The organism is Pseudomonas eucalypticola, assembly GCF_013374995.1.
GTDB lineage: Bacteria > Pseudomonadota > Gammaproteobacteria > Pseudomonadales > Pseudomonadaceae > Aquipseudomonas > Aquipseudomonas eucalypticola.
The window spans coordinates 3,233,597-3,464,282 of sequence record NZ_CP056030.1; the positions used below are offsets into that span (position 1 = coordinate 3,233,597).

Sequence of the window (230,686 nt, forward strand, 5' to 3'; positions counted from 1 at the left end):
GCAGCAGGGCAAAGGACGACGGCATGCTCAGTGACCCCCGGGGGCTGGCGACGAAGGCGCGGACCTGTTCAGCAGTATGGACGACGCCGGCGCAGGCACCGGCATATTTGGCAAGCGTGGCGAAGGCAATTGCAGGCGCCGGACTTGGCCATCGAGTTCCAGCACCACGGCCTGGGCCTCGATGCGTTGCAAGCGCCAGCCGTTGGCCAGTTGGCCGCCTTCGCGCAGGCTCAGGTCGTGGCCGTCGGCTTGTTTGAACAGGGCCCGGCGCAACGGGCCATCGATGACCACGCCGGTCAGGCGCAGGCCGCTGAGATCGGGGGTCGCCCTGGTCATTTGGACGGGTCGGTCGGGTTCGCGGGTGGTGCTGAACAAAGGTGTTTGCCAGGTATTGGCGACCTCCCCCAGGGACACCGTCGCTGGAACCTCCACGACGGCCACCGCGGCGACCTGGGCCGGGGCGGCCGACGCCGCGGGCCACTCGGGCTGGCTGCCGATGCCCGTGGCCAACCAGGCCCACAGCCCCGCCAGCAACAGCGCCAGCCCGGCCAGCAGTTGCACCAGGGGTTGGCGCCAGGCCGTCATGGCGTGCCCTGGGCGGGCGGCGCCGGCGACAGGTAACCGCTGAGCAGCAGGTGTACCCCCAGGCGCCCGGCGCCCCCGCTGGCAGGGGCGTGAGTGGCGCGGCGAACGGTGAGTTCGTCCACGAACAACAGCGGCTGATCGCTCTCCAGTTGCTGCAACAGTGTGGTCAACGGCTGGATGGCGCAGTCCAGGTCCAGGCTCAGGCGCACCTGGCGGAAGGGACTGGCCCCCTGATCCTGGGCGACGATCGGCATGCGTTGGGTCAATTGGCAGCCGCCGTTGAGCGCTTCGTTATCCTTGACTCGCTGCGCCACCTGCTGCATCAGGTCGGCCGCCACCGCGCTGGGGTCGCCGCCGGGCAACAGGCCGCTATCGTCGCCCTGAGCGGCCTGCACGCCCTGCTCCAGCGCCGGGCGCTGGGCCAACAGGCGCTGGTAACGCAGCCGTTGTTCGGCCAGGGTGTGCATCTGGCTGTCGATGGCCTGCAGCGGCGTGATGAGCAATGGCTCCAGCACCAGGGCGTAGAAGGCCGCCAGCAGCGCGGCCACCAGCAACCAGGCGCCCACGCGGCGTTCACGGGGTGTCAGGGCGCGGCGCATCGCCACCCTCCCCGCGCGCCTGGGCGCGCATGTAGAAACGTTCGCGGCCGCTGGCTTCGTCCGGCTGGATCACCCCCTGATACTGGGCATCGGCCAGGTGGTTGCAGCCCTTGACCTGGCCGATCAAGGCGCTGGCATGGCTGCTGAAGCCGGCAATGTCCACTTGGCCTTGAGCAGTGATTTCCAGGCTCTGCAGCCAGGTGTCGGTGGGCAGGCAGCGGGTCAGTTCACTCAATACCAGGGCGCGGCCCGGCTGGGCGAGCCGGCGCCGGGCCAGGAACTGCGCCGCGCCCTGGGCGTCGTCCAGGCGCTGGCGCAAGGCCGCTACCTCCGCGGCCTGGGTGCGCAGGCCCTGGACATCCTGGACCATGGCGGCCAGCGCGGTCTCGCGGTTGTGCAGCCACTGCCACGCCACCGCCACCAGCAGCGCCAGGCACAGCACCGTCAGCCCCCCGGGCAGGCGCCTGCCGCGGCTACGGTTGGAGGGTGCGTGGGGCAGCAGGTCCAGGCCCATGGGCTGACCGTCGTCGTCCAGCACATCGATACCCGCCAGCACCACGCCGCGGGCGCTGCAGGTGTCCAGGCAGTGCTGCAACCACTCACGGCGGATCACGGCCAGGGTCACCCACACCTGTTCGGTGTCCATGCCCTCGCGGCGCACCACGTAATGCACCTGGTCGGCGCTGAATGGGGTGAAGCGGTCCAGCTCGAAATCCATCACCCGGTGCAGGTCGCGGGCCGCCGCCAGCGGCAGGCCCAAGCGCTGGGCCAGCACGCGGTCAGCCGGCAGTTCGAGGATCAGCCGCTCGCCCTCTGGGATCTCGCCAGGCAACGGCCAGGCGCAGCGCCGCGGCGGCCGGCCCGGCTGCAAGCCATGCCGCAACCCGGCGGGCAGGCTGGCCAGCAGCTCCTGGCCCCAGGCGTGGCAAAAGACCTGGGCGCCGCTGCCCTGCCAGCGGCTTTTGAACCGTTCCTGCCAGAGCCACAAGGACACTGCACGCATGGGCCACGCCTCACTCGTTGTAGCGCACCACCCGGAAGGGCCGCGCGCCGTTCTCCATGGGTGACAGTAGCACCGTGCTGTCGATCACGGCGGTGAACCCGTCGGGCAGTTGCGCCTGGCTGCGGATACTTAGCACCTGGCCGGCGTCCCCGGCCAGGGCGGCGACGCGGGGCAGGCCCAGGGCACGCTGCAGCGTCGGGGTGGCGAATGCCGGGTCGGGGCTTTCCTGGCCGCTCCACACGGTCACCTCGGGCACCAGCGCCTGGTACAGCGCGGTGCTCATGCCGGGCAGGTCACGCAACTCCTCCAGGGCACGCAAGGGCGGCTGGTTGTCGCTGCGGCGCTGGTCCAGGGCCGCGGCCAGTGCCGAGCCTTGTCCAGCGCCCAGAGCCGCGACCAGGCGAGCGAAATCCCCGGCCGCTCCAGCATTGAGGTCCAGCTTGCCGCGCTCGCTGCGGACACTGACCTGCAGCACGGCATCGTCGAAACGCAACGTTTGTACACGACCATCGGCCACCCAGCGCTGCTGCGGGTCGGTGTCAACCAGCGCGCGCACTGCCAGGTTCAGCCCGGCTTCGGCCGCCAGGCTGGCGCGGGTATGCTGCGTTTGCCACAGGCCCAGGCGCGCCTGCTGGCGCACCTGCACTACCAGGGTGCCCAGCAGCATGGCGAGCAGGGCCATGGCCCACAGCACCAGCAACAGGGCCATGCCCCGTTGTCGGCGGTTCATGGTGCCCCCTGGGTTTCACTGAGGTCCAGGCGCAGCGCCACCACCTGGGCCACCCAGGGCACCGGTCCGTCACTGTCCAGTTCAATGCGCACCGCCTGGGGCAAACGCGCCGGCCACGGCCAGCGGGGTAGCCAGGCGGTGGGCTGGCCGCGCTCGTCACGGCCGCGGTAGCTCAGGCGCAGATCGCGCACGTCGTCCAGCAACACCTGGGGCTGGCCCCAGGGCCGCGCGACGCCACGCAGCAACTGATCGAAGCGCACTTGCAAGGCCTGGTGGCCGCCCTGCTCCACCAGCTCAAGCGTGTGCACCTGCAGGCCGCCCCCCAGGGCGCTGTTGAGGCCCGCGGCAAACACCAGGCGCTGACGTTCGCCGTCGAACACCCGTTGCTGATCGCCCTGAGCCGGCAACTCCACCGGCAAGGCGCCTTCAAGGGCGCGGTGCAGGAAGTTCTGGCTGGCGCGCAGGGCCTCCAGGCGTTGGCCATAGTGCTCGCCTTTGAGGGCTGCGCGGTTGGCCCCCAGCAATGCGCTGCCCAGCAGGCCCATCAGCACCCCCAGCAGGACCAGCGCGAAGAGCATTTCGAGCAAGGTGAAACCGCTGGCCGGGCGTTTCATCGGCTGGCGTCCAGGGCCGGCCGAGCTTGCACCGCCAGGGTGCTGACACGCAGCCGGCGCCGGCCTTCGCGCACGTCCAGGTCCAGGCGCCACAGGGGCAGCAGCGTGGCCGGCCCTGGCTCGCGGGTGACGCGCAGGCGCCAGCGCAGTGCGCCATCACGGCCGTTGCGCTCGCCGGCCTGCAGGCGCTGGCCGCGCTGCTCGTCCATCAGGCTGCGGGCCGCCAGGCTCAGGCGGTCACTGGCGCGTACTTGCTCCAGGGTGCGCGCCGCCTGCCCGAACGCCACCAGCAGCACCGTGCAGCCTAGCGCGAACACCGCCAGCGCGGCGAGCATTTCCACCAGGCCAAAGCCCCTCGCGCGCTTCATGGCTGGGCCCGCAGGCGCACGCTGCCGGTCAACCAGCCGATGTCGATACGCCACTGGCGCGTGCCGCGCTGCACCAGCAGGTGACCGCCCGTGGAACTGCCGTCGGGAAAGAAGGCCACAGCCGCACCCAGTTCGGCGGCCGTGGTCAACTGCACCCCCCAGTCGGCAGGCCAGCGCCCCGGCGCCTGGCCAGGGGCCTGAAAGCGATGGCCCGCCAGGTCGAAGCGTACTTGCCGGGGCTGGCCGCTGAGCACCGACTGGGTGCGCGCCTGACGCAGCGCACCGACGATATCGCCCAGCGCCTGGCGCTCCCGCGCAGCGGCCATGCCGTGCCCCAGGCCAACACCCAACACCCCCAGGGCCACGGCCATCAGGGCGATGACCACCAGCAGTTCCAGCAGCGTGAAACCGGCGGCTTGGCGCAGCGCTGGGAGGGGCAAAGGACCGCCTTTCATTCCCAGTTCCCCAGGTCAGCGTTATAGCCCTCGCCGCCCGGCTGGCCGTCCTGGCCATAGAAAATCAGGTCGAAACTGCCGTGCTGGCCGGGAAAGCGGTAGCCGAAGGGGTGGCCGAATGGGTCCTTGAGGTCCGAGGGCTTGGCATAAGGGCCCGACCAGCGGCTGTCGCCGGCAGGGCGGTCCACCAACTGTGCCAGATCCTTGGGCGGCGCGCCCATGTCCAGGGCATAACTCTCGACCTTCATCGACAGGCTGGCCAGTTGCGCCTTGCCCGCGCCGTACTTGCCCTTGTCGACGTTGCCACCCACCTGGCGCACGACAATGGTGGCGACAATGCCCAGCAATACGATGACGGCGAGCATTTCCAACAGGGTGAAACCGCGAGCACGAGGCAACGGCAGCATGGCAAGGCCCTCAGATATTACTGGTCAGGCTCATCAGCGGCAGCATGATGGCCAACATGATGAAGGCCACCAGCACCGCCATGACGATGGTCAGGGTCGGCACCAGGGCCGCCAGCAACCGGGCGATGCTGCGGCGGGCTTCGGCGTCGAACACTTCGGCGACCTTGAGCAGCATCGTGTCCAGCTCACCGGCTTCCTCCCCCACCTGGATCATCTGCAAGGCCAGGTCGGGCAGTTGGTTGTCATGGGCCAAGGCTCGGGCCAACGAGCCGCCGCCCTTGACCTTTTCGGTGGCCGCCTGCAACTGGGCGCGCACAGCGCGGTTGGCCGCCACGTCGCAAGTGATCTTCAGCGCCGCGAGCAGCGCTACGCCGTTTTCCAGCAGTGTCCCCAAGGTGCGCGCCACGCGCGCCGCTTCCAGGCGCCGCACCAGGTTGCCCAGCACGGGCCAGCCCAGCAGGCGTCGGTCCCAACGCAGGCGCCTGGCCGGCTCACGCAGCGCACGGCGACCCAGCAGCCCGGCGACGATCAACGCTGCCAACACCATCAAGCCAAACCGATTGAAGAACTGCCCCAGCCCCAGAATCACCTCGGTCACCAACGGAATGGGCACGCCCAGGTCCTGAAAGATCGGCACGAACTGCGGCACCACATAGGCCAGCAACAGCACCAGTGAGCCCAGCACCCCCACCACCAGGAACGCCGGGTAGATCAGCGCATTGATGACCTCGCCCCGCAACGCCTGGCTGCGTTCCAGGTAGTCGGCCAGTTGCCGCAGGCTGTCCGGCAGCGCCCCGCCCGCCTCCCCGGCCCGCACCAGGCTCAGGTACAGCGGGGTAAACGGGTCGGGCTCCAGGGCCAGCGCCGCCGACAATGGCTGGCCGGCCTGAACCCGCTCGCGCACTCGGCCGATCAGGGCACGCACCGGCGCCTGGGCCTTGCCCGGCGCGTTGACGAGAATGCCCAGGGCGCGGTCCAGCGCCAGCCCGGCGGTGAGCAGAATCGCCAGCTGTTGGGTGAACGCCGCCAGCGCCGCAGTGCCCAGCCCGCGGCGCGGCGACCACGCCAGCCACCGGCCACCCGCCGGTTCGATGTGCAAGACCAGGGCACCCTGGCGTTGCAGTTGCAGCGCCAGGGCCTGGCGATCGGCGGCGTCCAGCACCCCTTGGCGGGCACTGCCATCGCTGTCCAGCACGCGGTAATGAAAACGAGCCATGGCGTTCACTCACTCGCTGCGGGTGACGCGCAGCACTTCTTCCAGCGATGTGATACCGGCCAGCGCCTGACGCAGGCCGTCCTCGTACAAGGTGCGCAGGCCGCCGCGGCGGGCCGCCTGCTCCAGGGTGGCGGCATCGGCGTGGTTCATCAGCAGGCCGCGCAGTTCATCGTTCATCACCAGTAGCTCAGTGATCGCGCAGCGGCCGCGGTAACCACCCCCTGGCGCATCGGTCCGGGGCCGGTACAGCCGTATCGGGCGCTGATCGGTGAAACGGTCCAGGCCGTGCTCGGCCACCAGCGCCGGTGGTGCCTCGAACGCTTCACTGCAGGCGGGGTCCAGGCGGCGTACCAGGCGCTGAGCCAGGATGCCGATCACCGTGGAAGCGATCATGTAGCTCTCCACGCCCATGTCCAGCAGGCGCGTGATGCTCGCGGCGGCGCTGTTGGTGTGCAGCGTGGACAGCACCAGGTGGCCGGTGAGCGAGGACTGAATGGCGATGCGGCAGGTTTCCAGGTCGCGCATTTCGCCGATCATGATCACGTCGGGGTCCTGGCGCACGATGGAGCGCAGGGTGGCGGCGAAGTCCAGGCCGATGGCCGGTTTCACCTGGATCTGGTTGATGCCTTCGATTTGGTACTCCACCGGGTCTTCGACGGTGATGATCTTGCGCTCGCTGGTGTTGAGGCGGGTCAGCGCGGTGTACAGCGTGGTGGTCTTGCCCGAGCCGGTGGGGCCGGTGACCAGCAGGATGCCGTGCGGCCTGTCGAGCAAGGCCAGGAACCCCTGCAAACGAGCTCCGTCGAACCCGAGGCTGGGCAGGTCGAAGCTGACGGTCTGGCGGTCCAGCAGGCGCATCACCACCGACTCGCCGAAGCTGGTGGGCACGGTGGACACGCGCAGGTCCAGTTCCTTGCCCTGCAAGCGCAGCATGATGCGCCCGTCCTGGGGCAGGCGGCGTTCGGCGATGTCCAGGCGGGCCATGATCTTGACCCGTGAAATCACCGCCGGCGCGGAGGCCGCAGGCGGTGCCTCACCGTCCAGCAACACACCGTCCACCCGGTAGCGCACTTTGAACTGGCTTTCGAAGGGCTCGATGTGAATGTCCGAGGCCCGCTGCTCCACCGCGCGCTGGAGGATCAGGTTGACCATGCGGATCACCGGTGCCTCGCTGGCCAGGTCCTTGAGGTGCTCGATGTCGTCGGCCTGGTCACCGTGGCCGCCGTCCAGGTGCTCCACCAGGCTGCCCATGGCCGAGCGCCCTTGGCCGTAGTAGCGTTCGATGAGGCTGTCGATATCACTGCGGGTGCCCACGCAGCGCGCCACCGGGCAGCCGGCGGCGTAGGCTGCGGCGCGCAGCGGGTAGACGTGGTGAGGGTCGGCCATGAGCAATTGCAGGGTGCCTTCCTGCCAGCCCACGGGCACCACCTGGTGGTGGCGCAAGAAGCGTTCGCTGAGCGCGGGTAACGGCTCCAGGGTGTCGGGGGCGGTATCGCCGCCTTGCAGTGGCAGCCCCAACACGGCTGCCCAGCCGCGCGCCATCTCCTGTTCTGACACCAGCCCGAGTCGCGTCAACAGCCCTGGCAAGGCACTGTGCGGGCTGCCGGCGGGGGCAAGACGCAGCGCGCGCTCCAGGTCCGCGGGCTTGAGCCCGGCGTGGTCGGCCAGCCAGGCGCACAATGCCTCAACGGCATCAGGTTCGGGGGGCCGGGCTGTGGACGTGGCGGGTCGGCCATCGGCGCTGGGTTGCATCACCATGGGCGTTGCCTACCCCTGTGCTGTGGTGGGTATGGGTCATGCCGACGTCATGCCAGAGACGGGACTGCACTGGCCAGTGGCCCCGGTGGCAATGTTCGATATCACCAACAACGAAAGAACCGCGACGGTCGCGATGATTATTTTCATTATAGACCTCCCACTTAGTGAGCTAGACAACTATGTCGTTAACGTTCTCCGGCTGCCCGTTCATATACAACACCCGTTACCTTAGACACTGCATCGAGACTTGGCAATTAAAGCAGGACAATGGATAAATACCCAAAGTTGCGACTCAAGCGTCAACCTAGATGAAAACATGATAACCGTTGCGCCATTAAAGTTTGACAGCCGACACAAACGGGCGTCCCATTCAATGCGTATCAGCGCAGCACCGCCATGCAGGCATGGCATTGAATAAATAAACGAGGCCGGGTTACATGGATCCAAAATAACACTTCCTGCGGATAAAGCCAGTTTAACCGCCGCCTTTTTCAAGGCACTGCCAGTGGATTCTGTTTCACCTGCTTTACACGTTCGTCCTCGTTGTCATTATTACGCCCGGTCCTCCCTGGAGGGTCGCCGGTGGGAGTAATTAAAATGAGAAGAACACGCTCACCCGCACTTGCAACTTCCCTTACCCTGTTGGCCCTCGGTATTGCTCAAATAAGCAGCAACGCCGCCTGGGCGCGCACGGCGCAACAGGCCGACACACTGGCGCGCCAAACTCTGAGCCAGATGACCCTGGCAGAAAAGCTGGACTACATCGGCGGCACCGGCGGTTGGGACGTCAAGCCCCTGCCGCGCTTCAACCTGCCACAGATACTGGGCGCCGATGGCGGCCTGGGCCTGCGTTACACCAACCAGGGCAATGACCAGGGCGTGGTGTACCCCAGCGGCCCGAGCCTCGCGGCTTCATTCAACCTGCGCCGGGCGGTGGATTTCGGCCGCGCGCTGGGTTATGACACCGCCAGTGGCGGCTACTACTACATCACCGGGCCCGGCATGAACATGTACCGCATGCCCTACGGCGGGCGCAACTTTGAATATGTCAGTGGCGAGGACCCGTTCCTGGGCGCCAGCATGGCCCCGGCGGTCATCAATGGCATTCAGTCCCGGGGCATATGGGCCGATGCCAAGCACTACGCGGCCAATGACCAGGAAACCAACCGTTTCACCCTCGACGAAAGTATTCCCGAACGGGTATTACGGGAAATAACCCTGCCACCCTTCGAGTCTGCCGCCAAGAACGGCAAAGTGTCTTTGATGATGTGCTCCTTTCAGGAGGTCAATGGTGATCATGCCTGTGAAAGTTCGCACTTGATCCGCGACATTCTCAAGGACCAGTGGGGCTTTGCCGGCTTCGTGCAAACCGACTACGGCGCCATTATCGATGGCTTGAAAGCCGCCCAGGCTGGCACCGATATCGACATGCTGTTCGGCACGCAAATGAACGCCACGGTACTCACGCCCTCTATCAACAGCGGGGTATTGAGTGTCGCCACCATCAATGACAAAGTGCGGCGTATTCTGCGACAGATCTACTTGTTCGACTTCGATACTTATGTGCCGCCCACCGTCCATGACACCAATAGCCTGGCCAGTAACCAGGCGTCATTGAACGTGGCACGCGAAGGCATCGTGCTGTTGAAAAACCAGAATAACCTGTTGCCGCTGGACCCCGCCGCCGTGAAGAAAATAGCGGTGGTGGGTGTGCTCGGGAAATACGCGCCACCCAGCGGGTTCGGCAGCGCTTATGCCTCGGCGCTGGACTACATCAGCGAAACCAGCGGCCTGGCGCAAGCCGCGCCCCAGGCCCAGGTCACGTTCCTGGACGGGCTGTCGCTGGACCCGGCCGCTGTCACCTGGACGCACCTGGACGCCGATGGCACCACCGAAGTGCCTGGCCTGACGGCCGAGTACTTCACCAACACCGACTGGAGCGGCACCGCTGCTACCACCCGCACCGACACCTACGTGAACCTCAACTGGGACAGTGACACCAACCTGCCCACCGACGGCAACACCGCCAGTACCTCGATTCGCTGGACCGGGCGCGTCACCCCGACGGTCAGCGGTGAGCATGTGTTCAAGGTGCGCGCGGACGGGGTGATTCACCTGACCGTCAATGGCCAGCAAATCATCAACAACGGTGACGGCACACCGCTGCCCGACAACGCCATTCCGCCGACCATTCCGCAGTACGCCAAGATCACCCTGCAGGCTGGCCAGGCTTATGACGTGGTGCTGGAATACTCGCGCCGCCCCAGTTACATCGCCAGCCTGGGCGGCTTGACCGGCGTGCAGATGAGTTGGGCTTCGCTGGTGGCACCCAGCGACATCGCCGGCTACGACGCGGTGCTGGTGGCCGCGGGCAACAGCAACGAGTACGAAGGCGAAGGCTTCGACCACATGTGGGAACTGCCTGAATTCCAGGGGCAGTTGATCCAGAGCATCGCCAGCCAGAACCCCCACACCATCGTCGCCTTGCACGGCGGCACGGGGCTGAAGGTCAACGACTGGGTGGACCAGGTGGGCGGCTTGCTGCATGCCTTCTATCCCGGGCAGAACGGCGGCCAGGCGTTGGCGGAGATTCTGTTCGGCCAGGTCAACCCTTCGGCCAAGCTGCCCATCAGCCTGGAGCGCAACCTGCAGGACAACCCGCTCTACAACTACTTCCCGCAGTTCGACAACAACGGCACCCTCACCCAGCTCAGCTATGCCGGTGACCTGCTGCTGGGCTATCGCGGTTACGAGAAACTGGGGACCACGCCGCTGTATCCGTTCGGCTACGGGCTGTCGTATACCCAGTTCAGCTATTCGAACATCAGCGTCAACCCGCCGGTGGCATTCGGCAATGCGCCGATCAGGGTGTCGTTCAACGTCACCAATACCGGCCAGCGGGCCGGGGCCGAGGTGGCTGAGCTGTACGTCGGCCAGCGCAACCCGCGCCTGACGCGGCCCGTCAAGGAACTCAAGGGCTTTCAGAAGGTGCTGCTGCAACCAGGCCAGAGCCAGCGCGTGACCATCGAGCTGAACGGCCGATCCCTGGCCTATTACAACCCTAACCGCAATGCCTGGGTGGTGGACGCAGACGTGTTCACCATCGGCGTGGGCGCGGCGTCCAACGACATACGCCTGCGCGGCCGGGTACTGAGCCCCTTCCGCCAGCAGCTGTCGGTCACCAGCAGCAATCCGTTGCCGCTGGCGGTGCAGCGTGCGGTACAAGTTACGGCCGGCGGACAAGGCCCTGACCAGACTGACGATGTACTGTTTACCCAGACGCAGTCGACCGCGCCGCAGGTACCCCCGGCGGCCGGGTCAGGAGGCAGTGCACCCGGCAGTGCGCCTTAATAAGCAGCCTGACGCTACCGAGCGCGCGCCGTGCACATGGCGCGCGCTCCAGGTTGGCAGCGTTGCAGCCCCCTGCCCTTCAGCGACCGATCAACTGCATCTGCTGGCGATAATCATCCGTTACCCGCCGCGCCTCGTCGCCACTGGCCACCACCCGCGGGGTAATCAACACAATCAGCTCGGTACGGTCCTTGGACTTGCTGGTGCTGCCGAACAACCACCGCAACCCCGGAATACGCCCCAGGCCCGGGACGCTGGAGGTGGACTCGGCGTTGTCCTGCTTGATCAAGCCACCCAGCAATACCGTCTGCCCGCTCTGCACCGCGACTTGGGTCGACACCGAGCGCGTGGAAATGCTCGGATTCGGCTGCGTGGTGGTGACGCTGCTGGTGTCGGCGTCGCTGACCTGTTGCTGCACGTCCAGGTACACCAGGCCGCCCGGGTTGATGCGCGGGGTCACGTCGAGGATGACGCCGGTCTGCACGTACTCCACGCTGCTCAGCGTGGTGGCCGAGGTGCTGGTATTGACGGTCGTCTGGGTGATGGGGATGTTGTCGCCCACCTGAATCTGCGCCTGCTGATTGTTCATCACCACCAGCGACGGCGCCGACAGCACCTGGGTGCGGCCAGTGGTTTCCAGCGCATGCAGCGCCACTTGCAGGTTGCTGCTGACGAACGAGTAGAACAACGAATCGGTCGACCCCAACCCTGCCCCGCCACTGCCCAGCGCGCCCTGGCTGCCACTGGTGTTGGCCACGGTGGTGCTGGAGGAATTGCCCGCCAGTTTGCCCAGGTACCACTGCACGCCCAGATCCAGTTCACCGGTGAGCTTGACCTCCAGAATGCGGGTTTCGATCTGCACCTGCAACGGACGGTTGTCCAGGCGTTTGATCGCCGACTCGATCTCTTTCCACTGGGCCGGGCGGGTGCGCACCAGCAATTGGTTAGTGCCCTTCTGCGCCGTGATGCGCACGCTTTCTTCCAGGGTTTTCTGCGCAGTGCCAGTGGCAGAGGTATCGGCGCCGCTGTCGTCGCTGTCACTGTCCTCATCGTCCTGGGAGGTGCTCGGCTGGGTGGTGCTGGCCTGGGTACCGAGGCTACCGCCCAGTTGGCTGCTCGTACTGGTACCAGTGCCATTGAGGGACGACAACGTGGTAGTCCGCACGCCGGGGGCCACCTTGGCGGCACTGTCGTCCTTGATCTGGCCGTTGCCGTAGATCTGGCGCAGGTACTTGGCCAGGTCCGTGGCTTTCATGTTGCGCACGTCATACACGTACATCTGCGGCTCGTTGCCGCCGCCTTCGTCGATGGTCTTGATCCAGTCCGCCACCTCCTGCAGATAGGCCGGCTGGGAGGAAATGGCAACGATGGAATTGGTGCGCTCGTTGGGCATGAACTTGACCATGCTCGACAGGGGCATGCCGCTGTCGGGGCCGAAGAGTTTCTGCAACTGCGGCATCAGCTCGGCCACCGAGGCGTGCTGCAGGCCGTAGACGCCGATGGACATGCCCTTGAGCCAGTCCACGTCGAAGGTGTCGATGGTGTCCTGGTAGTTGGCCAGTTCCTGCGGTGTGCCAGCCAGGCTGAGCACGTTGCGCGCCGGGTCCACCAGCAGGAAAGCGTTGTCGCGCACGAACGGCTTGAGCAGCTTCTGCATTTCGGTAGCGGCGATGTAGCGCAGCGGGTACAGGCGTGCCGACATGCCCGCCGTGGGCGCGGCCACTGGCATCTCGGGCACCAGCTTGCCAGCCACCGCCTGGGCGGCGGGCAGGATCACGTAGCGGTCGCCCTGGCGGATCATGGCGTTGTTGGTCCAGGACAACAGGGTTTCCAGAATCGACAGGGCCTGCTGCTTGTTCACCGGTTTCGAGGTGGAGAAGCTGACGTTGCCCTTCACGTCCTGGGCGATGCTGTAGTTGGCGTGCAACAGGTCGCCCATCACGGTGTTGATGACCGCTTCGATGGGCTGGTCGGTGAAGTTGAACATGATGTCGCCCTGCTCGCCGGCGCCTGCGGCAGGCGCCTTGGCCGTTGCGGGGGGGCGAATGAAGCGCTGGTTGCCGACGATAACCTGGCGTGACGCCGGGGTCAGCGTGGGCGCGGCGGGCGCAGCCACGGGTTCCACGGGCAGCGGCGCGCGCTGGTCGCCGGTGCCGTTCAAGGCTTCATGCATCAGGGCCGGGTCATTGGCGAGGTCATGGGCCTGGCCGCTGCAGCCGGCCAGTACCAGGGCGGCCGCCAGGCCGAGGGTCGGGGCGCGCAGGCGCGCGGCAATCGGGGTGAGGCGCAAGGTATCAGTCATGGTGCCGCTACGTGAGGAAGGGTGAGCAAAGGCGCCGCGGCCGTCGCGGGAAGGCGCGGCACCGGCAGATTCAAGGTGTGCGCCTGTCCCAGGCGCTGGAACGTGGCGGTAGTGGCGCTGACCTCGGCCAGGGTCCAGCCATTGTCCAGGGCATCGCCCAGCCGCAGCTTCAGAGAGCGCTGGTTGGCCAGGCGCACCAGTGCCCAGCGCTGGTCGCCGTCGACCACCACGCCGCTCAGGCGCACACCGTCCAACGTCGGCGCGCCGGCCCCACCCTTGGCCGCATCGGCCTGGCGGTCGGGGCTGAACAGCGGGTGCTGCCAGGCCACTTGGCGCTCGCTATCGGACAGTGGCCGCAACGCAGGCACGGGCGCGGCCTGGATGGGTGGTGGCGAATGCTGCGCCATGGGTGCCCACCGGGGGGCGGGTTCGACCCCCAGGCACTGCCACGCGACGGCCGCCAACAGCAGGCCATTGAGCGAGGCCAGGCCCAACGTGCTGCGCATGAACGTCATGGCTGGGCTCCCTGGGCCGCGCCGGTCAGGTAACCGCGCAGCAGCACCTGCACCTTCAACCGCCCCGCCGCGCCTTTTTCCGGCGCATCCGTGGCACGGCTGATGTTCAGGGCCTCGACAAACAGGTACGGCTGGCCGTATTCGAGCTGGTGCAGCCACTGCAGCAGGGGTCCGGTGCCGCAGGCCAGCGTCAGGCTGACCTTCACCTGCCGATAGGCCTGGGCGCTGTCCTGCTCGGGCACGACCGGCATGCGCTGGCTGACCTCGCAGCCCGGGCCCAGGGCCGACACGGCCTTGACCTTGTCCACCAGCGCCTGCATCAAGTCAGCGGCGGCCGCACTGGGGTCCTCGCCCGGCAACAGGCTGCGACGGCTGGCGGGGTCCTGACGCGCGCGTTCCAGTTCAGCCTGCAGCGCCGGCCCCTGTGCCAGTAGCCGGGCGTAGCGCTGGTGCTGGGCATCGAGTACCCGGGCCTGGTCGGCCAGCGCCGCCATGGGCGTGGCGAACCAGCTGTCGATCAACACGTACCAGGCGCCGTAGAGCACCACGGCCAACAGCGCCAGGGCGCCCAGGCGACGTTCATTGCGGGTCGGGGGTCGGCGCATCGGCGGCCTCCTGGGAAAGGTGCGCTGCCAGGGCGAAACGGTCGTTGCCGGTGTGCGAATCGGGCTGAATCACGCCCTGGAAATGCGCGCCTTGCAGGCTGTGGCAGTCCCGGGCGCGGCTGATCAGGGCGCTGGCATGGCGGCTCTGGCCACTGAGGCTGACGTCACCGTTGTCGCGCACTTCCAGTTGCTCCAGCCAGGTGTCATCACCCAGGCAGGCGCTGAGCTCGGTCAGCAGCGCGGTGGCGGTCGGGCGCGCGGTCTTCAGCCGGGCGAGGTAACGGGCGGCGCCCTGGGTGTCGGTCAGCTCATGGCGCACGGCCTCCAGGGCCTGCACCTGTTGACGCTGTTGGGCCACTGCCTGCGCCATGCGGTCGACCTGGGCCTGCCGCTGGCCGAGGGTCGCCAGCATGAGGGCCGCCAGCAGCACCACGGCGCCCACGGCCAGCCCCCGGTTGAGCCGGGCTGTGCGCGACGGTGCCGGGCGCAGGTGCGCGGGCAACAGGTCGATACCCAGTGGCTCGCCGTTGCCCGCTTTGGCATCGATGCCACGCAGCGTCAGGCCCGCTGCCTGGCACTGCTCAAGTATCGCAGCCAGGCGCTCGCGGCTCACCGCCACCAGCAGTACCCGTGCCTGGTCGCCGTTACGCCGCAGGACCCGGGCCGTGAAGTGCACTTGGTCGGCGGCGTACGGCGTGTAGCGGTCCAGCTCGAAGGCCAGCACCCGTGTCAGGTCAGCGGTGGCGGCCGCAGGCAGGGTGATGGTTTGCGCCATGACTTCCAGGGCAGGCAGTTCCAGTACCGCCGGGCACGTGGCATCGAGGCGGGTCGGCAACGGCCATGCCAGCCGCTGCACGGCCGGGCCGCTGGCCAGGCGTGCGCGCAGCGGGGTTGGCAGCAGCCCGTGCAATTCCTGCAACCAGGCGAGCAGCCAGCGCCGGGCGCGGCTGGCCTGCCACTGCCGAACCAGGGGATAAAGCCCGTGCCGCAGGCGCTCCAGCACATTCGGTAACCTTATTTTCATTCTTGCCAGCGCAGGACCCGATATGGCCTGGCGCCCTCCTTTGTCTGGGTCAACATCAGGGTGACCTGCAACGTGGCGTGGTAGCCGTTGGGCAAGCGCGCCTCACTCTGCACGGTGAGGATCGGCCCAGGGTCGGCGTCGGGCTCACGCACCGCAGGCAACGCCAGTGCCCGGGCCAGCGGTGCCGGGGCCAATGCCGGGTCGGGTTGGGCCTGGCCGGACCATACGGTGATCCACGGCACGGCACAGTGGTACAGCGCGAAGCCCATGCCCGGCAGCTCGCGCAATTCGTCCAGCGTGCGCAGCGGCACAGGGCCCTGGCGCAGATGTTCAAGCGCTTGCAGCAACGGCTCGATGGCCTGGGGCGCGGCTCCGCAGGCCTTGAGCAGGCGGCTGAGGTCCGGCGCCGAGGCGGCGTTGAGGTCCAGCTTGCCGCGCTCGCTGTACAGGCTGACGCGCACGTCGGCATCCCCCAGCCGCAATTGGTGCGGCTGGCCGTCAGCGGGCCAGCGCGCGTGGGGATCGCGGGCCTGGCGCGCCATCACCGCCTGGGCCACCCCGGCCTCGGCAGCGAACACCGCCTGGGTATGGCTGGCTTGCCACTGGGCCTGACGATGCTGCACCTGCACGGTGGCGGCCAGCGCGCCGAGCAAGGTTGCCAGCACCGCGAGCACCCACAGCACCACCAGCAGGGCGACGCCGCGCTGGGCCGTCATGGCGTGGCCTCGCTGGCCAGGTCCAGCCGCAGGCTGACCTGCTCGGTCACCCAGGGCACCGGCCCACGCAATCGGGCCTCGATGCGCACGGCCCGGGGCAACCGCTCCGGCCAGGGCCAGGTGGCCAGCCAGCCGCTGTCCTTGCCCAGGGGCGCCAGGCCGCGATAACTGAACGTCACCTGCTCCACGTCGGGCAGCAGCACCTGGGGTTCGCCAAACGGCTGCAGGGTGGTGCCTTGCAGGCGCGCCAGGCGAACCCGCAACCGGTGGTGCTCCAGGCTCACTTGCTGCTGGAACAGCCCGCCCCCCACCGACTCGGGCAGCGGCGCGTAGAAACTCAGGCCATGGGCCTGGCCGCTGAACACCGCTGGCTTGGCCGCCGCCTCCCCCGCCGCCACCGGCAGCGCTTGGCTGATGGCGCGGCGCAGGTAGCCCTGGGCCGCGCGCAGATCGTCCAGGCGCTGGCTGAACCGTTCGGCCTTGGCCGAAGCGCGGTTGGCGCTGACCAGCGCAGTGCCGACAAGGCCCAGCAAGATGCCGAGCAGGCTCAGCACCACGAGGATTTCCAGCAGGGTAAAGCCGCGTTCAGCCTTCATGGCGCCAGCCCCGCGCTGCGTACTTGCAGCGTGCTGAAGCGAGCTTCGCGCCCCTCGGCCTTCAGGCGCAGGTCCAATTGCCACAAACGGTCGGGGCCGGGTACTGAAGGCACCGCGGCCACGTCCAGGGTCCACTGCACGTCATCCCACTGCCCTTGGCTGCGCCCTGGCGCCAAGGGCCCATCGCCCAGGGCGTCCATCAATGAACGGGCCGCCAGGTTCAGCCGGTCGCTGCGCTGGGTGTGCTGCAAGGCGCGGGCACTCTGGCCAAATGCGCCCAACAGCACGGTGGCGCACAGCGCCAGCACCGCCAGCGCCGCGAGCATTTCCAGCAGCGTGAAGCCCCGTTGGTGCGTCATGGCAGGTCGCGCAGGCGCACGGCGCCGGTCAGCCAGGCCACGTCCACGCGCCAACGACGCGGGCCCTGGGTGATCAGCACGTTGCCACCGCTGGCGCCGCCGTCGGGGTAGAACTCGAACCCGGCGCCCAGGCCTTCGGCGGTCTGCACGCGCACCTGCCACTCCTTGGGCCAGTGCACCGGTGGTTTGCCCGGGGCCTGCACGGTGCGCTGTTGCAAGTCGAAACGGGCGCGGGCGGGCTGCCCGGTGACGATGGCCTGCACCCGCGCTGCGCGCAGCGTGTTCACGACCAGGGCCAAGGCCTTGCGCTCACCGGCGCTGTGCAGCCCGCGTTGCAGGCCATAGCCCACCAGGCCCGCAGCCACGCCGATCAGCACGATCACCACCAGCATTTCCAGCAGGGTGAAGCCCCGGGCCCTGTGCATCAGCGTTATTCCCAGTTGCCCAGGTCAGCGTTGTAGCCGTCGCCGCCGGGTTGGCCGTCCTGGCCATAGAAGATCAGGTCGAAGCTGCCGTGCTCACCGGGAAAGCGGTAGCCGAAGGCATGGCCGAACGGGTCTTTGAGGTCCGACGGCTTGGCGTACGGGCCGGCCCAGTTGCCGCCGTTGCTCGGCTTGGTCACCAACTGGTTGAGGTTGGCCGGCGGCGAACCCACGTCCAGCGCGTAGCTTTCCACCTTCATGCTCAGGCTGGCCAGTTGCGCCTTGCCGGCGCCGTACTTGCCCTTGTCGACGTTGCCGCCCACCTGGCGCACGACGATGGTGGCGACGATGCCCAGCAGCACGATCACCGCGAGCATTTCCAGCAAGGTAAAACCGCCCTGGCGACGGGCCGACTTCATGGTTTTCATGGGGTTGGTTCCTTTAAATGTTACTGGTGAGGCTCATCAGCGGCAGCATGATGGCGAGCATGATCACGGCGACCATCACGGCCATGACCACGGTAAGGCTGGGCACCAGAGCAGCGAGCAGGCGGTCGATGCCGCGCTTGGCTTCGACGTCGAACACCTCGGCGACTTTCAGCAGCATGCTGTCCAGCTCGCCGGCCTGTTCGCCGACGTCGATCATCTGGATGGCCAGTTCCGGCAGCAGCGGTTGCTGGCCAAACGCGCTGGCCAACGTGCCGCCACCCTTGACCCACTCGGTGGCGTGTTCGACCTGGGCGACGACGGCGCGGTTGCTGCACACCTGGCGCACGATCTGCAGCGCCTGCAACAGCGCCACGCCGTTGCTGAGCAAGGTGCCCAGGGTGCGCGCCAGGCGGGCGGCTTCGATGCGTTGCAGCAACGGGCCGATGACCTTGATGCGCAACAGACGCCGGTCGTTGCGCTGGCGCCGGGCCGGGTCGCGCAGGGCGATTGCCGTGCCCCAGACGACCACGATGAGCCCGGCAAGCACCATCAGGCCCCAGGCGCTGAGGAACTCGCCCAGCGCCAGAATCACCTGGGTAATCAGCGGAATCGGCACGCCCAGGTCGCGGAAAATCGGCACGAACTGCGGCACCACGTAAGCCAGCAGCAGGGCCAGGGAACCCAGCACGCCGACGATCAGGAAGGCCGGGTAGATCAGTGCGTTGATCACTTCGCCGCGCAGGGTCTGGCTGCGCTCCAGGTAATCGCTGAGCTGGCGGAGGGTGTTTTCCAGGGCGCCGCCGGCCTCGCCGGCGCGGACCATGCTGATGTACAGGGTGGAGAACTGCCCGCCCTCCTCTTCCAGCGCCTGGGACAAGGGCTTGCCGGCTTTCACCTGTTCGCGGATGCGTTCGATCAGGGCGTGGGCCTTGGGCGCCTGGGTCTGCTTGAGCAGGATGCCCAGCGAGCGTTCCAGGGGTTGGCCGGCGCCCAGCAGGGTCGCCAGTTGCTGGGTGAAGCTGACCAGGGCGGCGCCGTTGAGGGCGACGCTGCCACGGGCCATGCGCTGGCTGCCCGCTTCCAGTTCCAGCACCAGCCAGCCGCGCGCCTGCAACTGGGCCAGCGCGACACGGTCATCGGTGGCTTGCAGGTTGCCTTTCTGCGCAGTGCCGTCAGCGTCCAGGGCGCGGTAGCGAAACGTAGCCATGTCAGTCGCCCCGCGCCACGCGAAGCACTTCTTCCAGCGAGGTGATACCCGCCAAGGCCTGACGCAGGCCATCTTCGTACAAGGTCACCAGACCGTGACGGCGGGCCGCTTCTTCCAGGGTTGCCACGTCCGCCTGGCGCATCAGCAAGCTGCGCAGTTCGTCATTCATCACCAGCAGTTCGGTGATCGCGCTGCGGCCGTGATAACCGCCGCCGGCGGCGTCGCTATCGGGGCGGTAGAGCATGATCGGGCGTTGTTCGGTGTAACGGTCCAGGTGGTGCTGGGCCACCAGTTCCGGGGGTGCCGGGAAGGCAATGCGCGTGGCGGGGTCCAGGCGTCGTACCAGGCGCTGGGCCAGGATGCCCTGCAACGTCGAGGCGATCAGGTAATGCTCTACGCCCATGTCCAGCAGGCGCGTGATGCTCGCCGCAGCGCTGTTGGTGTGCAGCGTGGAGAGCACCAGGTGGCCGGTCAGGGACGACTGAATGGCAATGCGGCAGGTTTCCAGGTCGCGCATCTCGCCAATCATGATCACGTCCGGGTCCTGGCGCACGATGGAGCGCAGCGCCCCAGGGAAGTCCAGGCCGATGGCCGGCTTCACCTGGATCTGGTTGATGCCGCCCAGTTGGTATTCCACCGGGTCTTCGACGGTGATGATCTTGCGTTCGGCGGTGTTGAGCCGCGTCAGCGCGGTATAAAGCGTGGTGGTCTTGCCCGAGCCGGTGGGGCCGGTCACCAGCAGGATGCCGTGGGGGCGTTCGAGCAGGTCCAGCAAGGTGGCCAGGCGCGGGCCGTCGATGCCCAGCGTGGGGAAATCGAAGCGCACGGTCTGGCGGTCCAGCAGGCGCATCACCACCGATTCGCCGAAGCTGGTGGGCACCGTTGAAACGCGCAGGTCCAGTTCCTTGCCCTGGATGCGCAGCATGATGCGCCCGTCCTGAGGCAGGCGGCGCTCGGCGATGTCCAGGCGGGCCATGATCTTGAGGCGCGAAATCACCGCGGCGGCGTGGCTGGCCGGAGGCGCTTCGCCCTGCACCAGCAGGCCGTCGATGCGATAGCGCACCTGCAACTGGCCTTCAAACGGCTCGACATGCACGTCAGAGGCCCGGGACTCCACCGCACGCTGCAGGATCAGGTTCACCAGGCGGATCACCGGTGCTTCGCTGGCGAGGTCCTTGAGATGCTCGATGTCGTCCAGGGCATCGCCATCACCGTCCAATGACTCGATCAAGGCATCCATGGCACTGCGCCCCTGGCCGTGGAAACGCTCGATCAGGGTATTGATCTCGACGGCCGTGGCGATCACCAGCGACAGAGGCTGCCGGGCCAGGTAGCCCAAGGCGTCCAGGCCATAACCAGAGACGGGTGCACGGGCGGCCACACTGAGGTGCGCTGGGCCCGCGTGCAGCACCACGAGGCCGTAATGGCGCAGGAACCGTTCACTGCCGATCAACGCGGGGGCGTCCAGGGCGCAAGCCTGTTCCATGTCCAGCCGCGGTACCGCCAGCAGCGTCGCATACGCCTGGGCCACTTCCTCATCACGCACGGCACCGAGGCGAATCAGGGCGTCCACGCAGTCATCGTCATGGCCGCTTTGTGCCAGGCACAACTTGACCGCCCGGTTGATATCGGCCGCCTTGACGTCGGTATGTTCGACCAGCCAATGACACACACTTGGCTGCGTTGGAACAGGCAGTTTGCAATAGGACATTACACTTCTTGGCGATAGGCCGGTGGCGGCCAGCTCGGTATTAGCGGCGTAGCCAGACATTGATGTTTTTCAAATACCGCTCGTTAGTTCGCACAACTAACAGGCAACTAGTCAGGGAATTTAAATCCAGAGGAAGCGCAACTATCGACATGAAGGTTTCAGCGCTGACACAGCTTACCAGAAGCTAAAACCTAACTGCAATTAGGTTTACTAAATAGCATTTTTCAACCCGACAATGCGGATTACTTAGAGTTTTTTACTCGAGAAACCGGCTTATTAAGCAATTATTGATAACTAAAACCCCATAACACTAGTTTTTTCACGACACTACAGGTTGAAAAAAAGACCTCACCAACGCCTTTTTCATACACTTTGTCGCGTTTGAAAAAATATCTTTGCGAACATTGAACTTTTAAAGGCATCATCCAGACTTACTCTCCGGTCGCGCTTTCGCCTTCTTTAATCGATCGCCGCCGACTTGCTATTACTTAGCCATCATCTGAGACATTATTGATGAAACAGCTCATATTGCCTGTCATGGGCACTGTACTTCTGTGCGCCCAGAGTTTTGTCGCCTGCGCGGCAGATTCAACGTCTGCTGCCAGCACTTCTTCCATGCAGGAAGTTCGCCAGCAGATTGAAGCCAAGCGCGACCAGATCTCCGGCGTCGACCGCGTGCAGACCGCCACCCAGACCGCCACCTCGGTGGATGACGCCCCGATCGTCACTGACGACGCCCCTGCCCAGGAGCAGCAGCAATGAACCCTACCACCCTGCGACGTACCCTGGGCCTGAGCCTGTTGGCCCTGGGTGTCGCCCAGGCGCACCTGGCCCTGGCGGCCACCGCTACCCCCGCCACCGGCAACGCCGTGGAAGCGCGGGTCAGCTCGATCCTCGACAACATGAGCACCTCGGAGAAGATCAACTTCACCCGCGTCGACGACGGCCACATGATCCCCAAGCTGACCAAGTGGGGCATCCAGGGCACCGTGGCCTACGATTCGTCCATGGGCGTGCACGTCAACAACGCCACGTTTGGCGCCCAGTACCCGTCGCAGTCGGCCCTGGCCGCTACCTGGAGCATCAACCGCGCCAAGGAATTCGGCCAGGCCATCGCCTACGAAACCCGTATTTCCGGCGGCCAGCAAATGCTATCCCCAGGCGTCAACCTGTACCGCACCCCCTACGGCGGCCGTTCGGCTGAGTACCTGAGCGGCGAAGACCCGTTCCTGGGCGCCGTGCTGGCCCCGGCCGTGGTCAACGGCATCCAGGTGCAAGGCATCCAGGCCAGCGGCAAGCACTTCCTGGCCAACGAACAGGAAGCCAACCGCCAGGCGGTGAACGTGCACGTGGACGAGCGCACCCTGCGCGAACTGTACCTGCCGGGCTTCGAGTCCATGGTCAAGAACGCCAACGTGGCGTCGATCATGTGCGGTTTCAACAAGGTCAACGATGATTACGCCTGCGAAAACCACCACCTGATCACCGACGTGCTCAAGGGCGAATGGGGCTATCAAGGCATGGTCATCAGTGACTTCAATGCCATTCACGATGCCTTCAAGGGTGCCTGGGCCGGCACCGACATCGACATGCCGTCGGGCCTGCAATTCACCGAAGCCAACCTGATGCCGCTGTTGTGGAGCGGCCAGTTGACCCAGAACGTCATCGACGACAAGGTCAAGCGCAACCTGCGTGGCATCGTCAGCTACGACCTGCAGGAAAACCTCAACACCGCCCAGACCCTGGAACACACCGAGTACGGCGCCAAGGCCGCGCTGGACACCGCCCGCGAAGCCATCGTGCTGCTGCGCAACGAAAACACCTCGGCTGGCGCGCCACTGCTGCCGCTGGCCAAGTCGGCCAAGGTCGCGGTCATCGGCGACTGGGCGCTGGAAGCCCCGGGCTCGCCGTTCGGTACGGCCAACTCGCCCCCCAACAGCTACGTGACTGAACTCAGCGGCCTGCAGCAATTGGCGTCGAGCAGCAGCAACGTCACCTACCTGCCCGCCCTGAGCCTGAACCCCAAGGCCTCGGTGTGGTACCAGCCGTCCACTGGGCAGAACAGCATCAGCAACTCGGGCGTGAAGGCCGAGTACTACGCCAACACCAGCTTCTCCGGTGACCCGGCGCTGACCCGTGTCGAGCCGGGCGTGAACCTGAACTGGACCACCAGCACCAACGTCACCGACGCCGGTACCACCACGGTCTCGGGCTTCACCCCGACGGCGGGTGCGTTCTCGGCCCGCTTCACCGCCACCATCAAGCCGACCGTCAGCGGCCCGCAGATCTTCAAGGTACGCGCCGACGGCCCGTACAAGCTGTGGGTCAACGATGAGCTGGTGCTGCAGAGCGATGGCGTGGCGTACTCCAGCGACGTGGTCAACGCCCTGGTGACCTCGGCAAAGACCTCGGCCCTCACCGCTGGCAAATCCTACAGCGTGAAGCTCGAGTACCAGCGCACCGCGGGCAACTTCACCCCGGCCCTGGGCGGCCTGGCGGGCGTGCAGATGAGCTGGTCCGCGCTCAAGCCGCCGGCAGACCTGGCCAACTACGACGCTGTCGTGGTCGCCGTCGGTACCAACTATGAGAACGAAGGCGAAGGCTCGGACCACGGTTTCGACCTGCCCGACCAACAGGCTGACCTGATCACCGCGGTGGCCAAGGCCAACCCCAACACCATCGTGGTGATGCACGGTGGCGGCGTGTCCAACATGCAGCCGTGGGCCAACAAGGTCGGCGCCAGCCTGCAAGCCTGGCTGCCAGGCCAGCAAGGTGGTCAGGCCCTGGCCGAGATCCTGTATGGCAAGGTCAACCCATCGGGCAAGCTGCCGGTCACCATCGACAAGAAAATCGAGGACAACGCCAGCTATGCGTCCTACCCGGACCCAGCGCAATACCGCGGCACCAACGCGCTGACCGACATGACCTACAGCGAAGGCCTGTACCTGGGCTACCGCGCGTACGACAAGAACAACACCAAGCCGCTGTACCCGTTCGGCTTCGGTCTGTCGTACACCACTTTCGCCTACAGCGACATGAAGCTATCGAGCAACGTGCTGACCCCGGGCGCCACCGTGAACGTCAAATTCACCGTGACCAACACCGGCAGCAAGGCTGGCTTCGAAACCGCGCAGTTGTACGTGCAGCCAGTGAACCCGGCGGTCGCCCGCCCGGAGAAAGAGCTCAAGGGTTTTACCAAGGTGTACCTCAAGCCTGGCCAGAGCAAGACCGTGAGCATCCCGCTGGACTCGCGTTCGCTGGCTTACTACGTGGACAACACCGACAGCTGGAACGTCGATGCTGGCAAGTACAAGATCCGCGTGGGCACCAGCTCCGCCGACCTGAGCCTGAGCCAGACCCTGACCACCCTGTACGCCGAGCAACTGACCACCCGCGACAGCAACCCGTTGCCCGCGCCACTGCAGAAAGCCGTGCAGGTGTCGGCTTCGCAGCGTTACTGATCGCTGTTTGACCCCGCTTGTGGCTCATGGATGAGCCTTTCTTGCTCGCCACTGGGGAATGCATCAGGGCTGCCAGGTGCAGGACTCTGGCTTCTGCGGCGCTCTCAAGATCGAGCGCCGTCCGCACGGCGCTTCCCGGGCAAGGGCTCGGCGCCCCCCCCCCCGCTCCCACATCTGTTTCGGGCCAGTTTTGTCTGGGCCATTACCTGGTCCGTTTTGTTTGTTCGCTGCAGATTTGTGGTGGTGCCAACAAGGCGGCCAAGGTGATCACCCAGGCTTGACTGGCCCGAAACAGATGTGGGACCGGGCTTGCCCGGGAAGCGCCGCGCGGGCGGCGCTCGATCTGAAGGGCTCCCAGGAAACCACGACATGCGCTTGGTGGCCCTAATGCGATTTCATGCCAGGATTTTCGGGTTTTCCTCGAAAGGCCAGGCTGAGGATTGCATCAGGGCTGCCAGGTGCAGGACTCTGGCTTCCGCGGCGCTTCCCGGGCAAGCCCGATCCCACATCTGTTTTGCGCCAGTTATGTCTGTAAGATCACCTCGACAGCCTTGTTTGTCTGGCGCAGTATCGATTGAAGCTTGAGGCTTTCAGCTTCAGCCCCCCACCGCCAAATCCTTCCCCAACCGCCGCAGGTACAAGTCGAAGACGTGCATCACGTCCACGCTTTCCCGGCCGCGCAGCCATTGGATCTGCAACCCGTCCATCACCGAGAAGATCTCCAGCGCCAGCGCGCTGATATCGACGTCGGCGCGTATGGCCCCCGCCTCCACCAGCGACCCCAGGTGCGCCTGGGCGTGGCCGTGCACCACGTCGAACTTTTCCTGGTACCAGGGGAACGCCGGGTGCTTGTCCGAGAGGCTCTCGATGTTGATCATCAACGCCGCCTGGCACTCGCTGGCATCCTCCACGCTGAAGCCCATGCTCATGCGCAGGAAGCGCAGGAACCCGTCCAGCGTCGGTGACGTGTCCAGTTCGCCGAAACGCTCCACCACGCGCTGGTCGCGGCGGTCGAGCAAGGCGCGCAGCAATGCCACCTTGTTGGGAAAATGGTGCAGCAGCCCGACCGTGGTAATGCCGGCGATATCGGCCACGTCGCGCATCGACGCCGCCTGATAGCCATCCCTGGCGAACACTTGGGTGGCGGCGTCCAGCAAGGCCATGCGGCGCATTTCGCCCTTCGGGGCGCGGCGACGCTTGGGTGCTGGCGGCTCGAGCGCCTCCTGGTGAGAATCCTTGACTGACATAAAAACCCGTTACTGTGAAGAAACCCCAGCGGCCTTGGCCCGCTGGCGGAAAAATAGCCGTGCAGCGCCCACGGCGGTGGCAATCGCCAACAGCGCCACCAGTGCGTTGCCCAGCCACATGCCCAACACCGCGCCACGTCCACCTTGCCAGTGCGCGCCCAGGTAAACGAATGGCAGCGACCCGAGGGTGCCGCGCAACCAGCCGAACGCCGGTACCCACCAGGCCCGGCCCATGGTCAGGAACATCGACTGGGCCAGGAAGTCCAGGCCGAACAGCAGCCACAGCCCGGCGCCTAGTTGGCAGAACAGCAGCAACAGCGCCCGCCCCTCGTCCAGCAGCTGGAAGTAGTCGGCGATGGCCGGCCCGGCCAGGTACAAACCGGCCCATAGCGCCACACCATAGAGGACCACCAGCTTGGCTGTAAAGCCGACTGCCTGGCGCGCGCGGTCGTCTCGGCCGGCGCCCAGGTTCTGGGCAATCACCGGCACCAGCGCGCTGGGCAAGGCGAAATACAAGCAGTAGCCCAGTTGCAGGAGGCGATCGACCACGGCCATGCCGGCCAGCACCGAGGTACCGAAGGCTGCCAGGGTCACCATCAGGTAGGTGATGCCCACCGGCATCGCCAGGTTGCCGAGCATGGCGGGCACCGCGATGGGCGCCAGGCGGCCAACGTGCAACCTCAGCCAGCGAACGTTGAGCCGCGCCGAGAGGCCGATATGGCGCCTGACCAACACCAGGCCCAGCCCAAGGGCTACCAGTGTGGACAGGCCGAACGCCAGCCCCGCGCCTTCCACCCCCCAGCCCAGCCCCAGAATGAACAGCGGATCGGCGACCGCCAGGGTCGCCGCCCCGGCCACCAGCACACCCAGGGCCAGGCGCCCGTGCCCTTGGGCCCGCAGGATCTGCGCGCACATCTGCATGGCCGCCGCCGGCACGCTGGCCACCAGGGTTGTCCAGATATACAAGCGGGCGGTCGGGTAAGCTGCCGGGTCCGCACCCAGCAAGCGCCCCAGCGGCGCCATGGCCAGCAGCTCGACGCCGGCGATCAGCGCTGCCACGGCCATGGCCATCAGCAACAGGTGGCTGACCAGGCGCGCCAGCCGTCGGCTCATGTGGTGGCCGATGCGTTCGGACAGCACCACCCCGGCCGCGATTACCAGCCCCGAGACGAATGCGGCGTTGACGAACAGCAAGGTCTTGGCCAGCCCCACGGCGGCCAGCAGGCGCTGGTCATGCAACTGCGCGACATAGACCAGCGTGAGGATATCGACCAGAAACACCGTCAGCAGGCTCAGGGCGCTGGCACTGGTCATGGCCAGCACGTGGCGGGCCAGCGAGCCTTGGGTGAAACGGGCGGTGGTGTCGCGCATGGCGGGCTCGAAAGAACAAGGGCAGGCATTGCACCACTGTGAGCGCTGGCTGGCCAGCAGGATTTTCCGCAGGGCGCGAGCAACGTTGGCGCAGCCTGTACCCACGGGTATCGCTGCCCGCGACAAAATGCTCTAGCACGGGGCTCTCAAGCTTAACCGATTCAGGCCGAAGAGCTGATATCATTTTGACATCCATTAGGAGACCCCCATGAACCTGAGACATCTCAACATTGCCCCACGGGCACTCCTGTGCTTCGGTTTCTTCGCCGTGCTGATTACCGCCCTGGGCCTGTTTTCGCTGCTGCAGTTCGCTGAACTGAAAAGTTCGCGCGCCACCTTGCAGGACGAAGTGCTGCCGGCGGTGCAGACCATTGGCCGGATCAAGAGCGACCTGCTGACCATCCGCCTGGGCAACACCAACCTGCGAACCGCCCTCAGCCCCCAGGCGGCCGACCTGGCGCGCAACAGCATCACCCGTGGCCGCGACGACCTGCAGGCCGACGTGCGGCGGCTCAAGCCGCTGCTGATCGGTACCGATGCCCAGCAGGCCTATGGCAACCTGCTGGACGCCATGGGCAAGTACCTGGACGTGCACGCGCGTTTCCTCGATGCCCTGGCGCAGAAGCATGATGATGTGGCTACTGCCCTCAGCCAGCCCAACGGTGAGCAGACCCTGGCCGGTAACCAGTTCAGCAAGGACATCGATGAGGTGGCCCACCAGGCCGACCTGAAAATGGCCGAATCCGATGCGGTGGCCACCACTGCCTACAGCCAGGCGCGCAACGTCACCATCGCCGCCATCCTGGTCGCCCTGGCTGCCACGCTGATCATGGCGACGCTGTTCACCCGCAGCCTGGTCAGCCCGGTGGCCAAGGCCTTGAAGGTGGCGCAGCAGATCGCCGACAACGACCTCAGCCAGCCGATCGTGGTCGACGGCAAGGACGAACCGGGGCGCCTGCTCGGGGCGCTGGCGATCATGCAGGACAACCTGCGCAAAACCCTTAGCGACCTGGGCGGTTCGTCCAACCACCTGGCCTCCACGTCCGAGGAAATGGCTGCCCTGACCCAGGACGCGCTGCAGGGCATTCAGCGCCAGAACGACGAAATCAACCAGGCTGCCACCGCCATCAACCAGATGAGCGCGGCCGTGGAGGAAGTGGCCCGCAACGCCGCCCTGGCGTCGAGCGCCGCCCGCGAGTCCAGCGAGTCGGCCGAGAACGGCCGCCAGCGCGTGGACGAGACCCTGGAGGTGATCAATGCCCTGCACGACTCGGTAGGTGCCACGGCGTCGGAAATCGATGGCCTGGCCTTGCAGCTCAAGGACATCAGCGGTGTGCTGGACGTGATTCGCGGGGTCGCCGAGCAGACCAACCTGCTGGCGTTGAACGCCGCCATCGAGGCGGCCCGTGCCGGTGACGCCGGCCGTGGTTTCGCGGTGGTGGCCGACGAAGTGCGCGCGCTGGCCCACCGCACTCAACAGTCGACGGCGGAAATCGAGCAGATGATCACCTCGATCCAGGGCGGTGCCAGCAAGGCGGTGACGTCCATGGGCCTGAGCAGCGAACGCGCCAAAGCCAGCCTGGTGGTCGCCCAGGGCGCCGGTGACGCCCTGAGGCAAATCACCGCGGCCATCGTGCAGATCAACGAGCGCAACGTCAGCATTGCGTCGGCCACCGAAGAACAGGCCCAAGTAGCTCGCGAAGTGGACCGTAACCTGACCAGTATCCGCGACCTGTCCATCCAGACCTCCGCCGGTGCCGACCAGACGTCCTCCGCCAGCGGCGAGCTGTCGCGCCTGGCGGTGCAGTTGAATCAGGTGGTGTTGCAGTTCAAGGTCTGACCGCTGCGGCGTCCTTGTTCCCCACGAAAAAGCCCCCGGGCAGCCTGCGCTGCCCGGGGGCTCATACGTGCATCCGAACCGTCAGACCAGCGCGCTGCGGCGCTTGAGCTCACTGTTGAGGATGAAGTCGTTTTCCGAGTAGTCGACCGGGCAGTCGATCACGTGAACACCCGGGGTCGACAGGCACTGCTCCAGCAGCGGCAGGAAGCCTTCGGCGCTTTCCACGCGGTGGCCCTTGGCACCGTAGGACTGGGCGTACATGACGAAGTCAGGGTTGCCGTAGTCCAGGCCGTAGTCGGTGAAGCCCATGTTCGACTGTTTCCAGCGGATCATGCCGTAGCCGTCGTCACGCAGGATGATGACCGTCAGGTTCATCTTCAGGCGCACGGCGGTTTCCAGTTCCTGGCTGTTCATCATGAAGCCACCGTCACCGCACACCGCGACCACCGGGCGGTCCGGGTACACCAGGTGCGCGGCCATGGCCGACGGCAGGCCGGCGCCCATGGTCGCCAGGGCGTTGTCCAGCAACACGGTGTTGGGCTTGTGGGCCTTGTAGTTGCGGGCGAACCAGATTTTGTAGATGCCGTTGTCCAGCGCCACGATGCCTTCGGCCGGCAGGGCGCGACGCACGTCGGCGACCATGCGCTGCGGGTAGATCGGGAAGCGGTTGTCGTCGGCGCCTTCGGCGATCTGCGCTTCGTTGGCCTCGCGGATGGTCATCAGGCGGGTGAAGTCCCAGTGCGGTTGCGGCTCCAGGGCTTCGCCGATCTGCCAGATGGCGTTGGCGATGTCGCCGATCACTTCGATCTGCGGGAAGTACACCGGGTCGACTTCAGCGGAGCGGAAGTTGATGTGGATGACTTCGGTGCCGCCACGGACCATGAAGAACGGCGGCTTCTCGATCACGTCGTGACCGATGTTGACGATCAGGTCGGCCGCTTCGACGGCGCGGTGCACGAAGTCACCGGCCGACAGCGCGGCGTTGCCCAGGAAGCGCGGGTGGCGCTCGTCGACCACGCCCTTGCCCATCTGGGTGGTCACGAACGGTACGTTGGTCTTGTCGATCAGCTGGCGCAGTACCTTGGCGGTCATTTTGCGGTTGGCACCGGCACCGATCACCAGGATCGGGCTGCGCGCGGCTTTGAGCTTGGCGACGGCGGCTTCGATGGCCTTGTTCTCAGCCAGCGGGCGACGGCTCAGGCTCGGGGTGATCGGCATGCTGTCGGTCTGCTCAGCAGCGATGTCTTCCGGCAGTTCCAGGTGCACGGCACCGGGCTTTTCTTCTTCAGCCAGGCGGAAGGCTTCACGCACGCGCGACGGAATGTTGTCGGCCGAGGCGAGCTGGTGGGTGTACTTGGTCAGCGGCTGCATCATGCCAACCACGTCGAGGATCTGGAAGCGGCCCTGCTTGGACTTCTTGATCGGCTTCTGGCCGGTAATCATCAGCATCGGCATACCGCCCAGGTAGGCGTAGGCACCGGCGGTCACCAGGTTGGTGGCGCCAGGGCCCAGGGTGGACAAGCTGACGCCGGTCTTGCCGGTCAGGCGGCCGTAGGTGGCGGCCATGAAGCCGGCGGACTGTTCGTGGCGGGTCAGCACCAGCTCGATGGGCGAGCGGCGCAGCGACTCCAGCAGGTCCAGGTTTTCCTCGCCGGGAATACCAAACACATATTTGACGCCTTCGTTTTCCAGGCATTGAACGACGACATCTGCGGCCTTGGCCATTTTCCTTCCTCAAACTCGTGGCGCGCTCATATGCGCCCATTACCATGACTGATCAGGGGAACAAGCCCCGCTTTTTTCACGCCGACGGCGCTACCGTCGCATCGCCCCGGCCCACAGCGGCCAGTAAGGACGTGGACGAATGATTCGGCACAAAAGCCACTATTGCGAAACGTAACGGTTTCCAGCCCCTGAATGCAACGGCCCAGAGCGATTGTTGGCGGATAGCGAACACTTTTGCTAGCGATGGGCGCCAGGGCGCTGTTCCCGAGGGTCGCTCGGTTTCATGGGGTGGTGTGTTTCAGGTGAAAAGGCCGCGCTGTCAGACACAGCAACCGCCGAGGGGGTCCACGCCACGACGAAAGAGCTGGTACTCTCCGGTCTCACCCTGACGGTGGCCGGCTACCTGCCGGGGCTGAAGCCTACTGCCCAGCCATGCTGGCAACAAGAACAAGATCGCCTGGAACCTGCAATGGATGATGCACTGAAAGGAATGGCGGCTCGGCCGCTGGCGCTGCTGGCGCTGATGTCAGGTGCCGTGGTGGCCACCTGGCTGGCTGCCCATGGGCACGCGCAAATCACCACGAATTTCCTCGTGTACTGGCTGCCCCATGCGGTGATCCTCGGCCTGCTCTGGCTGTCTCGGGCGTCAAAAGTGCTGATGGCCGGGGTGGCCACGGCCTTGGCGCTTTACCTGGCGTTGTACGGGGCGTGGGTGCTGTCCATGACCGAGCCGGGCGGGTTGATCTGGCTGGGTTACCTTTGCTCCTTCCCCGGCGCGTTCCTGGCAGCCGCCGTGGCGCGCTACATCGAGTGGACCGCCCGCCCCTGCGACCGGCCATGGCTGACGGGCTTTGTCTGTGTGGCGCTGGGCCTGACCCTGAACCAGGGGGCGGTGTGTTCGACAGTGATGGCGTGCCGGTTGGAGTGAGCCCACGGGCGCCGTGGGCAAAGCGCTTATCCGCGTGCCCGGCGCGCCGCCTCGACCAAACCATCGAGCCAATCCTGATGCCCTTTGTTCATCGGGTTGGGCTGAGCCTTGGCCAACTCCAAGGCTGGAGTGCCTTTCTGGGTTTCCTGCCTGATGCACCGTGGCGCCTGCTTCCCGAGCTGGCGCCCGGTCCCACAGAGGATCACCGCGATAGTGCGGAACACCCTGTGGGACCGGGCGAAGCTCGGGAAGGCCGCGCCGCGGTAGGCCTGATACACCCCGGCGCCTGCTTCCCGAGCTGGCGCCCGGTCCCACAGAGGATCACCGCGATAGTGCGGAACACCCTGTGGGACCGGGCAAAGCTCGGGAAGGCCACGCCGCGGTAGGCCTGATACACCCCGGCGCCTGCATCCCGAGCTGGCGCCCGGTCCCACAGAGGATCACCGCGATAGTGCGGAACACCCTGTGGGACCGGGCGAAGCTCGGGAAGGCCGCGCCGCGGTAGGCCTGATACACCCCGGCGCCTGCTTCCCGAGCTGGCGCCCGGTCCCACAGAGGATCACCGCGATAGTGCGGAACACCCTGTGGGACCGGGCAAAGCTCGGGAAGGCCACGCCGCGGTGTACTTGATACACCACGGCGACCACTCAGGAATACCCGGTGGGGCCAGCCATGAAAAGCAGGACTGTCTACCTCGAGCTCAGCAGCTCGGTTTACTGAGCCCGGTACCGATGGACACTGCGCTCACCGGCACATCAGCGAATGCCTTCTCGGCTGCCTCGTTGAACTGCGGGTCGCAGTTGAAGCGTGTGTCGGTCACGTAGTCTTCACCCTTGGCTTTGGTCATCACCCCCTCCCACTGGCTGGCTGCGGCGAGGGCGGTGTCCGAGGCCAATACCACCTCCAGCATCACCTCCTTGAAACCAACCGCATGGGGCCCCTCCCAGTGGGCGAACACCGAAGGGTCGGCGGCGTTGCCGCACAGGGTGAGGCAATCGGCGCTGTAGCTCAGGCCGCCGCCAGAGGAGGCCACGAACGCGCCAACGGTCAGCGGCTTGCCTGGGGCCGGTGCGTAGCTGCTGACGAACGAACTCAGGTCAGCCTGACAGTTGTCACCCAGCTCCATGCGCAATTTGCTGACACTGTTGCCCTCCACCGTTGCCGTGATGGTACAGCCCTGAACCTTGAACACGTGATCATTGCCATTGGACTCACGGGGAATGCCGGCCACCGATTCGAAATAACGTGGGGTGGTCCCCAGCATGTCACCATTGAACACTTCAGCCACCGTGGCCGCTTGAGCAGTACTGAACCACAGGGCAATGGAGCAGCCAACACCAACACATAGTGCATGACGCATGCGAGAATCCTTTCATGAGCGGAGATTGCCCCGGCGTTGCCGGCGGCGCGACCGGCAGTCTAGCAAGGTGCCACGGCTGATGGCCATCATGGCTGCCATCATTGTCTGTCTGACGGCCCGAACGCAGGCCTCACAGGAGATGTGGGCTACCGCTTCGCCGTGGACTGGACGAGTCAGGCCGCGGCCCGAACCCGCTGCACGCTCAGATCGGACAGTGCGGGACCCGCGCATTCCAGCGTTCGCGATGGCGGGCGCGCCAGTCGGGGCTGCCAGAATCCAGCCACGCCAGCGTGGCTTCTACGCTGGTGGGGCTGATCAGGAACCGGTCGACATAGGGTGTCATTCCTTGAACGAGGGGTTGGGCGCTACTGTACCCGTGGCCCGGTTCAGCCACCAGACACACCAGGCCACGGCGCTGATTCCTGCGCCCAGCAGGCACACGGCCAACCACCCACCGTGAGCATACGCCTGGGTAGCCGCCACGGCGCCCAGGCCACTGCCCGCCGAGTAGCAGCACATGTAGGCGCCCACCATCCGGCTTTGCGCATCCGGCCGCGCCGCCAGGATCAGGCTCTGATTGGTGACATGTACTGCCTGCACGGCAAAGTCGAGCATGGCCACGCCCAGCGCCAGGGCCAGCAGCGAGCGGTGCGCCAAGGCGATAGGCAACCAGGACACCACTAGCAAGCCCAACGCAGACCCCGTGGTTCTGCTTCCCTTGCCCTCATCCGCCCAGCGCCCGGCGCGGGCCGCCGCCAACGCACCGGCAATACCCGCCAGGCCGAACAGGCCGATGTGGGCATGGGAGAGCGACAGCGGCGGCGCGCTCAGGGGCAACACCATGGCAGTCCACAACACACTGAACGCAGCGAAGATCAGCAACGCGAACCCGCCCCGGCGCCGCAGCACCGGTTCGGTGGCATACAGCGCGAACATCGACCGCAACAAAGCGCTGTAGCGCTGGCCCGCGCGCGGTTCGCCCGTGTCAGGTACAGCACGCCACACTACGCCCGCCATGACCAGCATCAGCCCTGCAGCCATCAGGTACACCATCCGCCACCCCGCCAGGTCGGCGACTGACCCGCTGACCAGTCGCGCCAGCAAAATGCCTATCACCACGCCGCTGGTCACGGTGCCTACCGCCTGGCCCCGTCGGTGAGGCGGCGCGAGCACAGCCGCATAGGCCACCAGCACTTGGACCACCACCGCCATCAAGCCCACCACACCCATCGCACCCATCAACGCCCACCAGTGCTGCGCCATGCTGGCCGCCACAAGAGCCGCCGCAGACAGGAGCAATTGGCCGAGCACCATGGCCTTGCGGTTGAGCAGGTCTCCCAACGGCACGATGAACAACAGACCTGCCGCGTACCCCACCTGAGTGACCGTGACCACGATACCAATCATGGCTGGGGAGACGCCCAGGCTGAGGGCCATGGAGTCGAGCAGCGGTTGAGCGACGTACACAGTGGCCACCGCCAGCGCGCAGGTCACGGCTAACAGCAGAGTCAGGGGCGACGAGCCCTGAGTCGCTGCATGGGTAACAGTCTTTGATGTCATCCTTGCCACCTATCTGGTTTCAATTTGAAACCGATTTAGCCGCAGCAGGTTTTAATTTGCAACCAGAATCCGTTTGTTCAGTATAATCAGCGCCACCCTCCCCGGAGCCTACCCCATGGCCAGACAACCTGCCCTTGAGCACAGCGAATGCCCCGTCGCCCGTACCTTGGAAGCCATCGGCGAACGTTGGACACTGCTGATCATCCGCGACGCGTTCGACGGGCTGCGGCGCTTCAGTGAGTTCCAGAAAAGCCTGGGGCTGGCGAAGAACATCCTGGCGGCGCGCCTCAAGGTGTTGACCGAACTGCAACTACTGGCGCTGCAACCGGCGGCCGATGGCAGTGCCTACAAGGAATACGTGCTGACGGCGCGCGGGCGCTCGGTGTTCCCGTTGATCGTGTGCATGCGGCAATGGGGGGAACAACACCTGTTCGAGGCCGGTGAAGCCCACTCGGTGTTGCTGGATGATGCCGGTGGCCAGCCGGTGGCGGCGATGGAAGTACGGTCGGTGGATGGCCGGGTGCTGGGCCCGGAGTCGTGCCATCGCACGCGCGTTATTCGCCCCAGCCGTCAGGCCTCATGACAGGCCAGGCGGCTCACGAAGGTTTTCCACGAGGAAATCCACGAACGCCCGCACCCGTGCCGGCATCGCCGCGCCGCCGACGAACACCACGTGAATCGGCTCGCGGTCCCCGGGGTTGTAGCCTTCGAGCAATGACACCAGGCGCCCGCTTTGCAGGTCTTCCTGCACGCTGAACGCGCCGATGCGGGCGATACCGGCGCCCAGCCGGGCGAGTTGGGCCAGGGTTTCACCGTTGTTGCCTTCGATACTGCCCGTGACCTTGATGGCCATGTCGTGCCCCTCGCGGCGAAACGGCCAATCCGGCGCGGCGCGGCGGAAGTTGAAGCGCAGGCAATTGTGGTTCAGCAGGTCTTCGGGGGCTGCGGGCGTGCCATGGCGTGCCAGGTAGTCGGGGGACGCGACCACCACCTGCCCGGTCTCGCCGATGCGCCGGGCCGACAACGGGCTGTCGGGCAGTTCACCGAAGCGAATGCCTACGTCGGCCTGGCCGCCGAGAATATCGACCACTTCATCGCCCAGCGCCAGATCGACCAGGATGGCCGGGTAACGCGCGCTGAACGCCGCCACCAACGGCACGATGACCAGCCGGCCGTGGGCCAGCGAGGCACTGACGCGCAAGCGGCCACGGGGCACGCCCTGGTCGGTGATGGCGTCTTCGATCTCGGCCATGTCGGCGAGGATGCGCCGCGCCCCGCGCAAGTACGCCTCGCCCTCGGCGGTGAAGCGAATGGCGCGGGTGGTGCGTACCAGCAGGCGGGTGCCAATGCGCTGTTCAGTGCGGGCGATGATGCGGCTGACCGACGAAGGGGTCAGGCCCAGAACCCGGGCCGCCGCTGACAGACTGCCGTGCTGCGCCACCAGGGCGAACACGGTCATTTCACCCGATCGTCCGTTGATGTCCATTTGTGCGCTCAATGCAAAACTCTTGGTCTTTATCAGGGGCTACCGCCCTTAGAGCGGCGATTGTAGCATCTGCCCCACAGATAAGGAGCCACCATGCGTATCAACCCACCCCTCATAGCCCTCGCTGCCGGCGCCTTTGGCATTGGCGTCACCGAGTTCGCGCCCATGGGCATGCTGCCCGGCATCGCCGCCGACCTCGGCGTATCGATCCCCACCGCCGGCTTGCTGGTCAGCGCCTACGCCCTGGGCGTGCTGATCGGTGCGCCGATCATGACCCTGACCACCGCGCGGGTGCCGCGCCGCTACTTGCTGATCGGCCTGATGGCCATCTTCACCCTGGGCAACCTGCTGTCTGCCCTGGCCACCGATTACCAGACCCTGCTGTTCGCTCGGGTCGTGACTTCGTTGAACCACGGCGCCTTCTTCGGCATCGGTTCGATCGTGGCGGCCAGCGTGGTACCGCCGGACAAGCGCGCCGGCGCCGTGGCCGCGATGTTCATGGGGCTGACGGTGGCGACCATTGGTGGCGTGCCATTGGCCACCTGGTTTGGCGAAACATTCGGCTGGCGTACCGCGTTCTGGGGCATCGCCGGTCTGGGCGCGGTGGCCATGGCCTCGCTGTGGCTGGCATTGCCTGACATTCCCGCGGAAAAAAGCGATGGCCTGCTGGCGGAAATCAAGGTGCTTGGCCGTGGCCCGGTATTGTCGGCGCTGGCACTGACCGTGGTGGGCTCAAGCGCGATGTTCACCGTATTCACGTACATCGCGCCGATCCTGCGCGACGCCACCCATGCGTCCACCAATTTCATCACCGGCATGCTGGTGCTGTTCGGTATCGGCCTGACCCTGGGCAATATCTGGGGCGGCAAGGCGGCGGACCGCTCCGTGGACCGCACCCTGATCCTCTCGCTGACGGTACTGATCGTGGTGCTGGCGGCGTTCACCGTGCTGATGCGTTGGCCCCTCCCAGCGGCCATGGCGATCCTGGTGTGGGGCGCGGCCAGTTTCGCCCTGGTGCCGCCGCTGCAGATGCGCGTGATGGAAGCGGCCAAGGACGCCCCCAACCTGGCCTCGGCGGTGAACATCGGCGCCTTCAACCTGGGCAACGCCATCGGCGCAGCACTGGGTGGCGCGGTGATCAACGCCGGGCTGGGCTACCCAGCCATCGCCGTGGCAGGCGCGATGATGGGCGTGCTGGGCCTGGTCATGGTGCTGGCGCTACGCGTGCGCCCCACCGCTCACCTGGCAGTGGCCGAGTAAGCCTTACTCGAAATCCGCACTCTCGTAGAGCGGGCGGATTTCGATCTCGCTGGGCCCGGGCATCGGATTGGGGCAGCGCTTGACCCAGGCGATGGCCTCGTCCATGTCTTCAACTTCCCACAGCCAGAACCCCGCGACCAGCTCGCGAGTGGCGGCGAAGGGCCCGTCGACCACCGAACGTGCAGGGCCATCGAAGGCGATCCGCTTGCCCTGCGAGGACGGCTTCAGCCCATCGGCAGCCCGCAAAATACCCGCTGCGACCAACTCCTCGTTGAATTTGCCCATGGCCTCCAGCAATTCGCTGGAGGGCAAATCGCCTTTCTCACTTGCTTCAGTGGCTTTCACCAGCACCATGACGCGCATCGCAGGCCTCCACACTCAGGGGGAATGGTTCCTTCATTGTAGTTGTTCGCCGCCTTCCTTCAGGCCAACACCATCACCACCAATACCGCGCCCAGCAATACCAGGTAACTTCTGGCGTGCACCGTGTCGCTGATGCGCCCCACCAGCGGTCCGGCCAAGGCTATCCCGCACCACGCCCCGGCCACCAGCAACGCCAGCGCCGGCAGGTCGACATACCCGGCGAAACCGGTACCCAGGCTGTCGTGGCGCCAAGCCAGGGCGCTGTACACCAGGGTGCCGGCCACGGCCATGGGCAACGACAAGGGGTTGGCCAGGGCCGTGGCGGTGGCCATGCTGGCGCCGCGACGGCGCATCAGCGGCACACTCATGACACTGCCGCCTACCCCCAGGAACGCGGCGATGGCACCGATGCTGGTGCCCGCCACGGCACTGTGGGCACGGCCCAAGGGGCGCAAGGTGCCCACCGGTTCGCCCAGGAAACCGGGCCTGAACAGGGCATCGACGAGGGTCATGCCCAGGTAGGCAATGAACGCCCAGCGCACCCAGGCGCCGCTGACCACGGTGGCCAGCGCGGCGCCCGCCACTGCGCCCAGCGCTACATACCCCAGCAACGGCGTGACCATGGCCCAAGGCAGTGCGCCCACGCGCGCGCGCCGCCAGGTTGCCAACCCCGCCCCGAAGATCATCGCGGCCGTGGACGTGGCTACCGCGACTTGCATCGCGGCTTCCACCAAGGGAGCGCCAGGGGGCTGACTGGCCCTGATCAACCCATACAGCAACGGTACGGCGACGAAGCCGCCGCCAAACCCGAACAACACCGTGGTCATGCCGGCCAGCACACCAAAAGCGCCCAACGCATACCAGAACATACGCACCTCCTTCAGAAACCAGCCTGGTGACTTTAAGGAAAAGGGTGCTGGCCAGCTTGCGTGGGTTAGCCAATAATCATCGAATTTCGGCCAAGGGCTTTGCACCATGCTCAACGTCCCGCTCGCCACCGTCGACGCAACTGACCGCGCCGTCCTGGCCATCGGTACCGACTACAGCCCCGGCACGGTGCTCAGCGCCCATGTGCACCGGCGGGCGCAGTTCCTCTACGGCATCAGTGGCCTGATGGAGGTGGAAACCGATGACCGCGCCTGGGTGATCCCGCCCTACAGCGGCGTATGGATTCCCGCCGGCAAACGCCACCGCGTGGTGATGCGCGGGGTCAGCACCCGCAGCCTGTACCTGGAGCCTGGGCTTGAGGTGCGTGGCAACGGGCAATGCCAGGCGCTGGTGGTGTCCCCCTTGCTTCACCATCTGCTGCTGGCCAGCGCCGATGTGCCGGCCCGCTATGACGAACAAGGGCGCGACGGCCACCTGGTGCAGCTGATCGTTCATGAACTGCGCAAGGCCACCTGCCTGCCGCTGTTCGCCCCCCTGCCCCGCGAACCGCGCCTGGCAGCGCTGTGCCGCGCCTTCCTCGCCGCCCCGGGCATTGGCCAACCCGCCGATGCCTGGGCCGAGGCCCTGCACTGCAGCCCGCGCACCTTCAGTCGACTGTTTCGCCAGCACACCGGGTTGTCGTTCGGCGAATGGCGCCAGCAGGCCTGCCTGCTGGCCGCCGTCACGCGCCTGGCGGCCGGCACCCCGGTGACCCGGGTGGCGCTGGAACTGGGGTATGAGAGCCCGAGCGCGTTTTCGAGCATGTTCCAGCGTCGGCTGGGGTGCGCGCCCAGTACGTACCTGATGAAGGACGACCGGGGTTGAGCGTCAGCGCAATGCCGCTGGCGCACACCATGAGGGCGCCCACCACGACCGGCAACGCCGGCACGTCGGCGAAGAACAGGTAACCCAGCAAGCATGACCAGGCCACGCTGGTGTATTCCAGAGGCCCCACCAGCGATGCCGGCGCATGGCGGCAAGCCTCGAAAAAGCAGTATTGGGCCAGGTAGACCTGCACGCCCAGCGCGACCATCAGGCCCCATTGCACCGCAGTTCCCGGTGTTTGCCAGCGCATCAACCCGGCACTGAACGCCAGGAACACCACGCTCGTGACCAACACCTGCACCGCGGCACTGTCGCGGCCGCCGCTGCGCCGGGTGTAGATAATGGTCATGGCCCAGAACAGTGCCGAGGCCAGCGCCAGCACCGTGGGCACCAGGCTGATGGCCCCACCCGGGTTGGCGGCGATGACAGTGCCCGCCGCCCCGACGGCTAACGCCAGCCAGCGGTAGCCACGAATGACCTCGCCCAGCATGAACACGGCCAGCACCGCAATGATCAGTGGCGCCGTGCAATACAGCGTCATCACCGCCGACAGCGACATCTGCCGCGCCGCCAGAAAAAAACAGGCCATGGCGGCGAATTGCAGGGTGCCCCTGAACAGCATGGCCCCGCGCCCCGGGCTGGCGAACGCCGCCCGAAGCGTTCCCCGCCGGCTCGCCAGTAGCGCGATCAGCAGCACCACGACACTGCGCAGGAACACCAGTTGCCACAGCGAGTAGTCGCTGCTGAGCCATTTCACTGTGGCGAAGTGCAGTGAATACAGGGCGTAGCTGGCGCAGGCGAACGCCGCGCCCAGGTATCGGCGTTGGCTCATGGGTGGTCCCTCCAGGTGGCTTGCCAAAAACGGCAATGAGGGCTAGGGTTGCAGCTAGTTAACTGGTCTACTATCCCATGAGCAAAGAAAATAACAGCACCCGCGCGCGCTTGGTGGCCGAAGGCTTGAAGTCGATGGTCATCAACGGCTACGACGGCATCGGCCTGAACGCCATCCTGGAAGCGGCCGGCGTGCCCAAGGGTTCGTTCTATTACTTCTTCAAGAGCAAGGAAGCCTTCGCCGGTGCCGTGCTGGACGCCTACGAGGCCCACTACGGCCACGTCCGGGCCAGCCATTTCGAAGACACCCGCCTCAGCCCGCTGCAGCGCCTGAGACGCTATTTCGCCGAAGCCGGCCCCCTGCACTTTGCCGAGCAACCCATGGGCGGCTGCCTGTATGGTGTGTTCGGGCAGTTGGCACCCGCCCGCAGCCCAGCGTTCCGGCAACGGCTAGCCGAGGTGTTTGGCCGCTGGCAAGCGCAGATCCAGGCGGTGTTGGCCGAAGCCCAGGCCGCAGGGGAAGTGAACCCGCAATTGGACCCCAGGCAGGCAGCGGCCTTTCTGATCGAGGCGTATGAAGGGGCATTGATCCGCATGAAGGTGGACGGCAACAACGACGCGTTCGAGCGCTTCATGCAATTTGCGTTCGCTGCGCTGGCGGTGTGATTGCCCCGCTGGGTGAGGCTGGCGTGAGCGCCCCGTGCATGGCAAGCAAGCACAGGCAGGAAAAAACCAAATTGCCATGTGTTCCGTTCGTTCTTTCCTGCGTCGCACCTCTTCATTGCCTGTTTCCCTTGTCTGGAGTTCCCTGATGCCCGCGCCGAAACCCCTGCCCACTGCCCTGCTGGGCCTGGCCCTCGTCTGCCCCTGCGTGGCCGAGGCTCAGGACCTTGAACTGGGCCAGGTCGTGATCCGGGGCCAGGACCAGAGCGGCGAGGACCAGGCAGTGACCGACGCCACGGCGCGCCAGGCCCAGGTGCCCGGCGGCACCAACGTGGTGGACATGCGCCGCCCGCTGCAAGGCCGCGTGGCCAGCAACCAGGATGTGCTGGCGTATCAGCCGGGGGTTTATGCCCAGTCCGCCGGCAATGAGGGGGTGAAGATTTCCATTCGCGGCTCGGGCATCAACCGCGCGCCCGGCGCCCACGCCTCGGGCCTGTACGCCATGCTCGATGGCTTGCCCCTGACCGGCCCGGGCGGTACCCCCTATGAACTGCTGGAACCCCTGTGGCTGGACCATGTGGACGTGATGCGCGGTGCCAATGGCTTTGACCGCGGCGGCCTGGCCCTGGGCGGCGCCATCGACTATGTCAGCCATACCGGCTATGACTCACCCCTGCTGCAACTGCGCTACGCCATGGGCAGCCATGGCTATCGTCAGCGCCAGGTCAGTTCCGGGCAAGTGCTGGGGGACTTCGACTACTACGTAGCCGTCACCGATGCCAAATCCGATGGCTACCAGGACCATACCGCCAGCACCAGCCAGGGCGTGATCGCCAACTTCGGCTACCGCATCAATCCCGACCTGGACACCCGGTTCTATTTTCGCCACCGCGAAACCGACAATGAGTTGGCCGGGCGGGTGACCAAAGACGCCATCGAACACGACGCCCGCGCGGCCAACCCTACCTACCAGGCACGGGACTACCAGCGCGATGAACCCGGCAGCACCTTCATCGGCAACAAGACCACCTACTACATCGACGACGATTCCAGCGTCCAGGCCGGGCTGGTGTACCACGACTACCCCATGGACCTGCGTGAAGGCCCCAACCGCCTGAAAGTGGCCTACACCGATGTCAGCGGCACGTTCGACTACAAACGCCGCGACACCCTGTTCGGCCTGGACAGCAACAGCCTGATCGGCCTGCGGGTGACCAAGCACTTGCCCAACGATGGCGCCAGTGAGTTCGTGCGCATCCCCACCAACAATACCGCCAGCTATGCGCCCGGCACGCGCATTCGCGATTTCACCTACCAGGGCTCGGACACCGTGCTGCACGCCAGCAACGACCTGGAGATCGCCGAGGACCTGTGGTTGACCACCGGCCTGGCCGCTATCTACACCCGCCGCGAAAGCGCAGTCACCTACCCGGCAGACGGTGGCAAGACCAGCCTGCATGACTGGGACTACGCGCCGCGCCTGGGCCTGCGCTACCAGCTCAGCCCCAACGTACAGGTGTTCGGCAACCTCAGCCGCTCGGTGGAGGCGCCGCACCCGTGGTCGCTGATCTACAGCGCCAATCAGCTGTTCCCGGCCGGCAGTGGCGCCGCCACCGGCGCCCAGCGCGACCCGGTGAAGCTGCGTAACCAGACCGCCACCACCCTGGAGTTCGGCGGCCGGGGTGACAGCGCCCTGGGCCAATGGAGCCTGGCCTGGTACTACGCCCAGGTGCGCCATGAACTGCTGTCGGTACTGCCCGACGCCAGCGCCGTCACCCCCTACGAACTGAACGCCAGCCCCACGGTGCACCAAGGCGTCGAAGCCAGCCTGCAGAGCACCTTGTGGTCCGAGCCCGGCGTCGGCCAACTGAGCCTGCGCCAGGCGTACACCTTCAGCGACTTCCACTACCGGGACGACAACCGCTTCGGCAACAACCGCCTGCCGGGCCTGCCGATGCATTACTACCAGGGCGAGCTGCGCTACGACTGGCCCCAGGGGGTGTTTGCCGCGCTCAACACGCAACTGGTGTCCAAGGTGGCGGTGGACTACGCCAACAGCTATTACGCTGATCCCTACGCGCTGTTCGGCGCGACCCTGGGCTACAACGCGCCGAAAGGCGATTGGCAGACCTGGGTCGATGTGCGCAACCTGACCAACCAGCACTACGCCGCCACGGTGACCCCGGGTTACGACGACAAGGGGCTGGACGCCGCGCGGTCAACGCCCGGCGAAGGGCTGGGCGTGTACCTGGGCGTGTCCTGGAGCCTGCGCTGACCGCGGACCTGACGCCGCGGCCGGCACCCGGTGGGCTCACGCGTCGGCCAAGCCCAACGAGGCCAGAATGCCAGTGCGCAACTCCACCAGGTAGGGATCATCCCGGCGCCGTGGATACGGGCGCTGTACCTGGATCTCGGCTTTGACCCGCGCTGGCCGCTCGCTGAAGACGATGATGCGGTTGGCCAGCAACAGCGCCTCCTCCACGTCATGGGTCACCAGGAGCGCGGTATAGCCCTGGCGCTGCCACAGTTCGATCAACTCCTTCTGCATGGCGATGCGCGTCAGCGAGTCGAGCTTGCCCAAGGGCTCGTCCAGAATCAGCAGGCGAGGCTCGTTGACCAGCGCCCGGGCCAGGGCAACCCGTTGCGCCATGCCCCCGGACAACTGGCGGGGCCAGGCACGGGCGAATTCGCTCAGGTGCACCTTGGCCAGAGCGGCGTCGACGCGGCCGCGCTGGGTCTTGAGCAACCCCTGGGCCTGCAGGCCCACGGCAACGTTGTCCCAGACACGGCGCCAGGGGTACAGGGTGGGGTCCTGGAACACCACCACGCGGCTGGGGTCCGGGCCGGTGATGGCCTGGCCGTCGCCTTGCAGGGTGCCACGGTCGGCGGGTTCCAGCCCGGCCACCAGGCGCAGCAGGGTCGACTTGCCGCAACCGGAGGGGCCCAGCAGGGCGACGAATTCGCCCGGAGCCACGTCCAGGCTGACGTTATCGAGTACAGGCAACGGCTCGCCATCCAGGTGAAACGCATGGCTGAGCCCGTCGATATGCACGGCCAGCCCCGGGCTGGCGGGTGTCTGCAGCGCTACCATTTCACCGCTCCTTTCTGCCAGGCCAATAGCCGGTCACGTACCAGGAAAAGGGCCGATATCAACCCGGAACAGGCCAGCGCCATCACCAGCAGCGCGGCATACATATTGGCGTAGGCGGCCCAGCCCTGGGCCCATTGCAGGTACCAGCCGATGCCGGACTTGACGCCCATCATTTCCGCCACCACCAGGGTGGAGAACGACGCGCCCAGGCCCATGAACAAGCCGACAAACACATGGGGCAACGCCGCCGGAATCGCCACGCGAACAATCAGGAACGAGGGTTTCGCCCCCAGGGTGCGCGCCACGTCGTAGTAAGCCTTGTCGACGCTGGCCACACCCGACCAAGTCAGCACGGTGACCGGGAACCAGGTGGCCAAGGCAATCAGGAACACGCTGGCGCTCCAACTGCTGGGAAACAGGAAAAAGCACAGCGGCAACAGGGCTGTGGACGGAACCGGCCCGAGGATGCGCAACACCGGGTGCAACCAGTAGCCGATACGGGTGGACCAGCCGATGGACACCCCGGCAATGAAACCGCATACGGCGCCCAGCCCTACCCCAAAGCCCAACAGCACCGCCGAGTGCCACAGGCTGTCGAGCAGGCGCGGCCAGTCGCTGAGGTAGACATTGAGCAAGGCCTGGGGCGGCGCGAAAAACGGTACCGGCAGCAGGCCCAGCTTGGCGGTCAGCCATTCCCAAACGCCCAGCAGCAACGCCAGCGCCAGCAGCCACGGCGCCAGGTGGTGCAGCCGACGGGCCAGCCTGGGTACCCGGGGCGCGGCCAGCGCCAGCACACCGATCAACACGGCCAGCGCCAGTTCGAGGTTGGCCAGGCCTTCAGTCAGTGGCCAATGCCGGGTAGCGTCCGGATACAGCCGGGTCAGCAGCGCGGCACCCAGCCAGGCCAGCACCGCCACGGCGGAACGCCAGCCGATGCGTGGTTGCTCAACGGCCACGGCGACGCCGGCACGGGTGAGTTCAACTGAAGACATTGGCGGTGATCTCCTTCGCGAACTCGCCGGCGTTGGTGCTGGCGTCGAATACCTCTACCGTCTTGAGGTCGTCCACGTAGGTGACGATCTCGGTGGCCAACGCCGCGCCCACGGCGTGGTGGCCGTGGGTGTGGTCGTGAAGAATGGCCTGCACCTCGGCTTCGCTGGTGTTCACGGCAAACTTCTGGAAACCCTTGGCCACCGCTTCCGGGTGTTTTACCGCATAGTCGTGGGCTTCCAGAATGGCCTGGGTCAGCGCCGCGGCCACACGGCGGTCGTCGCGCACCAGCTTGCCGGTGACGCCCACCACGCAGCACGACAGGTTGGCGTATTCGTCCACCAGGTTGGTGGACAGCTCGCGCGCCTGGCCGCCCTGCAGCAAGCGGTACATGAAGGGGTCGCTGCCACTGATGGCCTGCACTTCACCCTTGTCCAGGGCGGTGCCCAGCAGGTCAGCGGGAAACAGCTTCCATTCCACGTCGCGCACCGGGTCCACGCCGTGCTTCTTGAGCAGGATGGAGAAGAAGTTGCGATCGGGCGCCGCCATGTCGGTCACGCCAATGGCTTTGCCCTTGAGGTCTTCCAGGCGGGTGATGGGGCCGTGGGTAGCGCTGAGCAGGCGCAGGCAACCGCCGTGGGTACCGGCGGTGAGCTTGACGTCGAAGCCCTGCTCCAGCGCCTTGAGCCAGCGCAGCGCCATGCCGATGCCGGCGTCGGCCTTGCCGGTGGCGATGGCTTCGAGCAGCACCTCGGTAGAATTGCCGAAGTTGACGAACTCCACGTCCAGGTTGTGCCGGGTGAAGAACCCTTCGCCGTGGGCGATGACCACGGGGGCCAGGCAGACGGCATTGAGGTTGATGGCCAGTTTGAGCTTGCGCGGCGTGTCGAGCTTGATGAAGTCACCGGTACCCTGGGGTTCCGTGCCCATCTGCATGGAGTCATGCTCATCGGCCCAGACGCGGCCGGGCAACGATAGCAGCAGCGGGCTGGCCAGCGCGGCAGCCCCCAGGCCTAACAGACGGCGGCGAGACAGGGCATTGAACGGGGGTTGAGGGCGCATCGTCGAACCTCTCCTGAGCGAGGGTGGGTTCGGGTCCGCGCGTACGGTCGCCGAGGGTGGCTAATAAGGTTTTGATCGGTCTGGCGACCTTCTTAGAACCTTACCACCTGGCGGGTTATAGGCTAAATTCATTTAATGCATAAGGTAATATGCATAAAGGTAGGTGGAATCAGGGCGCATCGCGGGTGATTTCCGCGGGTCGCGAGAATGAGCGCCGTGCGACCGGCGCTCACTCTCGGATACAACGACATCAAGGCATCCAGCCGAAACCCATCATCCCAGGTGCGTGACCAGCTTGGTCACCAGGTACGCCTGGATGGCCTCAGTCCCGCCTTCCGAGCCATGGCCGGAATCCTTGATCCCGCCAAACGGCGTTTCCGGCAGGCCAATGCCCAGGTGGTTGATCGACAACATGCCCGCTTCAACCCGGTCACTCAATGCCTGCGCCGTCTTCGACGAGGCCGTGAAGGCGTAGGACGCCAGGCCGAACGGCAGACGGTTGGCTTCGGCGATCACTTCGTCCAGGGTATCGAACGGCACGATCAGCGCCACCGGGCCGAACGGCTCCTCGTTCATCAGGCGCATGCCGGTGTTCAGGCCGCTGATCACGGTCGGGGCGAAGAAATACCCCGGGCCGTCGATCGCCTTGCCGCCCAGGTGCACGGTGGCACCCTTGGCGCGGGCATCGTCCACCAGGGCCTGCAACGCCGGAGCGCGCCGGCCGTTGGCCAGCGGGCCCATGGTCACGCCCTCCTCCAGGCCGTTACCGACCTTGACCTTGCCCGCGAGTTCGACGAAGCGGTTCAGGAAGGTCTCGAACACTTCACGCTGCACCAGGAAGCGCGTGGGCGACACGCACACCTGCCCGGCGTTGCGAAACTTGGAGGCCACCAGCAATTGCACGGCCTTTTCCACGTCGGCGTCGGCGAACACCATGGCCGGTGCGTGGCCGCCCAGTTCCATGGTGGCCGGCTTCATGTGCTGGCCGGCCATGGCCGCCAGTTGCTTGCCCACCGGGGTGGAGCCGGTGAAGGTCACCTTGCGGATGACCGGGTGCGGGATGAGGTAGCCCGAGATGTCCGCCGGGACGCCATACACCAGGCCGATAACCCCGGCCGGTACACCCGCGTCGGCGAAGGCGCGGATCAGTTCGGCAGGCGACGCCGGGGTTTCTTCCGGGGCCTTGACGATGATCGAGCAACCCGCGGCCAGGGCCGAGCTGAGTTTGCGCACCACCTGGTTGATCGGGAAGTTCCAGGGCGTGAACGCCGCCACCGGTCCGACGGGTTCGCTGATGACGCGTTGCTCGATGCCCTGGGCACGCGAAGGCACGATGCGGCCATAGCTGCGGCGGCCCTCTTCGGCCAGCCAGTCGATGATATCGGCGGCCGCCAGGGTTTCGGCACGGGCCTCGGCGAGCGGCTTGCCCTGCTCCAGGGTCATCAGCCGGGCAATATGATCGGCACGTTCACGCATCAGCTCACCGGCCTTGCGCATGACCTTGTAGCGGTCGAAGGCACTGACCTTGCGCCAGGTGTCGAACCCCTGCTGCGCAGCGGCCAGGGCCTCGTCCAGGTCGGCGATGTCGGCGTGTGCCACGCTGCCCAGGGTTTCACCGTTGGCGGGGTTGACCACCGCGATGCTGCGGCCGTCGGCGGCATCGCGCCATTGACCGTTGATGTAAAGCTGCACGTTCGGGTACATGGGAATCCCTCAGTCGATGAAAATGGAAGGTTTCAGTCCAGGAAGGCCGCCGCCTGGGTACGGCGGCCGGCCATGAAAGCGTCTGCCACCAGGCGCAGGGGTTGCAGGTCGGCATCGCTGGCGCCGGTGGCGATCAACTGCCGGAAATGCCGGTACAGCGACGGGTACTCTGCCTCAGCAGGCAGCGGCTGGGCGATGTCATCGATGAACAGCGCGGCGCCGCCTTGTTCCAGGCGCAGCACGCCATCCTCGGTAACAATGACCACACGCCAGACGTCGGGTTCAGCATGATCCCAGTCAAACTCCGCGCTGACCTCGACGCCATGGGCGTCGGCCATGCGCAGGCGCGCCGCGATGGGGGCCTGGTGGTTGGCGGGCACGGCAAGCTCGGCGGCCGTGATGAACAGGGGGTCGGGAAGCAACGTGGTGACGATAGACAAGGCATTGATACCGGGGTCGAACACCCCCTGCCCGCCCGCCTGCCAGATCCAGGCCTGGCCGGGGTGCCATTTGCGCACGTCTTCCTTCCAGGTGATGGCCACGCTGCGCAGGGTGCGCCCGCGCAGCCACTGGCGAGCCGGCTCCACCGCCGGGGCGAAGCGCGAATGCCAGGCGAACAGGCAGGTCACGCCCTGGGCGCGGGCCAGCTCCACCAAATCCATGGCCTCGCCAAGGCTGGCACAAGGCGGCTTTTCCACCAGCACATGCTTGCCGGCCAGCAGGGCCTGGCGCACTTGCGCGTGGCGGCCCTGGGGCGGCGTGCAGAACGCCACGGCCTGCACGGCCGGGCCCTCGGCCAGCAACGCCTCCAGGCTGGTGTAATGGGCCACGCCGGGGCATGGCGGGCCCAGGGTGGCGACAGCGCGCAACTGGTAACCGGGGTTGCCGAGGATGGCCGGCACATGCTGGTCCTGGGCGATCTTGCCGTAGCCGACGAGGCCCAGCGAAAGGTGCTCCATGGTGCGACTCCTGTTGCAGGGGATTGTTCTTATGGGATCAGGAAGGCAGCAGAGGCCGAGTCTATACGATTGCGGGGGTGGTACGACAACTGCCGGCAATCAAAACGGGTGGTCGAAACGGTCCATATTTCTTAAACTGTACGCCTCTCCTCTTCAAACCACCCGAATGGCCCGGCCGCGCGCACCCTGAAAGGGCCAAGGCGCACCGGCGCGCCGTGCGGGGTTGCTGTTCATGCAAGGAAACCCATGTCGCTGTCTTCGATCCGCAACAACGTCCTGGCCGGCCTGACGTCGTCCTTCGCCCTGGTACCGGAGTGCATTGCCTTCGCGCTGGTGGCCCAGGTGAACCCGTTGATGGGCCTTTACGGTGCCTTCATCATCTGCACCCTGACCGCCCTCTTCGGCGGCCGCCCGGCCATGATTTCCGGCGCAGCCGGGTCCATGGCGGTGGTAATCGTCGCGCTGGTGGTGCAGCACGGTGCCCAGTACCTGCTGGCGACCGTGGTGCTGGGCGGGTTGATCATGGTGCTGTTCGGCCTGTTGCGCCTGGGCAAGCTGGTGCGCATGGTGCCGCATCCGGTGATGCTGGGGTTCGTCAATGGCCTGGCGATCATCATCGCCCTGTCACAGCTGGAGCACTTCAAGGTCGGCGATGCGTGGCTCAGTGGCACGCCGCTGGTAGTGATGCTGGGCCTGGTGGCGCTAACCATGGCCGTGGTCTACCTGCTGCCGCGCCTGACCCGCGCCGTGCCACCGGCGCTGGTGGCCATTGTCGGCGTCAGCCTGCTGGTGTACGCGCTGGGCCTGCCCACCCGTACCCTCAGTGACATGGCACATATCGCCGGTGGCCTGCCCAGCCTGCACTGGCCCAGCGTGCCGATGACCCTGGAAACCTTGAAGATCATCGCCCCGTATGCCGTGCTGATGGCCATGGTCGGGCTGCTGGAAACCCTGCTGACCTTCAACCTCACCGATGAACTGACGGAAACCCGTGGCCAACCGAACCGCGAATGCGTGGCCCTGGGCGTGGCCAACGTGGCCTCGGGGCTGTTCGGTGGCATGGGCGGTTGCGCCATGATCGGCCAGACCGTGATCAACCTCAGCTCCGGCGGCCGCGGGCGGTTGTCGGGCGTGGTCAGCGGCATCATGGTGCTGCTGTTCATCCTGTTCCTGTCACCGCTGATCGAGCGCATTCCGCTGGCGGCGCTGGCTGGGGTGATGTTCGTGGTGGCCCAGCAGACCTTCGCCTGGGGCTCGTTGCGGGTGCTGGGCAAGGTGCCGCGCCAGGATGCCGTGGTGATCGTTGCGGTCACGGTCATCACCGTGTTCACCGATCTGGCTACCGCCGTGGTGTGTGGCATTCTCATCGCCGCGCTGGCGTTCGCCTGGCAGCACGCCCGGGAAATCCGCGCCGACGCCGACGACAGTCAGCCTGGGCGCAAGCGCTACACCCCGCACGGCACCTTGTTCTTCGCCTCGACCACGCATTTCCAGGCCCTGTTCGACCCACGTAACGACCCGCACGAAGTCACGGTCGATTGCCGGCACCTGCACCTGGCCGATCACTCGGCCATCGCTGCCCTGGAGGCCTTGGCGTCGCGTTATGAGAAGGCTGGCAAGGGCTTTGCCCTGGAACAGCTGTCCGAACGCAACCAGCGCCTGCTGCAGCGCGCCGGTGCGGCGGTGGTCATGAACTGAGGGCAACCCCCGTCGCGTGAAGCCGCTGCGTATCATGCAGCGGCAATCCGTCGCCCCTTGCGACTTGGATCACAGGCCAACTGCCGTTAAGGTGTAACAACATTTGTTGCACAGAGGCAGACATGACTGAAATTGCATTGGTAGTGGGCGCCAGTGGCATCGTCGGCAGCGCAGTAACCCGCGTGCTGGCCGAGAACACCAACTGGAAAGTCGCGGGCTTGTCCCGTGCGCCCAAACTGGCCCCCGGCATCATCCCGGTAGCTGCCGACCTGCAAGACCCAGCCGCCGTGGCCAGCGCCCTCGCTGGCCTCAACCCTACCCACCTGTTCATCACCACCTGGTCGCGGCAGGCCAGCGAAGCCGAGAACATTCGCGTCAACGCGGCCATGGTGCGTAACGTACTGGATGGCCTGCGTGGTTCGCGCAGCCTGCGCCACGTCGCGCTGGTGACCGGCCTGAAGCACTACCTGGGCCCGTTCGAAGCCTACGGCCAGGGCACTTTGCCGCAAACGCCGTTCCGCGAAACCCAGGGCCGCCTGGATGTAGAGAACTTCTATTACGCCCAGGAAGATGAAGTGTTCGCTGCCGCCAAGCGCGACCATTTCACCTGGAGCGTGCACCGCCCCCATACCATTACCGGGGTGGCCGTGGGCAATGCCATGAACATGGCCACCACCCTGGCGGTGTACGCCAGTGTCTGCAAGGCCACCGGCCGGCCGTTCGTGTTCCCGGGCTCGCGAGTGCAATGGGACAGTCTCACCGACATGACCGACGCACGCATTCTGGCGCGGCAACTGCTGTGGGCCTCGACCACGCCGGCCGCTGCCAACGAAGCGTTCAACGTCACCAATGGCGATGTGTTCCGCTGGAGCTGGATGTGGTCACGCATCGCCGAGTGGTTTGGCCTGGAAGCCGCGCCGTTCCCGGAACAGCCGCAGCCGCTGGCCGCGCAGATGGCCGATGACCAGGCGGCCTGGAGCCAGCTGGCCGCCGAGCATGGGTTGCTGGAAAAGGACATTCACCGACTGATTTCGCCGTGGCACACCGACGCCGACCTGGGCCGGCCAGTGGAGGTAGTGACCGACATGTCCAAGAGCCGCCGCCTGGGCTTCACCGACTTCCAGGCCAGTGACCAGGCCTTCTTCGACGTGTTCGCCCAGCTGCGCGCCGAGCGCCTGATTCCCTGAGGGCTCCGGTCCTGCTGAAAACCGGCCGCAGCGGCTGTTGTTCAGCCGCTGCGGCGGGCTCAATCGTCCAGCGACTGCGGCGCTGCCTTGCTGGCCTTGGCGCCCTTGGCGGCCTTGCCGCTGGCAGGCTCAGCCGCTGGTGCGGCCTGTGCCGGCGCAGCCGCTTCCTTCTCGGCCATGGGCATGGCGTCCACGGCATCGAAGATTTCCTTGAGCTCGACGCGCCCGCTTTTCTCTAGCTTCTTGCCACCGTCCTTGCCCACCAGGATGGTCTTGGGCAGCTCGCCAGCCCCCAGGCTCAGGCTGCGGATCAGCGCCATGGTGGCCTGGGGGTCCAGGTTCTTGCCATCACGCTGGCCGATGGTGTTGACCACGGTGTACAGCACCATGTTGCGCTGGGTGAAGCCTTGCTGGTTGGCCGGTTCCTTGAGCGCGTCCTTCAAATGCACCAGGTCCGGGTCCACGGAGCTGCGCGCAATGATGATCAAGGGCCGGGTCTTGCCCTGCTCCTGGGCCAGCGGCGAGTCGCTATCGACTGCCAGCACGGGACCGGCGACAGCAATGAGGGCAGCGAAGGCCAGAGACCGAATGAGCATGTATACCTCCAATTCCAAATGACGCCCTAGAGACTACGGGGCTGGGCGAAAGGTCCGGCTTAGTGCGTTGAATTTGTAAGTTTTTTGGTCCTGCTGCGGTGAAGCTTAGGCGACCTTGCCTGACACGCAAGGGAGCAAGGCGCCGATGACGTGTCGGCGGCCACCGCGGATATATCCACTCCCCCGTGCTTATGTAGCAAAAATTTGATTCTTCACGGATTGCCGGGGAAGTTGTGGCACCACCACTAATCTGCAGTGAGCAAACGGAGCGGACCAGGTGATCTCACAGACATGACTGGCCCGAAACAGATGTGGGACCAGGCTTGCCTGGGAAGCGCCGCGCGGGCGGCGCTCGATTTCAGGGGCGCAGAAAACACCAAGACATGTATCTGGTGGCCTTTATGCAATTGCAAGGCAGGCCGACAAAATGTTCATCGGAGCTTCTGGCTAGGGATTGCATCAGGGCACTCCAAGTGCCAGGCGATGTTGTAGTGTCGCTGTTAAGATCGAGCGCCGCCCGCGCGGCGCTTCCCAGGCAAGCCTGGCCCCACATCTGTTTCGGGCCAATTATGCCTGGGACATCACCTGATCCGCTCTGTTTGCTCACTGTGGATCTGCAGTGGCGCGACAACTTCCCCGGGATTCCGTGGAGAACCAAAAATTTACCAAGCTTTTACCCCGCCGCCGCCCCGTCTGGCCCGCGGGTTCTGCATAATCGGGCCTTTCATCCTGTCAAAGCCGAATAGTCATGTCATTACTGCCGTTTTCCGTTGCCCGCCTTGCCCGCCCTCTCGCCCTGAGCGTAGCCCTCGCCGCCCTTGCCGCCTGCAGCAGCCCGCCACCTGCCGATGATGACGGCATGGTCTCGCTGCAGGAATACCTCAAGACAGCCTACAACCCCGGTGTGGCCAACAAGCTCGACGGCTGGGCTACCCGCTGGGCCTGGGGCAACCACCAGGTCGACCTGTCGCTGGTGGTGCCCGCAGGCCAGAAAAACGTGCCGCTGGTGGTGTACCTGCCTGGCCTGGGCGAAGACGACAGCGCCGGCCAGCTGTGGCGCCAGAGCTGGGGCAACGCCGGCTATGCCGTGCTGACGGTGCAACCGACTCGTTACGACTCATCGGTCTATAAAACGCCGGACGCCCAGGCTGGCGCGTTCCGCGGCATTGCTGCCAACAGCTACGCTGACGCTGCCCTGCAAGCCCGGGTCGCCGAAGTCGTCACGGTGCTGGCCGAAGTGCGCCGCCGGGGCCTGGCCGGGGAAGCCGGCTTCAATGCCGTCGACGTGCAGCGCACCGTGGTCGCCGGCTACGACCTGGGCGCCCAGACCGCCGCCGCCCTGGCGGGCGAGCACGACGATGGCCAGGCACGCCTGAGCCAGTGGCGACCGCTGGGGGCTATCGTGCTGAGCCCCTACGTTGCCGCTGGCGCCGACCCGGCTCGTTTCGCCCATATCGACACCCCGCTGCTGTCGGTCACCGGGCCGCTGGATGAAGACCCGTTCAGCTGGGTCGCCAGTGCCCAGCAGCGCTTCGCCCTGTTTGACGGCCTGGGCAGCAGCGGCGGTTACCAGTTGCGCCTGCAGGACGCCAGCCACAAGGACCTCTCGGGCACCTTGGTGCATGCCGCCAAACCGGCCGGCCATGCCCATGACGAGGGCGGCGAAGGCGGTGGTCCCGGCGGCCCTGGTGGCCCCGGTGGTGACCGCCCTGGCGCTGGCAAACCCGCCGACCCAGGGGTCGACCGCCGCCAGGCAGCCAGCGTCGCGGCCGTTACCACGGCCTGGCTGGACGCCACGGTCAAGCACACCCCGGCCGCCCAGCAATGGCTCGACCAGCAGGCCGGGCAATGGCTGGGGCCCGTGGGCCGGTTGGAACACAAGGCTCCTGCCGCGCGTTGAGGCCCGTGGCTTGACAGCCTGATCCCGTGGCGCCGAAGATCGAAGATAGGAAGCTAACGAACCCGTCGGTTTCCTGTCCTCAGCTCTGTATTCGGGAACCGGTCAGTGAAAGGCACCTTCCGCTCGCTGCAAAACTACAACTACCGCGTCTGGGCCGGCGGCGCGCTCATCTCCAACATCGGCACCTGGATGCAGCGTACCGCCCAGGACTGGCTGGTGCTGGTGCAGTTGACCCACGAAAGCGCCACGGCCGTCGGTATCGTCATGGCCTTGCAGTTCGGCCCCTACCTGCTGCTGATGCCCTTCACCGGCCTTGCCGCCGACCATTTCGACCGGCGCAGGCTGGTGATGACCACCCAGGCCTTGTCCGGGGCCCTGGCGTTGGGCCTGGGGGTATTGACGCTCACCGGCATGGTGCAGCTCTGGCACGTGTACGTGTTCGCCTTCCTGTTCGGGTGCGTCAGCGCCTTCGACTCCACTGCGCGCCAGACCTTCGTCGCCGAACTGGTGGGTGACAAGCATTTGTCCAACGCCGTGGCCCTCAACTCCACGTCGTTCAATGCCGCGCGCATGATCGGCCCAGCGGTGGCCGGGGTGCTGATCGCCGCCATTGGCAGCGGTTGGGTGTTTGTGCTCAACGCAGCGTCGTTCGGTGCCGTGCTGCTGTCCCTGCGCTGGCTGCGCCTGGACGAACTGCGCACCCTCAAGCGCAGCAAAGGTACCCGCGCCAGCCTCGGCGAAGGCATGCGCTACGTGCGCAGCCGCCCGGACCTGCTGGCGATTCTGTGGATGTACTTCCTGATCGGCACCTTCGGCCTGAACTTCCCTATCTTCATTTCCACCATGTCGGTCAGCGTGTTTCACCAGGGCCCCAGTCAATACGGGGTATTGTCCTCGTGCCTGGCGGTAGGCTCGGTGCTGGGTGCGCTGCTCTCGGCCAGCCGCACCAACCCGCGCCTGGGGATGCTGCTGGTGGGGGCATTGCTGTTCGGCGCAGGCACCGGCTTGGCGGCGCTGATGCCGGGCTACTGGTGGTTCGGCCTGACGCTCACGGCCGTGGGTGTATCGGCACAGACCTTCACCACCACGGCGAACAGCACGGTGCAACTGTCCACCGACCCGCTGATGCGCGGGCGGGTCATGGCTATCCTGCTGGCGATTTCGGTCGGTGGCACACCGTTGGGCGCACCTGTCGTGGGCTGGGTGGCCGATGTCTGCGGTCCGCGCTGGGCCTTGGGGATTGGCGCGGCATCCGGACTGCTGGCGGCGGCCGTGGCGGTACGTTACATGGTCAGGTACCGCGGGTTGCGCGTGTGGATCGAGGGGCGCAGGCTGCGCCATAGCCTGGACGCGCTGTCATGATGGCCGTAGCAGCGGACCCGGCCGCGTCACAGGCGCCACGCACCCTCAGGCACACCGCATTCACGGCTGGCGCGGTGTGCCTGCTACTGCGCGGCGGTCGTGACTCGGCCGGGTCCGCTGCTACAGGGTGGCCTTACTGGTACGTTACACCCAGCGAGGCCAACGCGTCCCAATACCGCGGGTAGGTCTTGCCCACGCACAGCGGGTCCTGGATGCGAATACCCGCCACCTTCAAGCCGGCCAGGGCAAAGCACATGGCGATGCGGTGGTCGGAATGGGTGTCGATCAGCGCGTCTACCGTGGTCCCCGCCAGGGCCGGGTCGGCGTGGACCAGCAGGTCATCACCTTCTACCGTCGACAAACCCGGGCGAATGGCGTTCAGGCCATCGTCCAGGGCGGCCACGCGGTCGCATTCCTTGACGCGCAGGTTGGCCAGCTCGACGAACCGCACGGGCGTGCGGTTGAACGCGGCCAGGACCGCCAGGGTGGGAATGGCGTCCTGCATCTGGGAACCGTTGATTACCGCCGGCATGTTCGGGAACTGCGCGATGTAGGCCTGGGCCGCGGCGTCGGGCTGGGTGAACGCGTCATCGGCGACGCCCAGGTCAATGCGCCCGCCGGTCAGCGCCTGCGCGGCCCACAAGTACGTGGCGGCCGAGGCGTCCGGTTCGATGAAATAGTCACCGGCCACGTAGCCGGTGGGGTGCACTCGCCAGGTGACCTCATCCACTTGCTCGACCTGGGCACCGAAGGCGCGCATGCACGCCAGGGTGAGGTCCACGTAGCCACGGGCGCCGATGTCCTTGCCCGTCAGCGCCACGTCGATGGGCGCGGTGCCGCAGGCCGCCACCATCAGCAGGGCCGATACGTACTGGCTGGACAAGCCGCCGTCAATCTCGAACCGCTGCGCCTGCAGCCGGCCAGTGCCCTTGACCTGCACCGGCGGGCAGCCAGTGGCGCTGTGCACGTCGACGCCGCCGGCGCGCAGCGCGGCCAGCAGCGGGCCGATGGGCCGCTTCTGCATGTAGTGGTCGCCATCCAGGGTGACGTCACCCTCAACGGTGGCCACGGCTGCCGTCAGGAAGCGCACGGCCGTGCCGGCATTGCCCAGGAACAGCGGCGCCTCGGGCACCTGCAGTTGCCCGGTGCTGGTGACCACGAACGTGGTGTCATCCGGTTCCTCGATGACCACGCCCATCTGCCGCAAGGCATTGGACATGTGGCGAGTGTCGTCGCTTTTCAGCGCGCCGTCCAGGCGGCTGGTGCCCTTGGCGAGGGCGGCGAGCAGCAGCGCGCGGTTGGTGATGGATTTCGAGCCGGGCGGCGACACCTGCCCAGTCAATGCCACGCCTGGCGGAATCACCGTGATTGTTTGTTGCGCAGTCATTGGTTCAACACTCCCCAGTTCAATACCGTGCCAGCGGCTACACCACCGCTCTAAAGATCCCCATCATGCCATTTCTGCGCGGGCAGATCAGCCCTTTGCTTGCACCCGATTGCAGGCCGGGTCTAGGCTGGAAAGCTTTCATGGACATTTCGGTACATTTTCCATCGACAGGAGCGCTGCATGAACATCGTCAACCTGGGCAATACCGGCCTGAAGGTCTCACCGCTGGCGCTGGGCTGCATGACCTATGGCGTGCCCAACCGTGGCAAACACCCCTGGACCCTGGACGAAGACGCCAGCCGACCGCTGATCAAGGCAGCGCTGGAACTGGGCATCAACTTCTTCGACACCGCCAACAGCTACTCCGACGGCACCAGCGAGGAGATCGTCGGCCGCGCACTGCGCGACTACGCCCGGCGCGACGAAATCGTCATCGCCACCAAGGTCTATTTTCCCTTGCGCACGGCCCCCAACGTGGGTGGCCTGTCGCGCAAGGCAATCTTCGCCGAGATTGACAACAGCCTGCGCCGCCTGGGCACTGACTATGTCGACCTGTACCAGATCCACCGCTGGGACTACGCCACCCCCATCGAGGAAACCCTGGAAGCGCTGCACGACGTGGTCAAGGCCGGCAAAGCCCTGCACATCGGCGCGTCGTCCATGCACGCCTGGCAGTTCGCCAAGGCCCTGGCGACGTCCGAACGCCATGGCTGGACCCGATTCGTCTCGATGCAAAACCACCTGAACCTGATCAACCGCGAGGAAGAGCGCGAGATGCTGCCCCTGTGCCGTGACGCCGGCATCGCTGTGCTGCCCTGGAGCCCGTTGGCCCGTGGCCGCCTGACCCGCGACTGGGACCAGAGCACCGCACGCACCGACACCGATGACTACGGCAAAAGCCTCTACCAGCCCCACACCGAGGCGTGCGACCGGCAGATCGTCGACGCCGTGGCCAAGGTCGCCGCGTACCGCGGCGTGCCCCGTGCCCAAGTTGCGCTGGCCTGGGTGATGCAGAGTCCAGGCGTGACCGCACCGCTGGTGGGCGCGTCGCGGACCGAACACCTGACCGATGCGGTGGCGGCGTTGGCGTTGGAGCTGACCGACGAGGAAATCGAGCAGCTGCAAGCCCCCTATATCCCCCATGCGGTGGTGGGCTTTACCTGATCCAGAGGGGCCAGCGGCCCAGCCTGAAACGCTGGCCAATGTCATCTGACGTCTGATAACCTCGAAGGCACAATAACAAGGAGTTCGCCCATGCCCTCTCCCCTCGCACGCCTGGTCCGCCGAACCCTTCCTTTCCTGTTCGCCACCCTGTCGAGTCAGTTCACCATGGCCTCAACCTTCGTCTACGTGTCCAACGCCGCCGACGGCACGCTGTCTTCGTATCAACTGGACAACCCCAGTGGCAAGCTCACCACCGGTCCCGTTACCCAGGCTGGCCCCAACGTGATGCCACTGGCCGTGCACGGCAACCACCTGTTCGCTGCGGTGCGGTCCAAACCCTACAATGTACAGACCTTCAGCATCGCCGCCGGCGACGGGCAGTTGACCAAGATCAGTGAAAGCCCGACACCGGACAGTTACGCCTACATCTCCCTGGACCAGACCGGGCGCTACCTGTTCGGGGTGTCCTATGACAACGACATCGTCACCGTCACCCCGGTCGCCCATGGCACCGTGGCCGCCGAGCCCCTGCACACCCTGAAGACCGCCCAGAACGCCCACTCGGTGCGCATCGATCGACAGAACCGCACCCTGCTGGTGGCCAACCTGGGGGGCGAACGTGTACTGCAATACCACTTCGACAGCCACACCGGCGCCCTCACCCCTTACACCCCGGATCACTTGCGAGCACCTGCGGGCTTGGGGCCCCGCCACCTGGTGTTCGCCCCTGACAACCGCTACGTCTATGTGCTGGATGAGCTGCAGGCCCGCGTCATCAGCTATGCACTGGATGCCCACAGCGGCCAGCTGACCCAGGTCGCCGTGGCCGACAGCCTGCCCAGCGATTCTGCGTTGAAGCCCGGCGCCCCGCGCGGGCCGTCCCGGATCGGCACACCGGCCATGCAACCCCACGCCGACACTAGCCAGGACATCTGGGCCGCCGATATTCACCTGACCCCGGACGGCAAGTACCTGTACACCAGCGAGCGCACCAGCAGCGTGCTGGCGGCCTTCAAGGTTGACCAGGCCCATGGCTCCCTGACACCCATCGGCACCTTTGCCACCGAACGCCAGCCCCGCGGTTTCGCCATCACTGCCGACAGCCGCCACCTGATCTGCAGTGGCGAGAAGTCCCAGCACATATCGGTGTTCGACATCGACCCGGCCAGTGGCCGACTCACTCTCAATGATCGCTACCCGGTGGGCAACGGCGCCAACTGGGTGGAAATCGTCGATCTGTGAACGCCCCCTGGCCCGGCAAGTCGGGGCTTATTTCGTTTCGCTGGAAATAGGCGAAAAATATTCTAATAACCGCGGCATTCGACGGGTAAAAATCAACTTTTTTGCCCGCCCACCCGGGTAAGCTTTCTTCCATCGCCCCATTGGAAGAAAGGGAAGCCCCATGCCCACCGAACCGCTGTATTTCGATTACGCCGCCACCACCCCTGTCGACGAGCGCGTGATCGCCGCCATGGTGGCCTGCCTGGGCCAAAGCGGCACCTTCGGCAACCCGGCGTCCAGCTCGCATGCCTATGGGCAACGCGCCCGCCAGGCCGTTGAACTGGCTCGTCGGCAGGTGGGCGAGTTGATCGGCGCCCCCGCCGATAGCCTGGTGTGGACCTCGGGTGCCACCGAATCCAACAACCTGGCGCTCAAGGGCATCGCGGCCACGGCGCCGGCCAACCGCCGGCACCTCATCACCAGCTGCCTGGAGCACAAGGCCGTCCTGGACACGGTCAACGAACTGGAACAGCAAGGCTTTCGCGTTACCCGCCTGCAGCCGGACGCCAATGGCCTGATCCAACCTCACGCGGTGGCCGCCGCCCTGGCCGCGGACACCCTGCTGGTGTCGTTGATGCTGGTGAACAATGAACTGGGCACCCTCACCGACGTGGCCGCCATCGGCCAGCTCGTCCGTGACCATGGCGCGCTGTTCCACGTCGACGCGGCCCAGGGCACCGGCAAGGTCGCCATCGACCTGGCGCGCTGGCCGGTAGACCTGCTCTCCATGTCGGCCCACAAGAGCTATGGCCCCAAGGGTATCGGTGCCCTGTACGTGGGCGAGCGCGCACGGCCGGCCCTGCGCGCCCAGATACATGGCGGCGGCCACGAGCAAGGCCTGCGTTCCGGCACCCTGGCCACCCACCAGATCGTCGGCATGGGCAGCGCCTACGCGCTGTCGGCCATTCACCTGGTGGACGAAACCCAGCGCCTTCAGCGCCTGTCGGCGCGCCTGCGCGACGGCCTGCTGCAATGGCCAGGCGTGCGGCTCAATGGGTGTGCGCACCAGCGCATTCCCCACACCCTGAACCTGTGCATCGATGTGCCGGGGTTCAACAGTGCGGCGTTGGCCCATGACCTGGCGGTATCCTCGACCTCCGCGTGCAACTCGGCCAGCGCCGGACCGTCCCATGTGCTCGTGGCCCTGGGGTTGAGTGCCGAGCAGGCCCAGCGCAGCGTGCGCTTGAGCCTGGGACGCTTCACCACCGAGGCCGATGTGGACCGTGCCATCGCCGTCATCGGCCAAGTCGTGAGCGCCCCGCCACCGCTGTGGTGATACACGCGTGGCGCCGTGGCTCAGCTGGCGCGTTCCAGTACGGTCAGCAGGTCGACGAACTGTGACGTCAGTCGGTGCCGCGGCTCCAGGTGAATCAGCGGCACCGAGGCCTGATGGGATTCGCGCATCTTCACCGAACTGCTGATGTACACCGGCAAAACAGGTAGTCGCTCACTCACCAACTCGTCAATCAACTGCTGATGCAGGCTGGCCCGGCTGACGAACTGGTTGACGACGATACCTTCCACTACCAGCGACTCGTTGTGGTCGCCCCGCAGATCGGCCACCTGTTCGATGACGTTGTACAGCGCCTGGCGCGAGAAGCTGTCGCAGTCGAAGGGAATCAACACGCGATCGGCGGCGATCAGCGCACTGAAGGTGTAGAAATTCATCGCGGGCGGGGTGTCGATGTAAATGCGTTCATAGTCTTGCGACAACTCCACCAGCAGACGGCGCAGCTTGTTGATCTTGAACTTGGCTTCCAGCTTGGGCTGCAAATCGGCCAGCTCAGGGCTGGCGGTCACCAGGTGCAAGTTGTCGTAGGCGGTTTCACAGATCTCGACCCGGCTCTTCTTGCTGGCCAGCCCGCCCGACAGCGTCTGCTTGAAAAAGTCGGCAATGCCCACCGGAATGTCATTGCCCATCAGCCCGGTCAGGTAATGGGTAGAGTTTGCCTGGGCATCCAGGTCCACCAGCAGCGTGCGATAGCCCTCGGCGGCGCTTACTGCAGCCAGGTTGCAGGCGATGCTCGACTTGCCAACGCCCCCTTTTTGATTAAATACAACGCGACGCATGGGCTGTTGGATCCACGGCAAAAGAAAAAACAGTAGCAAGCTAATATTTCAGTTTCATTGCAGCAGCGTGACAACCCTCAGCCGTTAGGCATTCGTGGGCATGACCCGGTCGCGCCCCGCCTCCTTGCCCTGGTACAGCAGCTGATCGGCGCGGATCAGCGCGTCACGAAAGGCTTCGCCGGGCTGCAGGGCCGCCACCGCCAGGGTGGCGGTAACGGTCAGCCCGGCACCTTCTACCTGGCCTGCGTGTTCACGGATATGCGCCAGTACGCGATCGGCCACCTGCCGAGCCTCCAGCACCGTGGTACTGGGCATCAGCACCAGAAACTCCTCGCCCCCCCAGCGCGCGGCGATGTCCGTGCCGCGTACGCACGCAGCGATGCTGTCGGCCACCCGTTGCAGCACCAGGTCGCCGAAGTCATGGCCGTGGCGGTCATTGATCTGCTTGAAATGGTCCACGTCCAGCAGCACGATGGCGGTCGCGGCTGCCTGGCGCTCGGTGCCGATCTGGCGCAAGCGCTGCAAGACCCGACGGCGCGTGTACAGGCTGGTCAGGCTGTCACGGTGCGCGGTATGGAACAGCTGCAATTGCATCGACAGCGTGAACCGAACCGACAGGTACGTGGCGTGCAGCAGCAGCGCCACGGCGGTCAGCGCATTGCCAATCCCGAATGCTTCGGTCAGCCCATCGCCAATTGCAGTGGCCACGCCTGTCTCGCGTCGCAGGGCATACCCGCCCACGGCCACGACCATGATCGCCAAACTCAAGCCTCGGCGCCGCAGGGGTGCGTTCTGGAAACTGAAGGCAATGATCGGCACCAGGAAGAACAGGTAGAAATAGAAGTTGCTGTCCCAGCCCACCATCCAGGTGGCGACGATGGCATGCCCGAGAATCTCCAGGCTCAGCAGCATCCCCGCGGTCTGCAGGCGGCCACTGGCGATAGCGCGCAGGCACACGACATACACCAGAATGCTCAGCGCATTGGCAGCCAGCAGTACCGGCACGTGCAGGAACAGGAACAGCCCGAACAGCAGAATGTGAATCGCGAAGGCGATCCATACGATGGGCACGATGTGCTTCCAGAACTGGGTGGTTGCATCCTGCAAGACCTGAGCGCGGTCGTCAGCGGAAAGGCTGTTCATCGGGGTGTCTCGCGGGCAACGGTAAAGGGGCAGTCAGCACGATGAGTGTCGGCTGAAAATGGCGCGACTTGATGCTGTTCAGCGGGACGGTAGGTAAAATAAAGAAGCGCCTGACCGTATGAGGATAGGCCAGCCATCAGGTGGTGGCCTGACCAGGCTGCGCGAGGGTGCGTGGTTGCCAAACCGCCTACCCTGCGGTGTACTGCGCAACTCGTCTAGAAAAAAAGGAAGCCTGCCGTCATGAAGATCGCCTTTCTCGGCCTGGGTACCATGGGCCTGCCCATGGCCACCAACCTGATCAACGCTGGGTATAGCGTACGTGCCTGGAACCGCTCGCCGCAGCCCGTGGAGAAACTGGTGACCCTGGGCGCGGTGGCGGCGGCCAGCCCGCGCGAAGCGGTGGAAGGTGCCGACGTGCTGATTTCGATGCTGGCCGACGACACCGCCACCCTCGATACCCTGGTCGATACCCAGGCGCTGTCAACGCTCAAACAGGGCGCCATTCACATCAACATGGCCACCGTGTCGGTGGGCCTGGCCACGCTATTGGCGGCCCTGCACCTGGAACACGGCACGTCCTACATCGCGGCGCCGGTGCTGGGCCGGGTGAATGTCGCCGAGGCCGGGCAACTGCAGATTCTGGCGGCCGGTCATGCCGCAGCGCTGGCCGCGGTGCAACCGCTGTTCGACGTGCTCGGGCAGAAAACCTGGCCCCTGGGCGACCGGCCGGAACAGGCCAACGCGGTGAAGCTGGCGGTGAACTTCATGATCGCCAGCGCGATCGGCACACTGGGTGAAGCCGCAGCCCTGGCCGAGGGCTACGACGTGGACAAGGCGGTGCTGATCGACCTGGTGACCTCGACCCTGTTCGCCGCCCCGGTGTACAACGGCTACGGCGACGCCATTGCCCAGGAGCGCTTCGAGCCGGCCGGCTTCAAGCTGGCGCTGGGCCTCAAGGACGTGCGCCTGGCCATGGACGCTGGCGAGAAGGCCAACGTGCCCCTGCCACTGGCCAGTACCTTGCGCGATGCCTTGATCGAGGGCGTGGCCCACGGCGAGGGTCATCTGGACTGGGCAGCCCTGTCGCGCACGGCGGCACGCCGTGCCGGGCAAGCCTGAGCGGTGGACGCTGGCGCCCTGGCCCAGGCCACGGCCTTCCTGGCCGGCCTGGACGATGACTGGGCGCGCCACATCGCCCAGGTCGGACCTTGCGGGCACGTGCCGAAGCCAGCGCGTGAACCCTATGAAGCGCTGATCCGGGCCATCGCTTACCAGCAACTGCATGCCAAGGCGGGCGATGCGATTCTGGGGCGGTTATTGGCGCTGTATCCCGGCGGCGCCTTCCCCGACGCCCGACAGTTGCTGGCCACCGACCCGGCGCTGCAACGCGCCTGTGGTTTTTCCGCCGCCAAACTGGCAACGATCCGCGGTATCGCACAAGCCAGCCTGGACGGCGTCGTGCCCAGCCGCGCTGACGCCCTGCAGCGGTCGGATGAAGACCTGATCAGCCGCCTCAGCGCCCTGCGCGGCATCGGCCGCTGGACCGTGGAAATGTTCCTGATCTACACCCTGGAGCGTGCCGACATCCTGCCGGTGGACGACTTCGGCGTGCGCGAGGGCTACCGGCGCCTCAAGCAACTGCCCACGGCGCCCACGCCCGGGCAGATGCGTGAACTGGGCAAAGCCTGGGCACCGTGGCGGACGGTGGCGGCGTGGTACCTGTGGCGGTGCAAGTGAATTGTCGCGCGCGGGACCAGGACGCCGCCAGGTCCTTCGCTGCGCCGCGGCTGCAGCGAGCCTGCGGATTGCACATCCCTCCACCTAGTTGTACGATGTCCGTCAACATCAAGCCGTCAGGCTTTCTCAGAACAATCTGAAGAACCAGGAGATCACGATGTCCACCCTTCTCGGCCACAATTTCATCGCCGGCCACCGCAGCGCCCAGGGCAGCAAACACTTGCAGAGCCTGGACGCGACCACCGGCGAAGCGCTGCCTTATACCTTCATTCAAGCCACCGAAGGCGAAGTCGACGCCGCCTGCCGCGCCGCCGAAGCGGCCTTTGATGAATTTCGCCACCTGAGCCCTGCCCGCCGTGCCGAGTTCCTGGACGCCATCGCCGATGAGATCGATGCCCTGGGCGATGACTTCGTGGCGATCGTGTGCCGCGAGACCGCCCTGCCCGCCGGGCGCATCCAAGGTGAACGCGGCCGCACCAGTGGCCAGATGCGCCTGTTCGCCAAGGTGCTGCGCCGCGGTGACTTCCTGGGCGCGCGCATCGATCAGGCGCTGCCGGATCGCAAGCCATTGCCGCGTGTCGATCTGCGCCAGTACCGCGTCGGGGTAGGCCCGGTGGCCGTGTTTGGCGCCAGCAATTTCCCACTGGCCTTCTCCACCGCCGGTGGCGACACCGCCGCAGCCTTGGCCGCCGGTTGCCCAGTGGTGTTCAAGGCCCACAGCGGCCACATGGCCACCGCCGACCAAGTGGGTTGCGCGATCATCCGCGCGGCCGAGAAAACCGGCATGCCCAACGGCGTGTTCAACATGATCTACGGCGGTGGCGTGGGTGAGTGGCTGGTCAAGCACCCGGCCATCCAGGCCGTGGGTTTCACCGGTTCGCTGAGCGGCGGTAACGCCCTGTGCAAGATGGCAGCCGAACGCCCGCAACCCATTCCGGTGTTCGCCGAAATGTCCAGCATCAACCCGGTGGTGCTGCTGCCCCAGGCGCTGGCCACCCGTGGCGAGACCGTGGCCAAGGAACTGGCGGCCTCGGTGGTCATGGGCTGTGGCCAATTCTGCACCAACCCGGGCCTGGTGATCGGCGTCAGCTCACCCGCCTTCACCGCGTTCCTCGGCCAGTTGCAGGAACAGATGGCTGCCCAGGCGCCGCAGACCATGCTTAACGCTGGCGGCCTGCGTAGCTATACCCAAGGCCTGGAACACCTGGCGGCCCACCCGGGCGTCACCCACCTGGCCGGCGAAGCGCAATCGGGCAGCCAGGCACGCCCGCAGCTGTTCAAGGCTGACGTGGCGCTGCTGCTCCAGGGCGATGAACTGCTGCAGGAAGAGGTATTCGGGCCGACCACCATCGTCATCGAAGCCCAGGACGACGCGCAACTCAAGGCTGCCCTGCAGGGCCTGCGCGGGCAACTGACCGCCACCCTGATCGGTGAAACCGATGACCTGGTGGCTTACCAGTGGCTGGTGCCGCTGCTGGAGCAGAAAGTCGGGCGTATCCTGGTCAACGGCTACCCGACCGGCGTTGAAGTGTGTGACGCCATGGTTCATGGCGGGCCGTACCCGGCCACCTCCGATGCCCGCGGCACCTCGGTGGGCACCCTGGCCATCGACCGTTTCCTGCGCCCGGTGTGCTACCAGAACTACCCCGAGGCACTGCTGCCCGAGGCCCTGCGCAACAGCAACCCACTGGGGCTCAAGCGTCTGGTCAACGGTGAGTGGAGTGATGCCGCGCTGTAATGGCGGTAGCGTGCCAGCGAAACGAGCAACGCGGTCTGCCTGACAGACCGCGCTGCATATCCGCTCCCTACAGCGTTCCCCGTCTCGCCGCGAGCGCTATGGATTCAGTGGGTCCAACAGGGCGCGGGTGGCTTGATGAGCCAATGCCAAGCGCTCGACACTCTTCAACGCGCCGTAGGGCATTTCCACGCTCACCTGCACCCCCTGCGGTAACGCCGCCATCAACTCGACCAGGGGTAATTGCCCCTGGCCTGGTGGCAACCGCCCTTCCCTGGCTTCAGCGATAATCCCCTCCTCGGGCGGCGCCAGCAGCGGTGCATCGCACAGCTGCACCGTGCGCAGCCAGCGCGGGTCTATCGTCTGGAGCATGGCCACCGTACCGCCACTGCGAAACAGGTGCAGGGCATCCAGCAAGAGGCCGCCATTGGCTTGCCCTGCGCCCTCGACGATCTGCCGCGCCTGCGCCAGGTTCGCCACCGCCCGCCAGCGCATGAATTCCAACTCCACCCGCAAGCCGTACCCCGCCGCCAACTGGCACAACGCGGCATAGTGGTCGGTCAGCCGGGAATACTCGCGATCGTCCCCGGACACCGTCAGGCTGGCCGCACCCAGGTCGGCCCCCGCCTCCAGCAGCGGCGCCAACGCCTGGATATCCACCTGGGGCGTCAGTTCGACGAACTCGATGTCCGCCACGCGCATGCCTTCCTCCGCCAGCACCGCCTTCAGGCCGCGCCGCGCCGGCGCCTCCAGCGGGTAGCACACACCGCCTGCCATGGCAGGGTGCAACCGCAGCCCTACCGCGGAAAAACCAGCCCCCGCGGCCTGGCGAACCAGGTCGGCGGGGGCCAGTTGCAGGGCGGTCAGGTGAGCGACGCCCAGGGCCATCAGTACGTGGCCCTGCCGCCACTGAGGTCGAACACGAAACCAGTGGTGAAGCTGCACTCCGGTCCGGCGATCCAGGTCACCATGTTGGCGATCTCTTCGATCTGCAGGAAGCGGCCCATGGGGATCTTGGCCTTGCTGGCGGCGATGTGCTCAGGGGTCATTTCCGCCATCAGCCCGGTTTCCACCATGGCCGGGGCGATGCAGTTGAGCAGCACCCCGTCCTGGGCCAGTTCCTTGGCCGCCGACTTGGTGAACGCAATCACGCCCGCCTTGGCCGCCGAGTAGGCCGAGATGTACTGCACACCGTCCTTGCCGGCCATGGAGGCGACGTTGACGATACGCCCGTACTGGCGCTCGCGCATGTGCGGGATCGCGGTACGGCAGCAATAGAACACCCCGGTCAGGTCAATGGCCAGGACCTGGTCCCAGGCCTCGACGGGGTAGTTCCACGACTCCACCACCGGGCCGTTGATGCCGGCGTTGTTGACGAGGATATCGACACGTCCCAACTGCTCGACCACCTCGGCGAACGCGGCTTCAACCGAGGCCAGCGAGGCTACGTTCACCGCTTGGCGCAGCGTGGGGGTGAAGCCGGCGGCGCTGGCGTCCCACTGGTCCACGTTCAGGTCCCAGATCACGATGTTGGCACCTGCCTGGCGCAGACGCTTGGCGATGCCCAGGCCGATGCCGCGCATGCCGCCGGTGATGATGGCCGTCTGGCCTTCCAGATGTTGACTCATGTGACGCTCCTTTCAAAGGTTCGGGATATCGGGCAGACGCTTGAGGTCTGTCACCAGGAAGAGGTAGCAACCGGCGCCGCACAGGGTCACCAGCGAGATAAAGGCCAGGGCCCAGACAAACGAGCCGGTCAGGGTGACGATGATGCCGATCACCAGCGGGATGACGATGCCGGCGGCGTTGGCGAACAGGTTGAACAACCCGCCGCTGAGGCCGATCAGGCCTTTGGGCGCGATGTCGGACACGATCATCCAGGCCAGCGCCGACATGCCCTGGGCGAAATAGGCCACGCACAGGATCGCCACCACCAGGGCATCGGATTGCACGTAGTTGGCCAGCACGATCACCGAGGACGCCAACAGGCCGGTGATCACCGGAACCTTGCGCGCCAGGTTCAGGGAAATGCCACGGCGCAGCATGCTGTCCGACAGCCACCCACCCACCAGGGTGCCGGCCGAGGCCGCGATGAAAGGCAGCACCGCCACCCAGCCCACTTTCAGCCAGGGCATGTGCCGTTCGGTGACCAGGTAAGTGGGAAACCAGGTCAGGAAAAACACGTTGGTGGAGTTGCAGGCGAACTGCCCCAGGCATATGCCGAGCATGTTGCGCTGTTTGAGCAGTTGCGGGATCTGCGACCAGGCGAAACGCGTGGCCTTCTGCCCGCCGTCCACCACCCCGCCGCCGGCGGCAATGTAGTCGAGCTCGGCCTGGTTGGCCTGTTTCGATTGGTGCGGTTCATGAAACTTGCGCCACCACACCAGCCCGTACAGCACCCCAACCAGGCCCACGGCCATCAACAGGAAGCGCCAGCCGTAGGCGTGCAACACCCAGAACAGCAACGGCGTGAGGAACGCCAGGCCGCAGTATTCGGCCAGGGTGTAGATACTCGTGGCGCGGGCCCGTTCGCTCTGGGGGAACCAGGTCGCCACGACCCGGCTATTGGTGGGGAAACAGGGTGCCTCGGTGGCGCCGATCAGCAGGCGAATGCCCAGCAGCGAGGCAAAACCGGTGGCCAGGCCTTGCAGGCCGGTGAACAACGACCACAGGGTCAGCGCCAGCCAGTAGGTGAGCTTGGTGCCCAGGCGGTCGAGCAGGATGCCCCCGGGGATCTGCGCGGCGGCGTAGGTCCAGGAAAACGCCGAGAAAATCAGGCCCATCATGGCCGCGTTCAAGCCCAGGTCAGCGCTGATGCTGGGGGCCGCGATGCCCATCACGCTGCGGTCCAGGTAGTTGATGGTGGTCCCGCCGGCGATCAGCGCCAGGATCATGAACCGGGTGCGGCTGCGGGCTTGCACCGCCGGGGCGGCGGTCCGGTACGCAGGGAGTTCGAAGTTGCGGTCGGCACTCATGAGGTTTACCTCTTGTTATTGTTGTTGCACAGGCATTTCAGTACGGCGGTCAGCGGAACCCGAACAGGCGCCGCGGGGTTTCCCACATCACCTGGCGCCGCACGTGGGCGTCAGGCATGAATTGTTCGGCCAGCTTGAGCAGCGGCCCATAGTCGACCCGCTGCTGGGCCCGCAGGAACGGCCAGTCCGAACCCCACACGCAGGCCTCGGGGCCGAAGGCGTCGAGCAGCGCCTGGACGTAGGCCAGGGTGTCCTCGAACACGCTGTCCATGGGCGCGAATTTCTGCATGCCCGAGATCTTTACCGTGGCGCGGCCGCGCTCGGCCAGGCGCAACAAGGCCTGGAAGCCAGGTTGGTACAGGCCGTGCTCGATGTCTGGGCGGCCACAGTGGTCGATCAGCAGGCGCACGTCGCTCTGGTCGATCAGTTCCAGCAATTGGACCAATTGGTCGCCCACCGTCTGGATCTGCGCGAACAGACCCAACTCCGCCAGCTTGGGCAACAGCGCCTCGGCGCCGGCCATCACGGTCAGGCCCTCGGTGGCGGGGTTGAATGCCACACCGACCACACCCTTTTTCTGGTAGGCCGCCAAGGCCTCCAGGCTGATGTCATGGTCGACCACCACCACGCCTTTGTAGCGCCCTTCGCTGCTGGCCAGCGCCGACAGCAGCAGGCGGTTGTCGCCGCGATAGCCGCTGGTGGGCTGGACCAGCAGCGCGTGCTGCACGCCATAGGCGTCCAGGACCCGGTTGAATTGGTTGAGGGTGCCGATCTCCTGGCCGGCCGGGCGGTAAATCGTGTTGGCCAGGTACGGGAACTGGGCCGGGTCGAACAAGTGGTTGTGACAGTCGATCTTGGGTTCGTCGAAAATGCTCATTGCACGGCCTGCACCGGGTGGGAATGGCGACAGGCTACAAAAAACCCCCGCCCATGGCTCATACTCAGATGGCGCAAACCATAACCAAAGGTTAAATACCCCCTCATGGTCTCGACCCAGCCCCCTGCCGATACCCCCGAAGCCGGCAACATGGCCTTCAAGCTGCGCCACATGGAAGTGTTCCGCGCGGTCATGCTGACCGGCTCCATCAGCGGTGCGGCAAAGATGCTCTACGTCTCGCAACCCGCAGTGAGCAAGTTGATCGCCTACATCGAAAGCCGCCTGGCCTTGCGCCTGTTCGACCGCATCAACAATCGCCTGGTGCCTACCAGCGAGGCCCAGGCGCTGTACCGCGAGGTGGAACGCGTCTACCAGGCCGCACTGTGGGTGAACGAGTGCGCCCAGTCCCTGGCGACCACCCCCAACCGCCAACTGCGGGTGTGCTGCAGTGCATCGCTGTCTACCGTGGTATTGCCCCATGCCCTGGCCGAGCTCAAACGCCAGGTGCCGGCCATGCACATCGAGTGGCACACCACGCTGATGAACGACATGCCCGTGCAGTTACTGGGCAAGAAAGTGGACCTGTCCATCTCGGCCTTGCCGGTGCTGCACGACCACCTGTACTCCCTGCCCTTCATGCGCGGGCGCATGGTCTGCGTCTTGCCCCCGGGCCACGCGCTGGAAAGCCAGCCGGTGATCGAGATGGCGCACCTGGCGCGCGAACCGTTGTTGCTGTTCCGGCCGGACATCCCCTTCGGGCAACTGATCAACCGGGCGATCGAACGCACGGGGGTGGCCTTGAACTCGTTCCTGGACTTCACCAACGCGCCAGAAGCGGTGGCGCTGGTGAAACAAGGCATGGGGGTGAGTATCATCGACGAATTCGTGGCCCAGGACAGCGGCCTGGTGGTCAAGCCCCTGGCCGATGAGATCGGCTTTGACATCAGCTTTGTGTTTTCGCGCTTCGATCCGCTGCCGGAGGCGGCGCGGCGGATGATGCAGGTGCTGTTGGACCAGGCGCGGGGGTTGGGGCGGGAGATCGAGGGGTTTGCCTGGCCAGAGTGAGGCTTTCCGGGCTCTTTTTTCGGCAGGGCCGCCAGCGGCATGGCGTGGGGTTGCGGAATCTCGACAACACTGGAACCCAATGGCGGGCACTTAGCCCGCCCGCCGGCAGTCTCAACTGGGGAACCCCCAAGGACTTCCCCCCCAATGCCCCTGAGCCCCCAATCCCAAGGCAAAGCCGCCCGCAAGCAATGCCCCCGGACCAGCCACCGCCACGCCGGCAACATCGACCGCGACCCGCTGGCGCTGATCGAAGCCTCCAGCAAGGGCCGGGTGAAGTCCCTGGTGGCGCTGCGCTACGGGCGCATGCTGGCCTCGCCCTTTACCTTCTACCGCGGCAGCGCGCTGCTGCAGGCCCACGACCTGGCCGGCACGCCCGACATGGGCCTTACCGTGCCGCTGTGCGGAGACGCGCACCTGATGAACTTCGGCGGCTTCGCGACCCCGGAACGCAACCTGGTGTTCGGCCTCAACGACTTTGACGAAGCCCATCCGGGCCCGTGGGAGTGGGACCTCAAGCGCCTGACCGCCAGCTTCCTGATCGCCGCCCGTGCCCTGCGCCACACCCGCAGCGTCGAGGAAGCGGTGTGCCACGAAGTGGTGGGGGCCTACCAGGCGACCATGGCCTTGTGCGCAGAGCAAGGCGCGCTCAATACCTGGTATGGGCGCATCAGCCCCGGGGAATTGCTGGAACAGCCACAAAGCAGCCGGACCCTGGAATTTCTGCGCCAGACCATCGAAAAAGCCCACCGCCGTACTCACGCCGGGCTGCTGCCCAAGATCGTCGACCAAGACCACCACGGCCGCCTCACCCTGCGTGACGACCTGCCGGAAATCTTCCACCTGCAAGGCAAGCACTCGCTGCTGGACCACGACGACGACTGGCTGGCCGCCAAGCGCTGGCAGCCGCTGTACAAGGCGTTGATGAGCAAGTACAGCACCACCCTGCAGGGCGACCGACGCGAGCTGTTGTCGCGCTTCGAAGTCGACGACCTGGCCTTCAAGGTGGTGGGCGTGGGCAGTGTCGGCACCCGCTGCCTGGTGGCCCTGCTCACCGATGAGCTGCGCAACCCGCTGTTCCTGCAATTCAAGGAGGCCCGCCGCTCGGTACTGGCGGATTATGTGAAGGTGCACACCCCGTTCAAGCACCACGGCCAGCGGGTGGTGGACGGCCAGCGCTTGATGCAGCCGGCCAGCGACCTGTTCCTGGGCTGGACGGCCAGCCCCAACGGGCACCACTTCTACGTACGCCAGTTGCGCGACATGAAGGTGTCGGCCGAACTGGAAACCTTCGATGACCAGACCCTGGTGGCCTACGCGCGCCTGTGCGGCCGCGCCCTGGCCCGCGCTCACGCCAAGGCCAGCGGCTGCGCAGCGGTGATCAGTGGCTACATCGGCAAAGGCACCCAACTGGCGGACGCACTGCTCACCTATGCCCAGGCATACGGCGAACAGAATGAGCGCGACTTCGAGATATTCCAGAAAGCCTGCCGCTCAGGCCGCCTGCACGCCCGCACCGAAGCGGATTTCACCGCGGACCGCCTGCCCTGATTTCATCCCCGCGTGGGCCATTGTGTGCTTTCATCCAGGGGTTTCGTTCATTTCAATGCAGGAGCAATGACATGCAACAGCGACAACTGGGCACCACTGATCTGCGCATCGCACCGTTGGTATTTGGCGGCAATGTCCTGGGCTGGACCGCCGACGAGGCTACCAGCCTGGCCGTGCTGGACGCTTTCGTCGACCAGGGCTTCAATGCCATCGACACCGCCGATGTGTACTCGGCCTGGGTGCCGGGCCACGTCGGCGGCGAATCGGAAACCTTGCTGGGCAAATGGTTCAAGGCCCGCCCTGGGCGGCGCGAAAAGGTCGCGCTGTTTACCAAGGTCGGCATGAAGCTGGGGGAAGACAAGGAAGGTTTGAAGGAAAAATGGATCGTGCGGGCGGTGGAAGACTCGTTGCGGCGCCTGGGCACCGACTACATCGACCTGTACTTTTCCCATCGGCCTGATGCCACCACCCCCGAAGAGGAGACCCTGGGCGCCTACGCCAAATTGCTGCAGGCGGGCAAGATTCGCTCCATCGGCGCCTCCAACTTCGATGCCGCGCAACTGGCCGCGAGCCTGGAGACGGCGCGTAACCATCAACTGCCCAGCTACCAGGTACTGCAGCCGGAGTACAACCTGTACGACCGCGATCAATACGAAGGTGCGCTCCGCGACCTGTGCATCGCCGAAAACATCGGTGTGGTGACCTACTACAGCCTGGCGTCGGGCTTCCTGACCGGCAAATACCGCACCAAGGCAGACCTGGGCAAGAGCGTGCGCGGCGGGCGTATCGAAAAATACCTGGACGAGCGCGGCCTGAAGTTGCTGGCGACCCTGGACGGCATCGCCGAGGCCCACCAGGCGGCGCCTGGCGAAGTGGCGCTGGCCTGGCTGATCGCCCGTGAAGGCGTGACCGCCCCCATCGCCAGCGCTACCAGTCTGGAGCAGGTGCACAGCTTCGGCCGTGCGGCGCGATTGGTGCTAAGCCGCGAAGAGCTGGACGCGCTAACCGCCGCGTAGGGCAGCCCTCGCAGCCGGCTCGGGCTCAGTGAGCCCGAGCCTCGGCATGCTTCACGGCGTCTTCCACGCCCTGCAGCATCTGGCCGATGGTCCATGGCTTGCGCAGGAAGGCGACTTCGCACTTGACCCCCGACGACTCCGGGGTCTCGTGGCCCGACATGATCAGAATCGGCATCTCGGGCCATCGTTCATGCACCAGGTTAGACAAGTCGGCACCGTTGAGCGTGCCCGGCATCAGGATATCGGTCAGCAACAACCCGACCTCGGGCGCGCGCTGGTCCAGAAAGGGCACCGCCGCATCGGCGGTCTCGAACTCGACGGTTTCATACCCCTCCTCCTTGAGTATTTCGCAGACAAACTCGCGAATGATGACTTCGTCTTCCACCACCACTACCAGGGGGTGAGCGAGTTCATTGCGTTCCATCGATGTTGAATTCATGACGATCATTTCCTGGTCTGGGCTACAGCGTGCGCCTGTTGTACAACGTAGGAGCGACAAGCCCGACGGAAATTCAATTTTCATTCAATAACGTTGTTGCAGCGCTTCTTCGATGCGCCAACGCCATCCCGGACGCAAGCGCCGCGGCCAGCACGGCGGCGGCCAGGTAGAGGCTATCGTCATGCCCCGGCAGCAGGTCGAGGAAGGCCGACAGGAACTGGCCCAGGAACAGCGCCATGGACAGGAAGGCCAGATGCCGACCGCGCAACGCCGGGGCGCTCCGTTCCACGGTCATGTGGTTGAGCAAGGGTACTGACCAACCGAAACCGGCCCCCAGGCATAACCCGCCGACCAGAAAACACGGCAGTGACGGTGCCCAGGCGAACAACCCATGGGCCACCGCGAAGGCACTGAACGCCAGCGCCAGTGTGCCATGCTCGCCCAACCGTGCAGTGACCCGCGGCATCAGCGCCGCCGCCAACACCGCCACCAGCGACACCCCGGACAGGAAGTTGCCGATGGCCGTTTCGCCCAGGCCCATGGCGTGCAGGCTGAGTGGCAAGGCGATGATCGCACTGAAGAACACTACCATCGCGCCCACGGCCGCCAGGTAAACCACTTGCAAGGCTGGGGTGATGCCACGCTGCACCGTCGCGTCGCTCGCCGACACCGGCTTACCGGGGTCCCGGATGAGCCCCAGCACCAGCGCCAACAGCAGCCAGCTCAACAGGTAAAGGGAGAATGGCGCTTGCCAGGCCCAACTGGCCAGCAGCCCGGCAGCACTGAGAAACAGCACCCCGCCCAGTTCGATGGCCATGCCCTGGCGGGCGATCATCGCCAGCCGGGCAGGGCCTTCATAAAACTGCGAAATCAGCCCGGTGCCGCTGGCCATGACCGCGGCCGTGGCGCCGCCCAGCAACAGCCGGTCGGCGAAAATCGGCACGGCACCGTGCAGGAACATGCCCCCTGCCCCCAGCAGCCCGTACGTGAACAGCCCCAGGCACAGGGTCCGGTACAGCCCGAGACGTTCGCTCATGCGCGCCACCAGGGGACCGAACAGCACGACCCCCAGTGACGGCACCGTGACCAGCCAGGCTGCAGCCCGGGGCACGCCCAGTTCGCGAGCGATGGCCGGCAAGCCGGGCACGATCACGCAGCCCACCATGATGGTCAGGCTGGACACTGCCAGCAGGATAAAGGCACCGGCTCTGGATAGGCTGGGCATGATCGTGCATCTCCTTTGCAAGGGGGGGCGAGCTGTACGCCACGTTCAGAAAAAATGCCTGCCTGCTGCGCGTCACACCAAGCCCTTCGCGGCTTCGCCACGACTCTCAGCGCCCCAGAACGCTCGATTGCGCCCCTGTTGCTTGGCCTGGTACATCGCCTGGTCGGCCAGCTCGTACAAGCCTTCCAACGAACACCCTGGCGCGCCCAGCACCACGCCGACACTGACCGTCAACGCCGCGCCTTCGCCGCCGATCTGCAATGCCCGCACGGCCTCGCACACCTGCCCGCCAATGCGCGCTACAAAGGCTTTGTCCACGTCGGCAAACAACAAGACGAACTCCTCGCCTCCCAGCCGCGCCGCCAGGTCCAGCGGCCGCCGGGGAAACGCGTGCAGGCGCGCGGCAATGGCTTTCAGCGCCTGGTCACCCGCCGGGTGCCCGTGGGCGTCGTTGTAGCGCTTGAAATGGTCCACATCCACCAGCAGCACCGCGCACAGCCGTACATCGCGGGCAGCCTGGGCCAGCGCCTGACGCGCCAGGGCGTCGAACGCCCGGCGGTTGAACAGCCCCGTCAGCGCGTCGGTGCTGGCCATTTCATGCAACGAACCACGCAGCAGGAACAAGGTCCGAAACGACCGCTCATGGTAATACCGCAAGGCCATCAGGGCCACCAGCGAGGCCACCTGGAACGGCATGAACGCCACATACTGCTGGTCCATCAGGCTGCCCGACACCCACGGCGTCAGTAGCCAGGATGACAGTGCGATCAGCACCGCCATGCCCATGGCCACGTGGACGTTCAAACCCACGGGGAACAGTACGGTGATCATCAGCAGAATGACGGCGTCCAACAGCAATGGCAGGTGGAATTCTTGATGGTAATGGGCGTAGACCAGCATCATCAGCACCGAGCTGAAGCCGGTAACCCCCAGCACCGCCACTACCCAGCGCTCGCCGACGCCCACCCGAGCCTCATGCCGCACCTGCCAGAAGCCCACGCAGGCAAACACCACCGTGAGCGACCGCAACGCTACCGCGAAAAAGGACACCGGGGGAAACTGCGCACCATAGCCATACACAATGTCCAGTGCCAGGAACCCCAGCAGCGCTACGATCAACATCACCGCCGAGGCATTGCGCGTGCGTTGGAAGCCCTGGTAATTCAACTCACGGTACTCGCGCTCCAGCTCAGGCTCGAACCGCAGCCAGGGAAAGCCGCGCAACCGCTGGCGGGTGTAGGCGTTGTCGCTGCTATCAACCAGTTGAGTCAAACTGTCAAACCTGTTCACCGGTACCTCTGCACATGCACTGAACCCATCCTGACCGCCAAGATAGCAATAAGCCATCAATCCTCGCCACCCGCCCCTTCGCCGGGGCCCGAGCGTGGGGTAGCAGCGGACCCGGCCGCGTCCCCCTCCCCAGCGACCCCCTCACGATCAGCGTAGACGGAGCAGCATCATTATCACCCTAATTAATAGGAAGCTTTCTATATAACCGAAACGCGCACAATCAGGGCACTCTAATATCATTGCGAATGATATATACCTTCGCCCCATTCGATTCGTCGATACAGCCCGCAGCGAACAGAATCCGCCCATTCTCAATAAATTGGCGGACGTGCCCATGGAACAGTCAATCAAACATCTACGCTTCCCCCTCGCCGCACTGGCGGTGGTGGTGATGAGTGCTTGCGGGCGTGCCCCCGAAGTGGCCCAGGCGCCCGCCGCGCCGAAAGTCACCGTGGCCAAGGTGCTGGAACAGCCGATCAACGAGTGGGACGAATTCACCGGCCGCCTGGAAGCGCCCCAGACCGTCGAAGTGCGCCCACGGGTGTCAGGGCAGATCGACCAGGTGGCCTTTACCGAAGGCGCGCTGGTGAAGAAAGGCGACCTGTTGTTCCAGATCGACCCCCGCCCCTTTGAAGCCGAAGTACGCCGCCTGGAGGCGCAACTGCAACAGGCCCGTGCCACGGCCACCCGCACCGAAAGCGAGTCCCAGCGCGGCGAGCGCCTGCGCGCCAGCAACGCCATCTCCACGGAACTGGCGGAAACACGCGCCAGTACCGCGCAGGAGTCGCGCGCCGCTGTCGCCGCCATCCAGGCACAACTGGACCTGGCCCGCCTGAACCTGAGCTTCACCCGCGTCACCGCGCCCATCAGCGGCCGGGTCAGCCGCGCCGAGATCACCGCCGGCAACATCGTCACCGCCGACGTCACCCCGCTCACCAGCCTGGTCTCTACCGACAAGGTCTACGCCTACTTCGACGCCGACGAGCGCGTGTACCTCAAGTACACCCAGCTGGCGCGCAAGGGCGAGCGTGGCGCCACTACCCCGGTGTACCTGGGCCTGTCCAACGAAGACGGCAACCCGCACCTGGGCCAGATGGACTTCGTCGACAACCAGGTCAACCCCAAGACCGGCACCATCCGCGGCCGCGCGGTGTTCGACAACCGCGACGGCAGCTACACCCCGGGCCTGTACGCGCGCCTGAAACTGGTGGGCAGCGGCACCTACGAAGCCGTGCTGATCAAGGACGAGGCCGTGGCCAGCGACCTGGGCAAGAAATACGTGCTGGTGATGGACAAGGACCACAAGGCCACCTACCGCACCGTGGAGCTGGGGCCGAAACTCGAAGGCCTGCGCATTGTGCGCAGCGGCCTGGCCAAGGACGACACCATCGTCATCAACGGCCTGCAGCGGGTTCGCCCCGGCAGCCAGGTCGACCCTGAAGACGCCCCCATGGCCAGCCCGGCCACCCTCGCCGCCCTGGCCGAGCAGCTCAAGGCGCTGCAAGCCAGCAACCTGCCCAAGGCCGCCGCAGCTGCCCCGGTGAACGTGGCCAGTGTCGCCACCCCACGCGGCTAACAGGAACAGACCGATGAACTTCTCGCAATTCTTTATCAAGCGGCCGATCTTCGCCGCCGTGCTCTCGCTGCTGATTCTGATTGGCGGCGCGATCTCGCTGTTCCAGTTGCCCATCAGCGAATACCCCGAAGTGGTCCCGCCCACCGTGGTGGTGCGCGCCAACTTCCCTGGCGCCAACCCCAAGGTCATCGGTGAAACCGTGGCCGCGCCGCTGGAACAGGCCATCACGGGCGTGGAGAACATGCTGTACATGTCCTCCCAGTCCACCGCCGACGGCAAGCTGACCCTGACCATCACCTTCGCCCTGGGCACCGACCTGGACAATGCCCAGGTGCAGGTGCAGAACCGGGTCACCCGTACCGAGCCGAAGCTGCCTGAAGAGGTGACCCGCATCGGCATTACCGTGGACAAGGCCTCCCCTGACCTGACCATGGTGGTGCACCTGACCTCGCCAGACAAACGCTACGACATGCTGTACCTGTCCAACTACGCCATTCTCAACATCAAGGATGAGCTGGCGCGCCTGGGCGGCGTGGGCGATGTGCAACTGTTCGGCATGGGCGACTATTCGCTGCGCGTCTGGCTGGACCCGAACAAGACCGCCTCGCGCAACCTGACCGCCACTGACGTGGTCACCGCCATTCGCGAGCAGAACCGCCAGGTCGCCGCCGGCCAACTGGGCTCGCCACCCTCGCCGAGCGCCACCAGCTTCCAGATGTCGATCAACACCCAGGGGCGCCTGGTGACCGAGGATGAGTTCGAGAACATCATCATTCGCACCGGCGACGATGGCGAGATCACCCGCCTCAAGGACATCGCCCGCGTTGAGCTGGGCTCCAGTCAGTACGCCCTGCGCTCCCTGCTGAACAATCAGCCGGCCGTGGCCATCCCGATCTTCCAGCGCCCGGGCTCCAATGCCATCGACATCTCCAATGAAGTACGGGCCAAGATGGCCGAACTGAAGAAGAGTTTCCCCGAAGGCATGGACTACAGCATCGTCTATGACCCGACCATTTTCGTGCGCGGCTCCATCGAAGCGGTGATTCACACCCTCTTCGAGGCCCTGATCCTGGTAGTGCTGGTGGTGATCCTGTTCCTGCAGACCTGGCGCGCCTCGATCATTCCGCTGGTGGCCGTGCCGAGGCCTGGGCACCATCGGCGGCTTCCGGTTGCAGATCGAGGACCGCGGCAACCTGGGCTATGACGCCCTGTACAAGGAAACCCAGAACGTCATCGCCAAGAGCCGCAGCGTGCCGGAACTGGCCGGGCTGTTCACCAGCTACACCGTGAACGTGCCGCAGGTGGACGCCGCCATCGACCGCGAAAAAGCCAAGACCCACGGCGTGGCCATCAGCGATATCTTCGACACCTTGCAGGTATACCTGGGTTCGCTATACGCCAACGACTTCAACCGTTTTGGCCGCACGTACCAGGTCAACGTCCAGGCCGAACAGCAGTTCCGCCTCGAACCCGAACAGATCGGCCAGTTGAAAGTGCGCAACAACCGGGGCGAGATGATCCCGCTGGCCACCTTCATCAAGGTACAGGACACCTCGGGGCCTGACCGGGTCATGCACTACAACGGCTTCGTCACCGCTGAAATCAACGGCAACGCCGCCCCCGGCTACAGCTCGGGCCAGGCCCAGGCGGCGGTCGAGAAACTGCTGAAAGCGGAACTGCCCAACGGCATGACCTATGAGTGGACCGAGCTGACCTACCAGCAGATCCTCTCGGGCAACACCGCGCTGTTCGTCTTCCCGCTGTGCGTGCTGCTGGCGTTCCTGGTGTTGGCCGCCCAGTACGAAAGCTGGAGCCTGCCGCTGGCGGTGATCCTGATCGTGCCCATGACGCTGCTGTCGGCCATTGCCGGTGTGATCATTGCCGGTAGCGACAACAACATCTTCACCCAGATCGGCCTGATCGTGCTGGTGGGCCTGGCGTGCAAGAACGCGATCCTGATCGTGGAGTTCGCCAAGGACAAACAGGAAGAAGGCCTCGACCCGCTGGCTGCGGTGCTGGAAGCCTGCCGCATGCGGTTGCGGCCGATCCTGATGACCTCGTTCGCTTTCATCATGGGTGTGGTGCCGCTGGTGCTGTCCCACGGCGCCGGTGCCGAGATGCGCCATGCCATGGGCGTGGCGGTGTTCTCCGGCATGCTGGGGGTGACCTTCTTCGGCCTGCTGCTGACCCCGGTGTTCTTCGTGCTGATCCGCAACCGCGTGGAAAAGAAAAAGGCCCACAAGGCCGCCCAGCTTCTGACCCTGGAGAACCCAGCATGAGCTTGAAACTCTTCATGCCCAGCTTGCTGGTGCTGGCCCTGGCCGCCTGCGCCGTGGGCCCGGACTACAAGACCCCGGACACCGCGGCGGCGAATATCACCGCCGCCACCGCCGGGCAATACGACCGCGGGCATTTCGATGCCGTGTGGTGGCAGCAGTTCGACGACCCGACGCTGAACCAGTTGGTCGACAAATCCCTGCAGGGCAACCGTGATCTGCGCGTGGCCTTCGCCCGCCTGAAGGCGGCGCGGGCCATCCGCGATGACGTCAACACCGAACGCTTCCCGGTGGTCACCAGCCGCGTCAGCAGCGAAGTCGGCAAGGGCCAGGTGCCTGGCCAGACCACCGACCGGGTCAACCAGGAGCGTTACGACCTGGGCCTGGACATGGCCTGGGAAGTCGACCTGTTCGGCCGCATCCAGCGCAGCCTGGAAGCCAGCGATGCCCAGGAAGACGCCGCGCGCGCCGACCTGCAGCAACTGCAAGTGACCCTGATCGCCGACCTGGTGGACGCCTACGGTGACCTGCGCGGTGCGCAACTGCGCGAGAACATCGCCCGGGCCAACCTCAAGACCCAGCAGGAATCGCGCACCATCACCGTCAGCCTGCGTGACGCCGGGGTGGGCAACGAACTGGACGTGGTGCGTGCCGACGCGCGCCTGGCCGGGGTCGAAGCCACCGTGCCGCAATTGCAGGCTGAACAAGTGCGCGCCCGCAACCGTATCGCCACCTTGCTGGGCGAACGCCCCGACCAACTGAGCGTGGACCTGACCCCGGCGAAGCTGCCGGCCATCTCCAAGGCGTTACCCATCGGCGACCCGGGCGAACTGCTGCGCCGCCGCCCCGATGTGCGCAGCGCCGAGCGCAAGCTGGCTGCGGCCACCGCCAATGTCGGCGTGGCCACGGCCGACCTGTTCCCCCGGGTCAGCCTGTCCGGTTTCCTGGGCTTCACGGCGGCCCGTGGCTCGCAGATCGGCTCGGCCGCCGCCAACGCCTGGTCCCTGGGCCCAAGCATCACCTGGGCGGCCTTCAACCTGGGCAGCGTGCGGGCGCGTATCCGTGGCGCCAATGCCGATGCCGAAGGCGCCCTGGCCACCTACGAACAGCAAGTGCTGCTGGCCCTGGAAGAGTCGGAAAACGCCTTCAGCGACTACGGCAAGGTGCAACAGCGCCTGGCTTCACTGAACAAGCAGAGCGAAGCCAGCCGCGCGGCGGCTGACCTGGCGTCGATCCAATACCGCGAAGGCACCGTGGATTACCTCGTGCTGCTGGACGCCGAACGCGAGCGCCTCAGCGCCGAAGACGCCCAGGCCCAGGCCGAGGTGGATCAGTACCGCGGCATCGTGGCGATCTACAAAGCGCTGGGTGGCGGTTGGCAGGTACCGGACAAGGCGCAGGCGGTGGCGATGGCTCGGTGATCGAGGCGGCTGCCGTGTGCAGGGCGGTCGCTGTGTAGCACCCTTGAGATCGAGCGCCGCGCGGGCGGTGCTCGATCTCAAGGGCACCGGAAACCCCACGCCATGCGCCTGGCAGCCCCCACCCCAGATCCCGCTCGAAGAAAATTTCATCCCCGCCACTTTGACGCCGCCCTCCGGCCCTCGGTAAAGTCCCCCCAGCACCACCCCTGCCTCCGGAGTTCCCCATGCCCTCCTCATCAAGAAACACCGCGCTGCTATGGATCGTGGCTTCGGGTTTCTTCATGCAGACCTTGGACACGACCATCGTCAACACCGCCCTGCCCTCCATGGCCAGCGCGTTGGGCGAGAACCCGCTGGACATGCTGCCAGTGGTGGTTGCGTACTCCCTGACCATGGCCATGCTCACCCCGGCTTCCGGCTGGCTGGCCGACCGCTTCGGTACGCGGCGCATCTACTTCCTGGCCATTCTGCTGTTCGTCATCGGTTCGGTGCTGTGCGCAGCGTCCCAGAGCCTGCCTGAACTGGTGCTTGCGCGGGTGGTGCAAGGCATCGGCGGCTCGATGCTGCTGCCCATTGGCCGCCTGGCGGTACTGCGTAGTGTCACGGGTGAGCAATACATCGCCGCCCTGGCCATGGTCTCGGTGGCCGGCCAGGTCGGGCCGCTGATCGGGCCGGTGCTGGGTGGCTGGATTTCCCAGACCATGGCCTGGAACTGGATTTTCCTGATCAACATTCCTATCGGCCTGTTGGGCATGGCGGCGGTGCGACGTTTTCTGACCGATGACGCGCTGGAACAGCCGCCGCCCTTCGACTTCGTCGGCTGTGGCTTGCTGTCACTGTGCATGGCGGCGTTTTCCCTGGCCCTGGATGTGCCGGGTAACGGCCACCAGGCGCTGCTCAGCGGCGGGCTGTTCGGCATCGCGTTGTTGGCGGCGCTGTGTTACATCCCGCATGCCCGGCGCCGGCAGAACCCGTTGTTCTCCCTGGCGTTGTTCGGCCAGCGCAACTTCAGCGTCGGCCTGGTCGGCAACCTGCTGTGCCGTATAGGCTCCGGCGCCGTGCCGTTTTTGCTGCCGTTGTTGATGCAGCTGCAACTGGGCTACTCGCCGCTGCATTCGGGCCTGATGCTGCTGCCGGCGGCCATCGGCGGGATCCTGTCCAAGCGTTGGGTGGTGCCGTTGGTCAAACACTTCGGCTATAACCGCTTTCTACTGGTGAACACCGTGCTGGTGGGCACCAGCATCGCCTCGTTCGGGCTGATCTCGCCGGGCTGGCCACTGGCGCTGGAAATCGCCCAGATCGGCCTGTTCGGCTGCTGCAACTCCATGCAGTTCGCGGCCATGAACAGTGTCACCCTCAAGGGCCTCGGGGCACGGGATGCCGGCAGCGGCAACAGCCTGTTCTCCATGGTGCAGATCCTGGCCATCGGCCTTGGCGTGATCATCGGCGGTGGCGTGGTCAACCTGTTGTCGGCCAGCGCTGGCGAGGCAGCGGTGGCGTACCGCTGGGCATTCATCGTGGTGGGGCTGTTCACCCTGGCATCGGGGGTGATTTTCCGCGCCCTGGAGGCAGAACGTCAGGTGGCAGCCGCGCGGTAGGCAGGCTGTAGCCTTTCTCGACTAGACTCAAGCCTTCGGTCAACGCTGCCAAAGGTGTGCCCCATGCCCACGCCCCTGTTGAGCCTGCACGTCGAACTGAGCGGCATCGAACCGGCCATCTGGCGCCACTTGGTGGTGCCTGCCGACCTGACGCTGCCCCAACTGCATGAGGCCTTGCAGGTGGCCATGGGCTGGCATGACATGCACCTGCACGAATTCCGCCTCCAGGGCCGGGACTACGGCGTGCCCGACCCTGGTGGCGCTTACGGGGCACCGTTGACCGACGAGGCCGGCGTGGTGCTGGCCGAGGCGCTCGGCGGTGCCACGGCCTTCCGCTATCTGTACGACCTGGGCGACGGCTGGCTTCATGAGATCACGGTCAGCCCCTACCACGGTGTCCCACGGGTGTCTTCGGCGCCGTTCTGTGTAGAGGGCGCCAATGCCTGTCCGCCGGAGGACAGCGGCGGCCCCATCGCCTACGCCGACTTTGTCGAGGCCATCACCGACCCTGCACATCCCGACCACCCCGCCATGGTCGACTGGCATGGCCAGGACTTCGACCCCCAGGCCTGGGCAATCACCACCACCAACCGTCACCTGAAGAAGTTGCAGCAAGCCTGGAAGCACCAGAAGTTGAACAGAGGCTGAACGCCCACCCGCTTTCATCTAGCCGTTGTGGGACGACGACGAAGCTTTCACAACTGGCCCACGGGAAGTGGCTAGCATTTCGGCACCTGATCGACCCATGGACAGAAGATGGATCACGCCCCTCCCTTTCGCCTTCATGCGCTGCTGATTTACGCGGCTGCGCTGGTATTGTTCACGCTGGGTATCTGGGATGAACAGCCTCAGGGTTTCGACGATCGCTGGGCGTTGTTCCTGCAGGAAATGTATCGTCACGGCCCCAGCCTGTTTCCCACCACTTATGGCCAGCCGTACGCCGACTACCCTGGCACGGCGACCTGGTTCAGCTACCTGTTCGCCCGGCTGATCGGGGCCCCCAACCACCTGGCCAACGTACTGCCGACGGCCCTGGCCTCGGCCGGAATCCTGGCGCTGCTGTACCGCCTGCTGGCCCCCTCGAGCCGGGCGTGGGCGCTGCTGGCGGTGCTGCTCACGGCGCTGACCACCCAGTGGCTGGAAAAATCACGTTCGGTGTGCCTGGACCAGATGAGCTCGCTGCTGTGCCTGGCCTGTTTCTACCTGCTGCACCGCGGCGAGCAGTTGGGTTCGCGGTTGCGCCAGTGGGCGGTGGTGCCCCTGTTCGCGCTGGGTTTTGCCATTCGCGGACCACTGGGCCTGGTGGAAGTCTGTGGCGTTGCCTGCACCTATTGGGCGCTGGGTGTGGCCACCGACCGTGAACAGGCTGTGCTGCGCATCAAGCGGGTGCTGGGCTACGGCATCGCCGGCCTGGTACTGCTGGGCGCGGGCTGGTGGTTGCTGATGGCTTTGGCGCGCATCGCCGGCGGTGACAGTTTCGCCGAGGATGTGCGCAACATGCAGGTGGGGGGCCGCCTGGACGAAAGCGGCAAACCCTTTTTCTTTTATTTGCAGTTGAGCCTTTACCGGTATTTTCCGGTAGTGCCCCTGGCGCTGGCGACCCTGGTCGTCCTGCGCCACCGCTGGGCGGCCCGTGGCCAGGACAGTGACGTGCAAATGGTGATCCGCCTGGGTGCCTGTGGCCTGATGATTTTGCTCGGGCTGTCGGTGCCGCACTTCAAGCGGGCGTACTACGTGCTGCCGATGGTGCCGTTGTTCGCCGCAGTGGCCGCTTATGGTTTGCTGGAAGCTCGGGGCTGGTTGGCGAAGGTCGCACGCGCGTACACCGGGCTGGTGGCGGTGTTACCGGTGCTGGGCATCGTCATCGTGTTCATCTGTCATCAGCTGTGGCGCAAGCATGACGATTGGCCCGACGTCTCGCTAGGGCTGCTGGCAGGGGGGCTGGTGCTATTGCAAGTGGCGGCGCTGTGGGCCTGGTGCAGCCGCGCCGAGCGCGCCCATCGCCTGGTGCTGCTGAGCCTGGTGGCGTTGCTGGCCCAGTGGTGGTTGCTGGTAAAGATGGTCGAGCCAGCGCAGGACCGCCAGTTCGATACCCGGACCTTCGTCGACCAGGTTGAAAATCTCCGCCAGCAGGCGCCGGGGACACTGGTGTTCCTCAACCTGGGGCGCGACACCTGGGCCATTCGCTACATGATGAATCTGGCCCATGACGAAGTGCCCGCGCCGCTGTTCGTGGGCCAACAGGACCTCACGCCACTGGCCCACCTGCCCCATCCAGCGTGGGTGATCGTGGCACGCAGCGAACGCAGCCTGCTCGACGGCACACCGTTGCAGAAGCTTGCACCGGCCTACGCAGGGCACCTGAATGGCAATGCATTGCTGGTGTTCCAAGCGCCCTGAAAGCACCCGGCGCGGCCTGGTCCCACAGGGTGAATGCTGGAGTGCAGCAGGCCCCTGTGGGACCGGGCGTCAGCTCGGGAAGCAGGCGACGCGGACTGACTGCCCTACCGCGGTGCGGCCTTCCCGAGCTTCGCCCGGTCCCACAGGGGTGAATACTGGAATGCGGCGCGCCTCTGTGGGACAGGGCGCCAGCTCGAGATGCAGACGGCGCGGACTGACTGGCCGACCGCGGTGCGGCCTTCCCGAGCTTCGCCCGGTCCCACAGGGGTGAATACTGGAATGCGGCGCGCCCCTGTCGGACCGGGCGCCAGCTCGAGATGCAGACGGCGCGGACTGACTGGCCGACCGCGGTGCGGCCTTCCCGAGCTTCGCCCGGTCCCACAGGGGTGAATACTGGAATGCGGCGAGCCCCTGTGGGACCGGGCGCCAGCTCGGGAAGCAGACGGCGCGGACTGACTGGCCTACCGCGGTGCGCCCTTCCCGAGCTTCGCCCGGTCCCACAGGGTTAACCCCACCATCGCGGCCATCCTCTGTGGGACCGGGCGCCAGCTCGGGAAGCAGGCGACGTGGACTGACTGGCCTACCGCGGTGCGGCCTTCCCGAGCTTCGCCCGGTCCCACAGGGGTGAATACTGGAATGCGGCGCGCCCCTGTCGTACCGGGCGCCAGCTCGGGAAGCAGGCAACGCGGACTGACTGCCCTACCGCGGTGCGGCCTTCCCGAGCTTCGCCCGGTTCCACAGGGGTGAATACTGGAATGCGTCGAGCCCCTGTCGGACCGGGCGCCAGCTCGGGAAGCAGACGGCGCGGACTGACTGGCCGACCGCGGTGCGGCCTTCCCGAGCTTCGCCCGGTTCCACAGGGGTGAATACTGGAGTGCGGCGAGCCCCTGTGGGACCGGGCGTCAGCTCGGGAAGCAGGCGACGCGGACTGACTGCCCTACCGCGGTGCGGCCTTCCCGAGCTTCGCCCGGTCCCACAGGGAGCCCATGAAAAAAGGGCGCTTTCGCGCCCCTTTTTTCAACCCTGGATCAGGTTGGGAATGTCGACTTTCGGGCTGACATCAGCCTCGTAATCGACACCCGCGATCTCGAAACCGAACAAGCGCAGGAACTCGTGCTTGTAGCCGGCGAAATCGGTCAGGTCGTTGAGATTTTCGGTGGTGACTTCGTTCCACAAGGCTTCGACCTTGGCCTGGACTTCAGGGGCCAGTTCCTTGTAGTCGGCGCGCAGGCGGCCGTCGGCGTCGACGATAGGCTCGGCGTTGTACAGGCTGTCCTTGAACAGGCCGTACACCTGCTCGATGCACCCTTCGTGGGTGCCCTGCTCTTTCATCACCTTGAACAGCAGCGACAGGTACAGCGGCATGATCGGGATGGCCGAGCTGGCCTGGGTGACCACGGCCTTGAGCACCGACACGCGCGCGTCGCCGCCCAGTGGGGCCAGGTTGGCACGTATGTCCAGGACCTTTTTGTCCAGGTCCTTCTTGGCTTCGCCGATCGAACCGTTCCAGTAGATGTCGTGGGTCAGCTTCTCGCCCAGGTAGGTGAACGCCGTGGTCTTGGCGCATTCGGCCAGCACGCCGGCTTCCTGCAGGGCGTCCATCCACATTTTCCAGTCTTCACCGCCCATGACCGCGACAGTGCCGTCGATCTCGGCCTGGGTGGCCGGTTCCAGGGTGGTTTCTTCAACCGTGCCCTTGTCGGTGTTGACGCCGCGCTGGGTCACGGACTTGCCCAGCGGCTTGAGGGTGGAGCTCAGCAGCTCGCCGGTCTTGGGGTGCAGGCGGCGTGGCGCAGCCAGGCTGTAGACCACCAGGTCAACCTGGCCCAGGTCCTGCTTGATGGCTTCGATGGTCTGGCGCTTGATCTCGTCGGAGAACGCGTCACCGTTGATGCTCTTGGCGTACAGGCCTTCGGCGGCGGCGAATTTGTGGAACGCGGCGGTGTTGTACCAGCCTGCGGTACCGGCCTTCTTCTCGTCGCCTTCGCGCTCGAAGAACACACCCAGGGTCTTGGCGCCGGCGCCGAAAGCGGCGCTGATGCGCGCGGCCAGGCCGTAACCGGTGGACGCACCCAGCACCAGCACGTTCTTCGGACCATTGCCGATAGCGCCGTGCTGCTTCACGTAGTCGATCTGCTCTTTGACGTTGGCTTCGCAGCCAGCCGGGTGGGTAGTCACGCAGACGAAGCCGCGAACGCGTGGTTTGATGATCATGTAGAGAGCTCCCTGTACGGTGTGCTGTGGGCCAACGCTGCCGGGGCAACGTGACGGGTCTAAGTCATAGACGCGCGTAACGCCTTCGCGTCACGGCGAATGCCCATTCAAATGACAATTGTGAACCCTGGCCGAGCGGCGAGCACACGATGTGCAGGTATTGTAACCATTTTTGACTTGTGGGACCGGGCGAAGCTCGGGAAAAGACCGCCGTGGTGTATCGGATACACCACGCATTCTCTTCCCGAGCTTCGCCCCGTCCCACAGGGGAGGCGGCGCCGTCTAGCGGGTGCCGGCGCTGCGCAGGGCGTTGGGGGTGTAGTCGGCCGGCGTCATCTTCAGGTCGAATTGCACGAAGTTGCGCTCTTCGTTGCTCATACCGGTTGCGATGTAGCGGCCGTTCACCAGGTCATACAGGGCCTCGAACGCCTCGGCTTGCACCTGGCGATGGTACCAGGGCACCAGCATAGCCTGCCCTACCCGCCACAGCTGGCCACGGCCATCGTAGAGGTCGGACATGGCGATGTTCCAGCTGTCCTCGTCCACATAGAAGGTGCGTTTGGCGTAGATGTTGCGGGCGCCAGGCTTGAGCGTGGCTTCCACCACCCACACCCGGTGCAACTCGTAACGGGCGAGGGTCTGGTTGGTGTGGCCGGCCTGCAGAATGTCGGCGTACTTCTCGGTCGGCAAGGCCAGGCGGAAATTGTTGTAGGGGATGTACAACTCCTGCTTGCCCACCAGCTTCCAGTCGTAACGGTCGGGGGCACCGTTGAACATGTCGAAGTTGTCCGAGGTACGCATGCCATCCGATGCCGTCCCCGGCCCGTCATAGGCCACTTGCGGCGCCCGGCGCACACGGCGCTGGCCGGCACTGTAGACCCAAGCCTCGCGGGGCTGCACGATCTGGTTCAGCGAATCGTGCACCAGCAGCACGTCACCGGCCAGGCGCGCCGGGGCGGTGACCTCCTGTTTGAAGTACAACAGCGCATTCTTCGCTTCCTGGGGGTCGATGCCCGGCATCTGGTCGGGGAAGCCGACCTGATCCTTGAGCTGCACCAGGCTGTAGGAGCCATTGGCCTGCGGTGCTGCCTGGGTGTACACGCGGCTCAGGTTGCCGCCGCGGTAACGGGTGATGTGATTCCAGATCACCTCCAGGCCGTTCTGCGGGATGGGAAAGGCATAGAAACGGCTCTGGTCGAAGTTCTCCAGGCCGTTGCCATCGGCCACCAGGTTGACCTTGGCGGCGCTGGTCTTGGCCGCGGCCTCGACGTTGGCCGGCACGGAGATACTGCGGTGGGTGACGTACACCGGCATCACGAAAGTATCAGGATAGCGCTTGAACATCGCCAGCTGCCCGGCCGACAGTTTGGCCTTGTACTGGTCGACGTTTTTCGCGGTGATGGTGAACAGCGGCTTCTCACTGGCATAGGGGTCGCCGATAAAGCCGGTGCTCGAGAGCGGCGCGGCATTGGTTTTCAGGCCGCCATCCCAGGCCGGAATAGTACCGTCCTTGTTGCCTGCCTTTTCCGCCCCCAGCGGCGTCAACGTGGTGCCCAACTTGGCCACCTGGTCGGCGCTGGCGGCCGCCATTACATTCACCGCCACCAGGCTCAGGGCCAGGGCGGCGCATTGCATTGCCTGCTTGCCAATCATCATGAAGTTCCCCACCTTAGAAGTTCACGCCGAAACTGAGGGCGATGAAATCGCGGTCAGACACGGTGTTGTAATCGCCGCCAAAGAAGTTGGTGTAGTTGAGGCTGGCGGTGTAGGTGTTCTGGTAGTCGGCGTCCAGGCCCAGGCTGACGGCCTTGACCCCTTGGTTGAAGACCGGCCCGTAGCCGTGCACGTCGTGGGACCAGGCAACGTTGGGCTTGAGGTTGATGCCGGCGATGGCGTTGGCATAATCCCAGATGGCCCGGGCGCGGTAGCCCCACGACACACTGGTGTAGAAGCCACTGGAGCCGTATTCGGCGTCGGCTGCGGCATTCTCCGGAATACCGAACACGGCGTCGCGGCCGTAGCGGTTGCCGGCGGTATCGCTGACGCCGGCGATGTGGTCGACGCCGACTTCGCCGATCAGGGTCAGACGCTGGGCCCCCATCACCTGGTCGAAGAAATGGGTAAAGGTGGTCTGGGCCTGGGTCACTTCCTTGCGCACATAGCCCTGGTTGATCGCGCCCGCCTGGGCCAAGGCCGCCGCCGCACCGCCCGTGGCCGCCGCAGTGGCCACGCTGCTGGCCAGCAAGGTGGTTACGTCGGTGGTGTTCAGTTGCAATGGCATGTTGGGCCGGTAGCTGATCTCGCCGCTCCAGGCCGTGCCCGTGGGCAAGGTGGTGGCGAAGCTCAGGCCGTACAGGCGGATGTCCTCGGGGTAGTCGAGGAAGTAATTGCCACGCCCCAGCAGGATAGGCTGCGCCAGGGCCGGGGTGCTCAACGCCCTGATGACGTCGGCACGGCTGGCGTTCTGAACGCTGACGTAGGGGGTACGGCTGTGGTAATTCATGGCATAGGCGCCGTACTCGGTATTGTCCCCCAGCCAGCGCAGGGCCAGGCCCCACTGCCCGGAGTCGCGCGCCTCATTGTCCGAGCCTCGCGGCACGATCAGGCCCTCGGGGGTCACGTTCACGCCCAGCGATGCCAACGCCGCCTTGGTACCGGGCTGGTTGAGGGCACCCACGGTGGTGGCGTCGAGAATGGTGTAGTTGGCCCGGCAGCCCTTGGCCGCGACGTCGGTGCTGGAAAAGAACGTGCCGCAGTTGTCGACGATGGTGTTGTCCCAGCCCAACTGGTAGAAAGCCTCGGCGGACAACTTGTCGGTCAGGCCCTGAGAGACGTACAGCATGTTCACCGGGATCAACCCTTCCTTGATTTCAGCGCCCGGGCGGCGGAACGCCGAGACATCGATGGGGTTGATGGAGTTGATACTGTTGCCGATGAAGGTACTTTCACCCCAACTGACCACTTGTTTGCCCAGGCGCACGCTGCCGGGTTTTTCATCAATCTGGTAGTTGTAGTAAGCGAAGGCATCCAGCAACTCGATACCCGAAGACTTGGCGGCTTCCTGCCGACCATCATTACTGACGTTCTTGAAGTCCTGGTTTTCGTCCTGAAGTTCAAAGTCATACCAGTACTTGACCCGGGTAAATACGCCCATGTTGTCGTATTTCAATTCCAGGTCATGGATGCCTTTGAATATCTTGGAAAAAGTCTCGCCCTTGTCAAAGTTCAAGCGACCGTCATCGTTGGTCTGGGTAAAACCATGACCGCCGTTGGCCGAGCCAATGAGTTTCTGCGAAGGGCTCTGGGTACTCCAACTCGCCCCGATCGACAGCGAAGAGTCGAACTGCCCCTCGATTTCGCCGATATTGAAGTTGACGGCGTGGGCGTCGAAACTGACGGCACACCCGACGGCCACGGCCACCAGGGTGGGTGAAAAACCCCTGGACCTTGTTTTTGTTATCATTTGGCGCTCCTTGGTGAATCCCCACATTGTTGTGCACCGCCCGCGCAAACGCCCGGTCATGCTTTTTTTATACCGTGAAGAACAGCTAAGAATGCGTAGGAAGTTAGACGGCTCGCGTGCAAAACACCCTGCGAACAATCTATGTGCCATCCTCGATACTGTCAAATTGACCCACACCGCCGCAGGCCCGTGGCGCCGGGCCTGGGTATGGAAATTGCTTGGGGTGTTTAATCCTTTCAGCGCCCGGTAATTGCGGGCGATGACGCGGCATATGTAACAGCGTTATACGGCATCATTAGCCAAAGCCCGCTGTCAGCGGGCCCTTACATTCATGCCGTGGTGTGAGCTGTATCACCAAAAGCCATGAGGCGTTATCCCACCTGCTGGCGCCCCAGCCCCATGTTCAGGAGGATACGCCGGTAGGCGGTGGAGCTGCGGTCGGCCTGGAAGTGCGCTTCGAGCAACGGGTCCAGCGGCAAGTCTTCAGGGCGCTGCGATTCGACGATGGCCTGGTCCTCGGCGAAAATCTGCGCGTTGAAGGCATACACGTCTTCCAGTGAACCGGTCTTGTCGAAATTGCGCGTCAAGGGCACGAACAACCGGGTCTTGCGCGCGGACACCGGGCAGGCCGCGTTGAGGATGCACAGGCGGCCGTCATCGGGAAAATGCACGGTCAGCACCGCGCTGAACGGCGGGTAGACGTCGAACACCCGCAGCCAGCGGAAACCTTCTGGCTCCAGGTGCTGCAGGGCCTTGGGGTAGTTGCTGACCCCACTCCAGTATTCGGTGCGCAGGCCGTAGTCGGTCAGTTGCGTGTCGTAGGAAGGCACCACCGGGTTGTCGCGGTCGGCAAACGCCTCGTGGTGTACCCAGGCGAAATGGGCCACGTCGATGAAGCCTTCCAGCTGGCGGCCACTGGAGCCGGCAATATCCACCCAGGGCGGCAGGATGGCCTGGTGCTCGGGGTCGTCCCAGGTGGGCAGGTGCGGCAGGTTGGGCTCCAGGCTGTGCAGGCTGGTCCACACCAGGCCGAAACGCTCCACCACCGGGAAGGTCTTGAGGGTGAAGCGCGGGGAGATGCGGGTCAGGTCCGGCTGCGCTGGAATCTTGCTGCAACGGCCGTCGGCCCCGTAATGCAGGCCGTGGTAGGGGCAGACGATTTCATCGCGTTCTACCCAGCCCATGCTCAAGGGCACGCCACGGTGCGGGCAGATGTCGCGAGCGATGGTGATGCCTGCTGTGGTGCGAAACAGCACCAGCGGCACGTCCAGCAATTGTGCCGCCACCGGTTTGGCTTCAATGTCCTGGACCCTGGCCACGGGGTACCAGTGCTGCGCCAACACCTCCCAGTCGCGGGCTTCGAAGGTGCACTGGGCGGGTGGGGACAACAGTTCGCGGGTAGCAATCATCGACATGGCAAAACACCTCGGTATGAATATACAAAGGCTTTCGCAGGGGGCAGCACCTGGATGGGGCGCTGTTTTCAAGCATCGCTATATACCGGTGCATACAGCGTACGCGCCCACCTGAAAAGCTGACTTATGAGTCAGCTATTGCAGTTTTCCTGCCAACTTCACTTGTGCCGGTACAGCGCGTCCCGGCGCTTGTCCAGACTCGCCTGGCGCTTGGCGATATCGGCGGCAAGCTCCGCCAGGCGGTCCTCACCGCAGGCAATGGCGGCGGCTTTGCTGGGGTACAGCTCATCGACGTGGTAGTTGCGACCGGACTCGGTGCGGTCGTAGCCGCTGGCCGCGTAGCCGGGGCCGATCAGCTCGATTTCCAGGGGTTGAAAGCTGCGGGTCAGCAGCCAGGCCGTGTAGGGGTAGATTCTTTCGCGCATTGCGGCGTTCCAGGGGCCAGAATGAACAGGTAGGATGCAGCAGCGGCATTCGCTATATAACAAATGATATAGCGCCTGCCCTGCCTATCGCAAATTCCTTGCTGCCACAGGAGCCCGAACCGCGCATGATCGTCCGCCCCCACAATCCCTCCGTTCTGACGCTGCTGTTTTCCCTCAAGGGCTCCATCATCCCGGCCATCTGGCGCAAGGTGCTGTTCACGGTGCTGGTCAGCTCCGCCGTGGTCGCCGTTCACGGTACGCTGTTCAATTTCAAGGTCGTGCTGACGGCCACGCCCTTCACGCTATGGGGGCTGACCCTGGCGATCTTCCTGGGCTTTCGCAACACCGTGGCGTACCAGCGGTTCTGGGAGGCGCGCACACTGTGGGGGGAATTGTTGATCGTCAGTCGCAACCTGACCCGCCAGACCTTGAGCCTGCTGCCTGGCCTGGCGGCCGAGCAGCGCCAGCTATTGGCCCAGGGCCTGGTCGGTTTCGCCCACGTGCTCAAGCATTACCTGCGCCGCGAGGCCGTGGCGCCGGAGACCTTGCTGCACCTGGATGAGCCCGCGCGGCATCGGGTGTTGAGCCAGCAGAACCCTGCCAGCGCCTTGCTGGGGCTGCTGGGCAAGCGCTACCAGGAAGCGGCACGCCAGGCGGGCGCCGGTGAACAGATCCAGGTCAGCATCGACCAGCAGGTCACGCGCCTGTCCTATGTGCTGGGTGGCTGCGAGCGCATCAAGGGCACGCCCATCCCCTACCCCTACATCCTGCTGCTGCACCGCACGGTGCACATCTATTGCTTTCTGCTGCCGTTCTGCCTGATCGACAGCATTGGCTGGTTCACCCCGGTGGCGGTGTGCATCCTGGCCTATACCTTCTTCGGCCTGGATGCCTTGGGCGACCAGATCGCCGACCCGTTCGACCTGCAGCCCAACGACCTGCCGTTGCACGCCATGTGCCGCAACATCGAGATTGCCGTGCAGGAACTGCTGGACGAACCGGCGCCGTTGCCCGAGGAGCCGGTGGATGGGGTGCTGATGTGATCAGTCGGCCACGCCGAGGATGATATGCGAGGCCTTGATCACGGCCGTGGCCGTCACGCCTGGGGCCAGGCCCAGTTCCTCCACGGCGTCGCGGGTAACGATGGCGAACACCTCGTCGCCCCCGGCCAGGCGCAGCACCACTTCGGCATTCACCGCGCCATCACTGACCCGCACCACCTGGCCCTGCAGGCAGTTGCGTGCCGACAGTCGATAGCCGCCGGCGTCGGTCATCAGCACGACCCACGGCGCCTTGACCAGCGCCACGGCCTGCTTGCCCACTGCCAGGCCCAGGCTCTTGACGCTGGCCAGCGTCACCACGGCCACCAATGCTTCCCCGCCCGGCAGGGTCAAGGCCACCTCGGCGTTCACCGCCCCTTCGTTGACCTGGCTGACGATGCCTTTGAACACGTTGCGTGCGCTGACTTTCATGGAAGCTTCCTTGTGAGGGGTGAGCGCCCATCATTGCCGCGAACGCTATGTGTTTACCAGCCCAGCGCCGGATGAGGCCTATCGGCCTTGCAGGCCCACCTTGGGGATGGCCTGATTGGTTTGCGCGCCAGATATCACAAAATGTTTAACTGCCCGTGAGGATTTCACACGCGCCAGCGCGCTAGCATCAGCCTCATCCTTCACCCACGCTGACAAGGGCCATCACCATGTTGCTGTTATTGCTTGCCTACCTGGGGGGCGTGCTGACCATCGTCAGCCCCTGCATCCTGCCGGTGCTGCCATTCGTGTTTGCGCGCACTGGCCAGCCGTTCGTCAAGAGCGGGCTGCCGCTGCTGGCCGGCATGGCCGTGACCTTCGCCCTGGTCGCCTCGCTGGCGGCGGTGGGCGGGGCCTGGGTGGCGCAGTTGAACCAATATGGCCGCTGGCTGGCCCTGGTATTCGTGGCACTGTTCGCCCTGACCTTGTTGCTGCCGCAATTGGCCGAGCGGCTGACGCGGCCGTTGGTTGCCGCCGGTAGCCGGTTGTCCGAAGCCGCCGGGCATGACAGCCGGCCCCGGCCTGGTGCGTCCTTTCTGATCGGCGTGGCCACCGGCCTGCTGTGGGCACCTTGCGCCGGCCCCATCCTGGGGCTGGTGCTGACGGGCGCCGCGCTGCAAGGGGCCAGCATCGGCACCACCCTGTTGCTGCTGGCCTATGCCGCCGGCGCGGCGACTTCATTGGCTGCGGCACTGCTGATTGGCGGCAAGCTGTTTTCGGCGATGAAACGCGCCCTTGGCGCGGGCGAGTGGATCCGCCGGGGCCTGGGCGCGCTGATGCTGGCAGGGGTCGCGGCCATTGCCCTGGGGCTGGACACGGGGGTGCTGGCGCAATTGTCCACGGCCTCCACCGGGGGACTGGAACAGCACCTGGTCGACCGCGTGCTCGGCGAGAAGAACCGCAACGGCCAGGCCACCGCCGTCAAGGTGGCCGACAACCGACCGCTGCCGGTGGAGGGCGACCTGCCCGCCCTGAGCGGTGCCGTGCAGTGGCTCAACTCGCCACCGCTGACGGCCGAAGCCCTGCGCGGCAAGGTGGTACTGGTGGATTTCTGGACCTACTCGTGCATCAACTGCCTGCGTACCCTGCCCTACCTGAAGGCCTGGGCCGCCAAATACCATGACCAGGGCCTGGTGGTGATCGGCGTACACGCCCCCGAGTTCGCCTTCGAACGCGATGTGGGCAACGTCACCGCAGCCATGAAGAAACTGGGCGTTACCTACCCCGTGGCCATCGACAACGACTACACACTGTGGCGCGCCTTCGACAACGAGTACTGGCCGGCCCACTACTTCGTCGATACCCAGGGCCGTATCCGATACCACCACTTTGGCGAAGGCGACTATGACCAGTCCGAACGGGTGATCCAGCAGTTGCTGCGCGAAGCTGGGCACACTCAGGTCAGCACCGACCTGGTCCAGGCCGACGCCAAGGGCGTACAACAGGCCGCAGACAACCAGGACATGCGCTCCCCGGAAACGTACGTAGGCTACCGCCGCTCGGAAAACTTCGCCTCGACCCCGGCCGTGGCCGCCGACAAAGCGGCCCGGTACCAGCTACCGGCCCAGCCGCAATTGAACCAGTGGGGCGTGGAAGGCCAATGGACCATCGGTGCCGAGCAAGCCACCCTCGCCCAGGCCAACGGCCGCATCGCCTATCGTTTCCAGGCCCGCGACCTGCACCTGGTGCTGGGCCCTGGCAGCCATGGCCGACCGATACGCTTCAAGGTCACGGTGGACGGCAAGGCACCCGGCGATGCCCATGGCACCGACGTGGCCCCCGATGGCAGCGGGCAGGTGACCGAGCAGCGGTTGTACCAGCTGGTGCGCCAGCCTGGGGGGGTTGGCGAGCATACGTTCAGTATCGAGTTCCTGGATCCGGGGGTGCAGGCTTATGCGTTTACCTTTGGGTGAGGGTTGCTAAGGGTTGGGGGCAAAGTGGGCTGCGCACTGCCGCCCCCAGGAGCACAGCTCGGTGCTTGCGCCCTACACCTGCCATACTCCAGAAACCGCCGCCAACAACGAGGCCTTGCCCCCATGCACCGCAGCGACGTACTCATCGTCGGCGCCGGCCCCACCGGCCTGGTCCTGGCCCTGTGGCTCGTGGCCCAGGGGGTGCGCCCGCGTATCATCGACCTGAACCGGCAGCCGGCCACTACCTCCCGTGCGCTGGCCGTGCAGGCACGCACGCTGGAGCTGTACCAGCAACTCGATCTCACCGGCCACGTGCTGCGACATGGCCACACCGTGGCGGCCATCAACCTGTGGGTCAAGGGTGCGCCCGTCGCGCACCTGCCGTTGACCCGCATCGGCGAAGGCCTGACCCCCTACGGCTTTCTGCAGATATTCCCCCAGGATGAACACGAGCGTTTCCTGATCGAGCGCCTGCGGGCCGAGGGCATCAGCGTTGAGCGCGGCGTCGAACTGCGCGGTTTCATCGACCAGGGCGACCAGGTACAGGTGCAACTGCTACACCCCGACGGCCATCTGGAGTCCGCCGAGACCCTGTACCTGGCCGGTTGCGACGGCGCTCGCTCGACCGTCCGCCACGGCTTGGGTAGCGGCTTTCCCGGGGGCACCTACCAGCAGGTGTTCTATGTCGCCGATGTGCAAGGCCAGGGGCCGACGTTCAATGGCGAACTGCACGTGGACCTGGATGAAGCCGATTTCCTGGCCGTGTTCCCGCTGGCCGGCAACGGCCGCGCCCGGCTGATCGGCACCGTGCGCGACGAACGCGCCGCCCGCGCCGAAAGCCTGCGACTGGAAGACATCAGCCGCCGCGCCATCGACCACCTCAAGGTGCAGGTGGACCAGCTCAACTGGTTCTCCACTTACCGCGTTCACCACCGGGTCACCGAGCAGTTTCGCGTGGGGCGCACCTTTCTGCTGGGGGATGCCGCGCACGTGCACAGCCCGGCGGGGGGCCAGGGGATGAACACGGGGATTGGCGATGCGATCAACCTGGCCTGGAAGCTGGCCAGTGTGATCACCGGGCGCGCCGATGAAACCCTGCTGGACAGCTACGAGCCCGAACGCATCGGCTTCGCTCGGCAACTGGTGGCCACTACCGATCGCGTCTTTACCTTCGCCACGGCCCAGGGGCCGGTGGCCGACCTGCTGCGTACGCGCCTGGCGCCGCTGCTGATTCCCAGGGCCCTGGCCTTGGGCGCGGTGCGCGAGTGGTTGTTTCGTACCGTCTCGCAGCTGACCTTGAACTACCGTCACAGCGCCCTCAGCGACGGCGCCGCCGGCCATGTCCATGGGGGCGACCGGCTGCCCTGGGTAAACGCTGGCGGCCGGGATAACTTCACCGCGTTGCAGACCCTCGAATGGCAAGTGCACGTGTACGGCAAGGCGGGCAAGGACTTGCAGGCCGTATGCGCCACCGAAGGCCTGCGCCTGCACGTGTTCGACTGGCACCCGGAGCATGGCGAGGCTGGCCTGGCGCGCCATGCCCTGTACCTGGTAAGGCCGGACGGCTACGTGGCCCTCGCCACCGGCGACCATCCGGCGCCAGCCCTGAGCGATTACCTGGCGCGCAGCCCCCGGCGCCCCACCCCGTAGCAGCGGACCTGGCCGCGTTGGCAGCGTACGCGGTAGGTCCGGCACTGCGCGGCGTACCTGACGCGGCCGGGTCCGCTGCTACGCGCCAGCGGTGGTGCTGTGCGCCAACAGGGGATCACGCCCGTTTCAGCGAAACCCTCCGCCCACTTGCCACACCCGCGCGCCGCTGGCCACGCTGCCGACCAGGGCGAACACGCACCCCAACCACAGTGCCCATTGCGGCCCACTGGCCAGTGAGGCGTGGAAACACAAGGCCACCAACGACGCCCCCAGCGTCTGGCCCAGCAACCGTGACGTGGCGACGATGCCACTGGCGCCCCCGCTGCGGTGCGCCGGTGCGCTGGTCATCAACGCCTTGAGGTTGGGCGATTGGAAGAAGCCGAAACCGGCACCGCACAACGCCATCCGCCAACCGATATCGAACGCCGATGCGCCGCTGCCCAACAGCGCCAGCGAGGCCATGCCCAGGCTCAACCCCAGCAGGCCGATCCCCCCCAGCAACCCCGGTGAGAAACGGTCCGCCAGGCGCCCCGCGACCAGGGCGGTCAACGCCACCACCGCCGGCCAGGGGGTCATCAGGAAACCCGTGGCCACCTGGCTGTGACCCAGCACGCTTTGCAGCAGGAACGGCAAGGCGACGAACGCCAGCCCCTGGGTGCTGAACGCGCAGATTGCCGTGGCCGACGACAAGGCAAACAGCGGCCGCTTGAACAGATCCAGGGCCAGCATCGGCGCCGGGTGCCCCGCCTGCCGGCGGATCAGCAAGGCCCCGCACACCAGGGCCACCACCAGTTCGGTCGCCGTCAGCAGCGCATTTTCCCCATGCACGGTGGTGCCCAGGCCCAGCACCAGGCAGCCGAACAACCCTGCGCACAGCAGCGCGGCCACGCGGTCGAAATCATGGCCGGCGCGTTCGATGTCGGGCAGGTTGCGGTACGCCAGTACTACGGCGAGTACGCCAAGGGGAACGTTGATCAGGAACAGCCAGTGCCAACTGGCCACCGACAGGATGGCCGACGCGGCGGTGGGCCCCAGGGTGAAGGCCAACCCCACCACCAGCGAGTTGTAGCCCATGCCCCGTCCCAGCCTGTTGGCCGGGTAGATGAAGCGCAGCAAGGCGGTGTTCACGCTCATGATCGCCGCCGCCCCCAGGCCCTGCACCACCCGAGCAATGGCCAGCGACGGCAGCGACCAGGCCAGCCCGCACACCAGTGACGACAACAGGAAAACCATCAACCCGCCGAGGTACACCCGGCGGTGCCCCAGCACTTCCCCCAACGAGGCGAACGGCAGAATCGTCGCCACCATGGCCAGCTGATAGGCGTTGACCACCCAGATCACCGACGCAGAGTCGGTGCCGATCCCGGTGGCCAAGGTGGGCAAGGCGGTGTTGACGATAGCCGTGTCCAGCGTGGCCATGCCGACGGCGAGGGACAAAGCGAAGACAGCAGGAATGCGGTTGTGGCTGGGCAAACCATCAGCGGGGGCAAGCATGCGCGCGAGTATCCGATTTCACAGGGCGGGGCTCTGGAGCGTAACCCCGCGCGCGGCAGATTTCATGTCAAATGGGCGAAGCTGACCGAGTTTTCATCTCCGGCGCCGTCCACCCGTGACGCGTGGGCCCCTAGGGCGCCAACACACTGTGGTACCGCAGTGCCCCGCAACGTTCGCAGCGTTCACAGGTCATGGGCGCCGAACCCAGTGTTTGCGGGGCGCATGCCAGCCATTCGCAGCCCTTGATCAGACAGATGATACTCACGGTGACCTCCTCGGGGTGCAGCCCCGACTGTTCTCCCAGCGAACGTTGCAGGGTTCGGGCCAACCGGCCAGGTTTAACGCAGCCCAACGAACTCGGGGGCCTCGCCCAGGCAATACCGTGCATTTTGCACGTCGGCGCCCCCCCCGACCAGTGCAAGCTGCCGGATCAATGATGGCACTTCGTCCGGTTTTCGCTTCGCCCCCTCAACTCTCGCGCCAACCTGTCGATACGGGTGAACAAGGGATCCTGCTTCCAGGACAAGGAGTCGATCACTCGACTCGACAGACCGGCATTCGATGATAAAAAAGACAATTCAGAAAGTTCGCTGGACGCCTTCCTTACGTGCCCCCGGTACCCGGTACCTGCTGATAACGGCTACCTTGCTCACCGGCCTGCTGGCGCTGACCGCCGTTGAAAGCTGGCAACAGGCAGCGCAGTCCCCGCTGGTAGCCGCGTGTGTCGCGGCACTCGTGCTGTTGGCCATGCTCGCCGTGCAATTGGGCATCAGCCAACGCCTGGTACGGCAGCGCAACCTGGAGCTCAAGCGCCAGATCGCAGACCAGACCATTATCCGCGCCTCCCTGGCGCGCAGCGAAGACCGGTTTCGCAGCCTGTTCGAGCGCTCGCCCGATGCCGTATGGATCCTTGACCAGCGCGGCTTCAGTAGCCAGGCCAATGCCGCGATGCTGGAAGCATTCGGTTTCAGCGACGCCGCGGCCTTCAAGAACATCAGCCCCCTGGACCTGTCGCCACCGCTGCAGGAAGACGGCACGCCGTCGGCGGTGCGCGCCGCTGCGCTGCTGGCGGCCGCCAGCGAAATGGGCGTACAGCGTTTCGAGTGGCTACACCGGCGCCTGGACGGGCGTTGTTTCCCCGCGGAGGTCACGCTGAGCATTCTGGACCTGGAAGGCGAGCCCGTGACCTTCGCGGTGGTGCGCGACATTTCCAAGCGCCGGCAAGCGGAGACCGAGCTGCTGCGCCAGAAAACCCTGTTCCAGGCCATCGTCGACAACGCCCCCTCGCTGATTTACATGTTCGACCCCCAGGGGCGGCTGGTGCTGTGCAACCAGCTCTACGAACAGGTCGTGGGCCGTACCAGCAGCGAACTGACGGGCCAGCGCCGGGACGACTTCATGGTCCCCGCCGACGCTCGCCAACAGAACGTTCATGACTCGGCGGTGCTCAGCACCGGCCAGTCCCGGCGGTTCGAAGACATCCACCACGATGCCCAGGGCCGGGCGATCACCTACCTCACCACCAAGTGTCCGCTGCGCACACCCGATGGCAACCTGCTGGGGGTCCTGGGCATTTCCAACGATATCACGCGGCTCAAGGAAACCCAGGCTGCCCTGGAACGGCTGGCCCATTACGATGCCATCACCGGCCTGCCCAACCGGGTGCTGTTTCACCAACGCCTGAGTGAGGCCATCCGCCTGGCGATGCCCCACGACCGGCACGTGGCGGTGCTGGTCCTGGACCTGGACGGTTTCAAGACCGTCAACGACACCCTGGGCCACCCCACCGGCGACCTGCTGTTGAGGGAAGCCACGGTGCGCCTGCAACGCAACCTGCGGCCCGGCGACCTGGTCGCGCGCCTGGGGGGCGACGAGTTCGCGTTCGTGATGCCTGTCCACCGCCAGCCAGAAGAAGTCATCAGCCGCCTGCCGCTACTACTGGCCTGCCTGCAGGAGCCCTTCGACCTGGAAGGCAGCCGCGTGTTGATCACCGCCAGCATGGGATTGGCCTTGTACCCCGCCGACGGCAGTACCGCCGACGCCCTGCTGCGCCACGCCGACACGGCCATGTACGCGGCCAAGGAAGGCGGCCGAAACGACTACCGCGTGTACCAGCGGCACATGACCCAGCACATGCAGGAACGCGTCAGCCTTGAGCACGCCCTGCGCCGCGCGCTGGAGAACCAGGAGCTGGAGGTCTGGTACCAGCCCAAGCTAAGCCTGGCCGACGGCCAACTGGCGGGCGCCGAAGCATTGCTGCGCTGGCGCGACCCGCACGCCGGCCTGGTATCCCCCGCTGACTTCATCCCGCTGGCCGAGCGCACCGGGCTGATCGTGCCCATGGGCGAATGGCTGCTGGACCAGGTGTGTGCGCAACTGCGCGCCTGGCGCGACCACGATCGTTTCGACGGCCACGTGGCCGTGAACGTCGCCGTGCCGCAAATAGAGCGCAGCGATTTCGCCGACACGGTGACCCGCGCGCTGCAACGCTACCAACTACCGGCACGGCTGCTGGAAGTGGAAGTGACCGAAAGCCTGTTCCTGGAAAGCCGCCAGTTGGCGCGCAGCGTGCTGGGCCGGTTGCAGGCCATGGGCGTGACCACGGCGGTGGACGATTTCGGCACCGGGTACTCGTCGCTGGCGTACCTGCACTTGCTGCCAGTGGACAACCTGAAGATCGACCGCGCCTTCATTCAGGAACTGCCGCACTCCCCCACGCACATGGCGATTACCCGCGCGATCATCCAGTTGGGCCACGCCTTGAAATTCCGCGTGACCGCCGAGGGGATCGAAACGGCTGAACAATATGAGTTCGTGCGCCAGGCCGGTTGCGATGTGGGCCAGGGCTACCTGATTGCCCGGCCGATGCCGGTCGCCGACTTCGAGGCCTGGCTCGCCCAGTGGCCCGCGGGAGGCATGATTGTCTAACAAGATGAAACATTTTTTATGAGACTAAGGTATTATGCCGCGCGGCGATCTGTCGCATATGGCAAGAAAAACTGTAGCAATACAGCTAGCAATATCACGCCCTTGGCGGCGTGTCATAACAGTGCCCCTGGCAGCTGTCACCAATAATTAACAATAAATCGGCACCGGCGGGACATAACCCGGAATAGATAGCTAACTATCTTTCCTTGCTCCCACGGCCCGGCAATCCAACGTTGGCCTCGCGTGCATGTAACCGTGCGTGTCGAAGTGCGCCTGCTCGTTGGCAATGACCGGACGCGGAGGCGTTTTTAATACAGGGGTAAAGAAGTTGAATAAAATGAATAAGGCATTACTGGGCGTGGCACTGTCCATGGCCTTCATGCCCGCCCACGGCGACGACACCAAGAAGGTCGACGTATTGCTGGTGGGTGGCGGCATCATGAGCTCTACCCTCGCCATCTGGCTGAATGAGCTGGAGCCCAGCTGGTCGATGCAGATGGTCGAGCGCATGGACGGCGTCGCCGAAGAAAGCTCCAACGGCTGGAACAACGCCGGTACCGGCCACTCGGCCCTGGCCGAGTTGAACTACACCCCGGAAGGCAAGGACGGCAAGATCGATATTTCCAAGGCCGTTGAAATCAACGAGTCCTTCCAGGTATCCCGCCAGTTCTGGTCGTGGCAAGTCAGGAACGATGTGCTGAAGAACCCGCACTCGTTCATCAACTCCACCCCCCACATGAGCTTCCTGTGGGGCGACGACAACATCAAGTACCTGAAGAAGCGCTATGACGCGCTCCAGGCGAGCCCGTTGTTCCGCCCCATGCAGTACTCCGAAGACCCGGAGCAGATCAAGAAATGGGTGCCGTTGATGATGGAAGGCCGCGACCCTTCGCAGAAGATCGCCGCCACTTGGACCCCGATCGGTACTGACGTGAACTTCGGTGAGATCACCCGCCAGTTCGTCGGCCACCTGCAGACCAAGTCCACCTTCGACCTGAAGCTGTCCAGCGAAGTCGAAGACATCAGCCGCAACGACGATGGCTCGTGGCGCGTGACCTACAAGAACCTGAAGGACGGTAGCGAGTCGCGTACCGACGCCAAGTTCCTGTTCATCGGCGCGGGCGGCGGTGCCCTGCACCTGCTGCAGAAGTCCGGCATTCCCGAAGCCCGTGACTACGCTGGCTTCCCGGTGGGTGGCTCGTTCCTGGTCACCGACAACGCCAGCGTGGCCGAGCAGCACATGGCCAAGGCCTACGGCATTGCTTCGGTCGGCGCCCCGCCCATGTCGGTACCGCACCTGGACACCCGCGTGCTGGACGGCAAGCGCGTGATCCTGTTTGGCCCATTCGCCACGTTCTCCACCAAGTTCCTGAAGAACGGCTCGTACCTGGACCTGCTGACCAGCACCACCACCCACAACGTGTGGCCGATGACCAAGGTCGGTATCGAACAGTACCCACTGGTGGAATACCTCGCAGGTCAGCTGATGCTGTCGGACGACGACCGCTTCAACGCCCTGAAAGCATACTTCCCGCATGCGAAGAAAGAAGACTGGCGCCTGTGGCAAGCCGGCCAGCGCGTGCAGATCATCAAGCGTGATGCCGACAAGGGCGGCGTGTTGAAACTGGGCACCGAGATCGTCGCGTCCCAGGACGGCAGCATCGCTGGCCTGCTGGGTGCCTCGCCGGGTGCCTCGACGGCCGCGCCGATCATGCTCAGCGTGCTGGAGAAGGTCTTCAAGGACAAGGTCGCCACCCCGGCCTGGCAGGAAAAACTGCACCAGATCGTCCCGAGCTACGGCACCAAGCTGAACGACAACCCGGCCGCCGTGATGCAGGAATGGACCTACACCAGCCAGGTCCTGCAGCTCAACCCGCCACCGGCCATCGACCTGAGCGCTGCCCCGCAGCCCCAGGCCACCCCGGCCAAGCCAGCCAGCAACCCCGCGGCTGACATGGCGCTGTAACAGCGCGCCTGGCGTGCCAGCGAAGAAGGCAACGCGGACCACTTGCCAGGCCGCGCGGCCTCCTTCGCCCGCACGCTGTGCTGCAACACGTGCCGTCACAGTGCTACGGGCGAAACGCCTTGGCACTGAGGCCCAACCGCTCCATTTTCACGTACAACCCGCCCCGCGATACCTTCAAGCGCTGCGCCGCCCGCCGTATATTGCCCCCGGATTCCTCCAGCGCGGCGATGATCGCCTGACGCTCATGCCCGCTCAACCCCATCGCTTCACCCATGTCCTGCACGGCCCTGCGCCCCGGCACGCTCAATTCCAAAGGCAAATCCACCACCTGCAACCATTCCCCAGCGGCCAGGTTCACCGCCCGCTCCACGGTGTTTTCCAGCTCGCGCACATTGCCCGGCCAAGGGTGGGCCACCAGCCGTTCCAGGGCCGCTGGGGTGAAGCCCTGCAAGGGCTTGCGCAGGCTGCGCGCGCAGCGCTGGAGGAAGTGCGTGGCCAGCACCGTGATGTCTTCGCGACGCATGCGCAGCGGGGGTACGGTCAGGCTCAGCACGTTGAGGCGGTAATACAGGTCTTCGCGAAAGGCACCCTCGGCTGCCGCCTGGGCCAGGTTGCGGTGGGTGGCGGCGATGATCCGCACGTTGACCGGCAACGATTTGCGCCCGCCCACCCGCGTTACCTCGCCCTCCTGTAGCACACGCAGCAGGCTCACCTGGGCATCGAAGGCCATGTCGCCGATTTCGTCGAGAAAGATGGTGCCGCCGTCGGCCAACTCGAATTTACCCGCCGCGCCGCCCCGGGCCGAACCGCTGAAGGCGCCCTCCACATGACCGAACAGCTCGCTCTGCACCAGGTCGCGGGGAATGGCACCGCAGTTGACCGCCACGAACGGCCCGCCGCCGCGGTCGCTGGCATTGTGGATGGCCTGGGCAAACAGCTCCTTGCCGGTACCGCTCTCGCCCAGGATCAAGGTGGTGGCGTCACTGCGGCTGGCGATTCGGCCCAGGCGCACGGCATCCTGCAACGCCTGGGAAGTGCCGAGCAAACTGTCGAAGGTGTAGCGCGCCTGGGTACCCATCATGCGCCGGGTGATATCCCGGGTACGGCGCTGCTCGCGCAGGGAAATGATCTGCCCACCCTGCTCAACCGCGCAGACCGACACCAGGCACGCCAGGACGCCACCATCCGGTAATTCGAAGCTGCACTCCAGGTCACGCAGTGGCTCGCCCATGGTGCGCAGCCTGGCCAGGCTCAGCTCGCTGCTCCCCAAGCGTGCAAAGGGCTGCCCCAGCAGGCCCTCGTCAACGTGAAACAACTGCCGGGCATACCGGTTCAGGGCCTTGATGGCACCGTCGCCATCCAGCACCACCAGCCCTTCGTTGAGCACCTCCAGCACCGTGCGCTGCTCGGCCAGCAAGGCCTGCAGCACCAACTGGCGGCTGACCGCCTCGGCGGCCGCCTGCACGGTGCCCAGGGTGTGGAAGTGAAACCAGCCCGGCTCCGCCGTCAGGGTCAGTATCGCCAGGGTTCTGCCGGCGGCGTCGCGGACCGGGGCGGCCGCGCAATGCATGCGCCGTTGGCGTTGCCAGGTACCGAAGTTTTCTTCGGCCAGCACGTACACCAGCCGGTCTTCGAGGATCGCCAGCCCCGTGCAATTGGTGCCCTGCACGGCCTCGGCCAATTGGCTACCGATGGGCGTCAGGTCGACACCGCAGAACGCCAGGGTCACGCCCGAGGCATCGGTGAGGTTCACATGCCCGCGGGGGTTGTAGGCCAACAGCCCGCGCATCACGTGCGCGGCGGTGTGGATCAGCGCCCGATGGTGGTGCAGCCGCTCTTCGATGGCCTGAGCGGGCACAAAGCGATACGGCGCATGGTCGGGGTCCAGGCCCGCCGCCAGGCTGCGCCGCCAGGAGGCCCAGATAAGGGGCCGCACACCCTGGGGGCGATGCGCCTGGCCATCGCGGCAAGCGCGCCACGCCGGGAGGATGGGGTCGACGGGCTGGCTGAGCGCGGCGGCGCCCAGGGCGGCCAGGTATTCAAGATCTTCAGCGGCGCATCCGGTGTCCATTCAGGGCCTCGCGATTGTCATTGTTTTTGACATGTCAGCGTAGACATGTCCGGGAAATGAACAACCGCGCCTTAGCAGAACAAGTGCAACCCATTGATTTGCAACAACAAGAATGCCTGGCACAGGGCTTGCTCAATGCACCGCAACCCACAACAACAAGGAACACGCATGAGCCAGAATATCCGCCTCGGCCTGATCGGTGCCGGCCGCATGGGCAGCTTTCACGCCCATACCGCAGCCCGGCACATTCCCGGCGCCAGCCTCGACGCCATCGCCGACCCGGTGCCCGGGCAGGCCGCGCGCCTGGCCGAGCAGCTCGGGGTATCGCGCGTCTACAACGACCCGCAGCAACTGCTCGACGATCCGCAGATCGACGCCGTGCTGATCGCCGCCCCGGCCCGCAGCCATGCGGAACTGGTGATCAGCGCCGCCCACGCCGGCAAAGGCATTTTCTGCGAAAAGCCCATGGCTATCACGCTCGATGAGGCTGACCGTGCCATCGCCGCCGCAGCCGACGCGCACGTGGTGTTGCAGGTCGGCTTCAACCGGCGTTTCGCCCGCAGCTTCCGTAGCGCCCATGAGGATGTACTGGCGGGCCGCATCGGCACACCGCAACTGCTGCGCTCGCTGACCCGCGACCCGGCACTGAACAACCCGGCCGCCACCGGCCAGTGGGTGATTTTCCTCGAAACCCTGATCCACGACTTCGACGCCCTGCGCTACCTGAACCCCGGCGCCAACGCCGTGCAGGTCTACGCCGTGGCCGACGCCCTGGTGGCGCCGCAGTACAAGGCCCAGGGCCTGCTCGACACTGCGGTGGTCACCGTGCGCTTCGACAACGGCGCACTGGCGACCGCCGAGGCCAACTTCCAGGCGGTGTACGGCTATGACGTGCGTGGCGAAGTGTTCGGCAGTGCTGGCATGCTCAGCCTGGGCAGCGTCGCCGACGGCAGCCTGGTGCGCTACCTGGCCAGCGGCATCCAGGCCGACACCCTGCGCCAGGACACCGACCTGCTGCGCGACGCCTACATGGCCGAGCTCAACCATTTCGTCGACTGCGTGCGCCATGGCACACGCCCCCTGGCCACCGGCGAGGACGCCCGCGCCGCCCTGGCCATCGCCCGCGCCTGCATTGCCTCGGTGCAAAGCGGCCAACCCGTCGACCTGTGAGGAGCCTGCCATGAGCCACGTACCCTTTACCCTGGCCGCCAGCGCCGAAATGCTATTCCTGGACCTGCCTTTCGTGGAGCGCGTGCGGCGCATTCATGCCCTGGGGTTCAGCGTCGAAATCTGGGACTGGTCGACCAAGGACATCACTGCCCTGGCCGCGACCGGCGCCGCGTTCACGTCCATGACGGGCTACCTCACCGGTAACCTCACCGAAGCCGAGGGCATCGCGCAATTGCTCGACAGTGCCCGCGAATCCCTCGGCGTGGCCGAGCACCTGGGCTGCCCCAGCCTCAACCTGCACGGCACCGGCCTGGACAACCAGGGCCAGGCCGTGCGGCCAGTGGCGCGGGTCACCGGGCCCCTGTGGCTGCAAGCCTGCAAGACCCTGGAGCAGGTGGCGCGCCTGGGCGAGGCCGCGGGCAAGGTATTCCTGCTGGAAAACCTCAACACCGCCGTCGACCACCCCAATGTGCCCTTTGCCCGCGCCGCCGATACCCTGGCGCTGATCGAGGCAGTGGGCAGCCCCTGGCTCAAGCTCAACCTGGACCTTTACCACGCGCAAATCGGCGAAGGCAACCTGATCGAGCTGATCCAGCGCGCCGGCAGTGCCATTGGCGAGATCCAGGTGGCAGACGTGCCCGGCCGCAAGGAACCGGGTACCGGCGAAATCCACTACCCGGCCATCGCCCGTGCCCTCCATGGCATTGGCTACAAGGGCGTGGTTGGCCTGGAAGGCTGGGCCAGCGGTGATCCGCACCTGGCGCTTGAGCGTTTTCGTACAGCCTTCACCCTGGCGTGACACCGCTGCACTTCCCCTACAACAAGAAGGACCACCCTCATGCGCTCGCTTTCACTGCTGGTTGCTTCAACGCTGCTGCTGTTCAGTTCCTGGGCCCTGGCCGATTACCGCATCGGCGTCAGCATCGCCCGGGTCGACGATAACTTCATGACCTACGTGCGCAATGGCCTGCAGGCCGCCGCCCAACGCAACCACATACAGGTGGAGGTGCAGGACGCCCAGGGCGATGTGGTGCGCCAGCTCGACCAGGTGCAGGCCTTCGTGAGCCAGAAGGTCGACGCCGTCATCGTGCTGCCGGTGGACACGGCCGCCACCGACAACCTGACCCGCGCCACCGTCGCGGCGCACATACCCCTGGTGTACGTCAACCGCCGCCCGGATCAGGCCACGCTGCCCGAAGGCGTGGTGGCGGTGGCGTCCAATGACATCGAGGCCGGGCGGTTGCAGATGCGCTACCTGGCCGAGAAAATGGGCGGCAAAGGCAACCTGGCCATCCTCCTCGGCGAACTGACCCAGAACGCGACCCATGGGCGCACCGAGGGCGTGAAAGAGGTGCTCAAGGACTTTCCCGGCATCAAGGTAGTGGCCGAACAGAGCGGTAACTGGGAGCGCAGCAAGGCCATGGACCTGACCAGCAACTGGGTGCTGGCCGGCACGCCGGTGGACGCCATTGTCGCCAACAATGACGAAATGGCCATCGGCGCGGCCATGGCGCTGCAGCAGGCCGGCAAGGGCAACCTGCCCATCGTCGGCGTGGACGGTTTGCCCGACGGCCTGATGGCCATCCAGCGCGGGCAGTTGAGCGCCACCGTGTTCCAGGACCCCAAGGCCCAGGCGGACGCCGCCCTGGACGCTGCCCTGGCCATGATCGAAGGCAAACCGGTGCAGCCCACTATTTGGGTGCCTTACCAGTTGGTCAAGCCCGACGCCCTGGCGCAGTTCCAGGCACATTTCAACTAACCCCACTGGCGCGGGCCATGAACCTTTCGAGGGGCCCTGGGTTCATGCCCCGAGCATGAACCCCACCGGTTTCCCATGGCATCCACCGTTGCAAGCGCTTATCATGCGCGTTTTCCCCGACAACCCACCGCCCATGCCCAAACCCACCCTTCCCGAGCCGGATGAAACCTCCGGGGCCTCTGACATGCTGCAGGTATTCCTGCAACAGCAGGGGCGCGTGGAAAAGCAGTTGAGCCGCTGGGTGGCGTGCCGTGCCACCGCCGCAGACCTGTGCCAGGAACTGTTCATCCGCCTGTGGCGGCGCAAGGACGTGCAGGTTCAGGACCTGGGCCAGTACATGATGCGCAGCGCACGCAACCTGGCCATCGACCATATCCGCAGCCAGCGCAGCCGCCTGCGCACCGAATCGGCGCTATTGCCCGAGCAGATGGTTGGTGCGCCCACGGCCCTGGAGGACGGCCACCAGGCCAACCATGAATTGCAACAGGTAGAGGCAGCCCTGCGCGCCTTGCCCGAGCGCACCCGCCATGTGTTCCTGCTCAACCGCATTCATGGCCAGAGCTACACTGACATCGCCCGCGCGCTGGACATCTCTGCCAGCGCGGTGGAAAAACATATGATGCGCGCCTTGCAAGCCTGCAAGAGCAGCGTCGACGCGCCCCCCGTGAAGGCCCCGAAATGAACCTGGTCAGCCCTCCTGCCCACCGCGCTCGCGAAGACATCGCCTTGCTGTGGGTGACCCGCCTGGCCGCCGAGCCTGACAACCTGCTACTGGACGAGAAACGCCTGCCGGCCCTCGAACAGGCTGACCTGCGGCGCTGGCTGGAACAGGACCCGGCCCACGCCGACGCCTATGCCAGCGCCCGCCGCCTGTGGCAACTGACCGGCCCCGGCGCCACTCGCCTGGCACAGGAAGACGGTGCCGCCTTGCAGGCCTTGCTCAGCCGCGCTCGTGGCCCGGCGCGCCAGGTCCGGCGCGGTGTGGTGACGCTGGCCATGGCCGCCACCGTGGCGCTGGCCGCCGTGCTGGCGCTGCTGTGGCAGCCGGAACGCTGGGTGGACGACCTGCAGGCCGATTATCACAGTGCGCCGGGACAACTGCGCGACATTACCCTGGCAGACGGCAGCGAAGTGCAACTGGACGGCAACAGCGCGCTCGACGTGTCGCTGACCGCCAGCGGCCGCACTGTGCACCTGCGGCGCGGCGCGGCGTATTTCCATGTCAGCCACAACGGCCAGCCGTTCGTGGTGCATGCCGGCGACGGCGAAGTCCGGGTGTTGGGCACCCATTTCGAAGTGCGCCGCGAAGCCGCGGCTACCCAGGTCAGCGTGGAAGAAGGCAAGGTCGCGGTGCAGCCCACGGGCGCGCCGGCACCCGTGGTGCTCACCGCCGCGCAGCGGGTCGACTACCGCCAGGGCCAGGTCGGCCCGCTGCAAAGCATCAACCCGCAGCAGGCCTTCGGCTGGCGCCAGGGGCAGGTCAGCTTCCGCCGTCAGCCACTGGCCGACGCCCTGGCCGTGGTGCAGCGCTACTACCCGGCACGCATCCTGCTGCTCAATGACGAACTGGGCGCACGCACGGTCAGCGGCGATTTCGCCAGCAACGACCCCGCGGCCATGCTCGCGGCGTTCCAGGGCCTGCTGGGCTATTCGCAGCACGTGCTGCCCGGCGGCACGGTGGTGATTCGTTAAAAGGGTGCGACGGTAAAGCAAATGAGATATATTCGCATCCCATTGAATTGACCCGAGCCCACGCCCGATGCGCTGCCGGTTGCGACTCTCCTTGCTGGCAGCAGCCTTGAGCGGCCCCCTGGCACTCCCCCCGTTGGCCGTGGCCGACGCCGCCGTGGCTGCCGTGCCCCGCTACGCCATTGCGCTCAAAGCCCAGCCGCTGCCCGACGCCCTGGCCGCCCTCAGCCGCCAGACGGGGCAGAATATCGTCTACGCCGAGGACCTGCCCTATCAGGTCCAGGCCCCGGCTGTCGCTGGGCAGTTCACCGTGGAACAGGCCCTGGGGCGTCTGTTGGTCGGCACCCCACTGGGCTTTCGTCGCACCAGCCCTACCACGCTGGTGCTGGCAACGCTGACCGGCAGCGACGATCGTATTGTCCTGCAACCCCTGAACATCGATGGCGAGCGCGGTCCCCACTACCAGCCCGATCCTGTCAGCCACATCAATCACAGCGCCGCGCCATGGCTGGAACAGCCGCAGTCCATCAGCCGGGTCAACAACGCGGTGCTGCGCGACCAGCAACCGCGCAACCTGGACGACGCCCTGCGCAATGTCAGCGGCCTGACCCAGGGCAACACCCTGGGCAGCACTCAGGACACCCTGATCAAGCGCGGTTTCGGCGACAACCGCGACGGCTCGATCCTGCGCGATGGCATGCCGGTCGTGCAGGGCCGCAACTTCAACGCCACCGCCGACAGCGTCGAAGTGCTCAAGGGTCCCACTGCCCTGCTCTACGGCATCCAGGACCCAGGCGGGGTCATCAACGTGGTGACCAAGACCCCGCAGCTCAGTGCCCATACTGAACTGCAGTCCAAGGCATCCAGCTTCGCCCATGGCCGCGACGGCAGCGCGGTCACCCTGGACAGCACCGGACCGCTGGGCGACCGCGGCCTGGCCTACCGGCTGATCCTCGACCATCAGGATGAAGATTACTGGCGCAACTTCGGCGTGCACCGCGAAACCCTGGTGGCGCCCTCTCTGGCCTGGTACGGCGAACAGAGCGAGGTGCAACTGAGCTACGAGCATCGGCGTTTCGTCACCCCGTTCGACCGCGGCACGGCCATCAACCCGGCGACCGGCCACCCGCTGGACATTCCGTACACGCGGCGCCTGGACGAGCCGTTCAACGACATGACCGGCCGCTCCGAACTGGCGCGCCTGAGCATCAAGCACCTGCTGGACAACGGCTGGACCTTGCACGGCGCCTACAGCTACAACGCAGAAACCTACGACGCGTACCAGGTGCGAATCACCGCCGTGGCCCCCGCCAAGGGTACCCTCACCCGCAGCATGGACGGCACCCTGGGCTCGGTCAGCCGCGCTCAGCAAGGTGAACTGGAACTGTCCGGCAGCCGCCGGTGGTGGGGGTTGGAGCATGAAGTGCTGGTGGGCATGAGCGAGGAGCACCGGCTGTATTTTCGTGGCGACCTGTTGCGCCAGGCCAGCCTGACCACGTTCAGTTACATAAACCCGGTGTACGGCCAGGAGGTGGCGCCCACCCTTGCGTCGGCCACTGCCAGCGACCAGTTGGACCGCCTGCGCACCAGCGCCTTTTACCTACGCGATACTCTTCACCTCAACGAGCAGTGGATCGCCACCCTCGGCGCGCGTTTTCTGGTGTACGACCAGTACGCCGGCCGTGGTCGGCCCTTCCACGCCAACACGGACATCAACGGTGAGGCCTGGGTGCCCAGCGCCGGGCTGGTCTACCGGTTCGCACCGAACTGGTCGTGGTACGGCAGTTACAGCGAATCGTTCAAGCCCAACTCCAGCATCGCCCCGCTCAACGCCGCCAGCGAACAGATCATCGACGCCAGCATTCTCCCGGAACAGGCGAAGGCCTGGGAGACCGGGCTCAAATACGAGGAGCCTGACGGCCTGTCGGTCAGTATCGCGCTGTACGACATCCGCAAGCGCAACGTGCTGGTCAGCGAGACGGTCGACAACCTGCCGGTCAGCCGCAACGCCGGCGCCGTGCGCTCCCGCGGCCTGGAACTGGAGGCCAGCGGCCAGATGGCCGAAGGCTGGCAGTGGATGGCCGCCTATGCCTACACCCACGCCTGGGTCACCCGCGACCCTGAGCTGGCGGGCAAGCCGCTGCAAAACGTGCCACGCCAGAGCGGTTCGCTGTACCTGACCCATGACCTGGGCAGCCTGCTGGGCGGCGACCGCCTGCGCGTCGGCGGCGGCCCGCGCTATGTGGGCGAGCGTGCCGGCGACCCTTCCAACAGCTTTCGATTGCCGGCCTACACGGTCACCGATGCCTTCGCTCGCTACGACACACAGCTGGGCGGCCATGACCTGCACCTGCAGTTGAACGTCAACAACCTGTTCGACCGTCACTACTACCCGTCCAGCGTCAGCCAGTACTTCGTCTCGGTGGGTGACCCGCGCCAACTGGTGCTCAGCACCACGCTGGGCTTCTGACGCGGCCTGAAGACGGTCTATAGTGACGGTGCACGCTTATCAGGCAGGACATGTGAACTATTCGACCTCACTGGCAGCATTGCTCTGCCTGTTGCTCAGCCCTTGCGCCGTAGTGGCCGCCACGGCACCGTATCAGGTCGTGACCGAAGAGTGGGCGCCTTACAACTATGTGGAGAACAACCAGCTTACTGGCATGACCACCGAGATCGTCAGGGCGATCATGGCGCTCACCGGGGACGACTTCCCGATGCTGTTGTTGCCCAGCATGCGCAGCACCTACGCACTGAAGACCCGCCCCAGGACCATCATGTACTCGATGTTCCGCACCGCCGAACGCGACCCCTTGTACAAATGGGTAGGGCCGATCGCCGTGGAGTCCATCTACCCCTACCAGTTGGCCCACGCGGTGCCGGCGATCAACACCCGCGAGCAGTTGCTGCGCGCCCCGCAGATTACCACCCGCCAGGCTGGGCTGATTCCGCAAACGCTGCAAGCCCAGGGGTTTACCAACATCGACAAGAGTGCTGCCGAAAACCAGCAGCTGTACCGCATGCTGCTGGCCGGGCGCACCGCTATCATCGTCGGCGACACCGCGGCAGGCGTCGCCTACTACAGCCGCCAACTGGGCATTCCCCCGGGCACCTTGCGCCAGGTACCGGTGGAGCTCTATCGCTCATCGCTGTACATCGCGTTCAGCCGTGACGCGGACGACCGGCTGGTCGCCGCCTGGTCCCGTGCCCTGGAGCAATTGCGCCGCTCTGGCGAGCTGGAACGCATTCAGCACCGGTACGAGCAATAGCGCTCGGTCTCACAGGGCAAGGCACTTCATGCCAGCCCAGCGGTCTGTTCTGAACACCCCACCCGCCCGCGGAGTTTCCATGATCACCGTCCACCACCTCAACAACTCGCGCTCACACCGTATTCTCTGGCTGCTGGAAGAGCTGGGTGTGCCCTATGAAGTCAAGCGCTACCAGCGCGACCCGCACACCAACCTCGCGCCGCCGGCACTCAAGGCCATCAACCCGCTGGGCAAGTCGCCGGTGATCGAGGACGGCCCCCATGTGCTGATCGAATCAGGCGCCATCGTCGACTACCTGATCCGCCGTCACGGGGAGGGCCGGCTGCAACCGGACCCGGCCACTGCCACCTACGACGAGTACGTGCAATGGCTGCACTTCGCCGAAGGCTCGGCCATGCTGCCGCTGATGCTCAACCTGTACGTGGGCCGCCTGGGCGAAGCCGGCGCGCCGCTGCACCCGCGCATCGAAGCCGAGGTGGCCAACTACCTGGGTTACCTTGACCAGGCCCTGGGCCTGACGCCCTACCTGGTGGGTGACGAACTCAGCGGCGCCGACATCCAGATGAGCTTCATCGGCGAAGTCGCCAAGGCCCAGGGCAAGTTGCCGGCCTACCCGAACCTGGCCGCCTGGGTGCAACGGTTCCAGGCGCGGCCGGCCTATCGCAAGGCGGTGGAGCAAGGTGGGGAGTATGCCTTTGCCAAGTGAGCCGTCGCTCAGGCGGGCGTGACGCTTATCTGGGTCAGCCCTGCGGTTTCGGCCTGTTCCAGGACCTGCCCGGGTGTTGCATCCGCCGTGGGCATGAACAGGCTGTTTTCCGCATCGCCAAAATGCAACTGCAACAGGTGCATCGCGGCTTCGTGGGGCAGCAATTCGGGCTGCTGCAGTTCCAGCGCGTGGGTCCGGGGCTCGCCGTTGAAGCGGTATTGCAGGGTGTAGAGGTGCATGAGTGTCCCCTGTTGCCGAAGGGCTCGGTGTGCCCGAGCGTGGGTGGTGGGCATGACGCGCAGTAGCGCACCGCCGACGCGGCCGGGTCCGCTGCTACGACGGTGTCGCCGCTAACGGTGACAATACCAGCAGTTGGGGTGTACCTACGCCTCAATGAAAATAATGTTCATTTTCGTGTGAGGTGTTTTGGCTCGGCGTCCGTGTAGTGAATGAAAGGCAATCCTATTCGCATTCACTTCACTCAGCACAGAGCATCGGCATGACCTCCAGGCACTCGGCGAACATCTTATTCCTCCCCACCCACCCGCGCTACCGCAGCGCCTGTGCCAGCGGCGTGCTGATGCTCAGCCTGGCGCAGCCGCTGTGGGCGGCTGACAGCGTGGAGCTTGGCGCCACGACCATCGACAGCACCACCCCCACCACCACCGAGAAAAGCCAGACCAGCTACCAGGCCGTGGCCTCCACCGTGGCCACCCGCACCGAAACCCCGCTGATCGAAGTGCCCGCCTCCGTCAACGTGGTCACTCACCGGGTGATCGAAGACCGCGCGCCCCAGAGCCTGGACGAAGCCATCAATGCGGTCAGCGGCGTCAAGCAAGGCAACACCCTGGGGGGCACCCAGGACGCGATCATCAAGCGTGGCTTTGGTACCAACCGCGACAACTCGATCATGCGCGATGGCATGCAATCGGTGCAGGCGCGCAACTTCACCCCCACCACCGAGCGCGTCGAAGTGCTCAAGGGCCCCGCCTCCATGCTCTACGGCGTGCAGGACCCGGGCGGCGTGATCAACGTGGTCACCAAGAAACCGCAAATGACCCAGGCCACCTCGGTTTCCGGCTGGGGCACAAGCTACGGCGGTGGTGGCGGCCAGTTCGATACCACCGGCCCTGTGGGCGACACCAACCTGGCCTACCGCCTGATCTACGACAAACAGCAGTACGACTACTGGCGCAACTTCGGCAGCACCGACCAGGAAGTGGTGGCACCGTCGCTGAGCTGGTTCGGTGACGACACCACCCTGACCGCGGCCTACGAACACATGGAGTATTCAGTGCCCTTCGACCGTGGCACACAGATCAACACCACCACCGGCAAGGTCCTGGACATTCCGCGCAACCGCCGTCTGGATGAACATTTCAACATCACCACTGGCCGTTCCGACGCCTTCAACCTGACCGCCGAGCACCGCCTCAACGACGACTGGACCCTCAAGGCCGGCTACGGCTACAGCCGCAACTACTACAACGACCACCAGTCGCGCTACATCTCGGCCAACTTCACCACCGGCCAGGTGACGCGCCGCGGCGATGCCACCCGCGATGCCCTGCAAGTGGCGCATACCGCCACCGTCAGCGCCCTGGGCAACCTGGCATTCGCCGGCATGCGCCACGAAGTGCTGGTGGGCGTGGACTACATGCACAACGACCGCACCCTGGGTGACCTGATCCGCAACGTCAATGACACCACCTTCAACTACAACGACCCCGTGTACGGGCAAGTGCCGGTGCCCAGCCGCGTCAGCGCCGCCAACAGCGACCAGACCGACCTGCTGCACACCCACGCCTTGTTCCTGCAGGACGCCATTCACCTGAACGACCAATGGATACTGCAGGCCGGCCTGCGCTACGAGTCGTTCTCCGAATACACCGGCAAGGGCCGCCCCTTCGTGGTGGGCGCCGATGTCGACCGCAGCAAGGCGGTGCCACGCCTGGGCCTGGTGTACATGATCCGGCCCGACTGGTCGGTGTATGGCAGCTACACCGAGTCGTTCCGCCCCAACACGTCCATCGCCACCGTCATCGGCGACCTGGCGCCGGAAGAAGGCCGCGCCTACGAGATCGGCAGCAAATTCCAGAACGACTACCTCACCGCCAGCCTGGCGGCGTTCACCATCACCAAGAAGAATGTGCAGACCAGCGCTACCTGCGGCACCGAAACCTGCACGCGGCTGGGCGGTGAAGCGCGGTCGCGGGGTGTGGAACTGGACGTCAGCGGCCAGCTCAACGAATTCTGGAGCCTGACCGGCAGTTACGCCTACACCGACACCGAATGGACCAAGGACCCCATCCTGCAGGGCACGCCCCTGGACGGCGTGTCGAAGAACACCGCCGCGCTGTACCTGACCCGCGACTTCGGCCACGTCGGTATCGGCGACCTGCGCGCCGGCTTCGGCGGCCGCTACATGAGCAAATGGGGCGCCAACGACGGCACCGGTACCGAATACTGGCTGCCTTCAGCGAAAGTCGCCGACGCGTTCGTGGCCTACAGGATGAAGCTTGACCAGAAAGACCTGACCTTGCAGCTGAACGTCAAGAACCTGTTCGACGAGACCTATTACGTCTCCAGCAGCGGGCTTGGCTCCCCGGCCATTGTCATCGGCGAGCCGCGCCAGGTGATTGCCAAGGCCACCCTGGCCTTCTGACCCCAAGGACCGATCATGACCCCTTCCTTCACACAGGCACTGAGCCTGGCCGCGGCGATGCTCACCGGCCAGGCCTCGGCCGCCAGCCTTGATCCGCAACTGCAGGCGTACACCCCGCAAGCGGTGCAACCGGCGCCCGGCGCACCGTACCTGACGCCCGAGGGCGCCATTCGCATCGGTGGCGCCGAGCACGTGCGCTACATCGTCGAGCGCTTCAATGCCGCCCTGGTCGAAAGCCACCCCGGTTGGCATTTTCAGGACGAATCCCAAGGCACCACCAGCGCCGTGCCGCTGCTCACCCACGGGGTGACGCTATTCGGTGCGATGGGCCGCGAGATCAACCCACTGGAGGTCAAGGCCTACAGCAAGATCGTCGGTACCGCGCCCCTGGAGATCCGCATTGCCCTGGCGGCCAACGACACCTCCCACCACCTGGCCACGTCACTGGCGGTGTACGTCAACCGCGCCAACCCGCTGGCCCAGGTCAGCGCTGCGCAGGTCAGCCGCGCATTGACCGTCGGCAACCCGGACGGCGACCTGTCCACCTGGGGCCAATTGGGCCTGGGCGGCGACTGGCGGGAGCGGCGCATACACCCCTACGGCACACCGGAGTTCACTGGTTTCGGCACCTACCTGCAGGCCAACCACCTGCAGGGCCGCCCCCTGACACCGGGCTACGAGGCCTACGGCAACACCGAGGCGATTCTTGCGCGCCTGGCCGCCGACCCGGCCGGCCTGGCGGTGGCGGCCATCGGCCTGAGCGACGCCCATATCAAGGCGCTGCCGCTGGTGGACGAGCACGGGGCCGTGACCACCGGTACCGAGGCTGAAGTCCGCGAAGGTCGCTACCCCTATGGGCGGTTCCTGTACCTGTACCTGCGCCGCGAGCCTGGCAAAGCCGTCGATCCGGTGGTACGCGAGTACCTGCGCTTCGTCCTGTCGCGCCAGGGCCAGCAGATCATCGCCAGCCAGCCCCAGGGCTACTTCCCCCTCAGCGCTGCCCAGGCCCGGGCGGAACTGACCAAACTCGACGAGGTTGCCCCACGATGATACCCCTGCTCAAATCCATGGCTTGGCTGGGCCTGTGCCTGCCCATGACCTGGGCCCAGGCCGACAGCCTGACACCGCCCGCGCACGCCAGTTATCTGACCGCCGACGGCGCCATCGCCATCATCGGCAACGACGGCATGCAGCCACTGATCGAACAGCTCAACGCGCTGTTCGTGCGCCAGCATCCCGCCTTTCGCTTTGCCGTCACCGCCCAGGGCTCGTCGGTGGGCCTGCCTGCCCTGACGGCCGGCGCCACCGCCATCGCGCCATTGTCGCGCGAGCCCTGGCTGGGTGACCTGCACGGCTTCGAGCAGGTGTTCAAGCGTACCCCCCTGGACATCCGCATCGGTTATTCGGGGTATGGGCCACGCCCCAATGGCAAGACCCCGCCCGCGGTGTACGTGCACCCGGACAACCCGCTGGCAAGCCTGGACCTGAACCAGTTGGCCAAGGTGGTCACCGCTGGCCAGCCAGGGGGCGATATCAATACGTGGGGGCAGTTGGGCCTGAAAGGTGATTGGGCCTGGCGGCGCATCCACGTCTACGGCCTGCGCGACGAGGGTGGTTTTGCCACCAACCAGCGCATGGATCGCTTTGGCGGCAAACCGTTCAGCCCCCATTATGAACCGCTGGACAGCGTGGGCGCAGTGCTCAAGGCCGTGGCCACCGATAGTCACGGTATCGGGCTGGTCGGCTGGGCCAACAGCGGCACACTGGCGCCTGGGCTGCGCATCGTGCCCCTGGCCGCCAAGCCTGGCGAGGCGGCACGGGGGCCTGCGCTGGAAGACGTGGCCGCCGGGGCGTACCCGCTATCGTCGTACCTGCACCTGTTCGTCAATGCGGCGCCGGGCCAGCGCCTGGAGCCGTTTATCAAGGCCTACCTGGCGGCGGCGTTGAGCGATGAAGGCCAGGCCTTGGTGCGGAGGCAAACCGCGGGTGCCGAAGGCTATGTGCCGTTGAGTGCGCAGGACCTGGCCCAGGAGCGGCGCAAGCTGGACAGCCTGTAGTCGCCAGCTCGGCGGTGCTCTTTTCCCGAGCTTCGCCCGGTCCCACACGGTGCGCGTGGTCGCCAGAGGGGCCGGGCACCGTTCGAAGAGCATGCGCCGCCGAGATCAATGGCTCAACTGGTTGCTGAACTGCCCCACCGCATCCACTACTTTCTGCGCGCCTTCCTGAATCTCGGCGATCACCGCCCCGGACTGCGCCGCCAGGTCCAACCCCTGTTCGGCCTGGCGTTTGCCCTGCTCGATGACCTGCACGGCCTCCTCGGCCAGCGTCTGGTTGCGCGATACCACCGCCACGATCTCCTCGGTCGCCTGGCTGGTACGCGAGGCCAGTTGCCGCACTTCATCAGCCACTACCGCGAAACCCCGCCCCTGCTCGCCCGCGCGGGCAGCCTCGATGGCTGCGTTCAAGGCCAGCAGGTTGGTCTGGTCGGCAATGCTGCTGATGCTGTTGATGATGGTGCCGATGACCTGCGACTGCTTGTCCAGGGCGGCGATACCCTCGGCGGCCTTCTCCATCTGCGCCGCGAGTTGCCGCATCACGTCCACGGTTTCCTGCACCACGCGGCTGCCCCGGCGGGCGGCCGCGTCGGTGTCTTCGGAGGTGCTGTAGGCGATGTCCGCGGCGTCGGCCACGGCCTGCTCACGGTTGACCTGGTCGGTGATGACCGTGGCGAACTTCACCACCTTGTACAAGCGGTTGTGCACATCGGTGATGGGGTTGTACGAGGCCTCCAGCCATACCGTGCGGCCGGCGCTGTCCACGCGCTTGAACCGGCTGGCCACGTACTCGCCCCGGCGCAGGGTGTCCCAGAAGGCCTGGTATTGCGGGCTGTTGAATTCATCGGGGGCGCAGAACAGGCGATGGTGCTTGCCCACGACCTGATCGAGCCGATAGCCCATGGCCCCCAGGAACCGCTCGTTGGCCGCCAGCACCACGCCATCGAGGGTGAATTCGATGACTGCAGTGGAACGCTGCAAGGCCTCGATCAGGTTCTGATGTTCGCGGGAGGTCACGATCGTGCGGGTCAGGTCATTGGCAAACACCGAGCAGTGCTGCACACGGCCTGCGCTATCGCGCACTGGCTGGACAATGGCCCGCAGCCACGCTTCGACGTTGTCACCCCGGCACAGCTGCAGGGCCCCGGCCCAGTGGGCGCCGTTCTGGATCGCCCGCTTCATGCGTTTGAAGTGCTCGGAATCGGTGGCCTGGGCCGGTACCAGGTCGACCAGCGCTCGACCCACCACCTGCTCGGCGCGGTAGCCCATTTCCTGCTCGAAATTGCGGTTGGCGTAGAGGATCCGGCCCTGGGGGTCCAGGGTCAGTGCCAGCATCTCGGTGTCGAGGCTGTCCTGGACCTGCTGCAACGACGACAACTGTTCATTGGCAACGGACAACGCGTGCTTCAACCGCTTGTTAAACATCATGGGGACCGTGTCTCAAAAAGGCTTGATAAGGGGCAGGTTCGTGGCACTGCTATCGGCATCGAAACGCACGGCTTGAGTCCTGGCCGTTACCTTGCCGCCGCCCATGACCGGTGCATCGTGTTAAGGTGCGAAACATCGTTGACCAGGAGGTTTGATTCCATGAGCAAGACCCCGTACGTCCCACCCAAGGTCTGGACCCACGAAGCACCGTCGGGTGGCCAATTCGCCAATATCAACCGCCCTGTCGCCGGCCCTACCCACGACAAGGAACTGCCGGTCGGCAAACACCCTTTGCAGCTGTATTCCCTGGCCACGCCCAACGGCATCAAGGTCACCATCCTGCTCGAAGAGCTGCTGGCCCTGGGACACAGCGGCGCCGACTATGACGCCTGGCTGATCCGTATCAACGAGGGCGATCAGTTCTCCAGCGGTTTCGTCGACATCAACCCCAATTCCAAGATCCCGGCCCTGCTGGACCGTAGCGTCGCCCCCGCGGTGCGCGTGTTCGAGTCCGGTTCGATCCTGCTGTACCTGGCGGAAAAGTTCAGCGCCTTCCTGGCCAGCGACATCGCCACCCGCACCGAAACCCTCAACTGGTTGTTCTGGCAGATGGGCGCCGCGCCCTACCTGGGCGGCGGTTTCGGGCACTTCTATGCCTACGCGCCGGAAAAGATGGAATACCCGATCAACCGCTTCACCATGGAAGCCAAGCGCCAACTGGATGTACTCGACCAGCGCCTGGCGCAGAGCCAGTACCTGGCCGGCGACGACTACAGCATCGCTGACATCGCAGTGTGGTCGTGGTACGGGCAACTGGCGCTGGGCAAGCTGTATTCGGCGGCCGAGTTCCTCAGCGTGCAGGACTACACCCATGTACAGCGCTGGGCCCAGGCCATCGCCCAACGCCCGGCGGTGGTGCGTGGCACGCGGGTGAACCGCACCTGGGGGGATGAAGCCTCGCAGGTACCGGAACGCCATCAGGCGGCGGACCTGGACTGAGGCTTTACCGAACCTTTACCCACCCTAGACCTGCGTTTACACGGATCTGGTGTTTCATGTGTCCATGGCGAACCCACACTTTTCGCCAAAGGAGACACCATGATTTCGAAGATGACCAAAGCCCTGATCCTGTCCGGCTGCCTGATCGCCGCCGGCACCGCCTCCGCCGACCAGCGCGACGTGATCGTGCCTGTCATCGCCGGAGCCGCGGTGGGCGCAGTACTGGCCACTGTCATCAGCGGCGGCCACGAACACCATCATCCTCACTACTACCAACCGGCTCCGCGCCCCGTGTATTACCAGCCGGTGGCGTACGAATACCGCCGCTACGCGCCACCACCGCCACCGCGCTACTACGACGCCGGCTACCACCGCGGGTATGACCGGGGCTACGGCCGCTGGTAAGGCGCGCTGTAGCAGCGGACCTGGCCGCGTCCACGGTGTTTGCGGTACGCCTGATGCAACGCAGTGCCCGTGACGCGGCCAGGTCCGCTGCTACAAGGGGGTGGAGGGTGGCGGGAAAACGTGCGCGCACAGGAAGTCCACCAGTGCGCGCACCTTCGGCGAAGCATGAGGACTGCCCGGCCACAGCACATGGAACACGTTGGTATGTACTACATATTCCTGCAAAACGGGCTGCAAAGTGCCAGCCGCCAGCTCCTCGCGAATAGCGAAATCCGGTAGATAGGCAATGCCTAGCCCACGCAACGCAAAGCACACGCGCGTTTCGATGTTGTTGCAGATCATCGCCACGGGCAGTTGCAATTCCGCTTCGCCCTCTTCACGGCGCAACACCCAAGCTTCCAGCTTGCCGCTGCTGGGGAAGCGGTAGTGCAGGCACGCGTGCCTGAGCAGGTCCGTGGGCACCCTGGGGGTACCCCGCTGCGCCAGGTACGCAGGGGACGCCACCAGCAACAGCCGGAACACGCCCAACCGGCGCGCGGAAAGCCGCGAGTCGCCGGGCTCGCCCGTGCGAATCACGGCATCGAAGCCTTCATCGATGACGTCCACCAGGCGGTCACTGAAGTCCAGGTCCAGCTCGATGTCGGGGTAGGCCACCATGAATTGTGCCAGTACCGGCAGCATCAATGGGCTGACCATGGGCAGGCTCACGCGCAACCGGCCCCGGGGCGCAGCCGACGCCTGGGCGAGTTCCTGTTCGGCACTGTCGAACTCGGCAAGAATGCGCCGGCAGCGTTCCAGGAACATCGCGCCTTCGACCGTTAGCGCCACGCTGCGGGTGCTACGGTGAAACAGGCGTGCGCCCAGGCTCTGCTCCAGCCGGCTGATACTCTTGCCCACCGCTGACGCGGATATTCCCAGCAGGCGGCCGGTCGCGACGAAGCTGCGGGTTTCAGCCACCTGTACGAAGACGGCGAAATTGCCGAGGCGATCCATGGCACTCCTCCATTGCGGAACAAACAGTCCGTAAAGCACGGAACACTACCCTACTTTGTCTCAGGCCTGGAACTTTCTACCGTGTGCGGCATTCTCCTGAACCTGGATGTTCCCCATGACTGCGCGCCCTTCACCTGCCCCGCCTGCTCGCCCCTTACCGCTGGGTGCCTTGCTGGCCCTGGCCATGGCCGGCTTCATCACCATTCTCACCGAAGCCCTGCCCGCCGGTTTGTTGCCCCAGATGGCCGCCGGCATGCACGTGGCGCCTACCTGGCTCGGCCAATTGATTACCGCCTACGCGCTTGGCTCGATGCTGGCGGCCATTCCCCTGGCTACCGCAACCCAGGGTATGCGGCGTCGGCCGCTGCTGATGGCGGCGATCGCCGGTTTTGCCGTGGCCAATACAGTGACGGCGTGCTCCAGCAGCTACACCCTGACACTGGTAGCGCGGCTGATAGCTGGCATCTCGGCGGGTCTGCTCTGGGCGCTGATCGTGGGCTACGCGGCACGCATGGTGCCCCATGAACAACAAGGCCGGGCCATTGCCGTAGCCATGGTTGGCACACCCTTGGCGTTGTCGCTGGGGGTTCCGGCGGGCACGCTGCTGGGCAACATACTGGGATGGCGCCTGTGCTTTGGCCTGATCAGCGTATTGACGCTGGTCTTGATGGCCTGGGTACGCCTGGGCCTGCCGGACTTCGCCGGGCTGCCCGGTGGCAAACGCCAGACCATCCGCCAGGTATTCAGCCTGCCAGGGGTACGTTCGGTGCTGTTCGTGGTGCTGACGTTCGTGCTGGCTCACAACATCCTGTACACCTACATCGCACCCTTCCTGGCCACCGCGCACCTGGCCGAGCATACTGAATGGGTGCTGCTGGTGTTTGGTGTGACGTCGGTGCTGAGTATCTGGGTCGTTGGCGCGCTGATCGACCGCCACCTGCGCCGACTGACCCTGGTCAGCACCCTGCTGTTTGCCCTGGCCGCGTTGTTGATTGGCCTCGCTGGTACCCAGCCCGTGGCGGTGTACGCCGCAGTGGCGTGCTGGGGGCTGGCGTTCGGTGGCGCCGCCACCCTGTTCCAGACCGCCCTGGCCAAGGCGGCCGGTGACGCCATGGATGTGGCCCAGGCCATGCTCGTCACGGCCTGGAACCTGGCGATCGCAGGCGGCGGCATCGTCGGCGGGGTGTTGCTGGACCGCTTCGGCACCACGACCTTCGCGCCGGCGGTGCTGATGCTGTTGCTGGCGACGTTCTGGGTCGTGTGGTCGGCCCGCAGGGGCGGGTTTCCGGTGGCGATTATTCATGTGAAGGGAGCACTACCATGAAGTATGCAGCAATGGTCGCCGCCTTGTTGGCCTGTAGCCTGGCCAGCGGCGCGCCGTTGACCAGGATGGACGAATTGAACCTCAAGTGCGAAAAGGAAAAGACTTCGCTGTTTCGGGACAATAACGGCACGCCCTCGTGCGACCACATCGCCCGCATACAGCGCGATTATGAAGCGCGTACGGCCGCTCTCACCGCCGACCTGCGCAAGCGCTGCAATCAGGAACAGACCTCGTTGTTTCGCGACAACAACGGCACGCCCTCCTGCGAGCGCCTGGCCCAAGCCCTGCGTGACCGTGCCAGCGGCCCGGTGGGCGACAGCTTCCACTACAGCCCCGAGCGCGGCAAATACTGCTACTTCAACGAGGCCGACGAGCCAACGTCCTGCCCCTGAGTGCAGCCTCCTCGTCACTTGTTTCCCAGGCTTCGCCCCGCCGTGCAGTGCCGCGACAGCCCGCTAGGGTTGCGCCCCGGCCCGGCCGGCCAGCTCGCGGCGCAATCGCGCAATTTCGTTGCTGTCGCTGCCGTGCATGGTCACCAGCGCCGCGATGCGTTGGCGGCACGCGCGCAGCTCGGCGTTGGTTTCATCCAGCTCGTTGCTCAACAGCAGGCACTGGTGCTCCAGCAGCTCCAGTGGCGAAGGAAACGGCGCCGGGTCGGGGAAATTCATGAGGTCGTCGGTCATGAGCGTAAGGTTGCCAGTGGTGGAGTACAAGTGTTCTCCTTGCAGAATAACGCCAACCACTGGATGGATCAACAGTACATTACGCGAGCCCGTCACAGCGGACCTGGCCGCGTCCCGAACACCACGCAACACCCGCCCCACCGCAGGCCACTGCTAAACCGCCAGCCTCAATCGCGCGCCAATGCTTCGATAGGGTCCAACCGTGCCGCATTGCGGGCCGGGACGAAGCCGAACAGGACCCCGATCAGGGTCGAGCAGGCGAAGGCGGTCACGATGGAGGCCGGCGAGAACACCATTTCCCACTGTTTGACGAACAGGGTGAACAAATAGCCGATGCCATAGGACAAGGCTATCCCGACCACGCCCCCCATCAGGCACACCATCACCGCCTCCACCAGAAATTGCTGGCGGATATCGGACTGGCGCGCGCCCACCGCCATGCGGATGCCAATTTCGCGCGTGCGCTCGGTGACCGACACCAGCATGATGTTCATCACCCCGATGCCCCCCACCACCAGGGAGATTACCGCGATCAGCGACAGCAGCAGGGTCAGCGAGCGGCTGGTTTTCTGCACGGTCTGCATCACGCTGTCCAGGTTATTGGTGAAGAAGTCCTTGGTGCCGTGGCGCTGCAACATCAGTTTGTTGACCTGCTCGTCCACCATCTTGCTGGGCATCCCATCCTTGATGCGCACGCTGATGCTGTCCAGATGCCGCTGGCCCAGCACGCGGCCCGCGGCCGTTTCATAAGGCACCCAGATGTTCAGGCTCTTGTTGGCCACGAACAGGTTCTTGTTGTCAGCCGCCACGCCGATCACCGTGCACGGCAGGTTGCCGATCAGGATCACCTGGCCCAGCGGGTCGGTGCCATTGCCAAACAGGCGCTGGGCGGTGTTGTGGTCGATCACCACCACCTGGGCCTGGCGTCGGGCGTCGTCTTCGCTGAAGGTGATGCCGGCGGCCATGCGGATGTTGCGCACCTGGAAATAACGGTTGCTGACCCCGTTGAGCTGGGCATCGATGTCGATGTTGCGGTAGCGCACCAGGGTGCTTTGGCCGATCACCGGGGTGGCGCTGTCAATGTAGTAGAGCTGATTGAGGGCGGTGACATCGGCCAGCACCAGCGTTTCGATGGACTTGGCCCGGCTGTCGCCAAACGTAGCGCCGGCATACACGTCGATGGTGTTGCTGCCGATGGCCTGGATATCCTTCAGCACATAGCGCTTGGCACCTTCGCCGATGGCCGAGATGGACACCACCGAGGTGATGCCGATGACGATGCCGAGCATGGTCAGCAAGGTGCGCATGCGGTGCGACACCAAGGCGATCCAGGCCATGTTGAAGGCCTCGCGAAACAGCCCCAGCCCCGCCACCAGCCGCCGCGGCATGGCCCTGGCGTGCGTTTCCCCCTGGGCTTCCAGCGCCGGCGTCGTGCTGGGCGGCGTGCGGCGGTCGGCGATGATCTGCCCGTCGCTGACCTCGATGATGCGCTCGGCATGGGCCGCCACCTTGGGGTCGTGGGTCACCAGGATCACCGTATGGCCGGCGGCGTGCAGCTCCAGCAGGATGTTCATCACCTCCTTGCCGCTGGTGGTGTCCAGGGCGCCGGTAGGCTCGTCGGCGAGGATCACCTGGCCGCCGTTCATCAGCGCCCGGGCGATACTCACCCGTTGCTGCTGGCCGCCGGACATCTGGCTGGGGCGGTGCTCAAGGTGGCCAGCCAGCCCGAGGCGTGTCAGCAACTGCTCGGCACGCTCATGGCGTTGGCTGGGCGAAGTGCCGGCGTACACAGCCGGAATCTCCACGTTATGCACCGCGTCCAGGTGCGGCAACAGGTGGTAGCGCTGGAAGATGAAACCGAAATGGTCGCGCCGCAACGCCGCCAGGGCTTCATCGTCCAAGTCACGGGTTTCCTGGCCCTGCACCTGGTAACTGCCACTGCTGGCGTGATCCAGGCAACCGAGGATGTTCATCAAGGTCGATTTGCCCGACCCCGACGCACCGATGATCGCCACCAGTTCGCCGGGGTGGATCTCCAGGTCGATGTGCCGCAAGGCCAGGAACTCGCGGTCACCGGCCATGAAGCTGCGGCTCACGCCCTTGAGCCGCAGCAAGGGCAGGCTGGCATCGACGCTGGCCTCGTGCAGGGCCTGCAGGTCTACTTTGAGGTTCATGCCTAGTTCCCCGCCGTGGCCGTGGCCAGTTCGCCGATCACCACCTTGTCACCTTCGGCCAGGCCTTGGGTGATCTGCACCTGCACATTGTTGTTGATGCCGGTGTGCACGGTACGCGCCTGGGCGAACCCCTTGCTGTCCACCACTTGCACGCCGTAGCTGCCGTCGGCATTGCGCGGGCCCAGGGCGGCCACCGGCACCGTCAAGGCCTGCTGGGCCGTACCCAGCACGATGCGGACCTGGGCGGTCATGGCGATGCGCAGGCGATGGTCGGGGTTGGGCACCTCGAACAGCGCGTTGTAGAACACGGCCTTGTCTTGCTGGGTCTTGCTACCGGTGGCGTCGGTGTCCAGGTAGTTCTGCGGCGCCGGCTCGGTGCCGCGCAGGGTGGCGTAGTAGCGCTTGTCTTCGCCCAGGATGGTGAAGTACACCGGTTGCCCGGGGCTGATATGAATCACGTCGGCCTCGGAGACCTGGGCCTTGATGGTCATGGTGTCCAGGTCAGCCAACTTGAGCAGCACCGGCGCCAGTTGGTTGGCGATGACCGTCTGGCCTTCCTGGGTGACGATGCCCACCACGTCACCGTCGATGGGCGCGATGATGCGGGTGTAGCCCAGGTTGACCTTGGCGGTGTCGATCTGCACCTGGGCGCTCTTGATCTGCGCGTCCAGGGAGCGCAGGTTGGCCTGCTGCACCTCGTAGTCGGATTGGGCGTTGTCGTAGTCCTGGCGCGAGATCGACTCGTCGGCCTGCAGGTCCTTGTAGCGCTCGAACAGGCGCTTGGCCTGGTCCATCTGCACCTTGGTGGACATGCGCTCGGCCTGCAATTTTTCTTCGTCGACCTCGGCCTGGCGCAGGGTGTTGCGCAGCACCAGCGGGTCGATCTCGGCCAGCCACTGGCCCTTCCTGACCTTGTCACCCAACTTGATTTTCAACGATTTCAGTTGCCCCGAGACCTGGGCGCCCACGTCCACCTGCTTGATGCCTTCCAGTACCCCGGTGGCCAGCACGGCGTTCTCGATGTCGTTGCGCTGCACCTGGGCGGTGATATAGGTGGGTGGCTTCTGCGGCCCGCCCACGGCGTACAGCACCGCGCAGGCCACCAGGGCCAGGGTGGTGCCTACGGCTATCTTGCGTCCTTTGGACTTGTTCATGGCTGCCTACTGTTCAATGCGCGGCGGGGCCTGCCGACAGGCCCCGCCATCAGGGTTTCAGGACAAGGTCTGGGTGCTGGTCAGTGCTTGGCGCTCGAACCACCACGCCGCCAGGCTGTACACGTCCGGCGCCTTGAGCACGCTGAAGTGGTTGCCCGGCCCCTCCCACACCGCCAACTGCGGCAGCAATGCTTGCCAGCCACTGACCATGGCCACCTGCTCGCGCTGGTTGCCAGCGCTGTCCAGGGTCGGGTCGCTGACCAGCACCAGGTTTGCCGGACCGTCATACCCTCCTCGGGGCACATACACCGTGCGCAAGGCACTGGCGAAGGTCCGTGCGATGGCATGCAGCGCCTGGGGCGACATGCGCGGCGGTAGCAGGCCGACGTTGGTCATGGCCGCGTGCAGCCATTGCAACTGCGTACTGTCGTCGGCTTCGGCAAACGCCTCGGCCGGCAGCCCCAAGGGCTTGCCGCTGGCCAACTGCAAGGACTCCACCAAACGCTGCAACGCCTGGGTCGTGGTGTAGGGCTGGCCCAGACCGCCCGAGCCGCCCGGCGCCTCGGTGTCCACGAGGGTCAGCGATAGCACCTCGCGGCCGCGGGCCTGCAAGCGTACGGCCAGGGCGTGGGCCACCCAGCCACCGAACGAATGCCCGACCAGATGCAACGGCCCTTGCGGGTACTGCGCTTCGATGGCCTGCACATGACAGTCTGCCGCTGCCTCTATCCGGCTATGGGGCACGCTATCGCCACCCAAGCCACGGGCCTGCACCCCGTAGATCGGCCAGTCCGCGCCCAGTGCCTCGGCCAGGCCGATGAAGCTGGTCACGCTGTCACCGGCCCCCGGCACGCAGAACAACGGCGCCTTCGTCGCCTGGCCGCTCTGGATCGCCAGCAGCGGTGGGTAGCCCGACGGCGGTTGCGGCCCTTGCGGTGCGCTGGCCAGCGCCTGGCTGATGGCCTGGCCGAGCCGTTGCACATGGGGCGGTTGCATCATGCTCAGGTGGTCGCCCGGCACGTCGATGCAGTGCAGTTGCCGGGTGACCTGAGCCTCATGCCAGCCCAGGGTGGCGCTGGCTCGTTGCGTGTCACGCTGCTCGGCGCGGAACAGGTGGATAGGCAGGTTCAAGGGTTCCAGGCGGTAATGGGCCAGGGCATGGCCGTGGGCGACCTCCCGGGCCAGGTAGTGTTGCACCTGTTCGTCGCTGGCCTCGGCCAGTTCCGGTAGCAGCAGTTGCTGGTCGCGGCATTGGCGCAGCAGTTGCTGGAAGCTGGCCGGTTGCGCCGCCAACGCTTCCAGCCGTGCCACGCAGGCCAAACCCGCCTGGCCCTGGGCCTGCCAATGGGCGTTGCAATGGGCCAGCAACTGCCGTTGCAACAGATCCGCCCCTTGCCAGCGGGCCTTGCCCTGGTCGGTGAGCCGAGGCACGTAGGTGTCGATCAGGCCAAGGAAACCGACCGTTTGGTCCATACCCACCAGTTGGGTCGCGACTTCATAGGCCAACACACCGCCAAACGACCACCCCGCCACGCGGTACGGGCCCTCGGGCTGCACCTCGCGGATGCGCGCCACCAACCGCGCCGCCAGGCACGGCACGGTATCGAGCTGCGGCTGGCCGAGGCCGACACCGGGCAAGCCGTGGACCGGGAACCCGTCGCTCAGGTGCTGCGCCAGCACGGGGAAATACGCATCCAGGCCGGTGAAGTCGTGAATCAGGAACAACGGCGCTTCACCCCCTTCGGCACGCACCGTGACTACCTCGGGCTCGGCTTCAGGCGCGGCCTCACGGCGCTCCAGCCGTTCGGCCAGGGCCGCCACGCTGGGGTGCTGGAACAGCTCGGCCAAGGACACTGGCCATTGCGCTTTGCGCAGTTGGCTGACCAGGCGGATAGCCGACAGCGAGTGCCCGCCCAGCTCGAAGAAGCTGTCGTGGCGGCCCACCCGCTCAACCTCCAGCACCTCGGCCCACAGCTCGGCCAACCGGGCTTCCAGGGCCGTGGCCGGCGCCTGGTACTCACGGCTGGCCCAGGCGTCGGCCTGTGGCGCCGGCAGCGCACGGCGGTCGACCTTGCCGTTGGCGGTCAGCGGCAAGGCGTCCAGGGCCACGAACGCGCTGGGCACCATGTAGTCCGGCAGGATGGCTTGCGCGTGGCTGCGCAGCGCCATGGCATCCAGGGCCGGGTCGTGGCGAGTAAAGTAGGCCACCAGGCGCGGCCCGCCCTGCTCCAGCGTCTGCGCGACCACCACGGCCTCGCCGACGCCGTCGCAGCGCAGCAACGCCCGCTCGACCTCGCCAGGCTCCACCCGCACACCGCGGATCTTCACCTGGTCGTCGTCGCGCCCCAGGTACTCCAAGGTACCGTCGGCGAGCCAGCGCACGCGGTCACCGGTCTGGTACATGCGCGCGCCCGGCAGTGGGCTGAACGGGTCCTGCAGGAAGCGCTCGGCAGTCAATTGCGGGCGGTTCAGGTAGCCACGGGCGACCCCCGCGCCCCCCACATACAGTTCGCCCGGCACCCCGAGCGCCACCGGCTGGCGACGCTCGTCGAGCACATACAAGCGGGCATTGGTGATCGGCTTGCCGATGTGCAGCACGCCCCCCACCTGCACCTGCCCGGAACTGGCGACCACCGTGGTTTCGGTGGGGCCGTAGTTGTTGATCACGGCAAAGCCGGGGTCACGGTGGAACTGGCGCAGGCGGTCGCCGCCGATCAGCAAGGTGCGCAGGGTCGGGTGGCGCAATTGATGACTGAAGGCATACTCGGCCACGGGCGTGGGCAGGAACGCCACGTCCAGCGGCTGCGCCAGCCACCAGTCGAGCAGTGCGTCGAGCTGCTCGTTGCCGATGTCGGTCGGCGGCAGGTGCAACGTGGCCCCCGCGCACAGCGCCGGCCAGACTTCCCAGGCCATGGCGTCGAAACCGAACCCGGCGACGCTGGCGGTATGGCTGCCAGCGTGCAGGTCGAAGGCCTGGCAATGCCAGTCCACCAGGTTATTGAGCGTCTGGTGCTCTACCATCACGCCTTTGGGTTGGCCCGTGGAACCGGAGGTGTAGATGGCGTAGGCCAGGTGCGAGCTGTTCAGGCCCGGCACCACCGGGCTCCCCGCTTGCTGGGGCCACGGCCCTTCCAGCTCGAGCACCGGGACGCCCAGGGCCGGCAGGCGCCCGCGCAACGCGTGTTGCACCAGCACTGCGGTCGGCTGGCTGTCGGCCAGCAGGTACTGCACGCGCTCATCCGGGTGCGCCGGGTCCACGGGGACATAGCCGGCCCCCGCCTTGAGCACTGCCAGCAGCCCCACCAGGGTGTCCAGGCCACGGCGCGCCACCACGGCGACGCGGTCGTCGGGCCTCACCCCTCGGTCGATCAACGCCTGGGCCAGGCCATTGGCTCGCTGGTCGAGGGCCTGATAGGTAAGGACCTCGTCACCCACCTGGGCGGCGATCGCATGGGGTTGGTACGCCGCGTGATGCTCGATACGCTGGGCAAGGGTGGCGTCGGTAGGCCATGTGACCACTTCAGCGTTGAACCCTTCCAGCAGCCACTGGCGCTCGGCGTCAGGCAACACGCCCAGCTCGGCTACCGGGGTCGGCGCGGCCTGCTCCAAGGCCAGCACCAGGCTGCTCAGCGCCTGGGCCAGGTAAGCGCACACGCGCTGTGCCTGGATGCCCCCGGCAGTCTGCGCGGTCAGCGTGAAGCCTTCCCCCAGGTCATCGACACTGAGGGTCAACGGGTAGGTACTGCGCTCTTTGGTGTGCAGCAATTCGATGCCCTGCCAGGCGGTCGTGGCAGGGCCCTGCCCGGGCTCACCCACCGCGCTGTGGCGGTAGTTCAACAGCGCGCTGAACAGCGGGGTGCCGGCGGGCAACGCACTGCAACGCTGGGCCAGCGCCAGTGGCGCATGCTCGTGGGCCAACAGGCCGGTCAGCCGGCGGTGGGTGTCCAGCACCGCGTCCCGGGCGCACTGGTCAGCCAGGTCCAGGCGCAGGGGCAAGGTGTTGATGAACACGCCCAAGGCGCGCTCCAGGCCTTCACCCCCTTGCAGGCGGCCCAGCAACACCGTGCCGAACACCACACGGTCACGGCCGCACACATGGCCCAGCACCTGGCCCCAGGCCAGGTGAACCAGGCTGGCGGCGCTGACGCCCAATTGCCGCGACTGCTCGCGCACCCGCAGGGCCACGCCCGGCTCAAGCGTCAGCCGCGCTTCGTCGGCCGCGCCCGGGGTGGTCAGCACGTGGCCGAACGGCAGGGTCGGCTCATCGATATCGGCCAGTTGCGCACGGAAATACGTCTCGTGGGCACCCTCGTCCAGGCCGCCCAGGCTATGGGCGACATACTGGCGGTACGGCACTGGCGCGGGCAACAGCGCCTGCTGGCCCAGCAACACGGCTTGCAGCTCCAGGGCCAGACGCTCCAGGGCCATGTGGTCCATGATCACGTGGTGGAACTGCAACACTGCGACAATGCGCTGGCTTGCCGGATCAGCAGCGTGAACCAGGCGCAGCAAGGGCGCCTGGGCAAGGTCCAGATTCGATAGCACTTCCAACTGTTCCAGCGCCACCTCGGCCACGGGCAAGCGGGCCTGGCGCCAGACCACTTGTACCGGGGTTGGCAAGTCGTCCCAGAACAGCGCAGTACGCAGAATGTCATGGCGGTCGATGACCTGCTGCAACGCCGCGCAGAAGGCGTGCAGCCGGCCTTGGTCCGAGAAGGCGAAGCGCGCCTGCAAGCGGTACGGGTCATCGGCGCCGGCGCTCAGGTGGTGATAGAAGATACCGGCCTGCAGCGGCCCCAGCGGGTAGATATCCTGCACGTTGTCGACCCCGCCCGGTACCTGCGCGACAATGCGGTCGATGGCCTCCTGGGTCAGGTCCACCAGCGGCAGCAGTGCCGGGGTGATGCGTTGGCAACCCGGCTCGATCAGGCTGGCGGCCAGCGGTGGGGCGCTGGCCTGGGCAACGCTGGCCGCCAGGGCGGCCAGGGTGGGGTGGGCGAACAGGGCACCGACGTCCACCTCCAGCCCTGCCTGGCGCAGGCGCGAGACCAGCGTCACGGCCAGCAGCGAATGCCCCCCCAACTCGAAGAAGTGATCGTGGCGCCCGACCCGCTCCACTTGCAACAGCTCGGCCCAGATCAGCGCCAGTTGCTGCTCGATGTCCGTTTCCGGGGCCTCGTAGTGCCCGGTGAACAAGGCGTCGCGGTCCGGCGCGGGCAAGGCACGGCGGTCGACCTTGCCATTGGCGGTCAACGGCCAGGCGCTCAGGCGCACCAGCGCGGCGGGCACCATGTAGGCCGGCAGGCGCGCCTGCAACGCGGCCCGCAGGTCGCCGGTGTGCAGGGTTGCGCCGGGCTGTTCGCTGAAATAACCCACCAGGCGTGGCTGGCCGGGATGGTCTTCGCGAGCGATCACCAGGGCCGTTTCGACCCCGGGAAGTTGCCCCAGCAGGCTTTCGATTTCTCCCAGTTCCACGCGCACGCCGCGGATCTTCACCTGGTCGTCGTTGCGCCCCAGGTATTCCAGGGTACCGTCGGCGTTCCAGCGGGCCAGGTCGCCGGTGCGGTACAGCCGTGCGCGCGGTTCATCGCTGAAGGGGTCGCGGACAAAGCGCTCGGCGGTCAGTTGGGGCCGGTTCAGGTAACCCCGCGCCACGCCACCGCCGCCCACGTACAGCTCGCCGGCCACGCCCTGGGGCACCAGCTGCTGATGGGCGTCCAGCAGGTACACCCGGGTATTGGCAATCGGCCGGCCAATGTCCAGACGGCCTGCCGGCAGCAGCTGGCCCGACGTGGCCACCACCGTGGCTTCGGTGGGGCCGTAGTTGTTGATCACCGCGAAGCCCGGATCGCGGCTGAATTGGCGCAAGCGGTCGCCGCCAATCAGCAGCACCCGCAGGGTCGGGTGGCCCAGCCCCTGGTTAAAGGCGTGTTCGGCCACCGGGGTGGGCAGGAAGCTGACGTCCAGGGGTTGTTCACGCCACCATGTCAACAGCGCTTCGATGTCCTCACCGCCTTCCTGCACCGGCGGCAAGTGCAGCACCGCCCCCGCGCAGAGCGCCGGCCAGACTTCCCAGGCCATGGCGTCAAAGCCAACGCCGGCGACGCTGGCCGTGTGGCTGCCCGCCCGCAGGTCGAAGGCCTGGCAGTGCCAATGCACCAGATTGTTCAAGGTCTGGTGTTCCACCATCACGCCCTTGGGTTGGCCGGTGGAACCTGAGGTGTAGATCACATACGCCAGGCTGCGTTCGTTCAGGCCCGGCACCTGCGGATTGCTCGGCTGCTCGTACCAGTGCGGGCGGTCCAGCGCCAGCACCGGCACACCCAGGTCAGGTACCCGTGGTCGCAGGGCCTGTTGGGTCAGTACCAGCACGGGTTTGCTGTCGCTCAGCAGGTAGTGCAGGCGCTCGTCCGGGTGCGCCGGGTCCACGGGCACGTAGCTGCCACCGGCCTTGAGCACCGCCAACAGGCCAACCAGGGTGTCCAGGCCGCGCCGGGCCACCACGGCCACGCGGTCATCAGGGCGCACGCCCAGGCCGATCAGGTAGTGGGCCAGGCTGTTGGCTTTACTGTTCAACTGGCCATAGGTCAGTGCCTGGCCGTCGGCCTGGGCAGCGATGGCCTCGGGCGCGAGCAATGCCTGGGCTTCGACCATCGCGTGCACGGTGTGCCCCTGGGGTAGGTCCGGGCGGTGGCATTGAAGTCATCCACCAGACGAGCACGCTCCTGCGCCGTCACCAACGGCACCTGCGTCAGTACCACCTGTTCGTCCGCCACCAGGGCGTGCAGCAGGCATTCGAAGTAGCCGGCATAACGGTGCACGGTGGCCGCGTCGAACAGGGCCGTGGCGTAGTCCAGGCTGCCGACCAGGGCCTGACCCTGTTCGCCCAGGTTCAGCGACAGGTCGAACTTGGCCACTTGGGTGGTCTGCTCCACCAACGCCACCGTCAACCCTGGCAAATCCGGCAGGCTGACCTGCCCCGGCAGCCAGTTGAGGGTGGTCTGGAACAGTGGCGCATGGGCCAGGCTGCGCGTCGGGCGCACCACCTCCACCACTTGCTCGAACGGCAGGTCCTGGTGGTCCTGGGCTTCCAGCAGGCGCGCCTTGGCCTGGGCCAGCAGCGCCGTGCCCGTGGCACTGGCCGCGGTGTCGATGCGCACGGCCAGGGTGTTGACGAACAACCCGACCATGGCTTCCAGTTCCGCCCGGCCACGGCCCGCCACGGGGCTGCCGATGACCACTTCGGCCTGGCCCGACAGGCGCGCCAGCAGCGCCGCCCAGGCGCTCATCAGCACCGTGTACAGGGTCACGCCCTGACGCTGGGCCAGCGCCCGCAGTCCGGCGCCCAGGTCGGCTGCGAGGTGCACGGCCACACTGGCGCCGCTGAAGTCCTGTTGCGCCGGTCGCGGCCGGTCGGTGGGCAGCATCAGCAGAGCCGGGGCGCCGTCCAGGGTGCGCTGCCAGTAGTCGGCCTGGCCTTGCAGCCGCTCGTGGGTCAGCCAGCGGCGCTGCCACAGGGCATAGTCGCCATATTGGATGGCCAGGGGCGGCAGCGGGCAGCCCGTGCCCTGCTGGAACGCCCGGTAAAGGCTCAGCAGTTCCTCGGTCAGCACGCCCATGGACCAGCCATCGGCGACGATGTGGTGCACTGTCAGTGCCAGGACGTGATAGTCCTCGTCCAGTTGCAGCAGGCTGACACGCCACAGCGGGCCATCGGCCAGGTCGAAGGGCGCGGCGGCCGCTTCGCGCAGCCACGCCGTGAGCCCGTCGGGCTGGGCGCGCAGGTCAAGGGTGGGCAACCCGCCCCGCTCGCCCACGGCACCCGTCAGCACCTGGGCGCCCTGCTCGGCGGCAACGAAGCGGCTGCGCAGGGTGTCGTGGCGCTGCACCAGGGTATCGAGCGCCTGCACCAGGGCCCCTCGGTCCAGGGTTCCGCGCAGGCTCAGCGCCAAGGCGATGTTATAGGCCTGGTTACCACCGTCCATCTGTGCCAGAAACCACAGCCGTTGCTGGGCGAAGGAAGCGGGTACAGGCAGGTCGCGGGGCGCCGGCACGATGTCCGGCAGCACACTGCGGCCAGCCCCGGCCAAGGCCTGGGCCACGGCCGCCAGCTCACCCAGGGCGAACAACTCGCCCAGGGGTAATTCGACACCCAGTTGCTGGCGCAGCTGCGAGACCATGCGCATCGCCAGCAAGGAATGCCCGCCGCGCTCGAAGAAATGATCGTGGCGCCCTACCCGTTCCACTTGCAGCACCTGGGCCCAGATCTCGGCCAGGGCAGATTCAAGTTCGCCCTGGGGCGGCACATACGTGTGTTCGAACAATGCCGAACGCTCCGGCCGTGGCAAGGCCCGGCGGTCCAGCTTGCCGTTGGCGGTCAGCGGCAGCGCCGCCAATTCGATGAAGGCCGCGGGCACCATGTACCCCGGCAGGCTGGCTTGCAGGGCCTGGCGCATTTGCGCGGGCGCCAACGCCTCGGCGCCAGGGCTGACGGTGAAATAGGCCACCAGGGTCAGGGCCCCTGGCTCGTCGTCACGGGCCAGCACCACCGCTTCGTTGATACCGGGCAGTTCATGCAAGCGGCTGACGATTTCCCCCAGTTCGATGCGGAAACCACGGATCTTCACCTGGTCGTCGTTGCGCCCCAGGCATTCCAGCTGGCCGTCGGGCAGCCAGCGTCCCAGGTCGCCCGTGCGGTACAGCAATGCCCCCGGTCGTTCGCTGAACGGGTCGGCCAGGAAGCGCTCGGCCGTAAGTTCAGGGCGGTTGAGGTAACCCAGGGCCACGCCATCGCCGCCGATATACAACTCACCGGTGACGCCCAGCGGGGCCACGCGCTGGTGTTCATCCAGCACGTACAGGCAGGTATTGCCGATGGGCCGGCCGATAGGCAGTATCTGCGCCGCCTCGGGCACTTCGGTGATAGTACAGGCGGTGGCGAAGGTGGTGGTTTCGGTAGGACCGTACGCATGCACCAGTTGCACCTCCGGCGCCTGGGTCAGCAAGGCCTGGAAGGCGGCCGGGTCACCACGCTCGCCCCCGGTGAGCAACACTCGCAGGCTGGCCAGCGCCTCGGGTGCGCCGTGGGCGTACTGGTTGAACAGCGCCGTGGTCAGGAACAACACGCTGACTTCGCCCTGGCGCAGGGCCGGGCCCAGCAGGCTGGGCTCTATCAGGGTGTCGTGATCGATGACCCGCACCTGGCCACCGTTGAGCAAGGCCCCCCAGGTTTCCAGGGTGCTGGCGTCGAACGCCGGGTTGGATGCAAAGGCAAGGCGATCGCTGGCCGTGAACCTGGCAAAAGCGTTGTTCAGCACCAGCCGGGCGATGCCACGGTGGGCGATCCGCACGCCTTTGGGCGCACCGGTGGAGCCGGAGGTGTACATGACATAGGCGACGCTGTCGGCGGTGCCGCGCGGGAGTGGGTCGTGGCTCGGTTGGCGGCTCAGCTCCAGGCCATCGAGGTCGATGCGGCGGCAGGCCAGTTCCGTGTGGGTGGCGCTGTGGCTGAGCACCGCCACCGCCTGGCAGTCCAGCAACATGTAGCCCTGGCGCTCGGCCGGGGCGTGGACGTCCAGCGGCACATAGGCGGCGCCGCACTTGGCGATGGCCAGTTGGCTGACCAGCAAGGCCAGGGAGCGCGGCAGCAGGATGGCCACGTGGTCGCCCGGTTGCACGCCCTGCTCGATCAGGTAATGGGCCAGGCGGTTGGCGCGCGTATTGAGCGCACGGTAAGTCAGCGACTCGTCGCCGTGTACCGCGGCCACGGCCTGGGGCTGCGCGGCAGTCTGTTGCTCGAACAGCCGGTGCACCGGTTCACGGGGGTAGTCGCGGCGGCTGTCGTTGAAGGTGTGCAGCAGTTGCTCGCGCTCAGCCGGGGGCACCACCGAGCACTGGCTCAGGGCGGTAGCGGGCTGCTGCGCCAGGGCCTCGGCCAAGTCGACCAGGGCTTGATGCAGGTAACCGCACAGGCGCGCCGGGTCCAGCCCGGGCGCGGCCTGGGCGGTCAGCTCGAAGGCCTCGCCCAGATCGTCGACGCTCAGGGTCACGGGGTAGTTGCTGCGTTCCTCGGCGTCCAGCACCTCGATGCCCGCCCACGCCTGCGCGTCCTGGGCGCCTGCCGGCGCGCCGTGGCGGTAGTTGAACAGCGTGCTGAACAACGGCACACCGGCGGCCAGGCCACTGCAACGCTGGGCCAGGGCCAGTTGCGCGTGCTCGTGGGCCAGCAGGTCATTGAGCCGTCGCTGGCTGTCGAGTACCGCCTCGCGCACGGTCAAGCCGGCCAGGTCGAGGCGCAGCGGCAAGGTATTGATGAACACCCCCACCGCCCGCTCCACGCCTTCACCGCCCTGCAAGCGCCCGAGCAGCACGGTGCCGAACACCACGCTGTCGCGCCCCGACAACTGTCCTAGCACCTGAGCCCACGCCAGGTGAAACAGGCCGGCGGCGCTGACGCCGTGCTGGCGGGCCTGTTCCCGCAAGTGCGCCGCCAGGCCTGGCGGCAGGGCCAGACGCGCTTCGCCGGGCGTGCCGGCATCGGCGTTCATGGCCAAGCCATAGGGCAAGGTCGGTTCGTCAAGGTCGGCCAACTGCGCGCGGAAAAACGCTTCGTGACTGGCCTCGCCTGGCCCTTGCTGCACCTGGGCCACGTAGTTGCGATACGGCACCGGTGCGGGCAAGGCGTGCGCCTGGCCGGCGAGCAACGCTTGCAACTCCTGGCCAAGCACGTCGAGGGCGATGTGGTCCATGACCACATGGTGCCAGCGCAGCACGGCGGTAATACGCCCGGTGGCCGGGTCGCTGGCATGCACCAGGCGCAGCAGCGGGGCCTGGGTCAGGTCCATGGCCGGCACCTGTTCCAGCGCCGTCAGCGTAACGGCCTGCACTGGCACCGACGCCTGGCGCCACACGACTTGCACCGGGGCGGCCAGGCCCTCCCAGGACAGCGCGGTGCGCAAGATGTCGTGCCGCGCCACCACCTGCTGCAATGCCTGGCTGAAAGCGGCCAGGCGGCTGGCGTCGGCCATCGAGAACCGCGCCTGTTGCACGTAGGGGTCATGCTCGCCTGCGCTGAGGTGGTGGTACAGGATACCGGCCTGCAGCGGCCCCAGCGGGTAGATATCCTGGACGTTGGCGACGCCGCCAGCTACCGATGCGACTATTCGGTCTATAGCCGGCTGATCCAGTTCCACCAACGGCAGCAGCGCCGGAGTCAGGCGCTCGCAGGCCGGATCGATCAGGTTGGCGGGTACCTGCACGGCACCCTGGCCACCCACGGCAGCAGCCAGCCCGGCCAAGGTAGGTTGCGCGAACAGCGCGCGAATATCGGCATGCAGGCCCAGGTGGCGCATACGCGCCAACAGCGTGACGGCCAACAGCGAATGGCCCCCCTGTTCGAAGAAATGATCGTGACGCCCCACCCGCTCCACCTTGAGCAGCTCGGCCCACAGCGGCGCCAGTGTCGTTTCGGTGGGCCCCTGGGGGGCTTCATAGTCACGCTGCACCAGCGAACCGGCATCCGGGGCCGGCAGCGCCTTGCGGTTGAGCTTGCCGTTGGGGGTCAGCGGCAGTGCGTCGAGCTGTACGTAAGCCGCGGGCACCATGTAGTCCGGCAGGGTCACCTGCAGGTGGCGGCGCAGGGTGTCGATGGCCAGTGCGGTGCCGGCCGGTTGCACGGTGAGGTAGGCCACTAGGCGTTTTTCACCCGGATTGTCCTCGCGGGCCAGGACCACGCTTTCCTTGACGCCGGCGCAGGCCGCGAGGGCGGCCTCGATTTCCCCCAGTTCGATGCGCAGGCCGCGAATCTTCACCTGATCGTCATTGCGCCCCAGGTACTCGATGTTGCCATCGGCCAGGTAACGCCCCAGGTCACCGGTGCGGTACATGCGCCCCCCCTGAAACGGATCATCGAGGAAGCGCTCGGCGGTCAATTGCGGGCGATTCAGGTAACCACGCGCCACCTGGACGCCGGCGATGTACAGCTCACCGGCCACACCCAGGGGCACCGGCTGGCGGTGGGCGTCCAGCAGGTACAGGCGCGTGTTGGCCACCGGTGTGCCGATGGGGATGTTGTCTGGCGTCTGCTCCAGCGGCCCGGCGCAATCCCAGGCCGTTACGTCCACCGCCGCCTCGGTGGGGCCGTAGAGGTTGAACAGGCCCACATCGGGCAGCTGTTGCTTGAAGCGCCGCACCAGGTGCCCCGGCAGCGCTTCGCCGCTGCACATCACCCGGCGCAGGCCGTTGCAGGCACTGGCGCCGTGGGCCAGGAACAGGTCGAGCATGGAGGGCACGAAGTGCAAGGTGGTGATGCCCTGGTCGCGAATCACCTCGCTCAGGTAGCCCGGATCACGGTGGCCACCCGGGCGCGCCATCACCAGCCGCGCCCCGTTGAACAGCGGCCAGAAGAACTCCCACACCGACACGTCGAAGCTGAACGGGGTTTTCTGCAGCACGCTGTCGCCGGCCCCCAGGCGGTATTCGTCCTGCATCCACAACAGGCGGTTGACCACGCCACGGTGTTCGTTCATCACGCCCTTGGGCTGGCCGGTGGAACCGGAGGTGTAGATCACGTAGGCCAGGTGGTCGGCGCGTACCTGGGCGCGCGCCGGATTGTGGTCGGGCTGGGCCAGGAAGCCTTCGCGCTCGGCGTGCTCGGGGTCGAGCAACAGCACGGGCACTTCGCTGCCCGGCAGCACACCGCGCAAGGCCTGCTGGGTGAGCACCACCGCCGGCGCGCAATTGCCCAGCATGTAGGTCAGGCGGTCCCGGGGGTAGTCGGGGTCCAGCGGCACGTAGGCCGCGCCGGCCTTGAGAATACCCAGCAGCCCGGCCACCATCTCCAGGCTGCGGTCCACGCAAATGGCGACGCGGTCGTCCGGGCCGATGCCCAGCCCGATCAGGCGGTGGGCAATGCGGTTGGCCTGGCGGTTGAGGGCCTGGTAGCTGAGGCTGCCCTGCTCGCCCGTGACCGCCACGGCGTCCCCATTGGCGGCCACCTGGGCCTCGAACAGGCCATGCAGGGTCAGGTCCGCCGGGTAGTCGACGGCGGTGGCGTTGAAGCGTTCCAGCACCTGCTGGCGCTGTGCGGCGTCCAGTATGGGGATGGCCGTCACCAGCGCCTGGGCATCGGCGGCCATGCCGCGCAATTGTGCTTCAAGGTAGCCCAGGCAGCGCTGCATGGTGGCCTCGTCGAACAACGCCGTGGCGTATTCCAGGCTGGCGTGCAAGTGGTCGTGCACCTCGCTCATTTCCAGCAGCACATCGAACTTGGCGGTGCGCTGCCGCGGTGCCAGGCCTTCCAGGGTAAGGCCGTCGAGGTTCAGCACCTGGTCGCCGGTGTCCTGCCAGGCCAGCATGGCCTGGAAAATCGGCGTGTGGGCCAGGCTGCGTTGGGGACGCAGGGCCTCCACCACCTGCTCGAACGGCAGGTCTTGATGGGCCTGGGCGGCCAAGGTGGTGGTCTTGACCTGTTGCAACAAGGCTTCGACGCTGAGGGTGCTGGCCACGTCCACGCGAATGGCCAGGGTGTTGACGAACAAACCGATCAGGTCCTGCACTTCGGCCCGCAGGCGGTTGGCCACCGGCGTGCCGATCACGACGTCGTCCTGGCCGGACAAGCGACTGAGCACGGTGGCCCAGGCAGCCAACACGGTCATGAACAGCGTGGTGCCCTGGCGCTGGCTCAGGGCCTTGAGGCTGGCGGTGAGCGACGCGTCCAGGCTCAGCTCCAGGCGCTGGCCGCGGTAGTCCTGCTCGGCCGGGCGTGGGCGGTCGGTGGGTAAGGCCAGCAGCGCCGGCGCGCCAGCCAGTGCCTGCTGCCAGTACTGGGTCTGTTGCTGCAGCACCGCGCCGCTCAACCAGCCGCGCTGCCACACGGCGTAGTCGGCGTAGTGCACAGCCAGTGCCGGCAAGGGGTCCGGGGCGCCTTGGCGGAACGCCTGGTACAGCACGCCGAGCTCGCGCGTCAGCACCGCCGCCGACCAGCCATCGGCGATGATATGGTGCAGGGTCAACAGCAGCACATGGTCTTGCTCGCCCAGGCGCACCAGGCAGCCACGCACCAGCGGGCCCTGGCTCAAGTCGAAGGGTTCGGCCGCCTCACGGGCGACGATAGCCGCCAGGGCGTCTTCGTCGCGCGCCTGCCGGGTCACCAGGTGCAAGCCACTGCCAGGGGCGGCGATGTGCTGCAATGGCGCCTGCTGATCGGCTTGCACGAAGGTGGTGCGCAGCGATTCGTGGCGGGTGACCAGGCGGTCGAGTGCCTGTTTGAGGGCCTCGCCGTCCAGGTGCCCGCGCAGGCGCACGCCGGCAGGGATATGGTAGGCACTGCTGCCGCCTTCCAATTGGGCGAGGAACCACAAGCGCTGCTGAGCGAAGGACAAGGGCAGTGGTTGGTCTCGCCGGGTGGCCACGATCGGCGGCTGCTGGCTAACACCCGCCTGGGCGAGCACCTGGGCCAGGCCGGCCAGTTCCGGCTCGGCGAACAGCGCGCCCAGGCTCAGTTCGATGCCCAGGCGTTCGCGCACCTGCGCCACCATGCGCATGGCCAGCAACGAATGCCCACCCAGGTCGAAGAAGCGGTCGTGGCGGCCGACGTGCGGCACCTGCAACAGGTCAGCCCACAGCGCCGCCAGGGCGGTTTCCAGCTCACCCTCGGGCGCCTGGTATTCACCGCTGTGCAGCGCATCGCGGTCGGGCAGCGGCAAGGCGCGGCGGTCGACCTTGCCGTTGGCGGTCAGTGGCCAGGCAGCCACCTGCACCAGGGCGCTGGGCACCATGTAGGCCGGCAGCCGCGCCTGCAAGGCGGCGCGCACGGCGTCCACCGTTACCCCGGTGGCGGTGGCACGCTGGCTGTAATAGCCGACCAGTCGCGGCTGGCCGGGTTGGTCTTCACGGGCCAGCACCAGGGCCTCTTCGACACCGGGCACCTGGCTGAACTGGGCTTCGATCTCGCCCAGTTCGATGCGCACCCCGCGAATCTTCACCTGGTCGTCGTTGCGGCCCAGGTACTCCAGGGTGCCGTCGGCGTTCCAGCGTGCCAGGTCACCGGTGCGGTACATGCGTGCGCCGGGGGCCTGGCTGAAGGGGTCGCGCACAAAGCGCTCGGCCGTCAGGTCCGCGCGGTTGAGGTAACCCCTGGCCACCCCCGCGCCGCCCACGTAGAGCTCGCCGGTGATGCCGAACGGCACCAGCTGCTGGCCGGCGTCCAGCAGGTAGGCATGGGTGTTGGTGATCGGCCGGCCAATATCCAGCGCGCCACCGGGCAGCAACTGGCCCGACGTGGCGACCACCGTGGCTTCGGTGGGGCCGTAGTTGTTGATGACCGCGAAGCCCGGGTCGCGATTGAACTGACGCAGGCGGTCGCCACCAATCAGCAGGGTGCGCAGGGTGGGATGGCGCAGGTCACGGCTGAACGCGTACTCGGCGACCGGGGTGGGCAGAAAGGCCACCTGCAACGGTTGCGCCTGCCACCAGTCGAGCAAGGCGTCGAGCTGCTCATTGCTTACCTCGGCGGGTGGCAGGTGCAACGTCGCCCCGGCGCACAGCGCCGGCCAGACTTCCCAGGCCATGGCGTCGAAACCGAAACCGGCGACGCTGGCGGTGTGGCTGCCGGCCTGCAGGTCAAATGCCTGGCAATGCCAGTCCACCAGGTTGTTGAGGGTGTGGTGTTCGACCATCACGCCCTTGGGCTGGCCAGTGGAACCCGAGGTGTAGATCACGTAGGCCAGGTGCGTGGGGGTGAGGCCCGGCACCTGGGGGTTGTGCGGTTGCTCGGGCCAGGACGGCACATCCAGCGCCAGCACCGGCACGCCCCCTTCCGGCAGGCGCTCACGCAGGACCTGCTGGGTGAGCACCGCGCTGGGCTGGCTGTCTTCCAGCAGGTAGCGCAGGCGCTCGTCAGGGTGCGCCGGGTCCACGGGGACGTACCCGGCGCCCGCCTTGAGCACCGCCAGCAGGCCAACCAGGGTGTCCAGGCCGCGCCGGGCTACCACGGCCACGCGGTCGTCCGGCCGCACGCCCAGGGTGATCAGATGATGGGCCAGGCTATTGGCCCGGGCATTCAGGGCCTGGTAGCTGAGGGCCTGGTCGCCGGCCTGCGCGGCGATGGCGTGGGGGTGCAGCGCAGCGTGCGCTTCGATCCGCTGGTGCACGACATAGGGGCTGGCAGGCGCGCTGTGCTGAGCATTGAAGCTGCGCAGCAATTGCGTACGCTCGCCCGCCGGCAGAATCGGCAATTGCGCCACGGCCGTGTGTAGCGCCTGCTCCAGGGCCTCGATCAATTGCGCCATGGCGCACTCCAGGTAACCGCATACCCGTTGCGGGTCGATGCCCGCGCCGGCCTGGGCGGTCAGCCCGAACGCATCCCCCAGGTCGTCGACGCTCATCACCAGCGGGTAGTTGCTGCGCTCCTGGGCGTGCAGCACGTCGATGCCTTCCCAGGTTTCGCCGCCAGCCTGCACACCCGCGCTGTGACGATAGTTCAGCAAGGCGTTGAACAAAGGCGTGGGCGCGGCCACGCCACTGCAGCGCTGGGCCAGTGCCAGGGGCGCGTGCTCGTGGCGCATGAGTGCGGTCAGGCGCTGGTGGGTGGCGATGACCGCGCCGCGCACGTCCCGGCCGTCCAGGTCCAGGCGCAACGGCAGGGTATTGATGAAGATACCCAAGGCCCGTTCAGTGGCCTCGGCCCCCAGCAGGCGGCCCATCAGCACGGTGCCGAACACCACCCGCTGGCGGCCGGTCAGGCCGGCCAGTACCCGCGCCCAGCCCAGGTGGAACAGGCTGGCGACGCTGACGCCCAGGCTGCGCGCCTGGGCCCGCAGGCGCCTGCCCAACACCAGGTCCAGGCCCAGGCTGTGCTCGCCGATGCTCTCGCCGTCACCGCTCAGGTCCTGGCGGTCGTAGGCCAGGGTAGGTTCATCGAGGTCGCCCAGCATCTCGCCAAAAAAGGCTTCATGCTCCTGTTCGCTGACGCCCAGCAAGGCCTGCGCCACGTAGTTGCGAAACGGCACGGGCGTGCCCAGGCGCTCACCTTCGCCTTGCAGGCACGCCTGGATTTCCTGGCGCACCACCTCCAGGGCGCTGTGGTCCATGGCGATGTGGTGAAACAACAGTGTGGCCTTGACGTCTGGCCCTTCCACGGCGTTGCCGTGCACCAGGCGCAACAGCGGCGCCTGGCCCAGGTCCAGGCGCGCGCCGGTGGCCACGGGCCCCACCTGCAGTTCTGCGTGGCGCCATACCACCTGCACCGGCGTGGCCAGGCCTTGCCAGTGCACCGAGGTGCGCAGGATATCGTGGCGCGCGATCACCTGGCGCAAGGCCTGAGCGAAGGCGTCCAGGCGGCCGCGGTCGGCGAAGGCGAACTGCACCTGCATCACATAGGGGTCGACGTCGGCGGCGCTGACGTGGTGGTAAAGAATGCCCTGTTGCAACGGCGCCAGGGGGTAGATGTCCTGAACGTTGGCGGCCCCACCGGGCACCGATTCGACCAGACGGTCTATAACGCCCTGCTCAAGGCTGACCAGGCTCAGCATGGCGGGTGTGATGCGCGTGCAGCCTGCAGCGATGCCATTGGCCGGTACCGGCACCGGGCCGCGCTGGGCGGGTTGGTAGGCGCCTTGCTCGATCAGCGCGATCAGCGCCGGCTTGTGTTCGCGCAGGTGGTCCACCAGGCCGTGTTCGCCGAGGGCGCGGCGGTTACCCTGCACCACCAGCTGGCCGTCCTTGACCGTCAGCTGGATGTCGTTGGCCTTCAATGTCGCCAAGAGTTCGTTGATGCTCACAGGATAATCTCCATGCTCTCTGTGATGGCTGCGTAGGCAGCCAGCGTGGGGTGTTCGAACAGGGCGCGGACATCCGCTTCCACGCCTTCCTGGCGCAGACGCGCGGTCAGGCTGACCGCCAGCAGCGAATGGCCGCCCAGTTCGAAGAAATTGTCGTGCCGCCCTACCCGCTCCAGCCCCAGCAACTCGGCCCAGAGGCGAGCCAGCAGGATTTCGGTGTCGCCCTCGGGGGCGGCATACGGGCGCACCAGGCCGGCGTCGGCGCCTGGCGCTGGCAAGGCGTTGCGGTCGAGCTTGCCGTTGGGGCTCAGGGGCAAGGCCGGCAGGTGAACGTAGAGCGCCGGTACCATGTAGTCGGGCAACTGCGCCGCCAGAGCCTGGCGCAGCAGGTCCACGGCCACTGGCGCACCGGTGTAGTACGCCACCAGGCGCGCGCCACCGGGCTGGTCGTCACGGGCCATGACCACCGCCTGGTCGATACCGGGCTGGTTTTCCAGGCACGCCTGGATGTCGCCGGGCTCGATGCGCAGGCCATTGACCTTGATCTGGTCGTCGTTGCGGCCCATGAACTCCAACAGGCCATCGTCGCGCTGGCGCACCAGGTCGCCACTGCGGTACAAGCGCTCGCCCGGGTTGAAGGGGCTGGCGATGAACCGTTCAGCCTGCGCCTGGGGCAAGTGCCGATAACCCCGGGCGACCCCGGCGCCGCCGATGTGCAGGTGGCCCACCACGCCCAGCGGCACGGGCTGGTCATCGCTGCCCAGCACGTACAGCTGGGTATTGCTGACAGGCCGGCCGATCGGCAGTGTGCCTGGGGGTATCGGTTGCCCGGGCTCCAGGGTCCAGGCGCTGCAATCCACCGTGGTTTCGGTAGGGCCGTAGACGTTGTGCAGGCGCACGCCCGGCAGACGCTGGCGCAACTGCGTGGCCAGCGCCGGGGTCAATTCGCCGCCACCGCAAACGATGTCGGTGAGGCTGGTGCAGGCCGCGCTGACCGCCTGCTCGAGGAACTGTTGCAGCAGCACCGGGACGAACTGCACCACGCTGACCCGGTGCTCTTGGATAAGACGCGCCAGGTAGCCCGGGTCGCGCTGGCCGTCAGGCCTGGCCAGGACCAGGGGCAGCCCACTGCACAAGGGCCAGAACAGCTCCCACACCGAAGCGTCGAAGCTCAACGGGGTTTTGTGCAGCACCGGCCCGCAGGTGCACAGGCTCGCCGCCCAGTGCACCAGGTTGACCACGTTGCGGTGCTCGACCATCACCCCTTTAGGCGTGCCCGTGGAGCCTGAGGTGTAGATCACGTACGCCAGATGCCTGGCCGTGAGGCCCTCGACCGATGGGTTGGCGCCAGGCAGCGCACGCCCGTCCCACTCGCCCAGGTCCACCTGGGGCACGCCGACCTCGCCCAGCAGGTCACGGGTACCGGCCTGCACCAGCAGCACCACGGGGGCACTGTCGTTGAACATGCCGCGCAGGCGCTCGGTCGGGTAGCCAGGGTCCAGGGGCACATAGGCGCCGCCCGCCTTGAGAATGGCCAGCAGCCCCACGACCATGGGCAGGCCTCGCTCGACGCAGATCGCCACCCGCTCATCCGGCTTTACCCCCAGGCCGATCAAGTGGTGGGCGAGGCGATTGGCCTGCTCATTCAGTTGCCGGTAACTCAGCGCGCCCGCCTCGTCACGCACGGCCATGGCCTGGGGCGTCGCCGCGGCCTGGGCTTCGAACAGGCCATGCAGGGTTTGCTGGCGATCATGCTCGGTGGCGGTAGCATTGAACGCGTGCAGCACTTGCCAGCGTTCGTCGGCCGGTAGCACGGGCACCTGCAGCACGGGCTGGTCGGGGTGGCCGTCGACGGCGTCGGCCACGCCCTGGAGCACGTGCACCACGTAATGGCCGATCCGCTGTGCGCCGATGTCGCTCGGCACCATCACGCTCAAGCGCAAGGCGTCACCCAGGTCGTCGACATTCAGGCTCAGCGGGTAATTGCTGAGCTTTTCGCCGGGCAGGATCTGCAAGCCTTCCCAGGCCCCTTCGCGGGCGTCCTGGCGCGCCTGGGCCGCCGCGTGGCGGTAATTGAGGATGGCACTGAACAGCGGCAGCGGCGCCGGTACCCCACTGCAACGCTGGGCCTGGGCCAGGGAGGCGTGTTCATGGGCCATCAGCGCCGCCAGGCGCTGGTGCGTGGCCTGGGCTGCGTCGCGCACGCCGACACCGGCCAGCTCCACGCGCAAGGGTAACGTGTTGATGAACATGCCCAGGCCGCGATCGGCCCCGGCACCGCCTTGCAGGCGCCCCAGCAACACCGTGCCGAACACCACCCGCGCCTGGCCGGTGGCAGCGGCCAGCACCCGGCCCCAGGCCAGGTGGAACAGGCTGGCGACGCTCACGCCCAGTTGCCGCGCCTGGCTGCGCAGGCGTCCGGCCAGCGCGTCGGGCAGCGCCAGGCGGGCCTCTTCCAGCGCCGCGCCGTCACCTTGCACATCACGCAGGCCGAAGGCCAGGGTAGGCTCGTCGATATCGCCCAGTTGCGCACGGAAGAACGCCTCGTGCTCGGCTTCGCTGACACCCAGGCGCGCCTGGGCCACATAGTTGCGGTAGGGCACGGGCGGTGGCGCGCTGTCTGGCCCCCCCTGGAGAATCCCCAGCAGTTCCTCGCGCACCACGTCCAGGGCGGTGGCATCCAGGACGATATGGTGGAACAGCAGGGTCGCCGACAGGCTGTCTCGCCCCGGCTCACGCCGGTACACCAGGCGCAGCAGCGGCGCCTGGCTCAGGTCCAGGCGTTGTGGGACGGCGGTGCAATGCTCCACCACCAGCGGCGCGTTGCGCCATACCACCTGCTGTGGGGTCTGCAACCCTTGCCAGGCTATCGCGGTGCGCAGGCTGTCATGGCGGTCGATCACCTGTTGCAGGGCGGCGGTTACTGCCTGCAGGCGCTGCGGGCTGTCAAAACGCAGGTGCAGTCGCAGCAAATAAGGGTCATGCTCCCCGGCGGTGAGGTAGTGGTAGAGAATGCCTTCCTGCAAGGGCGCCAGGGGGTAGATTTCCTGGACGTTGGCGGCGCCACCGGGCACCGCGGCGACGATACCGTCAATGGCCGGCTGGTCCAGCCTGGCCAGGCTCAACAGCTCAGGGGTGATACGCGTGCAGCCGGCCGGCACACGGTTGGCCGGCACCTGCACTTCCCGGCCCGTGCCCACCGCCGCGGCCAGCGCGGCCACGGTGGGCTGGCCGAGCAGCACCCGCACATCGGCGCTCAGCCCGGCGTTGCGCAAGCGCTCCACCAGGCTCACGGCCAGCAGCGAATGCCCGCCCAGTTCGAAGAAATTGTCGTGCCGCCCTACTCGCTCCAGCCCCAGCACCTGCGCCCAGATAGCGGCCATGGCCTGCTCCACCGTGCCCTGCGGGGCCTCGAAGGGCCGGCTGGCCAGCGTCGCCGGGTCGGGATCGGGCAACGCCCGGCGGTCGAGCTTGCCGTGCGCGGTCAGCGGCAAGGCGACCAGCGGCGTGAACGCCAGCGGGACCATGTAGGCAGGCAAACGCGTGCCCAGGCTGTCGCGCAAGGCCTGCACGCTGACCGGCGCACTGGCGGTGAACCAGGCCAGCAGGCGTTCGCCGCGCACCAGCACCACGGCGTCCTGCACCCCGGGTTGGCTGGCCAGCGCCACCTCGATCTCACCCAGTTCGATGCGCATGCCCCGCACCTTCACCTGGTCGTCGTTGCGCCCCAGGTAGTCCAGGGTGCCATTGGCGTTCCAGCGCACCAGGTCGCCGCTGCGATACAGGCGCGCCTGCGGGTCAGTGCTGAACGGGTCGGCGACAAAACGTTCTTCGGTCAGCTGTGGGCGGTTCAGGTAGCCCCGGGCAACCCCGGCGCCACCAATGTACAGCTCGCCCGGCACGCCCACCGGGACCAGTTGGCCCTGGGGGTCCAATACGTACAGGTGGGTGTTGGCGATGGCCGCGCCGATGTCCAACGCCCCGCCCGGGCGGACCGGCCCGGACGTGGCGACCACGGTGGTCTCGGTGGGGCCGTAGTTGTTGACCACGGTGTAGCCGGGGTCGCGGTCGAAATGGCGCAGGCGGTCCCCGCCGATCAGCAGGGTGCGCAGGGTCGGGTGCTGGTGCGCCCGGCCGAAGGCCTGCTCGGCCACGGGCGTGGGCAAAAAGCTCACGGCCAGCGGCTGGTCCAGCCACCAGTCGAGCAACTCATCTACATGTTCGTTGCCGATTTCGGCCGGCGGCAGATGCAACACGGCGCCGGCGCACAAGGCCGGCCAGACTTCCCAGGCCATGGCGTCGAAACCAAAGCCAGCGACACTGCTGGTGTGGCTGCCGGCCCCCAGGTCAAAGGCCTGGCAATGCCAGTGCACCAGGTTCGCCAGGGTACCGTGTTCGACCATTACACCCTTTGGCTGGCCCGTGGAACCCGAGGTATAGACCACGTAGGCCAGGTCTCGGTCGTCGATGCCCGGCACCCGCGGGTTGCCATCGGCCTCGGCGTGCCAGGCATCACGGTCCAGGTTGACCTGGCGCACGGTGCCCACCTGGGCGCTGGTGACGGCGTCAGTCATCACCAGGCGCGGGGCGCTGTCCTGCACCAGGTAGGCGATACGCTCGGCCGGGTAGCCAGGGTCGATAGGCACGTAGGCCGCGCCGGCCTTGAGCACCGCCAGCAGCGCCACTACCCGCCCAGGCCCGCGGTGCAGGCACAGCGCGACCCGGTCCCGGGGCTGGATGCCCAGGCCGATCAGGTGGTGGGCCAGGCGGTTGGCCTGCTGGTTCAAGGCCCCGTAGGTGAGTACTTTGGCGCCTTGCACCACGGCCGCGGCCTGCGGCGTACGCTCCACCTGGGCCTGCACCAAGGCATGCACCGTGTGCCCCCGCGGATAGGCTTGCGCCGTGGCATTGAAGGTATGCACCAGCTGATGGCGTTCCTCGCTGGACAGCATCGGCAAGTCGCCCGCAGTGGCGCCAGCGCCCTGTTCCAGGGCCTGCACCAGTTGCGCCAGGGTGGTGTGCACCCAGGCGGCAATACGTTCGGCCCCCATGCCCGGGGCGGCCAGTACCTGCAGGTCGAAGCCGGCGCCCAGGTCGTCGACACTGAGGGTCAGGGGGTAGTTGCTGCGCACATCGCCCCCCAGTACCCGCACCCCTTGCCACTGCGCCGCCTGTACCTTGGCGCTGTGACGGTAATTGAGCAAGGCACTGAACAATGGCGTGCCCGCCGGTACGCCGCTGCAGCGCTGGGCCAGGGCCAGCGACGCCTGTTCATGGGCCAGCAGCGCCGTGAGGCGGGCGTGCACTGCCTTGACCGCTTCACGCACACCCAGGCCGGTATCCACCCGTAGCGGCAAGGTGTTGATGAACACCCCCAGCGCCTGGTCCGCGCCTTCGCCACCGTGCAGGCGCCCCAGCAACACGGTGCCGAAGACCAGGTCGCGGCGCCCGGCCAGCACCGCCAGTACCCGGGCCCAGGCCAGGTGCATCAGGCTGGCGGCGCTGACGCCCAGGTGCCGGGCCTGTTCACGCAGGCGCAAGGCCAGGTCGGCCTCCAGGGCCCGGCGCGCGTGTTCGATGTCGCGGCCTTCATCGCGCACGTCCTGCTGGCCAAGGGGCAGCGTCGGCTCGTCGATGTCGCCCAGTTGCTCGCGGAAAAAGACTTCGTGGCTGGCCTCATCGGCGCCCAGGCGTACCTGCGCCACGTAATGCCGGTAAGGCACGGACGCTGGCAGCGGCGGTGGGCTGGGCTGCAGCAACACCTGCATTTCGCGGCTCACCAGTTCCATGGCGGTGTTGTCCAGCACCAGGTGGTGGAACAGCAGCACGGCCGCCACCTGGCCGTTGGCCGGGTCGTCAGCGTGGAGCAGGCGCATCAGGGGCGCCTGGGTCAGGTCAAGGCGGTGGTGACGGGCATCGAAACGCTGTTGCAGGCGTTCCAGCACGGCACCGTCCCCGGCGCTGACGTCCACGGCCTGCACGGCCAGCGGTGCGTGCCGCCACACGACCTGCTGCGGGCTGGCCAGGCCCTGCCAGGCGAAGGCGGTGCGCAGGATGTCGTGGCGGTCGATGACCTGTTGCAACGCGGCCGCCCAGGCGCGCAGCCGCGCCGGGCTGTCGAAGGCCAGGCGCCATTGCAGCAGGTACGGGTCGCCCTCATCGGCACTCAGGTGGTGGTAGAGAATGCCCTCCTGCAGCGGCGCCAGGGGGTAGATTTCCTGCACGTTGGCCGCGCCACCCTGTACCGAGGCCACCACCCGGTCGATGGCCGCCTGGTCAAGCGTGGTCAGGCTCAACAGCGCCGGGGTGATGTGCGTGCACCCCGCGGGTACGCGGTTGGCCGGCACCTCCACACGCTCGTCACACTCGCCGACCGCCGCCAGGGCCGCCACCGTCGGTTGGCCCAGCAGCACTTGAACATCCGCGGCCAGGCCCGCCTTGCGCAACTGCGCCACCAGGTTGACTGCCAGCAGCGAGTGGCCGCCCAGCTCGAAGAAATTGTCGTGGCGCCCTACCCGCTCCACGCCCAGCACCTGCGCCCAGATCGCCGCCATGGCGACTTCCGTCGCGCCTTGGGGCGCTTCGTAGGCAGGGCTGGCCAGATCAGAAGGGTCCGGGTCGGGCAGACGTCGGCGGTCAAGCTTGCCGTTGGCGGTCAGGGGCAACGCCACCAGCCGGGTGAACGCCCGGGGTACCATGTAGGCCGGCAGCCGCGCGCGCAGGGCTTCACGCAAGGCCCCGGCAGACACCGGCGATTGCTCGGTGTACCAGGCCAGCACATGCTGGTCGCGCACCATCACCACGGCTTCCTTGATCCCGGGCTGGGCCGCCAGCACCGACTCGATCTCGCCCAGTTCGATGCGCACGCCGCGAATCTTCACCTGGTCGTCATTGCGCCCCAGGTAGTCCAGCGTGCCGTCAGGGTTCCAGCGCACCAGGTCGCCGCTTCGGTACAGGCGGGCCTGGGGGTGGGGGCTGAAGGGGTCGGCGACGAAGCGCTCTTCGGTGAGCTGGGCACGGTTCAGGTAGCCACGGGCCACGCCCGCACCGCCGATGTACAGCTCACCCGCGACACCGGGCGGTACCGGCTGCAAGTGAGCGTCGAGCACGTGCACCTGGGTGTTGGCGATCGGCCCACCGATGTGCAAGGTACCGGCCGCGTGCACCGGGCCCGAGGTGGCGACCACCGTGGCCTCAGTAGGGCCATAATTGTTGACCACGGTATAACGCCGGTCATGGGCGAACTGACGCAGGCGGTCGCCGCCGATCAGCAGGGTGCGCAGGGTCGGGTGCTCCCAGGGCTGGCTGAAGGCATATTCGGCCACGGGGGTGGACAAGAAGCTGACGTCCAGGGGCTGCTCGCGCCACCACTGCAACAGCGCGTCGAGGTCCTCGCCGCCCTCCGGGTTGGGTGCCAGGTGCAACGTGGCACCGGCGCACAGGGCCGGCCACACCTCCCAGGCCATGGCGTCGAAACCGAAACCGGCCAGGCACGACATGTGCGCCCCCGCTGCCACGCAGAAAGCCTGGCAATGCCAGTCCACCAGGTTGGCGAGCGTGTGATGCTCCACCATCACCCCCTTGGGCTGCCCGGTGCTGCCGGAGGTATAGATCACGTACACCAGGGTGTCGCGGTCAAGGCCCGCCACCTTGGGGTTGGTGTCGAGGCCTTGTCGCCATTGGCCATGGTCCAGCTCGATCAGCGGCACCGTGACAGGCGGCAGCCGCTCGGCCAGCGCTGCCTGGGTCAGCACCGCCACCGGCCCACTGTCCTGCAGCAGGTACGCCAGGCGCTCGTGGGGCTGCGCCGGGTCGATGGGCACATAGGCCGCGCCGGCCTTCAGCACCGCGAGCAGGCCCACCAATGTCTCGAGGCCGCGACGGGCCACCACGGCAATGCGGTCTTCGGGCCCGACGCCCAGGGCAATCAAGTGCTGCGCCAGGCCGTTGGCACGTCGGTTCAATTCGCCGTAGGACAGGCTTGCACCGTGGTGCCATGCGGCCACGGCGTCGGGGTGCGCCGCGGCCTGGGCCTCGATGCGCCGGTGGATCACCGGCGCATCGGCGAACGCCACGCCGCTGGCGTTCCAGTGCGCCAGCGCCTGCTGCTCGTTGGCGGTCAGCAACTGGAAGTCCGCCCCCCGCGCGCTCGGGCGCTCCAGGCCCTGCTCCAGGATATGCACCAGGCGTTCGGCCAGGGCCTGGGCTTCAGCGCTGTCGAACCAGGCCCGATGGTGCACCAGGTGCAGCCAGGCCTTGTCGTTGTAACGGTTGCTGCGCAGGTGGATGGCCAGCGGGATGGTTTCGTGGCCATTGGAGACCTTGACCGTGTGGGCCAGGGCAGCCCCGTAGCGGTAGTCGTGGTCATCCTGTTCATAGGACACCGACACGTCGAACAATTGCCCACGTGCTTCGCCGCCCAGGCCGAGGGTCTGGTTGAGTTCATTGAGCGCGAGGCGCTGGTGACGGAAATCACGCTTGAGGGTATCGCGTACCGCGCCGATCAGTTGCTCGAAACTCAGGTCGTCGGCGAAGCCCAGCCGCACCGCGCTGACCTGGGCGAAATGCCCCAGGGTGGTCTTGAAGCGCGCGCCGCCGCGGTTGAGCAAGGGCAGGCCGACCACCCATTCGTGGCGTTGGGCGGTACGGGTGAAGTACACGTGCAGGGCTGCCAACAGCACATGGAACGCCGACGCACCGCAGCGCTCGGCAAACTGCTGCATGCGCACGTGCAAGGCCGCAGGAAAAGCCTGCACGCAACTGTGCGAGGGGGCGGGGTCAGTGGCGCGGCGGTGATGGTGCCGCGGCGCCAGCAGGGGCTCGGGCAAATCCCGGTATTTGTCCAGCCAATAGGCGTGGTCGCGGGCATGGCGGGCTGAGCCATGGTAGCGGCGGTCATCGGCAATGAACTCGGCGTAGGACGGCGCCGGGCCTGGCGCGGCCGTGTCCTGGGTCAAGGCCGTGTAGTGCTCGCCCAGCGCCTTGAGCATCTGCCCGAAGCCCCAGCCATCGAGAATCAGGTGGTGGGCCTGGGTGGCCAGCCAGTGATGGTCCGGGCCCAGGCAGATCAGGGCGAAACGCCACAACGGCTGGCCTTCGAGCACATAGGGTTGCTGCATCTGCTGCCGGACCAGGGCCAGGGCAGCGTCGGTGGGCGCCGGATGGCCGCGCAGGTCATGGACCGGCAATGGCACCTCCAGCTCGGCCGCGAAGGTCTGCAGCGGCAGGCCATCGTCACCGGCGCCGGGCACCAGAAGGGTGCGCAAGCCGTCATGGCTGGCCACCAGCTGGTGCAAGGCCTGTTGCAGCAAGGCCGGGGCCAAGGGGCCGGTGAGCTCCACATAGCCACCGATATTATACAGCGGCGATTGGCCGTGGCTGATCTGGTCGAGCCAGACATCGCGCTGGGCGGCGGTCAGGGGGAAGACGGCGGCAGCAGTCATGGCGCAAGGTCCTTCTTGGCAGATTGGCTGCGGATTCAACCATCGCCCTCTGAACCTTGTATGTCCCCGAAATCCCGGACAGCTGCCCCATCCTGTGGCATGCAGGGTGCCCCGACCGGCGGCATTACCCTATGTAACCCGGCCGTTACAGCACAGGCGCATCGTTCCAAAGGATGATGGCCATTTGTATTGGTGTCCCGGTTTTCCAGTACAGACGCAAGGTGAAACTCTAGGTTGAATAGCGGTTATCATCAGTTGGCGGGCGCAGACTGCCCGTGGGCCGCTTTTTATCTCGTCAGAATCAAGGAAGATGCACAATGAAACTGACACACAGCCTCAATGGCGCACACGACCATCAACTGTACTTGCACCTGGGTGAGCTGGTGTCCAGCGCCGGTGACAGCGCCTTCGCCGAGCGCATGCTGGCGTTCGTCGACTATCGCGTACCCATTCATGGGCTGGACTTGGGCGAATGGCTGCTCAACAGTTCACAGCGCCGCGTTGACCAGATCAGGTGCCTGGGCACGACCGGCCCGCAACCCTGTATCACCACCCCGGACCATATCCCCCACCCCCTGCTGCAAAGCGTGATGACCATGGACGCCCCGCTGTTGGTTCAACTGCGCACCGTCCCCGGGCGGCCACACCCGCAACGCAGCGCTCACCAGTGCAACGTGGTGTCTTGCCAGGGTGAGCGGCGCTGGGTCACCGGCTTTCATCGCCAGGCCAGCCTGCGGGCATTCTCATTGGCCGAATTGTCATTGCTCAAGAGCCTTTCCGATACCTTGCTGCCGCTGGTGGAGCAGCACGCGCAATTGACCAGTGCCGCAGGCTCCGCCTATGTCGAGCCCGAGGGCAACGGCCTGCAACAGGCATTCAGCGGGCGCCTGGCGCAGGACGCCGTGAGCCTGTCGGCGCGCGAACAGGAGGTGTGCCTGGGGTTGCTGACCGGTATCACCATGGAGCAGATGGCCCAACGTTTGAACGTCAAGCACAGCTCGGTGGAAACCTACCTCAAGCGTGCCACCGCCAAACTGGGGGTCAGCGGCCGGCACGGCCTGGCACGCTGGATGGCCAGCGCCTGACGCTCCTCTTCCGTACGAGACCGCCCAATGCCCAGATACTTCCTCGCCTGGCCAGCCCTGCTGCTGGCCGGTTGTTCGCTGATTCCCGACTACCAGCGCCCCGCCCTGCCCACGCCGGACCAGTACCCAGGCGCCACCGCAGCCCAGACGCGCCTCACACCTGGCGATGACTGGCGCCGGGTGTTCCATGACCCCGCCCTGAGGCAATTGATCGACCAGGCGCTGGCCAACAACCGCGACCTGCGCGTGGCGGCGCTGACGGTACAAAGTTACCGTGCGCAATACCGCATTCAGCGCGCGGCGTTGCTGCCCCAGGTGGACGCCAGTGCCCAGCGCGACCGCGAACGCCTGCCCGCCAGCCTGACCGGCACCGATGCGGCGGCCATTACCGACACCGATTCGGTGAGCCTGGGCGTCAGCGCCTACGAGGTGGACCTGTTCGGCCGCGTGCGCAGCCTGCGCGACCAGGCACTGCTGACCTACCTGGGCAGTGAGGAGGCGCGGCGCAGCGTAGAGTTGAGCCTGATCACCAGCGTGGCCAGTGCCTACCTTACCTGGCGGGCCGACCAGGCGCTGCTCGACCTGGCCGGCCAGACCCTGGCCGCCGACGAACAAAGCCTGCGCCTGACCACCCGCCAGCGCCAGACCGGCACGGTGTCGGCGCTGGACCAGGTGCAGGCGCGCACGCCGGTGTACAGCACCCGCGCCGCCCAGTCCCGGTATCGCCGCCAGGTAGCCGAAGACCTCAACCAGCTGACCGCGCTGGTGGGCGCGCCCTTGGCCGAGCTCCTGCCGGGCCTGGCGCTGAACCAGCCACCGCTGGCCAGCCTGCCGGCCGGGCTGCCCTCGGACCTGCTGCAACGGCGCCCCGACATCCGCCAGGCCGAATACCAGTTGCAGGCTGCCAACGCAGCCATCGGTGCGGCCCGGGCGGCGTTCTTTCCCAGCATCACCCTCACTGCCACCGCAGGTACGTCCAGCAGCGAGTTGTCGGGGTTGTTCCGCGGCGGTTCGGGTTCCTGGGTGTTCGAGCCGCAGTTGAGCGTGCCGATCTTCACCGCTGGCAGCCTGCGCGCCAGCCTGGACTACGCACGCTTGCAGGAAAACGTGCAAGTGGCCAATTACGAGAAGGCCATCCAGGGTGCTTTCCGGGAAGTCGCCGACGGCCTCGCCGCCCGTGCCACCTACCAGCGCCAGCTGCAGGCCCAGCGCGACCTGGTCGCCGCCAACGAGCGCTACTACCGTCTGGCCCAGCATCGTTATCGCAGCGGGCTGGACAGCAACCTGGTATTCCTCGACGCCCAACGGTCACTGTTCACCGCCCAGGAGAGCCTGATCACCGACCAGTTGGCGCAGTGGGTGGCGGAGGTGAACCTGTATGGCGCGCTGGGAGGCGGCTGGCCGGCGCCACCGCAGGGGTGATGCAGGACAAGGCGGTCCAGGCAATCCCAAGCCAAACCAACAAGGCGGTCGAGGCAATGGCACAGACATAACTGGCCCGAAACAGATGTGGGACCGGGGGGGCGCCGAGCCCTTGCCCGGGAAGCGCCGCGCGGGCGGCGCACGATCTCAAGGGCGCAGGAGAAACCCAAGCCATGCACCCAGAGGCCATGATGTGGTCTCAAGCCGGAAAAACAAGACGGACCAGGCAATCCCACAGACATAACTGGCCCGAAACAGATGTGGGACCGGGCTTGCCCGGGAAGCGCCGCGCGGGCGGCGCGCGGTCTCAAGGGCGCTACAACACCATCGACTAGCGCTTGGTGGCCATGATGAGATCTCCAGCGGGTCCCTAAAAACCTGTCATGAAACCGCATCATGGCCTCTAGGTGCATGGCTTGGGTTTCTCCTGCGCCCTTGAGACCGTGCGCCGCCCGCGCGGCGCTTCGCGAGCAAGGGCTCGGCGCCCCCCTCAGGCCAACCATCCCCTCGGTAGCTGGCGGCGGTGCTGCTGCCACTCATGGCAGGCCCACACCCCCGTGGCCAGCAGCGCGCCGACCACGGCCAGGCCCCAGTGGTGGCGCTCGCAGATGCCGCAGAGCACCTGGAGCGTGCCCAGGAAGATTCCGGCGCCCAGAAAGGGCCGGGCGCCACGGGGTGGTGGAGGCGAGTGGTGATCCGTCATGCCGTACTCCTTATTATTGTCTTGCAGGCCCGCCCGACGTTACCACGGGCCATGCGGTTGCCGCATTGCCGATTTGTGCTACTTGCCCCTCATGCACCTGCCCTAGAGTCGAACCGTGCGGGACCGGACCCGCGACGCCCACCGACTGCAGGAAGGAGCCGCCAGTGCTCCGTCGAGGAAACCTTCATGTTCAATGCGCTCACCCGACTCACCCATGTCCCGATGGCCAGGCTGGCCCTGGCTATCTCCCTGAGCCTCCCCTGCTGGCTGCCCCAGGCCAGCGCCCACGGCGGCGCGGCCGAGATGGTACCGCTGCAATCGACCCTGGAAAGCTTCGGCGCCAGCGTCAAGTGGGATGACTACGCCAACGTCTTCGTGATCGCCAAGGACGGCGCCTATATCAAGGTCAAGCCCAACACCCGGGTGGCCATGCTCAACGGCAAGCGCATCGAACTCCAGGTACCGGTGGTGTTCAAGGGCAACACCGCGTACATGTCTCACGACTTCATCAACGACGTGTTCCAGTCGGGCCTGGACAAGACATTCGAGGTGGAGACTCGCCCTCACCCGCTGAACCCCTTGAACGCCGACGAAATCAAGGCCGCCGTGGACGCCATCAAGGCGTCCCCCCACTACCAGGGCAATTTCCGTTTCACCGAGATTTCCCTGCACGAACCGGCCAAGGACCAGGTGTGGCGGTTCGTCTACAGCGGCAACCCGGTCAGCGAGCCGCGCGAAGCCAACGTCGTGGTGCTGGACGGCAAGCACGTGATCGAGAGCACTGTCGACCTCAAGACCCGCCAGGTGCTGTCCTGGAAGCCCATCGTCGGCGCCCACGGCATGGTGCTGCTGGATGATTTCAGCGCCGTGCAGTCGATCATCGAAAGCAGCGGTGAGTACGCCCAGGCCCTGAAAACCCGTGGCATCAATGATGTGAAGAAAGTGGTGACCACGCCGCTGACCGTCGGCTATTTCGATGGCAAGGACGGCCTGGCCCAGGACAAGCGCCTGCTCAAGGTGGTCAGCTACCTGGACGTGGGCGATGGCAATTATTGGGCCCACCCCATCGAAAACCTGGTGGCCGTGGTAGACCTGGAACAGAAAAAGGTCATCAAGATCGAAGACGCCGGGGTCATTCCAGTGCCGATGAAGCCCACCCCCTACGACGGTCGCGGTCGCAAGGCCACCACGGTCAAGCCGCTGGAGATCATCGAGCCCGAGGGCAAGAACTACACCATCAGCGGCAACAGCATCCACTGGCAGAACTGGGACCTGCACCTGCGCCTGGATTCGCGGGTGGGGCCGATCCTCTCCACCGTCACCTACGATGACAAGGGCACCCGGCGCAAGATCATGTACGAAGGCAGCCTGGGCGGCATGATCGTGCCCTACGGTGACCCGGACGTGGGCTGGTACTTCAAGGCTTACCTGGACTCCGGCGACTATGGCATGGGCACCCTCACTTCGCCGATCCAGCGCGGCAAGGACGCGCCGCAGAACGCGGTACTGCTGGACGCCACCATCGCCGACTACACGGGCAAGCCGACGACCATCCCCCACGCCATGGCCATCTTCGAGCGCTACGCGGGGCCTGAGTACAAGCACCAGGAAATGGGCCAGCCGAACCTCAGCACCGAACGCCGCGAACTGGTGATCCGCTGGATCAGCACCGTGGGCAATTACGACTATATCTTCGACTGGGTGTTCCAGCAGAACGGCACCATCGGCATCGACGCAGGCGCCACCGGCATCGAGGCCGTCAAGGGCGTGAAGAGCCAGACCATGCACGACGCCACGGCCAAGGAGGACACGAAATACGGCACGCTGATCGACAACAACATCGTCGGCACCACCCACCAGCACATCTATAACTTCCGCCTGGACATGGACATCGACGGCGAGCACAACACCCTGGTGGAGGTGAACCCGGTGGTGGCCGGCAATGACCGCGGCGGCCCGCGCACCAGCACCATGCAGATCCAGCAGCAGAGGGTCACCACCGAGCAGGGTGCCGCGCAGAAATTCGACCCGGCCACCGTGCGCCTGTTGAGCAACCCCAACAAGGAAAACCGCATGGGCAACCCGGTGTCGTACCAGTTGATTCCTTATGCCGGCGGCACCCACCCGGTGGCCAAGGGCGCCAACTTCGCCAAGGATGAGTGGCTGTACCACCGCCTGAGTTTCATGGACAAGCAGATCTGGGTGACCCGCTACAACCCCGACGAGCGCTACCCGGAAGGCAAATACCCGAACCGCTCCGACCGGGATACCGGGCTAGGCCAGTACACCCAGGACAACCAGTCCATCGACAACACCGACGACGTGGTGTGGCTGACCACCGGCACCACCCACGTGGCCCGCGCCGAGGAATGGCCGATCATGCCGACCGAATGGGTGCACATGCTGCTCAAGCCGTGGAACTTCTTCGATGAAACCCCGACCTTGAACCTCAACACAGCGAAATGAACCTCACAACCGTAGCAGCGGACCTGGCCGCGTCACAGGTGCCGCTTAGTGTCAGGTATACCGCGTGTGCCTTGGACGCGGCCAGGTCCGCTGCTACGTGGTTGTCAGCGCAGCCCGCCGAAGCGGCGGTAGAAGCTTTCCCCCGCTTCCGGCAATGGCCCGTCGGCGGTTTCCATCACGGTGTTCAACCAGGCTTCGGCCGGGGCGCACACCAGCCGGTAGATGTTGCGCGCCAGCTGCCGTGCGGCGCGGCCTTCCCAATCGCCCGGCAGCAGTTCGTCCGGTAACTGCGGGTCACGCAGCAGCAACTTGCGGTATTCATGAATCAGCAGGGTGCGGGCCAGGAAGCTTTCTTCCGGGTCCAGGCTTTCCCGCTCGCGCAAGGCCTGCCACAACGGCCGAAACAACTGGATGAATTCGCTATAGTGGGCGGCGAGCTCCTCGATGTTCCAGCTCTCCTTGACCTGCAGGCGTAACGCCCGGGAGGCCAGCACATCCTGGGCCGTGGTCTCGAAGACAATGGTGTCGTCCAGCGCGCCCAGGTCTGCCAAGGTGGTATTGAGGTCACCCCGTTCAATGCGCGGGCTGGCCAGCACGGTCGGCGCCACCGCACCAAACCCCTGCCATTCCAGTTCCTCGCGCACGGCCTTGCGCAGCGGCGCCGCAAGCTGGGTCAGCAGCACCAGGCACCAGGCACCGTCCCAGGCGGGCTGCGTGGCGCTGTAGACGCGCTTGAAGGCCTTGTCGAAACGGCGGCGGCCGGTGCCGGTCAGGCTGTAGTAACTGCGCCGCCCGACTTTTTCCGCGGTCAGCCAGTTTTCCTTGGTCAGGCGAAAAATCGACGTACGAATCAACCGCTCGTTGATGCCCATCGGCTCCAGCAGGCGAATCAGGCTACCCAGCCAGACCGTGCCACCATGGGGTTCGATGGCATCGCCATAGAGGGTGACGATCAGCGAGCTGGCGCGAATCGGCACCTGCTGCGCGAAGCGCGCGATCAGATGATTGAGGGGGGTAAGCGACGACATGGGCAGCCCGAGCTAGACGAAAAGAAGAAATATACCGACTGCGGCCCTTCACAAGCCACCGCCAGTGTCACAGGGTGCTGCGTTTGGGCTGATGGTCGCTCACGTGCAGGCGTGGCCGGTCGGGCTCGGCGGCCGCCAGTGGTGCACATTCCTGCAGGCCGTGCAGGCAACGCCGGGCCAACGCCTGGTATTCGCGGGTACCGGCTTGCTTCCAGGCCACTTCCTGGTCATCCAGCACGCGCTTCGCACTGGCCGGATTGCCGGTGACCAGCGACTGCGGTGCGCAACTGAAGCCGGCCTTGACGAAGGCCGTGGCCCCCACCAGGCTGCGCGCGCCGATGCGGGCATTGTCCATGACCACCGCGTTCATGCCCACTAGCGCGTCGGCGCCGATGCGGCAGCCGTGCAGCACGGCGCCGTGGCCGATGTGGCCATTGCGCTCCACCACGGTGTCGCTGTCCGGGAAGCCATGCATCACGCAGGTATCCTGCACGTTGGCACCCTCCTCCAGAATGATGCGGCCGAAATCACCGCGCAGGCTGGCCAGGGGGCCAACGTAACAGTGCGCGCCGACGATCACATCACCGATCAGCACGGCCGTCGGGTGTACGTAGGCGCTGGGGTCGACGACAGGTGTCAGGCCGTCAAGGCTGTAACAGGGCATGGGCGTCCTCGGCGATTATTGCATTACAATAAATCTATCATTAATTATTTTTTATGTATCGCTTAAGTTGATGTCGCTCGCCATCTGTTCTGCGGAACTGGCATGTCACCCGTCAAACGGATTGACTTCGATCAGCGCCCGAGCGCTGCACTTGAATATCGCAAGCGCTATCACCGAGGGCTGACGCCCAACCGCAGGCCGTGGTTGGCCCGGTCCCACGGGCCCTGGCCGCTACTCCCTATCGGCCCCATGGGGCTGGATGGAAAACGACCATTGGCTGCCATAAGGCTGCGGCCGCACGGTTTGCCAGCCGATGTCGGGGCGGTCCTTGCCCAGTTCTTCCAACCGCGGCGAACGTGACTGGGCTACCGCCTGGGCCGTGACCAGCGGACTGGCGTCATTGCCCCAGGCCTGGCGCACGTAGTTGCTGATAGCCGCTATTTGCGGATCCGACAGCACGCTGGCATACCCCGGCATGTGCACCGTCGACGGCGCCCAGTGGCTGGGCGGCAGGCTCGCGCCGTCGAGGATGATCTTGAGCAGCGACTGCGGCGCATCATCGATCACCAGGTTATTGCCCGCCAACGCCGGGAACATCCGCGCCACGCCCTGGCCGTCGGCGCCATGGCACAGTGCGCAATGAGCCAGGTAGCCCTGCTCGCCAGGGCTTGCCGCCAGTACACCCACCGGGGCCTCACGTGCCGGTTGCGGGCCGTCGGCAGGCAGGCTCTTGAGGTACCTGGCCACTGCCCGCAGGTCATCGTCATCCAGATACTGGGTGCTCCAGGCGATCACATCGACCATGCCGCCGAACGCCGCGGTGTGCTCGGTGCGGCCGGTCTTGAGGAAGCGCACCAGGTCATCCTCGCTCCAGTCACCCAGCCCGCCCCGCGCGTTGCCGCGCAGGTTGGGGGTGGACCAGCCGTCAATGATCGAGCCCCCGGCCAAATACGCCGCGCCGTCATGCTCGTCCATGGCCTTTTCCTGCAGGGCCAGGCCCCGCTCGGTATGGCACGAGCCGCAATGCCCGGGCCCTTGCACGATATACGCGCCGCGGGCCACCTGGGCGTCAGCGTAACGGTTGGCGTCGAAGGGCGTCGGCGCTGGCGCGTACATCGCCCGCCAGATTCGCAACGGCCAGCGCAGCGACAGCGGCCAGGGCATGTCCACGGGCCGGTTGGGCACGGCCACGGCGGGCACTTCATGCATGAAATAATCGTACAGCGCGGCGATGTCCGCCTCGCTCATGCGCGCATAGGACGGGTACGGCATGGCCGGGTAAAGACTGGTGCCATCCTGGCGCACGCCCTCGGTGACGGCGCGGCGGAAATCGTCCAGGGAATAACCACCGATCCCGGTTTCCCGGTCCGGAGTGATGTTGGTGGAGTACAGCCGCCCCAGCGGCGATTCAATGGCAAGGCCCCCCGCGAACAGCGAACCCTGCACCGCCGTATGGCACGCCGCGCAATCGCCCAGCCTGGCCAGGTAATGACCACGGCTGACCGCGGGTGCCTGCCCCGCCCACACGGTCGGAGCGAGGGTAATGGCGATCCACAGCATCGATGCTTTCATGGCTCCCCCTGTCATTTGAACACCGGGCCGATGTTGTCCGGGGTGCCGTCGGCGTTCTGCCGGGCCTGCACTTCGCGCGCGTAGGTGGCATTGGCGCGCTTGAGCAGGAACTGGCGCACGGCCTCGATCTGCTCGGCGTGCATGGCACCGTCGAAACGGTCCATGCCATAGGCGGTCAGCGCCCCCTGGCCCACCACACGGTAAAACGCATCGCGAGCGGTTATGGCACCGGACCAGCGCAAGTCCGGCAGCACGCCACCCGACTCGCCGTTGTCGCCGTGGCAGGCGGCGCAAAAGGTCATGTAATCCCCGTAGCCCCGCTCGGCCTGGGCGCTGTCGAAGCTGGCCGGTGGCTTGACCGGCAGAAAGCCTTTGTCGTTGAGCGGCGGCAAGGTCTTGTCACCGTCCAGGGCGAACACCACGATCCGCGACTTGTTCACCGTCCAGCCGGCGGTACGGGCGATACCGCCCATCAGCAGCGGGTAGATGCCACCCCAGCCCACCTCCACCGCGATGTACTGCTTGCCGTTCACCGCGTAGCTGATGGGTGGTGCCATGACCGCGCTCTGCAACGAGGCACGAAACAGGTCCTGGCCGGTGCGTGCGTCATAGGCATGGAAGTCACCGGTGGCCAGGCCCTGGAACACCAGCCCGCCGCCCGTGGCCAGCACACCACCGTTCCACGGCCCCTTGTGGTCGACGCGGAACACCTCCTTCTGCGCCACCGGGTCCCAGGCCAGCAACCAGCCCTGCAATGCCTTGGCCGCCTCGGTCTTGACCTTGGGGTCGTCGGGCAGGCCGATCCTGGCCATGTCCAGGCCCAGGTTCAGGCCGACCGAATGCAGTTGGGGGTTGTCGCTGGCCACATAGCCGAAGGGAATCTGCTGGGCCGGGATGTACACCAGGCCTGTCTGCGGGCTGTAGGCCATGGGCTGCCAGTTGTGCCCGCCCAGATCACCGGGCAGGCCGAGCCAGGGCTTGCCGGTCAGCGAGTAGAGGGCGTCGGGCACGGTGTGCGGGCGGCCGCTTTTGGGGTCCAGGCCCGTGGCCCAGTTCACCGGGACATAGGGTTTGCCCGACAGAAACTCGCCGGTGGCGGCATCAATCACATAGAAGAAGCCGTTCTTGGGCGCGTGCAGAATCACGTGACGCGGTTTGCCCGCCACCGGGATGTCGGCGGTGATGATGTGCTGGGTGGAGGTGAAGTCCCATTGGTCCTGGGGCGTTTCCTGGAAGTGCCACACGTACTCGCCGGTTTCCGGGCGCACGGCGACGATGCTGCCCAGGAACAGGTTGTCGCCTACCCCTTCGGAGCGCAGCTTGTAGTTCCACGGCGAACCATTGCCGACGCCGATGTACAGCAGGTCGGTGACCGGGTCGTAGGTCATGGAGTCCCAGACCGTGCCGCCCCCGCCGGACTGGCGCCAGGTGCCATTGGGCCCCCAGGTCTTATAGGCCAGTTCACTCAAGGGCCGGTCGGAAACGGCATGGTCGGGCGTGTTATCAGGGGCAGGTACCGTATAAAAGCGCCACTTGAACGCGCCGGTGTCGGCATCGAAGCCGGAGACAAACCCACGGGCGCCCATCTCGGCGCCACCATTGCCGATCACCACCACGCCCTTGGCCACCCGTGGCGCGGCATCAATGGTGTAGCTTTTCACATTGCCGAGGTGAGCATCGCGCGGGAGGGTGTCGACGCTCCAGGCCAGTGTGCCGGTCTTGGCGTCCAGGGCAATCAGGCGGGCGTCGAAGGTGGCGAAAATGATCTTGCCGTTCCAGTAGGCCGCGCCGCGGTTGACCGTGTCGCAGCAGCCCCGCACGGCCACGTCTCCTGGCACCTTGGGGTCGTACTGCCACAGCAGCTTGCCGGTGGCCGCATCGAACGCCTCGACCTTGCTCCAGTTGGTGGTGGCGTACATCACCCCGTCCACCACCAGCGGCGTGCCTTCCTGGCCGCGGTTGGTGTCCAGGTCGTGATACCAGGCGATCTTCAGGTCCTTGGCAGTGTGGGTGTTGATCTGGTCCAGCGGGCTGAAGCGCTGTTCCGAATAGGTGCGGCCGTGGCTCAACCAGTTTTCCGGATGCTGGTCGGCGTCGATGATTGCCTGGCCGGTGTCAGCCTGGGCGAAGCTCGCCAGCAGGGCCAAGGCCGGCAGGTATCGACTGACTTTTGCTTTCGCAGTCATGTTGTTGTGTCTCAGGCGGATGGCTTGCCGCGCCCAGCCCGCAGGGGGTGCGGCGCAGCAAGCGGTGGGGCAGGATCAGTGGCGGATGCACACCGACTTGGTTTCGGTGTAGGCGTCCAGCCAGTCGGCACCGAAGTCGCGGCCGGTGCCCGATTGCTTGAAGCCGCCAAACGGCATGTTGGCGTCGATCAGGGTGTGGCTGTTGACCCACACGGTCCCGGCCTCGATACGCGGGGTCAGGTTCATCGCGGCATTGAGGTCGCGGGTCCACAGGCTCGCCGTCAGCCCGTAATCCGAATCGTTGGCCAGCGCGAGGGCCTGCTCCACGTCATCGACGCGGCTAAGACACAGGACCGGGCCGAACACTTCCTCGCGAGTGAGTGTGAGGTGGTTGTCAGGGTTGAGCACCAGGGTCGGCGACACATAGAAGCCATTGCCGTTCGGGCCCTGGGCACCGCGGATCAGCTCCGCATCCTGACGACGGGCGTCTTCCAGGTAGCCCAGTACCTTGGCCTGGTGAGCCTGGGAAGCCAGCGGATTGATCTGGAAGCTGGGGTCCAGGCCCGGGCCCACCGTCAGCCCCTTGACCGCGCCTTCGAACGCCGCGGCCACCTGGTCGAAGATTGGCGCCTCCACATAGAGGCGCGAACTGGCGGCGCATACCTGGCCCTGATTGAGGAAGCTGCCCATCATCAGGCCTTCCACCACTTGCTGGATATCAGCGTCCTTGAGGACGATGGCCGGGTTCTTGCCGCCCAATTCCAGCGTGATACGTTTCAGGCTGTCCACCGCGCTTCTGGCGATACCCTTACCGGTGGCCGTGGAGCCGGTAAAGCTGATTTTGCTCACCAGCGGATGGCTGGTCAGCACCCGACCGCACACCCCGCCACTGCCGGTGACAACGTTGAACACGCCGGGTGGCACGCCCGCCTCGGTCGCCAGCTCAGCCATGCGCAGCAGGGTCAACGGGGTGATTTCCGACGGTTTGATCACGATGGAACAACCCGCAGCCAAGGCGGGCATGACCTTCCACATACCAATCATCAGCGGGAAGTTCCACGGCACGATACCCGCCACCACACCCACGGGCTCTTTGCGGGTGAAGGCGGTGTAGCGCGCGCCCTCCGGCATGGGAATCGACAGGTCCAGGGTGCGCCCCGATACCTTGGTGGCGAGGCCCGCGGTGTAGCGCATCCAGTTCAGGGTGCTGCCCACTTCGAAAGCGCGGGCAATGGCGATGGACTTGCCCTGCTCCAGGGTTTCCAGCTGCGCCAGCTCCTCGGTGTGCTGCTCCAGCAGGTCGGCATAGCGCAGCAGGATCCGCTCGCGCTCGGCCGGCAGGCGGCGCGACCAGACACCTGAAATGAACGCCTGGTGGGCGGACTGCACCGCCTGGTCGACGTCGGCTTCATCGGCATCGGCGGTGGTCGCGATCTGCTCGCCGGTGGCCGGGTTGAACACCGGGAGCGTGCCCTGACCACGGGCCGCCACCCAGCCGCCATCAATGTAGAGGCCGTGCTGGCGCTTGAGAAATGCACTGACGCTGTCCAGCGGGCGAACGATTTGACTGCTCATGATGATTCCTTCCAAAGGGGCACGGCCCCAGCTTGATGAAACGTCCCAGGAATGTTTTTCGCCAGCGTGCCAAATGGCTTCGGCTGTCTGCCAATGGCACGATCGCGAGCGCCCCACTATTAAGACACCGTTTTGCTTTTTTGTATTGTTTTTCTGTATCGCATTATGGCTATACTGAGTTCACAGGCCACCCCAGCCTTCCCAATAACCAGCCCAGCCCCCATCGCCGGGCACACCCCGAGGCCACGCCATGCCTGCGCTGCTTACCGTCGAACAGCTGGAATCGGTCCGTCTGGTCACCCTCAATCGTCCGGAGGCGCTCAACGCCTTGACCAGCGCGTTGCTCGGCGAACTGGCGGACGAATTGGCCAACGCCGAACAGGACCCCACCACCCACGCCGTGGTGCTGACCGGCAATCGCAAGGCCTTCGCCGCCGGCGCCGACCTCAAGGAAATGGCCGAGCGTGACCTGGTGGGGATCCTCAACGACCCACGGGTGGCGTTCTGGCAACGCATCACGGCGTTCAGCAAACCACTGATCGCCGCCGTCAACGGCTACGCCCTGGGCGGTGGCTGCGAACTGGCCATGCACGCGGACATCCTCATTGCCGGCCGTGACGCCCAGTTCGGCCAGCCGGAAATCAACCTGGGGATCATGCCCGGCGCCGGGGGCACCCAACGTTTGCTGCGGGCGGTGGGCAAGTCCCTGGCCATGCAGATGGTGCTGACCGGGGAGCCTATCGGCGCTCGCCAGGCCCTGGCTGCCGGCCTGGTGAGCGAAGTCACCGAACCGGAGCTGACGGTGGAGCGCGCACTCGCCATCGCTCGGCGCATCGCCGGCCAGGCGCCACTGGCGGTGCGCCTGGCGAAGGAAGCCTTGCTCAAGGCCCAGGACACCGACCTGGCCAGCGGCCTGCGCCTGGAGCGCCATGCCTTCACCCTGCTGGCCGGCACCCACGACCGCAACGAAGGTATTCGCGCCTTCCAGGAAAAACGTCGGCCGCGCTATCGCGGCGAATAACCCCTTCCCTGTTCACTCCCGAGGGCAACACCCCCATGACATTCGCAACCATCGTGTTCTCTATCGACAACGGCGTGGCCCTGCTGAGCCTCAACCGCCCCGAGCAACTGAACAGCTTCAACGGCCAGATGCACGCTGAAGTGCGCGAAGCCCTCAAGCGCGTGCGCCAGGACGCCAGCGTGCGGGTGCTGCTGCTGACGGGTGAAGGCCGGGGTTTCTGTGCCGGTCAGGACCTGGCCGACCGGAGCGTGGCCCCTGGCGCCGAGGCCCCGGACCTGGGCCAGTCGCTGGAGCAGTTCTACAACCCGCTGATTCGCAGCCTGCGCGAGCTGCCGATGCCGGTGATTTGCGCGGTCAACGGCGTGGCGGCCGGCGCCGGGGCCAATATTCCCCTGGCCTGCGACCTGGTGCTGGCGGCGCGTTCGGCCAGTTTCATCCAGGCGTTCTGCAAGATTGGCCTGCTGCCCGACTCCGGCGGTACCTGGAGCCTGCCGCGCCTGGTAGGCGTGGCCCGCGCCAAGGCACTGGCCATGCTGGGCAACCGCCTGAGCGCTGAGCAGGCCGAACAATGGGGGTTGATCTACCGCTGCGTCGATGATGCCGCCCTGCGCGACGAGGCCCTGAGCCTGGCACGCCACCTGGCCAGCCAGCCCACCTACGGCCTGGCGCTGATCAAGCGCAGCCTCAATGCCAGCTTCGACAACACGCTGGACCAGCAACTGGACCTGGAACGCGACCTGCAACGCCTGGCCGGGCGCAGCCACGATTACCGCGAAGGCGTGGCCGCGTTCATGGAAAAACGCCCCGCTGTCTTCAAGGGGAACTGAACCATGGCCGCCCTGCCTCTGACCGCTCAGGTAGCGGTGATCGGTGCTGGCGCCATGGGCGCCGGTATCGCCCAGGTCGCCGCCCAGGCCGGCCACCCGGTGTTGCTCTACGACAACCGCCCCGGCGCGGCTGCCCAGGCCATCGGCGACATCGACCAGCGCCTGGGCCGTCGCGTGGCCACCGGCAAACTGGCCGACAGCGCCCGCCAGGCGTGCCTGGCCAATCTGCAGGCCTGCGACACCCTCGCCGCCCTGGCCGATGCCCACCTGGTGATCGAAGCCATCGTTGAACAACTGGCGGTCAAGCGCCAGGTATTCGGGGAACTGGAAGCCCTGTGCCGCGCCGATTGCCTGTTGGTCAGCAATACCTCATCGCTGTCCATCACCACCCTGGCCGCCGAACTCAAGCACCCCGAACGCTTCGCCGGCCTGCATTTCTTCAACCCGGCCCCGGTGATGCCCCTGGTGGAAGTGGTGAGCGGGCTGGCCACCGCGCCCGACGTGGTCGCCAGCTTGTACGACAGCGCCCGCGCCTGGGGCAAACAGCCGGTACACACCCGCTCCACCCCCGGTTTCATCGTCAACCGCGTGGCACGGCCGTTCTACGCCGAAAGCCTGCGCCTGCTGCAGGAAGGCGCGGCTGACTGCGCCACACTCGATGCTTTGCTGCGAGAGGCCGGCGGCTTCGCCATGGGCGCCTTCGAGCTCACCGACCTGATTGGTCACGACGTCAACTATGCAGTGACCTGCTCGGTGTTCGATGCCTACTACCAGGACATGCGTTTCCAACCCTCGCTGATCCAGAAAGAACTGGTGGACGCCGGGCGCCTGGGGCGCAAGAGCGGCCAGGGTTTCTACGATTACCGCGAAGGGGCGCAGCGCCCCCGTGTACAGGCGCTGGGCAGCGATGCCGTGGTCACCCATTGTGTTGCCGAAGGCCTGCCAGCGTTGTTCGACGGCCTGTTGACGCGCCTGCAAGACCAGGGCGTGGCAGTGACGCGGCGCCCAGGCAACGGCGTGCTACGGTGCGGCGACGCGGTGCTGGCGCTATCCGACGGGCGCATGGCCAGCCAGCGCGCCCATGACCAAGGCGTGCAGAACCTGGTGCTGCTGGACCTGGCCCTGGACTTCGCCACGGCCACCCGGGTGGGCATCAGTTGGGCGAACAACACCGCGCCCACGGCGGTGGCGCAGGCGGTGGCCCTGCTCAACCGCGCCGGCCTCACTGTCAGCGCCTTGGGCGACAGCCCCGGCCTGTGCGTGCTGCGCACCGTGGCCATGCTCGCCAACGAAGGCGCCGACGCGGCCCTGCAAGGCGTGGCCTCGGTGGCCGACATCGACCTGGCCCTGCGCGCCGGGGTCAACTACCCCAGGGGCCCGTTGGCCTGGGCCGATACGCTGGGCCTGGGCACCGTGGTCACGGTGCTGGAAAACCTGCAAGCCGCCTACGGCGAGGAGCGCTACCGCCCTTCCCTGCTGCTGCGTCGCCACCTGGCCGAGGGGAGCCGCCTGCATGACTGACCCGAACCCATACGATGTGGCCCGGCGCTGCGCCGAAGCCCTGCTGCAACGGGACGCCGCCAGCCGTGCGCTGGGCATCACCCTGATCAGCGCCACGCCCGGCAGCGCCCAGGTGAGCATGCGCGTGCGCGATGACATGCTTCAAGGCCACGGGACCTGCCACGGCGGCTTCCTCTTTGCCCTGGCCGATACCGCCTTTGCCCTAGCCTGCAACAGCCATGACGCGGCCACCGTGGCCCAAGGCTGTAGCATCGAATACCTGGTGCCCGGGCAACTGGGCGACCAACTGGTGGCCCACGCCCAGGAGTTGCACCGGGGCAAACGCACCGGCACCTATGACGTGCGCATCGACAACCAGCACGGCCAGCCGGTCGCCCTGTTCCGGGGCAAGTCCTATCAGGTGCGCGGCACCGTGCTCGCCCGGGAGACCATTGATAAATGACGCTTTGACCTCTGAACGGCTGTAGCCTGTTACCCAGCCCCCGGACCACCCGCGAGGCGGCCGGACACTCACACAAAAACAATTCGAGTGAAGCCATGAACATGCACCTCAACCCCGATGCCTTGCTGGACCCTTTCGAAACCGCCAGTGTCGACCGCCTCCGCGAGCACCAGTTGCAACGCCTGCGCTGGAGCCTTGGCCACGCCTACCAGAACGTGCCGCTGTACCGCCAGCGCTTCGATGCCCTGGGCCTGCACCCTGACGACCTGAAAACGCTGGATGACCTGGCGGCCTTCCCCTTCACCGGCAAAAACGACCTGCGCGACAACTACCCCTACGGCATGTTCGCGGTGCCCCTGCAGGACGTGGTGCGCCTGCACGCGTCCAGCGGCACCACCGGCAAGCCCACCGTGGTGGGCTACACCCAGAACGACATCGACACCTGGGCCAATATCGTGGCCCGCTCGATCCGCGCGGCGGGTGGTCACAAGGGCGACAAGGTGCACATTTCCTACGGCTACGGGCTGTTCACGGGCGGCTTGGGCGCCCACTACGGCGCCGAGCGCCTGGGTTGCACGGTGATCCCCATGTCAGGTGGGCAGACCGAGAAACAGGTGCAACTGATCCGCGACTTCGACCCCGACATCATCATGGTCACCCCGTCGTACATGCTCAATATCGCTGACGAGCTGGAACGCCAGGGCATTGATCCGTCCAGCCTGGCCCTGCGCCTGGGTATCTTCGGCGCCGAGCCGTGGACCGATGAGCTGCGTGGCGCCATTGAGCGGCGCCTGGGCATCCAGGCCCAGGATATTTACGGCCTGTCGGAGATCATGGGCCCCGGCGTGGCCATGGAGTGCGCCGACAGCCGTGGCCACCCGACCCTCTGGGAAGATCATTTCTACCCGGAAATCATTGACCCGGTCACCGGCCAGGTGCTGCCTGACGGCGCGTTCGGCGAACTGGTGCTGACCTCGCTGAGCAAGGAGGCCCTGCCGATGATCCGCTACCGCACGCGCGACCTGACCCGGCTGCTGCCCGGCAGTGGCCGGCCCATGCGGCGCATGGACAAGATCACCGGGCGCAGCGACGACATGCTGATCATCCGCGGCGTCAACGTGTTCCCCACCCAGGTGGAAGAACAGGTGCTCAAAACCAAACAGCTGTGCGAGTGCTATGAGATGCACCTGTATCGCCATGGCAACCTCGACTCGGTGGACATCCACGTCGAACTGCGCCCCGAGCATCTGCTCCTGGGCAGTGCCGAGCAACAGGCGGTGTGCAGCGAGCTGAGCCGACAGATCAAGACCCATATCGGGATCAGCACCCGGGTGGTGCTGCAGCCGGCCCAGACCCTCAAACGCTCGGAAGGCAAGGCGGCGCACGTCTTCGACAAGCGCGCCTGAAGAACGTGATACAGAAACATATCTGATACCTATTTTTTGTGTTTGATATTTAATTCTGTATCACTTATAACAATAGCCATCCCCTTGCATGGCTGGAGACCCTTCATGTACGCACAGCTAGTGGAAACCGGCGTCAAGCGCCTCAAGACCCTGGACGAAATGAGCGACCAGGAACGCGCCTTCCAGGAAAAGATTGACGCCGAGATCAAGATCGAAGCCAAGAACTGGATGCCCGATGCCTACCGTCAAACCCTGATCCGGCAGATTTCCCAGCACGCCCACTCGGAAATCGTCGGCATGCTGCCCGAGGGCAACTGGCTGACCCGCGCCCCCACGCTCAAGCGCAAGCTGCAACTGATGGCCAAGATCCAGGACGAAGCCGGCCACGGCCTGTACCTGTACAGCGCCATGGAGACGCTAGGCGCCGATCGCGATACGGAAATCGCCAAGATGCACGCCGGCAAGGCGAAGTATTCGAGCATCTTCAATTACCCCACCCTGAGCTGGGCCGACATGGGCGCGGTGGGCTGGCTGGTGGATGGCGCCGCCATCGTCAACCAGGTGGTCTTGCAGCGCACCTCCTACGGGCCCTACGCCCGGGCCATGGTGCGCATCTGCAAGGAGGAAAGTTTTCACCAGCGCCAGGGCTACGAAATACTGCTGACCATGATGCGCCACGGCACCCAGGCCCAGAAGGACATGGTGCAGGACGCCATCAACCGCCTGTGGTGGCCGTCGCTGATGATGTTCGGGCCCAGCGATGAACATTCCCCCAACAGCGCCCAGTCCATGGCCTGGAAGATCAAGCGCCAGAGCAACGACGAGCTGCGCCAGCGCTTCATCGACCAGACCATCCCCCAACTGGAGCTGCTGGGCTGCACCTGCCCCGACCCGGACCTGAAGTGGAACGCCGAAACCGGCCACTACGACTTCGGCGCCATCCAGTGGGACGAATTCTACGAAGTGCTCAAGGGCAACGGCCCCTGCAACGCCGAGCGCGTGGCCACCCGCAAGCAGGCCATCGACGACGGCGCCTGGGTGCGTGAGGCCGCGGTAGCCCACGCCCGTAAACAACACAATAAGCACGCTGCCTGAGCTGGAGAAACCCCATGTCCGACTGGACCCTGTTCGAAGTCTTCGTGCGCAGCAAGCACGGCCTCAATCACAAACACGTGGGCAGCGTGCACGCCGCCGACGCCGTCATGGCCATCGAGAACGCCCGAGAGCTGTACACCCGGCGCAGCGAAGGCGTGAGCCTGTGGGTGGTGCCCTCGGCGCTGATCGTCGCCTCGTCGCCCGACGACAAGGACCCGCTGTTCGACCCCTCCGATGACAAGGTCTACCGCCATGCCAGCTTCTACGAGCTGCCCCCCGAAGTCGGGCACATGTGAGGCCGACCATGAGCATTGAAGACGATCTGACCCGCTATCTGCTGCACCTGGGTGACACCGCGCTGATCCAGGGCCAGCGCCTGAGCCAGTGGGTGGGCCACGCGCCCGCCCTGGAAGAGGAACTGGCGCTGGCCAACGTCGGCCTGGACCTGTTCGGCCAGGCGCGCAACTGGCTGGACTACGCCGCCGAACGCCTGGACGACGGCCGCGATGCCGATGCCCTGGCCTTCCTGCGTACCGAGCGGGAGCTGCGCAACCTGTTGCTGGTGGAACAGCCCAATGGCGACTATGCGGTCACCATGCTCAAGCAGTTCTTCTACGACGCCTGGCATTTTCAGGTGCTGCAGGGCCTGAGCGGCTCCCGTGACGAGCGCATCGCCGGCATCGCGGCCAAAGGCCTCAAGGAGGTGACCTACCACCTGCGCCGCTCCAGCGAGTGGGTGGAGCGCCTGGGCGATGGCACTGACGAAAGCCATGCGCGCATGCTCGCCGCCCTGCCCAAGGTGTGGCGTTTCACGGTAGAGCTGGTGAATGCCGACGCCGGTGAGCAACGCCTGGCCGCGGCCGGCCTGATCGGTGACCCGGCGACGCTGGCGGCGGCGTGGCACGCCAAGGTGGCCGAGGTGTTCACCCGCGCCACCCTGCCACTGCCCGAGCCCGCCAGCGCCTTCTACCTCAATGGGCGCGACGGGCTGCACAGCGAACACCTGGGCCTGCTGCTGGCCGAAATGCAGTACCTGCCGCGAGCCTACCCCGATGCGGTCTGGTGAGCTGATCGCCAGCGACCGCGGCGCGCGGCCGGCCCAGCCCGATGACCTGGCGCAAGCCTGGCACGTGCTGGGCCAGGTTATGGACCCGGAGGTGCCGGCGGTCAGCGTGGTCGACCTGGGCATCGTCCGCGGCCTGGCCTGGCAGGCGGGGCACCTGGAGGTGGTGGTCACCCCCACCTACTCCGGCTGCCCGGCCACCGAGGTGATCGAGAGCGACATCCGCGACGCCCTGGTGCAAGCCGGTTTCCACGCACCGCGCCTGCAGCGTCGGCTGACCCCGGCCTGGACCACCGACTGGATCACCGAGCGGGGCCGCGCGCAATTGCGCGCGTACGGCATCGCCCCGCCCGACGGCAGCACCAGCAAGCGCACGCTGCTGGGCGAGGCGCCCCAGGTGCTGTGCCCGCAGTGCGGCAGCGCCCACACCGAGCTGCTCAGCCAATTCGGCTCCACCGCCTGCAAGGCGTTGTACCGCTGCTGCGATTGCCGCGAGCCGTTCGACTATTTCAAGTGCATCTGATGGCCAACGGAGATCAACCATGAGCCAGTTTCACAGCCTGACCATCAAGCAGGTACGTGCTGAGACCCGCGACGCCGTGTCCATCGTCTTCGACGTGCCCGACCACCTGCGCGAGGCATTTCGCTACACCCAGGGCCAGCACCTGGTGATGCGCACCCACCTGGACGGCGAGGAAGTGCGCCGCTCGTACTCCATCTGCACCGGGGTCAACGATGATGAGCTGCGGGTGGCTATCAAGAAGGTAGCCGGCGGGCGCTTCTCGGCCTACGCCAATGAGCAATTGCAGCCTGGCCACTGCCTGGAGGTTATGCCACCGGCCGGCGAGTTCAGCGTACCGCTGGACCCGGCGCGCCACGGCCGCTACCTGGCCGTGGCCGCGGGCAGCGGTATCACGCCGATCCTGTCGATCGTCAAGACCACCCTGGAACACGAACCCCATAGCCATGTCACCGTGCTGTACGGCAACCGCTCCAGCGCCGGCGCGCTGTTTCGCGAACAGTTGGAAGACCTCAAGAACCGCTACCTGCAACGCCTGAACCTGGTGTTCGTGTTCAGCCGCGAGCAGCAGGACGTGGACCTGTACAACGGCCGCATCGACGCCGACAAATGCCAGCGCCTGTTCAGCCGCTGGGTCGAGGTCAAGACCCTGGACGCCGCCTTCATCTGCGGCCCCCAGGCCATGACCGAGACCGTGCGCGACCAGCTCAAGGCCCATGGCATGGACAGCCGTCGCATCCACTTCGAGCTGTTCGGCGCGGCGGTCGACGGCAGCAAGCGCGAAGCCCGCGAGGCTGCCCGGCAACTGGACGCGGCGGTCAGCCAGATCACCGTGATCAGCGACGGCCGCGCCCTGGCCTTCGACCTGCCGCGCAACACTGTCAGCGTGCTCGACGCCGGCAATGCCATTGGCGCCGAGCTGCCCTACTCGTGCAAGGCCGGGGTGTGCTCGACCTGCAAATGCAGGGTGATCGAAGGCGAAGTGGAAATGGACGCCAACCACGCCCTGGAAGACTACGAAGTGGCCGCTGGCTATGTGCTGTCCTGCCAGACCTTCCCAATCAGCCAGAAGGTGGTACTCGACTTCGACCAGATCTGACCGTTACCTCAAGAACCGTGCGAATGGCGTGGGAACCGGATTAGCCCGCGAGCGGCTGGACAGCTCGCCGGTACGCCAGTCCCTGCACCGACCAAAACAATTCCAAGATAGTCGCGGAGCGCTTCATGACCCCCATCCTGCAATCCTTCATCGCCGGCCGCTGGGTCGGCCAACAGGGCGCGCAAACCTTGCGCAGCGCCCTCAATGGCCAGCCCCTGGCCCGTACCCACGAGGAAACCCCGGACTTCGCCGAGGCCATCGACCACGGCCGCCGTGTCGGCAACCAGAGCCTCCACGCGCTGGACTTTCAACAACGCGCCCAACGCCTCAAGGCCCTGGCCCTGTACCTGGCCGAGCGCAAGGAGCAGCTCTACGCCTTGTCCCACCACAGCGGCGCCACCCGCGCCGACAGTTGGGTGGACATCGAGGGCGGCAACGCCACCCTCTTCAGCTACGCCGGCATCGGCAGCCGCGAGCTGCCCTCCGGCAACGTCGTGCATGAGGGCCCGGCGGTCTCCCTGGGCAAACGTGGCCAGTTCGCCGGCAGCCATATCCTGGTGCCACGGGGTGGCCTGGCGGTGCACATCAATGCCTTTAACTTCCCCATCTGGGGCATGCTGGAAAAATTCGCCCCGTGCTTCCTGGCGGGCATGCCGTGCGTGGTCAAACCCGCCACCGCCACCAGCTACCTGACGGAGGCCGTGGTGCGGTTGATGGACCAGTCCGGGCTGTTGCCCGCCGGCAGCCTGCAGCTGGTGATCGGCAGCACCGGTGACCTGCTCGACCGCTTGCAAGGCCAGGACCTGGTGACCTTCACGGGCTCCGCGGACACGGCGGCGAAACTGCGTGTCACCCCGAACCTGATCCACCACTCGGTGCCGTTCACCGCCGAAGCCGATTCGCTGAACTGCGCCATCCTGGCCCCCGACGTGACCCCGGCCGACGACGAGTTCGAGTTGTACGTCAAGGAAGTGGTGCGGGAGATGACCGCCAAGGCCGGGCAGAAATGCACCGCCATCCGCCGCGCCATCGTACCTCGCCAGCACCTGGACGCGGTGGCCACGCGCATTCGCGAGCGCTTGGCCAAGGTGGTGGTGGGCGACCCGTCGGTGGACGGTGTGCGCATGGGCGCACTGGCGTCCCATGCGCAACAGCGCGACGTGGGCGAGCGGCTGGCCCTGCTGCAGCAGAGCTGCGACACGCTGTTCAGTGCCGCCGATGGCTTCAGCCCGCGCGGCGAAGGGGTTGGCGAAGGCGCGTTCTTCGCCCCGACGCTGTTGCATGCCCGTGACCCGCACGCCGAAGGTGGTGCCCACGACATCGAGGCCTTCGGCCCGGTGAGCACCCTGATGGCCTACGACGACCTGGACGAAGCCGTGGCCCTGGCTGCCCGCGGCAAGGGCAGCCTGGTGGCCAGCCTGGTCACCCGCAGCCCGCAGATCGCCGCCCGGGTCATTCCCGCCGCGGCCGCCTGGCATGGCCGGCTGCTGGTACTCGACCGCCACGCTGCAGTGGAATCCACCGGCCACGGCTCACCGCTGCCGCAACTCAAGCACGGCGGCCCGGGCCGCGCCGGTGGCGGCGAAGAACTCGGAGGGCTGCGCGCGGTGAAGCACTACCTGCAACGCGCGGCCGTTCAGGGCTCGCCCACCATGCTCACGGCCATCACGGGTGAATACGTGCGCGGCGCGACGCTGATCGAGACCGACGTGCACCCGTTCCGCCGTCACTTCCAGGACGTGCAGATCGGCGAGTCGCTGCTCACCCACCGCCGCACGGTGACCGAAACCGACCTGGTGAGTTTCGGCTGCCTGTCGGGTGACCACTTCTATATGCACTTCGACGACATCGCCGCCCGCAACTCGCAGTTTGGCCAGCGCATCGCCCATGGCTATTTCGTGCTGTCGGCCGCCGCCGGGTTGTTCGTCTCGCCAGGTGAAGGGCCGGTGCTGGCCAATTATGGGCTGGACAACCTGCGGTTCATCAACCCGGTGGGCATCGGCGACACCCTTCGCGCGCGCCTGACCTGCAAGCGCAAGACCGACCAGGGCAAGGCCAGCCCCCAAGGCCTTGCACAGGGCGTGGTGACCTGGGATGTGGAGGTGACCAACCAGCGGGATGAAGTGGTGGCCAGTTACGACATCCTGACCCTGGTGGCAAAACGGCCATAAGGTCGCGTTCCAGGCCCCGGACAGTGGCCGGGGCCGGCACAGGCTTTGCTACGACTGCCTCCCCTTTTGATGAACAGGTTGTCTGATGCTGCACTTCTTTCAGTCTGCCGACATGTCCGAACATGCCAGCCGCCTCAGCGGCTGGCAACAACGCTATGACCAGCTCAGTGGTGGCCCCGTGGACGCCGCGCTATGGGTACTGGACATTGGCCCCATCCGCCTGTTCCGCGAGCGCCTGAACCAGGCGGCGGTGCAGCACATGCAACTGCCCCGTGAACACCTCAACCTGATCTTTCCCCTGGCCTGGCCCCAGCGCGACGCGCAGCAGCCGTGGCTGCTCGACGGCCTCAACCTGTTGCCCAGCCAGAGCGAATTCCGCACGGTCAGCGGCGCCGGCATGGACGTGCTGTGCCTGTCCATGCCGTATGCCGAGCTGCACGGCTTGGTCAGCGACGCCACCCTGGCCCGCTGCCGCGCCAGCCAGGCCGTGCGCGGCGTGAGCCTGTCGGCACCGCTGCACCAGCATGCTCGCCGCGAGCTGCTTGATCTGCTGCGCCACCCCGAGGCTGCCCAGCCACGGCAACGGGTCTTGGACCTGACCTGCCAACTGCTCGCAGGCCTGGACGCGTTGCCCGCCCTCCCGGCCAGCTACAGCACCCGCCACTATATCGTTCAGCGCTGCCATGAAATGGTGGTGCAAGACCCCCAGGGCATCGCCGGCCTGGTGGACCTGTGCAAGCGCCTGAAGATCTCCCGCCGCACCTTGCAATACAGCTTCCAGAGCGTCGCCGACGTCAATCCGGTGCAGTACCTGCGCTCGGTGCGCCTCAATGAAGCACGCCGCGCGCTAAGCCGCGACCCCGAGGCCCGCATCAGCGACATCGCTGCGCGCTGGGGTTTCGAGCACACCAGTTATTTCTGTGCCCAGTATCAGAAACTCTTCGGCGAAAAACCCTCGTTGTGCCGCGCCCATTGACCCGCGGCGCCCCCCGCGCAGCACCAGACACACCCAGTAGCTATGCTAGGTATTTCGGAAACCTGCCCATGACCGATTTCGACACCCTGTGCGCACTCCTGGCCGAGCAGCCGTTCGTGGTGCTCACCGGCGCTGGCATCAGCACGCCTTCAGGCATCCCCGATTACCGCGACCGAGACGGCGTGCGCCGTGGCCGGGCGCCGATGATGTACCAGGAATTTCTCAGCGGCCCTGCCCTGCGCCAACGCTACTGGGCCCGCGCGATGCTGGGTTGGCCGAAGGTGCGCGGGGCCCGTGCCAACGTCGCCCATCAGGCGTTGGCCGAGCTGCAGGCGCGCGGCCGTGTCAGCGGCCTGATCACTCAGAACGTGGACGGCCTGCATGATCAGGCCGGGAGTACGGACGTGGTGGAGCTGCACGGCAACCTGCATCGGGTACGGTGCCTGGACTGCGGCCAGCGCACGCCCCGCGATGATATTCAGGTGGTGATGGAAACCGAAAACCCCTACCTGGCAGGCGTGGATGCCCGGCAGGCACCCGATGGCGATACCCTGCTGGACCCTCGCTTCGAGGCGCGGTTCAAGCTGCCGGTATGCCCCCATTGCCACGGCGAGCGCTTGAAGCCGGACGTGGTGTTTTTCGGCGAAAACGTGGCAACGGCCACCGCCGAGCGAGCCATGGCCCTGGCGACCACGGCACCGGCCCTGTTGGTGGTGGGGTCTTCGTTGATGGCCTATTCAGCGTTTCGCCTGTGCCGGGCCGTGGCTGAACGCGGTCGACCCGTGGTGGCCGTCAACCTGGGGCATACGCGGGGGGACGATTTACTCGCCCTGAAACTGCAACAGAGCTGTGATGAGGTGCTGCCAGCACTGGCGCAACGCTTGCGCTGACCCGACGCCCAGCGAAATTGCACCTATAGTGTCTTGTTCCCTAGACCGACAGGAGCACCCCATGACTGCTATCGCCATCGTCTATTTCAGCGGCTACGGCCACACCGCCAAACAGGCCGAGGCCGTGCACGCCGGGGCGGCCGCCGCACCCGGCACCCAGGCTACCCTGTATCAGATCGACGCCAATGGCGAGCTCAGTGAAGCCGCCTGGGAGGCTATCAGCGCCGCCGACGCCATTATCTACGGCAGCCCCACCTACATGGGCGGGCCGGCCTGGCAATTCAAGAAATTCGCCGACACCTCGTCCAAACCCTGGTTTACCCAGGCCTGGAAAGACAAGGTGGCCGCGGGCTTCACCAACTCGGCGTCGGTCAACGGCGATAAATTTTCCACCATCGCCTACTTCTGGACCTTGTCCCAGCAGCACGCCCAGGTGTGGATCGGCACCGGCCTGATGCCCGCCAACACCAAGGCCCATGGCCCCGATGACATCAACTGGACCGCAGGCTTCGCCGGCGCCCTTGCCGTATCGCCCTCGGACGCTTCGCCGGATGAAGCACCGCGCAGTGGCGACCTTGAAACCGCCAAGCTGCTGGGCCGCCGCGTCGCCGACTACGCGGCACGGCTCAAACCTTGAACGCAGCCCGCCACGGCCTTCAGTGGCCGGCTTTCATGGCCGCCACGAGCTGGTCGACGTTGTAGCGAAACATCTTCGCATAGGTGGGGGCCGGGCCATCGGCCGGGCTCAGGGCTTCCACGTACAGCTCGCCGCCCGGCTGCGCGCCGGTGGCCGCGGCAATTTGCTTGACCAGCCGCGGGTCACCGGAGTTTTCAAAAAAGTAGGCACTGACGTGCTCCTGCTTGATCTGACGGATCAGCGTGGAAACGTCAGCCGCCGACGCCTCGTTTTCAGTGGAAAACCCCAGCGGTGACAGGAAGCTGACCCCGTAGGCATCGCCGAAATAACCAAAGGCATCATGGGAGGTCAGCACCTTGCGCTGAGCCTGCGCGATGGCCTGCACCTGGGTTCGGGCATAGCTGTCCAGGGCCTGCAGTTGCTGGATGTAGCGCTCACCGTTGGCCTGGAAGTCGGCGGCGTCGGCCGGATCAGCCTGCTTCAAGGCGCTGATGATGTTGCGCACATACACCACGCCATTGGCTGCGCTGTTCCAGGCGTGAGGGTCGGTGATCTGCTGGCCGTCTTCCTCCATGCCGCGGGTCTTGATGCCGGTGGACAGCACCACCGGGGTGCCGCGGTAGCCCGAGGCGCTGATGAGCCGGTCCATCCAGCCTTCCAGGTGCAGGCCGCTGACAAAGGTCACGTCAGCGTGGCGCAGCGCCTGGGCATCGGCCGGGGTCGGTTCGTACACGTGGGGGTCGCCGTTGGGGCCTATCAAGGACGTCACGTGCACATGCTCGCCGCCCACGGTCTGCACCATGTCGGCGATGACGGTGAACGACGCCACCGCTTCCAGGGGCCTGGCATGGGCCAGGCTGCTGAGTACTGACAGGGAGAACGCTGCGGCAGCGGCCAAGGGAATTCGCGTCATGATGAACCTTCAGTTGGACAAGTGGGGTTGCGAAAAGAAACGCCGCAGCAGGCCGCTGCGACCGAACAGCACCGACACACCGTAGAACGCACTGGCGGTGAGCACGATGGCTGGGCCGGACGCCACGCCCAGGTGGTAGGAGACGATGAGGCCGATCAACCCGGCCAGTGTCGCCAGCAGGGTCGACACCAGCATCAGCGCAGTGAGCGAGGTGGCCCAGAAGCGCGCGGCGGTGGCAGGCAGCATCATCATGCCCACCGCCATCAAGGTGCCCAAGGCCTGGAAACCGGACACCAGGTTGAGCACCACCAACAACAGAAACAGCACGTGATACAGCGACCCGCGCCCGCCCACGGCGCGCAGGAAACCGGGGTCGAAACACTCCAGCACCAAGGGGCGGTAGATCACCGCCAGCAACAGCAACGTAAACGACGCGATACCGGCGACCAGGTAAATGGCCTGGTCGTCGATGGCCAGGATGGTGCCGAACAGCACATGCAACAGGTCGATGTTGGAACCGTGCAGCGAAACGATCATCACCCCCGCAGCCAGAGACGTCAGGTAAAAACTGGCAAAGCTGGCGTCTTCCTTGAGGCTGGTGAAACGGCTCACCAAGCCGGCGAGCAAGGCCACCGTGAGGCCAGCGATCAAGCCACCCAGGCCCATGGCGGGCAGAGACAGGCCGGCCACCAGAAAGCCCAAGGCCGCGCCCGGCAGCACCGCGTGGCTCATGGCATCGCCCACCAGGCTCATGCGCCGCAGCATCAGCAGCACGCCTATCGGGCCCGAACCAAGCCCCAGTGCCAGGCAGGCGACCAGGGCCCGGCGCATGAAACCGAACTCGACAAAGGGCTGCACCAAGCTGGTGTACAGGGTCATGGGCGGCCCTCCCCGCTGGCATCGCACACTGGGCTGTCGACGCTCCAGCACTCGGCCATGTTGCGCGCCTGGCGCAGGTTCGCGCGGCTCAGTACGTCGGCGGTCGCGCCCCAGGCGATGGACTTGCGGGCCAGCAGCAAGGTCTGCGGAAAATGCTCGCGCACCTGCTCCAGGTCATGCAGCACGGCGATCACCGTGCGGCCTTGACCGTGCCAGGTACGCACCAACCGCAACAGGTCCTGGGTAGTACGGGCATCGATGGCGGTGAACGGCTCGTCGAGCACGATCAATGGCGCATCCTGGACCAGCAGACGGGCGAACAGCACCCGCTGCAACTGGCCAGAAGACAGCGAACCAACGCTGCGTGCTTCGAACCCCTCCAGCCCCACCGTCATCAGTGCCTGGCGGGCTTGCAGCGCTTGCCCCGTACTGACCCCGCGCCACGCGCCGATGGACCGCCACGCGCCCATGGCTACGGTGTCAGCGACGCTGATGGGAAAACCGCGGTCGATTTCCGCCGCCTGGGGCAGGTAGCCGATGGCGCGGGCGTTCGTCCCGCCGAGGCGTACCTGCCCTTGGGCGGGTTTCATCACACCGACGATGGCCTTGATCAGGGTCGATTTGCCAGCACCGTTGGGGCCGACGATGGCGGTCAAGCTCCCCGGTGCGAACTGGCCGCTGACATGGTGCACGGCGGCGCGGCGCTCGTAGGCAACGGTGAGGTTGTCCAGGTCGATGGCAGCGCTCATGGGACGGCCACCGCCCAGGCGACCGCGGCCCACAACAGCATCAGCAGGGTCAAGGCCATGGCCAGGCGCTTGACGACGGAGTGGGCGAGCATGGAGGTGTGGGGGTGAGGAAGCACGGCAGAGACTCGATAATATTTGCAACAATATAACATTGCATTCTGTATCACTGTAAAGTGAATCCTGCTACGCCTCGGGCGTTGTCAGCCCTGCCCGGCCCACGCCACCGCGTCATGGGGGTGCAGGCTCTCGCGGTGGGACACGAACACCTCTACCCCAGAGTAATGCGTCTGCAACGCCTGGCTGACTTTTCGCGCCGCGTCTTCCACGTACATCAGGTGCTCACCGTTCAGCCGCGCGAACGCCTGTTCGTCCGCGCGTTTGACGGCGGTCTGCAACGGCGTGCCCAGCGCGGTCTCGACGCGTTCGATCAGGGCCATCAGCCCCAGTGTGTCGGCGTAAGGCGCCACGCCAACCTCGATACGCGCCACGCTGCGCTGGCTATGGGGCGTGGCCGTGCTGGCATGGGTGCGCAACCACGCGGCGACTTCGGCAGGCGCCAGGGCCGCATGCTGGCCGAATTGCTGGATGAAGGCCTGCTCCACCACCTGGCGCGACAAGGCCGCTGAGCACGGGCAGGTGGACGAATAGCCCACCTGCACACTGGCCCGCAGGCGCAGCGCGCCGCCCTGCCATTGGGCCTTGAGCTCCACCGGGTAGGCCTTCCAGCCACTGAGTCCCTGGGTTACCAGGGCCGGGCGCCGGCACAGCAGCGAGAAGCGCAGGTGCAGGCGTGCATGGCGGGAACGGCAATCGGCATGGCTTTCCACCATCTGCGCCAGCAGGTGCGCGATGGCGCGAGGCGTCACCACCTGCCCCGCTGCTTCGTCGAGCAGGCGGTACAGGCGTGACATATGAATGCCCTTGATGCGCGGGTCTGTCAGGTCCACCTGGGCGTCAGCGCTGGCAGCGACCGTTGGCAGGCAACCCGGCTCGTCCAGGGTCAACGGCAGGTCAATGTGTTGCATGCCCACCCAGTCGAGTGGGCCATGGATAGGTGGACGGTCGGTCAGGGCAACGTCAGGCAGCATGAGAATATGTCCAGGGAAGCAAAGGACATGATTGTTACATTATAACATCTCAATTTAAAGCCCGCTTTCACCCTGTCGGCGTTACGCGCCCGCCGCCAACTGCCGCAGGGCCGCCATGGCACGGGCCGCGTCTTCATGGGCGACGAACAGGTGGTCATGGTAATACCCGGCGATCACGTTGCAACTGATACCGGCAGCGCCCAGCGCCGAGGCGAAGGCGGCCGTCAGGCCCACGGCCTCCAGCGCCGAATGCACCTCAAGGGTGATCCAGGCCGCTACATACGCGTATCGCCAGCCCAGCGCCTCGGCTGTATCACGGGCCAGAACCACGGTCAGGCCCTCGGCCTCGCGGAAACTGCCGATCACCTCGTCGAGGTCGACAGGCGTACCGGGTGGCAGGGTACAGAAGACGTATTCACCGTCATGAAGCTGTGGGGCCATGTTGCGCAGCAGCAGGGAGAGCTGAGTTTCGCCGGTCATTGGGCGGGTTCCTCGAAGCACGATGTGCGCAGGATTTGACCAGCATCGGGGGCTCGGGGGAAACCATCATTGCCCATGCCCCATTAGCGCAGGTAATGCCTCACGCGCGTTTGCATTCGCTGCCCTGCACGTCGTCACGGGCCAGGCGCAGCTCCGCCGCGTCCTGGTTCAAACGGTGGATCACGCCCAGCAGGCGCTGGCGCAGCACTTCGTCGCCCAGGCGGTCCAGGGTGCGCATCACGTCCAGGGCTGCCGACTCGTTGTTGGCGGCCACGGCGTCCAGGGTTTTGCGCAGGTGTCTTGCAGCTCGGTTCACGTTGTCAGTCCTCGTTATCTGGGCGTGGACTGTAGGACAACAATGTTTCCGTTTGATTTCAGCGATTTATGCTGTCCAGTGACGCAGGTCAAGCCAAGGGTGCATGGCGCCGCAAAACCGTGGCCGGCGCCGGCCGTGGACGGCCCTGCCTGACTGTGATTTCATCCCCCCCGGCCATCCACCACAACAAGAGAGCACCGAATGAAGCTTGCCCCCCTGCCCTGGCTGCTGAGCGCCCTGCTACCGGGCCTGGTCATGGCCGACGCCGCCCCCTCGCGCCTGGACCAGGTGCAACAACGCGGCCAGCTGAATGTATGCACCACCGGCGACTACAAGCCTTACACGTTCAAGAAAGCCGATGGCGGCTACGAAGGCATCGACATCACCCTGGCCCAGTCGCTGGCCAAGAGCCTGGGGGTGAACGTGAACTGGGTGCCCACCACCTGGAAAACCCTGATGCCAGACTTTCTGGCGGGCCATTGCGACATTGCCGTGGGCGGCATCTCGGTGACCCTGGAGCGGCAGAAAAAAGCCTATTTCAGCAGCACCCTGGACGTGGACGGCAAAGTCCCGCTGGTGCGTTGCGAAGACCAGGCCAAATACCAGAGCGTGGCGCAATTGAACCGCCCTGACGTCCGCCTGGTGGAACCGGCGGGCGGTACCAATGAAGCGTTCGTGCATGCCTACCTGCCCCAGGCGCACCTGAGCCTGCACGACAATGTGAGCATCTTCGACGAACTGCGAGAGCACCGGGCCGACGTGATGATCACCGACGCCTCCGAAGCCCTGTACCACCAGAAACTGAGCCCAGGCCTGTGCGCGGTGAACCCTGCGCACTTCCTGCAATATGGCGAGAAAGCCTACCTGCTGCCCCGGGATGACATGACGTGGAAATCGTACGTGGACCAGTGGCTGCACCTGGCCAAGGCTACCGGTGCATACCGCCAGGCTCAAAGCGAATGGATTGCCCTGCCACCCCAGAACTGATGGCCTCCCTGGCTACTGCCCCATTCAGTCGATCAACGCCGCATGCTGCGCCTCCCGCTGCATGGATTCGAGGTTCTTCTCGATGGTCCCGCAGATGGCATCCATCTGGATCTGGTGTTCACTGGGCTTGAACGGACTTTGCAGGTCGGTGCCGATGCGTTCGATGGCCAGCAGCATGAACCCCACCACCGTGGACGCCAGCGGTGTGTACCACTCCAGCGACTCCACCAAGCCCACCGGCACGATCAGGCAGAACAGCGAGATGAACAGGCGGGGAAAGTACACGTAGGGGTACGGCAGCGGCGTGTTGGCGATGCGCTCCAGGCCGCCCTGGCTGTTGGACAGGTCCACCAGGGTGGACTCCAGCCGCGCCAGGCGGATACTGTCCAGCCGCCCGGCCTTGTATTCGCGGGCCAGCAGGTTGGCCGAGCCATTGAGGATGTCATTGGCAAAGTTGTTGGAACGCCCGCGGCGTTCGAACTCCTCGGCGCGCACGAATGCCTGCAGCTCCACGGGGCACGGCGCGCCCTTGAGGCTGGCCGTCAGGCTGTAGACGTACGCCACCTGGCGGCGCAACAAGGTGGCCTTGACCGGGTTGGCGTCGCCGTTGGCGTCATCCACCAGGGTCAACACCTGGCGGCCGAAACTGCGCGAGCTGTTGACCACTGCGCCCCACAGTGTGCGGGCTTCCCACCAGCGGTTGTACGCACTGCTGTTGCGAAAGCTGATCAGCACCACCAGCGCCGACCCCAGCAGAGTCAGGGGCATCAGCGGCAGCGTGACCTTGCTGTTGAGGTAGAGCATGAAGTCCACCGTCACCAGGATGTCCCAGATCAATAACCAGAACAGCGACCAGCCGACGTACCCGAGGGTCTTGATCATCAACCGGTATTTCTTGCGGATGGCATCTTTCAAAAGGCGGGATCTCCGGGCTGCGTAACGTTCATTACACAGCTCGGACGCCCGGCGAAGGGCAAGGTTCGCCGGATACACATGTTGTTGCATCTTGGCGGGACGAGGCCCCGCCCAGGTCTCAGAAAGCCAGCTTGTAGCCAATGGCGAACAGCATGAACGCCAGGCAAGGCCGCAGCACCTTGTCGGGCACCCGCCCTGTCAGGTGACTGCCCAGGTAAATGCCTGGCAGTGAGCCCATCAGCAGGAACCCCAGCAACTCCCAGTTCATGTTGCCCATGCTGGCATGGCCAAGCCCGGCGACGAGGGTCAACGGCACCGCGTGGGCGATCTCCGTACCCACCAGGCGCCGAGTCGGCAGCAGCGGGTAGAGAATGAACAAGGCCACCGTACCCAGGGCGCCTGCGCCGATGGAGGTCAGGGCAACCATGGTGCCCAGGATCAGGCCGGTGACGACGGTGAGGACGTTCAGCCGGGTGCCGGTGAACAGCGACTTGTCACCACTGTTGCGGTGTGCGAAGGCCAACAGCTTGTGCTTGAACAGCACCGCGCCCGCCGTAAGCAGCAGCACCACGCCCAGGGCCTGGGTAATGATGGCGTTCAGGGCCTTGGGGTTGGTGTCGAAATTCTTCAGGAACCACAGGGTCACGGCCACCGCCGGAACACTGCCCAGCGTCAACCAGCCCGTCACACCCCAGTCGATGTTCTTGTTCTTGCGGTGCACCAGCACGCCACCGGACTTGGTGATGGCTGCGTACAACAGGTCGGTGCCTACCGCCGTGGCGGGGTTGATGCCGAACCAGAGCAGGATCGGCGTCATCAGGGAACCGCCCCCCACACCCGTCATGCCCACCACGAACCCGACGATCAGCCCCGCAACCACAAAACCGAAATTACCGACATCCATTGCTGAGCCTTAAATCACGCGCAAAAACTGGCGGGCAGCATAGCCGCTTCCGTTATGAATGTTTAGAACGATATAGACTATCGTTATAACCAAGCGGTTCGGTTCATTGCGGCGCTCAACGTTGCAAGACTTGCCTGACGCTAAGGGGCACGACGCAGCATGCCTGCGGCCAGGAAGAGCGCCCCGGCGGTAATGGCGATATCGGCCAGATTGAACACACCGGTGTGCAGCGAGCCAACGTTGAACACCATGTAGTCCACCACGTGCCCGTCACGGAACACCCGGTCGATCAGGTTACCCACCCCACCCAGCGCGATGGCGTACACCGCCATGGCCTGGCGGGTGGAACGGGCCCAGTTGCGCAGCGCCCAGTAGCCCGCCCAACCGACCACCACGGCCACGCCGAGGATGAAAATCAGTTGCTTGAGCCACGCCGGCAATGCCGCCCCCAGGCTCAGGAATGCTCCGGGGTTCAAGCTCAGTTCCAGCGCCAGGTTGACCGGGCTGCTGCCCAGGCGAAAGCTGTTCGCCTGCAGCACCGACAGGGCCAGCCATTTGACCAACTGGTCGGCCACCACGAACGCAGCCCCCCACAGCAAGGCCACTGTCCGGCCCTTGAAAAGCATGTACATCACCCACTCCCTGTTCTGACTGCGCACAATCGCCGGCGCGACGATAGCGCACGGCAGGTATCACGTCCATTTCCTGCGCGGCTTGCCCCCCCCACCCTGTCAGCCAGGCACCGCTGCCTTGCCGCGCAACACCGGGATGGACAAGGCAATCAGCGACGCCAACACGCACAGCAACCCCGCGACGAAAAACGCCGGCAGGTAGCTCGCCATCAGCGTGCGGGTCAAACCCGCGCCATAGGCGGCGAACGCCGCGCCCAACTGGTGGCCGGCGAACACCCAGCCGAAGACGATGTTGGCCCGCTCGCTGCCGAACGTCTGGGCCACCAGTTTGACGGTGGGCGGCACCGTGGCGATCCAGTCCAGGCCATACAGCACCGCGAAGAGCGAAAGCCCCCAGACGGTAAAGTCCGTGAACGGCAAAATCATCAGCGCCACGCCGCGCAGCCCGTAGTACCAGAACAGCAGCCAGCGGTTATCGAACCGGTCGGACAGCCACCCCGAGCCCACGGTGCCGAAGAAATCGCAGATGCCCATCATCGCCAGGATGCCCGCGGCGCTGGTGGCCACCAGGCCGTAGTCACCGCACAGGCTGATGAAGTGCGTCTGCACCAGGCCATTGGTGCTGGCGCCGCAGACGAAAAAGGTCAGGAACAGCACCCAGAACGTCCAACTGCCACTGACGTCTCGCAATACGCGCCAGGGGCTGGCCAGCATCGCCCACAGGCTCGCCTTGCCCGGTGCCGCGACGACCATGGCATCGCCGTAGGCCGCCAGGCCCAGGTCGGCCGGTCGGTCACGCAACAGCGCCAGTACCGCCCCCACGGCCACCGCCATGGCACCGCAGATGAGCCACAGCCCTGCCCGCCAGCCATGATGCTCGGTGAGGGACGCCAGCAGTGGCATGAACACCAGCTGCCCGGTGGCCGTGCTGGCCGACAGCAAGCCGACCACCAGGCCGCGGCGCTTGGAAAACCAGCGCGTGGCCACGGTGGCGCCCAGCACCATGGCCGTCAGCCCGGTGCCAACACCCACCACCACGCCCCACAGCAACACCAGTTGCCAGAACTGGTTCATGAACATCGAGCCCAGCAAGCCGCCCAGCACCACGGCCAATGCCGTCAGTACCACCCGGCGCAAGCCGAAGTGGTTCATGAAGGCCGCGGCGAAGGGGCCCATCAACCCATACAAGGCGAACCGCACGGCCAACGCCGAAGAGATCTGCGCGCTGCTCCAGCCGAACTCGCGTTCCAGGGGCACGATGAACACGCCCGGCGCCCCCATGGCGCCCGCCATCACCAACATGGTCAAAAAGGTCGTGCCCGCCACGACCCAGCCGTAATGGACGTTGCGCGGGGCCAGGCGGCTGGCGACAAGGTTGGACAGCATGGTTCGCTCCTTCCGTGGTCTGAGTCAGGCCTTGGGCACGTACTGCATATCACCCTGGCCGAACGACCAGTCCTCCCGGTTGACCTCCACCAGGCTGATCCACACGTCTTCCATCGGCACCCCGGTTCGCTCATGAATGCCGCTGGCCACCGCCTGGTAGAACGCCCGCTTGACGTCCACGCTGCGGCCGCTGTTCCAGGTCACCTGGATAAACACGATGCGAGGGCTGTACTGAATACCCAGGTAGCCTTCGGCGGGGTACACCAACTCGTCGCTGGCATGACGGTTGATGATCTGGAACCGGTCATTGGCCGGTACGTTGGCCGTCTGAATCATCGCTTCGTAGATGACGTCGCTGATGGCCTTGATGGTTTCAGCTGGCGTGTCCTGGGCAACATCGATACGCACGAGGGGCATGGCGGCTTTCCTGTTGTTGTAAAAATAGATTATGGACAACCTTTATTCAATCAACTTTTTACAACATGTTACGCCGCCCGGCAAGCGTCCTTATTCAGCGGCCTGGCAAACCTGTTCATGCCAGACCTTGAAACTGGACCAGCGCGGCTGCGGCGGCCCCTCCTGCGACCAGTACAGCACCTGGCCACGGGCATTGACGCAGAAGTAATCGCCGTTGTCTTCGATGAAGGGCAGCAGGTCGCGGGGCACGCCCTGGCGCTTCCAGGCCGTGTGGGCCATGTCGATCAGGTCCAGGTCGGCGGAGCCGGGGAGCACCACGGCAGGTTCGAAGTGAGCGTCGGCGACATCGCTGCCGCCCTTGAGGAAGGCCCGGTAGGCCTCGGGGAAGTCCATGCCCAGGCGCTGCTCGGCAGCGTCTATCTCGGCATCGGTGGGAACACGAAAAGGGTCGTGACGCATCGGGCGGTGTCCTCAGGCAAGCATGCATGAGGACACTAAAGCACGAATCCTGGCGGGGTGCTCAGGCTTCCTGGGTGCGCTCGCGGCCCGTAGGCTCGTTCGCGGCCACCTGGGGCTGGCCGTAACGGTGGGTGAGGATGCCGCACCACACCAGCCCGGCCAGCGCCAGTACACCGCCCACCACACCGACATTGGCCACGCCCATGTGGCTGCTGACCACGCTGCCCAGCAGTGCGCCACCGCCGATGCCAACGTTATAGATGCCCGAGTGCAGCGCCATGGCCACGTCCGTGGCGTCTGGCGCCAGCGACAGCACCTTGGCCTGCAGGATCAGGCCGAAGCACATGATAGACATGCCCCATACCACGCTCATGCTGCCCAGCCCGGCCGCATGGCCCGCCAGCGGCAGCAACAGCGCCAGGCACAGGGCCAAGGCGCCGATGGAGGCAATCAGCAAGCCACGCGGAAAGCGGTTGTTGAACAGGCTGAAGACGATCGAGCCGATGATGCCGGCGCCGCCGAACAGCAACAACAGCACCGTGGTCATCTCCCCGCTCAGGTGCGCGACGCTCTGGGCAAAGGGTTCGATGTAGCTGTAGGCAGTGAACTGCGCGGTTACCACCACGGCAGTGAGCAGGTACAGGGACATCAGCGCCGGGCGCTTGAACAGCACCGGCAGGCTCTGCAGGCTGCCGGAGTTCTGGCTGGGCAGCAACGGTAGCGAACGGGCCAGGCCCAGCACGGTCACGGCCGAGACACCAGCAATGGCCAGGAAGGTCGAGCGCCAGCCCAGCCACTCCCCTACCACGCGGCCCAGTGGAATACCCAGTACCATGGCCAGCGACGTACCCGTGGCCAGCAGCCCCAAGGCCTGCACCTGCTTGCCGGCAGGCGCCACGCGCACCGCCAGCGACGCGGTTACCGACCAGAACACTGCGTGGGCCACGGCGATACCGATACGGCTGACCAGCAGGATGCCGAAGCTGGGCGCCAGGCCTGACAGCACGTGGCTGGCAATGAACAGGCCGAAGACGAACATCAGCAACTTGCGCCGCTCGATATTGCGCGTCAGCAACATCATCGGCAGCGACGTCAGCGATACCACCCAGGCATACACGGTCAGCATCAGGCCAACCTGCGCGGGGGTCATCTGGAAGCTGCCGCCGATGGCACTGAGCAACCCCACCGGTACGAATTCGGTGGTGTTGAAGATGAAGGCGGCCAGCGCCAGGGCGATCACGCTCAGCCAGCTGCCGTTGCGGGTATCGGTGATATTCATGAAGTGCCGTCATTGCCTCTTCTGGATAAAGGCCGCGCCCCTTGAAAAATCCACGCAAAAACGCCCTGCCCGGGGCATGGATGGCCCGGGCAGAGCGTTCAGTCGGATTTTTATGGGTATAGGGGGTAAAGCCAGATAGCGCGGATTCTACGCCTCGGCCGGGGCGCGTACAACGAGTTAGAGCGATGGGTGACGATTGGTTGCGAGGGTTTATTATTATGGACGGCTAAATGTTCGGAATTTACGACGGTTATTGGGTGCGTTCCTTGATGAAGTCGATAGCGCGGGAAAGGCGGACGACCACAAACACCACCCTATCTAAGAATATTTTGCACACTCAACCGCGAAAGTGTTTGACATAATAAACAGCTCTGGCAGGCTATCCCCCAGGTTACCGACCGGCATCGCTCCTTCGCGCCATGACCGGCAGTGCTCGGAACCTCAGGTAGCGCCTGCCAACTGGAACGGCGCGCCTGCACAAAAACGATAGGCCGTGCCTGTCCCAAGGTGATATATGTCCAACAGCAACATTGGCAATAACAAACAAAAATTCCGCAAACCCGTCGTCCTCATGTCCATGGGTGCCCAGGAACGCAAAGGGCACGACTACCAGGTCATGACGCACAAATACATCATTCCCCTGGTCGAACACGCTGGCTGCGTGCCGGTGCTGGTGCCGACCTGCTGTGGCACCGAGGATCTGGAGCAATACCTGGACATGGCCGATGGCGTGTACCTGACCGGCGCCGGCAGCAACATCGACCCAGCCCTCTATGGCCAGGACAACCAGACCCCCGGCAAAGGCCAGGACCGCGACCGCGACCTGTTCGACCTGCCCCTGGTGCGTGCGGCCATCGCCCGCGGGCTGCCGATTTTCGGCGTGTGCCGCGGCATGCAGGAGATCAACGTGGCCCTGGGTGGTGACCTGTATCAGAAGGTGTATGCCGAGCCCGGCTTCAACGACCACCGGGAGAACCCGGATGACCCGGTGCACGTGCAATATGCGCCCGCCCACAGTGTCCAGGTCGCCGCCAACAGCTGGCTGCGCACCCTGCTGGGCAGCGACTCGATCCAGGTCAATTCGCTGCACGGCCAGGGCCTGAAAACCCTGGGCAAGGGCCTGGAAGCCATTGCCCGCGCCGAAGACGGGCTGGTGGAAGCCATCCATGGCCCCAGCCTGTCGCCTTTCCTGTTCGCGGTGCAGTGGCACCCGGAATGGCAAGCCGCGCAGAACCCTGACTCGGTGAAAATCTTCGAAGCCTTCGGCCAGGCCTGCCGTCGCCAGGTACAGAAAAAGGCGAGCGCCTACAACAGCGCCGCCTGAGCCCGAGGGGCCTGCCCGCGGCACGTGAGTATGAAAACATTTCGTACAGAGCCTGGCGCAGGCAGGCCCTGCACCGACGTTTGACTCCACCCCTCGCCTGCCCCAAGCTGACCGTCCCTGCAAAAGCCGCCGCGCTTCGGACTGGTCAATGCCCAAGCTTGTTCGCCCCCTGTTGCTGTCCGCCCTGCTCATCGTTGCACTGGGTGTCGCCTGGCACCTGCTGCGTCCGGCCCCCACGCCGGTATCGCCGGCACTGCGCCACAGTTATTCCAAAGCCCTGGACCTGGCGCACAACGGCAAGCCCGGCGCGGCGCGGGTGCTGTACCAGCAACTGGCGCGCACCGATCTATCCCCCGTGCGGCGCATCAGCCTGTTGGCCGAACTCCCTAACTACCCCAGCCCTCAGGCGTTGAAACTGGTCACAGCTGACCTCAAGGACGACCAGAACCTGCTGGTGCGCCACGGCGCCATCGACGCCGTCAGCCGCCTGGTGCCCGACGCCCAGCGCAGCCTGTTGCTGGGCCCGCTGCTGGATGACGACGACCAGGATATCCGCTTTCATGTGGCCCGCAGCTTGCTGGGCCTGTCCCCTGACGATCTGGGCCTGTACTTCGCCCGGCTCAATGCCGTGCTGGACGACTACGTGCAAGCACTGATCAGTGCCCCGGATGACGCCGACGGCCAACTGGAACTGGCGAAGATCTACCTGTACAACGACGATTACACCCAGGCCCTGGCGACGCTCAAGCGCGCCCACGAACGGGTACCGGGCGACCTTGAAACCGTGGCGGTGCAGGTCCGGGTGCTGGAAAAACAGGGCCAGAACGATGCATCCCGACAGCTGTTGGCCGAGCAGTTGGTGGCGCACCCTGACTCAGCCCTGCTGCAGCACGAACTGGGCCAATGGCTGATCCGCCATGGCCAGGGCGAGTACGCCCTGCTGGCGTTGGCGCGGGCATCGGAACTGGAGCCGGACAACAGCGACTACCGCTACAGCCTGGCGGTCACCCTGCACCAGATGGACCAGGTGGAAGCCGCCCAGCGCCAGCTGGATGAAATACTTCGCCGCCAGCCCGCCGACCGCAAGGCGCGGGTATTGCTGATCGAGTACTGGAAGCAGACCGGGCAACTTCAAAACGTGCAGGTGCTGCTGGCCGAGCTTGAGCAGCAGAACCCGGACGACCCGGCGCTGCAGCAAGGGCTATGACACGGGAGTGAACTGAGCTGCCCCCCCCGCTGTCCAGTGTAAGTGCATCGCCCCTTGGCAAGGGCCTTGCGCGAACGCCATCGTGACGCGAGGAGCCCCGCTTGATGAAACCGAAAGCCTCCACCGGCATCACCGGCCTGGATGACATTCTCAATGGCGGCCTCAGCCGCAGCCACATTTTCCTGCTGGAGGGCCAACCGGGCGCAGGCAAGACCACGGTAGCCCTGCAGTTTCTGCTCGATGGTGCCGCCCAGGGCGAGCGCTGCCTGTACATCACACTGTCGGAAACCGAGCGTGAACTGCGTGAAGGCGCCCTGTCCCATGGTTGGGAACTGGACCCGCACATCGAGGTGTTCGAGCTGACACCGCCAGAAATGATCCTTGATGCCCAGCAGCAACAGAGCCTGCTCTACAGCAGCGACCTGGAACTGGGCGAGGCCACGCGGCAGATCTTCGACGTGGTGGAACGCATCAAACCTGACCGCGTGGTACTCGACAGTCTCTCGGAAGTGCGCTTGCTGGCCCAGAGCTCGCTGCGTTACCGCCGGCAGATCCTGGCCATCAAGCACTACTTCGCGCGCTTCAATGCCACCGTGGTGCTGTTGGACGACATGACCAGCGAGCCGCTGGACAAGACCCTGCACAGCATTGCCCACGGGGTGATCCGCCTGGAAGAGATGGCGCCCGACTATGGCGCCGAACGCCGCCGCTTGCGCATCATGAAATACCGCGGGCAGAAGTACCGGGGTGGCTACCATGATTTCACGATCCACCAGAGCGGTATCCAGGTGTTCCCACGCCTGGTGGCAGCCGAACACCGCGCCCATTACGAACGCACCCCTTTGAGCAGCGGCATCGCCCCCCTCGATGCGCTGCTGGGGGGCGGCGTCGAAAATGGTTCCAGCACCCTGATACTGGGCCCGGCGGGTACCGGCAAATCGCTGATCGCCATGGTCTTCGCCGCAGCCGCCGTGGCCCGTGGCGAAAAGGTGGCGCTGTTCATCTTCGACGAAGAACTGGGCCTGCTGTTCGAGCGCATGAAGTACCTGGGCATCGATCTGGACGCGATGCAGCGCGGCGGCAACATGATTATCGAACAGGTGGATGCGGCCGAACTGTCCCCCGGCGAGTTCGCCCACCGTGTACGCAGCAAGGTCGACGAGAATGCGATCAAGACCGTGGTCATCGACAGCATCAATGGCTACCAGGCAGCGATGATGGGCGAAGGCTCGCCCGTGCTGCACATTCACGAACTGCTGCTGTTCCTCAACCGGCGCGGCGCCGCGACGTTCATGACAGTCGCCCAGCAGGGCTTGGTCGGCGACATGAAGGCCCCCGTGGACCTGACGTACCTGGCCGATACCGTTATCCTGTTGCGTTATTTCGAAGCCGTCGGCCAAGTGCGCCGGGCAATGTCAGTGATCAAGAAACGCTATGGCGGGCACGAGTCCACCATCCGCGAATACAAGATAGGCAACCAGGGCATGGCCGTCGGCGAACCACTGTATGACTTCCAGGGCGTGCTGCGCGGTGTGCCCACTTACGTCGGTGAAAGCAACCCGCTGCTCAAGGACCCGCAACCGTGATTCATGCCGCCACCGCACCGGAGCGTATCGTGGTCCTGGCCCCCTTGGGCCGTGACAGCCAGGTGGCGATCGCCCTCCTCGGCGAAGCCGGTTATCAAGGCGTGGCCGCCCACGACCTGGACGCATTGTGCGACTACTTGCAAGCTGGAGCAGGCATGGCAGTGATCGCCGAAGAGGCGTTCAACGGGGCCGACATGACCCCGCTGGTGGCGTTCCTGGAACAACAGCCGGCATGGTCCGACCTGCCCATCGTGCTCATCACCCACCATGGCGGCCCGGACCACCCGCCGTCCATGCGCCTGGGCAAACAGCTGGGCAATGTCACGTTCCTCGAACGCCCCTTCCACCCCGCGGCCCTCGTGAGCCTGGTCAGTACCGCCATTCGGGGGCGGCGCCGTCAATATGAGGCCCGTGACCGCCTGCACGACCTCAGTGAAAGCCGGCAACGCCTGCAGAGCGCGCTGGACGCCGGACGTGAGGGCGAGGAGCGCCTGCGCCAGCTCAATGAAACCCTGGAGCAACAAGTGCAGGAACGCACCGCCCAGGTGTTGCAGAATGAGGAAGCGCTGCGCCAATCACAGAAGATGGAAGCCGTGGGGCAACTGACTGGGGGTATCGCCCACGACTTCAACAATATGCTCACTGGCATCATCGGCAGCCTCGAACTGATGCGCCGGCGCTTGTCACGGGGCAAAACGCAAGACCTGGATAACCTCATCGACCTGGGGATCACCTCCGCCAACCGTGCGGCGGGCCTGACCCACCGCCTGCTGGCGTTCTCCCGCCGCCAGTCACTGGACTCGCAGCCCGTGGAAATGAACCGCCTGGTGCTGGCCATGGACGAGCTGCTGCAGCGCAGCCTCGATGAAAGCATTCGCCTGGACATGCACCTGGACCCTGCCCTATGGGTGGCAGAAGCCGACCCTCACCAACTGGAAAGTGCCCTGCTCAACCTGGTGATCAACGCCCGGGACGCCATGCCCAATGGCGGCGACCTGGTGGTGGAGACCAGCAACCACACCCTGGACGAAACCTTTACCCAACAGCAGGGGACGCTGGCGGTGGGCGACTACGTACGCTTGAGCGTGCGCGACAATGGCTGTGGCATGCCGCAGAGTGTGATCAACCGGGCATTCGATCCCTTCTTCACCACCAAGCCCATCGGCCAGGGCACCGGCCTGGGGCTGTCGATGATCTATGGGTTCAGCAAGCAGTCGCGCGGCCATGTGGCCATCGAAAGCCAGATCGGCAAAGGCACTACGGTCAATCTTTACCTGCCACGTTTCAAGGGTGACACGCCGGCGATTTCGCCGCAGGCCGTGGAGGAAGCGCACCGCGCCCGCAGTGGCGAGACCGTGCTGGTGGTGGAAGACGACAGCGCGGTGCGGCTGTTGGTGTGCGAGGTATTGCGCGAACTGGGCTACGCCTACATCGAGGCCGCCGAAGCCAGTGGTGCGCTGCCGGTGCTGAACTCACCTCAGCGCATCGACCTGCTGGTCAGTGACGTCGGCCTGCCCGGCGGCATGAATGGTCGCCAATTGGCAGAAATCGGCCGTCAACTGCGCCCTGGCCTCAAGGTACTGTTCGTCACCGGGTACGCCGAGCACGCGGCCGTGCGGGGCGGCTTCCTGGACACCGGCATGCAGATGATCACCAAGCCCTTCACCTTTGACCGGTTGACGGCCAAAGTGCGGGAGATGATCGAAAACTGAGCCAGGCGTGGTAATGGCCGCCCAAAGACCGCGTTCATCCACCCCACCCGCGGTGGGCTAGACCAGCAACTGCTGGATCTTTTCCCCGAGGGTGTCCAGGTCGAACGGCTTGGCCAGGATCGGCGCCTTGCGGGTGATGGGGCTGTCGCAGTCGACGATTTCCTGGGGGTAGCCGCTGATGAAAATCACCTTCAGCTCGGGCCGCAACTTTACCGCGGGCTCGGCGATCTGCACCCCGGAAATGCCTTTGGGCAAGCGATAGTCAGTGACCATCAGGTCCAGGTGCGGCTTGCGCGCCAGGATCTCGAATGCTTCCTCGCCGTCCTTCGCTTCGAGCACGTGGTAACCCTCACCGCGCAAATAATCGGACAACACCATCAAAATCGAGGGCTCGTCCTCGACGATGAGGACTACGTCTTGTGCATCTTCACTCATGGTAACGCCTATGTACTGTCGGGTTGGCTGCCTATGTGACCCTGGCCGCCGGTAGAGGTTGCGTGCCGTTGGGAACATTCCTACAACGGCAGGCTCACGATAAACGTCGAACCTTCGCCCAGCGCGCTCTGCACCGTGATCGAGCCGCCGTGAGCCACCACGATCTGTTCGGAAATGAACAGCCCCAGGCCCAGCCCGGCCACTACGTGGGTCGCGGAGACGCGCTCGAACTGCTGGAAAATGCGTGCCTGGTTTTCCTTGCTGATACCGATGCCATGGTCACGCACCTCGACCCGCGCCGTGCCCTTGTGGGCATACACGCTGACCTCGATGGGGCCACGGCCGCCGTAGCGCAGGGCATTGGACACCAGGTTGGCAACCACCTGTTCGATACGGAACTCATCCCAGGTGCCCACCACCGGTTCACTGGCGTGCAGGCTGAGCGTGCACTCGGCGGCGGCCACCTGGGGGGCGAAGTTGTCCAGCAAATTGCCGACCAGGTTCACCAGGTCGAATTCGCTGGGGCGAATGGACAGCTTGCCGGTGCGAATGCGCGACACGTCCAGCATGTCTTCGATCAGGCGAATCAGGCTCTGGATTTGCCGCTCGTCACGCTCGACCATGCCGCGCATCTTGTCCAGGGTGAAGGCGTCGGCGTTGTCGCGGGCCAGGTGCAGCTTGCGCAACTGGGTTTCCAGGATCAGGCCATTGAGGGGCGTGCGCACCTCGTGGGAGACGATGGACATGAAGTCATCACGCATGCGCACCGCGTGTTCCAGCTCGTTCTGGGTGGCTTGCAGTTTTTTCAGCAGCAGTTCCTGCTCCTGGCGGCTGCGCTCCAGGGCTTCGAGCTGCTCCTTGAGCGCCTTGCGCTGGCAATACAGGTCGACGAACACGTTGACCTTGCTCTTCACCGCATGAATTTCCAGGGGCTTGTGCAGGAAGTCCACCGCCCCGCTTTCATAGCCCTTGAAGGCGTAGTTCATCTCGCGCCCGGCGGCGCTGACGAACACGATGGGAATGCTCTTGGTCTTTTCCGTGCCGCGCATCATCTCGGCCAGTTCGAAACCGTTCATGCCCGGCATCTGCACATCGAGAATGGCCAGGGCAAATTCGTGTTGCAGCAGCAGCGACAAGGCTTCATCGGCCGAGAGTGCCTTGTGCACCTCGCGGTCATCGGCCTTGATCAGCGCTTCCAGGGCCAGAAGATTTTCCGGCAAGTCGTCAACGATCAGCAATTTGGCTTTTATGGGGCTTAGCATGCGCTTCGTTCCAGCGTGGCGAGCAATGAGCCTATGCCATTCAATGGGAGGATATGGTCGGGCCGGCGCAAGCGCAGTGCTGCCTGGGGCATGACTGCCACGCGCGCCTCGGCCGGGTCCTGGACGATGGTCAGACCACCGCGTTCGCCAATCGTTGCCAGGCCCCGTGCACCATCTTCGTTGGCACCGGTGAGCAACACCCCCACCAGGTGCGGGCCGTAGGCATCGGCGGCCGATTCGAAGAGGATGTCGATGGAGGGGCGCGAGTAATGCACCCGCTCTTCCTGGCTCAGCGACAGGCTGCGGTCCTGCTCCACCGACAGGTGATACCCCGGGCCCGCGAAATAGAACATCCCTGGTTGTATGTCTTCCTTGTCCACGGCCTCCTTGGCCGGGCGGTGCATTCGCCGCGCGAACACCTCGGCCAATTGGCTATGGCGGTCATCTGGCAGGTGCAGCACCGTGAGCACCGGCAGCGCGAAGCTGGCCGGCAGCATGCCGTACACACGCAGCAGGGCCTCGACCCCGCCCGCCGACGCCCCCACTACCACTGCCGAGTAACCTGCCCGAGGGTTCATGTCTTGCGATAGATCCGCTCAGGTTTGGCCAGGGCCTCGAAACGGCCGCTGTAGGCGGAGAAGTCCAGGGTTTCCTTGCTGCCCAGCACCAGAAAGCCGCGGTGGCACAGGGACTCGTGAAACAGCCCGAAGGCCCGGTCCTGGAGCTTTTTGTTGAAATAGATCAGCACATTGCGGCACGAAACCAACTGGGTTTCGGAAAACACGCTGTCGGTGGCCAGGCTGTGGTCGGCGAAGGTCACGTTCTCGCGCAGGCTGCTGTCGAAGATCGCGTTACCATAGGCGGCCGTGTAGTAATTGGAAAACGCTTCACAGCCACCGGCACGCTGGTAGTTCTCGGTGTACGTGCGCACGCTCTCCATCGAGTAGATGCCCTGCTTGGCTTTCTCCAGCGACTGCGGGTTGATGTCCGTGGCGTAGATGATGGTGCGGTCCAGCAGGCCCTCCTCGCGCAGCAGGATGGCCATGGAGTACACCTCCTCGCCCGTGCTGCACCCGGCGATCCACACCTTGATGGACGGGTACGTGCGCAACAACGGCACAACTTCGCGGCGGATGACCAGGAAATGCTCGGGGTCGCGAAACATCTCGCTAACCGGAATCGTCAGGTACTGGAGCAGCTGCATGAACGTGGTGGGGTCATGCAGCACCCGCTCCTGCAACGCCGAAATGGTGTTGCAGTCCAGTTGTCGCAGGGCATGGTTGATCCGGCGCTTGATGGACGCACCGGAGTAATCGCGGAAATCGTAGCTGTACTTGAGGTAGATGGCCTCGATCAGCAGACGGATCTCGATATCGGTATTGCGCTCCACCGTCATGAACGGCAGCCCGAGGTAATGACGCTGTACGGCACTAAATGCGCTCCAACTGTGGCAACCACACGCGTATCAGGGAAAACAGCCGATCCAGGTCGATGGGCTTGGCCAGGTAATCGTTGGCGCCGGCCTGCAGGCAGCGCTCCTGATCGTCCTTCATGGCCTTGGCGGTGACGGCGATGATCGGCAGCTTGCGCCAGCGCGTGTCCTTGCGGATCTCGCGGGTGGCTTCGTAACCGTCCATTTCCGGCATCATCACGTCCATCAGCACCAGGTCGATGTCGTCCACCTGATTGAGTTTGTCGATGGCCTCGCGGCCGTTGCGACCGATTTCAACGATCGCGCCCTTGTGCTCCAGGGCACTGGTGAGGGCGAAGATATTGCGCACATCGTCGTCCACCACCAGAATCTTGCGCCCCTCGAAGACCTTGTCGCGGCTGCGCGCGGTCTTGAGCATCTTCTGCCTTTCCTGAGACAACTGGGATTCGACTTTGTGCAGAAACAGCGTCACTTCGTCCAGCAGCCGCTCGGGCGAGCGCGCGCCCTTGATGATGATCGAGCGCGAATACTTGAGCAGCTCGGCCTCTTCGTCCCGGGTCAGGTTGCGGCCGGTGTAGACGATCACCGGCGGGAATGCGCAGATTTCCTCGGTGGACATGCGCTTGAGCAGGTCATTGCCGAGCATGTCCGGCAGCTTGAGGTCAATGATCATGCAGTCGTAGACGTGCTCGCGCAGCAGGTCCAGGGCGTCCTGGGCCAGGCCCACGGCAGTGATCTCGATGTCCTCATCGCCAATCAGGCGCGCGATGCTCTCGCGCTGCAGGTCGTCGTCTTCCACCAGCAGGATGCGCTTGAGCTTCTGCGTGAGCTTGGCTTCCAGGCGGGCGAACACCGTCTTGAGTTCGTCGCGGGTCGTGGGTTTCACCGCGTAGCCGACAGCGCCCATGTGCATGGCCGCTTCGACGCGGTCTTCCACGGAAATCACGTGTACCGGGATGTGCCGGGTAGCCGGCAGTTCCTTCAGGCGTTGCAGCACGGTCAGGCCGGAGTGGTCGGGCAGGCGCATGTCCAGCAAGATGGCATCGGGCACGAACTGCGCCGCCAGGTTGAAGCCCTCGTCGGCGCCGTGGGCCACCAGGCAGTGGTAGTTCAGCTCGTGGGCCAGGTCATAGAGAATGCGGGCGAAGTTCGGCTCGTCCTCGATCACCAGGATACAACGACGCTCGAATGGGCCCTTGTCGCGGTCATCAGGGAAACGCGCGATGGTCACTTCGGGCACCACCACGTGCGCAGGCTCGTTGGCGGTGGTCGCCGGGGCCTGAATCACCGTGGGCGCCGGGTGCACCTCGGTGCGTTCCAGGGCTTCGTAATGCTGGGGCAGGATCAAGGTGAACTCACTGCCCTTGCCCAGGGTGCTGCTGACGCTGATGTAGCCGCCCAGCAGGTTGGCCAGGTCACGGGAAATCGACAGGCCCAGGCCGGTGCCGCCGTAACGGCGGTTGGTGGTGCCATCGGCCTGGCGGAAGGCTTCGAAGATGGCCTGCTGCTGGTCCACCGCCACGCCGATGCCGGTGTCACGCACATGGAAGGCAATACCATTGTCCGGCTGCGGCGCGACGATCAGGGTCACTTGGCCCTTTTCGGTGAATTTCAGTGCGTTGGACAACAGGTTCTTGAGGATCTGCTCGACCCGCTGACGGTCGGTGAACAGATGCGCCGGCGTGCCGTCGAGCAATTCGACGGTGAACGTCAGCTGCTTGTCGGCAGCCAGGGGCTCGAACAGGGTGCGCAGGCCGTCCACCAGGCGCGCGGTGCTGGTGTTTTCAGGGCGCACATCCAGTTTGCCGGCCTCGACCTTGGAAATATCGAGGATGTCGTTGATCAGGTTGAGCAGGTCGTTGCCGGCGGAATAGATCGACTCGGCGAACTTGACCTGCTCGCTGGTGAGGTTTTCCTCGGCGTTCTCGGCCAGCAGCTTGGCCAGGATCAGCGAGCTGTTGAGGGGCGTACGCAGCTCGTGGGACATGTTGGCCAGGAACTCGGACTTGTACTTGCTGGAGCGCTGCAACTCTTCGGCGCGCTCTTCCAGCTCCACCTGGGCCCGGTTGAGTTCCAGGTTCTTCAGGTCCAGGGCATCGCGTTGTTCAGCCAGGGCGTCGGTGCGCTCGGCCAGTTGTTCGTTGGTCTGCTCCAGTTCCGCCTGCTGGGTTTCCAGGTGCGCCTGGGACTCCTTGAGCACCCGTGACTGTTCTTCCAGTTCTTCGTTGGCGGTCTTGAGTTCTTCCTGCTGCACCTGCAGTTCTTCGTTGAGCTGCTGGGTCTCGGCCAACACTTCCTGCAGGCGCTGACGGTAGCGGGCCGCCTCGATGGAGGTGCCCATGTTGCTGGCCAGCAACTCAAGCAACTCGACGTCGCGGTCACTCAAGGGGCGCAGGAAGCCCAACTCCACCACGCCATTGATGCCATCGTCGTTGTGGGTCGGCATGATCAGCACGCTGTGGGGCAGGCCCTCGCCCAGGCCCGAGGCGAACTTGAAGTAGTCATGGGGTACGTTGTCCAGGCGCATCAGGCGCCCGGTCTGGGCGGCCTGGCCGATCACGCCTTCGCCGTTGATGATGATCTGGTCCTGGTTCTCCTGCTCGCGCGAGAAACCGTAGGTGGCCACGCGGCGCAAGCTGCCGTGTTCTTCGCGCACATACACCGCCGCGACCACACTGCCCAGGTAGGCGGCGAAGAACTGCAGCATGTTGCGGCCCAGCATCTGCAGGGTCAGCTGGCCCAGCACCTGCTCGGCCAGCTGCGTTTGCCCGGTGCGCAGCCAGGCCTGGCCTTCCAGGCGTTCAGCGCTGCGGCGCTGGGCGTCGAGGTTGTCGCCATAGGTCGTGGACAGGCTGACCATGTCCCGGCGGCCAAAGTACGCCAACGCACCGCTGATCAGCACCAGAAAGAGGATGTACAGGGTCACCGACAGCGTGATGGTATGGCTGACGTCTTCACTGCGCTGAATGCGTAGCTGGTGCTCCATGGCGATGAAGTCATCGAACTCCCCGCGGATGGCATCGGTGAGGCGCTTGCCCCGGCCGGTCTGCACCACCGACGAATAATCGCCGGAGGTGCGTTTCATGTCGATCATGGCCTGGGAGTAGGCCATCCACTCTTTCTGCAGGGCCATGATCCGCGTCAGGCGGTCAACCTGAGTATTATTGTCAGCCACCAGCTGCTGCAAGGCCGGCACTTCGGCGGCCAGGCGCGGCTTGGCCAGCTCGAAAGGGTCCAGGTAGTCTTCCTTGCCGCTGAGCAGGTAACCGCGCATGCCGGTTTCCATGTCGATGGCCAGCTTGGAGACTTCATTGGCGTTGTTGATGACCCGGTCGGTGTGCTCGACCCAGTCAATGGTATTCATCAGGTAGCCGATGATGCCGACGAACACCACGCCGCTGAGCAGGCCCACGCCCAGGGGCAGGCTGACGTTGCGGGTCAGCAGCTTGCGGAAACTCTGCTCATCGATGTTGGTGGGTTTGCTCATGTCCATGCGCCCCGGAATGGTGGTAAATCGGCAGATTTTGCCGGAAATCCATGTAAAAGATCCAAGTTTTCCCATTCATTCTGAAGAAAATTCTTATTGAACTTTTCCTTCATCCTACGATGTCTAGAAGCAGGCGAGGCTTTTGGCCAGTATTTACGGGGATATTTTGCATCTGGCCGTGGCACCGGTATCCTGTGTACCGGTAATTTTCACAATTGCCGGCCGCCGTACGGAACTTGCCGAATGCGCCGCTTACTCATTAAAGACCGGCGGCGCACCCTGCGCCCCCTCCGTTACCGTCCAGGATCGCTCCAATGCCAGAAGCCACCCCCCACACCATTCTCGTTGTCGAGGACGACTCGATCGTGCGCATGTTGATCGTCGATGTGCTGGAGGAGTTGGAGTACCAGGTACTGGAGGCAGCCGATGGCGAGGCGGCGTTGGTGTACATCACCAACGGCGATACCGTCATTGACCTGATGATGACTGACCAGGGCCTGCCGGACATCTCCGGCTCAGAGCTGGCGGAGAAGGCCCGCGCTCAACGCCCCGACCTGCCTATCCTGTTCGCCAGCGGTTATGCCGAAAACATCGACGTGCCCCCTGGCATGCACAGCATCGGCAAGCCCTTTTCCATCGACCAGCTACGTGACAAGGTCAAGGGTATACTGGCGCACAGTTGATCGCTGCAGTGCGAATCGTATTCTTTATCTTCTCGGAAAAGTTCACCCCATGCCCCCCGCCCACCTCCTCGTCATCGGCTACGTCTGGCCGGAACCCCGTTCTTCTGCCGCCGGTGGGCACATCATGCAGATACTCCAATGCTTCCTCGACCAGGGCTGGCAGGTCACCTTCGCCAGCCCTGCCGGTGATGGCGAGCACATGGCCGACCTGGCGGCGCTGGGCATCGCCCGGCAGGCCATCGAGCTGAACAATGAAAGTTTCGACCGCTTCATCGCCGAACTCACCCCCGACGTCGTGCTGTTCGACCGGTTCATGATGGAAGAGCAGTTTGGCTGGCGGGTGGAGAAACACTGCCCCAGTGCCCTGCGGGTGCTGGAAACCAGCGACTTGCAGAGCCTGCGCGACGCGCGCCAGGTGCTGCTCAAGGACGCCCTCAAGGCGCAACCGCAACGCGAAGACTTCAGCACCCTGTTCAGCCTTGACCACCCCGACCTGTACCGGCACATGGCGGCGGCGGACATCAGCCAGCGGGAGGTGGCGGCGATCTACCGCAGTGACCTGAGCCTGATGATCTCGCAACCCGAGATTGAACTGCTGACCGGCCAGTTTCGCGTGCCCGGCGCGCTGCTGCACCATTGCCCCTTGATGGTCGAGCCCTCGGGCCCCGGCAAGCCCTTTGAGCAGCGTGCGCACTTCCTCAGCATCGGCAATTTCCGCCATGCGCCGAATTGGGATGCCGTGCTGTGGCTCAAAACGGTGCTGTGGCCAAGGATTCGCCAGCGCCTGCCCCAGGCTGAACTGCACGTGTACGGCGCCTACACCCCGCCCAAGGCAATGGCCCTGAATAACCCGGCCCAGGGCTTCCGGGTGTTGAACTGGGCCGAGGACGCGCTGCAGGTGATGGGCGATGCCCGTGTGGCGCTGGCGCCGCTGCGTTTTGGCGCGGGCATCAAGGGCAAGCTGGTCGACGCCATGCTGTGCGGGACGCCCAGCGTCACCACCCCCATAGGCACGGAGGGCATGCACGGCCCGCTACCCTGGCCGGGGCTGGTGGCCAGCGATGTGGACGGCCTGGTGGACGCCGCTGTGCGCCTCCATCAAGACCAGGCCGCCTGGGAGCACGCCCACGCCCAGGCGCGGCCCCTGCTGGAGGCGCGCTACCGTTACCGCCCCCATGCCGAGGCACTGGTAACGCGCATCGACACCTTGCGCAGCACCCTGCAAGCCCATCGCCTTTGCAACTTCACCGGTGCCATGTTGCGCCATCATCACCACAAGAGCACCCAATACATGGCGCAATGGATCGAGGCAAAAAGAAAAAATACCGCTTAATTGGATCCAATTTAAATCCATGACTACACTGCCGGGAACCGTGGCCATTTCACTCTCGAACAGGTTGTCGCCGTCATGATGGATACTCCCGCTCCGGACTTCACTCACAAGGTCTACAAGACGCCGTTGATGCAACGCATGAGCCAAGTGGCCAAGGAGCTGGGACGCCCTGGCCTGGCGCTCGACAGGCAGCCGGCGTTGTACAAGGTGGCCGACTTCATTCTACAGAACCCCTGGCTGTCCCCTACCCTGAACATCGAACATCTGTCCGCCGGGGCAGGCACGTCGACGGCGGCCGTCAACCGCCTGGCCAATTACATGGGCATGAACGGCTTCACTGGCCTGCGTGAAGCCCTGGTGCTGCATTTGCTGGAACTGGTATCGCCCGCTGACTGGGTACGGGCGCAAGTGGCCCAGCATCCCGAGCGCGGCTTCGGGCTGCACCAGCAGGTACGCCTGAGCACGGGCAACCTCGATGCCGCCCTCAGCGCCAACGACGACGACCGCTTCGACAGTGTGGTGACCAGCCTGGCCCAGGCCCGGCACCTGTACGTGCTGGGCTTTGGCAACTGCCACTACCTGGCAGGCCTGGCCACCACCTGCCTGGTGCCCCACTGTGCCCACGTGGTGGCGTTGAACATGGAAGGTGGCAGCGAGAACGCCGCCTACCGCATGGCCGCCATCGGCCCCGGCGACACCTTGCTGACCCTGGCGCTGCAGCCCTATGCCAATGACACCTTGCACCTGGCGGAGTATGCCGCCAGTCGCGGCGCGGCCGTCGTGGCCATCACCGACTCGCCCGCTTCGCCCATGATGGCCGTGGCCAACCAGTGCCTGTTCGCGCCCCCGACCCACCCGGTGTTGCGCAACTCCAAGGTGGCGATGCTGGTGCTGATCGAAGCACTGGCCAGCGCGGTGCGGCTGCGTAATCTGGAGCCGATCAACCAATCCATTCGCCTGGCCGAAGACGCGCTCAAGTACGTGCAGGGTAAAGGCTGCGCCTGAATGGGCATTGCCGGGGCAGTGCCTTTATGAGTAGGCTTGGGGCTTACTGGCACACAACAACAAGCGGCCACCGCATGACCAGACCCAGCAGAATCACCGACCCGTCCTATGAGTTGATGGACGATCACGAAGGCTTGTCGATCATCTATCGCCAGCACGGCTTCCCCTGCCCCCTGGTGCGCTGGCACTTTCACAAGGAATACGAACTGCACCTGATCGTGGCCAGTTCCGGCAAGGTATTCGTGGGCGACTACATCGGTAATTTCCACCCCAATAGCCTGTTCCTCACCGGCCCCAACCTGCCCCACAACTGGATCAGCCAGGTGGCGCCCGACCAGGTGGTGGAAAAGCGCGACATGCTGGTCAACTTCACGGACGAACTGTTCGACAACGCCCTGCCGGTGTTCAGCGAACTCAAGGGCCTGAGCCCCTTGCTGGAACGGGCCCGGCACGGCATCGAGTTCCGCTGCCCGCGAACACTGGAACAGGCCGCCATGCTGATGCAATGCATCGCCGACAGCCAGGGGGTGAGCCGCCTGGGCTACTTCCTGATCCTGATGGAGCGCCTGGCGGCGTGCGAGGACTACCAATTGCTGTCCGACAGCAATGCGCCCCACCTGGCGGACGAGAACAGCATCGACCGCACCAACCGTGCGGTGGACTACATCTTCAGCCACTACAGCCGGGACCTGCCCCTCGAAGAAGTGGCCCAGCACCTGGGCATGAAGCCCACCTATTTTTCGCGGGTGTTCAAACAGGCCACGGGGCGCTGCTTTGTCGAGTTCGTCAACCGCCTGCGCATCAGCAAATCCTGTGAACTGCTGGCCGATGGGCGCAGGGCCGTCACCGACGTGTGCTTCCAATCCGGGTTCAACAACATTTCCAACTTCAACCGGCGCTTCCAGCAGCTCAAAGGCATGACCCCGTCCGATTACCGCCGCTTGGCCGTGCAGCGCGTCACCGAGCAGAACCCGCGCAACACCTGACCCGCGGCGTGCCGGCGCGCATTGTTACCGGATCGGGAACACAGCCTTGCGGCCTGCGACCTAGCGTCGCACCCTAGCCATTGGTAGAGTAGCGCCCGTTTGGAAGAACCTGTAAGGACCGCCCCATGCTTCGACTCGTCGCCTATGCGCTGCTGTTTCTGATTTCCTTTGGCATCGCAGTGGACCATCGCCGTGAATACCGCCGCGGCCAGGCTCGCCGCCGGGCGCGGGTGGCGTCGCAGCACACCCACGCGCAAGACTGACCCCTACGGCGCCAGCGCCTGGCCCCCCGGCAACACCGAGCGCAACTGGCTGATCAGCACCTTGATCTTGGCGTCCAGGTAGCGCCGGTTGGTGTACACCGCATACACATTCAGGCATTGCAGGCGGTACTGCGGCAACAGCCGCACCAGGCTGCCACTGTCGATGCCCTTCTGGGCTGAAAACACCGGCAGCGACCCTACCCCCATCCCGGCCTCGATCGCTTCGATCATCGCATCGCCCATGTTCACCTGAAAGGCCGAAGGCCCCAGGTTGATGCGCTGCACGTCTTCGTCTCCGTGAAATTCCCAATGGTCGGTGATATTGCTGGGGTTGATCAGGCGCAGGCATTCGTGGTCCCGCAACGCCTGGGGCGTCGACGGTGCGCCACGGCGGGCAATGTAGTCGGGGGATGCACACAGCACGCTATAGGACTGGCCGATGCGCTGGCTGACATAACCGGAGTCCGGCAACTGCGCTGCCAGGACAATGGCCACGTCGATGCCTTCCTCTATCAGGTCGGGCATGCGGTTCGCCATGGTCAGCTCGAAGCTGACGTCGGGGTATTGCTGGCGATAATCGGCGATGGCTGGCACCACGTAGTGACGCCCCACGGCCATCATCGAATGCACCCGCAAGCGGCCGCTGGGACGCAGCTGGGTGTTGCCCGCCTCGTTCTCGGCTTCATCGACGTGGGCAATGATCTGCTCGCAGCGGGCCAGGTAACGCTGGCCGACTTCGGTAAGGGCCACGTGGCGGGTACTGCGGTTGAGCAGGCGCGCACGCAGGTGCGCTTCCAGGGCGGCGATGCTGCGCGACACCGTGGCCACAGCCACATTCAATTGTTTGGCCGCATGGCTGAAACTGCCGGCCTCGGCGACGCAGACGAAGGTGCGCATGTTTTGCAGAGTGTCCATCGAATGCCTCTTGGATGGTGAAGCTGCAATTGTCACACAGGTGGAGCGAATGATTATTCCGCGGGAAGAAAAGGCTATTCGCCTGTGACGCAATACTGTGGAGCGCATTTCCCCCGCTTCGCCGGTCCCGCCGGGTGCGGTGTTGCCCCGTGGGAGCAGGCGAAGCGGAGGAAAAGGATGACGCGGACTCAGATCCCGTCGCGGGCGATGTCCATGGCGAAGTAAGTGAAGATCAGGTCGGCCCCGGCGCGCTTGATGGCGCCCAGGCTTTCACGCACCACGCGGGCTTCGTCGATGGCACCGGCCTGGGCCCCGAACTTGATCATCGCGTACTCACCGCTGACCTGGTAGGCGGTCAGCGGCAGGCGCGAAGCTTCGCGGATGTCGCGGATGATATCCAGGTACGCGCCGGCGGGCTTGACCATGATGGCGTCGGCACCTTCCTGCTCGTCCAGCAACGACTCGCGCACCGCTTCGCGGCGGTTCATCGGGTTCATCTGGTAGGCCTTGCGGTCGCCCTTGAGCGCAGACCCCCCGGCTTCACGGAACGGGCCATACAGCGCCGAGGCGAATTTGGTGGAATAGGCCATGATGGAAGTGTCGATGAAACCGGCTCCGTCCAGGGCGCTGCGAATGGCCTGCACCTGCCCGTCCATGGCCGCCGACGGCGAGATGAAATCGGCACCGGCACGGGCGGCCGCCACCGCTTGCTTGCCCAGGTTGCGCAAGGTGGCGTCGTTGTCCACGCCGTGGTCGCACAACACGCCACAGTGGCCGTGGGAAGTGTATTCGCAGAAGCAGGTGTCGGCCATGACGATCATTTCCGGCACAGCGTCCTTGGCGATGCGCGCCATGCGCGACACCAGGCCATTTTCCTGCCAGGTGTCGCTGCCGTCGGCGTCCAGCTTGTGGGACACGCCGAAGGTCATCACCGACTTGATGCCGGCACGGGCGTAGCGCTCGATCTCGCCAGCCAGTTTCGATTCGGGGATACGCATTACCCCCGGCATGCTGGTGATAGGCACGAAGTCATCGATTTCTTCCTCGACGAAAATCGGCAGCACCAGGTCGTCCAGGCTGAACTCGGTTTCCTGGAACAGCGAACGGAGGTTCTCGGAACGCCGCAGGCGCCGCGGACGAACTAGAGGGAACTGGGACATCGTGATTCCTGTGTTGAACATGACAATTCAGTGCGTCAGATTATGCCTGTCCGGCGTTCAGGACAAATCAGCTTTGACAATGCATTCTTGCAACGAGTGTAACAGTGCCGATTCAGGCACCCAAACCTATAAGGAATACCGTGATGGCCAAGCTGCGCGTAGGGGTGATATTCGGAGGCCGCTCGGCCGAACATGAGGTGTCATTGCAGTCGGCGCGCAACATCGTCGATGCACTGGACCGCGAACGCTTCGAGCCGGTGCTGATCGGCATCGACAAGGACGGCCAATGGCACCTGAACGACGCTGGCGACTACCTGCTCAACCAGGATGACCCAGCATTGATCGCCCTCAACCGTTCCAACCGCGAGCTGGCGCTGGTGCCTGGCAAGGCCGAGCGTCAACTGGTGGAAACCGGCGCGTCGCCCTTGGCCCACATCGACGTGATCTTCCCGGTGGTGCACGGCACCCAGGGCGAGGATGGCTGCTTGCAAGGGCTGCTGCGCATGGCCGATCTGCCGTTCGTGGGCTCCGATGTGCTGGCCTCGGCGGTGTGCATGGACAAGGACGTCAGCAAGCGCTTGCTGCGCGACGCCGGGCTGGCCATTACCCCCTTCATCAGCCTCAACCGCGCCACTGCCCGGCGGCGTGACTTTGCCCAGGTGCAGGCCGAACTGGGCCTGCCGCTGTTCGTCAAGCCGGCCAACCTGGGCTCCTCGGTGGGGGTCAGCAAGGTCGAGGACGAGGCCGCCTATTGGCAAGCGCTGGACCTGGCCCTGGCCTATGACGACAAGGTGCTGGTCGAGGCCGCCGTGCACGGACGTGAAATCGAATGCGCCGTGCTGGGCAATGACCAGCCGATTGCCAGCGGCTGTGGCGAGATCGTGGTCAAGGGCGGCTTCTATTCCTATGACAGCAAATACATCGACGCCGACGCGGCGCAAGTGCTGGTACCGGCCGCTATCGCCCCGGCAGCCAGCGACCGCGTGCGCGCATTGGCCATCGAGGCCTTCCAGGTACTAGGCTGCAGCGGGCTGGCGCGGGTGGACGTGTTTCTCAAGGACAGCGGTGAAGTGATCATCAACGAGCTGAACACCCTGCCCGGCTTTACCCACATCAGCATGTATCCGCAGCTGTGGCTGGCGGCGGGGCTGACCTATACCGAACTGGTGAGCCGGCTGATCGACCTGGCGCTGGAGCGCCATGCTCAGCGCAGCAACCTGAAGGCTACCCGAAGCTAGGGAGCAGCGGGCCTGGCTCCGTCACGCACCGGCCGTTCAGAGCACCTGCTGGTCGGTGATCATCGATTGCACGATGAAGTCTTTCTGCGCGGGGGTCAGGGTGTCCCAGATGTGGGTTTTGCCGTACAGGCCCAGGCCGCCGATGATGTAGATCACCAGCGCGCAGATGATAGCGATGGAGGTGGCGGTCCAGCGGCCTTCGTCTTCATCGGCGTGGGTGCCTTGCAACTCGGCCCGTGGGCTGACCGAGGTACCACTGAACAGGCGGCGAAACATTTGCAACAGGAAAAGCAGGACCAGGCGCAGCATGGGTAGGGGTCTCTCTAAAAGGTACAGGGATGCGCAGTCCGTGCGCGACTGTGAATCAAAAAGCGGAAACGAAAAAGCCCGTCGCATGGACGGGCTTTTTTATAAGAAGTAAGGAGGCTGGCTCCTGCGGCTCGTTGGCCGAATGCCGGTGATTTTACATGTACCGTTTGGTTAATTCCACTATTGATAGCAAGCAAACGATAAACGGTCAGTCATCGTACAACCCTACCTGAGAGGCGCATGATCTCAAGGGCACTTGATATCCCGTGGGGGCGCCGAGCCCTTGGCCGGGAAGCGCCGCGCGGGCGGCGCACGGTCTAAAGGGCGCTGGAGAAACCCAAGCCATGCACCTGGCGGCCCTGATCCAATCTTCAGGCGAAAAACCAAGGCGGTCAAGGCAATCCCCCAGACATAACTGGCCCGAAACAGATGTGGGACCGGCCTTGGCCGGGAAGCGCCGCGCGGGCGGCGCTCGATCTCAAGGGCGCCATAAAAGCGTCGACTAGCGCTTGGTGGCCATGGTGAGATCTCTAGCGGGCCTCTAAAAGCTCGTCATGAAACCGCATCATGGCCTCTAGGGGCATGGCTTGGGTTTCCCCGGCGCCCTGGAGACCGTGCGCCGCCCGCGCGGCGCTTCCCGGGCAAGCCCGGTCCCACGTTTGTTTCGGGCCAGTTATGCCTGTGGGATTGCCTGGTCCGCCTTGTTTTTCCGGCTTGAAACCGCATCATGGCCTCTGGGTGCATGGCTTGGGTTTCTCCAGCGCCTGGAGACCGTGCGCCGCCCGCGCGGCGCTTCCCGGCCAAGGGCTCGGCGCCCCCACCGGCCCCACATCTGTTTCGGGCCAGTTATGCCTGTGGGATTGCCTGGACCGCCTTGTTTTTCCGGCTTGAGACCGCATCATGGCCTCTGGGTGCATGGCTTGGGTTTCTCCAGCACCCTTTAGACCGTGCGCCGCCCGCGCGGCGCTTCCCAGGCAAGGGCTCGGCGCCCCCCCCCGGTCCCACATCCGTTTCGGGCCAGCTATGTCTGTGCCATTGCCTGGTCCGCCTACTGGTTCGTCTTGCGATCGCGAGGCCACATCACCCGCGCCGCGTTGCCTCCAGGGTGTCCACCAGCCGCGTCCAGTCGAACGGCAGCGTATCGGCATAGGTCAAGCCCTGCTCCGCCATACGCTCCACCAGTCCGCGCTGCGTGGCGACGATGGCCTGGCTCATGTGCGGCGTGACCCCGACGTCGGCGGCGGTCTTGGCCACTTCTTCCATTTCCTCGGCACGCCGGCGGCCATGTTCAGCCACGCGGCTGACCAGGTAATGCGGGAGCTCTGCGTCCCAGCCCATGCTCGGGAAGCTCTTGTGCAGCGAGGCCAGCACGGCGTCTTCGGCACCGTATTGGCGGGCAGTGGCCAGGCATTCGGTGGTCAGCGCTTCCAGGCCCTTGATCATCACGCTGCGACACATCTTGATGGCCGAGGCCACACCGATGTCGTCCGCCACCACGCGGACATTGAAGCCCAGCGGTGTGAGCCAGGCCGCGACCTGCTGGGCGGGCTCTCCGCCCAGCAGTATCGGCGTCTGCAAGCGCTGTGGCGGCACAGGGGCCATGACAGCGGCGTCCAGGTATCGCCCACCGGCAGCGTTCACCGCGCGGCACGCCGCACGCTTGGTATTGGGCGCCACCGAGTTGATGTCCATGAACACTTGTTCAGGCGTCATCAGGGTGGCGACCTCTTCGGCCACGCCCAGGGCGGAACCCGCGGTGACCGCGCTGATCACCAGGTCGGTCCCGGCCACCGCCGCGGCCGCGGTGGCGCACAGCTCGACCCCCGAAGCGGCGGCTTTGGCGCGCAGTTGCTCGCCCAGGCGGTCATAGGCCCTGACTTCCAGGCCCTGGGCAGCCAGGTCGTGGCCAAGGATACCGCCGGCTTCGCCGAAACCGATCAATGCGATGCGAAGGCTGTGGTTTGTCATTTTGAGCTCTCTGGCAAGGTGGCAAGCGGCGCCGCAGGGGCGCGGTCAGGGGAAGCAAGGTAGGCGTCGAAACGCTGACGATCGAAGAGTTTTTCCCAGCGGCAGATCACGAATACCGCCACGCTGTTACCGATGACGTTGGTCGTGGAGGTGGCGATGGCCAGTACTCGGTCGATGCCGAACAACAGCCCCACAGCGCCCATGGGCAGCACGCGTACCGTCTGCAGGGTGGCCGCCAATTTGATCACCGCGCCCCCCGCCGACCCGGCCCCACCCTTGGACGTGAGCAGCATCACCCCCAACAGGCTGAGCTGCTGGCCCAGGGACAATGAGGTGTCCGTGGCCTGGGCCAGGAAGCCCAACCCGCACGCCATGTACAGGCAGGCCCCGTCGATATTGAAGCTGTAGCCGGCGGGCAGCACAAAACCCACCACCGCCTCGTCGCAACCCGCGCGCTTGAGCTTGTCCACCAGGCGCGGAAACGCTGCTTCGCTGGACGCGGTGCCCATGGCGATGATCGCCTCGTCCTTGATCACGCGCAGGATCTTGAGCAGCGAAAACCCTGCCAGCGCTGCCACGCTGCCCAGGATCAGGAAGATGAAGATCAGCACACTGGCGTAATAGGTGAGGATGTAGCGCAGCAGGTACAGCAGGGTCGAATGCCCGTAACTGCCCACCGCGGCGGCCATGGCCCCGAACGCGCCCAGGGGCGAGAGGCGCATGATGTAGCCGAGCAATTTGAAAATGACGGTCTGGCCCTCGTTGAGCAAGCGCATGCCCACCCAATCGGGCTTGGCGCACTGGGCCAGCGCCACGCCCACCAGCAGCGAGACGAACAGGACCGGGAGAATCTCGCCGTCGACGAACGCGCTGCCCAGGGTGCGCGGAATGATCGACAGCATGAAGTGGCTCAGGCTGAAGCTGTCGGCCGCCAATGCCGCGCTCTGCCCCGCCGCCTCGCCGGTGAGGGTATCGGCCATGTGCAGGTGCAGGCCATCACCGGGGCGTATCAGCGACACCACCACGAACCCGGTGAGCATGGCCAAGGTACTGACCACCTCGAAGTACAGCAGGGTCTTGATGCCGATGCGGCCCAGGCGGCGGAAATCGCCGATGTGGGCGATGCCGTGGACCACGGTAAAGAAAATGATCGGCCCCAGCAGCATCTTCAGCAAGGCGATGAAGGCGGTGCCCAGGGGTTTCATCTGCACGGCGACGTCTGGCGCCAGCAGGCCCAGGGCGATGGCCAGTGCCATGGCGATCAGCACCTGGATATACAACTTGCCAAGCCATTTCATGGCGGCTCCTCGTTTGTTGTTTTTATTGCATTGGAGAGTCGCATGGGTGGACGAAGGCGAAAAATGCATTCGTTTGTGGGTGCCATGCCTTTTGTTTATGGAAAAGCAGGGCTGGACGCAATCATATTATACTCATAATATTATGATCATCAGCCCATCCATGGACACCCGCCATGACCAACCTCGCCGTCGATACGCCCGTCACCCCTGCCCCCACCCACACCCGCAAGCGCTGGCTGTTGGCCTTGGGAGCACTCGCGGCGCTGGCACTGCTGGCCTGGTTGGGCGGGCACTGGTGGCTGACCGGGCGTTTCGTGCAAAGCACCGATGATGCGTACATCGGTGCCGACACCACGGTGGTCGGGCCCAAAGTCTCAGGCTATATCGCCCAGGTGGCCGTCACCGACAACCAGCGGGTCAAGGCCGGCGACCTGCTGGTGAAAATCGATGACCGGGACTACCGCGCTGCCTTGGCCAAGGCCCAGGGTGCGGTGGCCGCGCAGCAGGCGCTGCTGGCCAACCTGGACGCCACCGAGCGTTTGCAGCAAGCGGTGATCGACCAGGCCAGCGCCGGCATCACCGTGGCGGCGGCCGAACAGGTGCGCTCGCGCAACGACAACCTGCGCTACCAGACCCTGTCCAAAACCTCGGCCGTGTCCCTGCAGGACGCCCAGCAAGTGGACGCCACCTTCAAGACCGCCCAGGCCAACAGCGCCCGCGCCCAGGCCCAACTGCTGGCCGCGCAACGCCAGGTGCAAGTGATCGACACCCAGAAACAACAGGCCCGTGCCGCGCTGCAGCAGGCTGACGCCGACCTGGACATGGCCCGCCTGAACCTGGGCTACACGGAGCTGCGCGCACCGGTTGACGGCGTCGTGGGCAACCGCCGTGCGCGGGTTGGCGCCTATGCCGCGGCCGGCACCCAGCTGCTGGCGGTGGTACCGGCCAACGGCCTGTGGGTAGATGCCAACTTCAAGGAGGACCAGTTGGCCGCCATGCAGGCCGGCCAACGCGTGGAGGTGCGCGCCGACATACTGCCCGGCAAGGTCTTCCACGGCCACCTGGACAGCCTGGCGCCCGCCACCGGCGCGCAGTTCAGCGTGCTGCCACCGGAGAACGCCACCGGCAACTTCACCAAGATCGTCCAGCGCGTGCCGGTGCGTATTGTGCTGGACCCCGTGGACGGCCAACTGGGGCAATTGCGCCCCGGGTTATCGGTGACGGCTGAGGTCGACACCCGCGAGGCCGTGGACACGCAGCAGGCACAGGCCAGCGCCCCATGAGCCGCGCCCTGCCCTTCGACGCCGCCTCGATGCCCACCGGGCAAAAAGTCTTCGCCTTCGCCGCCATGTGCGTGGGCATGTTCATCGCCTTGCTGGACATCCAGATCGTTTCTGCCTCACTGCGTGACATCGGTGGCGGGCTGTCGGCCGGCGCCGACGAAACAGCCTGGGTGCAGACCAGTTACCTGATCGCCGAAATCGTCGTTATTCCGCTGTCGGGCTGGTTGTCACGGGTATTTTCCACCCGCTGGCTGTTCTGTGCCTCGGCGGTGGGTTTTACCCTGTCGAGCCTGCTGTGCGGCATGGCCTGGAATATCCAGAGCATGATCGCCTTCCGCGCCTTGCAGGGGTTTCTCGGGGGGTCGATGATCCCGCTGGTGTTCACCACCGCCTTTTTTTTCTTCACTGGCAAACAGAAGGTCATCGCCGCTGCCACCATCGGAGCCATCGCCTCCCTGGCCCCTACCCTGGGCCCGACCATCGGCGGGTGGATCACCGACCACTACTCCTGGCATTGGCTGTTCTACATCAACCTGGTGCCCGGCCTCTTCGTCGCCGTGGCCGTACCGGTATTGGTACGCATCGACGAACCGGACCTGCGCCTGCTCAAGGGCGCCGACTACCTGAGCATGGTGTTCATGGCGCTGTTCCTCGGCTGCCTGGAATACACCCTGGAGGAAGGCCCCCGATGGAACTGGTTCAGCGACAGCACCATCCTGGTGACCGCCTGGGTGTCGGGCCTGGCGGCCTTGGCGTTCATTGGTCGCACCCTGACGGTGAGCAACCCGGTGGTGGACCTGCGGGCCCTGGGTGAGCGCAATTTTGCCCTGGGCTGCTTTTTCTCGTTCGTCACCGGCATCGGCCTGTTCGCCACCATTTACCTGACCCCGCTGTTTCTGGGCCGGGTGCGCGGCTACAGCGCGCTGGACATTGGCCTGGCGGTATTCTCGACCGGGGTGTTCCAGATCCTGTCGATTCCGTTGTACGCCTTCCTGGCCAACCGCGTGGACCTGCGCTGGATCATGATGACGGGCCTGGCGCTGTTCGCGCTGTCCATGTGGGACTTCTCGCCCATCACCCATGACTGGGGCGCCCGGGAGCTGCTACTGCCCCAGGCCTTGCGCGGCATGGCCCAGCAACTGGCGGTACCGCCCACCGTGACCCTGACCCTGGGCGCCCTGGCCCAGTCACGTCTCAAGCAGGCGTCGGGGCTGTTCAACCTGATGCGCAACCTGGGCGGCGCCATTGGCATCGCCGCCTGCGCCACCCTCCTCAATGACCGCACCAACCTGCACTTCACCCGGCTGGCGGAGCATTTGAACAGCGCCAACGAAAACCTCAACCAGTGGTTGAACCAGGTGGGCAGCAGCCTGGGGCAGATGGGGCTGGACGGCAACGCGGCGGCGCTCAGGCAGTTGTGGAACCTCACCTACCGCGAGGCGCAGACACAAACCTATGCCGATGCCTTCCTGGCGATCATGGTGTGCTTCGTGGTGGCCACCGCGATGGTACCGTTGATGCGCAAAGTAGCACCGCCAGCGGCGCCCTCGGCCGATGCCCACTGACACCAGGCGCCCACGCTGACAGCGGCTGGTAACGGGTCACAGGTCGTACCGATCCACCGCCCGACGCCGCTCGTTGTCATCGCGCACATCGTAGTTGGCGGTGGTCTGGATGTTGGTGTGGTGCGCCAGCTTCTGCGCGATCGACAGGTCATGCTCTTCGATCACCCGGGTGATGAACGAGCGCCGGAAGTCATGGGGCATGATCTTCACCCCCACCTGGGTGCCACGTTGCCGGGCGATGTAGTAAATGGCGTGCTTGGTGATGCGCTCGCGGGTGATGTGGCTGCCGCGGCGGATGCGGTTGAACAGGAAGCTGTCGTCCTGTTCGCCCTCGCCCAGGTGCTCGCGACGATACGCCAGCCAGGCATTGAGCTTTTCGAAGGCCCAGGCCGGCGCGTATTTGATCAATTGCTTGTTACCCTTGCCCGTCACCTGCAGGCTGCGCTCGCTGAAGTCGATCTGCGACAACTCCAGGTTCACCGACTCGGATTTGCGCATCCCCGAGCCGTACAGGATGGCGATCACCGCCGCATCGCGCAGGCCCTGGGGGCGGGGGTCGGCGGCGCAAACGTCCATCAGCTCGCGAATCAGCGTGCGCTTGAGGTTACGGCCCTGACTCAGGCGGGTCCCGGCGGCGGGCTTGACCGAGCGCATCTTGAGCAAGTGGTCCTGGTCGATCAGGCTCAGGCGCCAGGCTTCGTTCATTACCCCGCGCAGGGCGTTGACGTACAACGAAGAAGTATTGGGGGCGTAACCGTCCGCGCGCAGGGCGGCCACCAAGCCGGTGATGTGGCCGGGCTGCAACACATGCCAGGGCACGTCGCGAATGTCAGCGTCGGCGAACCCGAGGCGGTCGGCGGCGTCCTGCAACACGTATTTCATGGTCAACTGGCTGGAGGGCACCAGGCGGGCCAGGTACTGCACCAGGGGGTTGCGCACGTCCGGCAACGGGTCAAGGGCGTGGAGATCAGGCAAAACAGGGCGTTCCTCGTGGATTCGATGCCGGGGCATGGTAGCAGGCCGGGGCCCGCACCACTCGGGTGCACCCTGAAAAAACCCGACCAAATTTGGAGCTGACACGTTTCAGCCCGTGGCCAATAGCGCTATGCTGAATCCTTTGTCACCGGTCATCCATGGAGGTAGCGTCATGAGCCAAGATCCCCTGAGCAGTCTGTACCCTACAGCAGCGGATATCCCCGAACAGTACCGCCTGAGCGGCCAGGTCGAGCAACGCGATTACCTGGTGGACGGCGAACTGCGTCGCTGGGACGGCCCCTTGGCCACCGTGCGCAGCCCGATTTTCCTGAATACCCCGGAAGGCGATCAGCAGGTCATCCTGGGCAGCACGCCGCTGCTCGATGCCGACACCGCCCTCACCGCCCTGGACGCCGCCGTGCGCGCTTACGACAAGGGCCGCGGCGCCTGGCCGAACCTGCGGGTGGCCGAGCGTATCCGCCATGTCGAAGGGTTCCTGGCGCGCATGCTTGAACAGCGCGACGCGGTGGTCAAGCTGTTGATGTGGGAAATCGGCAAGAACCTCAAGGACTCGCAGAAAGAGTTCGACCGCACCTGCGACTACATCGTCGACACCATCAATGCCTTGAAGGACGTCGACCGCAAGTCCAGCCGCTTCGAGCTGGAACAGGACACCCTGGGCCAGATCCGTCGCGTGCCCCTGGGCGTGGCCCTGTGCATGGGCCCTTACAACTACCCGTTGAACGAGACCTTCACCACCCTGATCCCGGCGCTGATCATGGGCAACACCGTGGTGTTCAAACCGGCCAAGTTCGGCGTGCTGCTGATTCGTCCGCTCCTGGAAGCCTTCCGCGACAGCTTCCCTGCCGGTGTCATCAACGTCATCTATGGCAGCGGCCGCGAGACCGTCAGCGCCCTGATGGCCAGTGGCAAGATCGACATCTTCGCCTTCATCGGTACCCACAAGGCCGCCAGCGACCTGAAGAAACTGCACCCCAAGCCACACCGGCTGCGCTCGGCCCTGGGCCTGGACGCCAAGAACCCTGGCATCGTGCTGCCCGAGGTGGACCTGGACAATGCCGTCAACGAAGCCATCACCGGTTCGCTGTCGTTCAACGGCCAGCGCTGCACCGCGTTGAAGATCCTGTTCGTGCACGAGAACGTGGTGGGCAGTTTCATCGAGAAATTCAACCAGAAACTCGCCGCGCTGAAATCCGGCATGCCGTGGGAGCCGGGCGTGTCGCTGACGCCGCTGCCGGAGCAAGGCAAGACCGACTATCTGTCGGCGCTGGTCAAGGACGCCGAGGCCCAGGGCGCCAAGGTGGTGAACCCCAATGGCGGCGCCATCCGCGGTTCGTTCTTCTACCCTGCGGTACTGTTCCCGGTGACGCCGCAGATGCGCGTGTACCAGGAAGAGCAATTTGGCCCGGTGGTACCGATCGTGCCGTTCCGTGACCTGGAAACGGTGATCGACTACGTGTTGGAATCGGACTTCGGCCAGCAGGCGAGCATCTTCGGCACTGATGCCACCCAGGTTGGCAAACTGGTGGACCTGTTCGCCAACCAGGTCGGCCGCATCAACATCAACGCCCAGTGCCAGCGCGGCCCGGACACCTACCCGTTCAACGGCCGCAAGAACTCGGCCGAAGGCACCCTGTCGGTGTTCGACGCCCTGCGCACCTTCTCGATCCGCACGCTGGTGGCGACCAAGTTCCAGGACGCCAACAAGACGTTGATCAGCGATATCATCCACGACCGCAAGTCGAACTTCCTGACCACCGATTACATCTTCTGACCGAGGACCGGGCAGGCCGCCAGGCTTGCCCGGATCCACTTCCCCACGGCATGATGGCTCCCCCTTCCCCGGGTGGAGAGCGCAGTGCCCAGCGTTTCGCAGATCGCCGATCGACAATCCCGCCTCGCCGCCACAGTCATGGCCCTGTGCCTGCCCAGTGACGTGCTGCTTTACCTGCTCCTGCCCATGCAGCCCCAGGCCTTCGGCATCAGCCTGGCCCAGGCCGGTATTCTGCTGGCGGCCAACCGCCTGGTGCGGATTGTCGGCTACAGCCAGGTGGTGCAGTTCTATGCGCGCAATGGCGACCGCCTCACCTGCATGATCGCGGCAGGTGCCGCGGCCCTGTGCGCGCTTGGCAATGCCACGCTGTCAGGGTTCGCCTGGTTGCTGGGGCTGCGCCTGGTGTGGGGGTTGTGCTTTGCGGCGTTCAACCTGTCCACCCAGGTCATGGCGACCCATGAACCGGCAGGTGCCGCGCGGCGTTCCGGGCGAGCGCGAGCGCTGGCGGCCATCGGGCCCATGCTGGCCTTGCCGCTGGGGGCGGCCTTGAGCCTGTGGCTAGGGCCGCGGGCGATTTTCTTCATTCTTGCCGGCACTTGCACCCTGGGCTTCTTCGTTGCCCGACGCCTGCCGCAGCAGCCTCATGCCTTGCAGGCGGGCGGCAAGCGCTTCAAGAAGCCCGACAGCGTGGCGGTATGGTCTTTCATCGAGGGCGTGGCGCTGGATGGGCTGTTCATCTTCGGCCTGTCCTTGCAGGCGCAGAAGGTACTGGGCGGCGACGCCATGATGATCGCCGGGGTACTGATGGGGCTGCGTTACCTGTCCGAACTGTTGCTCAGCCCGCTGGGCGGTTGGGCGGCGCAGCGCTTCGGCGCCACGGCGATGCTGCTGGTGTTTTCCATCAGTAGCGCTGTGGCCCTGAGCGTGTTTGGCAACCATTGGGTGATCGTCGGCGGTGCCGCCGTGCTCGTATTGCGAGCCTTGCAACTGCCGCTGGTGGCGACATTGGTGGCCGAGCGCAACCCTGGGCCAGCGCGCGTGCAGGCCCTGGCGTCCAATGCCGTGTGGCGCGACGTAGGCGCGGGGCTGGGGCCACTGCTGGCCGGCGTCTTGCTGCCCATCACCTCGGCGCCGTGGGTATTCGGCGTAGCGGGATTGGCGATAGCCTTGAGTGCCCTGGCCTGCCAGCGTAAAGCCAATCCCGCGTAGCAGCGGACCTGGCCGCGTCAGGGCACATGCGGTGTGCCTGACGCCGCGCGGCGCCTTGACGCGGCCGGGTCCGCTGCTACGCAGATAGCGCCGGCCGCGTCGGGGCACATGCGGTGCGCCTGACCCCACGCGGCGCCCAGGACGCGGCCGGAGCCGTGGCAGATAGCGTCGTAGCAGCGGACCTGGCCGCGTTGGGGCACATGCGGTGTGCCTGACCCCACGCAGCGCCCAGGACGCGGCCGCAGCCGTTGCAGATAGCGCCGTAGCAGCGGACCTGGCCGCGTCGGGGCACATGCGGTGTGCCTGAAACTGCGCGGTGCTCGGGACGCGGCCGGGTCCGCTGCTACAGCCATACGGCATCCCAGAGGGGGTAGTCGGCTACACGCTGGACCAATCCTGCACGCAGTGGATTGGCAATGATGTACCGGGCGGCTTGCCTGAGATCTTCTTCCTTGCGCAGCGCGCGGTCGTAATACCCCTTCTGCCACAACGGCCCCTGTAACGCCAGCCGCGTGTTGATCGCGTAACCACTGCGCGCCTTGACGCGCCCGACCACGTCGCCCAACGATCCGCTGCGCAGTTCGAATAGCCAGTGCAAATGATCAGGCATCACCACCCATGCCAGCGATGACAACCGCCCCGCCTGCTCAACCGCGCGCATTTCCTTTACCAGCAGGCGACCGAGCCCTAAGTCCTCGAAATGCGCTATTCGACCCTCGGTGACCGTCGTGACCGTATAGATCTGCCCACACTGGCTGAAGCGCCCCGTACGCAGCGAAAACGCTCTGCATTTGCCGTTCATGAGTCTGCCCTCCATGGCTGACCCCACAAAGTAATTGCCCCCGCACATGCGACGCGATAGCCGGTGCGTTAGAAAAAATGACACAACAGCGACCCTTTTTTCATGTGCCTGAAGCCCCCGTCCCATGGTGGCCAGAGGCCTGACAACCGGGCGCGATGTCGCAGGCAGTCATCCCGCAAACGGTTGCGCTCAACCGATTCAGGTGCGATAACTAAAAAGGTGAACCACTCGAATCCCCACAAAAAATAGAAATCACCCCGGTATCGAACGCGTTTTTCGTCGATCCTGCATTTCCATTTCATCCGGTCGCTTTACCCACGCCATTGCGGCGTAAACCTGCCCTTCAACCTCATTGAGGCCATTCATGGGTGCGCCCAAGCACCTGCTGCACACAAGGAAACGGAACATTGAGCGATCAATCCACTCCGCACTCTCCCCTCGCCCGCCTGTGCGATAAAATCGGCATTCCCTACCCCCTCTTCTGGGGCTTCGTTGGCCTGTTGATCTTCATGATCGGCGACGGCGTCGAACTCGGTTACCTCTCACCCTTCCTCAGCCAGCGCGGCATGGCCGAAAACCATATCGCCATGGTGTTCACCCTGTATGGCGTCACCGTCGGCATTTCGTCGTGGCTTGCGGGTGCGCTGTCCAACCTGTGGGGCCCCAAGCGCGTGATGATGCTCGGCCTGCTGATCTGGAGCGTCTTCGAAGCACTGTTCCTGGTCTACGGGCTGCAAAAGCTCAGCTATCCGATGATCCTGCTCACCTATGGCCTGCGCGGCTTTGGCTACCCATTGTTCGCCTACGGCTTCCTGGTCTGGATCGCCGCGGCCACGCCGTCGCGCAAGATGGGCCTTGCAGTGGGCTGGTTCTGGGTGGCCTACGCGGCCGGCCTGCCAACCCTGGGTTCGCTGGTGGCGAGCATCAGCATTCCGCTGATCGGCGCGCTGCAAACGTTCTGGCTGTCGTTCGGGCTGGTGGTGATCGGCGGCGCGATCGGCCTGGTCGGCATGCGCGAAGCCCACGGCCTGCGCCGCCTGGCACCAGAAGGGGAAAAGCCGCTGGTGTCGATGGCCAAGAACATCACCATCATGTGGACCCAGCCAAAAGTCTCCCTGGCCGGTCTCGTGCGGGTGATCAACACGGCGTCGATGTTCGGCTTCCTGGTGGTGATGCCCGGCTTCTTCATGCACACCGTCGGCTTTAGCCTCGAGCAATGGCTACGCCTGCTGACCATCGTGTTCGTGTTCAACATCATCGGCAACATGACGTCCAGCGTCATCAGCACGCGCATCGGCTACCGCAACACCATCCTCTGGCTGGGCGCCGTGGGCAGCACCATCAGTACGCCGCTGTTCTTCTTCATGCCCCAGGCCTTTCCGCACAACTTCATGCTGGCCTCGGTGTTCGGTGCGTTCTATGGCCTGACCCTGGCCTGCTTCGTGCCGCTGTCGGCCCTGGCCCCGGCGCTGGCGCCGCAGAACAAGGCGGCCGCGCTGTCGGTGCTGAGCCTGGGCGCGGGTGCTTCGACGTGGGTAGGCCCAGCGGTGGTGGCGATCTTCAGCGAGCGGTTCGGTCTGGAAGGTGTGGTGTGGGCGTTCTCCGGGCTGTATGCCCTGAGCGCGGTGATGACCGTGTTCCTGCGTGACCCGGAACCGGTCCATGAGCCGGTGCTGACCCCGGCCAAGCGCCGGATCAAGGTGCGGGTGCCGCGCCTGGATTACCGCTGGGCCCATGCGACCCGCGCCGACTAAGCGCGGGGCCTGACGCGGCCGCAAGGCCGCGTCACCGGTCTGTCAGGGACGTTCCAGCGCCAAGGCCACGCCCTGACCACCGCCAATGCACAAGGTGGCCAGACCTTTTCTGGCATCGCGCTTGATCATCTCATGCAGCAGCGTCACCAGCACCCGGCACCCCGATGCCCCAATGGGGTGGCCCAAGGCGATGGCACCGCCGTTGACGTTGACCTTGGCAGCGTCCCATCCCAGTTCCTGCCCCACCGCCAACGCCTGCGCGGCAAAGGCTTCGTTGGCTTCGATCAAATCCAGTTGCTCAAGGGTCCAGCCAGCCTTTTCCAGGCAACGGCGCGTAGCGCTCACCGGGCCGATGCCCATGATGGCCGGGTCGACGCCCGCGTTGGCATAGGCGGCGACGCGCGCCAGCACCGGCAGGCCCAGTTGCCGGGCCTTGGCGGCGCTCATGAGGATGACGGCGGCGGCGCCATCGTTCAGCGACGAAGCATTACCGGCCGTGACGGTACCGTCTTTCTTGAACGCCGGCTTGAGCTTGGCCAGGCTCTCGGCCGTGGTCCCGGCGCGGGGCTGTTCGTCCGTTGCAAAGGCCACGGGGTCGCCCTTGCGCTGGGGTATCAGGATGGGGGTGATCTCGGCCACGAAGCGCCCCGCTTCGATGGCGGTCGCCGCCTTGGCCTGGGACTGCGCGGCGAAGGCGTCCTGGGCTTCACGGCTGATGCCGTACTTGTCCACCAGGTTCTCGGCAGTGATGCCCATGTGGTAGTCGTTGAACGCATCCCACAAGCCGTCGCTGATCATGGTATCGACGACGGCCGCGTGGCCCATGCGCAAGCCGGTACGGGCACCCGGCAGTACATAGTTGGCCAGGCTCATGTTTTCCTGGCCACCGGCGATGATCACCTCGGCGTCGCCACAGCGAATCGCCTGGGCGCCCAGGTGCAGCGCCTTGAGGCCCGAGCCGCAGACCTTGTTCAGGGTCATGGCCGGCACGGCGGCGGGCAGTCCGGCCTTGATCGCGGCCTGGCGCGCGGGGTTCTGGCCAGCGCCGGCGGTCAGCACCTGGCCGAGGATCACTTCGTCCACCTGGCTGCCGTCCAGGCGAGTCTGGGCCAGCAACTGGCGGATCACGGCGGCCCCCAGGTCAACGGCCGGGATGGCTGCCAGGGCGCCCTGGAAACTGCCGACCGCGGTGCGGGTGGCGGCGACGATGACGACGTCTTGCATGGTGATACCTCGTTGTTATTAGGTGCTGGGAACTGGAGAAGCTCGCTGGCAAGCCACCACCGATTGTCCCGCTGGAACATTGTTTTGATAAATTTGTTTTTCAAAGCAGTTGATGAGTTTCAGTTATCAATCTGCCCCACACTGCGCAACGCCAGGGCCACGGCGGTCAGGGTCGAATTCACGGTGGCCGAGGTAGGCATCACCCCAGTGCCGCACAGAAACAGGTTGTCATGCTGATGGCAGCGGCCGAAGCCATCGCACACCGAACGCGCCCCGTCGTCGCCCATGCTCAACGTACCGGTGATGTGCTGGTTGTTGGAAAACGCGCCGTCGGCACTATGGCGCAGGTTGCTGGCCCCCATCAAGCGGGCGATGGCGAGGAAGTCCCGGCGCGAGGCCTCGGCGCCGCGCCGGGTGTAGTCGTCGATGGCATAGTGCAGGCGCGGCGTGGGTAGGCCCAGTTTGTCACGACGGTCGCTGAGGGTGACGCGGTTGTCCGGGTGCGGTAGTTGCTCCAGCACATCCTTGACGCTCATTTCGAACGCCGCGCGGTGGCGCAGTTGGGTCTTGAACGCTGGCCCGTAGACCCCGGCCTTGAGCAGCGCCTCGGTCGCGGTATCCACCCGGGAGACGTTGGTGAAGTCCAGCCGATAGGCCGCCCGATGGCGGCGAAAGTCACCGTCGCGCAGGGTATTGATGGAGCTGGGGCTTTGCGGACCCCGGCCTAGCCACAGTTCCTCATCAGCGTCGAAACTCAGGGAGGTACTGGGGTGATCCATGAGGTGGCGGCCTACGTTTCCGGAACCGTTGGCCAGGCCTTGGGGATAGCGTTCGCTGGCGGACATCAACAGTAACTTGGGGCTCTCGATGCCGTTGGCGGCGAGAATGAAGGTACTGCCCGTGACCCGGTAGGTCTGCTTGTCGGGGTCGTAATAGTGCGCGGCGACGATCCGGCCTTGCTCATCATGCTCCAGGCGGTACACCACCGCTCGGGTCTGCAACCGCACGCCGGCGGCCAGCGCCTGCTGGATGGCGATGCCGCCGTGGTACTGGGCATTGATCGGGCAGATGGGCTGGCAACTGTTGCTGGCGCAGCACGGCGGCCGGCCATCGTAGACCTGGCTGTTACGCGCCGCGGTATTGCCTACTACCACGTAGGCCGGCGCCAGGCGTTCGCGGATGCGCGCCATGGCGTAGGGTTCGGCCACGGGGGCCATGGGCAGCGGGTCGCGACGCGGGGAGCCGGTGTTGTCGGCACCGGACACGCCCATCAGCCGTTCGGCCTGATGGTAGAAAGGCTCCAGGTCGTCGTAGCTCAAGGGCCAGTCCACCCCCACGCCATACAGGCTCTTGAGGCGAAAGTCATTGGGCAGCAGGCGCCAGGCTTGCGCCGCCCAGTGCCAACTGGTGCCACCCACCCCGCGGATGTATTGGGTCTGATAAGGATAAGGCCCGGCCTGGTCGAGGTAGTCGTTGGGCTCGGGCTGGTAGAGGGGGTGTGGCGCCCAGTCATGGAAGGGGTACGGCGCCAGCCAGTCGTGCTTGCGTGGCGAGGCGCGAAATGCCGCCACCACCTGGGCATGGTCGATCTCGCCGCCCGCTTCCAGGATCAACACCGAAGCACCCCGCTCTGCCAGGCGCCGCGCCGCCGTGGCGCCGACGATGCCACTGCCGATCACCACGACATCGGCGCTCAGGGCTTCAGCCATGCTCGGCGCTCCCCTGGGGCTTGGCCGCCCACACGCCATAGCCGCCCAAGGCAAAGCTGGGCGGCTGCAGCACGTCGGCGACCATGCGCGCATTGAGGGCCTGCTCGTAGGCCACGCAGCGCGCCTGGGTGCCGCTGCCTACCACGCCCATGAACCAGGCACGGGCCAACACCCTGGGCACTTTGGCCAGAGGCGATTGCTCGGCGTCGAGGGTGGCCTGAAGGGTGGCGGGGTCAAGGTGGCGGGCTTCCATCAGTCTGAGCAACTGACTGGCCTGCTCCGCGAAGGTAGGGTATTGCTGGGTCAGGGCCACGTGCAGGGCATTGGCCAAGTCGCGGTCCAGGGCTTGCTGACCGGCGATCAGGGCCGACAGGGCGAGGAAATCGCCTTGGGCCTGGCTGCCTACCGGCTCAGCCAGGGCAAAGGGGATGTGCGCGGCGGTCCAGGCACCCAGCAGGGCCTTGAGCAGGGTTCGGCGGGGTGGGTTCATGGCGTCCATTCTCCGGGGCATCGCTGTTGGAACACGATGCCTCGGAGAAATTCAGGCCCAAGGGGCAATTCTGGCGCCTGTTGCTGGATCAGGCGACAGCCGCCGAAATAAGGCTGCTGGCGCTGGCCTTCTCCACCTTGATGGCGATGAA

Annotated in this window: 179 protein-coding genes and 5 pseudogenes (2 of these 184 cut by a window edge); 83 read left to right on the forward strand and 101 right to left on the reverse strand. The window is 65.6% G+C overall.

Features of this window, described 5'->3' with window-relative positions:
• The 11 genes in view from gspD (HWQ56_RS14535) to gspE are tightly spaced (at most 10 nt apart) and all read right to left on the reverse strand, a layout consistent with a single transcriptional unit that may run on beyond the window.
• On the reverse strand, positions 1-25 hold the 5' portion of the coding sequence (gene gspD, locus HWQ56_RS14535; protein WP_176570943.1) for a type II secretion system secretin GspD. It extends 2,222 nt beyond the left edge of the window; the window shows 25 of its 2,247 coding nt (coding positions 1-25); the start codon lies at positions 23-25; its stop codon lies off the left edge, out of view.
• 2 nt (positions 26-27) lie between these two features.
• Positions 28-585, reverse strand: coding sequence for a general secretion pathway protein GspN (locus tag HWQ56_RS14540; RefSeq protein WP_176570944.1), 558 nt, complete (start codon positions 583-585; stop codon positions 28-30).
• A complete protein-coding gene (gspM, locus tag HWQ56_RS14545) occupies positions 582-1,184 on the reverse strand; it encodes a type II secretion system protein GspM (RefSeq protein ID WP_176570945.1) in 603 nt (200 codons plus the stop codon). Before gspM (HWQ56_RS14545) ends, HWQ56_RS14540 begins: the two co-directional genes overlap by 4 nt.
• Positions 1,159-2,187 carry a type II secretion system protein GspL gene (locus HWQ56_RS14550; protein WP_176570946.1) on the reverse strand — a complete coding sequence of 343 codons (1,029 nt, stop codon included), beginning with the start codon at positions 2,185-2,187 and terminating at the stop codon, positions 1,159-1,161. Before HWQ56_RS14550 ends, gspM (HWQ56_RS14545) begins: the two co-directional genes overlap by 26 nt.
• Positions 2,188-2,197: 10 nt before the next feature.
• Positions 2,198-2,917 (reverse strand): type II secretion system minor pseudopilin, encoded by a 720-nt coding sequence (locus HWQ56_RS14555; RefSeq protein ID WP_176570947.1) that lies wholly within the window; start codon positions 2,915-2,917, stop codon positions 2,198-2,200.
• Entirely contained in the window at positions 2,914-3,531 is a 618-nt protein-coding gene (locus HWQ56_RS14560; RefSeq protein WP_158153120.1) for a type II secretion system protein GspJ, read from the reverse strand. The genes HWQ56_RS14555 and HWQ56_RS14560 overlap by 4 nt, the downstream gene beginning before the upstream one ends.
• Positions 3,528-3,899 carry a type IV pilus modification PilV family protein gene (locus HWQ56_RS14565; protein WP_176570948.1) on the reverse strand — a complete coding sequence of 124 codons (372 nt, stop codon included), beginning with the start codon at positions 3,897-3,899 and terminating at the stop codon, positions 3,528-3,530. The genes HWQ56_RS14560 and HWQ56_RS14565 overlap by 4 nt, the downstream gene beginning before the upstream one ends.
• Positions 3,896-4,354, reverse strand: coding sequence for a GspH/FimT family pseudopilin (locus HWQ56_RS14570; protein WP_176570949.1), 459 nt, complete (start codon positions 4,352-4,354; stop codon positions 3,896-3,898). The genes HWQ56_RS14565 and HWQ56_RS14570 overlap by 4 nt, the downstream gene beginning before the upstream one ends.
• Entirely contained in the window at positions 4,351-4,761 is a 411-nt protein-coding gene (gspG, locus tag HWQ56_RS14575) for a type II secretion system major pseudopilin GspG (protein ID WP_176570950.1), read from the reverse strand. Before gspG (HWQ56_RS14575) ends, HWQ56_RS14570 begins: the two co-directional genes overlap by 4 nt.
• A gap of 10 nt (positions 4,762-4,771) precedes the next feature.
• A complete protein-coding gene (gene gspF, locus HWQ56_RS14580; RefSeq protein WP_176570951.1) occupies positions 4,772-5,977 on the reverse strand; it encodes a type II secretion system inner membrane protein GspF in 1,206 nt (401 codons plus the stop codon).
• A gap of 9 nt (positions 5,978-5,986) precedes the next feature.
• On the reverse strand, positions 5,987-7,735 hold the full coding sequence (gspE, locus tag HWQ56_RS14585; RefSeq protein WP_245217755.1) for a type II secretion system ATPase GspE: 1,749 nt from the start codon (positions 7,733-7,735) through the stop codon (positions 5,987-5,989).
• A 597-nt stretch (positions 7,736-8,332) separates the two neighbouring features.
• On the opposite strand from gspE, the gene HWQ56_RS14590 reads away from it, so the two are divergent.
• On the forward strand, positions 8,333-11,086 hold the full coding sequence (locus tag HWQ56_RS14590) for a beta-glucosidase (protein ID WP_176570952.1): 2,754 nt from the start codon (positions 8,333-8,335) through the stop codon (positions 11,084-11,086).
• 79 nt (positions 11,087-11,165) lie between these two features.
• Here HWQ56_RS14590 and gspD (HWQ56_RS14595) read toward each other — a convergent pair whose 3' ends face one another.
• From gspD (HWQ56_RS14595) to HWQ56_RS14645, 11 genes are read right to left on the reverse strand one after another with little or no spacing between them, the layout of a single operon-like run.
• A complete protein-coding gene (gene gspD, locus HWQ56_RS14595) occupies positions 11,166-13,388 on the reverse strand; it encodes a type II secretion system secretin GspD (protein WP_176570953.1) in 2,223 nt (740 codons plus the stop codon).
• Positions 13,385-13,903 (reverse strand): general secretion pathway protein GspN, encoded by a 519-nt coding sequence (locus HWQ56_RS14600; protein WP_176570954.1) that lies wholly within the window; start codon positions 13,901-13,903, stop codon positions 13,385-13,387. The genes gspD (HWQ56_RS14595) and HWQ56_RS14600 overlap by 4 nt, the downstream gene beginning before the upstream one ends.
• Positions 13,900-14,508: a type II secretion system protein GspM gene (gene gspM / locus HWQ56_RS14605; RefSeq protein WP_176570955.1), complete on the reverse strand. Its 609-nt coding sequence runs from the start codon at positions 14,506-14,508 to the stop codon at positions 13,900-13,902. Before gspM (HWQ56_RS14605) ends, HWQ56_RS14600 begins: the two co-directional genes overlap by 4 nt.
• Positions 14,483-15,511: a type II secretion system protein GspL gene (locus HWQ56_RS14610; RefSeq protein ID WP_245217756.1), complete on the reverse strand. Its 1,029-nt coding sequence runs from the start codon at positions 15,509-15,511 to the stop codon at positions 14,483-14,485. The genes gspM (HWQ56_RS14605) and HWQ56_RS14610 overlap by 26 nt, the downstream gene beginning before the upstream one ends.
• A 17-nt stretch (positions 15,512-15,528) precedes the next feature.
• Entirely contained in the window at positions 15,529-16,248 is a 720-nt protein-coding gene (locus HWQ56_RS14615) for a type II secretion system protein GspK (protein ID WP_176570957.1), read from the reverse strand.
• Positions 16,245-16,844 carry a prepilin-type N-terminal cleavage/methylation domain-containing protein gene (locus tag HWQ56_RS14620; protein WP_176570958.1) on the reverse strand — a complete coding sequence of 200 codons (600 nt, stop codon included), beginning with the start codon at positions 16,842-16,844 and terminating at the stop codon, positions 16,245-16,247. The genes HWQ56_RS14615 and HWQ56_RS14620 overlap by 4 nt, the downstream gene beginning before the upstream one ends.
• Positions 16,841-17,203, reverse strand: a complete 363-nt coding sequence (locus tag HWQ56_RS14625) for a prepilin-type N-terminal cleavage/methylation domain-containing protein (RefSeq protein WP_176570959.1) — start codon at positions 17,201-17,203, stop codon at positions 16,841-16,843. The genes HWQ56_RS14620 and HWQ56_RS14625 overlap by 4 nt, the downstream gene beginning before the upstream one ends.
• Positions 17,200-17,628: a GspH/FimT family pseudopilin gene (locus HWQ56_RS14630; RefSeq protein ID WP_176570960.1), complete on the reverse strand. Its 429-nt coding sequence runs from the start codon at positions 17,626-17,628 to the stop codon at positions 17,200-17,202. The genes HWQ56_RS14625 and HWQ56_RS14630 overlap by 4 nt, the downstream gene beginning before the upstream one ends.
• A 5-nt stretch (positions 17,629-17,633) precedes the next feature.
• A complete protein-coding gene (gene gspG, locus HWQ56_RS14635; protein WP_176572408.1) occupies positions 17,634-18,044 on the reverse strand; it encodes a type II secretion system major pseudopilin GspG in 411 nt (136 codons plus the stop codon).
• 22 nt (positions 18,045-18,066) lie between these two features.
• On the reverse strand, positions 18,067-19,260 hold the full coding sequence (gspF, locus tag HWQ56_RS14640) for a type II secretion system inner membrane protein GspF (RefSeq protein WP_176570961.1): 1,194 nt from the start codon (positions 19,258-19,260) through the stop codon (positions 18,067-18,069).
• Position 19,261: 1 nt separating this feature from the next.
• Positions 19,262-20,932: a GspE/PulE family protein gene (locus tag HWQ56_RS14645; protein ID WP_483414417.1), complete on the reverse strand. Its 1,671-nt coding sequence runs from the start codon at positions 20,930-20,932 to the stop codon at positions 19,262-19,264.
• Between the two features lie 552 nt (positions 20,933-21,484).
• Between HWQ56_RS14645 and HWQ56_RS14650 the strand changes: the two genes are divergently transcribed.
• Both HWQ56_RS14650 and HWQ56_RS14655 read left to right on the forward strand, forming a co-directional pair.
• A complete protein-coding gene (locus HWQ56_RS14650) occupies positions 21,485-21,733 on the forward strand; it encodes a hypothetical protein (protein ID WP_158159056.1) in 249 nt (82 codons plus the stop codon).
• Positions 21,730-24,432 carry a beta-glucosidase gene (locus HWQ56_RS14655; protein ID WP_176570963.1) on the forward strand — a complete coding sequence of 901 codons (2,703 nt, stop codon included), beginning with the start codon at positions 21,730-21,732 and terminating at the stop codon, positions 24,430-24,432. The genes HWQ56_RS14650 and HWQ56_RS14655 overlap by 4 nt, the downstream gene beginning before the upstream one ends.
• 596 nt (positions 24,433-25,028) lie before the next feature.
• Here HWQ56_RS14655 and HWQ56_RS14660 read toward each other — a convergent pair.
• Both HWQ56_RS14660 and HWQ56_RS14665 read right to left on the reverse strand, forming a co-directional pair.
• Positions 25,029-25,679: a TetR/AcrR family transcriptional regulator gene (locus HWQ56_RS14660; protein ID WP_158159268.1), complete on the reverse strand. Its 651-nt coding sequence runs from the start codon at positions 25,677-25,679 to the stop codon at positions 25,029-25,031.
• A gap of 9 nt (positions 25,680-25,688) precedes the next feature.
• Complete coding sequence (locus HWQ56_RS14665; RefSeq protein WP_176570964.1) at positions 25,689-27,050, reverse strand: MATE family efflux transporter; 1,362 nt, start codon at positions 27,048-27,050, stop codon at positions 25,689-25,691.
• Positions 27,051-27,258: 208 nt separating this feature from the next.
• Here HWQ56_RS14665 and HWQ56_RS29435 point away from each other — a divergent pair.
• Positions 27,259-27,984 (forward strand): annotated as a pseudogene (locus tag HWQ56_RS29435) (MCP four helix bundle domain-containing protein); the annotation flags it as partial.
• 309 nt (positions 27,985-28,293) lie between these two features.
• A pseudogene (locus HWQ56_RS29440) lies at positions 28,294-28,890 on the forward strand (methyl-accepting chemotaxis protein); the annotation flags it as partial.
• An 81-nt stretch (positions 28,891-28,971) separates the two neighbouring features.
• Here the strand turns inward: HWQ56_RS29440 and HWQ56_RS14675 are convergent.
• Complete coding sequence (locus HWQ56_RS14675) at positions 28,972-30,615, reverse strand: acetolactate synthase large subunit (protein WP_158158243.1); 1,644 nt, start codon at positions 30,613-30,615, stop codon at positions 28,972-28,974.
• Positions 30,616-31,084: 469 nt separating this feature from the next.
• On the opposite strand from HWQ56_RS14675, the gene HWQ56_RS14680 reads away from it, so the two are divergent.
• Positions 31,085-31,543 carry a hypothetical protein gene (locus tag HWQ56_RS14680; RefSeq protein WP_176570966.1) on the forward strand — a complete coding sequence of 153 codons (459 nt, stop codon included), beginning with the start codon at positions 31,085-31,087 and terminating at the stop codon, positions 31,541-31,543.
• A 700-nt stretch (positions 31,544-32,243) separates the two neighbouring features.
• On the opposite strand, the gene HWQ56_RS14685 is transcribed toward HWQ56_RS14680, so the two are convergent.
• Together HWQ56_RS14685 and HWQ56_RS14690 are read right to left on the reverse strand one after the other, a co-directional pair.
• Positions 32,244-32,903, reverse strand: a complete 660-nt coding sequence (locus HWQ56_RS14685; protein ID WP_176570967.1) for a hypothetical protein — start codon at positions 32,901-32,903, stop codon at positions 32,244-32,246.
• 339 nt (positions 32,904-33,242) lie between these two features.
• Positions 33,243-34,463: an MFS transporter gene (locus HWQ56_RS14690; protein ID WP_176570968.1), complete on the reverse strand. Its 1,221-nt coding sequence runs from the start codon at positions 34,461-34,463 to the stop codon at positions 33,243-33,245.
• Positions 34,464-34,578: 115 nt separating this feature from the next.
• Between HWQ56_RS14690 and HWQ56_RS14695 the strand changes: the two genes are divergently transcribed.
• On the forward strand, positions 34,579-35,046 hold the full coding sequence (locus tag HWQ56_RS14695; RefSeq protein WP_176570969.1) for a winged helix-turn-helix transcriptional regulator: 468 nt from the start codon (positions 34,579-34,581) through the stop codon (positions 35,044-35,046).
• On the opposite strand, the gene HWQ56_RS14700 is transcribed toward HWQ56_RS14695, so the two are convergent.
• Positions 35,041-35,949, reverse strand: a complete 909-nt coding sequence (locus tag HWQ56_RS14700; protein ID WP_158157679.1) for a LysR family transcriptional regulator — start codon at positions 35,947-35,949, stop codon at positions 35,041-35,043. The two genes, HWQ56_RS14695 and HWQ56_RS14700, sit on opposite strands and share 6 nt — an antisense overlap.
• A 93-nt stretch (positions 35,950-36,042) precedes the next feature.
• Here HWQ56_RS14700 and HWQ56_RS14705 point away from each other — a divergent pair, with 93 nt between their 5' ends.
• Positions 36,043-37,209 (forward strand): MFS transporter, encoded by a 1,167-nt coding sequence (locus tag HWQ56_RS14705; protein ID WP_176570970.1) that lies wholly within the window; start codon positions 36,043-36,045, stop codon positions 37,207-37,209.
• 3 nt (positions 37,210-37,212) lie between these two features.
• Here the strand turns inward: HWQ56_RS14705 and HWQ56_RS14710 are convergent, their stop codons facing one another.
• Together HWQ56_RS14710 and HWQ56_RS14715 are read right to left on the reverse strand one after the other, a co-directional pair.
• Positions 37,213-37,572 (reverse strand): YciI family protein, encoded by a 360-nt coding sequence (locus HWQ56_RS14710; RefSeq protein ID WP_176570971.1) that lies wholly within the window; start codon positions 37,570-37,572, stop codon positions 37,213-37,215.
• A gap of 59 nt (positions 37,573-37,631) precedes the next feature.
• Positions 37,632-38,441, reverse strand: coding sequence for a sulfite exporter TauE/SafE family protein (locus HWQ56_RS14715; protein WP_176570972.1), 810 nt, complete (start codon positions 38,439-38,441; stop codon positions 37,632-37,634).
• A 106-nt stretch (positions 38,442-38,547) separates the two neighbouring features.
• Here HWQ56_RS14715 and HWQ56_RS29100 point away from each other — a divergent pair, with 106 nt between their 5' ends.
• On the forward strand, positions 38,548-39,324 hold the full coding sequence (locus HWQ56_RS29100) for an AraC family transcriptional regulator (protein WP_158157667.1): 777 nt from the start codon (positions 38,548-38,550) through the stop codon (positions 39,322-39,324).
• Positions 39,325-39,400: 76 nt separating this feature from the next.
• Here the strand turns inward: HWQ56_RS29100 and HWQ56_RS14720 are convergent.
• A pseudogene (locus HWQ56_RS14720) lies at positions 39,401-40,156 on the reverse strand (DMT family transporter); the annotation flags it as partial.
• Between the two features lie 77 nt (positions 40,157-40,233).
• Here HWQ56_RS14720 and HWQ56_RS14725 point away from each other — a divergent pair.
• Together HWQ56_RS14725 and HWQ56_RS14730 are read left to right on the forward strand one after the other, a co-directional pair.
• On the forward strand, positions 40,234-40,821 hold the full coding sequence (locus HWQ56_RS14725) for a TetR/AcrR family transcriptional regulator (protein WP_176570973.1): 588 nt from the start codon (positions 40,234-40,236) through the stop codon (positions 40,819-40,821).
• 145 nt (positions 40,822-40,966) lie between these two features.
• The gene (locus HWQ56_RS14730) at positions 40,967-43,093 is read left to right on the forward strand and encodes a TonB-dependent receptor family protein (protein WP_176570974.1); all 2,127 of its coding nucleotides are present in this window, start codon (positions 40,967-40,969) and stop codon (positions 43,091-43,093) included.
• Positions 43,094-43,129: 36 nt separating this feature from the next.
• Here HWQ56_RS14730 and HWQ56_RS14735 read toward each other — a convergent pair whose 3' ends face one another.
• The 5 genes from HWQ56_RS14735 to HWQ56_RS14755 all read right to left on the reverse strand — a co-directional run bounded on the left by HWQ56_RS14735 (position 43,130) and on the right by HWQ56_RS14755 (position 48,624).
• Complete coding sequence (locus tag HWQ56_RS14735) at positions 43,130-43,909, reverse strand: ABC transporter ATP-binding protein (RefSeq protein ID WP_176570975.1); 780 nt, start codon at positions 43,907-43,909, stop codon at positions 43,130-43,132.
• On the reverse strand, positions 43,903-44,901 hold the full coding sequence (locus HWQ56_RS14740) for an ABC transporter permease (RefSeq protein WP_176570976.1): 999 nt from the start codon (positions 44,899-44,901) through the stop codon (positions 43,903-43,905). The genes HWQ56_RS14735 and HWQ56_RS14740 overlap by 7 nt, the downstream gene beginning before the upstream one ends.
• Positions 44,888-45,961 (reverse strand): ABC transporter substrate-binding protein, encoded by a 1,074-nt coding sequence (locus tag HWQ56_RS14745; RefSeq protein WP_158157673.1) that lies wholly within the window; start codon positions 45,959-45,961, stop codon positions 44,888-44,890. Before HWQ56_RS14745 ends, HWQ56_RS14740 begins: the two co-directional genes overlap by 14 nt.
• Positions 45,962-46,234: 273 nt before the next feature.
• Positions 46,235-47,665 (reverse strand): NAD-dependent succinate-semialdehyde dehydrogenase, encoded by a 1,431-nt coding sequence (locus HWQ56_RS14750; protein WP_176570977.1) that lies wholly within the window; start codon positions 47,663-47,665, stop codon positions 46,235-46,237.
• A 32-nt stretch (positions 47,666-47,697) separates the two neighbouring features.
• Positions 47,698-48,624: a Gfo/Idh/MocA family protein gene (locus HWQ56_RS14755; protein ID WP_176570978.1), complete on the reverse strand. Its 927-nt coding sequence runs from the start codon at positions 48,622-48,624 to the stop codon at positions 47,698-47,700.
• Between the two features lie 246 nt (positions 48,625-48,870).
• Between HWQ56_RS14755 and HWQ56_RS14760 the strand changes: the two genes are divergently transcribed.
• Together HWQ56_RS14760 and HWQ56_RS14765 are read left to right on the forward strand one after the other, a co-directional pair.
• Positions 48,871-50,322, forward strand: coding sequence for a SulP family inorganic anion transporter (locus HWQ56_RS14760; RefSeq protein WP_176570979.1), 1,452 nt, complete (start codon positions 48,871-48,873; stop codon positions 50,320-50,322).
• Between the two features lie 122 nt (positions 50,323-50,444).
• Positions 50,445-51,509, forward strand: a complete 1,065-nt coding sequence (locus HWQ56_RS14765) for an SDR family oxidoreductase (protein ID WP_158157677.1) — start codon at positions 50,445-50,447, stop codon at positions 51,507-51,509.
• 59 nt (positions 51,510-51,568) lie between these two features.
• Here HWQ56_RS14765 and HWQ56_RS14770 read toward each other — a convergent pair whose 3' ends face one another.
• Positions 51,569-52,105, reverse strand: a complete 537-nt coding sequence (locus tag HWQ56_RS14770; RefSeq protein ID WP_176570980.1) for a DUF4174 domain-containing protein — start codon at positions 52,103-52,105, stop codon at positions 51,569-51,571.
• A gap of 748 nt (positions 52,106-52,853) precedes the next feature.
• Here HWQ56_RS14770 and HWQ56_RS14775 point away from each other — a divergent pair.
• Both HWQ56_RS14775 and HWQ56_RS14780 read left to right on the forward strand, forming a co-directional pair.
• Positions 52,854-54,005, forward strand: coding sequence for an alpha/beta hydrolase (locus HWQ56_RS14775; protein WP_176570981.1), 1,152 nt, complete (start codon positions 52,854-52,856; stop codon positions 54,003-54,005).
• A gap of 105 nt (positions 54,006-54,110) precedes the next feature.
• Positions 54,111-55,367, forward strand: coding sequence for an MFS transporter (locus HWQ56_RS14780; protein WP_158158494.1), 1,257 nt, complete (start codon positions 54,111-54,113; stop codon positions 55,365-55,367).
• 133 nt (positions 55,368-55,500) lie between these two features.
• Here the strand turns inward: HWQ56_RS14780 and aroA are convergent, their stop codons facing one another.
• The gene (aroA, locus tag HWQ56_RS14785; protein WP_158158493.1) at positions 55,501-56,754 is read right to left on the reverse strand and encodes a 3-phosphoshikimate 1-carboxyvinyltransferase; all 1,254 of its coding nucleotides are present in this window, start codon (positions 56,752-56,754) and stop codon (positions 55,501-55,503) included.
• 180 nt (positions 56,755-56,934) lie between these two features.
• Here aroA and HWQ56_RS14790 point away from each other — a divergent pair, with 180 nt between their 5' ends.
• The 3 genes from HWQ56_RS14790 (at position 56,935) to HWQ56_RS14800 (ending at position 60,475) form a co-directional block, all read left to right on the forward strand.
• A complete protein-coding gene (locus HWQ56_RS14790) occupies positions 56,935-57,918 on the forward strand; it encodes an aldo/keto reductase (protein WP_176570982.1) in 984 nt (327 codons plus the stop codon).
• A 90-nt stretch (positions 57,919-58,008) separates the two neighbouring features.
• Positions 58,009-59,160, forward strand: a complete 1,152-nt coding sequence (locus HWQ56_RS14795; protein WP_176570983.1) for a lactonase family protein — start codon at positions 58,009-58,011, stop codon at positions 59,158-59,160.
• Positions 59,161-59,320: 160 nt separating this feature from the next.
• Positions 59,321-60,475, forward strand: a complete 1,155-nt coding sequence (locus HWQ56_RS14800) for a cysteine desulfurase family protein (protein WP_158158490.1) — start codon at positions 59,321-59,323, stop codon at positions 60,473-60,475.
• 20 nt (positions 60,476-60,495) lie between these two features.
• Here the strand turns inward: HWQ56_RS14800 and HWQ56_RS14805 are convergent, their stop codons facing one another.
• Entirely contained in the window at positions 60,496-61,269 is a 774-nt protein-coding gene (locus tag HWQ56_RS14805) for a ParA family protein (protein ID WP_158158489.1), read from the reverse strand.
• Positions 61,270-61,353: 84 nt separating this feature from the next.
• Positions 61,354-62,412, reverse strand: a complete 1,059-nt coding sequence (locus tag HWQ56_RS14810; RefSeq protein ID WP_176570984.1) for a diguanylate cyclase — start codon at positions 62,410-62,412, stop codon at positions 61,354-61,356.
• A gap of 240 nt (positions 62,413-62,652) precedes the next feature.
• Here HWQ56_RS14810 and HWQ56_RS14815 point away from each other — a divergent pair, with 240 nt between their 5' ends.
• The 3 genes from HWQ56_RS14815 (at position 62,653) to HWQ56_RS14825 (ending at position 65,887) form a co-directional block, all read left to right on the forward strand.
• The gene (locus HWQ56_RS14815) at positions 62,653-63,531 is read left to right on the forward strand and encodes an NAD(P)-dependent oxidoreductase (RefSeq protein ID WP_176570985.1); all 879 of its coding nucleotides are present in this window, start codon (positions 62,653-62,655) and stop codon (positions 63,529-63,531) included.
• 3 nt (positions 63,532-63,534) lie between these two features.
• Complete coding sequence (locus HWQ56_RS14820) at positions 63,535-64,149, forward strand: DNA-3-methyladenine glycosylase family protein (RefSeq protein ID WP_176570986.1); 615 nt, start codon at positions 63,535-63,537, stop codon at positions 64,147-64,149.
• A 157-nt stretch (positions 64,150-64,306) separates the two neighbouring features.
• Positions 64,307-65,887, forward strand: coding sequence for an aldehyde dehydrogenase (NADP(+)) (locus tag HWQ56_RS14825; protein WP_176570987.1), 1,581 nt, complete (start codon positions 64,307-64,309; stop codon positions 65,885-65,887).
• Between the two features lie 96 nt (positions 65,888-65,983).
• On the opposite strand, the gene HWQ56_RS14830 is transcribed toward HWQ56_RS14825, so the two are convergent.
• Genes HWQ56_RS14830 through HWQ56_RS14845 form a run of 4 tightly spaced genes read right to left on the reverse strand, consistent with a single transcriptional unit; the run spans position 65,984 to position 69,736 of the window.
• A complete protein-coding gene (locus HWQ56_RS14830) occupies positions 65,984-66,775 on the reverse strand; it encodes a sugar phosphate isomerase/epimerase family protein (RefSeq protein WP_158158497.1) in 792 nt (263 codons plus the stop codon).
• Complete coding sequence (locus tag HWQ56_RS14835; protein WP_176570988.1) at positions 66,772-67,512, reverse strand: SDR family NAD(P)-dependent oxidoreductase; 741 nt, start codon at positions 67,510-67,512, stop codon at positions 66,772-66,774. The genes HWQ56_RS14830 and HWQ56_RS14835 overlap by 4 nt, the downstream gene beginning before the upstream one ends.
• A 12-nt stretch (positions 67,513-67,524) precedes the next feature.
• Complete coding sequence (locus HWQ56_RS14840) at positions 67,525-68,859, reverse strand: MFS transporter (protein ID WP_158158483.1); 1,335 nt, start codon at positions 68,857-68,859, stop codon at positions 67,525-67,527.
• Positions 68,860-68,908: 49 nt separating this feature from the next.
• Positions 68,909-69,736 (reverse strand): amidohydrolase family protein, encoded by an 828-nt coding sequence (locus tag HWQ56_RS14845; protein WP_176570989.1) that lies wholly within the window; start codon positions 69,734-69,736, stop codon positions 68,909-68,911.
• Between the two features lie 105 nt (positions 69,737-69,841).
• On the opposite strand from HWQ56_RS14845, the gene HWQ56_RS14850 reads away from it, so the two are divergent.
• From HWQ56_RS14850 to HWQ56_RS14860, 3 genes are all read left to right on the forward strand, one after another.
• Positions 69,842-70,801, forward strand: a complete 960-nt coding sequence (locus HWQ56_RS14850; protein WP_245217757.1) for a LysR family transcriptional regulator — start codon at positions 69,842-69,844, stop codon at positions 70,799-70,801.
• 144 nt (positions 70,802-70,945) lie between these two features.
• Entirely contained in the window at positions 70,946-72,349 is a 1,404-nt protein-coding gene (locus HWQ56_RS14855) for a DUF2252 domain-containing protein (protein WP_176570990.1), read from the forward strand.
• Between the two features lie 71 nt (positions 72,350-72,420).
• Positions 72,421-73,365: an aldo/keto reductase gene (locus HWQ56_RS14860; RefSeq protein WP_176570991.1), complete on the forward strand. Its 945-nt coding sequence runs from the start codon at positions 72,421-72,423 to the stop codon at positions 73,363-73,365.
• Positions 73,366-73,390: 25 nt separating this feature from the next.
• Here the strand turns inward: HWQ56_RS14860 and HWQ56_RS14865 are convergent, their stop codons facing one another.
• The 3 genes from HWQ56_RS14865 to HWQ56_RS14875 form a co-directional block, all read right to left on the reverse strand.
• Positions 73,391-73,804 (reverse strand): response regulator, encoded by a 414-nt coding sequence (locus HWQ56_RS14865; protein ID WP_176570992.1) that lies wholly within the window; start codon positions 73,802-73,804, stop codon positions 73,391-73,393.
• Positions 73,805-73,877: 73 nt separating this feature from the next.
• Positions 73,878-75,029: an MFS transporter gene (locus HWQ56_RS14870; RefSeq protein WP_176570993.1), complete on the reverse strand. Its 1,152-nt coding sequence runs from the start codon at positions 75,027-75,029 to the stop codon at positions 73,878-73,880.
• 72 nt (positions 75,030-75,101) lie between these two features.
• Positions 75,102-76,301 (reverse strand): GGDEF domain-containing protein, encoded by a 1,200-nt coding sequence (locus HWQ56_RS14875; protein ID WP_158159157.1) that lies wholly within the window; start codon positions 76,299-76,301, stop codon positions 75,102-75,104.
• A gap of 352 nt (positions 76,302-76,653) precedes the next feature.
• Here HWQ56_RS14875 and mexE point away from each other — a divergent pair, with 352 nt between their 5' ends.
• The 6 genes and pseudogenes from mexE (at position 76,654) to HWQ56_RS14905 (ending at position 85,590) form a co-directional block, all read left to right on the forward strand.
• Complete coding sequence (gene mexE, locus HWQ56_RS14880; RefSeq protein ID WP_176570994.1) at positions 76,654-77,895, forward strand: multidrug efflux RND transporter periplasmic adaptor subunit MexE; 1,242 nt, start codon at positions 76,654-76,656, stop codon at positions 77,893-77,895.
• A 13-nt stretch (positions 77,896-77,908) separates the two neighbouring features.
• A pseudogene (locus tag HWQ56_RS14885) lies at positions 77,909-80,174 on the forward strand (efflux RND transporter permease subunit).
• Positions 80,171-81,592, forward strand: a complete 1,422-nt coding sequence (locus HWQ56_RS14890; protein WP_176570995.1) for an efflux transporter outer membrane subunit — start codon at positions 80,171-80,173, stop codon at positions 81,590-81,592. The pseudogene HWQ56_RS14885 and the gene HWQ56_RS14890 overlap by 4 nt, the downstream one beginning before the upstream one ends.
• Before the next feature lie 224 nt (positions 81,593-81,816).
• A complete protein-coding gene (locus tag HWQ56_RS14895; RefSeq protein ID WP_176570996.1) occupies positions 81,817-83,190 on the forward strand; it encodes an MFS transporter in 1,374 nt (457 codons plus the stop codon).
• A 63-nt stretch (positions 83,191-83,253) separates the two neighbouring features.
• Positions 83,254-83,838, forward strand: a complete 585-nt coding sequence (locus HWQ56_RS14900) for a plasmid pRiA4b ORF-3 family protein (protein ID WP_158159253.1) — start codon at positions 83,254-83,256, stop codon at positions 83,836-83,838.
• Between the two features lie 108 nt (positions 83,839-83,946).
• A complete protein-coding gene (locus HWQ56_RS14905; RefSeq protein WP_176570997.1) occupies positions 83,947-85,590 on the forward strand; it encodes an ArnT family glycosyltransferase in 1,644 nt (547 codons plus the stop codon).
• 1,017 nt (positions 85,591-86,607) lie between these two features.
• Here HWQ56_RS14905 and fabV read toward each other — a convergent pair.
• The 5 genes from fabV to HWQ56_RS14930 form a co-directional block, all read right to left on the reverse strand.
• Positions 86,608-87,804 carry an enoyl-ACP reductase FabV gene (gene fabV, locus HWQ56_RS14910; protein WP_176570998.1) on the reverse strand — a complete coding sequence of 399 codons (1,197 nt, stop codon included), beginning with the start codon at positions 87,802-87,804 and terminating at the stop codon, positions 86,608-86,610.
• A 282-nt stretch (positions 87,805-88,086) separates the two neighbouring features.
• A complete protein-coding gene (locus tag HWQ56_RS14915; protein ID WP_158158295.1) occupies positions 88,087-89,460 on the reverse strand; it encodes a DUF1329 domain-containing protein in 1,374 nt (457 codons plus the stop codon).
• Positions 89,461-89,473: 13 nt separating this feature from the next.
• On the reverse strand, positions 89,474-91,267 hold the full coding sequence (locus HWQ56_RS14920; protein WP_176570999.1) for a DUF1302 domain-containing protein: 1,794 nt from the start codon (positions 91,265-91,267) through the stop codon (positions 89,474-89,476).
• Between the two features lie 371 nt (positions 91,268-91,638).
• Positions 91,639-92,682, reverse strand: coding sequence for an aromatic ring-hydroxylating oxygenase subunit alpha (locus HWQ56_RS14925; RefSeq protein ID WP_158158294.1), 1,044 nt, complete (start codon positions 92,680-92,682; stop codon positions 91,639-91,641).
• Between the two features lie 158 nt (positions 92,683-92,840).
• Positions 92,841-93,107 (reverse strand): hypothetical protein, encoded by a 267-nt coding sequence (locus HWQ56_RS14930; protein ID WP_158158293.1) that lies wholly within the window; start codon positions 93,105-93,107, stop codon positions 92,841-92,843.
• A gap of 125 nt (positions 93,108-93,232) precedes the next feature.
• On the opposite strand from HWQ56_RS14930, the gene HWQ56_RS14935 reads away from it, so the two are divergent.
• A complete protein-coding gene (locus tag HWQ56_RS14935) occupies positions 93,233-94,150 on the forward strand; it encodes a bestrophin family protein (protein ID WP_158158292.1) in 918 nt (305 codons plus the stop codon).
• On the opposite strand, the gene HWQ56_RS14940 is transcribed toward HWQ56_RS14935, so the two are convergent.
• On the reverse strand, positions 94,151-94,579 hold the full coding sequence (locus HWQ56_RS14940; protein ID WP_158158291.1) for a TOBE domain-containing protein: 429 nt from the start codon (positions 94,577-94,579) through the stop codon (positions 94,151-94,153).
• 227 nt (positions 94,580-94,806) lie between these two features.
• Between HWQ56_RS14940 and HWQ56_RS14945 the strand changes: the two genes are divergently transcribed.
• Together HWQ56_RS14945 and HWQ56_RS14950 are read left to right on the forward strand one after the other, a co-directional pair.
• Positions 94,807-96,549 (forward strand): cytochrome c biogenesis protein DipZ, encoded by a 1,743-nt coding sequence (locus tag HWQ56_RS14945; RefSeq protein ID WP_176571000.1) that lies wholly within the window; start codon positions 94,807-94,809, stop codon positions 96,547-96,549.
• A 123-nt stretch (positions 96,550-96,672) separates the two neighbouring features.
• The gene (locus HWQ56_RS14950; RefSeq protein WP_176571001.1) at positions 96,673-98,199 is read left to right on the forward strand and encodes an FAD-dependent monooxygenase; all 1,527 of its coding nucleotides are present in this window, start codon (positions 96,673-96,675) and stop codon (positions 98,197-98,199) included.
• Positions 98,200-98,325: 126 nt separating this feature from the next.
• Here HWQ56_RS14950 and HWQ56_RS14955 read toward each other — a convergent pair whose 3' ends face one another.
• Complete coding sequence (locus tag HWQ56_RS14955; RefSeq protein ID WP_176571002.1) at positions 98,326-99,693, reverse strand: MFS transporter; 1,368 nt, start codon at positions 99,691-99,693, stop codon at positions 98,326-98,328.
• Positions 99,694-99,823: 130 nt separating this feature from the next.
• Positions 99,824-99,958: a PSPA7_2676 family Cys-rich small protein gene (locus HWQ56_RS29250; protein ID WP_280634409.1), complete on the reverse strand. Its 135-nt coding sequence runs from the start codon at positions 99,956-99,958 to the stop codon at positions 99,824-99,826.
• A 296-nt stretch (positions 99,959-100,254) separates the two neighbouring features.
• On the opposite strand from HWQ56_RS29250, the gene HWQ56_RS14960 reads away from it, so the two are divergent.
• Positions 100,255-102,621, forward strand: a complete 2,367-nt coding sequence (locus HWQ56_RS14960; RefSeq protein ID WP_176571003.1) for a putative bifunctional diguanylate cyclase/phosphodiesterase — start codon at positions 100,255-100,257, stop codon at positions 102,619-102,621.
• A 337-nt stretch (positions 102,622-102,958) separates the two neighbouring features.
• On the forward strand, positions 102,959-104,587 hold the full coding sequence (gene mqo / locus HWQ56_RS14965; RefSeq protein WP_176571004.1) for a malate dehydrogenase (quinone): 1,629 nt from the start codon (positions 102,959-102,961) through the stop codon (positions 104,585-104,587).
• Positions 104,588-104,690: 103 nt separating this feature from the next.
• Here mqo and HWQ56_RS14970 read toward each other — a convergent pair whose 3' ends face one another.
• Complete coding sequence (locus HWQ56_RS14970) at positions 104,691-106,658, reverse strand: sigma-54-dependent Fis family transcriptional regulator (protein ID WP_176571005.1); 1,968 nt, start codon at positions 106,656-106,658, stop codon at positions 104,691-104,693.
• A gap of 168 nt (positions 106,659-106,826) precedes the next feature.
• On the opposite strand from HWQ56_RS14970, the gene HWQ56_RS14975 reads away from it, so the two are divergent.
• The 8 genes from HWQ56_RS14975 (at position 106,827) to HWQ56_RS15010 (ending at position 115,251) form a co-directional block, all read left to right on the forward strand.
• Complete coding sequence (locus tag HWQ56_RS14975) at positions 106,827-107,828, forward strand: Gfo/Idh/MocA family oxidoreductase (protein WP_158158284.1); 1,002 nt, start codon at positions 106,827-106,829, stop codon at positions 107,826-107,828.
• 10 nt (positions 107,829-107,838) lie between these two features.
• On the forward strand, positions 107,839-108,627 hold the full coding sequence (locus HWQ56_RS14980; protein WP_158158283.1) for a TIM barrel protein: 789 nt from the start codon (positions 107,839-107,841) through the stop codon (positions 108,625-108,627).
• Between the two features lie 39 nt (positions 108,628-108,666).
• Positions 108,667-109,587, forward strand: a complete 921-nt coding sequence (locus tag HWQ56_RS14985; protein WP_158158282.1) for a substrate-binding domain-containing protein — start codon at positions 108,667-108,669, stop codon at positions 109,585-109,587.
• Between the two features lie 103 nt (positions 109,588-109,690).
• Positions 109,691-110,269 (forward strand): RNA polymerase sigma factor, encoded by a 579-nt coding sequence (locus HWQ56_RS14990; RefSeq protein ID WP_176571006.1) that lies wholly within the window; start codon positions 109,691-109,693, stop codon positions 110,267-110,269.
• Positions 110,266-111,279: a FecR family protein gene (locus tag HWQ56_RS14995; RefSeq protein ID WP_176571007.1), complete on the forward strand. Its 1,014-nt coding sequence runs from the start codon at positions 110,266-110,268 to the stop codon at positions 111,277-111,279. Before HWQ56_RS14990 ends, HWQ56_RS14995 begins: the two co-directional genes overlap by 4 nt.
• Positions 111,280-111,346: 67 nt before the next feature.
• Positions 111,347-113,746, forward strand: coding sequence for a TonB-dependent siderophore receptor (locus HWQ56_RS15000; protein WP_176571008.1), 2,400 nt, complete (start codon positions 111,347-111,349; stop codon positions 113,744-113,746).
• Positions 113,747-113,798: 52 nt separating this feature from the next.
• A complete protein-coding gene (locus HWQ56_RS15005; protein ID WP_176571009.1) occupies positions 113,799-114,545 on the forward strand; it encodes a substrate-binding periplasmic protein in 747 nt (248 codons plus the stop codon).
• A 79-nt stretch (positions 114,546-114,624) separates the two neighbouring features.
• Positions 114,625-115,251, forward strand: a complete 627-nt coding sequence (locus tag HWQ56_RS15010; RefSeq protein ID WP_176571010.1) for a glutathione S-transferase family protein — start codon at positions 114,625-114,627, stop codon at positions 115,249-115,251.
• An 8-nt stretch (positions 115,252-115,259) separates the two neighbouring features.
• Here the strand turns inward: HWQ56_RS15010 and HWQ56_RS15015 are convergent, their stop codons facing one another.
• The gene (locus tag HWQ56_RS15015; protein WP_158154061.1) at positions 115,260-115,490 is read right to left on the reverse strand and encodes a hypothetical protein; all 231 of its coding nucleotides are present in this window, start codon (positions 115,488-115,490) and stop codon (positions 115,260-115,262) included.
• A gap of 341 nt (positions 115,491-115,831) precedes the next feature.
• Here HWQ56_RS15015 and HWQ56_RS15020 point away from each other — a divergent pair, with 341 nt between their 5' ends.
• Genes HWQ56_RS15020 through HWQ56_RS15030 form a run of 3 tightly spaced genes read left to right on the forward strand, consistent with a single transcriptional unit; the run spans position 115,832 to position 119,973 of the window.
• Positions 115,832-117,916: a TonB-dependent siderophore receptor gene (locus HWQ56_RS15020; RefSeq protein WP_176572410.1), complete on the forward strand. Its 2,085-nt coding sequence runs from the start codon at positions 115,832-115,834 to the stop codon at positions 117,914-117,916.
• Between the two features lie 15 nt (positions 117,917-117,931).
• Positions 117,932-118,966 carry a PstS family phosphate ABC transporter substrate-binding protein gene (locus HWQ56_RS15025; RefSeq protein WP_176571011.1) on the forward strand — a complete coding sequence of 345 codons (1,035 nt, stop codon included), beginning with the start codon at positions 117,932-117,934 and terminating at the stop codon, positions 118,964-118,966.
• Positions 118,963-119,973, forward strand: a complete 1,011-nt coding sequence (locus HWQ56_RS15030; RefSeq protein ID WP_176571012.1) for a PstS family phosphate ABC transporter substrate-binding protein — start codon at positions 118,963-118,965, stop codon at positions 119,971-119,973. The genes HWQ56_RS15025 and HWQ56_RS15030 overlap by 4 nt, the downstream gene beginning before the upstream one ends.
• 105 nt (positions 119,974-120,078) lie before the next feature.
• On the opposite strand, the gene HWQ56_RS29445 is transcribed toward HWQ56_RS15030, so the two are convergent.
• Both HWQ56_RS29445 and HWQ56_RS29450 read right to left on the reverse strand, forming a co-directional pair.
• On the reverse strand, positions 120,079-120,678 hold the full coding sequence (locus HWQ56_RS29445; RefSeq protein WP_425331966.1) for a methyl-accepting chemotaxis protein: 600 nt from the start codon (positions 120,676-120,678) through the stop codon (positions 120,079-120,081).
• Positions 120,667-121,398, reverse strand: a pseudogene (locus tag HWQ56_RS29450) (PAS domain-containing protein); the annotation flags it as partial. The pseudogene HWQ56_RS29450 and the gene HWQ56_RS29445, both read right to left, overlap by 12 nt.
• Before the next feature lie 159 nt (positions 121,399-121,557).
• Here HWQ56_RS29450 and yghU point away from each other — a divergent pair.
• Positions 121,558-122,397, forward strand: a complete 840-nt coding sequence (gene yghU / locus HWQ56_RS15040) for a glutathione-dependent disulfide-bond oxidoreductase (RefSeq protein ID WP_176571013.1) — start codon at positions 121,558-121,560, stop codon at positions 122,395-122,397.
• A 99-nt stretch (positions 122,398-122,496) separates the two neighbouring features.
• Complete coding sequence (locus HWQ56_RS15045; RefSeq protein WP_176571014.1) at positions 122,497-122,802, forward strand: hypothetical protein; 306 nt, start codon at positions 122,497-122,499, stop codon at positions 122,800-122,802.
• A gap of 90 nt (positions 122,803-122,892) precedes the next feature.
• Here HWQ56_RS15045 and HWQ56_RS15050 read toward each other — a convergent pair whose 3' ends face one another.
• Positions 122,893-123,795, reverse strand: coding sequence for a LysR family transcriptional regulator (locus HWQ56_RS15050; RefSeq protein WP_176571015.1), 903 nt, complete (start codon positions 123,793-123,795; stop codon positions 122,893-122,895).
• A 115-nt stretch (positions 123,796-123,910) separates the two neighbouring features.
• Between HWQ56_RS15050 and HWQ56_RS15055 the strand changes: the two genes are divergently transcribed.
• Positions 123,911-125,119, forward strand: a complete 1,209-nt coding sequence (locus HWQ56_RS15055) for an MFS transporter (RefSeq protein WP_176571016.1) — start codon at positions 123,911-123,913, stop codon at positions 125,117-125,119.
• Entirely contained in the window at positions 125,116-125,511 is a 396-nt protein-coding gene (locus HWQ56_RS15060; protein WP_158154054.1) for a hypothetical protein, read from the forward strand. Before HWQ56_RS15055 ends, HWQ56_RS15060 begins: the two co-directional genes overlap by 4 nt.
• Positions 125,512-125,574: 63 nt before the next feature.
• Here the strand turns inward: HWQ56_RS15060 and HWQ56_RS15065 are convergent, their stop codons facing one another.
• From HWQ56_RS15065 to HWQ56_RS15090, 6 genes are all read right to left on the reverse strand, one after another.
• Positions 125,575-125,832 carry a hypothetical protein gene (locus HWQ56_RS15065; protein ID WP_158154053.1) on the reverse strand — a complete coding sequence of 86 codons (258 nt, stop codon included), beginning with the start codon at positions 125,830-125,832 and terminating at the stop codon, positions 125,575-125,577.
• A 137-nt stretch (positions 125,833-125,969) separates the two neighbouring features.
• Positions 125,970-127,976 carry a MacB family efflux pump subunit gene (locus HWQ56_RS15070; protein ID WP_176571017.1) on the reverse strand — a complete coding sequence of 669 codons (2,007 nt, stop codon included), beginning with the start codon at positions 127,974-127,976 and terminating at the stop codon, positions 125,970-125,972.
• Positions 127,977-127,978: 2 nt separating this feature from the next.
• Entirely contained in the window at positions 127,979-129,130 is a 1,152-nt protein-coding gene (macA, locus tag HWQ56_RS15075; protein WP_176571018.1) for a macrolide transporter subunit MacA, read from the reverse strand.
• Positions 129,131-129,187: 57 nt separating this feature from the next.
• A complete protein-coding gene (locus tag HWQ56_RS29455; protein ID WP_245217885.1) occupies positions 129,188-135,784 on the reverse strand; it encodes a non-ribosomal peptide synthetase in 6,597 nt (2,198 codons plus the stop codon).
• Positions 135,718-146,910 carry a non-ribosomal peptide synthetase gene (locus HWQ56_RS29460; RefSeq protein WP_176571020.1) on the reverse strand — a complete coding sequence of 3,731 codons (11,193 nt, stop codon included), beginning with the start codon at positions 146,908-146,910 and terminating at the stop codon, positions 135,718-135,720. The genes HWQ56_RS29455 and HWQ56_RS29460 overlap by 67 nt, the downstream gene beginning before the upstream one ends.
• Positions 146,907-156,353, reverse strand: a complete 9,447-nt coding sequence (locus HWQ56_RS15090; protein ID WP_176571021.1) for a non-ribosomal peptide synthetase — start codon at positions 156,351-156,353, stop codon at positions 146,907-146,909. The genes HWQ56_RS29460 and HWQ56_RS15090 overlap by 4 nt, the downstream gene beginning before the upstream one ends.
• A gap of 317 nt (positions 156,354-156,670) precedes the next feature.
• On the opposite strand from HWQ56_RS15090, the gene HWQ56_RS15095 reads away from it, so the two are divergent.
• Positions 156,671-157,438 (forward strand): helix-turn-helix transcriptional regulator, encoded by a 768-nt coding sequence (locus tag HWQ56_RS15095; protein ID WP_176571022.1) that lies wholly within the window; start codon positions 156,671-156,673, stop codon positions 157,436-157,438.
• Between the two features lie 27 nt (positions 157,439-157,465).
• On the forward strand, positions 157,466-158,860 hold the full coding sequence (locus HWQ56_RS15100; protein ID WP_176571023.1) for an efflux transporter outer membrane subunit: 1,395 nt from the start codon (positions 157,466-157,468) through the stop codon (positions 158,858-158,860).
• A 490-nt stretch (positions 158,861-159,350) separates the two neighbouring features.
• On the opposite strand, the gene HWQ56_RS15105 is transcribed toward HWQ56_RS15100, so the two are convergent.
• Complete coding sequence (locus HWQ56_RS15105) at positions 159,351-159,563, reverse strand: hypothetical protein (RefSeq protein WP_158159202.1); 213 nt, start codon at positions 159,561-159,563, stop codon at positions 159,351-159,353.
• A 186-nt stretch (positions 159,564-159,749) separates the two neighbouring features.
• On the opposite strand from HWQ56_RS15105, the gene tynA reads away from it, so the two are divergent.
• Positions 159,750-162,029, forward strand: coding sequence for a primary-amine oxidase (gene tynA, locus HWQ56_RS15110; RefSeq protein ID WP_176571024.1), 2,280 nt, complete (start codon positions 159,750-159,752; stop codon positions 162,027-162,029).
• A 104-nt stretch (positions 162,030-162,133) separates the two neighbouring features.
• Here the strand turns inward: tynA and paaX are convergent, their stop codons facing one another.
• From paaX to HWQ56_RS15135, 5 genes are all read right to left on the reverse strand, one after another.
• Positions 162,134-163,057 (reverse strand): phenylacetic acid degradation operon negative regulatory protein PaaX, encoded by a 924-nt coding sequence (gene paaX / locus HWQ56_RS15115; RefSeq protein WP_158153916.1) that lies wholly within the window; start codon positions 163,055-163,057, stop codon positions 162,134-162,136.
• A 67-nt stretch (positions 163,058-163,124) separates the two neighbouring features.
• On the reverse strand, positions 163,125-163,721 hold the full coding sequence (paaY, locus tag HWQ56_RS15120; RefSeq protein ID WP_158153917.1) for a phenylacetic acid degradation protein PaaY: 597 nt from the start codon (positions 163,719-163,721) through the stop codon (positions 163,125-163,127).
• Positions 163,722-163,952: 231 nt separating this feature from the next.
• Positions 163,953-165,293: a c-type cytochrome gene (locus HWQ56_RS15125; RefSeq protein WP_209008680.1), complete on the reverse strand. Its 1,341-nt coding sequence runs from the start codon at positions 165,291-165,293 to the stop codon at positions 163,953-163,955.
• A gap of 11 nt (positions 165,294-165,304) precedes the next feature.
• Complete coding sequence (locus tag HWQ56_RS15130) at positions 165,305-167,479, reverse strand: PQQ-dependent dehydrogenase, methanol/ethanol family (RefSeq protein WP_209008681.1); 2,175 nt, start codon at positions 167,477-167,479, stop codon at positions 165,305-165,307.
• A gap of 75 nt (positions 167,480-167,554) precedes the next feature.
• Positions 167,555-169,054: an aldehyde dehydrogenase family protein gene (locus HWQ56_RS15135; protein ID WP_158153919.1), complete on the reverse strand. Its 1,500-nt coding sequence runs from the start codon at positions 169,052-169,054 to the stop codon at positions 167,555-167,557.
• A 250-nt stretch (positions 169,055-169,304) separates the two neighbouring features.
• On the opposite strand from HWQ56_RS15135, the gene paaF reads away from it, so the two are divergent.
• From paaF to HWQ56_RS15205, 14 genes are all read left to right on the forward strand, one after another.
• A complete protein-coding gene (gene paaF / locus HWQ56_RS15140) occupies positions 169,305-170,075 on the forward strand; it encodes a 2,3-dehydroadipyl-CoA hydratase PaaF (RefSeq protein WP_158153920.1) in 771 nt (256 codons plus the stop codon).
• Between the two features lie 35 nt (positions 170,076-170,110).
• Positions 170,111-170,902, forward strand: coding sequence for a 2-(1,2-epoxy-1,2-dihydrophenyl)acetyl-CoA isomerase PaaG (gene paaG, locus HWQ56_RS15145; protein ID WP_158153921.1), 792 nt, complete (start codon positions 170,111-170,113; stop codon positions 170,900-170,902).
• 3 nt (positions 170,903-170,905) lie between these two features.
• Entirely contained in the window at positions 170,906-172,423 is a 1,518-nt protein-coding gene (gene paaH, locus HWQ56_RS15150) for a 3-hydroxyacyl-CoA dehydrogenase PaaH (protein WP_176571026.1), read from the forward strand.
• Positions 172,416-172,865 (forward strand): hydroxyphenylacetyl-CoA thioesterase PaaI, encoded by a 450-nt coding sequence (gene paaI, locus HWQ56_RS15155; RefSeq protein ID WP_176571027.1) that lies wholly within the window; start codon positions 172,416-172,418, stop codon positions 172,863-172,865. Before paaH ends, paaI begins: the two co-directional genes overlap by 8 nt.
• Before the next feature lie 95 nt (positions 172,866-172,960).
• Entirely contained in the window at positions 172,961-174,271 is a 1,311-nt protein-coding gene (gene paaK, locus HWQ56_RS15160; protein ID WP_176571028.1) for a phenylacetate--CoA ligase PaaK, read from the forward strand.
• A 105-nt stretch (positions 174,272-174,376) separates the two neighbouring features.
• Positions 174,377-175,366, forward strand: a complete 990-nt coding sequence (gene paaA, locus HWQ56_RS15165; RefSeq protein ID WP_176571029.1) for a 1,2-phenylacetyl-CoA epoxidase subunit PaaA — start codon at positions 174,377-174,379, stop codon at positions 175,364-175,366.
• Positions 175,367-175,380: 14 nt separating this feature from the next.
• Positions 175,381-175,662, forward strand: coding sequence for a 1,2-phenylacetyl-CoA epoxidase subunit PaaB (paaB, locus tag HWQ56_RS15170; protein ID WP_158153925.1), 282 nt, complete (start codon positions 175,381-175,383; stop codon positions 175,660-175,662).
• Between the two features lie 8 nt (positions 175,663-175,670).
• Positions 175,671-176,432 (forward strand): 1,2-phenylacetyl-CoA epoxidase subunit PaaC, encoded by a 762-nt coding sequence (gene paaC, locus HWQ56_RS15175; protein WP_176571030.1) that lies wholly within the window; start codon positions 175,671-175,673, stop codon positions 176,430-176,432.
• Positions 176,419-176,952: a 1,2-phenylacetyl-CoA epoxidase subunit PaaD gene (gene paaD / locus HWQ56_RS15180; protein ID WP_176571031.1), complete on the forward strand. Its 534-nt coding sequence runs from the start codon at positions 176,419-176,421 to the stop codon at positions 176,950-176,952. Before paaC ends, paaD begins: the two co-directional genes overlap by 14 nt.
• Before the next feature lie 19 nt (positions 176,953-176,971).
• A complete protein-coding gene (paaE, locus tag HWQ56_RS15185) occupies positions 176,972-178,048 on the forward strand; it encodes a 1,2-phenylacetyl-CoA epoxidase subunit PaaE (protein WP_176571032.1) in 1,077 nt (358 codons plus the stop codon).
• A gap of 125 nt (positions 178,049-178,173) precedes the next feature.
• A complete protein-coding gene (paaZ, locus tag HWQ56_RS15190) occupies positions 178,174-180,219 on the forward strand; it encodes a phenylacetic acid degradation bifunctional protein PaaZ (protein WP_176571033.1) in 2,046 nt (681 codons plus the stop codon).
• A gap of 85 nt (positions 180,220-180,304) precedes the next feature.
• Positions 180,305-181,195, forward strand: coding sequence for a helix-turn-helix domain-containing protein (locus HWQ56_RS15195; RefSeq protein ID WP_158153930.1), 891 nt, complete (start codon positions 180,305-180,307; stop codon positions 181,193-181,195).
• A gap of 68 nt (positions 181,196-181,263) precedes the next feature.
• On the forward strand, positions 181,264-182,085 hold the full coding sequence (locus tag HWQ56_RS15200) for an NAD-dependent protein deacetylase (RefSeq protein WP_176571034.1): 822 nt from the start codon (positions 181,264-181,266) through the stop codon (positions 182,083-182,085).
• A 61-nt stretch (positions 182,086-182,146) separates the two neighbouring features.
• Positions 182,147-182,722: a flavodoxin family protein gene (locus tag HWQ56_RS15205; protein WP_158153932.1), complete on the forward strand. Its 576-nt coding sequence runs from the start codon at positions 182,147-182,149 to the stop codon at positions 182,720-182,722.
• Between the two features lie 19 nt (positions 182,723-182,741).
• Here HWQ56_RS15205 and HWQ56_RS15210 read toward each other — a convergent pair whose 3' ends face one another.
• The 6 genes from HWQ56_RS15210 to HWQ56_RS15235 all read right to left on the reverse strand — a co-directional run bounded on the left by HWQ56_RS15210 (position 182,742) and on the right by HWQ56_RS15235 (position 187,147).
• On the reverse strand, positions 182,742-183,635 hold the full coding sequence (locus tag HWQ56_RS15210) for a metal ABC transporter substrate-binding protein (RefSeq protein ID WP_176571035.1): 894 nt from the start codon (positions 183,633-183,635) through the stop codon (positions 182,742-182,744).
• Positions 183,636-183,644: 9 nt separating this feature from the next.
• A complete protein-coding gene (locus tag HWQ56_RS15215; protein ID WP_176571036.1) occupies positions 183,645-184,514 on the reverse strand; it encodes a metal ABC transporter permease in 870 nt (289 codons plus the stop codon).
• Positions 184,511-185,263 carry a metal ABC transporter ATP-binding protein gene (locus HWQ56_RS15220; RefSeq protein WP_176571037.1) on the reverse strand — a complete coding sequence of 251 codons (753 nt, stop codon included), beginning with the start codon at positions 185,261-185,263 and terminating at the stop codon, positions 184,511-184,513. Before HWQ56_RS15220 ends, HWQ56_RS15215 begins: the two co-directional genes overlap by 4 nt.
• Positions 185,264-185,463: 200 nt before the next feature.
• A complete protein-coding gene (folE2, locus tag HWQ56_RS15225; RefSeq protein WP_176571038.1) occupies positions 185,464-186,351 on the reverse strand; it encodes a GTP cyclohydrolase FolE2 in 888 nt (295 codons plus the stop codon).
• Between the two features lie 81 nt (positions 186,352-186,432).
• Entirely contained in the window at positions 186,433-186,831 is a 399-nt protein-coding gene (locus HWQ56_RS15230) for an ACT domain-containing protein (protein WP_176571039.1), read from the reverse strand.
• 100 nt (positions 186,832-186,931) lie between these two features.
• Positions 186,932-187,147 (reverse strand): hypothetical protein, encoded by a 216-nt coding sequence (locus HWQ56_RS15235; protein ID WP_158153344.1) that lies wholly within the window; start codon positions 187,145-187,147, stop codon positions 186,932-186,934.
• 255 nt (positions 187,148-187,402) lie between these two features.
• Here HWQ56_RS15235 and HWQ56_RS15240 point away from each other — a divergent pair, with 255 nt between their 5' ends.
• Complete coding sequence (locus tag HWQ56_RS15240) at positions 187,403-188,134, forward strand: transporter substrate-binding domain-containing protein (protein ID WP_245217886.1); 732 nt, start codon at positions 187,403-187,405, stop codon at positions 188,132-188,134.
• A gap of 24 nt (positions 188,135-188,158) precedes the next feature.
• On the opposite strand, the gene HWQ56_RS15245 is transcribed toward HWQ56_RS15240, so the two are convergent.
• From HWQ56_RS15245 to HWQ56_RS15275, 7 genes are all read right to left on the reverse strand, one after another.
• Positions 188,159-189,049, reverse strand: a complete 891-nt coding sequence (locus HWQ56_RS15245; RefSeq protein ID WP_158153346.1) for a bestrophin family protein — start codon at positions 189,047-189,049, stop codon at positions 188,159-188,161.
• 118 nt (positions 189,050-189,167) lie between these two features.
• Complete coding sequence (locus HWQ56_RS15250) at positions 189,168-189,953, reverse strand: sulfite exporter TauE/SafE family protein (RefSeq protein ID WP_158153347.1); 786 nt, start codon at positions 189,951-189,953, stop codon at positions 189,168-189,170.
• A gap of 140 nt (positions 189,954-190,093) precedes the next feature.
• Entirely contained in the window at positions 190,094-190,585 is a 492-nt protein-coding gene (locus HWQ56_RS15255; RefSeq protein WP_176571041.1) for a signal peptidase II, read from the reverse strand.
• A 99-nt stretch (positions 190,586-190,684) separates the two neighbouring features.
• On the reverse strand, positions 190,685-191,971 hold the full coding sequence (locus HWQ56_RS15260; protein WP_176571042.1) for an MFS transporter: 1,287 nt from the start codon (positions 191,969-191,971) through the stop codon (positions 190,685-190,687).
• A gap of 24 nt (positions 191,972-191,995) precedes the next feature.
• The gene (locus tag HWQ56_RS15265) at positions 191,996-192,388 is read right to left on the reverse strand and encodes a tautomerase family protein (protein WP_176571043.1); all 393 of its coding nucleotides are present in this window, start codon (positions 192,386-192,388) and stop codon (positions 191,996-191,998) included.
• A 90-nt stretch (positions 192,389-192,478) separates the two neighbouring features.
• Positions 192,479-192,847, reverse strand: coding sequence for an SMI1/KNR4 family protein (locus tag HWQ56_RS15270; RefSeq protein ID WP_158153351.1), 369 nt, complete (start codon positions 192,845-192,847; stop codon positions 192,479-192,481).
• A 61-nt stretch (positions 192,848-192,908) separates the two neighbouring features.
• A complete protein-coding gene (locus HWQ56_RS15275; RefSeq protein WP_158153352.1) occupies positions 192,909-194,126 on the reverse strand; it encodes a sugar transporter in 1,218 nt (405 codons plus the stop codon).
• A 514-nt stretch (positions 194,127-194,640) separates the two neighbouring features.
• On the opposite strand from HWQ56_RS15275, the gene HWQ56_RS15280 reads away from it, so the two are divergent.
• The 4 genes from HWQ56_RS15280 (at position 194,641) to HWQ56_RS15295 (ending at position 199,955) form a co-directional block, all read left to right on the forward strand.
• Complete coding sequence (locus HWQ56_RS15280; RefSeq protein WP_176571044.1) at positions 194,641-195,450, forward strand: gamma-glutamyl-gamma-aminobutyrate hydrolase family protein; 810 nt, start codon at positions 194,641-194,643, stop codon at positions 195,448-195,450.
• A 148-nt stretch (positions 195,451-195,598) separates the two neighbouring features.
• Positions 195,599-196,657, forward strand: a complete 1,059-nt coding sequence (locus HWQ56_RS15285; protein ID WP_158153354.1) for a tetratricopeptide repeat protein — start codon at positions 195,599-195,601, stop codon at positions 196,655-196,657.
• A gap of 104 nt (positions 196,658-196,761) precedes the next feature.
• On the forward strand, positions 196,762-198,243 hold the full coding sequence (locus HWQ56_RS15290; protein WP_158153355.1) for an ATPase domain-containing protein: 1,482 nt from the start codon (positions 196,762-196,764) through the stop codon (positions 198,241-198,243).
• Positions 198,240-199,955: an ATP-binding protein gene (locus HWQ56_RS15295; protein ID WP_176571045.1), complete on the forward strand. Its 1,716-nt coding sequence runs from the start codon at positions 198,240-198,242 to the stop codon at positions 199,953-199,955. Before HWQ56_RS15290 ends, HWQ56_RS15295 begins: the two co-directional genes overlap by 4 nt.
• 57 nt (positions 199,956-200,012) lie before the next feature.
• Here HWQ56_RS15295 and HWQ56_RS15300 read toward each other — a convergent pair whose 3' ends face one another.
• From HWQ56_RS15300 to HWQ56_RS15320, 5 genes are all read right to left on the reverse strand, one after another.
• Positions 200,013-200,390, reverse strand: coding sequence for a response regulator (locus tag HWQ56_RS15300; protein ID WP_158153357.1), 378 nt, complete (start codon positions 200,388-200,390; stop codon positions 200,013-200,015).
• Between the two features lie 80 nt (positions 200,391-200,470).
• Positions 200,471-201,652, reverse strand: coding sequence for a hybrid sensor histidine kinase/response regulator (locus HWQ56_RS15305; RefSeq protein ID WP_158153358.1), 1,182 nt, complete (start codon positions 201,650-201,652; stop codon positions 200,471-200,473).
• Entirely contained in the window at positions 201,646-202,230 is a 585-nt protein-coding gene (locus HWQ56_RS15310) for a chemotaxis protein CheB (RefSeq protein WP_158153359.1), read from the reverse strand. Before HWQ56_RS15310 ends, HWQ56_RS15305 begins: the two co-directional genes overlap by 7 nt.
• Positions 202,227-203,048, reverse strand: a complete 822-nt coding sequence (locus HWQ56_RS15315; RefSeq protein WP_176571046.1) for a CheR family methyltransferase — start codon at positions 203,046-203,048, stop codon at positions 202,227-202,229. Before HWQ56_RS15315 ends, HWQ56_RS15310 begins: the two co-directional genes overlap by 4 nt.
• 34 nt (positions 203,049-203,082) lie before the next feature.
• The gene (locus tag HWQ56_RS15320) at positions 203,083-206,571 is read right to left on the reverse strand and encodes a response regulator (protein ID WP_176571047.1); all 3,489 of its coding nucleotides are present in this window, start codon (positions 206,569-206,571) and stop codon (positions 203,083-203,085) included.
• A gap of 314 nt (positions 206,572-206,885) precedes the next feature.
• Between HWQ56_RS15320 and HWQ56_RS15325 the strand changes: the two genes are divergently transcribed.
• From HWQ56_RS15325 to HWQ56_RS15345, 5 genes are all read left to right on the forward strand, one after another.
• A complete protein-coding gene (locus HWQ56_RS15325) occupies positions 206,886-207,254 on the forward strand; it encodes a response regulator (protein ID WP_176571048.1) in 369 nt (122 codons plus the stop codon).
• 49 nt (positions 207,255-207,303) lie between these two features.
• Complete coding sequence (locus tag HWQ56_RS15330; RefSeq protein WP_176571049.1) at positions 207,304-208,587, forward strand: glycosyltransferase; 1,284 nt, start codon at positions 207,304-207,306, stop codon at positions 208,585-208,587.
• Positions 208,588-208,662: 75 nt separating this feature from the next.
• A complete protein-coding gene (locus tag HWQ56_RS15335) occupies positions 208,663-209,592 on the forward strand; it encodes a MurR/RpiR family transcriptional regulator (RefSeq protein WP_176571050.1) in 930 nt (309 codons plus the stop codon).
• A gap of 74 nt (positions 209,593-209,666) precedes the next feature.
• Positions 209,667-210,578 (forward strand): AraC family transcriptional regulator, encoded by a 912-nt coding sequence (locus tag HWQ56_RS15340; RefSeq protein WP_176571051.1) that lies wholly within the window; start codon positions 209,667-209,669, stop codon positions 210,576-210,578.
• Positions 210,579-210,703: 125 nt separating this feature from the next.
• A complete protein-coding gene (locus HWQ56_RS15345; protein ID WP_158153365.1) occupies positions 210,704-210,841 on the forward strand; it encodes a hypothetical protein in 138 nt (45 codons plus the stop codon).
• Between the two features lie 3 nt (positions 210,842-210,844).
• Here HWQ56_RS15345 and HWQ56_RS15350 read toward each other — a convergent pair whose 3' ends face one another.
• Entirely contained in the window at positions 210,845-211,756 is a 912-nt protein-coding gene (locus HWQ56_RS15350) for a LysR family transcriptional regulator (protein ID WP_158153366.1), read from the reverse strand.
• A gap of 188 nt (positions 211,757-211,944) precedes the next feature.
• Positions 211,945-212,916: a porphobilinogen synthase gene (gene hemB, locus HWQ56_RS15355; RefSeq protein WP_158153367.1), complete on the reverse strand. Its 972-nt coding sequence runs from the start codon at positions 212,914-212,916 to the stop codon at positions 211,945-211,947.
• 143 nt (positions 212,917-213,059) lie between these two features.
• Here hemB and ddlA point away from each other — a divergent pair, with 143 nt between their 5' ends.
• Positions 213,060-214,154 (forward strand): D-alanine--D-alanine ligase, encoded by a 1,095-nt coding sequence (gene ddlA / locus HWQ56_RS15360; RefSeq protein ID WP_176571052.1) that lies wholly within the window; start codon positions 213,060-213,062, stop codon positions 214,152-214,154.
• Positions 214,155-214,190: 36 nt separating this feature from the next.
• On the opposite strand, the gene HWQ56_RS15365 is transcribed toward ddlA, so the two are convergent.
• The 3 genes from HWQ56_RS15365 to HWQ56_RS15375 all read right to left on the reverse strand — a co-directional run bounded on the left by HWQ56_RS15365 (position 214,191) and on the right by HWQ56_RS15375 (position 217,729).
• Positions 214,191-214,463, reverse strand: coding sequence for a hypothetical protein (locus HWQ56_RS15365; protein WP_158153369.1), 273 nt, complete (start codon positions 214,461-214,463; stop codon positions 214,191-214,193).
• Between the two features lie 1,080 nt (positions 214,464-215,543).
• Entirely contained in the window at positions 215,544-216,431 is an 888-nt protein-coding gene (locus HWQ56_RS15370; protein WP_158153337.1) for an NAD(P)-dependent oxidoreductase, read from the reverse strand.
• Positions 216,428-217,729 carry a cation:dicarboxylate symporter family transporter gene (locus HWQ56_RS15375; protein ID WP_158153338.1) on the reverse strand — a complete coding sequence of 434 codons (1,302 nt, stop codon included), beginning with the start codon at positions 217,727-217,729 and terminating at the stop codon, positions 216,428-216,430. Before HWQ56_RS15375 ends, HWQ56_RS15370 begins: the two co-directional genes overlap by 4 nt.
• 173 nt (positions 217,730-217,902) lie before the next feature.
• Here HWQ56_RS15375 and HWQ56_RS15380 point away from each other — a divergent pair, with 173 nt between their 5' ends.
• Together HWQ56_RS15380 and HWQ56_RS15385 are read left to right on the forward strand one after the other, a co-directional pair.
• Positions 217,903-219,012 carry an HlyD family secretion protein gene (locus HWQ56_RS15380; RefSeq protein ID WP_176571053.1) on the forward strand — a complete coding sequence of 370 codons (1,110 nt, stop codon included), beginning with the start codon at positions 217,903-217,905 and terminating at the stop codon, positions 219,010-219,012.
• Positions 219,009-220,577, forward strand: a complete 1,569-nt coding sequence (locus HWQ56_RS15385) for a DHA2 family efflux MFS transporter permease subunit (RefSeq protein WP_158153340.1) — start codon at positions 219,009-219,011, stop codon at positions 220,575-220,577. Before HWQ56_RS15380 ends, HWQ56_RS15385 begins: the two co-directional genes overlap by 4 nt.
• A gap of 36 nt (positions 220,578-220,613) precedes the next feature.
• On the opposite strand, the gene HWQ56_RS15390 is transcribed toward HWQ56_RS15385, so the two are convergent.
• Complete coding sequence (locus HWQ56_RS15390; RefSeq protein ID WP_425331907.1) at positions 220,614-221,552, reverse strand: site-specific integrase; 939 nt, start codon at positions 221,550-221,552, stop codon at positions 220,614-220,616.
• A gap of 172 nt (positions 221,553-221,724) precedes the next feature.
• Here HWQ56_RS15390 and HWQ56_RS15395 point away from each other — a divergent pair, with 172 nt between their 5' ends.
• Both HWQ56_RS15395 and HWQ56_RS15400 read left to right on the forward strand, forming a co-directional pair.
• On the forward strand, positions 221,725-223,347 hold the full coding sequence (locus HWQ56_RS15395) for an NADP-dependent glyceraldehyde-3-phosphate dehydrogenase (protein WP_176571054.1): 1,623 nt from the start codon (positions 221,725-221,727) through the stop codon (positions 223,345-223,347).
• A gap of 138 nt (positions 223,348-223,485) precedes the next feature.
• Complete coding sequence (locus HWQ56_RS15400) at positions 223,486-224,556, forward strand: MFS transporter (protein ID WP_425331967.1); 1,071 nt, start codon at positions 223,486-223,488, stop codon at positions 224,554-224,556.
• Between the two features lie 343 nt (positions 224,557-224,899).
• Here the strand turns inward: HWQ56_RS15400 and HWQ56_RS15405 are convergent, their stop codons facing one another.
• Positions 224,900-225,358, reverse strand: a complete 459-nt coding sequence (locus HWQ56_RS15405; RefSeq protein ID WP_158159201.1) for an REP-associated tyrosine transposase — start codon at positions 225,356-225,358, stop codon at positions 224,900-224,902.
• 407 nt (positions 225,359-225,765) lie between these two features.
• Between HWQ56_RS15405 and HWQ56_RS15410 the strand changes: the two genes are divergently transcribed.
• Positions 225,766-227,112: an MFS transporter gene (locus tag HWQ56_RS15410; protein ID WP_158159200.1), complete on the forward strand. Its 1,347-nt coding sequence runs from the start codon at positions 225,766-225,768 to the stop codon at positions 227,110-227,112.
• A 42-nt stretch (positions 227,113-227,154) separates the two neighbouring features.
• Here HWQ56_RS15410 and HWQ56_RS15415 read toward each other — a convergent pair whose 3' ends face one another.
• The 4 genes from HWQ56_RS15415 to HWQ56_RS15430 all read right to left on the reverse strand — a co-directional run.
• On the reverse strand, positions 227,155-228,336 hold the full coding sequence (locus HWQ56_RS15415; protein ID WP_158159199.1) for an acetyl-CoA C-acetyltransferase: 1,182 nt from the start codon (positions 228,334-228,336) through the stop codon (positions 227,155-227,157).
• Positions 228,337-228,455: 119 nt separating this feature from the next.
• Entirely contained in the window at positions 228,456-230,045 is a 1,590-nt protein-coding gene (locus HWQ56_RS15420) for a GMC family oxidoreductase (RefSeq protein ID WP_176571056.1), read from the reverse strand.
• Complete coding sequence (locus HWQ56_RS15425) at positions 230,038-230,535, reverse strand: sorbitol dehydrogenase family protein (protein WP_245217759.1); 498 nt, start codon at positions 230,533-230,535, stop codon at positions 230,038-230,040. The genes HWQ56_RS15420 and HWQ56_RS15425 overlap by 8 nt, the downstream gene beginning before the upstream one ends.
• Before the next feature lie 88 nt (positions 230,536-230,623).
• A protein-coding gene (locus HWQ56_RS15430) for an FdhF/YdeP family oxidoreductase (RefSeq protein ID WP_176571058.1) crosses the window boundary here: on the reverse strand, positions 230,624-230,686 show its 3' portion. Its footprint extends 2,262 nt past the window's final position; the window shows 63 of its 2,325 coding nt (coding positions 2,263-2,325); its start codon lies off the right edge, out of view; the stop codon is at positions 230,624-230,626.

Excerpts from the sequence above, each read along its gene's own strand:
- HWQ56_RS14540 (WP_176570944.1), bottom strand. The coding sequence starts at position 585 with ATGACGGCCTGGCGCCAACCCCTGGTGCAACTGCTGGCCGGGCTGGCG.
- gspM (WP_176570945.1), bottom strand. The coding sequence starts at position 1,184 with ATGCGCCGCGCCCTGACACCCCGTGAACGCCGCGTGGGCGCCTGGTTG.
- HWQ56_RS14550 (WP_176570946.1), bottom strand. The coding sequence starts at position 2,187 with ATGCGTGCAGTGTCCTTGTGGCTCTGGCAGGAACGGTTCAAAAGCCGC.
- HWQ56_RS14555 (WP_176570947.1), bottom strand. The coding sequence starts at position 2,917 with ATGAACCGCCGACAACGGGGCATGGCCCTGTTGCTGGTGCTGTGGGCC.
- HWQ56_RS14560 (WP_158153120.1), bottom strand. The coding sequence starts at position 3,531 with ATGAAACGCCCGGCCAGCGGTTTCACCTTGCTCGAAATGCTCTTCGCG.
- HWQ56_RS14565 (WP_176570948.1), bottom strand. The coding sequence starts at position 3,899 with ATGAAGCGCGCGAGGGGCTTTGGCCTGGTGGAAATGCTCGCCGCGCTG.
- HWQ56_RS14570 (WP_176570949.1), bottom strand. The coding sequence starts at position 4,354 with ATGAAAGGCGGTCCTTTGCCCCTCCCAGCGCTGCGCCAAGCCGCCGGT.
- gspG (WP_176570950.1), bottom strand. The coding sequence starts at position 4,761 with ATGCTGCCGTTGCCTCGTGCTCGCGGTTTCACCCTGTTGGAAATGCTC.
- gspF (WP_176570951.1), bottom strand. The coding sequence starts at position 5,977 with ATGGCTCGTTTTCATTACCGCGTGCTGGACAGCGATGGCAGTGCCCGC.
- gspE (WP_245217755.1), bottom strand. The coding sequence starts at position 7,735 with ATGGTGATGCAACCCAGCGCCGATGGCCGACCCGCCACGTCCACAGCC.
- HWQ56_RS14590 (WP_176570952.1), top strand. The coding sequence starts at position 8,333 with ATGAGAAGAACACGCTCACCCGCACTTGCAACTTCCCTTACCCTGTTG.
- gspD (WP_176570953.1), bottom strand. The coding sequence starts at position 13,388 with ATGACTGATACCTTGCGCCTCACCCCGATTGCCGCGCGCCTGCGCGCC.
- HWQ56_RS14600 (WP_176570954.1), bottom strand. The coding sequence starts at position 13,903 with ATGACGTTCATGCGCAGCACGTTGGGCCTGGCCTCGCTCAATGGCCTG.
- gspM (WP_176570955.1), bottom strand. The coding sequence starts at position 14,508 with ATGCGCCGACCCCCGACCCGCAATGAACGTCGCCTGGGCGCCCTGGCG.
- HWQ56_RS14615 (WP_176570957.1), bottom strand. The coding sequence starts at position 16,248 with ATGACGGCCCAGCGCGGCGTCGCCCTGCTGGTGGTGCTGTGGGTGCTC.
- HWQ56_RS14620 (WP_176570958.1), bottom strand. The coding sequence starts at position 16,844 with ATGAAGGCTGAACGCGGCTTTACCCTGCTGGAAATCCTCGTGGTGCTG.
- HWQ56_RS14625 (WP_176570959.1), bottom strand. The coding sequence starts at position 17,203 with ATGACGCACCAACGGGGCTTCACGCTGCTGGAAATGCTCGCGGCGCTG.
- HWQ56_RS14630 (WP_176570960.1), bottom strand. The coding sequence starts at position 17,628 with ATGCACAGGGCCCGGGGCTTCACCCTGCTGGAAATGCTGGTGGTGATC.
- gspG (WP_176572408.1), bottom strand. The coding sequence starts at position 18,044 with ATGAAGTCGGCCCGTCGCCAGGGCGGTTTTACCTTGCTGGAAATGCTC.
- gspF (WP_176570961.1), bottom strand. The coding sequence starts at position 19,260 with ATGGCTACGTTTCGCTACCGCGCCCTGGACGCTGACGGCACTGCGCAG.
- HWQ56_RS14650 (WP_158159056.1), top strand. The coding sequence starts at position 21,485 with ATGAAACAGCTCATATTGCCTGTCATGGGCACTGTACTTCTGTGCGCC.
- HWQ56_RS14655 (WP_176570963.1), top strand. The coding sequence starts at position 21,730 with ATGAACCCTACCACCCTGCGACGTACCCTGGGCCTGAGCCTGTTGGCC.
- HWQ56_RS14660 (WP_158159268.1), bottom strand. The coding sequence starts at position 25,679 with ATGTCAGTCAAGGATTCTCACCAGGAGGCGCTCGAGCCGCCAGCACCC.
- HWQ56_RS14665 (WP_176570964.1), bottom strand. The coding sequence starts at position 27,050 with ATGCGCGACACCACCGCCCGTTTCACCCAAGGCTCGCTGGCCCGCCAC.
- HWQ56_RS14675 (WP_158158243.1), bottom strand. The coding sequence starts at position 30,615 with ATGGCCAAGGCCGCAGATGTCGTCGTTCAATGCCTGGAAAACGAAGGC.
- HWQ56_RS14680 (WP_176570966.1), top strand. The coding sequence starts at position 31,085 with ATGGATGATGCACTGAAAGGAATGGCGGCTCGGCCGCTGGCGCTGCTG.
- HWQ56_RS14685 (WP_176570967.1), bottom strand. The coding sequence starts at position 32,903 with ATGCGTCATGCACTATGTGTTGGTGTTGGCTGCTCCATTGCCCTGTGG.
- HWQ56_RS14690 (WP_176570968.1), bottom strand. The coding sequence starts at position 34,463 with ATGACATCAAAGACTGTTACCCATGCAGCGACTCAGGGCTCGTCGCCC.
- HWQ56_RS14695 (WP_176570969.1), top strand. The coding sequence starts at position 34,579 with ATGGCCAGACAACCTGCCCTTGAGCACAGCGAATGCCCCGTCGCCCGT.
- HWQ56_RS14700 (WP_158157679.1), bottom strand. The coding sequence starts at position 35,949 with ATGGACATCAACGGACGATCGGGTGAAATGACCGTGTTCGCCCTGGTG.
- HWQ56_RS14705 (WP_176570970.1), top strand. The coding sequence starts at position 36,043 with ATGCGTATCAACCCACCCCTCATAGCCCTCGCTGCCGGCGCCTTTGGC.
- HWQ56_RS14710 (WP_176570971.1), bottom strand. The coding sequence starts at position 37,572 with ATGCGCGTCATGGTGCTGGTGAAAGCCACTGAAGCAAGTGAGAAAGGC.
- HWQ56_RS14715 (WP_176570972.1), bottom strand. The coding sequence starts at position 38,441 with ATGTTCTGGTATGCGTTGGGCGCTTTTGGTGTGCTGGCCGGCATGACC.
- HWQ56_RS29100 (WP_158157667.1), top strand. The coding sequence starts at position 38,548 with ATGCTCAACGTCCCGCTCGCCACCGTCGACGCAACTGACCGCGCCGTC.
- HWQ56_RS14725 (WP_176570973.1), top strand. The coding sequence starts at position 40,234 with ATGAGCAAAGAAAATAACAGCACCCGCGCGCGCTTGGTGGCCGAAGGC.
- HWQ56_RS14730 (WP_176570974.1), top strand. The coding sequence starts at position 40,967 with ATGCCCGCGCCGAAACCCCTGCCCACTGCCCTGCTGGGCCTGGCCCTC.
- HWQ56_RS14735 (WP_176570975.1), bottom strand. The coding sequence starts at position 43,909 with ATGGTAGCGCTGCAGACACCCGCCAGCCCGGGGCTGGCCGTGCATATC.
- HWQ56_RS14740 (WP_176570976.1), bottom strand. The coding sequence starts at position 44,901 with ATGTCTTCAGTTGAACTCACCCGTGCCGGCGTCGCCGTGGCCGTTGAG.
- HWQ56_RS14745 (WP_158157673.1), bottom strand. The coding sequence starts at position 45,961 with ATGCGCCCTCAACCCCCGTTCAATGCCCTGTCTCGCCGCCGTCTGTTA.
- HWQ56_RS14750 (WP_176570977.1), bottom strand. The coding sequence starts at position 47,665 with ATGTACCCGAACGTGCAGCTTTACATCAACGGTCAATGGCGCGATGCC.
- HWQ56_RS14755 (WP_176570978.1), bottom strand. The coding sequence starts at position 48,624 with ATGGAGCACCTTTCGCTGGGCCTCGTCGGCTACGGCAAGATCGCCCAG.
- HWQ56_RS14760 (WP_176570979.1), top strand. The coding sequence starts at position 48,871 with ATGTCGCTGTCTTCGATCCGCAACAACGTCCTGGCCGGCCTGACGTCG.
- HWQ56_RS14765 (WP_158157677.1), top strand. The coding sequence starts at position 50,445 with ATGACTGAAATTGCATTGGTAGTGGGCGCCAGTGGCATCGTCGGCAGC.
- HWQ56_RS14770 (WP_176570980.1), bottom strand. The coding sequence starts at position 52,105 with ATGCTCATTCGGTCTCTGGCCTTCGCTGCCCTCATTGCTGTCGCCGGT.
- HWQ56_RS14775 (WP_176570981.1), top strand. The coding sequence starts at position 52,854 with ATGTCATTACTGCCGTTTTCCGTTGCCCGCCTTGCCCGCCCTCTCGCC.
- aroA (WP_158158493.1), bottom strand. The coding sequence starts at position 56,754 with ATGACTGCGCAACAAACAATCACGGTGATTCCGCCAGGCGTGGCATTG.
- HWQ56_RS14790 (WP_176570982.1), top strand. The coding sequence starts at position 56,935 with ATGAACATCGTCAACCTGGGCAATACCGGCCTGAAGGTCTCACCGCTG.
- HWQ56_RS14795 (WP_176570983.1), top strand. The coding sequence starts at position 58,009 with ATGCCCTCTCCCCTCGCACGCCTGGTCCGCCGAACCCTTCCTTTCCTG.
- HWQ56_RS14800 (WP_158158490.1), top strand. The coding sequence starts at position 59,321 with ATGCCCACCGAACCGCTGTATTTCGATTACGCCGCCACCACCCCTGTC.
- HWQ56_RS14805 (WP_158158489.1), bottom strand. The coding sequence starts at position 61,269 with ATGCGTCGCGTTGTATTTAATCAAAAAGGGGGCGTTGGCAAGTCGAGC.
- HWQ56_RS14810 (WP_176570984.1), bottom strand. The coding sequence starts at position 62,412 with ATGAACAGCCTTTCCGCTGACGACCGCGCTCAGGTCTTGCAGGATGCA.
- HWQ56_RS14815 (WP_176570985.1), top strand. The coding sequence starts at position 62,653 with ATGAAGATCGCCTTTCTCGGCCTGGGTACCATGGGCCTGCCCATGGCC.
- HWQ56_RS14825 (WP_176570987.1), top strand. The coding sequence starts at position 64,307 with ATGTCCACCCTTCTCGGCCACAATTTCATCGCCGGCCACCGCAGCGCC.
- HWQ56_RS14835 (WP_176570988.1), bottom strand. The coding sequence starts at position 67,512 with ATGAGTCAACATCTGGAAGGCCAGACGGCCATCATCACCGGCGGCATG.
- HWQ56_RS14840 (WP_158158483.1), bottom strand. The coding sequence starts at position 68,859 with ATGAGTGCCGACCGCAACTTCGAACTCCCTGCGTACCGGACCGCCGCC.
- HWQ56_RS14845 (WP_176570989.1), bottom strand. The coding sequence starts at position 69,736 with ATGAGCATTTTCGACGAACCCAAGATCGACTGTCACAACCACTTGTTC.
- HWQ56_RS14850 (WP_245217757.1), top strand. The coding sequence starts at position 69,842 with ATGGTCTCGACCCAGCCCCCTGCCGATACCCCCGAAGCCGGCAACATG.
- HWQ56_RS14855 (WP_176570990.1), top strand. The coding sequence starts at position 70,946 with ATGCCCCTGAGCCCCCAATCCCAAGGCAAAGCCGCCCGCAAGCAATGC.
- HWQ56_RS14860 (WP_176570991.1), top strand. The coding sequence starts at position 72,421 with ATGCAACAGCGACAACTGGGCACCACTGATCTGCGCATCGCACCGTTG.
- HWQ56_RS14865 (WP_176570992.1), bottom strand. The coding sequence starts at position 73,804 with ATGAATTCAACATCGATGGAACGCAATGAACTCGCTCACCCCCTGGTA.
- HWQ56_RS14870 (WP_176570993.1), bottom strand. The coding sequence starts at position 75,029 with ATGCCCAGCCTATCCAGAGCCGGTGCCTTTATCCTGCTGGCAGTGTCC.
- mexE (WP_176570994.1), top strand. The coding sequence starts at position 76,654 with ATGGAACAGTCAATCAAACATCTACGCTTCCCCCTCGCCGCACTGGCG.
- HWQ56_RS14890 (WP_176570995.1), top strand. The coding sequence starts at position 80,171 with ATGAGCTTGAAACTCTTCATGCCCAGCTTGCTGGTGCTGGCCCTGGCC.
- HWQ56_RS14895 (WP_176570996.1), top strand. The coding sequence starts at position 81,817 with ATGCCCTCCTCATCAAGAAACACCGCGCTGCTATGGATCGTGGCTTCG.
- HWQ56_RS14900 (WP_158159253.1), top strand. The coding sequence starts at position 83,254 with ATGCCCACGCCCCTGTTGAGCCTGCACGTCGAACTGAGCGGCATCGAA.
- HWQ56_RS14905 (WP_176570997.1), top strand. The coding sequence starts at position 83,947 with ATGGATCACGCCCCTCCCTTTCGCCTTCATGCGCTGCTGATTTACGCG.
- fabV (WP_176570998.1), bottom strand. The coding sequence starts at position 87,804 with ATGATCATCAAACCACGCGTTCGCGGCTTCGTCTGCGTGACTACCCAC.
- HWQ56_RS14915 (WP_158158295.1), bottom strand. The coding sequence starts at position 89,460 with ATGATGATTGGCAAGCAGGCAATGCAATGCGCCGCCCTGGCCCTGAGC.
- HWQ56_RS14920 (WP_176570999.1), bottom strand. The coding sequence starts at position 91,267 with ATGATAACAAAAACAAGGTCCAGGGGTTTTTCACCCACCCTGGTGGCC.
- HWQ56_RS14925 (WP_158158294.1), bottom strand. The coding sequence starts at position 92,682 with ATGTCGATGATTGCTACCCGCGAACTGTTGTCCCCACCCGCCCAGTGC.
- HWQ56_RS14930 (WP_158158293.1), bottom strand. The coding sequence starts at position 93,107 with ATGCGCGAAAGAATCTACCCCTACACGGCCTGGCTGCTGACCCGCAGC.
- HWQ56_RS14935 (WP_158158292.1), top strand. The coding sequence starts at position 93,233 with ATGATCGTCCGCCCCCACAATCCCTCCGTTCTGACGCTGCTGTTTTCC.
- HWQ56_RS14940 (WP_158158291.1), bottom strand. The coding sequence starts at position 94,579 with ATGAAAGTCAGCGCACGCAACGTGTTCAAAGGCATCGTCAGCCAGGTC.
- HWQ56_RS14945 (WP_176571000.1), top strand. The coding sequence starts at position 94,807 with ATGTTGCTGTTATTGCTTGCCTACCTGGGGGGCGTGCTGACCATCGTC.
- HWQ56_RS14950 (WP_176571001.1), top strand. The coding sequence starts at position 96,673 with ATGCACCGCAGCGACGTACTCATCGTCGGCGCCGGCCCCACCGGCCTG.
- HWQ56_RS14955 (WP_176571002.1), bottom strand. The coding sequence starts at position 99,693 with ATGCTTGCCCCCGCTGATGGTTTGCCCAGCCACAACCGCATTCCTGCT.
- HWQ56_RS14960 (WP_176571003.1), top strand. The coding sequence starts at position 100,255 with ATGATAAAAAAGACAATTCAGAAAGTTCGCTGGACGCCTTCCTTACGT.
- mqo (WP_176571004.1), top strand. The coding sequence starts at position 102,959 with ATGAATAAGGCATTACTGGGCGTGGCACTGTCCATGGCCTTCATGCCC.
- HWQ56_RS14970 (WP_176571005.1), bottom strand. The coding sequence starts at position 106,658 with ATGGACACCGGATGCGCCGCTGAAGATCTTGAATACCTGGCCGCCCTG.
- HWQ56_RS14975 (WP_158158284.1), top strand. The coding sequence starts at position 106,827 with ATGAGCCAGAATATCCGCCTCGGCCTGATCGGTGCCGGCCGCATGGGC.
- HWQ56_RS14980 (WP_158158283.1), top strand. The coding sequence starts at position 107,839 with ATGAGCCACGTACCCTTTACCCTGGCCGCCAGCGCCGAAATGCTATTC.
- HWQ56_RS14985 (WP_158158282.1), top strand. The coding sequence starts at position 108,667 with ATGCGCTCGCTTTCACTGCTGGTTGCTTCAACGCTGCTGCTGTTCAGT.
- HWQ56_RS14990 (WP_176571006.1), top strand. The coding sequence starts at position 109,691 with ATGCGCGTTTTCCCCGACAACCCACCGCCCATGCCCAAACCCACCCTT.
- HWQ56_RS14995 (WP_176571007.1), top strand. The coding sequence starts at position 110,266 with ATGAACCTGGTCAGCCCTCCTGCCCACCGCGCTCGCGAAGACATCGCC.
- HWQ56_RS15000 (WP_176571008.1), top strand. The coding sequence starts at position 111,347 with ATGCGCTGCCGGTTGCGACTCTCCTTGCTGGCAGCAGCCTTGAGCGGC.
- HWQ56_RS15010 (WP_176571010.1), top strand. The coding sequence starts at position 114,625 with ATGATCACCGTCCACCACCTCAACAACTCGCGCTCACACCGTATTCTC.
- HWQ56_RS15015 (WP_158154061.1), bottom strand. The coding sequence starts at position 115,490 with ATGCACCTCTACACCCTGCAATACCGCTTCAACGGCGAGCCCCGGACC.
- HWQ56_RS15020 (WP_176572410.1), top strand. The coding sequence starts at position 115,832 with ATGCTCAGCCTGGCGCAGCCGCTGTGGGCGGCTGACAGCGTGGAGCTT.
- HWQ56_RS15025 (WP_176571011.1), top strand. The coding sequence starts at position 117,932 with ATGACCCCTTCCTTCACACAGGCACTGAGCCTGGCCGCGGCGATGCTC.
- HWQ56_RS15030 (WP_176571012.1), top strand. The coding sequence starts at position 118,963 with ATGATACCCCTGCTCAAATCCATGGCTTGGCTGGGCCTGTGCCTGCCC.
- yghU (WP_176571013.1), top strand. The coding sequence starts at position 121,558 with ATGAGCAAGACCCCGTACGTCCCACCCAAGGTCTGGACCCACGAAGCA.
- HWQ56_RS15045 (WP_176571014.1), top strand. The coding sequence starts at position 122,497 with ATGATTTCGAAGATGACCAAAGCCCTGATCCTGTCCGGCTGCCTGATC.
- HWQ56_RS15050 (WP_176571015.1), bottom strand. The coding sequence starts at position 123,795 with ATGGATCGCCTCGGCAATTTCGCCGTCTTCGTACAGGTGGCTGAAACC.
- HWQ56_RS15055 (WP_176571016.1), top strand. The coding sequence starts at position 123,911 with ATGACTGCGCGCCCTTCACCTGCCCCGCCTGCTCGCCCCTTACCGCTG.
- HWQ56_RS15060 (WP_158154054.1), top strand. The coding sequence starts at position 125,116 with ATGAAGTATGCAGCAATGGTCGCCGCCTTGTTGGCCTGTAGCCTGGCC.
- HWQ56_RS15070 (WP_176571017.1), bottom strand. The coding sequence starts at position 127,976 with ATGAACCTCAAAGTAGACCTGCAGGCCCTGCACGAGGCCAGCGTCGAT.
- macA (WP_176571018.1), bottom strand. The coding sequence starts at position 129,130 with ATGAACAAGTCCAAAGGACGCAAGATAGCCGTAGGCACCACCCTGGCC.
- HWQ56_RS29455 (WP_245217885.1), bottom strand. The coding sequence starts at position 135,784 with ATGGTCGAAGCCCAGGCATTGCTCGCGCCCGAGGCCATCGCTGCCCAG.
- HWQ56_RS15090 (WP_176571021.1), bottom strand. The coding sequence starts at position 156,353 with ATGACTGCTGCCGCCGTCTTCCCCCTGACCGCCGCCCAGCGCGATGTC.
- HWQ56_RS15095 (WP_176571022.1), top strand. The coding sequence starts at position 156,671 with ATGAAACTGACACACAGCCTCAATGGCGCACACGACCATCAACTGTAC.
- HWQ56_RS15100 (WP_176571023.1), top strand. The coding sequence starts at position 157,466 with ATGCCCAGATACTTCCTCGCCTGGCCAGCCCTGCTGCTGGCCGGTTGT.
- HWQ56_RS15105 (WP_158159202.1), bottom strand. The coding sequence starts at position 159,563 with ATGACGGATCACCACTCGCCTCCACCACCCCGTGGCGCCCGGCCCTTT.
- tynA (WP_176571024.1), top strand. The coding sequence starts at position 159,750 with ATGTTCAATGCGCTCACCCGACTCACCCATGTCCCGATGGCCAGGCTG.
- paaX (WP_158153916.1), bottom strand. The coding sequence starts at position 163,057 with ATGTCGTCGCTTACCCCCCTCAATCATCTGATCGCGCGCTTCGCGCAG.
- paaY (WP_158153917.1), bottom strand. The coding sequence starts at position 163,721 with ATGCCCTGTTACAGCCTTGACGGCCTGACACCTGTCGTCGACCCCAGC.
- HWQ56_RS15125 (WP_209008680.1), bottom strand. The coding sequence starts at position 165,293 with ATGAAAGCATCGATGCTGTGGATCGCCATTACCCTCGCTCCGACCGTG.
- HWQ56_RS15130 (WP_209008681.1), bottom strand. The coding sequence starts at position 167,479 with ATGACTGCGAAAGCAAAAGTCAGTCGATACCTGCCGGCCTTGGCCCTG.
- HWQ56_RS15135 (WP_158153919.1), bottom strand. The coding sequence starts at position 169,054 with ATGAGCAGTCAAATCGTTCGCCCGCTGGACAGCGTCAGTGCATTTCTC.
- paaF (WP_158153920.1), top strand. The coding sequence starts at position 169,305 with ATGCCTGCGCTGCTTACCGTCGAACAGCTGGAATCGGTCCGTCTGGTC.
- paaG (WP_158153921.1), top strand. The coding sequence starts at position 170,111 with ATGACATTCGCAACCATCGTGTTCTCTATCGACAACGGCGTGGCCCTG.
- paaH (WP_176571026.1), top strand. The coding sequence starts at position 170,906 with ATGGCCGCCCTGCCTCTGACCGCTCAGGTAGCGGTGATCGGTGCTGGC.
- paaI (WP_176571027.1), top strand. The coding sequence starts at position 172,416 with ATGACTGACCCGAACCCATACGATGTGGCCCGGCGCTGCGCCGAAGCC.
- paaK (WP_176571028.1), top strand. The coding sequence starts at position 172,961 with ATGAACATGCACCTCAACCCCGATGCCTTGCTGGACCCTTTCGAAACC.
- paaA (WP_176571029.1), top strand. The coding sequence starts at position 174,377 with ATGTACGCACAGCTAGTGGAAACCGGCGTCAAGCGCCTCAAGACCCTG.
- paaB (WP_158153925.1), top strand. The coding sequence starts at position 175,381 with ATGTCCGACTGGACCCTGTTCGAAGTCTTCGTGCGCAGCAAGCACGGC.
- paaC (WP_176571030.1), top strand. The coding sequence starts at position 175,671 with ATGAGCATTGAAGACGATCTGACCCGCTATCTGCTGCACCTGGGTGAC.
- paaD (WP_176571031.1), top strand. The coding sequence starts at position 176,419 with ATGCGGTCTGGTGAGCTGATCGCCAGCGACCGCGGCGCGCGGCCGGCC.
- paaE (WP_176571032.1), top strand. The coding sequence starts at position 176,972 with ATGAGCCAGTTTCACAGCCTGACCATCAAGCAGGTACGTGCTGAGACC.
- paaZ (WP_176571033.1), top strand. The coding sequence starts at position 178,174 with ATGACCCCCATCCTGCAATCCTTCATCGCCGGCCGCTGGGTCGGCCAA.
- HWQ56_RS15195 (WP_158153930.1), top strand. The coding sequence starts at position 180,305 with ATGCTGCACTTCTTTCAGTCTGCCGACATGTCCGAACATGCCAGCCGC.
- HWQ56_RS15200 (WP_176571034.1), top strand. The coding sequence starts at position 181,264 with ATGACCGATTTCGACACCCTGTGCGCACTCCTGGCCGAGCAGCCGTTC.
- HWQ56_RS15205 (WP_158153932.1), top strand. The coding sequence starts at position 182,147 with ATGACTGCTATCGCCATCGTCTATTTCAGCGGCTACGGCCACACCGCC.
- HWQ56_RS15210 (WP_176571035.1), bottom strand. The coding sequence starts at position 183,635 with ATGACGCGAATTCCCTTGGCCGCTGCCGCAGCGTTCTCCCTGTCAGTA.
- HWQ56_RS15215 (WP_176571036.1), bottom strand. The coding sequence starts at position 184,514 with ATGACCCTGTACACCAGCTTGGTGCAGCCCTTTGTCGAGTTCGGTTTC.
- HWQ56_RS15220 (WP_176571037.1), bottom strand. The coding sequence starts at position 185,263 with ATGAGCGCTGCCATCGACCTGGACAACCTCACCGTTGCCTACGAGCGC.
- folE2 (WP_176571038.1), bottom strand. The coding sequence starts at position 186,351 with ATGCTGCCTGACGTTGCCCTGACCGACCGTCCACCTATCCATGGCCCA.
- HWQ56_RS15230 (WP_176571039.1), bottom strand. The coding sequence starts at position 186,831 with ATGACCGGCGAAACTCAGCTCTCCCTGCTGCTGCGCAACATGGCCCCA.
- HWQ56_RS15240 (WP_245217886.1), top strand. The coding sequence starts at position 187,403 with ATGGCCGACGCCGCCCCCTCGCGCCTGGACCAGGTGCAACAACGCGGC.
- HWQ56_RS15250 (WP_158153347.1), bottom strand. The coding sequence starts at position 189,953 with ATGGATGTCGGTAATTTCGGTTTTGTGGTTGCGGGGCTGATCGTCGGG.
- HWQ56_RS15255 (WP_176571041.1), bottom strand. The coding sequence starts at position 190,585 with ATGTACATGCTTTTCAAGGGCCGGACAGTGGCCTTGCTGTGGGGGGCT.
- HWQ56_RS15260 (WP_176571042.1), bottom strand. The coding sequence starts at position 191,971 with ATGCTGTCCAACCTTGTCGCCAGCCGCCTGGCCCCGCGCAACGTCCAT.
- HWQ56_RS15265 (WP_176571043.1), bottom strand. The coding sequence starts at position 192,388 with ATGCCCCTCGTGCGTATCGATGTTGCCCAGGACACGCCAGCTGAAACC.
- HWQ56_RS15270 (WP_158153351.1), bottom strand. The coding sequence starts at position 192,847 with ATGCGTCACGACCCTTTTCGTGTTCCCACCGATGCCGAGATAGACGCT.
- HWQ56_RS15275 (WP_158153352.1), bottom strand. The coding sequence starts at position 194,126 with ATGAATATCACCGATACCCGCAACGGCAGCTGGCTGAGCGTGATCGCC.
- HWQ56_RS15280 (WP_176571044.1), top strand. The coding sequence starts at position 194,641 with ATGTCCAACAGCAACATTGGCAATAACAAACAAAAATTCCGCAAACCC.
- HWQ56_RS15285 (WP_158153354.1), top strand. The coding sequence starts at position 195,599 with ATGCCCAAGCTTGTTCGCCCCCTGTTGCTGTCCGCCCTGCTCATCGTT.
- HWQ56_RS15290 (WP_158153355.1), top strand. The coding sequence starts at position 196,762 with ATGAAACCGAAAGCCTCCACCGGCATCACCGGCCTGGATGACATTCTC.
- HWQ56_RS15300 (WP_158153357.1), bottom strand. The coding sequence starts at position 200,390 with ATGAGTGAAGATGCACAAGACGTAGTCCTCATCGTCGAGGACGAGCCC.
- HWQ56_RS15305 (WP_158153358.1), bottom strand. The coding sequence starts at position 201,652 with ATGCTAAGCCCCATAAAAGCCAAATTGCTGATCGTTGACGACTTGCCG.
- HWQ56_RS15310 (WP_158153359.1), bottom strand. The coding sequence starts at position 202,230 with ATGAACCCTCGGGCAGGTTACTCGGCAGTGGTAGTGGGGGCGTCGGCG.
- HWQ56_RS15315 (WP_176571046.1), bottom strand. The coding sequence starts at position 203,048 with ATGACGGTGGAGCGCAATACCGATATCGAGATCCGTCTGCTGATCGAG.
- HWQ56_RS15320 (WP_176571047.1), bottom strand. The coding sequence starts at position 206,571 with ATGAGCAAACCCACCAACATCGATGAGCAGAGTTTCCGCAAGCTGCTG.
- HWQ56_RS15325 (WP_176571048.1), top strand. The coding sequence starts at position 206,886 with ATGCCAGAAGCCACCCCCCACACCATTCTCGTTGTCGAGGACGACTCG.
- HWQ56_RS15330 (WP_176571049.1), top strand. The coding sequence starts at position 207,304 with ATGCCCCCCGCCCACCTCCTCGTCATCGGCTACGTCTGGCCGGAACCC.
- HWQ56_RS15335 (WP_176571050.1), top strand. The coding sequence starts at position 208,663 with ATGATGGATACTCCCGCTCCGGACTTCACTCACAAGGTCTACAAGACG.
- HWQ56_RS15340 (WP_176571051.1), top strand. The coding sequence starts at position 209,667 with ATGACCAGACCCAGCAGAATCACCGACCCGTCCTATGAGTTGATGGAC.
- HWQ56_RS15345 (WP_158153365.1), top strand. The coding sequence starts at position 210,704 with ATGCTTCGACTCGTCGCCTATGCGCTGCTGTTTCTGATTTCCTTTGGC.
- HWQ56_RS15350 (WP_158153366.1), bottom strand. The coding sequence starts at position 211,756 with ATGGACACTCTGCAAAACATGCGCACCTTCGTCTGCGTCGCCGAGGCC.
- hemB (WP_158153367.1), bottom strand. The coding sequence starts at position 212,916 with ATGTCCCAGTTCCCTCTAGTTCGTCCGCGGCGCCTGCGGCGTTCCGAG.
- ddlA (WP_176571052.1), top strand. The coding sequence starts at position 213,060 with ATGGCCAAGCTGCGCGTAGGGGTGATATTCGGAGGCCGCTCGGCCGAA.
- HWQ56_RS15365 (WP_158153369.1), bottom strand. The coding sequence starts at position 214,463 with ATGCTGCGCCTGGTCCTGCTTTTCCTGTTGCAAATGTTTCGCCGCCTG.
- HWQ56_RS15370 (WP_158153337.1), bottom strand. The coding sequence starts at position 216,431 with ATGACAAACCACAGCCTTCGCATCGCATTGATCGGTTTCGGCGAAGCC.
- HWQ56_RS15375 (WP_158153338.1), bottom strand. The coding sequence starts at position 217,729 with ATGAAATGGCTTGGCAAGTTGTATATCCAGGTGCTGATCGCCATGGCA.
- HWQ56_RS15380 (WP_176571053.1), top strand. The coding sequence starts at position 217,903 with ATGACCAACCTCGCCGTCGATACGCCCGTCACCCCTGCCCCCACCCAC.
- HWQ56_RS15385 (WP_158153340.1), top strand. The coding sequence starts at position 219,009 with ATGAGCCGCGCCCTGCCCTTCGACGCCGCCTCGATGCCCACCGGGCAA.
- HWQ56_RS15395 (WP_176571054.1), top strand. The coding sequence starts at position 221,725 with ATGAGCCAAGATCCCCTGAGCAGTCTGTACCCTACAGCAGCGGATATC.
- HWQ56_RS15400 (WP_425331967.1), top strand. The coding sequence starts at position 223,486 with ATGGCCCTGTGCCTGCCCAGTGACGTGCTGCTTTACCTGCTCCTGCCC.
- HWQ56_RS15405 (WP_158159201.1), bottom strand. The coding sequence starts at position 225,358 with ATGAACGGCAAATGCAGAGCGTTTTCGCTGCGTACGGGGCGCTTCAGC.
- HWQ56_RS15415 (WP_158159199.1), bottom strand. The coding sequence starts at position 228,336 with ATGCAAGACGTCGTCATCGTCGCCGCCACCCGCACCGCGGTCGGCAGT.
- HWQ56_RS15420 (WP_176571056.1), bottom strand. The coding sequence starts at position 230,045 with ATGGCTGAAGCCCTGAGCGCCGATGTCGTGGTGATCGGCAGTGGCATC.
- HWQ56_RS15425 (WP_245217759.1), bottom strand. The coding sequence starts at position 230,535 with ATGAACCCACCCCGCCGAACCCTGCTCAAGGCCCTGCTGGGTGCCTGG.